This is a genomic window from Vibrio celticus, assembly GCF_024347335.1.
GTDB lineage: Bacteria > Pseudomonadota > Gammaproteobacteria > Enterobacterales > Vibrionaceae > Vibrio > Vibrio celticus.
This window is the reverse complement of the sequence record NZ_AP025463.1, coordinates 862,372-1,093,057: the sequence shown is the minus strand read 5'-3', so window position 1 is coordinate 1,093,057 and position 230,686 is coordinate 862,372. Positions and strand designations below refer to the sequence as shown.

Here is a 230,686-nt window from a genome sequence, read left to right as displayed (position 1 = left end):
GCAGAGGTCTATAAACAACTTTGCTCCGCCGAATCGATCTCGGCTTATCAGCTTCAAACCGCCATCACCAATATCTACCAACGCTTTGATCATGAACTGATCGACCTGTTTGATGAATCCGCTCGCCACTTCGATGAGCTTGAGATGGGCGCTCCGGTAATGGCTATGCTCACTGCACCAAACCTTGCCAGCTTTTGCCAGCTTCTGAGTCGATACTCAACTCACATACATCCACTACTGAAAATATTCAGTCGCGAAACAGAGTGTGGTGACATAGAACTTTGGACAGTAACCCCAGAGTACATCGACGAAACTACCCTGATGACACACATCAGCTTAGGGCTCTATTTCAGTATTATGATCAAGCTCGTTCGTAGGTACCTTAATGCGCCGAATCAAAAGCTCTCCATTCACATCCATAAGAACACCATCGGTGATGAGTTCTTGAGCGTCTATGAGCGTGTCTTTAATGTTGAAATGAAGGAAGGCTTCCCCGCCCGCTACCTCCTATTTCCTAACGATCTTGTCCAAGCGAAACCTCGCCAATTCCAAGCCGACTTTCATGCAGAGTTAGTACGAATCGCCGACCAACAGATGGAAAAAACATTAAAAACCAACCTAATCTACAAAGTGAATGAAACGTTCAAAGTGCTCGCGGTGAAAGACACCAACCTAGATAGCGTGGCGAATAATCTTCACATCAGCCCTCGAACCCTGAATCGTAAACTTAAACAACAAGGTGTGAGTTTTCGTCGTTTGTTCGATAAATACCGACTTGAGCTGAGCCTGACGCTACTAAATCAAAACGACGGCAACATTACCTATGTGGCTCACGAACTTGGCTTCTCAGACTCGAGCGCATTCAGTCGAGCATTCAAAAACTGGACTGGACACTCACCTACTGAACTCAGGTCGTAATAGCAGATCTCGCACCCCATACCACTAAGCATCGAACGACATTGTTCTTACTTGGTTTTTTGTTCTTACATATTTTCGATTCTCATGTATTATGTGCGCCCATAATTGTATGACAAATATGTAGCGCCGTTTCTGTATGACCAAAGCCACCAACCACGCGATTTTGCTCTTAGTATTCGCCAACCTGCTCGCCTCCTTTTCAGACGTCTCACTCAAAGTGCTGAACGGTGAAGTGCCCACGTTCCAATATGTGTTTATCCGCCAGCTATTGAGCGTGATGTTGCTGCTTCCTTTTTGGTTAAAGCTACCCAAAGAGACACGCATGCAAGGTGGTTGTCGCATCAACTTCTTGCGGGCTCAATTCATCCTAGTGGGAAGTGGCTGCGCAATGATTGCCATCACACACCTCACCTTGGCGACCGCAAATGCGATGTTCTATGTTGGGCCTATTCTCATGCTCCCGCTTTCTATTGTTTTATTGAAAGAGAAGCCGACATCATCAAAAGTGGTCGCGACATTGATTGGTTTCGTGGGTGTGTTAATCGTGTTGCGTCCAGAACAATTTCACTGGGCCGCTATTGCAGGCTTAGGCAGTGCGCTCGCAATGGGTGTCGGCAATATTTTGATTAAACGTCTTCACGCAGAGCAACACATTATCTCGACACTATTTTGGACCAGTGTGATGACTCTGCCGCTGGCGTTGGCTCTTGCTCTACCTGCATGGGCGGCGATTGAATGGCGTCATGTTGGGTGGATTATGGCAATCAACCTGTTCGTTCTTGGATACCATGCCCTTGTGGTGGTCGCTTATAAAAAAGCGCCAGCAAACCAAATTGCTCTCTCAGAATATTCGGGGTTGGTGTTTGTGACCCTATTTGGCGTGATGTGGTTTGACGAGATTCCAGATATGTTGACCCTTGTCGGCATCAGCCTGATCGTCATTCCTATGATGCCAATAAAATGGAAAAAGTACTTCAGCAGGTCAAATCAAACGGCGCTAGATCTAAAAGCTAATCAGCCTAAGCCTTAATTGCCAGCAGCATCATTACTGCGCATTGAGCTAACCCACTTTAGACATATTCAAATGAGAAAAGGGACCGGTATTTCTACCCGTCCCTTTTTATTTTCGTTTGTATAAGGTGTTACTTAAGCTTGAACACCAACACTTTGTTGTATGCCGTTACCATCAGTAAGTCTTGCTGTTTCCCGCCAATTTCTAGGTTGCTGATATGGCCCGCATCAATAGCAATGAAGTCTATCTGCTTACCGTCTTTATCGAACACCCCCACGCCACCGTGCGCTGCAGCAAATAGGTTGTCATCGACATCAACAGCGACGCCATCAACCATAGGTTCAGAACCAGACTCCGCCTTCACCTGGGCAAATTGCGTCTTATTGCTGAGTGACTGTCCATCAACATCAAATCGGTATACCCAGCCATCAGATGTGTCGGCAACGTATAACGAAGATTCATCAGAAGAAAATGCGATGCCGTTTGGTAGCTTGAACTCTCCAGTGATCAACTTTAGATCACCATCTAAATAACGATAAACGCCATTAACCGGTTGCTCTGGTTCTGCCTTTGCTGGGCCGTAACCTTGAATACCAAACGGAGGATCGGTAAACCACACACTGCCATCACTGTTAACAGTTAAATCGTTAGGGCTATTAAGCAGCTTGCCGTTATACGTTGCAGCGACAATCACTTTCTCTCCGTTGCCTTCACGGTACGACAACTTTCTATCATGGCGGGCAGCCCACAGGTTGCCTTTGGCATCAATATCGAGACCATTAGCATAACCAGAATTGTCATCAAACACGCTCAACTTGCCGTTAAGATCGTAAGAATAGGTTGTGTTATTTGGAATGTCGCTAAACAAGAAACGTTGATGTTCCACATCCCATGTTGGGCCTTCAACAAAGCCGAATGAGTCTCCAACCAGTGTTGGGTTGCTTTCTACAACAGAGGCAGCTGAAACATTCATAGAGGCAGCCATTGCAGCGGTAATAAGTAGTAATTTGTTCATTGTTCTTCTCCTTTCTGTTTACGTTTTGAATCTTAGTTTCTTGAAGGAGTGAGAAAAACAGTACAAAATGACTTCACTGTTTACTAAATGGCGCTAATGATGAATTTGATTTATATGCAGACCTTCTTGACTGTCGCCGAAGAGCAAAGCTTCACCAAGGCCGCTGAAGTATTGGATGTGTCGAAAGGTTTAGTGTCTCGGCATGTACAACGACTCGAAGAAACATTGAATTCTAAGCTGTTTCACAGAACGACTCGTTCCATCAGCCTCACGGAAGTGGGTGAAGAGTTGTATTCGAAAGCGAAGCAAATTCAACTATTAGCAATCGAAGCGGAAATGCGTGTCTTAGACATGACGCAGGAAGTGGCAGGCGATTTGAAAATTACCGCGCCGATAGAGTTTGGGCGTGCGCTTTGTCGTCATATCATCCCTACTTTCAAGCAAGAGTACCCAAAAGTGGATTTGATTCTCGACTTTGGGCCGATGAAAAAGAAGATAGAGTCTGGCGACTTTGACATTGCTTTCCGAGCCTACGATGAACTCCCTAATGATGTGATTGCCAACGATCTCGGGCACATCCGCAATGTTCTCGTTTGCAGTGCGGATTACGCATCAACTTACCCACTCGCCACCACCAAAGACATCCATAAATGCAGCTTCATTCTTAACAGTCAAAATGAACGTTGGAATCAGCTGGAGTTGATCAATGGTGAGCAAACCTACCATGTTGAAGTAACTGGAAGCGTTAGCTCGAATACCTACAGTTCAATTTTAGAGTTGGCGATGCAAGGGATAGGTGTCGCCAGTTTGCCGTTCTATCAAGTCGAAGAGCTGCTCAAACAAGGTGAGCTTATTCACGTGTTCCCAGAATGGTCGATAAAAGCCCAAAAGCTAAGCCTTATCTATGCTCAAAGAAGAGTAACACCGCAGAAGTTGGTCACTTTTAACCGAGCGGTAAAAGAGTGGTTGGAATCGAATAACGCTTATACGTTGTGAGTTTTAGAGCACTAAATCTTTCAATTAGAATGCATGTGCGCTCCATTCATATCAGGCGCAATCACAATACTTTTCAATAGCTGATAGGCTGCCGTGTGTTCGTCGATTTTGAAACACCCTCTAACTCCCCCTTAAGTTGATTTCATCAACCCCTCTAGATTGACGACCGAGGGGGAGAATCTTCTTTGGCGCTGAACGTGTAAATGCACATGCCGCCATCGGTATTCAGTTCCTCCCCTTTCCACGAATCATAATGGATCGAAGATGCGGATTAAGGGGAGGTTTCTCCATCACCTTTTGAAAAAATAAATCTCGCGTGAAAAAATAAAATGCATTGATCAAAAGTAATCTTCACAAAACGAAAGTAACAGTTTTCATTTTTGACAATTTCCCTATCTGGCAGGGTAGTTGTCACTGTTAAAATTTAACCAGTTTGGGCGATAAAGAGTAATTGTGTCTCGTATCTCAGTAGAAAGAAAAGAAGCTATATTGAAGAAGCTGTTGCCTCCATATTCAATGTCAGTTAAAGAAGTGTCGGAAGAGGAAGGAATTAGCACTGCGACCCTGTATCATTGGCGCAAGCAACTCAGACGTTCAGGAGCCGCAGTGCCAAATAGCAACACTTCATCAGAGCAGTGGTCTGCTCAAACTAAACTCGCCATCGTCGCTGAAACCTACTCAATGACAGAAAGTGAACTCAGCCAATATTGTCGTGAAAAGGTCTTTTCCAGAGCAAATCAAAGCTGGCGCAGCGATTGTATGCAAGGGTTTAAGTCGAGTAAAGAGCAGGAAGCTGAAGCAAAGAAGCAGGCTAAAGCTGACAAACTTGAAATCAAAGAGTTGAAGAAAGATTTACGACTCAAAGAAAAAGCACTCGCTGAAACGGCCGCTCTCTTGGTACTAAGAAAAAAGCTGAGAGCCTTTTACGGGAAGAGCCAGAGGACGACTAACCTCAACCGATGAAAGGCAGACCATAGTGACTCTTATCCTTGAAGCGAAGCAATGCGGATGTCGTTTAGAGCCAGCTTGCCATGAAGTTCAAATCGACTTGAGAACGTATCGTCGCTGGTATCAGCAAGGTGAAGTTCAAGCTGACAAAAGGCCAATATGCCTCAGACCTGAGCCTGCTAACAAGCTGTCGCAGGAAGAGCGTGATGCGATAATCGAGGTGTGTAACCGCTCTGAGTTCGCAAGCTTGCCTCCAACTCAAATCGTCCCGACACTGCTTGATAGAGGTGAGTATATCGCCTCTGAGTCGAGCTACTACCGAGTGTTGAGTACGCAGGGCAACTTCACAAACGAGGTCGTCAGCGGAGCAGACAGAAGCAAGCGAAGCCAACCAGTTACACAGCGACGGACTCGAACCAAGTCTATACGTGGGATATCACTTACTTACCTTCAAAAGTTCGAGGCCAACATTATTACCTGTATGTCATTGAGGACATCTACAGTCGAAAAATTGTTGGTTATGAAGTGTATGAGCATGAATGCGGTGAGCTGGCGTCACAACTTCTGCAACGAACGTTGATGCGAGAGCAGTGCTTCAATCAAGCGCTGGTTCTTCACTCCGATAATGGTGCGCCGATGAAGTCGTTGACGTTCAAAGCCAAAATGGAAGAGTTAGGTATTACTTCATCGTATAGTCGCCCAAGAGTCAGTGATGATAACCCGTATGTTGAGTCATTGTTCCGCACGGTAAAGTACATGCCAAGCTGGCCAACAAAGGGCTTTGAAACAATCGATAGTAGCCGAAGTTGGGTTGAAGCCTTCGTACGCTGGTACAACACCGAGCACAAGCACAGTCAGCTAAATTACGTCACGCCTTCAGAGCGTCACAATGGAAAAGATAAAGAGATCTTGAAGCGTCGTGTAGAGGTATTGCTCGCTGCAAAACAGCGAAAGCCTGAGCGGTGGTCTGGTGATATCAGGAACTGTGCGCCTGTTGGTGACGTTCACCTAAATCCAGAAAGAGAAGCTGCTTAATAAGTAAGCAAATGATGACAACTACCTTGAAAAACACCGATTTCGTGTCTTTCTTTGTAAGTAACACCGTGTGGCTTATTGAATAAAATATTTATGGTTACCGTTAGTATTGGTCACGTGATGGCGTAATAAAAAGGTGACGCCATCTAGCTATTGAAAAGTTGGTTCTACAATAGACACATTTGTATCTGGACTTTTGGTATAAGCGCCCCAATCTTCCGCGTCTAATTCGGTGGTATCGAGGTTTTTTGCAACAAGCCATAAATTGAACAGGCCTCACACTACACTCCATTTATTTGATGTTGGTTCCATATTTATTCTACGTACCGACATCTCGCTCAGTAAAGTAATGGGGCATATAACCAAAAGTTATAATTTAATTTCTTTTAATACTAAGTTTGCATGTTTGTTATTATTTATATTTAGCCGATTACTAACGTGAATGAAGTGGATCATTCCATTAAATATAAGAAAGTTTTAGTTCGTTAAACATACATTTCTATTTAAATTTGATATCACGGTATAAAAATCGAATTGTTATAAATGAGAGCAAAGTCATACGATGAATTCTAAGCTTTAATGAATAAACTTAAAAATGAGTGAAGGGATTGGTATCTCTACCAATCCCTTCACTACTTATTTATAAAGTAACGGCTCTTACTCTCTACAAACTCTCAATTGCCTTTTGAACTGCAGGGCCAATCTGGCGCTTACGTGAGGTTACGCCTTCCAAAATCAGCATGTCGCTTGTTGGTTCAGCGTTGAAAGCCGACTTGATGACTTGATAGTCGCTTTCATCTACCCACAGTAAGTTTGCTTCTTTGTTCTTAGTGTCTGTGATGGAGAAGAACAGATGGTCTAGCCCGTTCTCTTCTTTGTAAGTCTTCATTGCTGCTAAAAGATCGCCTTTACGATCAATCAGTTGTTGAGCCGTTAGCGTTTCAGCGACACCGATACCCACCTGTTTGCCACCGTATTTAAAGTTTTTGTAATCCAGCGTCAGAATGGTTTCAGAAGAAAGGTGGCTGAGATCCGACTTAGCAATCAGCATCTGTTGACCGAAATCTTCGATATCTGAAATGCCTGCAACTTTTGCAAGTTTCTCTGCGTATTCACGATCATGCTCAGTCGTGGTCGATGATTGGAATACCACAGTATCAGAGAGAATCGCGCCTAAGCCGACACAAGCAAGGTGCTTAGGTAGGGTCACATCCAACTTTTCAGCGTTGTCAGCCAGAATAGTTGCAGCAGATCCCCAACCTCGAATATCCATTTCGACAATTTGTGGTGTGTTAATCGGTGAGCCACCAATTGCGTGATGATCAACCACCGCAACAATAGATGATTGGTCAATGGTTGGCGCTAGCTGAGTGACTTGGTTGAAATCCACCAGCCCCACTCGGTATGAGGAGTAATCTGTCTCTACGCGTGGCGATTCTGCATTACAGTAGTTCAAGATGAAGGTGGATTCTGGATTAATCGGCTCTGGAACTGTCGCTGTACCGCCATAGATATGAGCCGCGAGCATCGCAGACACTACCGTGTCGCTGTCTGGGCTTAGATGCCCTGTCCATACGAGATCTTCACTGTTTTCATTGGCAGATTGTTGCAAGCTAAAAGCAAAACTTGCTGAACTGAAAGACATAATTACGGCTGCAACGACAGGGGTTAGCTTCACGGGTACTTCCTTATTTGAATTCGATATAGAACTCCATAAGCTAAACACCAAAAATTTCAGAACCGTGTCACCAATATTTCAGATTTACTTCAGTAAGTAACTAAATGTAATTGCCCTTAGGCTTTCACTGTTAATCACACCGAAGCTCAACTTGGATTAGGTTAGCTTTTCATTATTTCACAATGAATTTCAATGAACCCTAATGATAAGAAAGCTAAGACACTGATTTATTGACCACATAACATCATCAACCCGCATACTAGAAATGAGATAATCTTATTAAAATTTGATTAGAAGAAGACTAAAAAAGGCTACAACGCAGCCTTATTGAGTAAGCGTAAATGAGCTATTCATTCACCGATATCGCGATTCTGTTTCTCCCCTTCCCCACTACAGTAAGGGATCGGAGATGTACACCAAGGGGAGGTTAGGAGGGGATTCTAGTGCTTGTATCGAAAGGTGTTGCTGTCATCAATAATCTCAATTTTGACTTTTACTACGCCTTTCTTGACGTCACCAATTTGAGAAAATGCTTTGTGGGAAAGGTCAATCACTCGGCCTTTAACGTAAGGACCTCGATCGTTAATTTTCACATCGACTGACTTGTTATTAGCTGTATTGGTCACCCTCACGATAGTCCCAAATGGCAAGGTTTTATGAGCGGCTGTATAGGCGTTTTTATTATACGTTTCACCACTTGCTGTCAGTTTTCCGTGGAATTTATCGCCATACCAAGAAGCCACTCCCACAAGCGCATGTGAATTGGCATAGCCCTTTGTTTTTGAAGTATCGACGGCCGCATGTGACGAGCATCCGGCAAGCAAAGTAATAAGAAAAGCGGCAAAGATAAGGTTTAGTTTTTTCATGCTATTTGAGTAGATCTTCTTCATGTAATGTTTATCTATTTTCATTGTAGTGCGGTTCAGCAGTATTAAGCTGAGTATTGTGAGTTCTCAGCGAGGGCTATCACCAATGTGATTCCGCAATATTTTCATGAAGCACACTCGCTTCAGTCATATTCATGAAAGGTTTTATCTTCAAAACGTCAAATTTAACAATGCCTTAAGCTGTTGATTTATTAACCACCACATAATGGAGCACTTAAAAGCACACAAACACAAAAAGGATTGGTATCGCTACCAATCCTCTTTAGGGGGTGTTTCGGTTTTCTACCTTATGACAAGTAGGTAACGCGATTACTCGTAATCAGTCGCGTACGTGTCTTCGTATGTGTGCGAGTAGAATTCGAACAGGTTACCAAACGGGTCTTCTAGGTAAACCATTTGTGCTTGTTTTAGTTCGTCTTCTGGGTGGTAACGCATGATGTCCATACGAACCTTACCGCCAAACTCTTCAACACGCTTAATCGCTGAATGAAACTGCTCTTTTGGAAGCTGCAGACAGAAGTGGAAGATACCTAAGCGAGAGAAATCAACTTCGTGACGCTCTTGGCGCTCTTTCATTTCGAACAGCTCAACACCGATGCCATCAGATGTTACTAGGTGAGCAATGCTGAAACCTTTGAAGCCTTCACCGAACACAGCGATACACATTCGGCCGATTGCTGATTCGCGCTCTTCCATCACTTTGGTGTTGTTCATTACGACTCTTAGACCTAAAGCTTTCGTGTAAAACTCGACTGCTTTGTCCATGTCGCCAACCATGATGCCTACGTGATTCATTTTCATAACTTTCTCCAAATTCTCTTTAATTCTGTATTTTTCGAAGACTCGCTTCGGTGTTTCGTTTCGATGGAGAGAGTATATGGAGATACGACGATTAACTGAAATTATCATAATTTATATTAATGATAATTTTATGTTATTCATAAAATTAAGTGAGATGCCAACACGTCACACAATAAGTTAAAGTTGAGAGCCACATATGTCATGTGGCTCTAGTTAAACATCCTTAGTTCAGCACGAAGAAGCCCGTTACGCTTTACTGGTATGTACGACGTTCGAAATCGGCTTGGCTTTTGTTCCAGGCACCAAAGACATCAACCCGGTAATCACAAGCGCGGCAATACCAGACATGGTTACAGGTGAGCCAAATATGCTTTGCACTAGCTTGGGTGCTTCTTTCAATAAATCTGGTACCAGCATGACACCAAGCCCTAAGCCTAGTGAGATAGCTATCGTCATGATTCTGCGGCGATCCAGTTTTTCATTGGCGATGATTTTAATGCCCGCAGCAGCAACCGTACCGAACATCACCAATGTCGCCCCGCCCAATACTGGCTTTGGAATCGTCATTAATACCGCACCTAAGATGGGAAATAACCCTAACAGAAAAAGAATCGCGGCAATGAAGTAGCCGATGTAGCGACTCGCGATCCCCGTAAAATGGATCACACCGTTGTTCTGGCTGAAAGTCGTGTTCGGAAAAGTATTGAATACCGCAGCGATAAGTGAGTTCACGCCGTCACCCAGCACGCCAGCCTTGAGTCGATTGAGGTATTTAGGCCCTTTAACCGGCTGCCCTGAGAACATGCTGTTGGCGGTAAGGTCACCCGTAGTTTCTATAACAGTAATCAAGTAAATAAAAGCGATAGGCAGGAAGGCTTGCCAATCAAAAGCGAAGCCATATTTAAATGGGACAGGAATACTCAATAGCGGTTGAGAAGCAAAAGAAACCATAGACGCTTTACCCATCAAAATGGCAACGCCCCAGCCAACTACCAACCCAACTAAAATCGACGACAGCCTAACTATATTATTGTTACTCAGGTTAAGCGCGACTATGGTTCCGAGGACGATGGCACCCAACATCAGATTGCTTCCAGAACCAAAATCTTCGGCGCCAACGCCACCAGCAATATCTGTGACGCCAACTTTAATCAAAGAGATACCAATCGTGGTGATAACGATTCCGGTCACAACGGGCGTGATCACCACTTTCAGCTTTTCGATAAAACGCGATAGAACAATTTCGACAAACGCACCGAAGAAGCAAACACCAAAAATGGTCGCCAGCATTTCATCCGGACCACCGCCATTCGCTTTAACAAGGAAGCCCGCACCTAATACAGATCCTAAGAATGCAAAGCTGGTTCCTTGGACACAAATCATCCCTGCACCAACTGGCCCTATTTTTCTGGCTTGGATAAAGGTACCTACCCCAGACACCATTAATGCCATGCTCATCAAATAAGGAATGTGGTCACCCAAACCTAAAACGCCACCGATAATAAGCGTGGGGGTGATAATGCCAACAAAACTGGCTAATACATGCTGCAGTGCCGCGTAACTGGCTGCTTTAACTGATGGTCGGTCATCCAATCCGTAGATCAATTCACTGTTCTGTTCCATGTGATTTCCTTAATGTATTTTTTATTGTATACAATTCACATAAAGGTAATAGAGCAACATATATGCCAATGGTTTAACATTATATTTATCAATCATTTAAGTTTTTTACCAAGGGAATGCTGCACTAAAGAGCAACATTGTCGGTTTGTTTTAGTGCAGCCGATGGGTTTTCCCGATATTCCTAAATTATACCAATCCGGAAAATTAACTGATCAGGTCAATCCAATCTCTTGTACACATTTTTGTGACGCGATCTTTGCACTCAAGAAATCCATTCCAAGCGCTACAGACCTTCGAAACAATATCGTTATAATCAATGAAGTTTTGGTTTGCTAAATAGTGTTGCCTTAACCAACTCCACACTTGCTCTATAGGGTTAAGCTCTGGTGAGTATGGCGGCAATTTGATAATACTGACATTATCAAATGGGTTAGCAATATCATCGGTATGCCATCCTGCGCCATCCATTATTACCACTGAATGACGGTCTTTTTCTGTGACTTTAGATATCTGCTCTAGATGGTTTATCATGATGTCTTTGTTAACCCAAGGGACGACCATTGCCTCACCAATCCCTCTCGATGGGCACACTGAGCCAAACAAATAAGCGTATTCAAATTGCTGCTGTTTTACTACGCGTGGTCTCGTTCCACGAGTAGCCCAAAGACGTGTTGTTGTGTTCTGCTGACCAAACCTAGCTTCGTCTTGAAACCAGACATCAACACTCTCTAGCCCAATATGCCCGGGGATCTTAAGGATCGTTTCGATTTGGAATTTTTTTAAAATCGTCCTGTATTTGCTGTGATTGTTTAGGGTGTTTGGAACGAGAAGTTATCCAAGAAAAACCCATGTGGTCGAGGAGATAATAGATGGAATTAGGGTGGTAGTGCTTGTCAAAGTGTTTAACGATGTAGTCATGTATATCGCTTCCAACAAGGCGGCCACCAGAAGGTGATTCAGCTTCTTTTTTTATGAAGGCACTGAGTTGAGCCCGCTGCTCATCGGTGAGGTATGCAGGCCTACCAGTCCGAGGTTTTTCTTGAAGTCCTTCTAGGCCTTCTTCAAAAAAAATCCGAACCCATTTATTGACACTGGTTCGACTGACTTTGAGAGATTTTGCAATTTGTGTACGAGAGAGGCCGTCTTTAAAGTGTGCGAGCGCAAGTAAACGCATCTTCATCTGAATGGTTTTTTGCTGGCTCGCAAGCTTTTTGAAGTCAGTGTTATTAAGGCTATCCATGGCTAAATTTCACAATAATTCATCAATCTCAATTAGATCACATTTTTACTTTAATTGGTATTAGGCCCTACAAACGCAAAAAAGGATTGGTATCTCTACCAATCCTCTTTAGGGGGTGTTTCGGTTTTTCTACCTTATGGAAGGTAGTAACGCGATTACTCGTAATCAGTCGCGTACGTATCTTCGTATGAGTGCGAGTAGAACTCGAACAGGTTGCCAAACGGGTCTTCTAGGTAAACCATTTGTGCTTGTTTTAGTTCGTCTTCTGGGTGGTAACGCATGATGTCCATACGAACCTTACCGCCAAACTCTTCAACACGTTTAATCGCTGAATGAAACTGCTCTTTTGGAAGCTGTAGGCAGAAATGGAAGATACCTAGACGAGAGAAATCAACTTCGTGACGCTCTTGGCGCTCTTTCATTTCGAACAGCTCAACACCGATACCATCAGATGTTACTAGGTGTGCAATGTTGAAACCTTTGAAGCCTTCACCGAACACAGCGATACACATGCGGCCGATTGCTGATTCGCGCTCTTCCATCACTTTAGTGTTATTCATTACGATTCTTAGACCTAGCGCTTTCGTGTAAAACTCGACTGCTTTGTCCATGTCGCCAACCATGATGCCTACGTGATTCATTTTCATAACTTGCTCCAAATTCGTTTTAAATTCTGTGCTTTTCGAAGTCTAGCTTCGATGTTTCGTTTCGATGAAGAGAGTATATGGAGATACGATGATTAACTGAAATTATCATAATTTATATTAATGATAATATTTTGTTATTCACAGTTTGGTATAACAACTCAACTCACGTAAAGAAGCCATACCTCCCCCTACCTACATAGATACATAGATACATAGATACGCACACCAATAGAGATAAGCCCAATAGAGAGAACAACCTAAAGAGCATAGCTACTCAAATTGGGAGGTGTTGATATTTGATGGCTTTTGTTAATCGTTTTTGTTGATAGCTTTCTTCTATCAAAGATAGGATTCGCCTATTGAATCTATAGAAATGTCCGATTTCACTAATTTTCGGTGGCAATGCAATATATCTACATCGACGCGGGATAGCGTTAAACACTACAAATTAGAAAGAGGGTCAAATCATGATCAACACAGAAATCAAACCATTCAACGCAACAGCATTCAAAAACGGCGAATTCGTAGAAATCACTGAGCAAGACGTTAAAGGCAAGTGGGCTGTATTCTTCTTCTACCCAGCAGACTTCACATTTGTATGTCCAACTGAGCTAGTTGACCTGCAAGACAAATACGCAGAGCTTCAATCTCGCGGCGTAGAAGTTTACTCAGTATCAACTGACACTCACTTCTCTCACAAAGCATGGCACGATACTTCTGACAAAATCGGCACTATCGAATACTTCATGGTAGGTGACCAAACGGGCAACATCACAAATAACTTCAACGTTATGCGTGAAGGTCAAGGCCTTGCAAACCGTGCAACGTTCCTAATCGACCCTGAAGGCGTTATCCAAGCAATGGAAATCACAGCTGAAGGCATCGGCCGTGACGCAGAAGACCTACTACGCAAGGTTAAAGCAGCACAATACGTAGCCGCTAACCCAGGTGAAGTTTGCCCAGCTAAATGGAAAGAAGGCGAAGAGACTCTAGCTCCATCTCTAGACCTAGTAGGCAAGATTTAATCTAAGCCTACCTAACAAGAATAGCTAAACGGTTCTACAGGCGCGCTTCGGCCCCCCTCCTAAAGGGCAGTCGCGCGCCACCCTTTCAAAACATCAACACCACAATATTTGCCGACTTGCGCCCCCTTTTTATTTTCCTTTTTCAGCAAGAAGGTATTGGTCAATACCAAGACACAGAATTTAAGAGCAGGCACGATTATGTTAGATCAAGCAATGAAGCAGCAGCTAAAAGCATACCTAGAAAACCTAAAAACCAATGTTCAGTTAGTCCTTAGCCTGGATGGCAGCGACACCGCGAACAAACTTCAAGATCTGGCGAATGACATCGCGTCTTTAACCGACAAGATTGAAGTAACTCGTGATGATAGCGCAAGCACGCGCAGCCCTATCATGCAGGTAGTGAACCAAGAAAAAGGTACTGCGATTGGTTTCGCCGGTTTACCAATGGGTCACGAGTTCACGTCACTGGTTCTAGCACTGCTTCATAGCGGTGGTCACCCTATCAAGCTTGAAGCGGACGTAATCGAGCAAATTAAAGAGCTCGACCAAGAGCTTAATGTAGAGATTTTCATCTCACTCTCATGCCAAAACTGTCCAGAAGTGGTTCAGGCATTCAACATGATGTCGGCGATTAACCCTCTGGTTAAGACAACAATGATTGATGGCGCAGCATTCCAAGATGAAGTGAAGTCTCGCGACATCATGGCAGTACCAAGTGTGTTCGTTAATGGTGAGCTATTTGGTCAAGGCCGTATGTCACTGGCAGAGATCCTCAACAAGGTTGATTCAGGCGCAGCGGAAAAGAAAGCAGCAAACCTAAACCAACAAGCACCCTTTGATGTATTGGTTGTAGGCGGCGGCCCTGCAGGTTCTTCAGCGGCAATTTATGCTGCACGTAAAGGCATTCGCACAGGTGTGGTTGCTGACCGATTCGGCGGCCAAGTGATGGACACCATGGCGATTGAGAACTTTATCTCAGTGAAAGCGACAACTGGCCCTAAATTAGTGGCAAGCCTTGAAGAGCACGTAAAAGAGTACGGTGTTGAAGTGATGACTGAGCAGCGCGCTGCAAACATCATTGCAGCAGAAGACACAGAAGACGGCTACATCCACGTTGAGCTAGAGAGCGGCGCAACACTACGAGCTCGCACGGTTATCACAAGTACCGGTGCTCGCTGGCGTGAAATGAACGTTCCGGGTGAGCAAGAGTACCGCAATAAAGGCGTCGCTTACTGCCCACACTGTGACGGTCCATTGTTCAAAGGTAAGAAAACAGCGGTTATCGGTGGTGGTAACTCAGGTATTGAAGCGGCAATTGATTTAGCGGGTATTGTTGAACACGTAACCGTACTTGAATTTGCAGACACACTGCGTGCCGACCAAGTGCTTATCGACAAAGCAAACGCAACACCAAACATCGAAATCATCAAGATGGCTCAAACAACGCAAGTGATTGGTGATGGCAACCGTGTAACCGGTCTGGAATACAAAGACCGCAACACCGATGAACTTAAACAGATAGAACTCGCGGGTATCTTTGTTCAAATCGGCCTGATGCCAAACAGCGAATGGTTGAAGGGTTCGAAAGTTGAGCTGTCACCACGCGGTGAAATTGAAATTAACGCTCATGGCGCAACATCAATGAAAGGTGTATTCGCAGCGGGTGACGTAACAACCGTACCTTACAAACAGATCATCATTGCGATGGGTGAAGGTGCGAAAGCAAGCTTAGGTGCATTTGACCACCTAATCCGTAACTCAGCTCCAGTTAAAGAGGCTGAAACTGCTTAACCTTTATACTTAAAAGCTTAAAGCTTTTAACTCAAGTTCCTTAAATATTTGTTAACTTAATTCTTTACTGTTAACGACTTAGTCGACATTTAGACGCCACTCCTATGGATTTAGGAGTGGTTTTTTTCTTTGTGATTTACGCCGGTTGATAAAGCATAAAGGCAACCACCATCGCTAAGCTTCCGCCCAAGCAACGGTTCACAAACATCATCTGTTTTGGTGATTGCAGCAACTTTTTAAGCATGGTGCCGCAATACGCCCACACCAACATGCACGGTACACCAGTAATCACCATACCCGCGATAATGGTCACTACTTGAATCAAGTAATCTGCGTTCGGAGTAATGAACTGTGAAAACACGGTTAATGACGCTATCCAACCTTTAGGGTTTAACACCTGCACCAACACACCAGACATAAAACCTGAACGATTGTCGGTCGTGCTCTCTTCGATTTGCATGTTCGCAATCGACCACGCCATGAACAGCAAATAAGCCGCACCCGCGTATTTCAAAATATTGTATAGCTCCGGGTAAAGGGTAAATAGGCTCACCAAACCGACACTAGAACCCGCCAATACGATGATGATGCCAACAGCGTTCCCAGAGATAAAAGGTAAAGTCGCAGCAAATCCATAACGACTTGAAATCCCAAGTAATGCGATATTGCCTGCCCCAGGGGTAATTGCAATTGATGTTGAAAATAGCAAGAACGCCAGCATTAATTGAGAGCTCATTTCCTCTCACTCCTAATAAGTAAAGTATTTATAGGGGGAGAGTTTACAGATTCGACTAGGAATTAAATTGCTATATAGGCTAATATTAATCCAAATTTGAGCAAGACTTTTCTAAAATAACCATGAAACAGAAAGAATCCACCAAAGAAGTGTTAGATGACACAGATATCGCCATCTTAGAGCATATCCAGCAAGACGGACGCATGAGCAACAGCAAGCTCGCAGAGAAGGTCAACCTCAGCGAAACCCCATGCTGGCGTCGTTGGAAACGCATGGAAGAAACAGGCTATATCGATGGTTACGCCGCTAAGCTGAATCGCAAGAAATTAGGCTTTCATGTGGCTGGTTTTACCCTTGTAACACTAGGCAATCATGAAGTAGAAAACACAGAACCGTTCGAAGAGTTTGTCGCGGTAACCGATTGGATTCCTATGTGTCACTGCATTGCAGGCGGCGCCGATTACATGGTGCAAGTGTTGGCGAAAGATTTAGAAGAGTACTTTGAGCGTATTAGCTCGATCAGAAGAGTCAAAGGTGTGAGCGCGATTCAGTCGAACATCTCAGTAAAAGAGTTGAAAAACAGCTATCGATTACCGCTTTCAGATTAGCTAACTGTCTCTCCCTAAAACACATCAAACACATCAAACAAAAAGCCCAGCCGCGATAGATTTCTCAAGTCTAAAGCTCTGGGCTTAACGTTATTATTTACTGGGTTAACTGGCTTAGCTATTCACAAGGATGAGCCAGATGGATCAAGGCTAAACCACCGAGTGATGTTTCACGATACTTCTTGTTCATGTCTTTACCCGTTTGATACATGGTCGCAATGACCTTATCTAACGAGATCAAAGACTTACTGTTGCGCTTCAAAGCCATGCGTGATGCGTTGATGGCTTTCATCGCGCCCATCGCATTTCGCTCGATACACGGTACTTGAACCAAGCCGCCAATTGGGTCACAGGTCATACCCAACGAGTGTTCCATCGCGATTTCCGCCGCAATGCAGATCTGCTCATTACTGCCACCACGAAGTGCCGTTAATCCAGCCGCTGCCATAGAAGACGACACCCCTACTTCACCTTGGCACCCAACTTCCGCACCAGAGATTGAAGCGTTGGTTTTGTACAGAATACCAATCGCGCCTGATACCGCTAAGAAATCTTTTAACTGCTTTGTATCCAACTCTTTAATGAAGCGATGGTAGTACATCAACACAGCAGGAATAACGCCCGCTGCACCATTGGTTGGAGATGTGACAACTTGGCCACCAGCCGCATTTTCTTCGCTAACCGCAAACGCAAACAAGTTAATCCAATCCATGATTTCCATTGGGTCGTTTTCAACCGCCGCATTTGCTTCGAGCTTCTTAAGCAAATTAGGCGCACGACGAGTCACGTTCAAACCACCATCAAGAATGCCTTCGGTTTCAAAGCCGCGTTCCATACAACGACTCATCACTCGCCAGATTTGATCCGCTTTCTCTGAAATAATGTCAGCGCCTTCGAACTCCGCTTCATTTTTTAGAATCATGCCACCGAGGCTCATCCCACTATTGTCAGCATGTTGAAGCATTTCATCGGCATTTTTGAACGGAAAAGGGACTTCTACCGCTTGGGTTTGAGTACCATTTTGCAGTTCATCAGCAGTTGCGATAAAACCGCCGCCAATCGAATAATAAGTTTCATCGACAATCACGTTGCCACTCTGGTCGAATGCAGTAATCATCATGCCATTTTCATGCAAAGGCAGATTGTCTTTGTGGAACAACATGTCGGTTTCGTAGTTGAAGGCAATGTGCTTTGTGCCCGCAAAATCCATCTCACCACTGTCTACAGCATGACGCATTGCTTGGTTTGCGCTGGTGATTTTGATGGTGTCTGGCTTATTGCCGAGTAGCCCCAATATTGTAGCTCTGTCGGTGTGGTGACCTATGCCAGTCAATGACAAAGAACCGTATAAATCCACCTGAACACGCGTCACTTCAGCGATTTTATCAGCGATTAATTGTGTGAAATGGAAACCCGCAATCATTGGGCCGTTGGTGTGAGAGCTCGATGGCCCAACACCAATTTTGTAGATATCAAAGATCGATAACATAGATATACCAGTAAAAAATCGGTCAATTAAGAAAGAGCGGCATAAAGCCAATCAGGGATAACAGTACAAGCAGCAATCGTCACAACAGCGAACACCAACAAGCCGTAATGACTCGCGGTAGGCTTTGCAAACAAATGCTTTTGCTTGGCTATAAATTCATTTTGTTGCTCGGTTACCTCTCCCCAGAAGCGGCTCACAACAACACCTAACACTAAGAAAACCACGGTGCCAATCAAGGCAAACCAAGGCCAAGCTATTCCGCTGTATTTGGCGATGAATACGACAGCCACACTGCCAATACTGCCCGCAATTACCCCTTTCTCGTTTGCTTGTTTGAAAAACAAACCCAAGATGAAAGAGCCAAGGCGAATACCGACAAAAATGGAGGTTAGGCTCGCAATCGTTTTAAGTACAGATTCATTAGAAACAGCCAGTAACGCAGGCACAACAACCGACGCTGCAGCAACCAGGCTCATTTTTCTAGCAACCGATTCATAGTGCGCGTCAGAGGCTTGCTTACGGAAGAAGCGCTTATAGAAATCGAACGTTGCGACCGTCGCCATTGAGTTATAGGTGGAATCCAATGTCGACATTGCCGCAGCCGAAAGTGCTGAGATCACCAAACCAACAATGATTGGGTTGGTATGGTTAAACACAAAATCGAGAATCACTTCGTTGCTGTTTTCAAAACTGCTGTCTTGATAAAAGACACTTAACAGCACCCCCATCACAGCAAAGAACAGATAAACAAAGAATGCACCGTAGCCACAAAGCAACATCGACTTTTGCGCTGTCTTAACGCACTTAGTCGCCAATGTTCTTTGAATAATCAGTTGGTTAGTGCCATACACACTCAGATGCAAGAAGCTCACAGCCACTACGCCGGCCCACAATGTGGTATCAACGCCTAAGTCAAAATCGAGATTGATGATATTCAAATGTTCAGGAGACAACATCTCGCCCGCATCGATTTTCATCAGCAATAAAACAAAGATCGCAATGCTGCCGATAATCAACACTGCTGACTGAAGCATGTCAGTCCAGATTACTGTCGAGATACCACCCGCATAGGTATACAACGCAGTAAATACGCTGATGTAGATAATCGCCTCAGAGATACTCACTGGCAGCACTTGCACTAAGATCAAGGCTACCGCATACAGAATAACCCCTGCCGAAATACACTGAACCACAATGAACACGATGGAATTGATCGTGCGAGCAACGACGCCAAAGCGGTGCTCTAGGTATTCGTAAATCGAGGTTAGGCCGAGCTTGTAAAACACCGGAACAAAGAAAAGCACAGTGAAAAAGATCACTATTGGATAGTTCAAATGTACGCTCATCGCTTCCATACCTGAGCTATAAACCCAGCCCGGCATGCCAACGAACGTCATTGCGCTGATGTAGGTTGCAAGAATCGACACACCTGCCGTAAACCAACCAAACTGTTTTCCACCAGTCGAAAAGTCGCCACCGACGCTATAGCGCCTATTAACTAAGTAGCTGATAAACAAAGTAGTTAGCACATAAAGAGCAATAACCACAAAACTTGAGTACGTAACCATTTTTAGATTCCGTTTATTGTATGTCGCAAATCATTCGCCGCCAATAGTACTCAAAAATGGATATTTTCCCTCAAAAACCCACAATAAGTGTGACTATTATCACTAAGATAGACGATTAAACACTCAAAGCGCCCCACAAAGCACAAAAACCCAGTTAAATGAGATCAAGATCACTAAAATGCACAAAATGGGTACGCACTCATTTTAAAATTGACTTTGATCACGGATCTAATAACCACAAAAATTCTATTATCTCTCCCGAAATGAAGACGGTGTGATGAAGCTAAATAATCAACACACAATAATTAAAACCAAAACCACCCTATATAAAATAAAGGTTTATCGGTCATGACCATTAAAAAACACATGAGCGAAGTTCCTATGATTCAAAGGGTAGCCGCATATCTAGCAATTCTAGTAGGTTACTTTTTTTATTGTTATAACTTTGTAATTATTGACTACGTACGCCCATACATTGTGGAAGAATATGCTGGTATTAGCCTTTCTGATACCGCTCAGTTCTACACTTGGCAGTCTGTTGGTGCTCTGATTGGTGCACTGAGCTGTGCATGGTTCGCAACCAAGTTCGGCAAGAAGTCCACACTAGTAGCAATTACGGCATTAAACGGTGGTGCAACCATCATCAACATGATGTTTACCGACTACGCCACTTGGGCTGCAATGCGTTTCATCATTGGACTGTCTTTAGGTGGTTACTTCACTGTAGCTGTATCTTTGATGATTGGCCTATTTACACCAACGGTTCGCGGTAAGTTGACTGCTTTTGCTTCTTCAATGTTCTCTGTTGCTTTAGTGGCAATGGGTGCTTACGCAGCCTTCATTACAAGTGTTGATGCACCTTGGCAGAGCCTAATGTGGGTAGGTGGTATTCCACCGCTTGTAGCAGCAGCGTTAATGATCTTTGTATTACCAAGCGACAAAACAGTGATCGCCTACGGTGAAGAAGATCAACAAACCACAACCAATGCAGCTGGAGAAGTAACCGAAGCTAAAAAAGGTTCTTGGGGTGAGATGTTAAGCAAGCCTTACCGCAAAATTACGATTACTTGTTTACTTCTTTCTGGTCTTAACTTCTACGGATTCCAATTCTTCGGTGGCTTTGTAACTACCTACCTGAAAGATGTTCGTATGTTTGATGGTGCAACCATCGGTTTGATCTTCTCTATCTCAGCATTTGGTTCACTCTTCGGTGCTTGGTTCTGGGGATGGGCAGCAGATAAGTACGGTCGTAAGATCAACGCGTTCGGCTTCATCCTCGCAGGTATCATGGTTTCTATCTTCTTTGTCGCACCTGGCGACATGATGATTGGCGGCCTAAACATGCTGGCCCTTCTAGGTCTTATCTACAACTTCGGCCTGTCTGCTTCTGCAGTATGGGGCGGTTACTTCTCTGAATTGTTCCCAGCACGCTTGCGTAGCTATGGTGCAGCTTTATTCCATGGTGGTCGTATTATCGGCATGTGGGCACCAATGGTTCTTATCTTCATCCAAGAGCGTACCGACCTACAAACAGCAATGTGGGGCTCACCAATCGTATGGATTATCGCCGGCTTACTATGGCTAACACTGCCTGAAACTCTTAAAGGTGGCGTCTTCGATAAGAGCAAAAAAGCTGAAGCAGCAAAAGCTTAATTCGATACTCATACGCTGAAGTTCAAATACGAAAAATTTAAAACCGGCTGATAAGTCAGCCGGTAACAAAATCAAATCGAGTCCTGTTCCGAATGTTGACTCGACAACACAAAGAGAAATTATTATGTCTAAATATCAAGAAGCGAAACGCATTGTTCGTGAATACTTCGATGCAATGGAAAACGCAACTCACGAGAACGTTGCTGAAGTTTTAAAAGCACACACTTCTGAAGATTACTTGTGGCGCGGTGTTTACCCATTCCGCGAGCAAGAAGGCGCACAAGCAGCAGCTGACGTATTCTGGGCACCAATGATGAAGTCGATGACTCGCATGCAGCGTCGTCAAGACATCTTCATCGGTGGTAACAACGAAGTTAACCCAGATGAGATTTGGGTAATGAGCATGGGTCACTTCATGGGTCTATTCGACGCCGAATACCTAGGCATGCGCCCAACTGGCAAGATCATGAACGTTCGCTACGCAGAATTTAACTGTGTTGTTGATGGCAAAATCACTAAGACAGGCCTGTTCCTAGACCTACTAGGCATGATGGATCAAGCGGGTTGCTACCCACTTCCACCATCAACTGGTAAGCACTTCGTATACCCTGGTCCACGTAACCACGATGGTCTGCTATTCGAAGACGCGGCTCCAGAAGAAGGTGTTGCGACACTTGCTCTAGTAAACAAAATGGTTGATGACCTGTCTGCTCTTAACGACAGCGGTGCGATGGGTTGCCCACCAGAAGTACTAGCGAAGAGCTGGTCAAAAGACATGATTTGGTACGGTCCATGTGGCATCGGCGCGTCTTACACAATTCCTCGCTACCAACAACAGCACCAACTTCCTTTCCGTAACAACCTGAAAGACAAGAAGTTCAACGGCCACGTTTGTCGTTTCGCTGAGGGTAACTTCTCATGTTTCTTCGGTTGGCCAAACCTATCAAACACACCAACAGGTGGCTTCCTAGGTATGACTGGCGGTGAAGTACGTGCAAACATGCAAGTAGTTGACGTTTACTACCGTGACGGTGACAAGCTGTCTGAGAACTGGGTTCTTATCGACCTTCCTTACTGGCTACAGCAGCAAGGTCTAGATGTGTTCGAACGCACTTCAAGCATCATGAACCCAACGCTGTAATCAATGCGCTTTAATCCAAAAGATTGAAACGAAATAGTGGAAACCTAAATAGACATCTGATTTAGGTTGCCACGCTTACTGGGGGACCCTTCTCGCTCCCAGTAAGTGCTCCAACCAATTCATTATTGCTCCACTAATAACTGAATCTACTAGTGCCTCATGGATGGGGTACACCCTGCCAAACCATTACCAATATAACGGGCTTGAAAGCACGGTGGCTTTCTATGGCCTGAATAAAGAGAATTACAATGAAAAAGTCGATTCTTTCAGCAGTGATCCTGACAGCACTTACCTCAGGCTCTGCTTTTGCTGCACACACTTTTACCAATGACGCGGGCGATAGCCTTACTTTAGACGGTCGTTTCGACGTTCGTTACCAAGATAAGGGCGGCGACCACAACGGTGAGTGGAACAGCGGTAGCTCTCGTTTCGGCCTTAAAGGTCAAATGGGACTCGATAACGGCTGGACTGGCTTTGGCCATGCTGAATGGGGTTACAACTCAGGTGCTAACGGCGACAATATTTACGACCGACTTCTATACGCAGGCGTAGAGCACGACAAATACGGCAAGATCGCAGCAGGTACTAAGCAATGGTCTACTTTTTATGACGTAGCATGGTACACCGACTTAGGTCGTGTCTTCGGTACTCGCGGCTCAGGTGTTTACAACCTTTCTGACTGGGGTATTGCATCTGGTACAGGTCGAGCAGAAAACTCCATTACTTACCGTAACTCGATCAACGACCAAGTAAGCTACGGCTTCACTTACCAAACGACACGTGAAGAAGTGGCACTAGCGAGTAATGCGACAGCTTCATTGAAAAACGGTATGGGCGCGTCAATCACTTACAAACCGGTTGATGGTGTAACACTTGGTGCAGCTTACCACCAAAATGAAATTGCAGACCTAGACTCAGGTGTGGTTGGCGTAGAAAATGGCGACAACATGCGCATCATGCTATTGGGTGCGAACTACAGCAACGGTGGCTTCTACGCAGGTGCCACTTTCCATGTTGGCGAAAACTGGGAAGCAGTAAGCCAAGGCGGTACGGATGTAATGTTCGATACCCTAGGTGGTGAAATCTACACTTACTACCACTTCGACAATGGCCTACGCCCTACGTTGAACTACAACTACATGGAAGATCGTGATGACGAGACAGATGGCTATGAGCGTAACTTGCTTATCCCTGGTGTTGAATACCACTTCCAGAAGAACAAATTCCTAGTTTGGACTGAGTACCAATTCGACCTAGGTAAAGATCAGTTCGTTGGCGGTAAATTCGAAAACAGAGACGACCAATTCGCTGCAGGTATTCGTTACTACTTCTAACACCCAGTTAGTCGATTAATAAATTCTCTAAACAAAGCTCTGCTCTTAACGCAGAGCTTTTTTGGGTCATACCCAGAATAATATTCAACACTCTCTATCAACCCTTATTTTTCATCCAGTCATGGCATATTGTATTTTTGAGTACGTACCTAATTATGTTACTCTATGCACAATCAATTTGGTTCAAAAGTATGGTCTATGAACTCTCCAAAACACTCCACGGTGTCAAAGCCAACCGTCACATCTAAAGATGTCGCTAAACTTGCTGGCGTTTCTCAATCAACTGTATCTCGTGTATTTGTCCCGGGCAGTTCAGTGTCTGAAAAGACCAAGCAAAAAGTGTTCGATGCAGCAAAATCGTTGAATTATCGTCCCAATGCCTTTGCCCGCAGTCTGACGACAAATGAATCCAAATTGATTGGCTTAGTTTTCCCAGATGCCGACTACCCTATCCACATGAAAACTCTGCAGCTTATCTCTACTGAGCTACAAAAACAGGGTTACTCTGCGGTATTGATTCCTTGGCAAGTTGATGGAAACGACAACCACTCGATTCCTAATATCTTCCAATACCGAGTTGATGGCGTAATTGCTGCTTCGGCGACCTTTAATAAGTCGCTTTATGAAGAGTGTGAAGAGTTCAACATCCCCATTGTTCAGTATGCTCGTGTAGTTGAGGGGACTAAGAGTAGCCATGTAATAAGTGACAACTACGCCGCTGGCCAAGTCGCCGCTCAGCATTTACATAGCGTAGGAACAAAGTCAGCGGTTTACCTGACAGGTAACGTGCCAACCTACACCAACGGCGAGCGTGAATCGGGCTTTTGCTCAGAATTCGAAGATCTAACAGGCAAGCAAGCTCGTGTTATTGAAGCTGACTATGACTACCTTGATGCTCTAGAGACCATTCGGACTCTGTTTTCAGAACCCACACATCCTCAAGCGATTTTCTGTGCGACAGATAACCTCGCGATGGCAGTAATGGATGTGGCGCGCTTAGAATTTAACCTGCGTATTCCAGAAGATCTTCAAGTGATTGGTTTTGATGATATCCCACAGACTCAATGGTTGAACTACCAACTCACTACCTTCAAGCAAGATTTCAGACGCCTTGCACGTGAATCAGTGAAAATTGTCGTTAGCCAGATTCAAGAGCAAGACACAAGCTTGGTTAAGCTGATGGTGCCAGTGAAGTTCATTGAACGAAACACGACGTTGAAAGCAAAATAGCGTTTTCTGCAGCCTTTGTTTGCATGTTCAAAATACGCTTTTAAACGACCAAAATACAAGTCACTAAAGCCAGTATTCTGCAACTCCAAGTTTGTAACTCGAGCTGGATTTGATTGGTATGAATTCGGTGGTTCAAGTGGTTGGTATACCAAGGAGTCAGCTTTGGGTATTCAAACAGGCTTTACCTTCTAATCTAGTCACGGATAACACTAAAGTAAGCCACATATGATTCGTGGCTTACTTTGTAGACATTTTGATTCAGACTACGCACTCTTTCTTCATGATAGTTAAGCCGGCCTCGAGAGTTTCTGTCCAAGCTTGTTCAACGCTTTCATCGTAGTGAGGGTCGTATTTTTTAACTGTATTGAGTAACGAATTGAACCACTCGTTGAGTTCAATCTCGGAAATATCCAGCCCTAGGTCTTTATGCCTTTTACCCAATTTCCTTACTGAGTTACGCACGCTTGGTAGACCAGCAGAGTTATAGATAAGAATGATCGAGGCTTTAAGCATCTTGGTTTGCTGCTCTAATCCTATCTTTTCAAAACGTTCTGAAAATCTTGGATTATGCTCGCAAAAATCCGCCAAAAACGTTTCGAGAAATTCTTGGTCAATCCGGCAGCGCTCAAAACTTTCATAAAACAGTTCGTTCGGTTTCATCTAGCCAGTCCTTTGCAAAATTTTGAGTCATCGGGAAGCTAACAAGTCCAGAGCCGCTACTTAGCCAACTCCGAACCATCAATATGATCTAAGTATACGCCACTGTGGCATAAAATGAACAATGACATAAAGCGAACTATGGCATAAAGTGAGTCGCACAGATCTTGTTTCCATCAGGATCTCGCAAATAAGCCATGTACAAGCGACGCTCGTCAGAACCTCTCGCTCCGGGCCCGTTTTCAATGCTGGTACCGCCATTTTCGACGCCAACTCGATGCCAGTCATCTACAACTTCAGGAGAAGACGCAAGAAAACCCACCGTCATGCCGTTGCCGTGAGTCGCAGGCTGACCATCAATCGGCTGAGTTAAGCCCAACACACCCGTTTGGCTAACGTAAACACAGCGCCCTTTAGGGTCAACAGAACCTTCGCTATAACCAAGCACTTTCATGATTGGGTCATAAAAAGCCTTCGCGCGTTCAATATCTTCGGTACCGAGAAAAACATGGCTGAACATAACTAACCTCTTCTTTTATTGAAAGAACCATCTAAACTAGACCTATAATTCGTGTTTGTCTAGGTACGCTATTCGTCACAACTGTTGCTTAACCCATTGAGCAAAAACCTGAAACTTAGTTCGCTGCTCCATGCCTTTGGGACACTCAGTTAGTCTGGTCAACGATCCGTTGTGCGCCCTGCCCTTGGTCATGCAAGATATCATCAGGATTTAGCAAGTTGCACTTTTGCATACTCAAGCATCCGCAACCGATACAGCCTGTTAAGTTCTCTTGTAGCGATTTAATTTGCGCCATTTTACTGTCGAGTTGCCCCTGCCACTTCTTAGCAACGCGCTCCCAATCTCGCTTAGTCGCGGTATGGTTCATCGGCAGTGTCGATAATTCTTCGGTGATCTCTTCCAACGTGAAGCCTATCGACTGTGCGACTTGTATCAACGCAATTCGTCTCAACATCGCCGACTGATAACGGCGCTGATTTCCGTTAGTACGAATCGAAGCAATCAACCCCTTGGTTTCGTAAAAGCGCAGCGCTGAAGGAGCGACACCGCTTCGCTCTGACAGCTGACCAATGGTGAGGTATACGATGTTTCTCATTACGACACTATCCTTGAGATCATAAATATTTAAAGCTTACTTTAACTTTATAATAACGACCAATTCTCATTTTAACTAATTAATGTCCTTAAACTTTGACTGCGGGCTCAACGAAACGCAGTCATGAACATGGCTGCTTTGTCTAATTGAAGGTCATTCGATTTCTAAATCTGATTCATGATCGATTTCAAGTTCTCGGCCATCTCGGCATTGATGATCTCACCCGTTTCTACATTAAAGTTGTCGTAGAAACTTGGCACCGACATCGACCCCTTCACATCAGCATCAAAGTAAGGTGCAGAATGTACCGCAGACGACAACACAGAGCTTGCGCCACCGGGGCCTGGTGATGTGGAGAGCATCACAACAGGTTTGCCTTGGTACACTTTCATGTCGATTCGTGATGTCCAATCAAACACATTCTCAAAGGCTGCGGTGTATGAACCGTTGTACTCTGCAAAAGAGATGACCACAGCATCTGCTTCGCCAATCTTGCTAAAAAAGCGCTGCGCGTGTTGATGAACGCCAGACTCTTTTTCTCTGTCTTCACTGTAAATGGGCATCTCGAAATCATTAAGATCGAGCACCTCTACTTGTGCGCCCTCAACTAAGCTTGCGGTGTACGCTGCCAATTGTTGGTTAATCGATGCTTTACTGTTGGTCGCGCCAATCGCTAATACTTTCATTGTTGATCCTTGTTCAGTTTTCTCACCTTTATGCACTCATGACTTCAATTACGGAGCTCAAAGTTCATAACTGAAGATTCGTAACGTCTGTTTGATAACATCAAAATCTGCACTAGGTGACAAGGTGATAGATTGTGTTTTTAGATTGGGGATGATGATAAAACCTCAAGTTAACTTTAGGTAAAGCGATATTTTCAAAAAATAGGAAATAACTTAAAAACACTTATAAAGCAGTTAATTACGAAAGGTTAAACATAGGTTGGCATTACACAGGAAAAAGTCAGCACACCCAAAATACAGTGAGTGTGCTTTATCGAAGTATTATTTACTTAAGTTGATTTAATGGACTGACACCAGAGTAAGCGACACCGGATAGCTCGGCCATTTCGCGATTCCATGTCGCCAAATCGTGAGGGTTAAACTGATTCAAATGGTCATGACCGCACGCTCTCGCCATCACTTGCATCAACTCAGTCGAGGCTTCGAAGAAGTTCTTCAATTGATTCGATGCCTTCTCGACATTTAACCGTTGGCGTAAATCGGCTTTTTGAGTCGCGATGCCCGCCGGGCAATTATTGGTGTTACACATTCGGGCGGCAACACACCCTATCGACTGCATGGCACTGTTCGAGATAGCGACACCATCTGCACCAAGCGCCATCGCTTTTACAAAGTCCATTGGAACACGAAGCCCACCAGTAATGATTAAGGTGACTCTGTCACTTACGCCTTGCTTGTCTAGATAGGCTCTGGCACGAGCAAGCGCTGGAATAGTTGGCACGCTAATATGGTCACGGAACATTTCTGGCGCCGCCCCAGTACCACCGCCTCGACCATCCAAAATGATGTAATCGGCACTGGCATCAAGCGCAAACTGAATATCCTCTTCAATATGATTGGCACTCAACTTGAAACCAATTGGGATTCCGCCTGTCACTTCTCGAACTCGGTCGGCGAACTTTTTGAAATCCTCGACGGTTTTTAGATCAACAAAGGTGGGTGGAGAAATCGCGGCTGTACCTGCTTCAATACCACGCACCTCAGCTATCTTGCCAATGTTCTTCGCCCCAGGTAGGTGACCACCTGTTCCGGTTTTAGCACCCTGCCCACCCTTAAAATGGAAGGCTTGGACATTTTTGAGCTTAGATTCATCGTAGCCAAATTGTGCGCTGGCTAATTCATAAAAGTAACGTGAGTTCGCCGCTTGCTCTTCGGGCAACATACCGCCCTCACCCGAGCAAATTCCCGTTCCCGCCAGCTCCGCGCCTGTCGCTAAAGAAATTTTCGCTTCTTCAGATAACGAACCAAAACTCATATCAGAAACAAATAAGGATATGTTCAACTTGAGTGGCTTTTTCGCTTTTGGCCCAATAATAAGCTCAGTACCGACGGGCACATTTTCCAATAACGGTTTGGTCGCCATTTGTGCAACCATCACTTGAATATCATCCCAGTGAGGTAATAGATATCTTGGAACACCCATTGAAGTCATTGGCCCATGGTGACCCACTTTGGATAAGCCATCTCGTGCTAATTGATGAATGAATTCGACCGTGGGCTCTTCTTTGGTTGCAGAAGCCGCAGGTGAGAGATCGGGCGTTGCCGCTTGGATGTGAACATCGGGGCCTTCTTGGCCCACTTGCTCAGCCGTAAACTGTTTATGGGTGCCATCACAGAAAGGGAGGTTGTTCGAATACTTACAGCGGCACAGGTAAGCGTCGCCGGTTTCCTGGGCCACGAAACTCTTCGGTTTGAAGCCCGTTCCTGCATGAGAACCATCACAAAACGGTTGGTTTTTCGATTTCCCACAGGTACAGAAGTAATACTCCTCCCCTTCTGTTAGCTCGACCTTAACGGGTTTGTTATCCGCTATTACTGGATTCTTCATAGTTCGCTCACCTTTTCTTTCTTATGATTTGATGACTGAAGCGATGACTTGCTCACAAGAGTAAAGTAAAGGTGAGATACGCGGCTAATTCAATAAATGAGCCAGAGAAAACAATCTGGATAGACAGCCTAAAAACAGAAATCTTGCTGATTCAACACAAACAAAAATGGCCACCAAATCGGCAGCCATTGTGTTTTAAATCTGAGTCTAAGCTAAACGTGAAAGGTTAATCGAATAACTCGATGACCAACTTGTTGTCTTTAATCACTAGATTAGGTTCCGATGACTTGATCAATGACTCTTGAACCTTGTTGCTGTCCAGTTTATAAACTGGCGACTGAGACAACGCAAAACCAATCATAGAAACGGCAGGCTTAAGTAGTTTGGCGACCTCAGGAGAAAGCTGTTTGTCTTTTTCTTCAAAGCGCTCTAAACGCAATGATTTCAAATAAATCTCGCCACTCTCTTTGTCGTATTCAGGAATCGCACTGAACTCGATATCAAGATCCAACCTCATGTTCGGCACGTTAAACACCTGAACTTGTGCATTGGTATTCGCCAGAACAGACACACGCTCGGCATCAGCTCGGCCAATTTGCACCGCTAAGTCATCGACAGCGACTTGCGCATACATAACGTTTTGAACACCGACTTCTTGCTCTAACATCACTGAATCTTGTAGGTAGTTCGTCATTTCTTGTTCAGTCACGCTATAGCTAACACAACCACCTAGCATTAGGGTTATGAAGGCTATAATGAAGCGGCTCATTGATTTCGTTGTCATTGGGGATCGACTCTTAATATGTAATTGCATGGAACGGATTTTACCTCGAGATGGCACTGTAAAATAGTCGTCACAATTACAGTGTCGGATAACTGAGCAAAATGATCCACCTAATCGGTGATTGCGTATAGTTTGTAATTGGTAAAAATAGTAAGGGAAGCAATGACTTCATTAACGATATTTTACGATGGGACATGCCCGTTGTGCGCAAAGGAGATAGCGGCACTTGCAAAGCATGATGTCGAGAATAAGATTCAAACCATCGATATCTACAGTGAAGCCTTTTCAGACTACCCTCAGATTGATGCCGACGCAGCCAACACCGTTTTGCATGCACTGGATGAGAATGGAAAACTGCTGCTAGGTTTAGACGTGACCTACCAAGCGTGGCGCTTAGTAGGAAAAGGTTGGCTATACGCCCCTTTACGTTGGGCGATATTCAAGCCAGTGGCCGACTGGTGTTATCTTCGGTTTGCCAAGAACCGATACAAAGTCTCTTTCTGGTTAACCGGAAAGTCGCGCTGCGATGGGAACAGCTGCACAAAATAGCGCTTGGTTAAGACATACCACTCGCGACTTTGTAATACACCACACCAAACAGCGCAGCAAAAACTAAAACGGTAACCGCGACTTTTAACCAAATAAACTTCATGTTTTGCCCTTTAAATTCTGTTTACTGTTTCGCTAGACAAGTTACCACAACAAAACATTCGGTTGGGTAATGATTTATAGAACTTTGTAGTGATTCTTGATAACTAAGTGAGAACCTTTATGTCGGCAAAAGAGAGAAACCTTCCCACTCATCGAATTTCTAGATTCAGTAAGTTTGCCTCGCTGGCAACAAGGGTCGCGGGTAATGTGCTAACGGAAGGCACCAAGCAAATAGCACAAGGCAACAGGCCCAAAGCAAAAGACTTACTGCTAACGCCACAAAACATTGCTCGTCTAACCGATCAACTCGCACACCTGCGCGGTGCAGCAATGAAACTGGGGCAGATGCTATCAATGGATGCAGGCGATGTCTTAGAACCTGAATTAGCCGACATTCTTTCTCGCCTGCGCTCAGACGCAGATCCTCTGCCAACAAAGCAGCTCAACCAAGTGTTAGAAAGCTCACTCGGCATCAACTGGAAAGCCGAATTCCTTTCCTTCAACTTTAAACCTATTGCCAGCGCATCTATAGGCCAGGTTCACCAAGCCTATAGCGATGCGGGAGACAAACTCGCCGTCAAAGTCCAATACCCTGGCATTCGAAAAAGTATCGACAGTGATGTGGATAACGTTGGTACATTGCTCAATATTGTTGGGTTGATACCAAAGTCAGTCGATTACAAAGGCTTGTTAGAAGAGGCAAAAAAACAACTACATGATGAAGCCGACTATGCTCGTGAGGCAGAGTATGCGACTCGTTGTCAAAATGCATTAAAAGAGCACTCTCACTTCGTCGTGCCTAAGATTCATACGCAAATCTCATCAGAATCGGTGCTCGCCATGGACTTTATTGAGGGCATCTCGATAGAGCAAATTGAAGGTTATGATCAAAGTACTCGAGATTTTGTGATGCACAGCTTGCTCGAGTTAATGTTCAAAGAGCTGTTTGACCTCAAGATGGTGCAAACCGATCCTAACTTCGCCAATTACTTGTATGTAGAACAAACACGACAGATTGGCTTATTGGATTTCGGTGCCACCCGTGAATACAGTGACCGATTCAGTGATGGCTATCGTTTGGCCTTTACCTCTGTTGTTAATCAAGACGAATCAGGGCTCAATCAAGCACTCGAACAGATTGGGTTCTTTAGCGAAGCCATACTGCCCGAGCAGCGCCAAGCCATTCTTAACTTAGTGACTATGGCCTGCGAACCCATGTTGGTAGACGAAGACTACGATTTTAAAGCCAGCGGACTCGCTCAACGACTGCGTGAAGCTGGCACCATCTTGAGCATGGAGCAAGAGTATTGGCACACGCCACCAGCTGACGCCCTATTCCTCCATCGTAAAATCGGTGGCATGTATCTGTTAGCCGCTCGCCTTGGTGCAAGGGTGAACATAAGTCGTTTGGTCGCTCCATATCTCATCAGCGATGACACTTGATTCGTTCATAAATAGTGACGGTTAATGATTAGCAGAGTGATCATTTCAAATCGTTGAACAGTAATAACAGTTACGCCAACTAAAATGAGTCAGACTTATGAAACATTCACTGCTGTGCTCCACCGCCCTAATCACGAGCCTAACAAGTTCATTCGCTTTTTCAGCGAGCTGCCCTGAGATACTTAACGGCAAACAAAGGCTGTTAAATTCAAACGAAGAGATTGAGCTGTGTGAAGAGTTTCAAGGCAAGACTTTATTAATCGTGAATACGGCAAGCCAATGCGGTTTCACGCCTCAGTTCGAACAACTTGAGCAGCTTCACCAAACGTATAAAGATGAAGGGTTCACGGTTGTTGGTTTCCCAAGTAATGATTTTCGCCAAGACAGAGGAAGCGAGGAGCAATCCGCTAAAATCTGCTACCTAGATTATGGTGTGACTTTTCCGATGATGGCGCGCGCTTCACTCTCAGGGCCAAACGCAAACCCAGTCTTTGCCGAAATCCAACAACAAGCCGGTATCAAACCAAAATGGAATTTCTACAAGTTCTTGGTCAGCAAAGAAGGCAAAGTGATAGCAACCTTCCCGAGTTCTACATCGCCAACCAGTAGTACCCTCAAAAATGCAATAGAGCAGCAGCTATGAGGTCAGATTACTTGGAGACAACTCAAACACGAAACACCATGGCCAAGCTCGGTTATATGGGTTTAATTCCCTTTTTGTTCGGTCTACTGTTGTCACTCACCGACAGCCAATTCTTTAGCTTGAGCGGCGAAACACTCTTCATCACCTACAGCGTGGTTATCTTGAGCTTTTTGTCGGGCATTTTGTGGGGCAATGGGATAGAGAACTTCGAAAGCCAATCCAGCAACAAGGCTCTGATTCTAAGCAATGTTATTGTGCTGGCAGCGTGGCTAGCCGTGCTACTCGGTGAGCAGCAAGAGTTCCTCACCACAGTGATTCTGATCTTAGGCTACATTGCGGTTTGGCGAGCGGAGAGGTCAATGAGAGAAGAGAACCAAAGTGAAGGCCCCGATGGCTATTTTGATATGCGAACCCGACTGACCTCTAGCGTGGTGTTAATGCACGGTATCGTGATGTTGACCTAAGCGCGTGATGCCTGCCCCTAGATAGACACAATGAAACGGAAACTAGACGATGAGCTGCATGACCAAACGAGGCTCATCGTCACCAAAATAATTGCTCTCTTCTTTGATGGTCACGAAACCCATCGACAAGTACAACTCACAAGCCGAGCTGTTGTTTGGGTCAACAGTAAGCAACAGCTTGGAATCTTGTGACAATGTTTCTATCGCCTGTTGCATCAATGAACGGCCAATCCCCATGCCTCGGTAAGCAGTATTAACAGCCAGTGACAAAACCCAATACTCTTGTTGTTTGTCGGTTGGCGTCATTAACACGTAGCCCGCAACCTCCGAATCCTGTTTCGCCACCAACAAGCCCTTCCCCCAGCAATCAAATGCCTGACGAAAGAAAAACAACGGATAGGCGTGATCGCCAAATAAAGCATGTTCAAGCTGGTAGATATGAGCCAGTTCTTGTTTTTCCGCACAAACAACATTCATACATCGACCTTAAATAGATTAACTATAAACTAAAAAGCAAAATGAGAACTACTGACGGCTCACTAACAAATTCGCACCAGATAAGGCAAGAAACACAGAACATGCTTTATTAAAGCGCTTGGCCATTTGAGGTTTTGAAAACCAATTTCGTAGATATAAACCAAAGGCCGCATAGATAGAAATCGCGAGCATTTCTAATACAAGAAACGTGCTTCCTAAAACAAAGAATTGAGTATTTACGTTCGCTGAAACATCGACAAATTGAGGAAGGAATGCAGTAAAAATGAGTATCGCTTTTGGATTGCCCGCCGCGAGTGCAAACTCTTGTTTAACCAGACCAAACCAGTTCTTATTTCGCTCGATATCCGCGACCGGGCTGGCTTGTGAGCGCCATAGGTTGAACGCGAGCCACAACAGATACATCGCGCCAAATACCTTGATAAGGAAAAACAACGTTTCAGAGGTGTAAAGCACAACTGCTAAGCCGGATGCAGCCAAAGCAATCATGCCAGAAAAAGCGAGGATTCTTCCCAAGCCCGCTACAAAGGCGACCTGAAACCCATAACAACGGGCGTTGTTCATTGATAACAAATTGTTTGGGCCCGGTGTCATGTTGAGCGCAAAACAAGCGGGGATGAACAGCAGTAACTTCCAGATTTCCATTGGTGCTTCCTAATTGCCAGATGCCGCGGTGATTGAATCGTTGAACGAGACTTTACCTTTTATAACAGCATTTAATATCTTTGGTAGCAACATTTGAAAGCAGTAACCATTCTCTGGCGCACCGTGCTAATTAGTTCTTAAAAAATTTCTCATATTCTGGCGTAGACAAATTTTCCGCGACGCCAATTTCACCGACAATATAGATAGCACTCGCAAGGGTTTCGATGGTTTGGTTAGGCTCCCTATCGGGCACTTCACCAACAACAGGAACGGGCTGACGTGCAGATGTTGAATTGCAGACTACGCTTTCACAAACGATGTTGTGTTGTTCCTGTTGAGAAACTTCAGGTGGCTTAAAATCCGGTGAATTGAAGTCGGGAGCAGTAATACCCTCACTTGAAAAATCAGAGGCGCTGTATGAGGCCGCTGAAAGCATTGAGAGGAGCATCCACTTATTCATATATCTTTCCATAGTTAGCATTCATTGAATTTATAAATACTATCTAATCCAAATCATTATGAACAGCGTTTTATTATGACTATTTGAATTTTGATTTGCTTAATGAAGCTCTTCATGGCCTGAATGATGTGGTTTAGCCAACATGTGAATGCTTGCCGAGTGTCAATTTATCAAGCAGAGTTTGAGGAATAACGATGACCGAATATTTAACAAAGGCCACCAGCGTTATTAGTGCAACACAGACACCTAAAACAAAGTCATGAACATGAGCGAATACCAAGCCAAGAAGTCGGTCACAAGCGATAGCCACAACAGCGATACTGACTGCGGTTAACCACTTACTGTGTTGATACGGTAAATATTCCATCGATTGACTGACAAAATATAGGAGCAACAACCTTAAGGTATAAGTGCCGCAAAGAACGAAGATAACGCCCCCCACGCCAAATATCGGTGTCACTGTAAAATAACCAATGGCAGCCAGTATCGCGCACCCTCCTTGAACCCACATTTGCGATTGACTCGAATCGCCACTGAAACAACCAAGGTTAAGATAATCACCTGCGTTTTTGATAACGCTGATGGCAAGCAAAGCGACAACAAGAGTCCCTGCATATTGATAACTGCTTGGCAAAATTAAAGAGATAAAACCGGGCACCGTTAGAATCATCAAAGAGCCCAAAACAATCGCGAAATTCACTCCGACTAAGGCACTATCAGCACACTTTTTACTACCTCCCGGTTGTTGAAGCATAGCGACACGGTTTGGAAACCACCACAGAGCATAAGGCTGCAGTAGCAAACCCAGAAGCAACGCAAACTTGCCACTGACCGCATACATCGCCAGTTCTTCCACCCCAACAAAGCTCGCCATCACCCAACGATCTAACCCTGTGATCATGTACATTGACGCACCACCCATCAAAGCAGGCAGTCCAAACTTTAAGATCTTTGCTGAGTATTTGAAGCAGCCAAAAGTTCCCATCTCTTGCCACTGATAACGCACTAAACAAACCATGAGTAACACGCTAGATACCGCCGCTGAGATCAACACGCCATCAATCCCATATCCAGTCTCAAGCAGCGCAAAAGTCATCGAGGCTTGAACGCCAGCTTTGAAGACATTGAGCAAGCAAAAACGTTTCGCCATCGCATTCATTCGCATTAAGGTAAGCGGAATAGAGATCGCTCCGTCGAGCATGACAGGGATAAGGAGAAGGAGAATTTGGTACGGCTGAAACTCTACGGGCAGCATGAATATTAATAACGGCATACTGAGCGCAATTAAAGCGCCCCCTAGCACACACACCAAAACACTTAACGTGAAACAGTTCGAGACCAGCTTTAGCTTTTCATCACCCTCGACGACACCCACATACCGGTACATTGCCTCAACAATCCCAAAGCTAAATAGGATCGTCCCGATGTCAGCCAACAAGACGATGGCTTCTAAAGAACCGTATTCAGCCAACGTCATCTTATGGGTGATATAGGGGATCATCACGAGCGAGATCCCTTTCATCATCACGATGCCGATGGCGTAATAGGCCGACTGTTTTAATGAACCCATAGAAGTCACCTATTCCTTACAATGCAGGCATCAGGAAACTTTTACAGTCCCCAAGAAGATGTCGTAAGGTTCTTTTTTGAGGAGCCAACGCTAACGAGCGGATGCTATAAGACATGGCCCGTCGGTTCTGTTGTAAGCCTCTGTAATAGTCGGCGTAACCTTCTAGTATTCGTGCCTTTGCAATTTTGAAACTGGACGTCCGTAAGTTCCATCTCAGACCGTCATCTTGGTAACGTTGAAGAATGGTTTCGATAGACTGCAAATTTCTCAATTTAAGACTTTCAGTTTGGGTAACGGAACTCGCTCTCATCAAGTAACCAACCTGCACGGAGTTCAACACACCGATCTGATGACTTTCACTCATTCGAAGCCACAGTTCCCAATCTTCCCCATACTTAATGTCAGCATTGAAACTGTCTGTTTGAGAAAACACATCCGCTTTCACCATCACCGTTGATGTTCCAATCACATTGTTTTCAATGATGAACTCTAATGGGTTTTCTATATTAATAAACGCTTCATCTTGGTCTTGAAACTGCGACCAGTAACTAAAGCAGTCGACTATCACTTGGTAATCTTCAGTAAGATGTTCGTAGTTAGTAAAGCTCATCGCGAGATCTGGGTATCGTTGATGAAATTCGAGTTGGCGCTCAATTTTTTCTGGAAACCAGAAGTCGTCCGCGTCTAAAAAAGCGATGTATTCACCAGTCGCCTTTTCAATCCCTAGGTTTCTCGCTTGAGGCGCGCCAACACCCAAAGTGGATAATTTAATGATGCGTTCATCATGGATTGACGCGAGATACGTCGACGTTCCATCGTTGCTGTTGTCGTCAATAATGATCAACTCCACGTCTTGATGTGTCTGCTTCAGTACGCTGCCAATCGCCTTCGGCAGGTAATCCAAACAATTGTAGGTAGGAATAACAACACTTACTTTAGCCATAATGACGCCCTCATAATTATACGTTATATGGCTGACGTTGCATGTTCTATGCCGAGAATGTATTGCTATGAAATCACTTTTAGATCAGTAGCCTACGCAGACACTCTCAAAATGACGAACAGGGTGATCAGACATGAGCGTCAAAACTCCAATTTGATTATCAATTTGAGAAAATGAGCGACTTCTTGGGGGATAACCTTCGGAAAACCATCGAAAAGCCCTCCAAAACTACGATTTTATCTTGGTTCGTATTTTGCTTATTTGACTTTAATAGCATTAGTCAAAGGAGCATAAAATGAAGAAAGTAGCATTTATAGCACCAACTTATCCTGTACTCAGTGAGACCTTCATCCAAACAGAAGTCGACTCGGTGAAAGCTTGTGGACACGATGTTTGCGTGATGGCATTTGAGATAGAAGAGAGTGAAAAGTCATTTGACTATGACATTGTTAAAATTGGTCGAGATGTTCGAATTGGTAAGGTCACAAACATCAATTGGTTTGGCTTTGTCAGGGCGATATCCTTTGTTTCCAAGCAAACCAGTATGCCTAAAAAGTCATTGTTTGCTTATGGATTCAAACTGGCGCTGCAACTCGCGGAAAATGACGTCGAACACGTTCATGCGCATTTCTGTCAGCACACCACAGCTCACGCCATCGTCGCGGCAAAACTGTTGAACATCACCTGTTCATTCGTGGCTCACGGTCATGATGTTTACGAATTCGCTTATGACATTGAGCAGAAAATTTCTTCGAGTGATTTTGTGGTCGCAGTGTGCAAAGACATGCTCACTGATTTCAACACCATGGCTAAGGGAAACATTAAGCTCCTGCACTGCGGAGTGAATACCAAACAATTCCAACTCACCCCCAAAACCGAAACGAAGCAACTTCGCTTTGTTTTTCTTGGTCGATTAGTGGAGCAAAAAGGTATCCACCATCTTATTGATGCATTGGCACCGATTGCCGAACCTCTCGACATTCATCTCGATATCATCGGTACTGGCGATTTAGAGCAACAATTAAAATTGCAGGTCAAAGAAAAAGGACTTGCTCGAAACGTGACCTTTCTTGGCGCGAAACCTCACGAGTGGGTGAAAGAGAAACTATCGAACTATGACAGCCTAATCGCGCCCTTCTGTTTTTCCGAAACCGGGTGTGTGGATACAGGGCCACTGGTTTTAAAAGAAGCGATGGCCGTGGGAACACCCGTCATTACCACCAACATCATGGGATGCAAAGAGATCGTCTCACCAGAGACAGGTTTTGTGGTTAGCGAAAAAAACGTGGAAGAATTAAGAGAAGCGATTGAGCGTTTCGCGCAGCTGAGCAGTAACGATAAAACATCGATGGGTTTAAAGGCACGTGAGAGAGTGAAAGACAGTTTTAATTCGATCAAACAAGCTCAGCAATTATCTCGTTGGATAGAGAACCCAGCTCAATAAGGATTAACTCAGGCAGAGGCAGTAAGCATCGCAAGGACTGCTACGTCTCACAAGAACGACTATGCACCATAAAAAACGGAGCAACACAAAAACAAAAGAGCGCTACATCCATTTGAAATGTAACGCTCAACTTAGCACTGCCTAATGATGGCGACTTATGCTTTCAGTAACTTTCATTAGCTTTTCATTAAGAAGCCTAGCTAGCCTGCTCGCAGTGCCAAAATAGACTCAATATCGTCGATGTCACGATATTGAGCTAGCTCCTGCTCTTTCGATGAAATAGCTACAATCGACATTCTATCGGCCAATTCGTTACCTTCAATACCAACGTGACCATTCACATGGTAGATGGTAATTTTTGAAGCCAGTTCTTGGTAGAGAGCATACGCAGGCTTAATAATATCGAGGTTTTTGATCTCGCCGCCCGACTTAGTCCAGCCCTTTTTCTCCCAGCCCGTTGCCCACTTAGTAATACAATCAATTGAGTACTTAGAGTCACAATAAATCGCAACAGACAGACCCGCGTTTAACTTCTCTTTCGCGAGAATAAACGCTTGCTTAAGCCCATGTAACTCGGCGGTATTGTTGGTACCAACAGGCTGATACAATCCATACCACAATTCTGTTAATTGGTTGTTTTGGTATACCGCTAAACCCGTCCCCGCTTCACCAGGATTTGGCTCACAAGCACCATCGGTAAAGATCTTGATATCAAAAGGCATATCTGTGATTTGCTGCTCCGAAAGAGGCGGCACCTTCACTTTCGTCGCCTTACCCGCAGAGCTTGGCTTTGTCGCTGTAGAACCTGACGCAGACGACGTTTTACCACCGAAAGCAGACTCAGCCTCGCCTAGTGTTGGAAACGATTTATATCTCGCACCAGCAAAGCCATCGACTTGCGCTTTACACTCGTTCCAAGTGGTAAAAATACCCGGTGTACGACCTTTCCAAACCACATAATATTTCTTAGCCAAACTAACTCCTTACCAGAACCTAAACACACAAACAGCGAATCAGTACATTAGATGCCACCAAGCTATACGTTGCAAGGTCTATCACTCTAAAACAGGTCTAAAAAAGCTGCGTTCATAACTCACGATGCAATCAACTTCGTCTGCAAATTCAAACGCTTCAATACACTCGGCATCGCTCAGCGATTTAATCCGATATTCTTCATAGGCAGCCAGACTTTCAAAGGTAAACAGCGCCAAGGCAATATTGTTCGCCCCTTCCGACGGTAAGAAATAACCATTGTGTTGACCTCCGAATTTAGCGACCAAAGGAATCCACATTTTTGCGTATGTCTCGAACTCATTTACCTTTTTAGGATCAATCACATACCGAACATAACAAGTAATCATATTTATACAGCCCTTAAATCGTGAGAGAAACATAAAGCCGAAATTGGAACTCAAGAGAAAAGGTAATCAACCGCGACAAGATTGTAGAACAAGAACACCGCCATGCTGACGCCGATAGTAAGTAGCACGTTGCCTGTTTTCCAAATCAGCACGCCAGTCACCAACGCACCTATCAAGTAAGGATTTTCAAGGCTTGGCCAAAATGTTTGTTCTGGTGCAAATACAATCGGCCCCCAAATTGCGGTAAGCACCGCGGGGCTTGAATAGCGTAACAGGCGCCTTGCGGTTTGATTGAGTCGAAGCGGGATTGCAGGCTCAAGAAACAGATACCGACTAAAGAAAACAATCGCTGTCATAAGGAATATCGTTAACCAAATCATCTCTATTTCCCCTCCACAATTGTCTTGTTGCCTTTGTTTCGCTCTTGGAACGATTCGCTGATAAAGCCCGCTAACATACCGGCAATCGCTGCAATCATTAGCCCGCCCTCAATATTGTTAACCGACATGGCAACCGAAGCAACCAATGAAACCACCACACACACTACGACGGGTAGAGTTCGGATTAATGGGAACACCAAGGCGATAAAGGTTGCTGCGACCGCGAAGTCGAGCCCAATCTCGTTAAGTGATGGAATTTGGCTTCCCGCGACAATGCCAACAAAGCTCGCGATATTCCAAACAAGATAAAAACCGCCGCCTACACCCGCAGCATACCAACGATTAAACTCTTGCTGAGACTGCCCACTACAAATCGCAAACAGCTCGTCGGTGAGCCAAAAGCCCAGCAATAAGCGCCAACGAGCCGGAAGGTGACTGATTTTGTCGCGCATCGATACGCTATACAGAAAGTGCCTTGAGGTGATGAACAGTGTGGTCAACAACATGGTGCCTAAACCAATACCCGCTTTGAACATACCCGCGGCGACAAGTTGCGCTGAGCCAGCAAACAAAATAGCCGACATCGCTTGCGCTTGAAGCTGACTCAATCCAGCATCTATCGCATATGAGCCCGCTAGAATTCCCCAAGGGATTACTGCAATGCTCAAAGGCATTCCCGCTAAAACGCCCTTCCATAACTGTGTTCGTCTATCCATTGTTTCACTATCCATATAGTTCTTTTCTCTCTTCACATTGGCTATTCAATGTAAGAGGAGTTGAGTCGGTTCGATTGTACAAACTTGCTCGATTTCGCGAACGAATTAAGGTGTCCGATTTAGAGCATTTTGATGTATTGCCCCGGCGTGTAGCCATTGGCCTTTTTGAAGTGTCGATGAAAATGGCTTTGGTCGTGAAAGCCACACTCTTGCGCGGTATCTGAAATGGTATGTCCTTGTTTCAATAACTTACGCGAAAGCCTTAATCGTGATTGGATTTGATACGCATGTGGCGGAAGACCAAACTCTTTTTGAAAAGAACGCACTAAGTGAAACGGGCTCAATGCCGCTAACTTAGATAGTTCGTCTAGGGAAACATCGGCTTGTGGAAAGTCATCTAAGAACTCTTTAACCAGAACGAGCTGACGCTGAGTTTTCCCATCGAGTTGGGGGTTAAGCGGCGATTTTCCATGTCGGCTAATCAGCTTAACCAACATCCCATACATTAAGGTCTCTCTTAACAGGCGATTATCGGATTCATCGATCGTGTTGAAGACCAACCTCAATTGATTGGCGAGTTCAGGGTCTTCAACAACCGCTCTTGGGAAATAAGGCGCGCCGTAATTCGGTAGGTTAAGCTCTTGAGTGATCTTGGCAAGTTGCTCTGGGAGTGGATACATGGCTCGATACGCCCAACCGCCTTCAGTGGCAGAGTGACCGCTATGAACTTCGTCGGCATTGACCAGAATAATCGCATTTTGTGGTGCAATATGATGCCCGCCCGTTCGATAGAAACGCTGAGCGCCCTGCTCGATGACTCCCAGCGTGTAGCCCTCGTGGCTATGGCGCGAGAAGTTCTGCTTTTCGTATTCAGCATTAAGAATTTCAAGGCCACCGAGCTCTTCGGTTATCTTATATTCGGCCTTTTCTTTAGAGCGTTTCTTGTTCTCCATAACAATTACCAAGCCTGTTGATTATCGAGCGACTTATCAGTCTACTCTATAGTCTCTTTCAGCTTTTGTACAAAATTGCGCTTTTGTTTGTTAATGCCGTTTTTGTCGTTGGCTTAATAACGCTTTCGAACTGGGAGGAAAGTCTTGGTCTATAACTAGTTGGCAAAAAATTGACAATAATTTAATCATACACGCCAATACTGTCTTCAAATCATCGGCAATAGACCTGATACACCATGAAAAATACGCTAATCCTTTTCTTTTTCCTGAGCCTTACAGGCTGTACGCACAATCAATCCAAGGCACTGAGCATGAATTCCTCGTCGGTTAACACATACCCACAATCGATGTCGAACCTGCAACTGTGCGACACCTTGTATTACGGGCGCTCAAGTAACCAGACTCTCGCAGCAATTGGCAGTGAATTCAATCGAAGAGGATTATCCAAGAGTTGGTGTGACACCGAAACCAACAAACTTTATCTAACAAAGACAATCGATTGGGTTGCTGACCAAGTAGAAGATAAAGAAGATTCAGACGAAGAAGCGTCGGCAGTGGTGTTGCCTGCGAATTAAGAAAGATGAAATGTTCTTGAACAAGAAAAAGGCAAACTACAGATAGCAAAAAGCCGCTCATAATGAACTGCCCCCCAACAGTTGGACACCAATTATTGGGGGTCAGTTCAAAGTGGCTACATCACCACGGCTTCTCATATAAGAAGCCGAAAGGTGTACCGCACAAGTTTAATCCAGAGATGCAGCAAGCCTTTATCACATACTACAACGAGACGCCAAGAAAGAGCGAAGACCCTGTCTTGTTCATGGATGCCGTTCATCCTAAGCAGTCAACAAAACTCAGTTATGGCGACTTCTAACGCGGCTTTACACCAGTAATCAAGAAGTCGATAGCAGCGATGACCTCATTTCTAAAAGTGCTTAGACCATTTGCTGCCTCGCGCAAAACTTTGATCTATTGGCTAGGGCGTGTTGATTTTTCAGCTTTCAATAAGTGCTTGAAAAATCGCAATTCCGCTGCTTTATCTTTGCGTTTTTGAACTAAAATATCAATCTCATGCCCATCTTGATCGACTGCTCGCTACAAGTAATGTATTACCTCATCAAAATACCAAGGCTCAGCAACCATCATAACGACTCATTAACCCCCGCCCCAAGGTTGATTTAGACGATAATGGCCATATTACCCACCAATATGGCAGGTAAAACCCATCGATTCTACTTTGGATTTTAGTTGGTCGATTTTTTCGTCTAGGTTTGATTCTATACCTTGCAAAGGATAGCTAAGGCCCAATAAAGAGTACTTATTTTCACCATAATTGTGGTACGGAAGAAGATGGATAGTATCAACATTTGACATCATCTGAGCAAATTGACCAATAGCCTGAATCTCTTCAGCGTTGTCGTTAAACCCAGGGATAACCGGAATACGTACTGTCACTTTGGTAATAAATGAAATACGAAGGATATTTTCCAGAATAATACGGTTATCAACCCCAGTTTCCGCTTTATGAATGGTAGGATTGATAGCTTTAATATCCACAAGTGCTAAATCGATCCAAGGAAACACTTCTTCAATCGCTTGTTTAGAGCCGATACCGGTTGTTTCAATCGCAGTATGCCAGCCTTTCTCTTTACACCCTTTCAGTAACTCTCGGGCAAATTCAGGTTGAGCTAGAGGCTCGCCGCCTGACAGCGTAATCCCACCACCAGCTCTGCGAAATAGATTTTCGTCTTTTTTTAAGTGATGACAGCATCAATAAGATTTCTTCTCGGGGTGACTGTCTTTTCTACAAGTTGGATCGAAAATCTTCCTGTACCGCTTTTTTACGAATCGAGACCTCACTATTCAAAGGAAAACAACCAGACAAAGGGTCAAAGCACTATTACTCCACAAAGTCGTTCGTCGATATTAATCTTCCCTATCCCTTGTGCACGTTATTGAGTCTAATAATGAGGGCATTGCCTTCTAGCAAAAGAGATGGAGCAGAACTTGAAACGATACTTTCAGTCACCCCCTCAGAGTTGAAAGGCTGGCTACGGAAAAAATCAGAGTCAACAAAATCGTTATTTCCCTTTAAAGTAACACCAGCTCGACTCTTTCGTTCATTTCACAGTTTCTCTATTCAAAAATTGCCGTCTGTCTATCTTAATTACCTCCAACGAAACAGCAGTGTCATCATGCACTATTCAAACTTCGATACCTCCTCAATTAACCGCTCTCTTTATGAATCATGGTTTGAGTTTCTTGAGGTCCTAGGACTAAGCGATAACCTTGATTGGTCAACGGAGACTAAAACAACGTTGAGCCATGACTTTTCCTATCATGACCATATCGGCAGTGCGATCACGCTAAGAGAGAGCCTTTTACCAGACGTGTTTCATGCACTTTTATCGCCATTAATTGAGAATAAACCAGCGGATCTTTCCACTATCGAAATTTGCCATCGCTTAGCCCTATACATACATATCAGAGCAGCGATAGAGTTGGCGTTACGTCCGGTAAAGGAGCCCTACTCTCTTGCTAAAGACATAGCTTGGGACTGTGGCGTAATGACGGTACAAGACAAGCGTGTCCATCACAGTGAAGAAAAAAGAGTCATCGTCCTTTCACAAGAGTTAGTCGATCTATTTAAAACCTATCGAATGTTTTGTCAATCCATCTCTGTTGATTATCAAGAAGCAAAAACAGCGTGTATCTCCGTTCTACTCGATGGAAAATGGCAATCGTTAAGTAGCCGTGTTTTAAATCAACTCTATTCACAATACCGACCCCAATAATCAATAACCTGCTTTTCAATCCTTTTCTGACTTATTTCCAGGTGCTTAGAAACTCTATTAGCTAATAAGTATAAGCTCTCAATTAACCGGATATCTAACTACACATGAACGCAAATAGATAAGCCAATGTCTTAAAACGAAATAAAACAGTCAACTTTTAATAAGCCTTGAAATTATACAGTCACTTTGCACTCAGGGGGTAAGCCTCTCAGTAATTGTCTGACACACTTCCAGTAGCAAATTTTTAGTTGTCTCAATGCTATCTACTGCATGATGAACTGCTTTTGAATTTAGTGTCACATATGGAACGGTCAACACAGCCAAAAAATGTGTATTTAACCTTATTTATGACCGTTACTGTGAGAATCGTAAGATACAAAATTCATTAGGGGATTGTGATGGTAATGAAGCCGCAATGACTCATCGATCTTTCGACAAAAGAATCATTAAGCGGCCTCAAAAAGCTTACTAGGTTGAACACCCAAGCTCTTGTTTAGGGTTCAGTCAATCATCATGATTGCATATAAACAACTTGAGTGCTGAGGTACTCGTAAAGACCATGTTTGCCATCAGCCCCCCCGATACCTGACTTTCTAACCCCAGCGTGAAAACCTTGCATCGCTTCAAAATTTTCTCGATTAATGTACGTCTCACCAAACTCTAGCATCTTCACCGCGTGCAGCACCTTTGAGAGATCTTTAGTGTAGATTGAAGAAGTAAGGCCATATTCACAGTCATTGGCGTAATCTATTGCTTCATCGAGAGAGTCAACGATTTGTATGGGGAGTACCGGTCCAAACGTTTCTAACTTCATGATGTCCATGGAGTTCTCACAATCACTCAGTACAGTAGGAAGGAAGTAGTGTCCTTTTTCGTTAGCGGTCCTTGAACCACCACACTCTAACTTAGCGCCCTGAGCTAACGCTTTATCCACCGACGCTTGAACCTTCTCTAGCCCTTGTCGATTGACCAGTGGGCCCATTTCTATGTCGCTCTCTTCAAGTGGGTTTCCATATCGAGTCGCTTCCATTTCATGTGTGATTTTAGCAATAAACTCTTCGGCAATACCGCGTTGCACATACACTCGCTCAGCACAATTACACACTTGGCCTGAATTGATTATGCGAGAGTCTCGAATAGCCTTAACCGCTAGGCCAATATCCGCATCATCCAAGACAATCGCGGGCGCTTTACCCCCTAACTCCAAATTTAACTTAGTAATATTTGGTGCAGCAGTCGCCATGATATTTTCACCGGTTTTGACGCTACCCGTGAAGCTGATCATATCGACTTTTGGACTTCCTGAAAGTGCTGAACCGACATTCCCCTTTCCTGAAATGACATTGAACACACCATCAGGAAGATCAGTTTCAGCCACAAGTTTTGCAAACTCAAAACAGTTGTTCGGTGTCTCCTCACTTGGCTTAATAACAATCGTATTCCCTGTTATTAGCGCAGGCGCCATCTTTCGAGCAATCAAAAAGAACGGGAAATTCCACGGTAAAATGCCCGCAACAACCCCAATTGGCTTTCTAAATAGAAAGATATTTTCTCCTTGGCGGTCACTGGTAATAATTTCACCTTCAATACGACGCGCCCACTCGGACATGTAATCGATATAGTCAGCGGTAAACTGCACTTCAACCATTGCCAAATCCATAGTTTTACCTTGTTCTTCACTGATCACACGCGCTAAGTGATCTTTGTTATCACGAACTTTACTCGCAATGGCGCGAAGATACTGTGCACGTTCAATAGCAGGCTTGCCCGCCCACTTACGTTTAGCGACTGTCGCCGCTTCTAACGCATTTTGAATAGCGTCGTTGTCTGAATCCGGTATGGTCGAAATTAATGATTCCGTTGCAGGATTGAATACTTCTATACGACTTTCGCTTTCGGTAAACGCGCCATTAATAAAGTTTTGGTAGTTTCTGATCTCATCCATGTTGTGCTCTCCTCGTTTTTAGGCTGTGCAAAGCCCGTGCACTGCTTCGTCGCACATTGGCCTTGCTGTTTTAACTGATGCTTATCTGCTGATTATTAATAGTTAGCCACTTAGTCTGCGTGCCGTTCTACTAATCCGAATTATTTGTGGTTATAAAGGGAGTGTTGCGCTATTTCAGAAATCGATTTGGCTCCAGTGAGCGTCATTGCAACACGTATTTCTTGCTCGTAAAGCCCCAGTAGTTCCTTAACGCCTTCTTCGCCTTTAGCGGCCAATGCATAAACATAAGAGCGTCCTATTAATGAGCAATCAGCGCCAAGTGCCAACATCTTCACGACATCGAGACCACTGCGAATGCCAGAGTCAACCAATAGCTTAATCTCACCACTGACCGAATCCGCAATGCGAGGTAACGCCTCTGCCGTTGAAAGCACACCGTCAAGTTGTCTTCCCCCGTGGTTGGACACGACAATGCCATCGGCTCCAAATAGCACAGCATCTTTCGCATCCTGATTGTCTAGAATCCCCTTTATGACCATGGGTCCATCCCAATACTCTCGGATCCACTCTAAGTCTTTCCAAGAAATCGACGGGTCAAAATTAGCACCAAGCCAGCCGATATAGTCATCTAAACTGGTCGTTTTTCCTCGGTATACTGAAATATTTCCTAGATCGTGAGGCTTACCGCGAAGTCCAACATTGATCGCCCAATCAGGATGAGTCATCGCTTGCAGAACTCGACGTACCGGAGCGTGTTTACCGCTCATACCCGAATGCTTATCACGATAACGTGCACCTGGCACTGGCATATCAACCGTAAAAACTAATGTTGTCACCGCTGCCGCTTTCGCGCGCTCTAAGACATTTTTCATGAAGCCACGATCCTTTAGCACATAAAGCTGAAACCACATTGGTCGCCGTATTGCGGGTGCAACCTCTTCAATGGGACATATTGAAACGGTCGATAAAGTGAAAGGAATACCATTTTGAGCGGCGGCTTGAGCGGCTTGCACTTCACCGCGACGAGAATACATTCCAGTGATCCCAACTGGCGCCAAAGCGATGGGTAGGTCTAGATTTTCACCAAACAGATCAATAGAAAGATCAAGATTAGACATATCACGAAGTACATTTTGTCTCAGGCGCACTTGTTGCAAGGCTTCGGTGTTTCTCTGCATGGTCTGCTCTTGGTTGGCACCTCCGTCAATATAATCAAACAGAAACTGAGGCAATTTTGACTTTGCAGCTTGACGAAAATCTGAGGGTGAAGAGATGACCATGTTTGTATATTTCCCAAAGTAAGTAGGGTTAACATCGCTTAATTAAGGCAAATGCTCACTGGTAGCGTCTGTATATTTATCAACCCTACCCATCAAGATGTTAACAGTTAGTTAACGATTGATTTGATAATAAGCATCTCCGTGCTTTCAAACCTTTAAAAAACCACCTTACTTTTGGAATTTGAGGGCAATTTCATCAAGAAAGCCACCCTAAAGATCACATATTCGCAACAAAAAGGACGCATAACAGACAACAAAAAGCCCGCATAGGAGCGAGCTTTTGAGTGAGTTTAGTCAGAGAGACCATCAGGTAGTATTGATGGGTCGTGAACCCAGAGAAGCAACCTAAATAACGGTTTGATTACATCGCTGCCATATACAGCTCTTCGACTTCTTTAGGTGTCGGCTGATGAGGGTTACCTCCAATACAGGGATCGGCCATCGCTTTATCTATCCATCCGCTAATGTCAGCATTTTTAATTCCCAAATGACTAAACCCAGAAGGGATTTTTACTCTCTCCGATAAATCTCGGATAAGTCGAATAGCCAATTCGGCGCCATCTATATCACTCATATCCAGTGACGTCCCCACCATCGCTTCGGCAATGGTTTTGAAACGCTCAGGAACATACGCTGCGTTATACTCACAGATGTAAGGCAGTAATATTGCATTGCATACACCGTGAGGCAAATCGTGCGTCGCACCAGGCTGATGCGCCATAGCATGAACCAATCCTAAGCCTGCGCTATTAAACGCCATCCCAGCCAAGAACTGACCACAAGCTAGCTGCTCTCTCGCCTCGATATTGTTACCATCTTCAACAGCTATAGGTAACCACTGAGTGATGATCTTTATCGCTTCAAGCGCTGTTGGATTCGTTAGCGTATGCGCACCGACTGTCGTATACGCTTCAATAGCGTGCGTCAGCGCATCCATACCGGTTGCAGCAGTAACATGAGCGGGTAACCCGACCATTAGATTTGCATCATTGACCGCAATATCTGGAATTTGATGTGAATCGATGATCACCATTTTCACTTTTCTATCTTCATCGGTGATGACCGAATTAGAGGTCATCTCAGCCGCCGTGCCCGCCGTGGTATTGATGGCGACAAAATAAGCACCATCTCTTAGTACCTTTCCAACACCATCAAAATCACAAATGTCTTTGCCTGGATTGGCAACCATCGCTCTGATTGCTTTACAGCAATCCATTGGACTGCCACCCCCGACGGCAATAAAGCCATCACACCCCTGCTCTAAGTACACTTTATGCCCTTCTCGTACCAAACTGGCAGTTGGGTTGGGTGTCACCTTATCAAACAGCACATAGTCCAGCGATTGGGTTTTGAGTTCTTCAAACAGGCCATCAAGCACGCCTAATTCAACCAAATTATTATCAGTGACCAACATCAGCTTGGTTAACTTTTGCTCACTGAGAACTTGAACTGCATCCGTGATGGCTCCTGCCCCTGTGAAGCTAAGGCGGGGTAAATTTAATGCAAATACCATAGTTAATACTCCTATAAATTAAACGTTTCTTTAAGATCTTGCATATCCTTTTCGCTCACTCCTTGAGGAATGAAACCGCTTGCCAAACAGCCCAAAAACAGTTTTGCACCTTTGTTGGCAACATCAATATAATCAAAGGCTTCCAAAGCATCGCGTCCCGTTGCAACCGCGCCATGTTTTTCCCACACTGCTACATCTGCGTGCATGAGCTTTTCACGAGTACCATCTGCTATTTGCTGACTACCAGGCATGCAGTAAGGCACAACACCAATCCCCCGGGGAACGAAAGCACGGACTTCCGGCAGCATTTGCCAACACGCTTGGGTATAAGCTTGATCACTGTGCACATAGTCTGGGTGATGCGATAACATGATTAATTCGAGCGGATGCGTGTGTACAACACATCGATCAGAAGAGCCCTGTTTTTGCTTTGCGATGATGATTTCGACGTGAGAAATAAATTCACTGGTTGGTGAGTAATCTGGCTGACCACGTCCCCCCCAAAGCAAATGATACCCTTTCGCTTCATCGTCTATACGTAACACACAACCTGCGTCGTGAGGCGTGGTAAGCTCGCGAATGCGCTCACCTGTACCTTTTACAAAAAAGATATGACCCGCACTCTCTTTAGGAAATGAAAACTCTCCTACAGATTGGAGCGAACAATGGGGAAACGCGGTAAGATCCTCAGGGGCGTCACCAAAGACTTCAGTAAGATCTACAGAAATGTTGCCACCATTGCGTTCAGCCCACTCTCTTTGCCACAGGTAGGTACCGACTTCCGTCACTTTTGCGATTTCTTTAATTACCAATTCATTTAGCTCTATGTGTCTCATTGTATTGTCCAAAATTTAGAAAACGGAAAACTGAATTAGGCTAAGTAAAAGACCTGAGCTAATTCGCTAGATTTAGGGGAGTTGTCAGCGTTGGTTTCCATGATGTCTTTCATGAATAACCACCACTTTTGGCACTCGGGTGTTTTCGATACCTGTGCCCAACGCTGTTCACTTTCAATTTCGACGTAAGCAAAAAGCGTCGAGCTCTCTTCGTCCAAAAATATTGAGTAATGTCGCGCGCCTGCTTCTTTTAAAACCGACGCCAATTCAGGCCATATTTCATCGTGCCTTTGCTTATAGATTTGATGGCAATCTTTATAAACAGACATTTTGAACGCTTTTCTGATGATTCCCTCACTCATAGTCATCTCCTTACTTATTTTTTTTCAATAAGTTAATGATTTTTGGTAGCGCGATAACGCTGATCAACATGACGCCGATAATGATGGACATCACAATTCCTGGGACGTTTAACAGCCCCAAACCAACGGTTACCAATCCCATGAGAAAAACAGACATCACTACACCGATGATCGTGCCCGACCCGCCTAATATGCTCACACCGCCTAACACCACCATAGTGATGATATTAAGTTCCCAGCCTAAAGCGATGGTTGGTCTGGTACTGCCTAAGCGAGACGTGAGCATGATTGAGGCAATACCGCAGAACAGCCCTACAAGGGTAAATAAAATCAGTTTGTGTCGAGCAACATTGATTCCAGAATAAAACGCCGCGGTCGGATTGTTGCCGATAGCGTAGGTTCTGCGGCCAAAGTTGGTTCGTTGCAACAAAACATAAAACACGACAGCTAAAATCAAGAAACAGACAAATTCAAAACCCAATACCCAGACAACATACCCTTGTCCAAAATAAGCAAAAGATTCTGGATAGTTTTTAAGGGCCTGATCACCAAGCAATATGTAAGTAATACCTCTGAATAGGCTCATTGTGCCTATCGTCACCACAATGGAAGGTATGTTTAATCGTGTGACCAACAGTCCATTAAATAAGCCGCATAGAACACCCACAAGCATTCCCGCTAAGCAAATAGGCAAAATGCCTGCTCCCGCTTCGGCAACAAATCCCATTGCTGTTGAACTTAAGGCAATAATTGACGCAACAGAAATATCGATTTCTCGAACAATAATGACCAAAGCCAACGGCAATGCGATGATCGCCTTCTCAGAGAAATTGAAGGTTGCATCAGATAACGACCAAGGGTCTAGAAAATACGGTGATGCAAAGCTATTAATAATAAATACACACACTACCGTAGCAAAGAGAAACGACTCCCAAGAAAACAGCCATCTAGGTAATGCTTTATTGTTTTCACCCCGATTATTGACGGGTTGGTTATTAATACTTTCCATTTTTGACATCCTTGTGTTCATTACGACGCCTCCTGTACAGCTTTACGCAATATAATTCGACCTAACTTTCTTTCGGAACGAGAGTTAGCAACGACAGCGATTATGATCACAGCGCCAGAGATAGCCATTTGCCAGAAGGGAGACACACCAATGACAGGTAGCGCATTGTTGATGATCCCAAGGAAGAGCGCACCGAGCACACACCCAATAACCGTACCTGTACCTCCTGCAATACTTACCCCACCGATAACGCAAGCCGCGATAACCTGCAACTCAAAGCCATTGGCAATGTCGACGTAAGCGACGGCATAACGAGAAATCCAAAGGTAGCTTGCAACGCCTGCGCACAAACCCGAAATTGTGAACGCGATAAACTGCTTCTTACCCACATCGACGCCAATGTAGTAGGCAGCAGTTGGGCTGTTGCCCGCAGCATAGATTTTTCGTCCAAGCTGGCGATGCTTCGTGAAGTAATACATAATCGCGATGGCGATGATGGATGCCCAGCCAAGCAGAGGCAGACCCAGAATTTCTGTTCGAGGAATTTTTAGGAAGGTCTCACTCATCTGGTGCGCATTGATCCACGCACCTTCACTTATCAGGAACACAGCGCCTCGATAAATACTCATCGTACCCAAAGTCACTACTATCGCTGGGATCCCCATTTTCCAAACCAGTAAGCCATTAATCATGCCCAGCACGGTTCCCAAGGCTGCACCAATCAAGATAATGACAGGCACTGGAAAGTCTGGGTAAACACTATTAATCGTCGCCACTACCATGCCCGTTAAAGCCACATTGGCTGCCACTGACAAATCGATACAACGAGTGATAATCACCAGCATCTGCCCTAATGCTAAAATAATCAGAATAGAGGTGTCGTTGTAGACGCCCAGCAAATTATTGAACCCCAAAAACTCCGGTATGATGAGCCCAATCATGAACAATAAGGCAACCACTACGACCGCCAATTGTGCCTCTCTATTTTTTAATAGGTCTTTCATTGTACGCCTCCCGTAACGCCAGTTGCGGCGCTCACAAGCCTTTCTGCTGTAAAGTCATTTCGTGCAAATTCTTGCACTTGTAATCCCTCACGCATCACAATAATTCGGTCAGCCATACCCATTACTTCCGGCAATTCTGACGACACCATGATCACGGCCAGTCCTGCACCAGTTAGCTCAGACATGAACTCATGGACAGCAGCCTTCGAACCAATATCAATGCCCTTGGTTGGCTCATCCAAAATAATGATCTTAGGGCGTGTCGCTAACCATTTACTGATCACCACTTTTTGCTGATTACCGCCGGACAAGTTTTCTACTTTTTCATGCCAATTTGGTGCTTTAATTCTTAGTCGTTTCGCATATTGTTCAGCGAGTTCGTACTCTTTGTCATCGTTCAAAAATCCATTGGAATTAACGGCGTCGAGTTGAGGTAAACCAATATTTTGATAAATAGGGAACTCGAGCACCGCTCCCTGGCTTTGACGTTCTTCAGGGACGTAAACGATGCCAGCTTTAATCGCATCTTGTGGCGATTTTATCGACACTACCTTTCCATCGATTTCTATGCTTCCCGACGAGTTTTTGGTGACGCCAAAAAGAGATTGCATCAGTTCAGTTCTGCCCGCTCCGACGAGCCCATAAAACCCAAGAATTTCTCCCTGACGAAGATTAAAACTGATGTCATCAAATTCTGTTGGGTGGCTGTAGTTTTTGATATCAACCACTTTGGGGCCGATTTCTGCATCGACTTTAGGGTAAGCATTTTCAATGGTGCGGCCGACCATCATAGCGACAAGGTCTGACTCTTCTACATTGGCAATCAAGCCATTATCGACATAGCAACCATCTCTAAACACAGTAAACCTGTCTGCTATGGTATAAATTTCATCGAACTTATGACTGATAAACATGATCGCGCAGCCTTTCTGCTGCAAGCGGCGAACGATGCCATAAAAGTCTTCAATTTCTCGGTGAGACAGAGCAGCGGTGGGCTCATCTAAAATAACCACACTGGCTTCAAAGGACAGTGCACGTGCAATAGCCACCATGTGTCTTTGTCCGATACTCAACTCTTTAAGTAATTTTTGGGGGTTCAACGGAGCATCAATTTCTTTTAGTATCCGCGTTGATTCTGCTTCCATCCCCTTCCAATCTAGAGAGCCAGACGAATGCGTCATGTAGTGACCCGCAAAGATGTTTTCTGCGACGCTGAGTTCGTCAAATAGTACTGTCTCTTGGTGGATGGCGGTGATCCCCAGCTTGCGCGCTTCATCCGGGGTATCTAACTTTACCTCTTGGCCATTGAGGATCAATTTTCCATCAGTGGGCTGATGGATGCCGGTCATGACTTTAACTAAAGTAGACTTGCCAGCTCCATTTTCACCGACTAAAGCTGTCACTTGGCCTGGATATAAATCGAGCTGAACATTGTCGAGCGCTTTCACACCAGGGAAATGCTTGCTGATGTTTCGTAGCGAAAAGATTGGTTTTACTTCTGACATAACTATGCCTTTGTTCGAAAGCATAGACCGGCACTCCGTACCTCGTATCTATAGAGTGTGGCCTGCCAAGCCTATGCTTTACTTACCTTTCTAGTAATTAGGAAAAACGCTGGTTAGAAAAATCTCTATGAGTTAGAAAATTTTCGCAAACTTGTCCACGTTCGACTGGTTGTAGATAAACGGTGCAGCCATTGCGGCATTGCCCTCGGCATCTAACTGAGCTACACCCATGCGTCCCATTTCAACTTCCGCACTTGTTGCATCACCTTTTACTAGGTTGTACGAGATCATGGTGGCGGCGTAACCAAGGTCAATCGGATTCCAAATGGCAAAGCTCTTCACTGCACCTGATTTAACATGGCCAGCTAACTCAGAAGGTAGACCTAGACCAGTGACAAAAATCTCACCATTTTTGCCCGAATCCGTCACAGCTTGCGCCGCTGCAACAATACCAACCGAGGTAGGGGCAACAATCGCTTTTAGGTTTGGATAGGTTTTGATAAGGCCCATTGTTTCACGGTAACTTTTATCCGCTAAGTCATCACCATACACCGTTGCAACAAGGTTAAGTTGCGGGAAGTCTGGCAATACCTTTTTCATCTCTTCAATCCAGATGTTCTGGTTGGTCGCTGTTGGCGTAGCACTTAAAATCGCGATGTCACCCTTATCACTATTTGTCGCTTCAAGTGCTTCAGCTGCTAGCTCAACATTGATTTTTCCGATGAGAGCGTTACTTGACGGATTAAGGTGTACCGCTCGCCCTGGTTCAGCGACACCGGAGTCAAATGAAACAACCTTGATACCACGCTGTTGCGCTTTTTTAAGAATAGGGACCAGTGCATCAGTGTCGTTTGCAGAGATTGCAATCGCATCAACACGCTGAGCAATCAGTGAGTTAACAATCTCAATCTGCCCTTCTGCTGTCGGTGTTACTGGTCCTGTGTAGATAATCTTGACTGATTCATCCAATTCTTTCACAGCTTCCATAGCACCTTCGTGCGCCGCTTCAAAAAAACCGATACCTTGCGCTTTAACCACAAGACCTATGCGTAAATCATCTGCAATGGAATAGGCTGACGCGACTAAACCACCGGCTAAAATTGCTGTTTGTAGGATACGTTTGATGTTCATTTTAAAACTCCATTTTTCGAGTATGTTCCACGTCTAAAGCACCGACCTTCCGACTATTTTTTATATGTATGTTTGCCGGTGCGAGTTATATTTGTTACAAGCTCTATTTTGACGAACTGTCTTTTTCTAGAAATGCCGTCCAATGAGCTATTTCATCGCTATTACCTTTTAAGTAAAACCTCCTCCTCATAGCTTTTTACTTGGCTCAGCCATGACACTCCTACAGGCACCTCTTTATCCATGCAGTAGTAATCCCAAACCGCTGTCCACGGTAATGACTTTGTCTCTTCTAGTAGCGCTAGTCGGCTCGTAAAATCGCCTTCAAGCTCGTACTTTTTCAATTGTGTAGTTGGCTCCAACAGTGCACGTAGTAAGGCTTTGCGCATGTTACGAGTACCAATGACCCAGGCTGCTATTCGATTGATTGATGCGTCGAAAAAGTCCAAGCCAATATTGACGCGATCAAGCAGATCATGACGGATGATTTCATTTGCAATGGCTTGTGTTTCATCGTCCAACATTACGACATGGTCACTGTCCCAACGAATCGGTCTACTTACATGAAGCAATAATTCGTCAACATAGAGAGAAGCAGATGAAATTTTATCTGACACCACTTCGGTTGGGTGAAAGTGACCAGCATCTAAGCAGAGCAATACATTTCGAGTCGCTGCGTACCCTAGATAAAACTCATTTGATCCCGCAGTATAAGCTTCAGTGCCAATACCAAATAGCTTCGACTCCACTGCGTCTTTGTGAAACTCTGTCGAAATCGGCTCCGCAATGATCTTGTCTAACGACTCTGCCAATCTCTTACGCGGAGCCAAACGGTCTGCTGGAATATCTTTATATCCATCGGGGATCCAGATGTTCATAACAGAGGGTGTACCTAATTCTTTCCCGAAGTACTCAGAGACTTTGCGACTGGCAATGCAGTGATCGATCCAGAAATTGCGAATTTTGTCGTCAGGGTTAGTCAGTGTGAGGTTGTCAGCGCTTAACTCATGAGAGAAACACGATGGGTTGAAGTCCAAACCCACACCTTTCTCTTTCGCCCATTTCACCCAGTTTTCAAAATGGACTGGTTTAATTTGGTCACGTTCTACAGGTTGATCGCTTTCTAAATAAATGGCGTGCAGATTTAGGCGCAGCTCACCTGGGATCAAACTCATTGCATAATCAATATCGGCTCTAAGCTGGGCTGGCGTTTTAGCTTTGCCTGGGTGATTACCCGTTGTTTGAATGCCGCCGGTTAATTGACCATCTGGATCTTCAAACCCGGATACATCGTCGCCCTGCCAGCAGTGCATTGAAATAGGGATCTGATGCAATTGACGCATCACAGATTCAGTATCTATGCCCAATTCGGCAAATTGAGATTTGGCGTTGTTATAGTTCGCCTCTATTCGCTCTCTATTAATCATGTCTATCCCTTATAGATTAACGTTGCTAATTCGTTGAAACTCTTTCCACTGTTCTAAGAACTCTGCTGTGTGCAAGGGCTCGTAGGTTTCAATGGGGAAAGAGTGAGAAACCACCTGACGAGCGTGTTTTACGTTCTCTAGCTCGCCCAGTGCGATGAGTTGTCCACAGACGTTGCCTATGGCCGAAGCTTCAATGGGTCCAACCTTTACTGTCACACCACACGCATCCGCGCACAGTTGATTCAAGAATGTATTCTGGATACCACCACCAATAATATGGATTTGGTTAACCGAGTCGCTTCGGATCTGCTTAATTTCCAACCAAACCCGCTTGTATTGCATCGCTAGGCTTTCAAAAATGCAGCGTGCAAACTGCCCAGGGGTTGACGGAATGGGTTGGTCAGTTTGAGCACAGAAAGTGCAGATAGCATCGGTCATAGATTTAGGATTAAGAAAGCTTGGATGGTCTGGCTCAATAAGACTTCTAAAGGGTTTCGATTGCTTTGCAAGCGTTACTAGTTCTGCAAAACTGTAATCCATCAGCTCTTTTTGGACATTCTGAATGAGCCACAAGCCCATTATGTTTTTTAGCACCCTAAAGCGAGACTCGGCGCCACCTTCATTTGTGAAGTTAAGCGACTGCGCTAGGGCAGAGTTAAATGGGTAATGGCTTTCAAAGCCCATAAGTGACCACGTACCAGAGCTTATATAAACTGTGTCATCATCCATTACGGGTAGTGCCAATATCGCAGAAGCCGTATCGTGACTGGCTATTGATGCAACAGGAATGGACGCTGCTGTTTTCGAACGTTGCTCAGAAGCATCGAAGGAAAATGAATACTCACCAATAAGTCGATTCGGCATAGTTGGCTCAGTAAGCCAACGTTGAGGTATTCCAATCGCCTTTAAGAGTTGCTCATCCCACTGGCCAGATTGGCAATTCAACAATTGGGATGTTGAAGCATTGGTGTATTCACAGTTTTGTACACCCGTTAATTGAAAACCCAAATAGTCAGGGATAAACAGCAGCTTTTCGACGTCTTCAAACCAGGTCGGGCCTTGCTGCTTTAATGCCACTAGTTGGTAGAGCGTATTAAAGCTTAGAAACTGAATGCCCGTGCGACCGTAGATAAAATCGCTCCCAAGATCGGCGATGAGTGATGACATGCATCCTTCAGTGCGATTGTCACGGTATGAAACAGCCTCACCCAGTCGTTCCCCATTTTTGTCAATGAGTACAAAGTCAACACCCCAGGTATCAATACCAATGCAATCAATATCGTGACCGGCGTCTAGTGCGCGCCTAATGCCGTGCTTAATTTCCATCAACAGATAATCAACATTCCAACATGCTTGATCCTTGCGAAGCACTGGACCATTCTCGAACCTATACAGTTCACACATTTTCAACTGATGTTCACTGTACATGCCGAGCATCACACGTCCGCTTGACGCTCCAATATCGACTGCTACTACCTTTTTCATACCAGTACACCTCTTTCCTTGATGTTTTAATGCTAAGCAATCCTTTGCCGCCACACCTTGAAGAAAAGGCCACCTACTTCAATTTCCATTGCAAGATTTTAAAGAGCACAGCTATCTAATTCACATTCCCGAAATATTGCCGCCTATTTTTTAAGCGCTACTGCTAAGCTTACCCTCATAAACTACCTAGATAAAAATGGCGTTTCACTCAGAAATAATCAGTTAGTCAGGGAGCGACGAGAAGTATGATCCACCTTAAACCCAATGAGTTTTTCTTAAACTCAAAAAGCTCAATAACGACTGAACTTCGTTCTCCCCAAGAACCTTTTCCTGAGCATTATCATTCGTTCGAAGAAATAATCATCGTCTCGAAAGGCAGCGGAATTCATGTCGTTAACGACATACCTATGTGCCTTAGTAAAAATTACGTCTGCTTTGTCGCACAACGCGATCGCCACCTTTTTGAGAACGTCAGTGATTTATTCTTAAGCAACGTACTGTTTATTCGCGATAAATTTCAATCTTGTCCCCAGCTCAGCCAGTTTCTACCCAACACAGAGACCGGCTCGGTCGAATGGTTTATCGAGGATGAAACGGCACAGCGTGTGAACTACATCATCGAACGACTAAATTTTGAATCACATTGCAACAACGTCACTTCTGAAGCGATGTCAGAATTGCTGTTTCAACAACTCATCGTTGAGCTTTGGCGAGGAAAAATTGTCGATACCGAACGTCTTTCTCTCGATGACAGAGTCATTGCGGCCCTTGTTCATATCAACAAAAACTATGCCTCAGCGTTAAACATTGATTCCCTAGCTTGCTTTGCCAATTTGCCTGTCAGAGTACTGACCAAAGAGATAAAACGAGCTACCGGAATGAGTTTTAATCATTATCTGCATTTTATTCGAGCTAAACAGGCAATGTACTTACTCATCAACACTGAACACTCAATTACCGACATTGCCTTTGACGTGGGCTATTCAGATAGCAATTATTTTTCAACAAAATTCAAACAAGTACTGAATAAAAAACCAAGAGATATCAGAGTCAACTATCGAGATTGATTTAGACAATAATGACCATATTACCCACCAACATGACAATTAAAACCCATCGATTCCAGTTGGGATTTTAGTTGGCCGATTTTTTCATCTGCGTTTGATTCTATGCCTTGCAAAGGATAGCTAAGGCCCAACAAAGAGTACTTATTTTCACCATAATTGTGGTATGGAAGAAGATGGATAGTATCAACATTTGACATCATCTGAGCAAATTGACCAATCGCCAGAATCTCTTCAGCGTTGTCGTTAAACCCAGGGATAACCGGAATACGTACTGTCACTTTGGTAATAAATGAAATACGAAGGATATTTTCCAGAATAATACGGTTATCAACCCCAGTTCCCGCTTTATGAATGGTAGGATTGATGGCTTTAATATCCACAAGTGCTAAATCGATCCAAGGAAACACTTCTTCAATCGCTTGTTTAGAGCCGATACCGGTTGTTTCAATCGCAGTATGCCAGCCTTTCTCTTTACACCCTTTAAGTAACTCTCGGGCAAATTCAGGTTGAGCTAGAGGCTCGCCGCCTGACAGCGTAATCCCACCACCAGCTCTGCGAAATAGATTTTCGTCTTTTTTTAGTTCAAGCAAGACTTGCTCGACTGTCATTCGCTTGCCTTTTATTTCAAGAGCTCCGGTTGGGCAAACATCAGTACAATCACCGCATTCGACGCATTTGTCGCGATCAATAAAATGAGGGTTGTTATGGGATATTGCACCCACTTTGCAAGCATCGATACATTTGCCACAATTGACACAATCACTGGCTTTGAAGATCAGCTGAGGTTTGGCTTGCTGCGATTCAGGGTTACTGCACCATTTACAAGAAAGTGGGCAACCTTTAAAAAAGGGGATGGTTCGAATTCCTGGGCCATCATGTAACGAATATCGCTGGATGTTAAAAAGAACACCTTCTGTATTGTAATCGACTTTATTCATGACCGTTTCTCATTATTTTTTGAAAAATAGGCCGCTTATTTCGCGGCCTAATACTACTTTTACGTTATAATTGCTGCTCTGTACGGCTGATGATATCGTCCTGAACTTCTTTCGCTAAAACCACAAATTGAGCACTGTATCCTGCAACACGAACCACTAAATCTTGATGAAGGTGGGGATTTCTCTGTGCTTCAAGTAGACGTTCACGGTCAATAACGTTGAACTGTACGTGCATACCTTTACGGTCGAAGTAGTTACGTACCAAGCCGCTAAAGTTGTGCAATCCTTTCTCACCCGCAAGAGAGGCTGGTAGGAATTTCTGATTGTACAACGTACCGTTAGAAGCGATAAAGTGATCAAGTTTTGCAACAGAGTTTGCCGCAGCGGTTGGCCCAGAAACATCTTTACCTTGGCGTGGTGAAACACCATCAGCCAAAGGTTTACCGGCTAAACGACCATCTGGTAGTGCAGAGACGCCTTTACCAAACAGAACATTAGCTGATACTGGATAGATACCCGCTTGGAACTGTCCACCACGTGTATTGGTGTACTTCTCGACTTCTTCACAGTAAATCGATGCACAACGGCGAGCAACGTAGTCAACATCATCAATGTCGTTACCAAAGCTTGGCGAGCTTTCTAGGATAAGACGAATTTCTTCATGACGTGAAATACGCCCTACTGAAGGAGTCGCTTGTGTTTGTGCGCTTGATAACTGGCGGAATACTTCTTCTTTAATCGCTTGTGGGCTCAGAGAGCCGTTTTCCGCAATCAAACGTTGAACAACATTGTAGACTTCTTTTTCATCTAAAGAGCTTTTAGGTGCCACAGCAGCCGAAGCGCCGTCTGCATAACCAAAGTTTGCGTCTAGTGCCCCTTTTAGTTCAGTCATCGTCAGTTTGCGGTCTTCGAACACTTGTTTTTGCATTGCGTACACTGAATCACCTGTATCTGCAATACCAAAAGCTTGCGGACCGGTGTAGTTGTATATCGCACCGCCGTCTTGCAGAGACTTACCACGACCGATACAGTCGTCTACTAACGCAGAAAGGAATGGCAGTGGGCAGCGTTCTGCATGCGCGATATCAACACTATTACACGCTTCAACCAATTGACGCACGAAGTGAGCGATTTGTGCAGTGAATGCATCAAAGAAATCCTCAATATCAGTAAATTGCGTCATATCTTTAGTGGCAGGACCTACCTGTTTATTGTTTGCACGGCCATTGTTTAATGTAATTTCCAGTACTTTTGCCACGTTGAAGAATGCTGCATCATGCCAACCTTCAGTACGATGTGGTGCTTGTGGTTCTACACAACCGATGATGCAGTAATCACGCGCATCCGCTAACGAAACACCACGGTTTTGTAGCGAAGGAATGATAACTTCATCGTTATACATCGCAGGAACACCAAGACCAAGGCGAACCACTTCACAAGCACGGAATAAGAACTCGTCTGGTGTACCTTGCCATACACGAATAGAGAACGAAGGCGCAGGTAATTGGACGTGTGCCGTTGCTTCCATACACATGTAACTTAATGGGTTAGTGGCGTCTAGTCCATCTGACGTCTGGCCGCCAACACATAAATTTTGGAACACAGCGTAACCAGCAAACGCTTGAGCTGATACTTCATCGCGAGTTTTGTTGATATCGTTCAGTTTGATCCAGCAACAGTCTACTAATTCTTGTGCGAATACAGGATCAATGGACTTATCCGCCGCTAAGAATGGATACATGTATTGGTCAAATCGTCCAGGAGAGATAGAGTGACCACTTGACTCAATTTGTAGCATGCTTTGTAGAAACCAGAATGTCTGACATGCTTCCCAAAAAGTGGTTGCACCATGCTCTGGTACGCGACGACAGTTTTGGCTGATTTGTTCGAGTTCTCGTTTGCGTTGAGGATCAGTTTCAACTTGCGCGAGGCGATCTGCTTCATCTGAGTAACGGTGAGCGTATACAATCGCAGCTTCATAGCTGATGATAATTGCGTGGTAAAACTGCTCTTTTTTAACGAAGTCTGGTTGTGTACGATCAAGTTTAACTAATGCCTCTTTAACTTGCTCAATCACACCGCGGAAGCCAATGCGCAATACTTTGCCATAATCAACACATACGTGACCAACACCACCGTAGAAGTAGTTACCCACACTGAACACACCTGCATCCATTGATTCGTGTGTCCCTTCAGACATGTAAGATGCCGCTAACTCACTCGTAGTTTTACCAGGCCAATATTGAAATGCTTCGTGCAACTCTTGTGCTGTTTTCTTTTCGATAATAAATGGGTCCGCTACACGGTGCTCCATTGTATCAAATTCTTTTTCTACCCAATCGTAAGAGAACTCAGGACAAATTTCGGTTGAACGTGGATTAATAGTCACAGCTCCAACAACCAGTTCATCTTTACGAATGGTCACTGGTAACTCAGTAAAAATCTTTTCAACAACTCTTGCTCTTCTCATAACTGCAGGCAAATGCTCATTTTCTTTATAAGCATGTGTCGCTAAAATAGCTCGCTCAGACTCGACATAAGGTTTCGCGTCAATAATCATTTTCTTAAGTCGTAAAACGCGGTCAGTCGGATTAGAAAAACCTTTCTCTAACATAGTGATGTACTCCGTAATTATTAATTAGTATGACCTAAAGATCAGACCTTAGTTATTTGTTCAACGGCATTAACATCATGTATCTCGACACATAATGTTAATGCCTAATAAATGAATAAAATTGCGCAATATTGAAGGATGTGCTTTCCAAGTTGGAGCGGTCACTAACAGGTGATCTACGACAGACTCGTCATCATCCACATCGACCCAGTACCCACCAGCAATTTCGACTTCCGGCTTTACCGCTGAATAACCGGTTAGCCTTCGATTTTTCACCAAATTCGCTGCCGTTATAATCTGAATACCGTGACAAATCGCTGCGAGCGGTACGTTACGGTTCATCGCATAATGCACAATATGGAGCACTGATGGTTCTAGACGAAGATATTCTGATGACCGCCCTCCTGATAGGTAAATACCACAGTATTCATCCAATCGAATTTGACTAAATGATGCTGTTAACGTGAAGTTATGTCCGAGTTTTTCTGTATAAGTTTGATCACCTTCAAAATCATGGATAGCGGTTTTAATGCTCTCTCCTTTTGATTTACCAGGGCAAACAACATCAACTGCAAAGCCGAGCATGGTTAATGCCTGATACGGGACCATGACTTCATAGTCTTCAGTAAAATCTCCAACCAACAGCAATATTTTTCTCATATTCAATCCATTAAAAACTGTTCAAGTCATCTTCAATAGTGCGTATCACTTCATTCACTGCTGATACGTCTCCAAAGATGGCAAGCGCGGTGACATGCTGGGGACAAGAACCTGTAATTTCAGTCACCGCCACATCAGCACGCTTACTTGCTAAATCTGCACAGAAATAAAGATCAGGAATCGGCAACATCACTATTCCAATTGCATCAATGCGAATCAAACCCAAGCGCTGACGAAATTCCGAGGGTACACGGCGTTTAAGCATCGTCAGCGTATCTGAACTTGGTGCGTTTATTATGCGTTTTTTCATATATTTATTGCCTATCCCTTAACTCCATTAATGTTTAAACCGTTACCGAATGTTCAATGCTTCGACCATGACACATCGACGGTAGCGAGCAAAAGAGCGTGCAGAGGTGATCCCCTCGCCCGTTGGACCTGCGATAGTAAAGGTTGTGTGACCTTCACCACCCACACCAATTCCTGAGTACGATGGACCGTTTTTCACAAAAATTGTGGTTTGGATTAAACGCGCCATTTTGGTCAGTTTTTCAACATTAGTTGAGTGCATAATGGCAGTGTGACGGTTGCCATGTTCAACCTTAATTGCCAAGTCTATCGCTTCATCTACGTTTTCTACACGAACGACAGGAAGAATAGGCATCATCAACTCATGAACAACAAATGGGTGATTTCTTTCTGTTTCGAGCAAAATGACTTTCACGTCATCGCCAACTTGGATATCTAGCTTTTTAAGGATATGACGAGCACCTTTACCCACAAAATCGGTATTAGGACCGGTACCCTTTTCATTCAAAACTAGTGATTGAAGTTGTTGAATCTTCTGTCTGTCACACAATAAATAGGCGCCACTTTTCTTCATGCAATGAATCAAGTAGTCAGCAACTTCATTGACAACAATGACTTCTTTCTCAGCTATACACGGCAAGTTATTATCGAAAGCACAACCGTTAATAATGTCTTTTGCTGCTTTCTCGATATTTGCGGTTTCATCTACAACAGCAGGCGGATTACCAGCACCAGCGCCGATGGCTTTTTTACCTGTTGACATCACTGTTTTCACAATCGAAGGACCACCCGTAGCGACAAGCATATTCACTCGAGGGTCATTCATCATTACATTAGTGTTATCGATCGAAGGCTCAAGCACAGTCACGACCAAGTTTGCAGGCGCACCGAGCTCAGCCAGTTTTTTGTTGATCATATCAACGGTAACCAGTGAGACATTCCGTGAACGAGGGTGGGGGCTAAACACAACCGTATTTCCCGCCGCCAACATACCAATACTGTTGTTAATAATGGTTTCTGTCGGGTTAGTCGTCGGTGTGATCGAACCAATAACACCGTAAGCAGAAAATTCAGTTAAAGATAAGCCAGAATCGCCGCTAAGTGCCGACGTAGCCAGATCTTCCGTACCTGGAGTTTTCACTGCTGCGATACGGTTTTTGGTCAGCTTATCTTCAAAGTTTCCCATCCCCGTCTCTTCAACTGTCATACGAGAAATTTTTTCAAGCACATCTTCTTGAGTGAAAACATCTCGAATACCTTGTACAAACGAAGCGCGATCACCCATTGTACAATGACGGTATTGGACTTGAGCCTGTGACGTTGCACTGATCGCCTCTTCCATCGACGCAAAACAACCTAAGTATTGTGTCGATCCTTGCGCAACATTTTGGCTAGGAACGCTTTGAGGTTGCACCTGTTTCTCGGTTAATATTTGAGAAACAATGCTCTCAACATTGCTGCTTAGAGCTGACTCAAATTTCGGTGCTTGTTGCTTTACCGAATTGGCAGTTAAAGCCTGAGAAACAATACTCTCTAAGTTTTCACCTGAAATTGAAGCAACCTGTTTTGCGTTTGACGCTGTCGCATTTGTGTATTTGCTCAATACTTTTTCAACGGCTTGAGCAATGTCTTGTTCATTCATTCTTCATACTCCTTACAACATCCCATTCAATTTAAATTTAAAATTTAGATGTATGGGGTTGTCGCAGACTGAAGAGGAACCGAATCCATTGACCCCAAGAGCTGAAGACCAACATCACGAGCGGTTAGCACAGCTTGGCGCACAGCACCTGAATCACCTGCGAAAGTAAAGATGACTTCATTACTAAAACAAGTACCTTTAGCTGGAGACGAGTAATCAACTGGGTCAATCACTGCAGATTTTGCTGCCGCATCAGCGATGACAACACCAATAGCCGCAGGAGAGGCACAAGTGATACCGAATGATTTCCCAATTGGTGCACCAAACGCCTTGTTAAGCGCTGAGCTAGCACGAGCTGTGTATTGGAATTCCAAGTGACCTGCTGCATTGCCATACACATCACCAAAAGTTCGGTTGATCTCTGATAGCGTCACTTCAACTGCGCGACGTACATCCGAAACATCATCAGCACCAAATATGATGAGACAACCATGGCCACCGCCACCTTCCGTATCACGAGCAAGCTCGACTGCAATCACTTCACTGTTGGTTGCCTTAACCGCTTCATCAGCAGCAAAGATATGCGGTCCAGCTCCGGTACGAGCACCGATAATCCCGATTGAACGGTACTTCTTATCAATGTTCATCACTTCATGCAGTTGGTTATCAACACTTGCTATAACTAGACCAATAGTACGGCCAAGATCACTAGTACCAACAAATTCAGTCAGACCAACGCTTGCGGCATTTATTGCCGGTACCTTTTGTTGAGGTTCTGACTGTTGCGTGTTCATGACCTCAGAAATAATCTGTTCCACAAAATTATCTTTCATCGTCAATTTCCTTCCGTTCTATTACTCAACTGTTTTTGGCAAGATTTTTTCAACTTCAGTATGAGGGCGAGGAATAACGTGTACAGAAACAAGTTCACCAACTTTGCTAGCCGCTGAAGAACCAGCATCAGTTGCCGCTTTTACAGCACCAACATCGCCACGAACCATCACTGTAATTAGACCTGAGCCAATTTTTTCGTAACCGACCAATGTTACGTTTGCAGATTTAACCATGGTGTCTGCTGCTTCAATTGCAGAAACCAAACCTTTTGTTTCAACCATACCTAGAGCTTCTTGTTGCATAACTACCTCGATAATTTAAATGTTTAGTCTTCTGGCAAAGTAGCCTTACGAAAGGCTGTAGGCTCTGCCCTATTTATTAATCCATTTCATAATAAAAGTATGGAGACAAAATGTTTTGCTCCAAGTGAGGATTCTTTTGCTGACAAAAGTGGTGACAAACAAGAATTTACAGCGATACAAATCACACTAAATTTCAAGTAAATAGGAGACGCTCTGAAGCATGTTGGTATGCGGAAAATTTGGGTGGGGGATAAGTAAAAAAACAGGACAACTTTGCCCTGTCGAAGAGTAAAAAATCAATGATAAGGACAAATATTATCTGGGTTTCAATGGCATAAAAACTATGCCTTCGAAGATAATATACGGGTGAGTCGCCTTGTTTAAAGTCAAATAAGATGCTGCCACATGTCTGGATGTGGTTTGGCAACCACCATGCTATGAACCAACAATCCTTTCTCACCCGCACTTTTACAGCCAACTTTGACCGCGTTTTTTACGTCACCAATATCACCATTGACGACAAAATAACACTTGCCGCCAATTCCAAACGCCATGTGGACACGCACTAGAGTTACGTTTGCCGCTTTCATTGCCGCGTTAGCAGCCTCAATACAAGCAGCCACACTAAAGGTTTCAACTACCCCAACCGAACCTTTAGCTTCTACCGGTGAAACACCTGAAATGGCCGGTAGAATATTAGAATCAATCTTAGGCAAAAGAATGCTATCGATCTTTAGATGCCCAGCGATCATCTCACCATGCTCTAGCGCTTGTTTGACTGCAGAAACATCTCCAGTGATCATGACAATATATTTACCAGGACAAATTGTTTTCGAACTTAACACTTCCACACTAGCGCTTTTTAGCATGCTGTCGGTGACTTCAACGCCTTTTGCAATACTGCTTAATTCAAGCAAACCAATGGTATCTTTCATTATCTACCTCTTTGAATCGTAATATATTGAGCGTCAATTTCACTCACCGTACCGTTACAGCTCGCATGCACGCCTAAACTCAACGCATTTGCTTTCGCTTCGGTTAGCTTTTGCCCCAGTGTCACTCTATCGCCGGCTTGTACAATCGGCTCGCCTGGCGCTCCAATATGTTGACTAATCGCCACTTTAACTTGCCGATACGGCAAATCAAATGGTTGCATTAGTGCCTCTTGATAATACGGCGTTAGGTTGAGCCGAGAGACCAAACGTGCGGTTGGAACTAAACGGTATTCCGCCATGGGATCGGCGTCTTTTAGCTCGCCACAATATTGCGCACCTTGCGCGCGTAATTGTTTCTTCAAAATTTTGTTAACACGCATCGGAGAAATATTGACTGGGCAAGCATAACTTTCACATAAGCTACACTCTGAACATGTTAATGCTGACAAGAATGTGGATGGTTGCGCTAGATCTTTATAATTGGTGGCTCGGATCACTTGGCTTGGTGCGAGTTCGTGTCCAATTAGGTGACGCGGACACAGTTCCGTACACAATGAACATTGCTCACAAACTGTTTTCGCCATATTTAGGATCTGTTGATCGCTTTTCAGACGACGTTGAATAATGATGTGATCACGAGGCAATACCAATAATGCGCCTGTCGTTTTGGTGACACATTGATTCAAATCTTCAACCAATGCCCCCATCATCGGTCCACCGTTAATCACAGCAAACTCACTCTCAGTAACGCCACCTGCATAATCGAGAAGTTCTTGGAAAGTGACGCCAATAGGAACGGTGATGGTCATGGGGTTATTCACACAACCATTAATGGTTAAAGTACGATCGAAAACACCTTGCTCATGCTCAACTGCATGACAAACATTGATCAGTGTTTGCACATTATTCACAATGACACCAACGGTTATAGGCAATTGAGCCGGAGCAACACGGCGTCCCGTTGCCAGCCAAATGGTGATGACTTCATCCCCTGCTGGATAAACATCTCGTAAAATATGAATGCGCATGTTAGCGGCAAGCAATGGCGTTAGCGCATCAATCGCTTTTTGGTATTTAGCTTTTAGTGCGATAACACCTTCTTTCGCTCCGGTGGCTTTCATCGCATACGTTAGACCACGAATGAGTTCAGCTGATTTCTCCGCCATTAACTGTTGGTCGACTTTAAGCATAGGTTCACATTCAGCTGCGTTAACCAAGAAAATTTCAGCCTCAGATTGAAGCTTTACATACGTAGGAAAACCAGCACCACCTGCGCCAACCACGCCAGCCTGTTTCACTCTTTCAACAATGGTATTTTTATCCAATTGAGTAAGATGCGATTTAATAACACATTCTGGGTTTTTCATAGTATTGCCTCTACCTAATTACAAATTGTTTAGCGCTATAGCTACGATTAGGCTAGTGCCGCAGCATCTTGGGCAATCACCTTTTCTTCATTCGTTGGCAACACAACAATCGCTGGTGAGTTTACTGTAGAAACAACGCCCCACTCTCCTCCTTTCGTCGTTGCATTTTTTTCCTTATCGAGTTTAAAGCCAAATACCGCCAATTTTTGTATGACAAGCTCTCGAATTAACACCGAATTTTCCCCAATACCTCCGGTGAATACCAACGCATCAATACGATCTAATGAAGCAAGGTGACCACCAATATGGCGGGCTAAGCGATGCACCAAAACATCAATAGCAAGCGCTGCGCGTTTATTGCCCTTAGATCGAGCCTGCTCTAGTTCACGGCAATCGCTCGAAAGCCCAGAAACACCTAACAAACCTGATTGGCTGTTGCTCAAGCTGTAAACAGAATCCAACGACTGCTTGGTACTATTGGCGATATACACGGCAGCACCGAAGTCCAAATCACCACAGCGTGTTCCCATCACTAGCCCTTCGAGCGGAGTCATACCCATCGATGTATCCACACTGACGCCATCTTTCACTGCACAAACCGATGAGCCATTACCAAGGTGCGCTACAATTATGCCGTGATTATATTTATCCAGATCTAAACGCTTCACCGTTTCTATCGCTACGAATCGATGTGACGTACCATGAAAGCCATATCGACGTACTTTATGTTCATCGCGTAATTCTAACGGAATCGCATAGGTATAAGCTTCTTCAGACATGGTTTGGTGGAATGCAGTATCAAATACCGCGACGTTCGGTATAGTCGGCAACAACGTCATTGCGGTTTCAATTCCGACAAGATTGGCAGGATTGTGCAAAGGAGCCAGATCAGATAACTGTTCTATTTTCGCTATGATTTCTTCAGTCACCAATACAGAATCACTGAACTCACTGCCACCATGCGCCACGCGGTGTCCTATCGCACACAAAGAGTCCATTAGTTGTAATGTCGACATAGTGGCAAACAGTTTTTTTAATGCTTCGGCATGTGTGCCTTCCGCCAGTTCGAAAACAGATTTTTTGCCTTGTGAGTCTTTTATAGAAATAAAAGCGTCTGATAGTCCTAACTTCTCTGCCACACCCGATAAAACTGGTTCATTTTCTCCTATTGGTAAAACAGAGAATTTCATAGATGATGAACCACAGTTAATAACTAAAACACGTGTTTCTGACGACATAATTACCTCAAAAAGTAAATACTAAATAAGATTGGGGGTTATACATGATCGAATTTCTGCGTATCAACGGGTGAACAGTGAAATGGATGCCTGTGCAATAGCACAATCTTGTTCGACGGTTCCACCGCTTATGCCAATAGCCCCCAATAGTTGACCGCTTTCCCATATCGGTAGGCCACCACCAATACAACAAACGTTTGGCGCATGTTGTAATCCATAGAGGCTTTGACCAGGCAATACCTTTTCGGTCAAATCCAATGTTGGCATTTTCAATGCAACCGCTGTCCATGCCTTTTGTCTTGCTAACTCATGGCTAACCAATAACGCTTGGTCCATGACAAAAAAATAACGTTGAGATCCGGCGTGATCGACAAAACTAAACACAATATCAATCCCAACGTTTTCCGCCGCTTTTTGGGCAAAATCGCCGAGTTCAATAATTGCCTGTAAACTTAAAGTTATGTGCGATCTACTAGTTACGTTCATATTCAACGCCTTATGTGAATGTTTACGATTCTAACGAGTCAACAATTCCGACGATTGCCGCATCCGTAACGGAGGCTGGGTGGCAACTACTTTTTCGAGCGGAGCTTCCCGTGGTGACAACAACGATGTCACTATTTCCTGCGCCAACACAGTCAATCGCAATCTCAGTATCACGGGTTAGTCGGTGCTCATTGTCTAATCGCGTCACCAACAGTAACTTATTGCCATTAAGCGATTCATGCTTGGTCGTGGATACAATCGCTCCGGTGACTTGTGCTAAATACATATAGACCCCTCTTAATTGATTCTTTCAATGCTGATACGTCGACGAACAATCTCTTCTTTAGCTGACGGCGTAATGATTGTATTTTTATCGATAGACAGCGACTGGTCCTCAGGCTGCAATTTGACATCAGCCAACGTAATCAGTGACTTGGGTTCAATATGTAATGCCTTGGGTTTAGTCATAAACCTGACCCCATAGTTTTCAACCTTATTAACATACGTTGATATCTGTTCGATTAACGGATTAGGTCCATGATCTAAAACCGTTTGATATTCATGACTAAGTGTCGCTGTGATCGATTTTCGATTGAGCAGTGCATGAAAGGCCCAACTGGTCGCTAGATTGTCACGAATACACAATGCTAACTTACTCAAACTATTGGTTGATATCGCAGGAAAAAAGACACCGTAATAATCGTCATGTAACTCACTAGGTAGGTAAGAATCGATCGAAAATTCAATATCGTCTTCTTGCTGCCAACGTAAAAACACCGATTTGATGATCGAGTGCTCTGCAGAATGAGAAAGCGTCACCGCGATACCAAACCCTGAGCGATATAACGCCTTAATACAGTTCAATGTATCGAGTAATGACTCCTGTTCGTGACCAGTCAAAATGACTCGAATCACTTTGGAAGGCTGCGATTTTCGCGCTAAAATATCGTCAACAACCTGACTGATCATCACTGTTAAATCTTTTGATTCCATAATGTGGTTACTCGCTTGCTTTCATTGCAATGCCTAACGGAGTAACAAGTAATGGCTCAGGTACAGCGAGCGATTCAACACCAGTCACTTTGGTAAAGACTTCTGCAAACTCACTAAAGCTAGATGCGCCACCAACCAACCACAACTGTTCTGCTGAATTGCTCTTTAACCACATTGAAACCAAACTAGCCATTTTTTCAACCACTGGACGAACAACGGAAAAAACTTGTTTTTCATGTTTTGCTTCTTTCTTCATTGACTCCGCTAGGTCGTATTCAAGATCCATTGCACCAGCTAACACCAGTGTCATGTGCGATCCACCGGTGGGTTCATCAGCACTAAACGTGACTTCCCCCTTGTCCAGTATGCTCATGCCCGTGGTGCCTCCACCGACATCGACAACCGCACCGCTTTGTAAATTTAATGCGCATGCAGCTGCAACTGGCTCATCAATCACATCCGTAACAATAAAACCCGCAGATTCAACAACATTAACAATGACTTTAACACTCCCTTCAGAAACACCTGGAGGAATGGCTGTGGCTGCTTTATCCAATGTACAGCAGAGACCCTCTTCAACTTTTTGTTTCAATGTGGAAACAACCTGAGTCGCGGTAATGTAGTCCACTACGACGCCATCTTTAACCACTTTTGAAGGAGAACTCGCACCTGCTACCGGATTGTTGTTCTTATCAACAACCACAATGGCTATATTCGCCGTACCTAGGTCCACTCCAACTTTAAAAGGGCCTTTTTTCTTCAGACACTTTTCATCTTTTACTAGTTTTGCGAGTTTTTTTAGTCGCTTGTATGACGCTGAATCTGACATGGCTTATCTCACTTGGTAAAGAGTCACGCTATCGTTATTTTTTAGATTAAAGGCATTCGCCTCTTCTACATCGATATGCATTTCCGTCACTGCGTCGCTATTCACTCGTACGACAACATTATGTAAAACCCCAGCGCGGTCACCTTGAGCTTCAACATCGATTTCCATGCCATCTTCAAGGCCAAATGACGCGGCATTTTGATGAGAGATATGGATATGCCTCCATGCGACGATCACGCCGTGATCTTTAATGACTCTGCCACGTGGACCGATGAGTTCAATGCTCGGAGAGTTTTCTAGGTCACCTGACATTCTTACGGGAGCTCTCACACCAAGAGAAAATCCGTCTGAAATCGAAATCTCGACCTGCGTTTCACTGCGTAGTGGGCCCAAAACACGTACATTTTGTAATTCACCTTTCGGACCTTTTAGCGTTATCACTTCTTCAGCGGCGTATTGACCCGGTTGTTTAACCGCTTTAAAACGCGTTAAGTCAGATCCAGCTCCAAACAAGGCATCCATATCTTCACGGCTTAAATGCACATGTCGATTAGATATTCCAACAGGAATCTTCAGTTTAGTACTGAAACCAGTCACTACATTGCTACTTGTAAAAGCAGTATTAGAGTGCCCAAATAACTCTTTCATTATCTGCTGTGTAATGAGCTCCGCGTTTTCCTTAATTGTGTCCATAATAGCTTTACCATTCTCTGAGGCGTTCTTATGACTATTATGATAATTTGTAATACGTCTTCATATTTGCCTTTGACTAGGATATTTTTGCTAACAAACTTTACCGGTGACAAAACGATCCAGATTAACCAATTATTTTTGTGAGCAGAGTATCAATGTCAATGGCTGACGGCTTTCTTGGGTTGGTTGTGGTACACCCGTCTGCCAATGTTGTCTCAACGATGACCTGCCTAGCAATTTCAATATCTTCACGTTTCTTACCCAATTCGGTTAGAGAAGCAGGGATCTGCAATTGCTTGTTTAAATGACGAATTTCGTCCGATAGCGCACTTGCTGCCTGTGATGGACAGTCAACATTAATATTCATCAGACACGCACATTTGTAATATTTATTCTGTATATCCACGCTGCAATTTTCACTATTAAAATCAATAATAAGTGGTAGTAACATAGCGTTAATTTTGCCATGAGATATATGCAAGATTCCACCTAACGCATGCGCCATACCGTGAACCAAACCTAAACCCGATGAGTTAAAGGCCATACCCGCCATGCACGATGCGTTGTGCATATGTTCACGAGGTTCAATCGCAAATTCGTTCTCGACGACAAGTGGTAAATGAGTGGCCACCAAATGAATCGCTTTCTCAGCAAGAGCGTCACTAAAGTCATTGGAATCTGTAGAAAGCACCGCTTCAATGGCATGAGTTAATACGTCCATTCCTGTATCAATGGCGATCATTCGAGGAACACTTAATACCAAATCTGGGTCTAAAAGGGCTGCATCCGGTAAAAGATCAGGAGAAACTAGGGGATACTTTTTACCACTCGACGCATCGGAAATAACCGCATATGAAGTGACTTCAGAACCAGACCCACTAGTAGTGGGAATGGCGATTAATTCAATTTTTTCTCCTTGATAGAGATCTTCTAGCGTAATTTTGATGCTCTTTGCTGCATCCAATGGAGATCCGCCACCTAAAGCTATAATCACATCCGGTTGAAATGATTTAAATTGCTGAACACCCGCTACAATTACCGCTGTGTTCGGATCTGGTTTTACATCACTAAACACTGAAACTGTCGCATAAGGCATTGCTTGAGTTAACAATTGAGTCTTACCAGAAGACACCATAAAAGCATCTGTCACGATAGCGACTTTTTTCGAATTTAAGCGTTCTAAAGAGCTGATAGCATTTGTTCCGAAGTATAAATCCGGCACAGAAAACACATGACTAGTCATTAAATTCTCACTTATTTTTTGGGTAAAATAATATCATTTTAATTTAACACCAATCGATATAGCGAAACTTATAATAACTTGCTTATAGTTAGTAAAATTTTGTTGCTCTAGTAAATATTGGACAAAATACCCCTCATTTATTTTTTTACACTCAATAAAAATAGATGACAATTTTTTCACTCAAAAAAAAGGAACTAGACAATATTTTACCTTTCGAACAAATATATACTAAATCAGTTAAACAACAAAAAAACAACTTTCATTAAACCCCTACTGCTTTTAACTAACAATAAATAAGGTTTTATTATGGATAAAAAACTAGCAGGCCAGTGTATTTCTGAGTTCTTTGGGACTGGTCTATTTATATTCTTTGGAACCAGCTGCTTATGTGCAAACATATTAGCTGGTGCAAACTTTGGGCTCTGGGAGATCGCCATTGTTTGGGGTTTAGGCATTGCATTGGCAGTGTACCTAACCGCCGGGACATCTGGTGCACACTTGAACCCTGCCGTCACAATCGGTTTATGCTTATTCGCTAATTTTGAAAAGAGAAAAGTACTGCCTTATGCGTTATCACAAATCGCTGGCGCATTTTTTGGTGCAACTGTCACTTACGTCCTTTACCATAACTTATTCACAGATTATGAATTGGCACAAAATATGGTGAGAGGTTCAAAAGAGAGCTTGGCATTGGCGGGAATATTTACAACTTTCCCCCATCCATCTATTACCGTTTTTCATGCTGCTATCGTGGAAGTTGTTCTTACAGCAACGCTAATGTCTTTGATTTTATCACTCACTGACGATGGTAACGGCGTGCCTAAAGGTGGCCTGGCCCCGCTTCTGATTGGTATTCTTGTTGCCGTTATTGGTGCAGCAGCCGCTCCATTAACAGGTTTTGCTATGAACCCTGCACGTGATTTCGGCCCTCGTTTATTCACCTTTTTTTGTGGTTGGGGCGAAATATCATTAACAGGCGCAAGAGATATCCCATACATGATCGTACCAATTGTTGCACCCATCATCGGGGCTTGTCTCGGTGGTGCAGGTTATCGATTTTTGATTGATAAACACGTGGCTAAACCAGAAGTCGTGAATAAAGCTCAAGACGTACAATAGTTGTTATTTTAACCATGCCTTGGTGGATTTATCATTCTCATTAGGGCATTATTCTCCTTCTTCCATTCCAGAATTAAAATCGAACATACCCTGCCATTTTTATTACATTATCTAATTACGGCTGGGGCAACTTGAATCGGTTTTTACTAATCTTAGGCGTTGAATTCTGGAATAAACAATCTTAATCGTTACCATACTATTAGACAATTTAGGTTAACTACTAGGTAGCAATAATAGAATAACCTTAACGTCAGTCTATTGCTAAAACATATAAAACTGTTCGTCCAAACGTAGTCTATCAAACTAAGCTTTTTGAACAATAATGAAAGGTTTTAAAACTAATAGACTACTAGGTGAAAGCTACTTTATAGATAAACAATTTTGCATTCATCGCTCTTCAATAAAAAAACCCCAATCACACAGAAATTCTATGCGTTTGAGGTGTAGTTATAGTGCGCACAACAACTAAAAGAATGAAAGCAATCCGAGTTGAACACAGGATGATGATTATATTTCGCTCGGGTATTATTTTTTCGGCTTAATCCACTGTTCCTTTTACTGTGGTTTTTTTGTTGCTGACGCTGCTACTTTGGCAGCAGTCTTTTTGTTTGCAGCAGCCCTTTTGTTTGCAGTAGGCGAAGCTGGTTTGTTTGCGGCAGATGCATTCTTTTTAGATGTCGCTTTATCTTCTTCGACTACAGCTTTTGGTATTTTTACTAGTGCATCTTCGTGTGAGGCACTAGCTTGTTCAGGTTTTTTTTGTTGAGGCTCTTGGACTGCATTTGACTTAACGTTGTCTCCGGCAATAATAGCCGCCTCCAAACCTTCGGCAGTTCGAGCGATCACTTTGTAAGCATAAACTTTACCAATGCGGGAAGCCGCAGCAACGCCGGCATCCACAGCCGCATTTACTGCACCTACATCCCCTACTAGTTTAACAGTATGCAAACCATTACCTTTCGCAGACTCATAACCCAGCAATTCAACGTTTGCTGATTTGATTGCCGCATCCGCAGCTTCAATTGCTGCCGCTAAACCTACTGTCTCTATTAAGCCTAAGCTTTGATCGGACATAGACATACTTTTCTCCTTAATATTAATTAGATGTATACCCAAGCATCTAGATTTGCTTAGGTTCGACTTCGTAATCGTTCTGATATTTTCGTATCTTCCCAAGAGAAAATATCTCGACCAAAATGGCCGTAACAAGCGGTTTTTTGGTAACGAGGAGCCAGTAAATCTAAGTGTTGAATTATTTCATATACTCGAATATTGAAATGTTCTTCAACAAGTTGATATAAGCGAGAAACTGGCACTTTTTCTGTACCGAATGAGTTTATCTTCATTGATATTGGTTCAGAAAGACCAATCGCCCACGCAAGCTGGATTTCACATTTTCGAACCAATCCCGCTGCGACTAAGTTTTTAGCAATGTACCTAGCCATATAAGCAGCAGAACGATCAACTTTTGAGGGATCTTTACCAGAAAAAGCGCCCCCACCGTGACAAGCAGCACCACCATAAGTATCAACAATAATTTTCCTACCTGTCAGACCACAATCTGCTGTGGGCCCCCCAATATGGAACTCCCCAGCAGGATTGACAAGAAATTGTGTTTTTGAAGTCACCCAAGACGCAGGAATCACAGGTTTAATAACCTCTTCAATCACTGCCTCTCGCAGATCTTTCAAAGAGATGCTTGGAAGATGTTGAGTTGACACTAAAATGGTGTGGGCTTGCTGAATAGTATTTTGGTGATACTCAAGCGTAATTTGGGCTTTCGCATCGGGAAGAAAAAAAGGTAGCACATTTTTTTTTCGCAATAATGCCTGCCTTTTCATTAATTTATGTGCGTAGCAGATAGGAGCTGGCATCAGTTCTGTGGTTTCATCACAGGCATAACCAAAGGTGATACCCTGATCACCGGCACCGAGTTGAGAAAACTGAGAGCTTCGAATACCTTCAGATATATTGCTAGATTGAAGTCCGAGTAAATTGATAATCCCACAGCTGTTACCATCGAGCCCTGCGATTGAGCTGTTGTATCCACAGCGATTGATCGTGGTTCGAATAATCGCCTCAATATCAACCTTTGCGGATGAATTGACCTCGCCAGCAACGATAATCACCCCCGACTTGATCAAGCATTCACAAGCGACTTTTGCAAAAGAATCTTGGAGTAAAAAAGCATCTAGAATCGCATCGGAAACCTGATCCGCTAATTTATCCGGATGCCCTTCTGAAACAGACTCTGAAGTAAATAAGTATCTTTCCATTATCTATACTTTCATACGTAACCATATCTTATGTTAAGCATTTGAGTGGTTGACGAAAAGGCACTTTATTGCCAAAGTGGTGGAGTATTTTGTTATCCCACACTTTAATTAAGCAAGATAATACAACATTATTATCCTATTTCTCTATAATCAGATGGAGATATACCTATTTCCTTTTTAAAAACTCGACAAAAGTAATTAGAATCTTTCCATGCAAGCTCTAAAGAAATCACATTTACTTTTAAATCACTGAACTTTAATAAAGAGCAAGCTATAATGATTTTTCTCTGTGCTACATAGTTTGAAAATCCGACACTTTCACTTTTCTTGAATGCTCGACTCAAATAGCAAGAACTGACAAATGTCTTGTCAGAAACATCATCCAATGTGACAGTTTTTAATATATTTTTTTCGATGTGAAACTTTGCCCTATCAATGAAATCCAAACTAGACGCTTGTTTTTTAAAAAATGGAGTAAATACAACATCACCGACATAAAATAATAAATAGATCAGGCGTGGATATATATTTTGGTTTAAACCCAATCGTCCAATATCTTCAGATAGAGCATGTAGCTTCGAGCAAGTAGAGGAATAGTCACCACTCAATGAGTCGAGATAAAAGCCTAAAGTATCAAGAAATGTTCTTACTTTCTCTCTTGCTTCTTCACTCTCGTTATCTCGCATGTAAATTTCGTTAATTGTATCTAAAACGAAGTTGTTCCAATGTACATAATTTTTATTTTGAAAGAGTTCATTTATTTTATCTTTAATTTTTTTAGTTTCTTTGCTCTTCCTCTCATCAAATCCAAGTGTTATTTTAATTGTCTCACTGAGTAATTCTTGTCTTACCGGCTTTAACAAATAATCTTGAATCTGCAAGTTGAACATATCCCTTAACATATCAAAGTCGTCGTTCGCTGAGGTTACTACAACTTTCGCTGTATTATTTTTTGACCTTAAATAATCAACAACCTCCTTTCCATTAGGCAAAGGGATATTAATATCGACCAACATTAAATCAATATTTTTAATATCATCTATTAATTGGATTGCTTTTTTCCCTGTTGACGCCTTATGAACAATAGCATTATCGATGCATGTTAATACAATTCGCTCAATAGATTCCATTTCAATCCATTCATCTTCTACAATTACTATATTATACATACGGCGTCTCACTTATTTATTATTAATAGGAATTTTTAAAACTATTTTCGTTCCTTTTTTGGGCTTGTTAGGACTAGATATATCTAGCTTATATCCATCGCCATATAAAAGCCTTGTTCTATTTATTATATTGTATATACCGATGCAACCACTATTAGAATGTTGCTCACCAGAAATTATATCTGCTATCTTTTCTTTTGAAATACCATCACCGTTATCCTGCAATTCAATAAATATACTTTTTCCATTATCGTAGGCTTTAATCGATAGCGTACTAATGATATCTCTAGGCTCTACAACGTAGTTGAAAAAATTTTCTACCAAAGGTTGAAGAATCAAAAAAGGACAAGGGATATTAGAATATTCATCTGGGACATTACAAGTATATGAAAAACGGTCTCCCATCCTAACTTCTTGTATAGACATGTAATTTTTTACATACTTTATTTCCTGCCCCAGCGTGATTACACTACATGAACTTTTCCTTAATAAATAACGCATCATATCAGAGAAATTATGCACCATATTTTCAGTTCTATTTGCTTCTTCTAAATAAGATAGGCGACCAATGGTATTCAGAACATTAAATAAAAAATGAGGATTTACTTGGTAGGAAAGGGCTTTAAACTCGGCTTCATGTAAAGCCTTCTCCATCTCCATACTTTTTTGTAATTCATTTTTTAATTCAAGTTCTTTTTCATGTAAATCGGTTTGAATAAGCCGTGAATGTGCTTGCTCAACTAAATATGAAGCAACATCGAACAAGGTGTCTGCTGTCGATATAAAGCGTTCATAATCCATCTTTCTAGTTGTATCGTATAAAGCAATGAGTTCAGAGTTATCTTCCCAGATCTTATTCTCTTCAAGAATATACGGAATCTTACTTTTCGTATTGTCTTCCACTTTGACTTGACCTGATATCATTGCCCCTAAATACTGTCCTTCAATCATGATAGGTACAGCACATTCAACAAAACCACAGTAACAACGATAGACAACTGGCTTACCAGTTTGCATAGCAATTCGACCACCAGCATCATCACTTTCATAACACTGCATTTTTCTTGTTGGATCTTTTCTCGCTTGGGCACAATATTCGCAGAACCCACTTGGCTTGGTGACAGGTTCCCCGCGAGAGTCAACGACAACCAGTGCAATTTCCATTGACTGACTGAAATTATTCTGTAACTTTTGCAAGCGGTTAATATCTAAATACTTGTCTAACGTATACTGCATAGCGTTCTGATGACCATAGTTTCTCAGATTAAAAAAAGTATAAGTTTAGGAAAGAAAGCAAACTTGATTCAGATCAAGTTAATACATCATCTTACTTGGTACATGGTCATTTTTAGATGTCGGTAATGTTAATAGCTCCCCTAAAATACCAATCAAATGCTTAGGGGAGACGATCTTTGCTTCTGAAAGTCAGCTAAGCAAAGACAATACTGAACAGGTCGATAAACTCCACGCGAAGATCGGTCAACTGACCATGGAAAATGATTTTTTGGCGAAAGTGCTCGGTCGTTAGATCGGGCACAGCGAAAGAGTTCGCTGGATAAATCCACCCAGTTACCGATAAAACGCCAGTGCGAGCTTCTCAACATTGCTCGCTCTACGGCTTATATCAGCCCATAGGACTCTCAAGTGTAGAGGTTGAGCTGCGTCGTATGATTGACGAAATTCATCTCCAGTATCCGTTCATGGGCAGCAGACGCATTCGAACTGAGCTGCTCAAAAAAGGGCATAAAGTTAATCGTAAACGTATCGTTCGGATCATGCGTGATATGGGCATTGGTGCGATTTATCCCAAGCCTAAAACGACCATCGCAAATAAGGCGCACAAGGTTTATCCCTACCTATTACGTGATATCGAAGTTACCTACCCAAACCAAGCGTGAGCTATTGATATCACCTATATCCCAATGGCTAAAGGCTTCCTTTACTTGGTTGCCATTATCGACTGGTTTAGCCGTAAGGTTTTGTCTTGGCGCTTATCAAATACGATGGATACAAGCTTTTGTCTTGAGGCACTTCAACACTATGGACCACCAGATATTTTCAACTCTGATCAGGGGAGTCAGTTTACTAGCACAGAGTTCACGCAAGCCTTACTCGATCGTGGGATACGAATCAGAATGGATGGCAAAGGCCGTTGGGTAGATAATGTTTTTATCGAGAGGCTCTGGCGAAGCTTAAAATATGAGGAGGTTTATCTAAAGGCTTACACCACACCCCGAGAAACAGAGCTTGAAATCGGGAACTACATGGTGTTTTATAATGAAGAGCGTAACCATCAAGGACTGAATAACCTCACCCCAGATGAAGCTTACTTCGGTAGGCAGAGAGACGCTGCATAAGCTGGATCAACCACTTAAGGGATTAGTTTATGCGTCCAACCATTGAGGTCCACTTCTTAACTCTTAGTCATAGCGATCCCTTACTTAGCCTTCGTTTTAGACCTTGAACTTGATCAATTAAAGAGACCGCCCTTAATCAACACAAACATAATTTATGTATAGTTTGTGAAGCTGTCTTAGTTTCAATCCAACTCTTGGTATTTCTGAGTAGTTGGTAGAAGTCATTTCCATGCGTTACGTGCCACCAATCGTCAATCGATTGCAACGCCGCACCAACTTCTTGAACATGAAAAGTAACGGTTTCCTTTCCGGTCAATAGTTCAAAGGTAGCTAACTGCTTAGTTGGAACATCATCTTCTCGGCTATCTAAAAACTCTTGGCTTGGGTAAATCTCATCTCCCCCAACCAACTCCAATTTTAGCTTTGACATCCATATAGAAATATTCGGTTGGACCAGATAGCGCTCGCATCAAATAGGCTGTCAGCTTTTCTAGGCACACTGTTGAAACTTCATCCCCATGACCATACCAATAAAGTCTTATAGCATTTTTTCAATCAAGGTTTCTGGATCACTAGTGGTCACTTCTATCGACAGCTTTCGATACTCTCTGTTGCGCCAAAGCCAACTGCCAAGCAGGATATTCTTCGTGTATCGATGAGCGAGATCCTGATAACTATTGAGATTTTTATAAGTTTTAGCTAGTTACGAAAGTTTACTGCGTACTTAACCATCACAGGTATTAGGCGTTAGAAATAGTGCTTTGACTTGAAAGCATCAGATAGCAAAAAGCCGCTCATAAAGAGCGGCTTTTTTAAGGTGATGCTTGCAGGATAAGTCAAATTGCAGGCTTCATAAGGTGATGCTTGCAACATAAGTCAAATTTATACCACCATACATACTAAATTAGTCAAACTGATGATTTAATTGAATTTTAAATTAGTATTAAACTGGTACATATAGTTATCACTATACTAACGTTGAAATCGGTTAACCGTTGTTCGGTAGCTACTAGCCTTTACAAGTTCCAGGCCCTGCTTAGACCTCTGCTTATTTAACTTTTTCACTCGCTCCAAAAAATCATTATGTGCTTGCGTATAGTTCACTCTAATTTGCTTTAATGAGTGATCCCTAACAACCATCAATAAAAGCCTCTCAACCTCATCATCCAAATATTGTGTTCGATTACCCTTACGCGCATGAGCAGGTTTCAACACTTTCTTTTGCCAACCCGATTTCACGTACACACTGACCCACTCTGCTAATGTTCGCCAACTTGGTGGATTGGCATCGTCAATAGTTTCAGAAAATGCAGTAAGCCACGGAACCAGTCGCTTTTCTGTATACGCGGGAACATCTGAGTCCAATACTCCCCTTACATACGCGTAGCGCCTTTCCATTACTTTCTCATATTCCAATTCTCGATTTGTTTTCTGGGACTTAGCCTTTTTACCTACAGGGTTAACAAATACAGTTTCGGGGAGAGTATCTTTAGTGACAGCGGCCAACCGGCCTTTTTGTATATGGGATTCTAATTGGCCTGTTGCAAAGGAAAAGTGCCCACCATGCTCGATGTCTTTGAGGGTAATTTCACTTCGAGTCACAGCACTCACCTGATAGTGGGAACACTTACCGCCTCGGTAGCGTTTCACAAGAATAAGATTCGGGTCTCTAAAGTTCATTATTCATCTCGTTTTAGGTCAATAAAAACTAAATTTCAAACGGTCACTTTCTGAAACGCTGTAATGTCGTTTCATAACTACTTGGAGTAAGCGCAGGTAGTCCTTCGTCACGCCGGTGATCATTCAACAGCTGCATTCGCTCAATAAAATCTCGATGTGCTTTTCCAATGTGCACTCTAGCTGAAGACCTAGCATGCTCAGTAACGACCTCGCATAAAAGCCTATCTACTTCAGGGGCTAATCGAATCGAGTGATTACCCTTACTATGATGACGTGGCAGCAGCGACGCCTTTTTCCATCCTGATTCATTAAACGCTTTAAGCCATCTGAGAAGTGTTTTATAGGATGGAGGGGAGATATCTTTGATTTCTTCAGCCGCCTCGCTTATCCACGGGGTTAATCGAGTAGCTGATAATACGGGGAGTTCAGAATCAAGCACCTTTCGAACATAGAAATATCTACGGTCGACTTCCGCTTCAATTTCCGCTTTCTTGCCAACGGCTACAGGTTTTGTTTTCTTTTTTACGGCATTGATGAATAAAGCGTCAGGAACATTATTTTTTACCGTCCCGATAAGAAGACCGTTATTAATGTGGTTTTCTAATTGCGCTCGTTTAAAGGAAAAACATTCGCCATGCTCTATATCCTGCAATGACACCCATTCAGTATCAAATGAATTCACCTGAAAATAGGATTTCTTCCCGCCACGAAAACGCTTAGTCAGCACTAAGTCGGGATCTCGAAAGTCCATGGCGTTTCCTCTTCTCTAAACGAACGACTTCCACAACATACGACGATAAGCTTTCATTTAAGGTATACCCTAATTTAACAAACTCATCGCCTCTCAATAATGTTCATTTAGAGTGGATAAACACTTTAAATGACACTATGTTCAATAAGTCTAGATGCTAAATGAGCAAATTCAATGAGCAAGGTCGGCTACGCACGAGTTTCTACTACAGAGCAATCATTAGATCTTCAGATTCAGAAACTCACGGAAGCAGGTTGTATAAAAATCTTCTCTGATACTTCGACGGGATCAGACATCAAACGTCAGGGATTGGTGGACCTAATGGAATACCTAAGAGCCGGAGACACTGTCGTTATTACACGAATCGACCGCATCGCCAGATCAGTCCTAGATTTACAGCAGATGGTCAAGACCTTTAACGAGCAGCAAATCCTACTGACCGCTTTAGAACAACCTATCTCAACAGATTCTGCATCCGGAAAAGCGTTTCTCGATATGTTGGCCGTCTTTGCTGAGTTTGAATTAAACATTCGCAGAGAGCGTCAGCTTGAAGGGATCGCGGCAGCAAAAGCAGCCGGAAAATACAAAGGTAGGAAACCACTCTCGAACGCAATAAAGCAACAAGTCATCAGTATGCATTCTGATCATCAAAAAATCACACAGATCTCTAGTGTGCTAGGCATTTCAAGAAACAGCGTATACAAGATACTTAACGACAACCGCAATGATTCTTGAATGGTATGAATACACTTTGACCCTAAGGCGCTGGCAGCAACTCAACAACATTACATTCTAAGGCTTGTGCCAAGCCATACACTTTTTCTAGCGTAATATTCACTTCACCACGTTCAATGCGGCCAACGTAACTTCTGTCTATGTCAGCAATCAACGCGAGTTTATCTTGAGAGATGCCTTTTTCTTTGCGAACTTCACGTAATTTCGAGCCAAATTTAACCGCTAAGTCTTTCATTTTTAATCCAAGTTAAAATGAAAACTATCCTTACTTGCGGCATATAAAGCCACGGATTATAATCCGCATTTAAAATCCCACTCGAAATTTCGGTAAACAAAATGTCCAGTAAGCCAATTCATCTAATTCCGTTTCTCTATCAAATTCTCATTGAGGATCAACTCGATGATTTTTCTGTATTAGAACTTAGAGATCGGTACCTGGCTCTCGCTGGTTCTACGTTAGATAAAGCAGCAGCAAGACGGCTGGTGTACCGACATATCCTGCGCCTAAAAAACAAACAGCTACTGTGCAAAGTAAGCGTTAAAGGCACCAAAAAAGCGACGTATCAAAAGACTGAGCTGTTTTCAAAAGCAACCTGGGAATTAACGAAACACAACAGCACTACCAAAGTCAGCGAAAACCATGATAGCTCTTATGAAAGCAAATCAAATTCGCCTAAAACGGTACTTCAAGAAAGGTTAGAGCAATGTGAAAGTGACTTTTTAGCCTGTTTACAAGAGTTTCAAACGTATCAAGGCCTTAGCTCTGAATTCCCTCATTTAAAAGAAGGCTTACATGATGTAAGGAGCAAGACCAAGATTCAAAGTTCGAAATTGGTTGGTCAGATAAGAGCAATCAAAATGGCATTAGCACTATCATGATAGCTTTGCGCCAGTGGCAATCTGAGTGCGTCGAACTAGCCCTGCATCACTACCAGAAAGGTCAGTCTCACTTCCTCTGCCTTGCAACGCCTGGGGCTGGAAAGTCTGTCATGGCAGCAGAGGTTGCCTCTCGGCTACTTGAACAAAACGCTATCGACTTTGTTCTTTGTTTTTCACCTTCAACCGCTATATCGCAGGGGTTAGCCTATACCTTTAAGAATCACCTGAACTGTCGCTTTGATGGCGCTATTGGAGCGTTAGGTGCCTCGTATACCTATCAAGCTTTGCAGTACTTTGATGACTACTTTTGGTCTTTACTACAAACTCACCGAGTCATGGTTGTCCTTGATGAAATTCATCATTGCGCGGGGCTCAACATGACAGAGGCGAACGCATGGGGTGAAAAAATCATTCAACACATACAATCCCACGCTCGATACACACTTTCATTAACTGGTACTCCATGGCGTTCTGATAAAGCACCGGTAAGCCTATCAAGCTACAACATCAACACGGCTGAAATTGAATGCAACTACGTTTATGGGTTGAGCCAAGCTGTTAAAGATAAAGTATGTCGCTTACCCAGTATTGTCTTAGTCGACAACGAAATGATCACTGCAAAATCTAACGATTCAGAAACTCGGCACTTCTCATCCATACGTGAATATCTGGATGAACCTTTTGGCTACTATCAAAGTATCATCACCGACGATACCTGCATAAGATACCTGATAAAATTAGGCTTAAAGAAGCTAGATGTGATTCAGGAAAAGAAACCAAACGCCGGCGGGTTAGTTGTAGCAGCATCCGTTGAGCACGCAATAAGAATACACACGATGCTGGCCGAAGAATTTAATAAAAAGGTGGTTCTTGTCACTTACAAGCATGAAGACCCGTCAGGGATCATCGATGATTTCAGAAGCAGCGATTCCGATTGGATTGTCAGTGTTGGAATGATTAGCGAAGGAACAGATATCCCTAGGCTTCAAGTGTGCTGCCACCTTAGCAAGGTTAAGACTGAGCTATACTTCAGGCAAGTCTTGGGGCGCATTCTAAGGATGAATAAAGGGATAAACCAAGAAGCGTGGTTATATACTTTTGCCGAGCCCAATTTGGTGACTTATGCTAACCGAGTCGCTGAAGAAGTGCCTTTGAACGATGTTGTATTTCATGAACACATGCCTAATAACCCCCCTGAATTTCCAGAAATTCACAAGACACAGACATCAAACTACTCCTGCGTAGAGGGCCCAGATAATCAGGTTTCATGGGGCGAAACACAATCAACTAAATCTGCACGAAAAGTAGCAACCTTGTCTAAGCACAACCCTGAAGAGCAGTGCCACTACTTCGACGTAGTAGGTGACTTTAGACAGCAAATTGTTGATGTGTTCCGCTTTCAAAACACATGAATCGAAAATTCATAAAAATTGCGCCGCGCCCCTTCAACTCATTTTTGGACAAAACTTTGTTAGAGCATTTACTTAGATTAAGAGTGTTTGGATTAGGTGAGGTAATCGAGTAGGAGGAGGCCTCACGGCCTCCGTCCTCTCACACCACCGTACAAGCGTGGGTCGCATACGGCGGTTCCAAGGTATACTAACTTCCGTTAGCTTAAACTCGCGGCTTAACTCCAACGCCATCGTGTCTTGCCTCTCTTCGTTAATTACAGATCCGTTTCCGACTTCTCCGTATTTAATAACGTAGCTGTAGGGTTTCTACTCTTTTCTGAGACTCCGCACACGCTGAGAATTCGTTAAAGGCTTATCTAAAACCTTGGTTCAGGCCTTCCCTACACTGTAGGTACTATGCCCTCTGCTGACTTCTTATCAATCCTCGTCTAACATCACTGCTAGCCTAGTCTAAAAGACAACTGATAAGATCTCCCGAGGTAAGATGCCACCCTTTCCCACAGCTCTGCCTGATTTACATAGTCACACTTCTGTTCGAGACTTCGGGCTATCTATCTATGGCTAGGTTACCCAAGTTGACTATGCCTACTATCAGATTTCTGTTCGTCAAAGCTGTGTTTTGCCATTTGCTTCCTTCAGATTCCACCTCACGATGAACACCCTTGCATAGGCTAACGGTTCTCGCTCGACTGAGCCCGTAGAGGACTTTCACCTCCTAGGTTGACACCATGCTCGGCGCACCATCAAAACCTACTACTCATTTGAGTAGCAAGGCCGAAGGTCACTTTCAGCCCTGCTAATTGATAATTACTTAATCTCTGATGATTGATAAAATCTACTTTGGTAAGCAAGACTGCCCCATAGTGCATTGGCTTTCGCCATTTTTATCATGTCCTGAGGCATCTTACGGTCAAGTAATTCTGTTGTGACTTCATCGTAATAGAACCCTTGAGCTGGTTTATCCGGCTGAAAAATAACAACGTTATTATTACTATCCATCCAGGCAAAGTTCTTGTAAAACTGCATCATCGCTCTGAGCTTTGTATTATCAATATCTTTTGTCATATCGTGACCAATCATAGGGTTTACACTATTAATACCAATGAGAGACAGCAATGTCGGCGCAATATCTATTTGGCTTGCTAAGCGCGTATCCTGCCTTTCGGAAACGCCATCACCCACAATTACCGCTGGAATGTGAAAATGATCAATCGGAACTAATTGGTTTCCATAAGCGCGAGAGTCATGATCTGCCACAATAACAAAAATAGTGTCATCCCAGTAATAGGAAGATTTTGCCTGCTTGAAAAATTCACCCAGAGCGTAATCCGAATACTTCGCCGCATTTTCACGAGTTTGCTTCGGTTCGTTATATGGTGTAATGCGACCATCCGGATAATCAAACGGACTATGGTTAGAAGATGTAAATACCAGGCTAAAAAATGGCTGTTCCTGAGCACTCAGCTCAGTAAACTGCTCATGAGCCTTTTGATATAAATCTTCATCTGATGCCCCCCAAGAGCCAACAAACGCTGGATTCATAAAAGTAGGGAAATCTTGTATATCAGTAAAACCATTCCCTAAGAAAAAGTTCTTCATATTGTCAAAGTGACTTTCTCCGCCATAGATAAACTGGGTATGATAGCCCTTATTTTTCAATAGCTCTGCAATAGTAAAGAAACCACGTTGACTTTGACCAAGCTTGACAACTGAACGCGCTGGAGTCGGGGAGAAACCGGTCACAACCGCTTCAATTCCTCGTACTGAACGTGTGCCCGTTGAATACATTCGAGTAAAATTCCAGCCTTCCTGCATCAGTGCATCGAGATTAGGTGTTAACGGCAAACCACCCAATGCACCGACATATCTCGCACCGAGACTTTCTTGCAGAAGAATGACAAGATTCTTAGGCTTACCTTGATAAGTCGCTGCATGATAGGCCATGGTTGGAGCCGAGTTTGACGTAAAGTCTTTACTCGCTCTCCCTGTAGATTTCTGAACCAAATCGATGATCTCACGGCTATCCATTTTGCCGTAATATTTGAAGGCATTGTCCTCACCGCCCATTTGCTTAGCGGCAAACAACAGGGAGTAAGATGAATTAAGTACCAGATCATTCACTAACGGATCGGTAGAAAAAGCCACCATCGCCGGATTAAGTGGTCGGTGTCCAAGCGTCGATCTCGCCCCCATAAATCCAACCATAACCACAAGAACAGCCAGAAGCGGTCGCCAGTACCAACGTGGGAAAGTTAAATCTTTTATCAGATGAGCGGTAAATTTCCATCCCAAAAGCAAAGTTGCCATGCTCACAGTGGCACCGATAAACAGCTCAGGTTTGTATCCACTCCATAACATTCCGAAGACTTCTTTCGGGTAGATCAGGTATTCAATGAATAGTCGATTGGGACGAACGTCATATTCCATAATGAAAGATGGCGTCGCGAGTTCCATGTAGACCACAAGCCATAAACCGAAAACAATCCAGACTCGTAAAATCAATAACCAACTTCTACCGATAATACCGTTACCAGCAAGCAGACAAGTCATAAGGGCTGGCAATATAAGCAGATAGCTTACGGATGAAATATCAATCCGTAAGCCAGAAAGTAGTATGGTTAACCAGCCATTTGCTTGGCTGACACGCTCGCCATGCCATACACTTAACCCAACGCGAGATAGCATAAGAATAAAAAGGCAGACTAAAAACGTCATGCAGAGAGGATAGAGAATACCCAAATGCCTTTTAACAACATCTGTCATTTGTAACTTCCTTATTAATTAACTATGTTTTCACACGGCAAAGTTAGAAAACAAGACATACACCCACGTGGATATTGCCATTAAGAGAGTAAGCAGAACAGCAGCTGAACCCATATCTTTCGCTTGCCCTGACAAGTCATGCTTCTCTGGCCCGATCCGATCAACAACAGCTTCTATGGCAGAATTAAGTAATTCGACGACGATAACCGCGATAATTGAACCAACCAGCAATAACTTCTCTAAGCCGCCGACGGGTAAAGCGAGAGCCAGAGGGAATAGCACACAAAAAGACACCAATTCTTGTCTGAACGCTGCCTCGTAACGCCAAGCCGCACGTAAGCCTAACCATGAATATTTTGTTGCATGGATAAGCCGAACCAACCCTTTTTGATTAGATTTCACACTAGACCTTATATTACGGTAATGAATCGGACTGACTAATAACATGATTAGTGTTAATAATATGTGGAAAGTTCCTTAATGTATTTAAATCGTCATATTTACGTCATTAAATGAAAGGCAGCCCAACGTCATTTCCAATGGGCTAGCTAACCATTGCCAGAAAGATGGTTCGTTAGGTCAAGCCGAAATTCCATATTGTACGGCAACACTGATCAAGTTCGTCATACTTCAGATTCATGGCAAATTTATGACAAGTTATAAACATCACGGAATACGCCCGTTGTATGACTTGGGGTTGGCTTGGATGTGCAAGAATTAATTTTTGTTTTTATGAATCATGAGAGAGACCAGCAATACCAATGGGTTCATGACTTTCTCAACAAAAAGCCCTTTCTCTAAGCAAAACCTGAGAAATTCATCCAAAAATTCTCAACTATCCCATCAAGTCGATCAAAGCAATTCTCAACATTTTGTTACTAACCAGCGCTCTGCGATACAAGCAAGCAATCCTCCGTTGCATCATACATGCCTCTCATACAACCACAACATACAACCACAACTCTGCGTTAGAAACTTTTGGACAAAACCTTCTTAGAGTTAAAATTCTAACAGTCATTCGCATGATGATTTTTTTATGATTTAATGTGATTCTATTGGGAAAACTCTAAAACCGTTCCAATTTCACCGTACCACTACATAGCGCCTATGAGTAAACGCTTGGTCTTTCGGTATTGTGATTTGAATGTGAAAGACAAACACCCTCCATATCCCATATTGACAAAACTAAGCAGACAACATTTCTGTTACTGGAAGAAAATAGATCGGTAATGGTGACACATAACGTAATGCCAAATTAAATTTCGCTTTCACAACTACAGTCTGCTCCTTGTTCATCAAGTCAAAGTTATCTCCAAACAGTTCACTGAAGTCAGGTGAATCAGCAGTCACGATCTCCAAAGATATCGGGTTATTTTCCGTTTTAGAAAGTGAAAGAGACGTTGAATTGATCTGGAAATAGTAAAGCCCAGCATCACACAAGCCTAACGTGTTGTTCTTATCACGAAGTTTATATCCCTTGAGGTATGCCCCTACAGGCGTCGTTTTGTCACTTTGCATCTCGCCATTTATTACCGTTATCCAGTGACCTGTAAACTGTTCAACCTCCTCCGGCAAACGTTGTATCAAGGTGCGTTCAGTATCGTTTAAGTGCTCAGCCATCGACAAGAGAAAGGTTCGCATCAGCTGCTTCGCCAAATGTCGAGAAGGATTAGCTGCCGAAACGCTATCAATTGGCTTTAAGAATGTGCGTTTATCTATCTTCGCTATAAATGAATCTTTTATGTTGCTATTGTTATCAAGTAATTCAAGCTCAGGGAATACGTTGCTAATTTCCTTCGTAAATCGTTTTGTAACTTCTTTGGTGATCTCACGCGTTATAGAAGGATCTAGATCAGCATTAACAATTTGACGATGTACTAGTGCCTGAAGCTGGTCATAAAAAGTGTTTAATTTACCCACAGCTTGATCAACAAACTGTTTAATCTCCCCTCTATTCGTAGCCGTACCCTTCGTTAACAATGAGAACTGCTGTTGATAGTCGTCTGAGCTTACATAATCTAGGAGATTTTTGGCTTCCCAAGTAGTGAAACTTGTCTTGCTGATCAGCAACTCCATATTTCTGATGAAATCTATCGAGAATGGCTGACTACCTCCGGGGATACCAAACAACAACAAAGCTCGTGCTCGATTAAAAAACTCATTTGATGTATTCGTATAAACGTCGCCATCTTTTATGTATCGCAAGTCAGACTCTGCTGAATGGTAGGAAAAACCGTGACGTAATTTAAATATTTCATGGTAGATAAATTCATGATAATAAAGCTCGCGGAATACCACAGCATTTAAAATAGAGCGAATGGTGTCCATTATGAGTACTCGTTCTCTATCCGCGCCATCCTGTATGCTGATAGCATCTAAACGTAATGTCAGTAATGCGAGAGCTTCTAGATAAAAGGCCACCCTGACAGTCGCATTCCACTGGTGGTGGGAGGTATCAGAATCTAAATCATAATATTTATCTCTAACGGACAGTACCTGAATAAATTCGGACGCGGCAGCTAGTCGATGTTGACTAATATCAACTAGAGGCTCATAAAGAACACTTTTGAGCTGTTTTTCATTTCCAACGGAATCGATTACAAAGTTAACGAAAAACTCACTCTCATTTTTAATAAATTCGACATAGCTATCAATATCCAGCAAGTCTTGCGCTATTCGAAATATAAAAGTACACAAGAGTGAGGTATCACTGTAATGGAAACTTGTAACCATCGCGCTCTTTAAGTTGGAAACTATGCTCGCTCTTTGAGACAAGGTCGCACGATTTTCGTAAAACAAATGAAGCAAACCGTTAAATGTTCTTTCTATCTCATCTTCATCTGTTAATAAAAACAGCCATTTAAGTGATTCGCCAAGATCTTTCTGACTGGCAAGTCTAATCGCATGATCATAGACGTTAAATTGTAGCTGAGAAGCTAAGTCATCATACAAGACTAGATCGCATTCCATAATACTATCACCAAGTGTTGCCAAGAATGCAGTTTCCAAACTGGCTCTGTCAGCGTCTAACAATGTGTTAATGGAATAGCGAACAGGCGCATCAGAATCCAACCGTCCGGGGCGCACACTTATCGTAAAATCAAAAAGCCCTTTTTGGTGCATAGTGTCAATAAAAGCTTTTAGCTTAGCCGCATTATAGCTATATATTAAGCCTGAGTGAGACTCTGGAAGTGAAATTGCTCGTGGGCGAAACTTTCGATGTGGCTCTTGTGTAATATTAAGTGATATAAGTGTATTAGAGTTGTTGCTAGCCACTCTTTCGATCTTATCATTTAAGGATTTAGCACGGGCTTTGGTATCCTTTATTTCAGCTTCAACAAACTCTTTCATTACACCGGGTGAGATGCTAACTTTTTGTAGATAGCGGTAGACATAGGCATAGAAAATCAAGAATGAAAAGGACATCATCATTGATATGATGTAAAGAATAATCCCCCCTTTAATAGCAAACCACCCAATACCGATTGTCAGGCTACTGATAGACCAATTAGAAAAACTTTGGAAACGAAGTCGCTTAAATACAGCTTGACGTGCGATACCCTCTAGAGATGGATTAAAAGCTTCTGCAACACGGTCAATCAGTGCTCCATTCAAAGTTAAGGATAACGCAGCGATTGTCCCATGTATGGCAAGCAAGGCTGCCCAAAGTGTAAATATCTGTTCGCCGAACAATGGATGTGGTGAAAACAAAAAACGCAGCCACCAGATGTTTGTAGAATGAGAAAGGAGTTTAAACGCTATACCTGCCGTCAAAAATCCGATTGTAATAGAGAAATACCGAGCAGACAGCTTTTCTAGTACATTAAATATTTCCGCTAGTATCTTATTCTGACTCATACAATTCACATATCTCAAGTGTGCTAACTAGGTGGAAATAGTAACAGTGAGTGGATGCTCAAACTAGGCTAGAGATTAACAATTCATTAAAAAGCAATTGGTTATTTGACACAACTATCTTTTTTACAGGCCACTCTATGTGGCAGAAAGATGCCTCGACCCGACTAGGTATTACACACCACCACAGCACCTCAAAGGAATGGAATAGACGGTAAAAAGTATATTTCTCTAAGACACTTTTGAGACTGACGTACTGTACTGCGAGTAATTTGACAGCATGACCATTCACTTCAGCTCTGATGGCTACTAACCCTGATTTAGCTCGCTATTGGGAGAAAACGAACGTAATACTGACCATGACATATCATGTGCATATTTCGGAGTATTCCGATCAGTCATTTCGGGATTATCCGATCACCCATTTCGGTTTAAACCGATCACTGATTCCGCGATTATCCGATCACTTTTAGTCTAACTCCGAAATCGGTGATCGGAATAGCGAAAACCGCGATCGTAATGGCCGAAACCCTTCCTTTTTCTCTTTTAAATCAATAGCTCGCTATTCTTTACTTCTTAAACAAGAAGGAAAGGAAGCGACAATGGCCAAAAAGAGAACTCCAATGAACAAAATCAAAGAGGTATTACGCCTTAAATACGACTGCGGTCTCTCAAATCGTGGTATCGCTTCTTGCCTTAAACTCGGCCCATCCACCGTATCAGAACTCCTTACTCGCTTTAAACAAAGCCAACTTGGTTGGCCTCTACCCGACAGTTGCAGCGATGCAGATCTCACACAGGCGCTGTATCACGGCAAGAAAGCCAGTCGAGATAAAGTTATGCCAGACTTCACTCAATACGCAGTCGAACTCAGGCGTAAAGGTATGACAAAGATGCTGCTCTGGCAGGAGTATCATGAGCAATATCAAGAGCAAGCTTACGCTTACACTCAGTTCTGCGAGCACTTCACTCGTTGGTTCAAAACCCAAAAACGCAGCATGCGCCAGCTTCATGTCGCAGGTGATAAACTGTTTATCGATTACTGTGGGCCTCGGCTTCAGGTGGTCAACCCTGACACAGGGAAGTGCGCGAAGCGGAGGTGTTCGTCGCGACTTTAGGCGCGTCCAATTACACCTATGTTGAAGCCTTCCCAGCCAAGGGAAGCCTTACTGGTTAGAGGCGCATGCAAATGCGTTCGAGCACTTCGGTGGCGTACCACAACTCTTAGTTCCCGATAACCTACGCAGCGCTGTCACTAAAGCGAATCGTTATGAGCCGAGGCTGAACGACAGCTATCAAAAACTGGCTAATCACTATCAAACCGCTGTGATGCCAGCTCGCCCCTACAAACCGAAAGACAAAGCCAAGGCAGAGAATGCCGTGCTCTTAGTAGAGCGCTGGATCATGATGCGGCTGAGACACCAAACCTTCCATACCTTCAAAGAGTTGAATCTCGCCATCCGCGAACTCATGAATGAGTTAAATCAGCGTAAGATGAAACAGTATGGCGCTAGCCGCCAAGCGTTGTTCGATAAACTCGACAAACCTGCATTAAGGCCATTGCCTAAGCAGCGTTACCTGTATACCGAAACTAAACGAGCCAAAGTTGGCCCTGACTATCACATCGAATATCGCCGTCATTACTACTCAGTTCCCCATCAACTTGTCGGTCATCATGTCGAACTAGAAGCCTCTAATCGTCTGGTGCAGATCTACCATAAAGGTAACGTGGTCGCCCAGCATCCACGTAGCCAAAGAGATCGCGGAAACAGCACCCAACCAGAGCACATGCCAAGCAACCATCAACATCAGAAGTGGTCACCAGAGCGCTTGCTTAGTTGGGGGGCCAATATCGGCGCAGCCACACGAGAAGTCGTCAATAAAATGCTGAACTCCAAGCCTCATCCAGAGCAGTCTTATCGTTCCTGTCTTGGCTTGCTCAGTCTGAGTAAAACCTATGGCGAACCGCGCCTTGAACAAGCCTGTAAAGATGCGCTGATGCTGACAAAATCCAATTACACCTTCATCAGTAATTTGCTGAAAACAATCGTGAAGGACAGCTGAGCAAAGACAACACGAGCACGCCGAACCTTGTTCATAGCAATGTTCGTGGCCCGAACAGTTATCACTAGGAGAAAGGATATGAATACACTGAACGACCAACTCAAAACCCTACGCTTGAGCCATGTAGCGAAAGCATTAGAGCAGCAACAAGAGCAACTGACTACTTACGCAGAGTTGGACTTCGAGGAACGGTTAAGTTTACTTCTGGAAAGCGAGATCTTGAATCGCAATCAGACCAAAATCCAACGCTTAAAACGACAAGCCAAGCTAAGAGTGGATGCACAGCCGAGCCAACTCATCTACAAAGAGGGACGAAACCTCAATCGCAAACAGATGAGCGAACTTCTGACTGGCAGTTATCTATATAAACACCAAAACATCTTGATCACAGGCCCAACGGGCGCAGGCAAAACATATCTTGGCTGCGCACTGGCCACCAGTGCCTGTGACCAACAACAAACGGTTAGGTACTACCGATTAACTCGCTTGCTTGACGACCTGACCGCTGGTCGTATGGATGGCAGCTATCAAAAGCAACTCCAATCACTGGCTAAGAAAGCCTTACTGATCCTCGACGACTGGGGGATGGAAAAACTGACACAAGAGCATGCGGGTCACTTATTAGAAGTGCTTGAAGATCGTTATCAAAACAGCAGTACAATCGTCATCAGTCAGTTACCTGTAAAGGAGTGGTACAACATGATCGGCAACGCGACCGTTGCCGACGCGCTGGATCGGCTAGTACACAATAGTCATCGACTAGAACTGGGAGGTGAGTCAATGAGAAAACTGGCGCAATCCGATCACTTAGAGTAAAAATAAGAAGAGAGAAAAACGGTAGGATCAGGCGATCGGAATAAACCGAAACAGCCGATCGCAATCACCGAAATACGCAATCATGAGAGAAATTAGGGAAAACCGATGTTAACAGTCTATGAATGAGTAACTACGTTAGCTCACAATGGGGCACGATGATCGCGCTGAGAAGCCTCTGGACAATTCCGAGTTACAAACGGGGGAATTGGTAAAAATTCAAGCTAAGGGTTCATTTACTAATAATCACATATCGTTTGCGTTGATTTACATTACACGACCTAGTATATGCACCAGTAACTCAACCAGCTCAGCACATTGATTTACAAAGATTAAAAACTATACTCAACTTTCATACTTACTACTGGATCTTTATTGATGATTAATATAAATAATCAAGTATTCGCTCTTTCATCCATTGCCCTGCTTTTGACGGGTTGTTCTCCATCCTCAGACCCAATGGTTAGTGAAAACATCAATGATTACAAGGGATCAGCTAGCATTACTCAAGGTCTTGCAAAAACAGTAGAAACGAATCTTTTTGAGTGTGCAAATGGTCGAAGTCGTGTGGCAGGCATCGGTGAGATTGCTGATGCTGACGGGAAAGTATGGACAGTTCCTGCTCAAAACCATTTCACAACTGCACCAAAAGCTGTCGATCTTTATGAAGAGTGCGCCAATATCACGCCTGATAGTATAGCTGATGTGGATGAAGAGTCTGTCCCTGTGGCTGTTATTGACTCAGACGGTGAAGAGATCACAGGTTACATCTTTGCTGACAACTATTTCGAGTTATATGTTAATGATCAGCTTGTTGCAGTAGACACGGTACCTTTCACACCGTTTAACTCTAGTATCGTCAAGTTCAAAGTAAATAAACCATACACGATTGCTGTAAAAGTAATCGATTGGGAAGAAAACTTAGGTTTAGGTACAGAAGATAACCGTGGCAAAGCATTCCATCCCGGTGATGGTGGCTTTATCGCAAGCTTTAGTGACGGCACTGTGACGGGTTCCGACTGGCAAGCACAGACATTCTATACTGCACCAATCTATGATCTTAGCTGCTTAAGTGAGATTGATGGTAAGCGCTTATCGGAGAATTGCACAACTGAGGGCACTGATAACGGTGCAAATGCTTATGCCGCTCATTGGGAAACTCCAAGTAACTGGATGGCAAAAGATTTCGATGCAGCTTCATGGCCCCAAGCGACTGAGTATTCAGAAGATGAAATTGGTGTAAATAATAAAAAATCTTACATGAACTTTATTGATAAATTTAGCGGTGCTGGGGCAAGCTTCATCTGGTCAACAAATGTTGTTTTGGATAATGAAGTTCTACTAAGATACGAAGTGAAATAGCTTTTTCTCTAGCCTCAAAAAGCAGTTATGTTATCAGTTGATAAAGCATAGCTGCTTACTTTTTTCAATCGTTAATTCTGCTACATCTTTCCTTTCCTGACTCATAAAGGGGCAGAAACGTGTTGAACGAAGCCGCTCTGCGGCAGAAAAGATACTCTTCTGATAACCATACTCTTTAGTACCACCATCATATCGATGGTGCTTTACTGGAGAGTATATTATGACGCCTTCCGAACAACTACGTTTCGACGATCTACATCAACAACACCTTACTCAATTAAAGCTTCAAGGAAAACGTCCAAAAACGATCCAAGCTTACTCACTCGCAGTTAGACGAATAACACAGTACTTTGACCGCTGCCCTGACACGCTAACGATTGAAGATTTACGACGATACTTCAGTCAACTTATAGGACAAGTCTCATGGAGTACCATTAAGCTTGACCGCTGTGGGCTTCAATTCTTCTATAAACATACGCTGGATAAACAATGGGAATGGATAGGTATTGTTAAGCCACCTAAAGTAAAGCGGCTCCCTAATATCATATCCCCAGAGCAAGTCGCTCAAGTCATCAACGCGACTCGAGAGACCCGCTACAAAGTGCTGTTTCTCACCATTTATACAATGGGGCTAAGAATCAATGAAGCGCTTCACATTACTATTCCTGATATTGATAGCCATACCATGCGAGTCCATATTCGTCATGCTAAGGGAGGTAAAGATAGGCTGGTTCCAATCCCAAATCGAACCCTGCATGCGCTTCGTCGCTACTGGTGCACCCATCGACACCCTAATCTTCTTTTCCCAAGTAAAGGGAAGTGCTGTGATGTTAGCCCTAACGATCAAGGTGCTCAAAAAGCACTAAAGAAGGTCATCAACGAATGTGGTATCTACAAACGAATTACACCTCACTCTTTACGTCACTGCTTTGCGACACACCTTCTAGAGCAAGGGTTAGATCTGCGTTCGCTGCAAATACTACTGGGCCATAGCAGCCTAAATACCACCGCTCGCTACACACAAATGACTCAATTGAAATTGCACGATGCGAATCAGGCACTCAACCAGTTGGCCGATAAGCTTCGCCTCGATTGGGAGCTGAATGTATGAGCACTTTTATTGAGTTACTTCGCCAATACAAGAATCAACTTGAGTATAAATACGGCTATCGTTTTAGCACTGACACCAGAAGGCGATTGCAGCGATGTTACGCTGCAAGACTGAGAAGCAAGGGTTATCACAATGGTATTGCTCACACTGTCATCATGATGACAGACTGGCCTTATCGTGTGGTAATCGGCATTGCCCCCAATGCCAGCACAGTACCACATCAGGTTGGCTTGAAAGACAGAAGCGAAAACTGTTACCCACTCACTATTATATGGTGACGTTTACTGTGCCTTATGAGCTTAGGTCTTTGGCTCGTCGAAATCCAAAGGCTCTTTATCAAGCGATGTTCACTGCTGCGTCCTCAACATTGAAAGACTTTGCTCGTCGGCAATCAAAAGGTGAACTAGGGTTTACCATTGTCCTTCATACACACAGTCGAAAAAGAGAGTTACACCCTCACCTCCATGTCATTGTTGCAGGGGGGCAATATGATTCAAAGAGGCATGAGTGGCATAAGGGGAAAAAGGGCTACTTATATAATGAATTCGCATTGGCAAAAGTATGGCGAGCTAGGTTGTTAGACATGATTCATCACGATGCAGAGATGATGCTGCCTCAAAATGTGCCTAAAACATGGGTTGTTGATTGTCGATGTGTCGGGTATGGACTTCATGCCTTAGAATATCTGTCACGATACCTTTATCGAGGCGTCCTTCCAGATAACGATATCCTCAACATCACTGAAAGTGATGTCACTTTCCAGTATCAAGACAGTCAAACGAAGCAGCGACAAACACGTACGCTCCCCATACTTGAGTTTTTATGGCTTATTTTACAACATGTGCTTCCTAGGGGTATGCAACGAGTACGAGATTATGGCTTCCTTCGAGGCAATGCTAGACAGCTATGCGTTCAAATCCAATTATTCTTTTTACCAGAGAGCATTGCTTCTGAATTAGAAGCCACACCTAAAAAACCTCGAGCTGTACGGCCATGCCCTTGCTGTCAGAGCACGATGGCTTGTGTGGGGATAACTCGACCGATCTAGCCGAAAGGCAAACGATAATAAGGAGAATAGCATTAACTATAACTAAAAAGGGAGGGTGTAAATATATGATATAAATCAGAAAACTAAAGGTGTGATGCTACAATGAATCACGCTCTAGATTTACTCGCCCTTAAGAAAGACACTACTCAAAAGAAGCCTCTCACCCCTAGCCGAAAATTACTAATAAAGAAGAAGCACGGGCTTGTTCAACTCTGAATAAAACTGTCGGCTACGCGACAGCTATTCTTGTTTGTTACGTCCCTTTACCCCATTACACTTTGAGCGTGGGAAAGTGTTACTTTATGGGTGTCACAACTGAGTTTTCATCTAACAGCTCTTGTTGTAGCTCAAACACCCTGAAACGGAGCCTGGCATTTTCAGCCTCTAACTGCTTCCGGGCCTCAACTGCATTGTTTCGTTGCACCCTGTATTTATCCTTAAGCTCATTTGCTTTTTTTAATTCGTGTTTTAGCCTATCAAGCTCAGACAAAGGGACATCTAGCTCAATATCTAAGCCTGTTGTCATCGCCTTATCGCGGTTGAGGTTGTATTCATCGAGAACAGGTTTGGCATAGGCCACGAACTCTTTGAACTTATGGACATAGCTATTGCCAAGTTGGGCTTCATTATTGATTCGGTTCAACGTCAGCTTGCCAGTCGCCTTAACATGAAGCGGCTTGCCATCTAATAAGCGCTGAAATGCATTGACCAGTAACCCTTCTGCCTTGCAGGTTGCCTTATACTCAACTTTCATCACCATACCGCCTTAATATCATCATTGAAGCCATCAAATGGGATGCTGTGTTTGACCAATGTAGGTTCAATGGACTGAATCTTCTTTTTTCTGGCATCCAGAATCAACTCATTGGCATAATCACCCATATCATTGATTGCCCGGAACGAAGCAATGAGGTTGTCCCGCTCCTTTGAAAGCCTTTTAGCCGCTTTATCAGTGATTACCTTATGCTCACAGGGGGCTTCAACAATATCCATCAATGAGCAAAGCCGCTCACAATTACGATTGGTGCAGTAGCCACCTGTAGGAAGCAACACAATGGATTTGTCACCAGACCTTACCAAAGCGAGCAACTCACTTCGGGACATAACAATTTCTTCCCCTTGTGCTAGCCGCTCTGCTTTATTTTGGGCTATGCGCTCGCCTTCAGCACCACTTAAGGTATCGGATACATTGTAAATCTCATCCCATGCGTCCACTGCTGAGTTTTCAATGGCTTCATCAACTTCACTCATTAACTTTGTATCCATCAGCAGTTGGTTGGTACGCGCCAGTTCGGAATAATTCGCGTACCAGTTGGACATATTAATATTGCGGTGTTTAAGTTGGTATTTTACTGTAAGCGCATTGCCCAGCCGGTTTTTCACCATAAAGACCACAAAACTCCTTCGTAAGTCATGTGGACTAAGCTTTGGTAAACCGCCTCCAATCTTTAAACTTCCTGCTCGCTCTGGATTTAACAGGTCGAATTCGTCAACGTCTTCGGCGGTCGCAGTAATGTTGAACTCTTTCATATTCAATGCATCACGAGCCCCGTCAATACCGTATTTTAACGATGCTTTATTTACGAGAGCTTCACGGTCATAAGAGAAATCAGAAGAAATAAAGGCACTTTCAAGGTCTTGTTTCTTTGCATTATATTGGTCTTGGGTTAACAGACCATTTTGATAGCAGTCATCCAGTCGTTCTAAACTGTATTTTCTCGCGGCTTGCGTGGCGTCATAAGCTAGCTCCAGTGCCAGTTTTGCGATAGGGGCAGTATTCCACGTCGTATAAATTCTTTCACCCTTATTTCCCTTTGTCGAAAACCCTGAGACCTTGGGCACAGCAGCTAATGTATCGTCATAGCTCTCTTTGTTCATGGAGAGCAGCTCTTCCTTTCGGGCGGCGGAGAATAAGCCGACACAGATAAAGCACATCCTGAGCATTGCTCCTAACCAGCTTCCTCGCCTGTAAAAGGAGAAGTTAGGAATGGCTTTTCGTTCAGGCCATTTCTTTGTTCTATCAGACATCCTTTTGCTAAATGTCATCATTTGCCTATCGCTTAGGACACTGACACCTAGCGCTTTTAGCTCAGCGTTGAACATTTCATCCTGATAGGTGTAAAGCTTTTCCATCGCCTCTGAAATCTGATGGCGATAGGGGTGATAGGTTTCCACAAACTCAACAACAGTTTTTAAAATACTGACATGAATCGCTTCAGGAAATGCGATGGCCTGACCATCACCAGCATCAGGGTTAACCCACTGGCTATACTCTCGTTTATGGACATAACGCGTTACAAGGCCCGCTTTATTCAGTGAATTAATGCCCGAGGCAAGTTGTCGGCACGTACCTTCACTGCCAACCCCATGCAATGTTTTACTGCATCTTTTCCACTCTCGCTCGCTCGAAAGTAAGCTGAAGTCACTTTTACCCCAACGTGTGGCGATGCCTTTTAATTTATCCTAATCGTTCTCAGCGAGCTAACAGCCTTATGGGAATTGGAGTTTGATGTTTCCTTTTGGTATTGAATCAGTGCATAAAGGTAAGACTGAATATCGTGGCGGTACTTCTCATCAGTATGCCCAAAGACAATGTTTTTCATTCTGGTTCAGGGCGTGAAAGTCCCACTTTGCATCGAAGACACGAGAAACACCTTTCCCGTCAGAGTCAAACGTCACATACGGATTTTCAGCGAGTTCTTGGCGAAGCTGTATAAGCTGTTTAGACATAAATTACCCCTTAAAGAATTGGCTTGCACTGGCTCGGTCTTGGTAAAGCGGGTGGTAGTCGCCATCATCCACTTTTTGTTTTGCTTGAGCGTAATTTTTGGGTGCTTTTTGTTTCAGCCTGATAAGGACTTTTTTCAACACCCCCTCCACCACAAAATACTCATCCTTCGGTGCGGAATTACTTGCCACCATCTCTTTGAGGTCTTCGATTTGTTCTAAAAATGACAACATCAACCAGATGTCATTTTCTGACGCCACCAATTTATGGCTGTCACAATCAAAACAAGCAAGAAAATCCGTGCAACGTCCCGTATCTTTCGAAAAATCGATGCCCGACTGCTTCATGCGCCTTGCTTCCGCAATAAGCTTCTCTGGTGTTGCCCCTGCGCATTTGATGCCACTGGGCGTGGTCATTAATGGCTGCTCTTTGCTTTCACGGCTGCGCAAATTCTTATAATCATAATCTGACAAAATATCGCTGCGCATCGCCTTTGCATCCTCGATGGCTTTGCCTATCTCCTCGCCCTTGGCAACCGCGTATTGTGCGTCCATCGTGGCATTAAGGTTGTTATCATGGTCTGCCTGAACACCACTAGAGTAGCGTTGGGCGACAACATTTATTTCATTATTCAGCCCCTGTGACACAAGGAAGATATCCTCAGTGACTCGCATCAGTACATCAGATTTTGTCGCCCTGAATCGACTTGTCGTAACCGTTAAGCCAGTTATCTTCTCAAGCTGAGTATTGATGTAGCCAATATGTGAACTCTGGGCATTGAATGTCCAAACCTCACCGCTGGCACTAAAGAAAGGGCAAAGTGGTAGCTCGTTTGACAGCGGGATGCCTAGTGACTGGTACATCGCTTTAGAGGTTTTTAGCCATCGGGTAATCAACTCTTTAGTTCGCTGACTAAAGCCAGCGCTATTATCCAAGCCTTTATAGCCTGCCCTGAATTTCTCACCGTCAAAAACAAACCGCCCACTGCCAATACTTTTAAATGAAACGTCCTTGTGGCGCACATTAGCAAGCACCGATGTATTCATGCCTGTCAGCATTGAGAATATGAAAAACCAATTGCGTGAAGCCTGATTATAAAATACCTGACGATTAAGCTGCTCAAGTTGAAGCGAGCTACTCTTTATTGTTCCAGCCGCAGGTTTCATGCATTTCTTGAGGCCATATTTCTTAAAACTAATTTGCTTTGGTGTCCAGCTATTACGCTTTGCTTGTTCATCAAACCGCTCTTCATCAAAAAACGGATGGATATATAACAACTCATTGTTCTCAATCGCCTCCTGAAAGGCCAGTGCACCTTTAACCAAGACCTTGGATAGTGGCTTCAACTCTGTTTCCACATGGAACGCTTTGTTCGCAGCCAAAGGGCGTGCTGCAACTTCTGGCAATACATTAAGGTCAGACTCTCTATTCCACAGCCTTAACAGGAAAGATAAGCTGATTTTAATTTGCGCTGCTTTTGATACCTGCTCACCTTTCTCGCGTAATTTATTGAAGTGCTTTAAGCAATCAATCATGACGGCATTAGCGAAAAAGTCACCGTGATGTCCAATACCATCAAGATATTGGAAGTAGATTACAAGCCCAGACAAATAATTCTGCTTTGACTTGTTTTTAGGTAAGAGGCTTAGTCGTTGGTGAATGTCCCTAACGATACCATCCCGATTAGCTAAGACCTCACTCCCTGACTTTATTTGCTTTACTGTTGGAACATTGCGGTAGCGTAAACGGTATGTGTAAGATTGAACTCCATTGCCGCAGTCTAAAACCATTTCTTCAAAGCAAAGTGGAATAATTGGCGCGCTGGTCTTCTTTATCTTAATTTTGGTGCGCTTTCGTCCTTGAATCATAATGACCCCTCTAAATCATCAAACGCGCCAATATAGTCCAGTACGTCCTCGTAGATTTCATCGGCAGAAGGCATATCCTGTGCAATTTTCAGGTATTCCATCGTCGTCGCCCTATCTTCATGGCCTAGCAACACTGACACCCTATCCAATGCCTCATCGGGTGTGATTGACGGGTTGCCATGCTCATCCTTTTTATTTAAAAGGTGGCGGAATATATTCACGGCAAATGTTGAACGCAGATTATGTATAGAGCCGACAATAGGCTGGTCAAGACCTTGGGTTAGGTTTGCAGTGTTACGTATTTCCACCCAGCGCCCAGTAAAGTCTTGTAACCGCTTAAACATCGGTTTCCCGGACTGGGTAATAAACAGGTATTCCAGTTCAGGGTTGATTGCATCATCACCCTCAAAGAAATGCGTATTACCTGCCTCAGCCTGCTCCTTGCACCATGCTTTGAATTTCTCAAGGCGCTTTTGATACCTATCAGACTGCGAGTAATCGTAAAGCATCTTCATCAATGTGGCGGGGATAATGGTTTCGCGGCTTTTATTCTTCTCTGCGAAGCCCTCAGCAGTCTTTGTGAGTGATTGATACTTATCACCGACACCCAAATCCATCACAGGCTTTTTAAACACCTCTTTGCCGCCCTGAATCATGGTTTCGGGGTTAACAATCTGTCCTAAATGAAGGCTCGCTGCTTCCTCTCGGCGTAACCCGTATTACGGCAAATCATTGGGTGCAGGCAAAACTCAATCGGCAGTGAATGCAGTTTATTATTGTCACCATGACGAACCACCCTACGAGACTTCATTAATATGTTTTGCAGGATGTTCCATTCATTATTGGTAAACGGCTTTGATCACGGCGCAGGTTGCTGAGGTTTGTGCCGCCACTGCGTGATGACTTAGAAAACTTAATCCGCATATCCGTCGTGTGTACCTGCTTACGTTGGTAAGCTTTCATACTTGATGCAGACGCTTCGAAATGGATGTTAACTGTCTCAAATTGGAAGGGCGGATTATTGAAGCGGATACCTTGACGAAGACAATGTTTGTAGAAACCAACGACACTACTCATATATTGCCTAGCCGTTGTTTTAGCCAATACGCCATTAATAGCGAGCTGCTTTATTCCATCTCGATATTGGTAGGTTACCCGTTCTTGTTTGTTGCGAGGAAAGATACTCCATTCTGGACGGGGGTCATCATAGAGAGGGTCAAAGTCCCCTTCATCGTATTCAGCATCCCACTCAGCCTGCTTGTCCAATACAAAACTAAAGTAATGAGCAAGCCCTTGTGCATCTGTACCAAGCTCAAGCACGCCATCATCGATTGCTTTCGACAATAAGAACTCATTAACCATGTCTAATGATTGATAGCTGATTAGTTTGTCTTTATCGTCATACTCAGCAATATGGAGTAAAGGGAGCTTTTTGATGAGGGTTTTATTGCCATTGGCACGGTAGGTAATCTGAGGCTCGCCATTCTCATCAATAGATACTAATGGTTTCTCGTAAACGAAGTTAGGTATAGTCGAAATTTCTACTTCTTTTCGTATGACCTTTTTCTTATTTGCATCTTTATCTGACATACTAAACCTTATACTGTACATACAATCAGTATATACAGCATTCTCAACTTTGAAAGTTAATTGTGAGGTTTTAGTCTATCAGGTAAGTTTTGGATGTGGTCTTCCCAATCCACCACATCAATTTCGTATACCACTTTGTTACGAACGCTTTCACCTGCTGCATGCATCTCTGTTTTTGATCCGGTGATCAATGGATGCCACTCAGGGATCGGCTTAGATTCTGATAAAAGGCGGTAAGCACAAGTGTCTGGTAGCCAGTGAAACTCATCGATCTTGTCACGAGTCAGCTTCAAACACTCTTCACCTGAAGTGAAGCGGTTCGGATAATCTTTACACGAACATGTTTTGTCGTTTAACCAGCTACACGCCACATTGGTGTAGTAAACTTCATCGCTATCTTCATCCATTAGTTTATGCAGGCAGCACTTACCACAACCGTCGCAAAGTGATTCCCACTCATTCTCAGTCATTTGCTCTAGTGTTTTTTCTTGCCAAAATGGATTCGTCATAGGATTACTTCTTACTCTTTTACTGGGGTGCGTGTTATACCGCTAGCCCATAAAAAGTTCAAGGATAATAATTGTTCATTATTTGATTCAATCAACAGCTGTCACTCTCATCATTTTTTGCTACTATCGCGCACCCTGTTATTTAGTGAGTTTAATTTGATGGAATGTCGTCTAGGTTGTGGAGCATGTTGTATCGCTCCAAGTATTACATCTGCTATTCCTGGAATGCCTAATGGTAAGCCTGCTGGCGTACGCTGCATTCAATTAAATGAACAAGATCTGTGTAAGTTATTCGGTCAAGCTTCACGCCCGAAAGTATGTCACCAGTTCAAAGCTTGCCCTGTCATTTGTGGTAAAACCGACCAAGAAGCCCTTGATAACCTTATCGAGTTAGAAGCCATAACCTAAGCGTATCGGTGTTTTTCAAGGTAGTTGTCATCATTTGCTTACTTATTAAGCAGCTTCTCTTTCTGGATTTAGGTGAACGTCACCGACAGGCTCACAGTTCCTGATATCACCAGGCCATCGCTCAGGTTTTCGGCGTTTTGCAGCGAGCAATACCTCAGCACGCTGCTTCAGGATCTCTTTATCTTTTCCATTGTGACGCTCTGAAGGCGTGACGTAATTTAGCTTACTGTGCTTGTGCTCGGTGTTGTACCAGCGTACGAAGTCTTCAACCCAACTTCGACTACTGTCGAGAGTTTCAAAGCCCTTTGTTGGCCAGCTTGGTATGTACTTTACCGTGCGGAACAATGACTCGACATACGGGTTATCATCACTGACTCTCGGGCGGCTATACGATGAGGTAATACCTAACTCTTCCATTTTAGCTTTGAACGTCAGCGACTTCATAGGCGCACCGTTATCTGAGTGAAGAACCAGCGCTTGATTGAAGCACTGCTCTCGCATCAACGTCCGTTGCAGAAGTTGTGACGCCAGCTCACCGCACTCACGCTCATACACTTCATAACCAACGACTTTTCGGCTGTAGATGTCCTCGATGACATACAGGTAATAGTGGTGGCCTCGAACCTTTGAAGGTAAGTAAGTGATATCCCATGTGTAGACTTGGTTCGAGTCCGTAGCTGTGTAACTTGTTGGCTTCGCTTGCTTCTGTCTACTCCGCTGACGACCTCGTTTGTGAAGTTGCCCTCGTGCAGTCAGCACCCGATAGTAACTCGACTCAGAGGCGATATACTCACCTTTATCAAGCAGTGTTGGGACGACTTGAGTCGGAGGTAAGCTTGCGAATTCAGGGCGGTTACACACCTCGATTATCGCATCTCGCTCTTCCTGCGACAGCTTGTTAGCAGGCTCAGGTCTGACGCATATCGGCCTTTTGTCAGCTTGAACTTCACCTTGCTGATACCAGCGACGATACGTTCTCAAGTCGATTTGAACTTCATGGCAAGCTGGCTCTAAGCGGCATCCGCGTTGCTTCGCCTCCAAGATAAGAGCCACTATGCTCTGCCTTTCATCGGTGGAGGTTAGTCGTCCTCTGGCTCTTCCCCGTAAAGGCTCGCAGCTTTTTCTTAGTACCAAGAGGGCGGCCGTTTCAGCGAGCGCTTTTTCTTTGAGTCGTAAATCTTTCTTCAACTCTTTGATTTCAAGTTTGTCAGCTTTAGCCTGTTTTTTGGCTTGTGCTTCACTCTCTTTGTTCGACATGACTCCTTGAACAAACTCGCTGCGCCAAGTCTGTACTTGCTCAGGGTACAAGCCCTTCTCTCGACAATATTGGCTGAGTTCATTTTCAGTCATAGAATAGGTTTCAGCGACGATGGCGAGTTTAGTTTGAGCAGACCACTGCTCTGATGAAGTGTTGCTATTTGGCACTGCGGCTCCTGAACGTCTGAGTTGCTTGCGCCAATGATACAGGGTCGCAGTGCTAATTCCTTCCTCTTCCGACACTTCTTTAACTGACATTGAATAGGGAGGCAACAGCTTCTTCAATATAGCTTCTTTTCTTTCTACTGAGATACGAGACACAATTACTCTTTATCGCCCAAACTGGTTAAATTTTAACAGTGACAACTACCCTGCCAGATAGGGGTATTAGCCCTTTTCTATATCCCATCAATTTCTTTTTCTACTTATACTTTGCTTTAGGTTATAGGTGCTTATGAGACCTCAATAGTCTTTCGAACAGTACTGACTACCTCGCGATGAGTAATAACCGTTTCAGGAAACTCTCGGCGAAATAAAGCCATCGATAAGACATCACATACCAGTGAGGCCGTCATTCTCGTACCCATAAACCAACCAATAACTTGCCTTGAATAAAGGTCAATAATGGCAACTAATTATAGCCAACATTTGTTTGTAGCTACGTCGGTGATGTCTCCTGCCCATTTTTAAATTAGCAGTCGTTGCACTGAAGACCTGAACGAGCAAGGTCGTGACTACGGGCATTCAGTTCAGGTTGAGAAGTGGACAATACCTTATAAACTTGAAGTACTATGTGTATATCATCAGGTAGCGTTTTTATTTACTTTGTTGTCAGCCAATATATTGGATAATATGGCAATAATACATTATGGAAGGAAAATGTGATGAGTAAAAAAATGACCATGGCGGAGATTTCAAGACAGCTTGGAATTTCAACAATGACCGTGTCACGTTACTTTAATGACGGTTATGTCTCGGCTGAAAATCGCCTTAAAATTGATGCTATCGTCAAAGAAAACCATTATACCCCTAATATATTTGCTCGTTCCATTCGTAGCCAATCTAATATTATTGGTTTCGTTGCTCCTCGCATTGAGTCATATACAACTAGTTTGGTAATTAAAGGAGCGCTGGCGGCTGCCAATGAATCACAAGTACGAATGCTTTTTCATGCCTCAGGGTTTAACCATGAGTCAGAATGCCAAGCTGTGAGAGAGTTTAATGGCTTAAATGCATTGGGCACTATTATTATTGCTTCAAAGCACAGTGTCGAAGAGACGTTTTATCAAACCTTAGACAATGTGTTATTTATTGGTAAAAACACCCCCCACCATTGCTGTTTATATTACCCCGACCATGCTGCAATTAAAGCACTCGTTTCCCAAACCATCACTCAGTTAAAACAACAGCAGGCACCGCTGGCAGCCGTACATTATATTTATGATGAGCGTATGCTTTCCAGCCGTACTAAGTTGATGCAAGCCACCATTACTGACACCGTCCCTGAGTTGAATTTTTCACTACAAGCTCTAGCCAACTCGGAGGACAAAGCCGGCTACCAGGCAATTCAATTACAGCCTAATCATGTCTACTTTTGTGCCACCGATAATATTGCTATTCGTTTATATCGTCGCGCCAAAGAACAGCAACTCAAGATTGGTCATAACTTATGGATTGTAGGCATGGGTGACTATGACTACAGCGATTTGTTAGTCCCAAGCCTGACTACTGTCGCTTTTAACTACTATCAAGTGGGCTACCAAGCTGTCAAAAAATTGCTCAAGCGCGATTTCAGTTCCGTTGAAGGCACATTCGACATAAGAATGAGAGAAAGTTCACAGTTTCTCTGAAATTGTATTGAGTCCAAATAGGTTCCATTTAACACTATGTGTTAACGATAACACACATAGTATAACCGATGACACTCGCTACTGATCTACACTCAAAACCACTCGCGTGGTGGAAGAAAGCAACTGCCTACCAAATTTATCCCCGTAGTTTTTATGATACAAACCAGGACGGCATTGGCGATATCAATGGAATCATTGCTAAGCTGGATTATCTTGCTGATTTGGGCATTGATTTAATATGGATCTGCCCATTCTACGCATCACCGAATGATGACAACGGTTACGATATCAGTGACTATCAAGCGATTCATCCTGACTTTGGAACCCTTGAGGATGTGGATAAATTAATCACTGCTGCTCATGAACGTGGCATTCGCATTATTATGGATTTAGTCATCAACCACACTAGCGATGAGCATCCATGGTTTATCGAATCTCGAGACAACAAAGATAGCCCTAAGCGTGATTGGTACATTTGGCGTGATGGTTGTGAGTCAACAGATGAAAAACCGACTTGCGAACCTAATAACTGGGAAAGTATTTTTCATGGTAGTGCATGGGAATATGATGACAAAACCGCACAGTATTATTTACATCTATTCTCTAAAAAACAGCCTGACCTTAATTGGGAAAATCCTGAAGTTAAACAAGCACTATTTAAAATGATTCATTGGTGGTTGGAACGAGGTATTGATGGTTTCCGTGTCGATGCAATTAGCCATATTCAGAAACAAGCTGGTTTACCCTCTTTACCCAATCCAAAGGGTGAAAAGTATGTCTCTTCATTCGATTATCACATGAATGTTGAAGGTATTGAAAAGCACCTGTATGAGTTAAAAGAGCAGGCGTTTTCGCCTTTTGATATTGTGACCGTTGGTGAGGCCAATGGGGTGACGGCCGACAACGCATTGCCTTGGGTTGCTGAAGCGACCGAGCACGATCAAGGTGGTGTTTTTAACATGATTTTTCAGTTTGAACACATGAAGCTATGGTCGGAAGAACAAAGCAACGAGAATTTCGATCTCGTGGCGTTCAAACGCATTTTATCGCGTTGGCAAGATGCCTTAGAAGGTAAAGGCTGGAATGCGCTTTATTTAGAAAACCACGATCAAGCTCGTAGTATTGATACTTTTGCCGATCCTAACTCTAGGTATGCCAGTGCTACCGCGTTAGCGAGTTGTTATTTCTTGATGAAAGGAACTCCATTTATTTATCAGGGCCAAGAGATTGGTATGGTCAATCATCAGTTTACTTCTCTTGACGAATTTAACGATGTGTCTGCGAGAAATTTAATTCAAAAGCTATCGCAACAAGGTCAGAGCAATGCCGATATCTTAGCCTTGTTAAATCAAGTATCCCGCGACCACAGTCGCTTGCCAATGCAATGGAATGACCAGGATTTTGCCGGTTTTTCTGAGGTGCAACCTTGGTTCTCGGTGAATCAACAGTATGCAGATATCAATGTTGAGCAACAACAGCAAGATCCAAATTCGATCTTAGGTTTCTATAAGCAGTTGATTGCTTTGCGTAAGTCACATGAAAGCTTAGTGGTTGGCCGTTATCAATTACTGCTAGCTAACGATCCTAATATCTATGTTTATCAACGTGTTGCTCAAGATATGACATGGACCATTATTACCAATTTAAGTCCACAAGAGAGCGTTGTTGATATCGACTGCACCCAATTAGGCGAGTTAATGCTTGATAATCAGAATATTAACAATGAACACGTTCGCTCAGATTTTATAACAACGCAAATAGCCCCCGCTTATGCCGCGTATATATTTGCAAGAAAGCATTAAATTATATTTATGGCTAGGCGCTGATAACGTTAGCCTGTATTTAAATCAAGGAACTATTTATGAGTAAGTTACTATCGTTTGATTTTTGGCAACGATTTGGGAAGTCCCTTATCGTTGTTATCGCGGTGATGCCTGCCGCTGGTATCATGATATCACTAGGTAAAGTGGTCGCAATGTATGCGGGTGGGTTTGGTGCCATTGAAACACTAGGCGCTATAATGGAAAACATAGGTTGGGGGATCATTGTTAACCTTCACCTATTATTTGCGGTCGCGATTGGTGGCTCGTGGGCAAAAGAGCGTGCAGGTGGCGCATTTGCCGCGCTAATTGCCTTCATCTTAATCAACCGTATCACTGGGGTTATATTGGGCGTGGATAACGCTATGCTCAGTGACCCAGAAGCGGTTGTGATGAGCCTATTTGGTTCTGAGCTACCTGTCTCTCAATTCTTCACGAATATTTTGGGTGCTCCTGCCCTAAATATGGGTGTGTTTATCGGTATTATGTCTGGCTATTTAGGTGCCAACTTATTTAACCGCTACCATGACTTCGCTCGCTTACCTCAGGCATTAGCATTTTTCAACGGTAAGCGCTTTGTGCCTTTTGTTGTTATTTTCTATTCGCTGATTATTGCGTTTGGTTTATCGGTAATATGGCCTTTAATTCAAGGTGCGCTTAATGATTTTGGTCAATGGATTGCTACCTCTAAAGACACTGCGCCGATCACTGCTCCTTTCTTGTATGGTACGTTAGAGCGTTTATTACTGCCATTTGGTTTACACCACACTTTAACTATTCCAATGAATTACACCGAGTTGGGTGGTACTTATGAGCTTATGACTGGGATGAATGCGGGCTCAAGTGTTTATGGTCAAGACCCATTATGGCTTGCTTGGGTTAGCGATTTAAATAATCTTAAATTAAGCGATCCGACAACTTACCAACATCTGTTAGATACGGTGCACCCAGCACGCTTCAAAGCGGGCCAAGTTATTATCGCAGCCTCTTCATTGATTGGTATTGGACTTGCGATGTATCACTGTGTTGATAGTGATAAGCGCGCACAATATAAGCCAATGTTTTTATCTGCGTGTCTTGCCGTGTTATTAACCGGTGTGACCGAGCCTATTGAATTCATGTTTATGTTTATTGCTCCTGTTTTATATGTTGCGCATGCGGTATTAACAGGGGTTGCATTTGCGTTGGTCGATGTGATGGACCTACGTGTACATGCCTTTGGTTTGATTGAGTTACTCACTCGTATACCTATGATGGTTTCAGCGGGCATCGGTGGTGATCTGGTTCGCTTTGCATTAGTTTCTATTGTTTTCTTTGTGGTTAACTATGGATTGTTCCGCTTCCTAATCGTGAAATTGAAGTTACCAACACCGGGTCGTATGGGTAACTACCTGGATGAAAGCTCAGAATCCATGTCAGAAGATGAGAAGATGCACATTATTATTCAGAATTTAGGTGGCCGTGCCAATATTGCTGAGATTGATGCTTGTATGACTCGCTTGCGTATTACAGTTAATGATCCGAAGTTGGTTGCTGAATATGCGTCATGGAAGCCGACAGGGGCTCTTGGTGCTGTGATTAAAGAACAGGGTGTACAAGTTATTTATGGCCCTGGGGTGGATGTTATTAAATCTAAGTTAATAGAGAAATATTCAGCACAACCTGCGTAATTCTTTTTAGATCAAATAACCTCGAGAAACGCAGCCTTGCGCTGCGTTTTATCTCACTAGAATAAATAAGTGAATAATAATGAAGTTAATGACACTAAATACCCACAGTTGGCAAGAAGAAAAACAGCTAGAAAAGTTAGATGTGGTCGCGCAAGCCATTATCGAGCAAGGGTCCGATGTGGTTGCATTACAGGAAGTGAATCAACATCAAGATAGCCCGGCCGTTGATGCCAATATATTAACCAATCACACTGTGTTGTCGAATAACTATGGTTATTTATTACAGAAAAAACTCATGGAATACGGTCATCACTACCAACTTACGTGGGATTTCGTTCATCAAAGTTATGAAGTATATCAAGAGGGGCTCTCATTTTTAACGCGACTACCGATTGTCGAACATGAGGTCATTGATTTAAGTGATAACTATGATGTGAGCTTTTGGAAGCATCGGCGAGCAGTGCGTATTAAAGTGACCTCTCAACAGGGTGATTTTAATCTTTTTAATTGTCATTGTGGCTGGTGGAATGACTCAGAGAACTCATTTGAGGATCAGTTCGACCGAATCAAGGCAACTTTACCAACAGAGTTGAGCTTTCTATTAGGCGATTTCAACAACCCAAGCTATATACGTAATGAAGGCTATGATTACGTATTACAACGCGGTTTGATGGATTGTTATGAAGTTGCTGAAATCAAAGATGATGGAACCACTGTCATTAAAAACATTGATGGTTGGGAGCAAAACAGCCAAGCGCTACGCATTGATTTAGTGCTTAGTAATCAGCCTGTAGTGGTAAAGCAGCATAAGGTGATTTTTAATCACGATTTTTATCCGGTTGTATCAGATCACTTTGGGGTGTTGGTAGAAGTAGAACTTACTTAATTTTTATCAACTCATCGTAGTTTAAATAAAACGAATACTGACACAAATACGGCGAATTATCAGGTCACTCTTGCTTGCTAAAATAGCGATAAAATACGACTGACCTTAACGATCTTTAGTGCGAGTTCGAAGTGATTACATAAGATTCTCTGTTCTTTCTTTCAACTATATACACAAGATTTCACACTTCTGCGAAATCTAAACTATCTTGTTGATACTGGTACAGATTAATAAGGATCGTTATGAATAGGTATATTGCAGAAATGTTCGGTACATTTTGGTTGGTGTTAGGGGGTTGTGGTAGTGCCGTCTTGGCCGCTGCTTTTCCCGATGTAGGTATCGGCTTACTCGGGGTTTCCCTCGCGTTTGGTTTAACCGTACTCACCATGGCTTTTGCTATTGGCCATATATCCGGCTGTCATCTCAACCCTGCTGTTACAATAGGTCTTTGGAGCGGTGGCCGCTTTGATGCCAAAGACGTCGCACCCTACATTATTGCCCAGGTCATTGGCGGTATTATCGCGGGTGGTGTGTTATTTGTGATTGCGTCAGGCCAAGCAGGCTTTGACGCTGCGGCATCTGGCTTTGCTTCAAATGGTTACGGCGAACACTCACCAGGCGGCTATTCACTTACCGCTGCACTGGTCTGTGAAGTGGTCATGACCATGGTATTCCTGTTCGTGATCATGGGAGCGACTGATTCAAAAGCACCCGCAGGTTTTGCACCTATCGCAATTGGTCTCTGTTTAACCTTGATTCACCTTATCAGTATTCCTGTAACCAACACCTCTGTGAACCCTGCTCGAAGTACTGGTGTGGCTGTATTTGTCGGTGACTGGGCCGTTTCGCAATTATGGCTATTCTGGGTTGCACCGATTATTGGTGCCGTGATTGGCGCGATGATATACAAAGCGGTAAGAGGTTCAGATTAAGCTCTGAAAAAACGTCTAAAACAATAAAAGAAAAAGCCGCTTAGTGAAGTGACCCCATAAAGTTGGACATTTCTGTTAAGCGGCTTTCAAGGCCTGAGTTCGATATTCTATCGGAGTCAGGCCTTTTAGTTTCACTTTTATACGTTTGGTATTGTAGTACTCGATGTATTCTTTAATTTGCTCTATCAGAGCATCTGCATCTTCAAAGCTTTGGTTGTGATACATCTCGGTTTTGAGTAAAGCAAAAAAGTTTTCAGCAACAGCATTATCCAAGCAGTTACCTTTTCTCGACATGCTTTGCGTTAACCCACTCTCCGCTACCTTTTTCTGATACTGTCGATGGCGATATTGCCAACCTTGATCGCTGTGTATAATTGGCTTTGAGTTGGGTTTAAGCGTTGATATAGCCTCCGTCAGCATATCCGTGACAAGCGGCAAGCAGGCATTTTTGGCCACTCTATAAGCTACCACTTCCTGAGTAAACAAGTCGACAACGGGAGACAAGTATACTTTCTGCTCTTTGACTTTGAACTCCGTGACATCAGTTACCCACTTTTCATCGGGTTGAGTCGCACTAAAATCTCTTTCAAGCACGTTGGGAGCAGCTGTTCCAGACTCTCCTCGGTATGAACGGTACTTTTTAATCCTGACCGTCGATTTAAGGTTGAGCTGAGCCATAAGCCTTTGAACCGTTTTGTGATTAAGCGCGACCCCCTGATTTTTTAGTTCTAAATGAATACGACGATAACCGTATCGGCCCTTATGTTCATGATAAATTGACTTTATCAACCGCAGCTCACGTTCGTAGCTATTTGGGCGCTTGCTCGTTTGAGCCTGATAATAAAAGACACTTTTTGCCAGCTGTAGAGTCTGCAGTAAGTGCTTCAACGGGTACTTGCCTTTAAGAGTTAGAGCTATGACCGCTTTTTCTTTGTTCGACGGTTTTTTTCCTGCTCCAACTCTTCCAACTTTTTTAAAACAGCATTCTCGGTTCGTAAGTAGACTAACTCCTCTTTTAGCTCCTCAAGTGTCATTTCATTATCAGGCTTAGTGGTTCGTTGAGGTTGCTGTTTCATTGAGGGTCTTCCTTTCTGGCGCATTTTGAGCCCCTTGATACCGAGCTCATTAAATCGTTTGAGCCAGACAGAGAGTATCCCAGGGGATGAGAGGTTTAATACAGCGCTAGTGTGCGTGAGAGACCATTCATTCGCCCACATTAAATTCAATGCTTTTCGTTTTGTTTGAGCAGTCGCGGCATGCTTAGTTGGTAAAAATGAATCAGTACCATGGATGGCAAAGACTTGAGCCCAATACCGTATCTGCCTTGAAGAAATTGAATATTGTTTTGCTAAGTAGAGAGATGACGTGCCATCTAAGTATTGCTTAGCAATGATACATTTTAGCTCTCGGCTATATTTGGACATAAAAAGACCCCCAATAATTGGCGTCCAACTATTGGGGGTCAGTTCATAGTGATGATTCACCAAGCGGCTTTTTTAGATCTTATGACGACCGAGTAAGGAGTGCGAAAGCGTGGTGCCATCCACCAGCTCTAGCTCACCACCAACGGGAACACCATGAGCGATACGGCTAGCGTTCACTTCATGGGCATTACATAGCTCAGCAATGTAATGCGCTGTTGCTTCCCCTTCAACTGTTGGGTTAGTCGCTAGGATTACTTCAGAGATATCACCACGACGCAGGCGGTAGTCCAAAACATCAAGACCGATGTCACTTGGACCAATACCATCAAGTGGTGAAAGGTGACCCATCAATACAAAGTAACGACCTGAATATTGGCCAGTCGCTTCTATTGCTGCAATGTCTGCAGGGCTCTCTACTACACAGATTTGACCATTTTCCTGACGTTTAGGATTGGTACAAATGTGGCAAGTATCTTCTTCAGTAAAAGTACGGCACTCATTACAGTGACCAATTTCGGTCATTGCTTGGCTTAGAGCTTCAGCCAATTGTAGGCCGCCTTTTCTATCGCGCTGTAACAAATGAAAGGCCATACGCTGCGCCGACTTGGGGCCAACCCCAGGTAGACAACGTAAGGCCTCCATCAAATGCTCCAGCATATGACTGGTACGCATATTTAACCGTTCTAATTTTCAAGTAATAGCCTGTTCAATACAAACCACCACCTGAATTAACCTTTAAGAATAAGTTACTTAGAAAGGCATCTTCATACCTGGTGGAAGTTGCATTCCACCAGTTACGCTAGCCATTTTCTCTTTTTGAGTTTCTTCAACGCGACGAGCCGCATCGTTGAAAGCAGCAGCGATAAGATCTTCAAGCATCTCTTTATCGTCTTCCATTAGGCTTTCATCGATATCAACACGGCGAACGCTGTGGCTACCAGTGATCGTTACTTTTACAAGGCCAGCACCTGACTCACCTGTAACTTCCATATTTGCGATTTCTTCTTGAAGCTTTTGCATGCGCTCTTGCATTTGCTGGGCTTGCTTCATCATGTTGCCCATACCGCCTTTACCAAACATGTTAATACTCTCTGGTCTAATTGGTTTATTAAAATTAATTAAGCTATACGAGCTTAAATGGGGGTTAAAACTGTGTGATTCAACCCCTCGATGTTCAGTTCTCAGATTTGCTTATCTGGGATGATACGCCGGTCACTAAACAAGAAAACGTTCTAGATAGGACGAACGCTGTCTCTGTCGAGTTCAGCGGCAAAACGTCTTTCGATGAACTGTACGTTGGCATCGTTTTCTAAAGCGGTAAACGCATCTTTCAACTTACTTTGATACAGTCGTTCTCGTAATTCTAGCGGCGTTTCTCCACCATCACCGATTTCAACACTCAAATGACACTCTTCTCCAAGCACAGTATTGAGAGACTGCAATAACTCACTCTGCGCGCGGTCCGTATTCAAGTGAGCTTGGCTCGCTCTTAACGTTAAAGTGATTGATGTGTCGTTTTTAGCAAACACTGAGTTCAATGCTAACTGTTCAACAAGCTTGGCTGTCTCTAGCTTTTGAATCGTGGCGGACCATTCATCTTGAGCAATCGACTCTTGAAGCAATTTATCGACCATTTCTGGTGTCTTAATATGCTCTAACGCACGCTTGATCTGAGTAGGTGTAAGCTCTTTGCTCACCTCTTTCACTACAGGTTTAGACGGTTTCCAGCGATAAGGTTCATTATCGTTGGTCACATTTTCTGTCGAAGAGGCTGATAAAGAAGCTGGCGACACCCGCTCAGAACCACCGTGTTGCTGAGCAACTCGATCAAGAACTGAAGTTTTAGCTGGTGTCGCTTTAGCCTTTTTTGGCGCCGAGCCTTTGTTTTCTGTTGCCGCGCTGCCTCTACGTTGAGAACGTAATTGGTGGCGTAAACCACTCACAGGCGAAGTTGCACGCGCTGGCTGCTCTTGCGGAGCAGAAGGTGCAACGCTTGGCTGTTGAACCGGACTCTGGTTTTGATAATTCGTTTGTTGCTGATGAGGCTGATCTGCACCGTAGCTTGGACGCTCATCATAAGCCGGAGGCGCGTCATACTGGCTATGCGAGTAATCCTGTTCTGGATAACCTTGGTTACCTGCGTGATCAGCGTAACCTTGCGAATCTGAATACTGTGCTGGATTCTGCTGCACCGGTTGCTGCTGCATAGGCTGCTGTTGAGGCGCCTGTTGTTGCATCTGAGGCTGTCTCGGAGCTGCCATTGGCACAGGTTGACTCACTGACTGAGCAACGTTCTGAGCTTGAGCTGCTGGAACTGGCGCTGGGCTTGCCGACTGAGTCGAGATTGCCGAAGCAACCGCTTGTTCAGCTGGTCTAAATGCCAACATGCGTAAAACCACCATCTCAATACCAACGCGAGCGGTTGGCGACAATGGTAAGTCTTCACGACCTTTCAACACGATCTGGTAGTAGAGTTGAATGTCTTGTGGGCAAAGCGCTTTGCTCAGTAGTTCAAGCTTCTCTGCGTCAGGCTGTGCCTTATCTAATGTAGATGGCAAAGCTTGGAACATCGCAAGACGATGCAGTTGGGCCGCAAGCTGATTCAGCAAACCATCCCACTCAACACCGTTCTCAGCAAGGCTTTGGATACACGCCATCGCTTGCTGTGGCTGCTTACTGCTAATCGCTTCAAGCAAGTGGATAGCTTGGTCGGTATCCAGTGTTCCGAGCATGTGAGCAACAGTATCTGTTACGACATTGCCATTACCCAATGCGATAGCTTGGTCTGTAAGGCTTAGCGCATCACGCATACTGCCATCAGCAGCATGAGCAATCATTCCAAGCGCACGAGATTCAGACGTCACATCTTCTTGTTCAAGAATATGATCGAGCTGCTCGTGAATATTATCAACGCTGATCGGCTTAAGATGGAACTGCAAACAACGCGACAAGATCGTTACTGGAAGCTTCTGTGGATCCGTTGTTGCGAGCAAGAATTTCACATACTCAGGCGGCTCTTCTAAGGTCTTTAGAAGCGCGTTAAAGCTGTGCCTGGAAAGCATGTGGACTTCATCGATTAGGTAAACCTTGAAGCGACCACGTGCAGGCTTGTACTGAACATTGTCCAGAAGCTCGCGGGTATCTTCTACCTTAGTTCGTGATGCCGCATCGATCTCGAGCAGGTCAACAAAGCGACCTTCATCGATTTCTTTACAGGTTGCACATTCACCACAAGGGGTTGAGGTAATGCCTGTTTCACAGTTGAGTCCCTTAGCAAACAAACGACCGATGGTTGTTTTACCAACACCTCGTGTACCGCTGAACAGGTATGCGTGGTGCAACCTATTCTGGCTAAGGGCATTCTCTAATGCTGTTAAAACATGGGCTTGACCAACCACTTCTTTGAATTTGGTTGGTCGCCATTTTCGCGCTAACGCAAGATAGCTCATGAATAATTCCGAAAAGGATTAATGACCGTCGAATTCGCAGATGCTAAACACTTCTAGACCTAAGCCTTGTAAGCGCTTGTCACCACCGATTTCTGGAAGGTTAATAACAAATGCAGCGTGTTCTACCACACCACCAAGCTGACGAATCAACTTTGTTGTTGCTTCAATCGTACCGCCCGTTGCTAGCAAATCATCAACCATCAACACTTTATCGCCTTCAACGATAGCATCAGTATGGATTTCTAGAGTGTCGGTGCCGTACTCAAGCTCATAAGATTGTGCCACAGTTTGACGAGGCAGTTTGCCCGGCTTACGAACAGGAATGAAGCCAACACCTAGCTCAAGTGCAAGAGGCGCACCAAATAGGAAACCACGAGCTTCAGTACCAACGATCTTAGTAAAGCCCATGTCCTTGTATGTTTCCGCTAGCAGTTCGATCGTCGCTTTGTAAGCTGCTGGATCTTCCATCAAGCTTGTTACGTCACGGAACAAAATACCCGCTTTAGGGTAATCAGGAATGCTTTTGATGCTTGCTTTGATCAGAGAGATTTTTTCTGTGTTCATAATCTTATGCACTTCATTAGGCCGCTTTCCAAACTCTCGTTAACGAATCAAACATCAACGCTTGGAATTAAGGAAAGGTACGATTGGTATTCATTGCAACAAGAGTCATAACTCTGATTGCTGAAATAATAAACGCCCGCTATACAAGCAGGCACACTGGCTTAATGGTAGTGATTTTCTTTGCTGTCAGCAACCAACTCATGGGTTGGAAGTCGCATAAACCATGTGAGAAGAATAACAAGTACGCAAATTAGGAAAGCCTTGACCCAAATGATAGGGGCAAAGTAGATGGATAACGCAAAACTCAACAAGATAAAGAATACGCCACGCGTTTTAACTTGTTTGGTGACGGCACCGTGTTGATACCAATTGTTCAACAAAGGACCCAGCGTTTTGTGCTCATGCATCCATTTATGAACTTTCGGATTGCTTCGCATGAAGCATGCGCTGGCAAGAAGGAGAAAAGGAGTGGTTGGCAGAACGGGCAAAACTATCCCTAGAACTGCGAGAAATATACAAAGGCCACCAGCAATATTGAGGCTTAAAACTCGAACGCTAATTGTGGCCTCCTTGAGTTAGCTGTCACCAATCGGCGACGACAGCTTAACTAGAATGTTGCGTAACCATTAAATACACGGATCAACGTAAGTGTTGCTGGTAGCAATGGAATCATTAAAAATGCGGCTAAAAATCCTAAAAAGTAGAATACATTAAACGGGTCTTGAAAGTCTTTGTTATCTGCCATGATTGCTTCTTGTTTTTGTTAGTAAAGGTAAGTATCCGGCGAACCAAACCCGCTTTGCTAAATCGACATTTAACAAAAAAGGCATAGCCACACCATTTGCGCAACTATACCTTAATCAATTATTCACAAAAACCGAGGAAATATAGGGTTAATCGGTAGACCCTTGGTGTATGTCTAAACTAAAACTTGCCGATCCAAGTAGGCTCAACGACAGTTGGCAGCCCTGTTCGATCGGAAGGTCCCGCGTAATAAAGTTCTTCTTGCAGTTCTCGCCCAAGCGCTCACCTGCTGCAATATATTGATTCAATTCACCATTCGACCATTGCCCGTCTAGACCCGCAGGCAAAATGGAGATGGTTCCCTCGGCAAGGTCTGCAACACCAAACAAGGCATTCACTGGGGTGGAGCATTTAGAGCAACGAATCCCCTTCTCTAAGATCTCAGCAATATCTTTGAGATCAACATTAAAATCTTTTCTGTTTCTTATGTAATCGTGGAACAGCGCTCTCACTAACAATGTTGTCGCGGAGCCGCCATTATCAGAAGACGATGAATCGACGAGGTAAAAAGCAAACTGCCCGTTCATCATCCACGCATAATCAAACACAAGTGGCATCATCTCTGTTGATTGCAGTAAACGGTAACTGCAACGCCAAGAGCCTTGTCGCGTATCTTTCTCTGGAAGCAACGCATGCAGTAAGTCTTTTGCTGCGCTTGGGTTATCTTGAAGGTAATTCAGATGCCAATGCAGTTCTTGGTCTTCAGGGATCTCTCCCCCGTCATCCACACAGAACCACTGACTCGAAAAATCTCGTTGGTCTGAAATGTTATCGAACGAATCTGTCAATGTATTCGCAATCGCACTTCCTAGGTGGCGGTGATCCTCTAACGGCTTCGCCAAGAAGTCTTTAATACCAAATCGCAAGGCTTTCGCCACATCAGACATATCATCAGTGCCGGACACCACGATCATAGGCAGTGACGGGTACTCTAAACTGAGCTCTTCCACAAGCTCGATGCCATCAAGTATTGGCATTGATAAGTCACACACAATTAAATCTGGCGCTGAGTCTCTAAGTTTCTGCAAAGCGTCCAGTCCATTTTCAGCCTCAACCACTCTATAACCGACCTTGTCTAGGTACGCGCTAGTTATACGGCGAAAAATAGGATCATCATCAACCAACATCACGCATTTTTGGTTAATTACTTCCTGAGCCGAGGTCATTACTGGCTGACTGTGAGTTTTGTACATAATCTATAACCTCACAAAACTAAGTCGAATTATTATTGTTATCTGTTCTAAGAACTAATATAAAACTTAGTAATAAAATGTTAAATACACAAATTTGCACTCTTTACTGGTAATTCGTGACGAGGGTTGGAATACTTGTAAATAGTGCAACGAGTTGACGTAACGCAAACATTGATCTCACTGTTACGTATAAATTAGATGAGATTGTAAACAAATGTGTCTGGATTTATGAAATTAGATGATTTAAACCTCTTTCGACTCGTCGTTGAAAATGGGAGCTACACCGCAACATCGCGCAAGACTATGATTCCGGTTGCGACCATCACACGACGCATCCAAGCCTTAGAAGATTCTTTGAACCTTAGGCTTCTCAATAGACACGCGCGTAAACTTTCTTTAACAGAGGCAGGCGAACGTTTCTTCAATGAATGCTCTCCGCTATTGCAACGTCTCTCTTCTACTGCAGAAGAGTTAACTGACGTGTGCAAAGGCGCTTCCGGTAAGATTCGTATTACGGCACCTTCAAATCTGACAAAGCGCATGATGATGCCAATGTTCAGTGAATTCATGACTCAATACCCTGATATCAATATTGAGCTGATGATGAACAACCAAGCGGATCAGCTGGATCCAACTGAGTGGGACGTAATTTTCCGTGTCGGCCCGCAGCGTGATTCAAGCCTAATCGCTCGAAAAATCAGTGAAGTCAAAGATATTCTTATCGCGAGCCCTGAGTACTTAGCGAAGAACCCAGCTCCAAGCCATGCTGAAGAGCTAGCGAACCATTCGCTACTCAAAGGCTACCCGCTGATTAAATGGCAGCTGAGTAATTCGAATGAAGAGACAGTGGTAAATAGCGAGAAAGGTCGTTTCAACGCCAATGCGCTTAATGTCGTGAGACAAGCGTGCTCAGAAGGCCTAGGTATCACCCTAATGCCTGACGTGATGATTCGTGAATACATTGAAGATGGCAGCTTAGTGCAAGTCTTAGAAGACTGGAGCGCCAACCCTCGTGATATCTACATGCTTTATAACCACAAAGACCATCTACCAGAGAAAGTGAGATTGTTTATTGATTTTGTGATCGCGTACCACATTCATTAAGGTCAATCCCCTTCTCCACAAACAAAAAAACCAGAGCCAATGCTCTGGTTTTTTATTTTCTGTATCGCTAGCAATAATGAATCATTGCTAGCAAAACTCTTTATTACTGACGAAACGCTAATTAAGCGCCTTCGTTGTGTAACTCTAAGTTAGCAAGATCTTGTTGAATCTCACGTTGAACCTTTGAGTCGTCATTACGTAAAGAGTCTAGGAAATCTAGGTACGCTTGGTCGATATCGCCCGTTACATACTCGCCGTTAAATACAGAAGTATCGAAACGAGAGATGTCTTGATTGCCCATGCCCACTGCAGAAATCAGATCTGGTAGCGTTTGGAAAATCAAGGCGTCTGCGCCAATCTGCTTACAAATCGTTTCGTTATCACGACCATGAGCAATCAGCTCTGTCGCGCTCGGCATATCAATGCCGTAAACGTTAGGGAAGCGAACCTCTGGAGCCGCTGAAACCATGAAAACCTTGTTTGCGCCAGAATCACGAGCCATCTCAATGATTTGCTCTGATGTTGTGCCGCGAACGATAGAGTCGTCAACCAGAAGAACGTTCTTACCTTTAAACTCAGAGCGAATTGCGTTGAGCTTACGGCGAACCGACTTCTTACGCTGTTGCTGACCTGGCATGATGAACGTGCGACCAACATAGCGGTTTTTCACGAAACCTTGACGGTATGGCTTATTGATCGCTTGAGCGATTCGTAGCGCAATATCGTTTGATGTTTCAGGGATTGGGATAACCACATCAATATCTAAGTCTGCGTACTCTTCTTTAATACGCTTACCAAGCATCTCACCCATCTCAACGCGTGCGCTGTAAACCGAGATTTTGTCGATGAATGAATCTGGGCGTGCAAAGTATACAAACTCAAAGATACATGGGTTCAGTTGTGGATTGTCTGCGCATTGCTTAGTGAAAAGCTCACCGTCGAACGTTGCGTAGATAGCTTCACCTGGCGCTACGTCGCGCATGAAGTCGAAACCAACAGCATCGAGTGCTACGGATTCAGACGCAACCATGTACTCTGTTTTACCTTGAACTTCACGCTTACCAAGACACAGTGGACGAATACCATGTGGGTCACGGAATGCGATCATACCGTGGCCGATGATCATCGCAGTTACCGCGTAAGCACCACGAATTGTACGGTGCACATTTGCCACAGCGCGGAAAACGTCATCTGAAGTTACGTTACCTTTAACGGTATCGATCTCATGAGCTAATACGTTCAGTAGAACTTCAGAGTCAGAGGTTGTGTTTACATGACGACGGTCTTTTTCGAACAACTTCTCACGAACTTCGTTTGCGTTCGTCAGGTTACCGTTGTGCGCCAACGTAATGCCAAAAGGAGAGTTTACGTAGAAAGGCTGAGCTTCAGACGCACTTGAACTACCCGCAGTAGGATAACGAACATGGCCAATACCAACTTCACCTTGTAGGCGCTGCATGTGTTTTGCTTCAAAAACATCTTTTACTAAACCGTTCGCCTTACGCAGACGGAAACGATTGCTTTCTATGGTACAAATACCAGCGGCATCTTGGCCACGATGCTGCAATACCGTTAAAGCGTCATAAATAGACTGGTTTACAGGTGTTGAACCCACGATTCCAACAATACCACACATGTCCTAATCCTCGATTTTTCGACATTAACTGGCGCTAGAGCGCGCCAGATAAGAAACTAGATGTTGCTTGTAAATGCTCGAAGAATGGCGCAATGATTCGACTAAATTCCGGAACCAATTGCGAATTCTTCCACCACTCAGAACTTGGGAATGCAGTAAACGCATCCATGAAAAACAACACTGCAGAAACAATCAAAACACCACGTAAGCCACCAAAGACGACACCGAGGATTCTGTCTGTACCTGACAGGCCTGTTTTCTGAACTAGTTGACCGATGACATAGTTAACTAAGGCACCCACAACTAACGTTGCAACAAACAATGCTGCTATCGCAGTTCCGTTTCGAAACATCTCATCTTCGATATTGGTGAAGTACATCGCTAATTTAGCGTAGTACTGGCTAGCAATAAAAAATGCTCCAAACCAAATAACGAGTGACAAGGCTTCTTTAGCGAAACCACGAACTAAACTGATCACGGCAGAGAAGCCGATCACGCCTAAAATGACAAAATCTAACCAATTCATGAATTCTTCATCTTAAGTTGGCGCGCATTTTAACAGAAAAAATGCTGACGCAAACGTTTTCTTATGGATTTAACGGTTTAAATTTGAGCAACTGGCCTTTTGAACCCGTAATTTTTTCTAATTCCTTAATTTGTCGCTCAAGTTTGGATTTAGAGACATCCGGGCCAATAATTACTCGCGTAAAAGTTTTTTCTTGCTTGGTGTGAGCCTGATAACCACGCTTTTGCAGATCCTTAACAACGTTTTTTGCGTTGTCAGCATTCTTCAAAGCCATCAATTGAATAATCCAAGCACTGTCTTGGTATTCATTTTTTTCCGGTACTGGCTTAACCACGACTGCCACTTTGTCTACTTCTTTATTATTGGAAGAAGACGCGGTTTGCGTGTTTGAATTATCAGTACGACCACTTTCAACCACTTGCTCAACCGGAGAATCTGGTAGCGCTATCTGATCTTCAACGGGATCGAGCACTTCAAACACTTCAACATTACTATCAAGCTCAGGCTTAATCGGAATGCTTGCAAACTCTTCTTTATAGTGGAGCTTCTTACCATCTAGCACATCGGGTAATACAATCACGCCAATGGCCACTAAAATGATGGTGCCGACTAATCGGCTTTGGAATTTACTTGCCATTTAGTTTCCTTTTTTCTGCCAATGCTCCAACACTTCACCCACGGTATGGAAAGAACCGACAACCAACACAACATCGTCACCTTTAACAGAAGCTAAAGCCGCTTCAAAAGCTGTGACAGGGTTTGAATGCTGCTCTACGCCTTCAGGTAGGCTTTGACACAATTCAGCAGCTGTCGCTGCGCGTGGCCCTTGCAATGAAGCTGGGTACCAATGAGTTGCGATTGGTGCTAATACTTCCAATGTTGCTGGAATATCTTTGTCATGAAGCATCGCGACTACAACGTGTAAATTTTTACCTGCATACTTCTTAGTAACTTGCTGCGCAAAGTATTCAGCAGAATGCGGGTTGTGCGCCACATCCAGCACAATCACGGGTTGTTCGCTAATTTGCTGCATACGCCCAGGAAGCTGCGCATTCTTCATGCCGTTAACCACGTTCACGTCACTAATACTAAGCTCTGATGTGCCCAATGCCATCAACGCTGTTGCAGCGTTAGGTAACGGCAGGCTTGGAATAGGTAGCGATTCTAGTTGGAATGCACCACTGCGCCAGTTCCACGTATCACCGTCAACATCATAAGTGTATTGAATACCGACTTGGTAGAACTCAGCCTTAATATCATCAGCATGTGCCGCAACCGTTGCCGGTGGCTTGGGTTGACCACAGATAGCGGGTTTACCGCTACGATAAATGCCCGCTTTCTCAAAGCCAATCACATTGATGTCATCACCTAGCCAGTCAACATGGTCGACAGCCAAACTAGTAATCACAGAAACATCATGCTCAACGATATTGGTCGCGTCTAAACGCCCGCCTAAACCCACTTCTAAAAGCACAACATCAACCGCTTCAGTTTGAAATACGCGTAACGCCGCTAAAGTGCCATATTCGAAAAAGCTCAGGCTGATTTCGCCACGCTCTTTCTCAATGAAATCGAAAGACTGAACCAGCTTTTCATCAGATAGATCTTGGCCGTTGATACGAACACGTTCGTTATAGCGAATTAAGTGAGGGGAGCTGTAGACACCAACTGAGTAACCAGCGTCCAATAGAATCGCTTCCATCAATGCACATGTTGAGCCTTTGCCATTGGTTCCGGCAACAGTAATAACATGTTGAGCAGGTTTGGTGAGGTTTGCCTTAGAGGCGACGGCCTGAACTCGGTCTAATCCAAGATCAATAGCGGTTGTGTGGATGTTTGATAAATAATCAAGCCACATCTCCAAAGAGGATGTGGCTTGAGGAATAGGTTGTTGACTCATCTAACTCATAACCATAATTAAGTTGGTTTGTTAGAAGGTACTTTACCCTTTTTCTGGCGCTTCTGGTACTTCATAAGTAGCTTCATTCGGTGAATCGTTCACAGAAACTACTAATGGTGAAGGCTGGTTGGTCATTTTAGCAACAAGGCTTGCAACGCGCTGACGCATCTCACGACGGTCAACAATCATGTCGATAGCACCGTGGTCTAGTAGGAACTCACTGCGTTGGAAACCTTCAGGAAGGTCTTCACGTACCGTTTGTTCAATTACACGACGTCCAGCGAAACCGATAAGAGCTTTTGGCTCACCAATGTTGATATCGCCAAGCATCGCCAAACTTGCAGAAACACCACCCATTGTTGGATCAGTCATGACTGAAACAAACGGTAGGCCTTTCGCCGATAAACGCTCTAGAGCAGCACTGGTTTTCGCCATTTGCATTAGAGACATCAATGCCTCTTGCATACGCGCACCACCACTTGCAGAGAAACAAACTAAACCACAGTTGTTCTCGATAGCAGCATCTACCGCTTTCACGAAACGAGCACCTACAACAGAACCCATTGAGCCGCCCATGAATGAGAATTCAAAAGCACACGCTACGATAGGTAAACCAAGCAGTTCGCCTTTCATTGCAACTAGTGCATCTGTCTCACCACTGTTTTTCTGTGCAGCAGAGATACGTTCTTTGTAACGCTTAGAATCTTTAAATTTCAGCTTATCTTGTGGCTCAAGATCAGCACCTAGTTCAACACGTTCACCTTTGTCTAGGAATGTATCCAGACGACGACGTGCTTTCATGCGCATGTGATGGTCACATTTTGGACATACTTCTAGGTTACGCTCTAGTTCAGCATGGTACAGAACCTGCTCACAAGAAGTACATTTAGTCCAAACACCCTCAGGGATAGACGCTTTACGAGATGTTACGATGTTGCTTTTTTCTAAAATCTTTTCAAGCCAACTCATGGAAGACCTTTTTGTTTCGATTCTTCCGCTTGATTGCGAAAGAAATAAATTTGGGAATTATGCGTGGGAATTAAAGCACATAAAACAGCGACTGTAGATAAAAAACTGGTTGTACCTATTTTCTGGGACTATCTTACGCACTAAACCGTAATAATTTTTGAACCTAAGTCTCACATTTAGTTCAAATTATCCGGCAAAAATAGAGGACCAATTGGCTCTCGTGGTAGTTCAAAATGTTCGGGATAATCAACATCCACCAGATACAAACCTTCCGCTTTTGCAGTTGCGCCGGCTACTTTTCGATCTTTAGCTTCTAAAAGCCACTGGATCCACTCTGGTTTCTGCTCACCCTTACCAACGGCAATAAGGCTACCAGTAATATTCCTCACCATGTGGTGAACAAACGCATTCGCTTTAATATCGATCACAATGTAGTGTCCATGGCGAGTCACATTCAAGTGAATCATGTTTCTCCATGGGCTACGGGATTGACAATGTGTTGCCCTGAACGAAGTGAAGTCATTCTCACCAAGTAAGTACTGACCCGCTTCGTGCATTTTTTTCTCATCAAGATGACCATGATAATGGCTCACGCCTGAATTCAAAATGCCTGGGCGAAGTGCATGGTTAAAAATAATGTAGCGATAACGGCGGGCAGTTGCTGAGAAACGAGCATGGAAATCCTCATTCACTTCTGTCGCCCAACGAACCGCAATATCTTTTGGCATGTTGGCATTCGCGCCCATTGTCCATGCCACCATTTTACGATCGACATTAGTTTCAAAGTGAACGACTTGTCCCGTACCGTGAACACCGGCATCTGTACGACCTGCGCACATAACTTCTACAGGGTGATTCGCGACAACTGAAAGAGCCTTTTCCAATTCTTCTTGGACACTTTTCACGTCTCGTTGGCGCTGCCAACCAAAGTAGTGGGTACCGTTATATTCAATACCTAAAGCAATTTTCATGTTCTTGTTCTCTTTGAAAATGGGCGAGAAGTATATACGGAAATCAGTGCTAGCCCAAATAGGATGGGGCTAAAACTTCAATAAACAATCAGCATCGACCGAGACGATACTTTTAAGAAACCAAATAATACAATAGCGCTCTGTATCGCCTTAAAACAAAGGGTAGCCAACGCTACCCTTTATGATTTTTAATTTATCGACCGTTTAACGAATCGATCAGGTTTTTTGCCTCTCGACGAATATCATCGCTACCGTCAACGATTGCCTCTTCTAGAAGCTTAATTGCACCTTGCGAGTCACTCATCTCGATGTAAATTTTAGCCAAATCAAGCTTACCTGCAGCCTCTGCATTGCTATCAACATCATAGTTGCCAATGTCGCCGATAACGTCTGGGAATTCATTTAGGCCAACATCCAGTTTAAGCTCTTCATCATCTGGATTAATGACCTCTTCACCTTCTTGCTCGACTTGAGCCATCAGTTCATCAATGGTCATGTACTGCTTATCACGACTGTTGCCTGATTCGGTTAGGTTGTCTTGTTGAGCCCAATTCTCTTCTTTGATCTTCGGTTCAGCTTGCTGTTCAGCCGACGCCCAAATCTCTTGTTGGTCATCAGGCACATCATTATGCATGCTCGATTGTTGCTCTGGCGCTAGGTTAAAACCTTTCCAGTCTTCGCCGCCAACCTCTAGCATGGCATCAATATCTAGCCCTGCACTATCAATCGATGTTGCATCCAATGGCTTATCGAACATGTTGTCGACAGAGTCTTGAACATCTTCAGAAAGCAACTCAGCTAATGCTGTCTCATCAAAGTCATCAAAGCCTTCTAGTGGCTCGTCTTGAACCGCTGCAGGCGTTGAGTTTGGCTCTGAAGCCGCGCTCAGTGATTGTTCTGGCTGTGAAAAGCCAGCCGGTTCAGAGTCTTCTGCGTTCGAGAAATCATCAGCCTGACTGTAGCTCTGCGGATTTGAGAACAGATCATGCAACGCATCTTGCTCTTCGCCTTGTGGGCTGAAAGAGGTCAGTGGTGTCGGTTTCTCTGCAAACGCATCGGAGATCGCTTCATCTTCACCGTATTCAGGCAAATCAAACTCATCAAACTCTACGCCTTGGTCTTCCGCTACCGGCTCAGCATTGCTTTGCTCAATATCATCTAAAACAGAGTCCGCTTTTGCGCTTTCTTCATCGTACTCAGGAAGATCAAGGTCATCGAACTCGAACTTCTCGGTGTCAGGCGCTAAGTCTTGCTCTAGCTGCGCTTCATCTGGTTCACTCACCACTTCAGCTAACGCGTCTTCTTCACCAAACTCTGGGAGTTCGAAGTCATCAAACGAGAACTCTTCTTCGCTTTCTGGTTTCGCAGTTTCAGCCTGTAGTGCAGCCTCTAGCTGAGGCTCAGCGGTTGGTTGCGATTCAACACTTGGTTGAGAGTCGATATCAGGCGTTGCTGCCTCTGATGTTGATTCAGCATCAGCTTCCGCCAGTGCGTCTTCTTCGCCAAACTCAGGTAACTCGAAGTCGTCAAACGAGAATTCTTCTTCGCTTTCTTGTCCTAGAACTTCAGCTTGTTCTGCTACTTCCGCTTGTGGTGTAGCTTCAACTTGCGGTTCAGCATCTAACTGAGGTTCAGCGACTGGTGTCACTAGCTCTGGTGTTACGTCAGTTTCCGCTAATACTTCTGGTTCAGACGCCTCGTCTTCAATCAGCCAATCGTCGTCTTGTGGTACGCCGAATTCATTTGGAATGATCTCTGGCATATTTGCAGCTCGAACTGGCTCTGGCTCTCGCTCTCGCTCTCGCTCTGGCTCTGGCTCTGGCTCTGGCAAGGATTCAACGACATCTTCAAATTCATCGCTACCTTGAATTTTAGGCTCAAAGTCGAAATCAGAGTCGATGTTCGCTGGAGACTCTACATCGTCGATCGCTTCAGCCAACCAATCTTCAACCGTCTCTTCATCATCTTCAGAGATATCATTTAAAGAGGATGGTGAAGCTTGATCTTCAAAGCTAGCAGCGATGTCTTCACGCTGCTCTTGGACGTCGGCTTCTTTCGGCTCTGGTTCTTGTTGTGCGGTTTCTTCTTGAACTCGCTCTTCAAAATCTGGTTTGTCAAAATCAGAATTCTCAGATAACAGCGAGTCGATATACAGTTCATCATCTTCAACCGATGATGCGCTTTCTTCCGATGATACTTCGTTGCTGTTTGAAAAATGCGCTTGCTCTGATTCAACCGTATTTTCAAGAGATGGTTCAGCAGGCTCTTCTGTCGCTGGCAGCGAATCGTTGTCATCAGAAGTCATTAACTCATCAATCAACGCTTCGTCTGTCGTTTCTAGCGAGTCATCAAGTAAAGCATCCGTTGCCGGTGCGACACCGAACAAATCATCGATAAAGTCATCACGATTAAAGTCTTCATCATTTTCTGGCTTAACGTCAGCACTTTCTTGGATCAGTTCCGAATCTAACGATTCATCACTAACGGCTTCAGATTGTGGTGTTTCACTAATATCCGACGCTTGCTCAGGCTCAACTTCAGATTTTTCTGAGGTTAACGGAGTAAGGTCAACGTCTGAGCCCATTTCAGGTTCATCGTTGCCGTTAGCAAAACCAAAGGCTACGTCTAGCTCTTTATCAAACGCCTTCTCTTCAGATTCAAGCTCGTCTTCAATGCCACTTGTCAGTAAGTCATCAAAAGGGTCTAAAGATTCCGCTTTTGGGGCATCTGCTTCGTCTGCTGACAGCCCATCATCTGACAATTCACTATCAAGGAAGTCATCCAATAAGTCGGTACTGTCGGCATCAAGTTCGAAATCATCATCGTCAGAATCACCTATCAATTCATCTAAGGTTTCCGTGCTGTCTTCTGCGATGTTTAGGTCATCATCGGTCGATAAACCAGAAAGCTCTTCAAGTTCAGATAATGAATCAAAACCTAAAGGCTCACTTTCAGACTCATCACCCGATTCGTCTTCCAACATTTCATCAAGAAGGTCGGTCGAGTGACTTAGATCAACGTCATCCCCAGCCAATTGCACATCAAGCAGGTCAACGCTGTCTTGAGGTTCTTCATCTACGATTGGCTTATCGAACCGAGACAAAATGTTTTCGATATCATCATCAGACGCTAAACCACTGTTTAGGTTAGTGGCAATCTCATCGTCGTTATCGAGGTTGAAAGGGTCATTCGCTTGATCGTTCTGAGCGGCAACCTGGGCAAAGATGTCATCAATATCGTCATTTGCTGGCGGTGACGCAGGCTCAGAGCTCTGTTGTTCAGAGATTAGAGCATCAATATCAAAATCGTCATTGCTCAAATCAGCAGGCTTGGTATCGCTTTGTTGCTCTGAGATAAGTGCATCAATGTCAAAATCATCGCTTGCTGGTGCTTCAGTGTTAGACGGCGAATTACTTTGCTCTTCCGAAATCAACGCATCAATATCAAAGCTGTCATCATCTTCGTCATCAAGAGCAAACAGATCATCTAATAAAGATTGGTCTAGCTCGTTAGAGCCTAAGTCCTCAGTTTCACCCTCTTGAGATAACAAGGCTTCAATGTCATCAGCAGACATTGCGTTATCATCAGAAAGGTCAAAATCGACTTCATCTGTATCAAGTGCGCTTTCCGCGGTTTTATCGAGCGCGCGCTCCATCTCTTCAAGACCAAGAGCCTTCTCTTCGCCATTAACACTAATGCCGTTACTGCTGTCTAAATCAAGATCATCGAAGTTGGTGTCTAAATCACCGTTTTCGCCAATGCTGGCAAACGGGTCATCGTCTTCACCATCTAGATTGAAATCGAGATCAGATTCATCTAAGCCGGCAAAGACATCGTCTTCTTCAGCTAGCGCTTGATCGTCAAACAACTTGTTGGCGTCATCTTCCGTACCGAACAAATCATCGTCTAACGACAGCTCGTTAAGGTCATCCATCTCGTCGCCCAATGCAATAGGCGCGACGACGCTTGGTTCTGGCTGAATCGGTTGCTCTTGAGTAGTTTGCTGTTGCTCATCATTTTTAGAACGACGGCCTAACAACATCACAATGATCAAACCAAGTAGCAGACCTGGAATAATCGCAAGAGCCGCCACTAACCAACCATTCGATAACAATTCGTCCATGGCACTTGGTGCCATCTTTTCAATTTCGGCGTTCTTTCTGCGCTCTTCATCAAGCAGCTTTTCCACTTCGCTACGAATGCGGTCTTCATCACTGAGCTCAGTTTTTAGTTCATCAACTTCCGATTGAACATTCGACAACATCAAACGAAGTTGGTGGTTTTTCTCTTCAAGTGACAAGAGTTCAGTTTCTGAAAGCTCTAGCTGCTTCTCTAACTTGTTCATCTCTTGGGTTGGAGCGGATTGTTCTAGAGAAGACTGAGTTAGAGACAATGGTTTTTTTGCAGTTTCAGCAGAGCTTACTTGCTTGGCAGGAGTAGTATTTTTTGCATCAGAACTCGAGGTTTTTGGTTTTGAAGCGACAGGCTTGCTCGCAGGAGCATCAAGCTTAGCAAGATGTGAGTTCATGATGTTGATAGCTTGCTGCGTCGAACTTGCACGTGTTTGCTCTAAAGAAGGCACACGTAAATTGCTGGCAGGCAGCAGACTATGGATATTCTGGTTTTCAAACGCTTGTGGGTTTAAGCGATAAATAGCCAACAGGGTTTGTTGGACTGAAACGGAGTTATCAGGGCGTAACTTTGAAGCAATAGACCACAATGTCTCTGAGCCGCGAGTTGGACCATAGAAACGTGAAGGCTCAGCGCTATTCGATTGCGCTCTTTGAAGAGGTTCTGAAAACGTAGGCGCTGATTGTATCTGACCATTAGGCCCTACAACTCGAATGGAATCTGCACGAACAACGGAAATCTGAGTCGCAATGATAAAGGCAAAAGGCATTAACCACGGCTTGAAAATTTGAAACATAAAAGGCTCAGCTAGGTGCTTAAATTCGGAAAAGTGATGATCTATTAAATATATCGGATAAATGACGTAAAACTATAGAGATGAAAACAAAAAATGTGTTGCAGCAACAATATTCGCAGCAATTTCACACAATTTGACTAACAATATTTTTAATCGATTAAAAAAGCCCCACTAAAGAGTGAGGCTTGTTTATCAAAGCAATAAAGCTTAGAAGTAATCGCGAATCAGAACTTCAGCGATTTGAACTGCGTTTGTTGCCGCACCTTTACGAACGTTATCAGCTACAACCCACATGTTCACGCCGCTGTGATGGCTGATGTCGTTACGAATACGACCAACCATTACGTGGTCTTTACCACCTGCATCACGAACTTGAGTTGGGAAGTCTAGCGCTTGGAAAACTTCAACACCTTCCGTGTTCTCTAGAAGCTGAACCACTTGCTCTGCACCGATTGGTGCGCGAGTTTCAATGTGTAGAGATTCTGCGTGACCGTAGAATACTGGTACGCGAACACAAGTCGGGTTCACTGTGATTGAAGAGTCAGCAAAGATTTTTTGAGTTTCCCAAACCATCTTCATCTCTTCACGCGTGTAGCCGTTCTCTGTAAATTCATCGATTTGAGGAATACAGTTGAACGCGATCTGCTGTGAGAACGCTGAATTTTCAGCTGGCATACCATTAAGAAGCTTAGCCGTTTGACCCGCTAGCTCATCGATACCAGGCTTACCTGCACCAGACACAGATTGGTAAGTTGAAACGTTAATACGCTCAAGGCCCACTTCATCGTGAATTGGTTTCAGAGCGACTACCATTTGGATAGTCGAGCAGTTAGGGTTCGCGATGATGTTACGGTTACGGAACTCAGCAATTGCTTCAGGGTTCACCTCAGGCACAACCAGAGGAACATCGTATTCGTAACGGAAACGTGATGTATTATCGATAACAACAACACCTTCATCAGCTGCAATTGGAGCCCAACGCTCCGAAAGCTCGCTACCTGCAGAGAAAAACGCAATATGTACTTGAGACCAATCGAAGTCTTCTACGTTTTGTACTTGTATTGTTTTGCCGTTAAAACGGGAAGTTTTGCCTTCACTACGTTCACTTGCTAGTAAGTGCATTTCACCGACAGGGAATTTACGCTCTTTAAGTACTTCAAGAATGGTTTCACCAACCGCACCAGTCGCACCTAAAATAGCAATATTAAATTCTTGGCTCATTGTTTCTCTCTTTTATAAAGTTGGCTTTACCATAAAACCGAGTTTAGATAACGGCGTTAAATTACAAGATTCGTCGCCCGTTAACTCGACTGCACTGTACTCTCTGCGGTCCCAATATTCTTTACGCATCTTGTCAAAAGAACCCGGCGTAGCGATATTGCGACGGAATAAGGCGTCGTCTTTGCGCACATCATAGATCAACTGAGTCAAATTGTGCAGTGTTGCTTCATCCCAAGCTCTATCTAATTTCATTTGAGGTACAGGCGCTGTCGGCAATAAGTCGCTTGCATACGCACGCTGTTCAGTACCTAAAAACTCACAATAACTGTTGAAGATCATCGTGGTACCACGCGCTTTACCCTCTAAACCGTAGCCCGCTACGTGAGGAGTTGCAAAAGCGAGTAACGGAAGAAGCTCAAAGTCGACTTCAGGTTCAAACTCAAACACATCAAGAACTGCGGTAAAACCATCGGCTTTTTGCAGGCGAGCTTTTAACGCTTGGTTATCAACAACTGGGCCACGAGCCGCATTAATCAGAATTTGGTCAGCACGTAAATTGTTCAGTACTTGCTCATTGATCAAATGATGCGTTGGGAACTCACCTGTCTTAGTGATTGGCGTATGCAGAGTGATGACGTCTGACTGCTCAAGCAGAGTATCTAGCTCAGTAAATTCGCGAGTATCACCCTCTTGCTGTTTTAGAGGATCGTTCAGCACAACTTTAATACCAATACCCTCAAGGCATTTCGCTAAGTAACTGCCCACTTGACCACAGCCGATAATACCAACCGTTTTATCAAAAACAGAGAAGCCTTGCTGCTGCGCAAGAACCATCATCGCACTGAACGCGTACTCAGCAACACCCACCTTGTTACAGCCAGGAGCCGCAGTAAAGAAAATGCCACGCTCTTTCATCAATTCTTGGTCAACGTGATCCATACCAGCCGTCGCAGTCCCGACAAACTTCAGCTTGTTGGCTTTGCTGATCAATGACTCGTTCACCTTGGTGACAGAGCGAATCATCAAAGCGTCTACGTCAACTAGGTCGTCAGCCGTTAATGTGCGACCAGACTTCATTGTCACTTCCCCTAGCTGGCTAAAAAGCGCTTCAGCATAAGGCATATTTTCGTCGATTAAGATTTTCATTTGGCGAGTACTTTTGTTGGGGTCTATCGACCTAAATGTGAATTGAAATGATTGTGCAAAATTCCACACACGGTGTCGAGTAGCAATTGGAATACATTATAAATAAAGGGTTGAATCGCCTAGTCTGCACAAGCAAAAGCAGTAATAAGAACGACTACCTGAAATTAGAAAACTAAAGTCAGAAGACTAAAACGAAAAATGCCCGATTGAATAAACAATCGGGCAAACATCCAGAACAAAAGGATCCTATCTCGCTCTCCAGGAGACAGAGTCTTGCGTCTGTTCAACCAGTACTAACTAAGTCACTACTGATCAAGCTCTGGAAACCTTTCAATCTCTAAACCCAGATTTAAAAACTATGTTTAAAAAACACGTTTACAAACCTACGTCTAAAAACTTTGTTCTGATGGTCATTATTACTGGGTGACCTGTGCGTGTTGAATCTACACTCGCGTAACCCGTTAACGATTAACCTTTGTATATCTGACTCAAGCCTAAATTAAGCTTGGTACTTTTTGATTACTAGCGTTGCGTTCGTACCGCCGAAACCAAAGCTGTTAGACATAACCGTTGTTAGCTCTTGCTCACGAGCTTCAGTTACAATATCTAGGCCAGCAGCAGCTTCGTCTAGGTTAGAAACGTTAATGCTTGGAGCAATAAAGCCATTGTCTAGCATTAGCGTTGAGTAAATTGCTTCGTGTACACCAGCAGCACCTAGAGCGTGACCTGTCATCGCTTTAGTTGCAGAAATTGCTGGGCTGTTGCCACCAAATACTTCTTGGATAGCACCTAGCTCTTTCACGTCGCCAACTGGAGTTGAAGTACCGTGAGTGTTCACGTAGTCAACGCCATCAACGTTTTGCATTGCCATCTTCATACAACGAACCGCACCTTCACCAGAAGGAGCAACCATGTCGTAGCCATCTGAAGTTGCGCCGTAGCCTACGATTTCACCGTAAATTTTCGCGCCACGAGCAACAGCGTGCTCAAGTTCTTCGATAACTAGCATGCCGCCGCCACCAGAGATAACGAAACCGTCACGGTCTGCATCGTAAGTACGAGAAGCCAGTTCTGGCGTGTCGTTGTACTTAGTAGAAAGTGCGCCCATTGCGTCGAACATCATAGTCAGAGACCAATCAAGTTCTTCACCGCCACCAGCGAATACAACGTCTTGCTTACCAAGTTGGATAAGCTCCATTGCGTGACCAATACAGTGTGCAGATGTCGCACATGCAGAGCTCATAGAGTAGTTCACACCACGGATTTTGAAAGGAGTTGCTAGACAAGCAGAAACCGTAGAAGCCATTGTACGTGGCACCATGTATGGACCAACGCGCTTCACGCCTTTCTCACGGATGATGTCTACCGCGTTTACTTGGTTTAGAGATGAAGCACCACCTGAACCCGCAACGATACCCGTGCGGTCATTAGATACTTGATCTTCAGTTAAACCAGAATCAGCAATTGCTTGCTCCATTGAAAGATAAGCGAATGCCGCTGCATCACCCATAAAGCGCATTTTTTTGCGGTCGATATGGTCAGCAGGGTTCATTTTTAGGTTACCCCATACTTGAGAGCGCAAGCCATTTTCCTTGAACTGCTCTGAAGCGGTAATACCAGATTTACCCTCTTTCAGTGATGCTAAAACTTCTTCGACGTTGTTACCGATACTTGAAACAATACCCATACCGGTGATTACGACTCGTTTCATGTGACATTCCTATAATTCTAAATTCAGCTAGATGATAACTAAGAAGCCTAACAAAAGTGGTCAGCTTTCCTAGAAATTCGTACAATCCCTACCAACATATCGCTTCAAATCACAAAATGATAGATTTTATGACTTCAATTACTAATGCAGAACTGGAATGGAATGAGTCTGGCACGCCAGTTTCAGACCAATTTGACGACGTTTACTTCTCCAATGTTAACGGTTTAGAAGAAACTCGCTACGTCTTTTTAAAGCAAAACCACCTTCCAGAGCGTTGGCTTGAACATGAACAACGCCGTTTTGTGATCGCTGAAACCGGCTTTGGTACTGGTTTGAACTTTCTTGCAGTCTGGCAATGGTTCGATGCTTTTATTAAAGATAACCCACAAGCGATGACCAAAGAGTTACATTTCATCAGTTTTGAAAAATATCCTTTAAATAAAGAGGATCTCATCAAAGCGCATCAAGCGTGGCCAGAATTGGCAGAGTATGCGATGCAACTCCAACAACACTACCCTATAGCCCTGCCTGAATGTCACCGTATTGTGCTGGGTGATGGCGCGATCACGCTTGATTTATGGTTTGGTGATATTAAAGATTGTATGCCAAATGTGCCTACACCAAAGCAAGGTTTGGTAGATGCATGGTTCCTAGATGGATTCGCCCCAAGCAAAAACCCAGAGATGTGGAACCAAAACCTATTCAATGGCATGGCAAAGCTGGCCAAGCAAGATTGTAGCTGTGCCACTTTTACCGCGGCTGGCTTTGTGCGTCGCGGTTTGATTGAAGCTGGCTTTGAGATGAAGAAGGTTAAAGGCTTTGGTACTAAGCGCGAAATGATTGCCGGCCGACTTGGCGAGAAGCATGCTCACACCAACATCACACCTTGGTATGGCCTCGCTCAACACAAAGAATCACAGGACATTGCGATTATTGGTGGTGGCGTAGCCAGTGCTGCATTAGCCAAAACGCTAAGTCGTCGTGGTAAAAACATCACCCTTTATTGTGAACACCTACAAGCTGCGGGCAATGCCTCTGGTAACAATCAAGGTGCGATTTATCCATTGTTAAGCGAAGCCACCTCGAACGTGTCTCGCGTGTTTGGACCAGGCTTACTGTTTGCTCGCCAGTTCATTAATCAGGCGGCGCAATCTATTCAGTTTGACCACAGTTGGTGTGGCGTGAACATTTTGATGTGGGACGAAGGCTCCACTAAAAAGCTCAACCGCATGTTGGAAGGCAATTTCCATACAGATTTGATTCAGCGTTTATCGCCAGAACAAGCGAATGAAAAGATTGGCCTACCGGTCGATAAAGAGAGTGTTTACTTCCCACTGGGTGGTTGGTTGAGCCCTCTGCAACTGACACAAGGCCTGATCGGGAAGTTAGAAGAGACCCACCAAGTTAGCACTCACTATCAACATCAAGTGACTCAACTAGAGTGGCTCGAAACTGAACAACAATGGTTGCTCATCATTGAGACACCACAAGGTGAGATTCAAACCAAGCATGACCAAGTGGTGGTTGCGAACGGCCACAAGTTCACTCAGTTTGAGCAGACTCAGCCAGTACCACTGACACCGGTTAAAGGTCAAGTGAGCCACATTCCGACCACGGATAACCTCAGTAAACTAAAAACCGTGTTGTGCTTTGATGGTTACTTAACACCACAAAACCCAAACAATGGACACCATTGTATTGGCGCAAACTACGACAAAACCAACATCGACCAAGAGTTTGATATTGAGGTTCAGCAACATAATGGCGAGCGTCTGCATGGGTCACTGCCAGACCAAGCATGGACAAAAGATGTCGATACCAGTAGCAACCTAGCGCGCCAAGGTATCCGTAGCGTGAGCCGTGACCACTTGCCATTTGTTGGCAATGTGGGCGATTTCGAAGCCATTAAAGATCAGTACCAAGATCTACACAACTTTAACCCACAGCGTGACTCGGTTGATGATGTTGAAACGGTGACAAGCTTCCCTAACCTATACTGTTTTATCGGATTAGGCTCACGTGGCTTGAGCTCTGCGCCATTATTGGCTGAAGTGTTAGCATCACAAATTTGTGGCGATCCGCTTCCCTTACCTGTCGATGTGCTTGAAGCGATTCACCCAAGCAGAATGTGGGTACGCAGGCTGCGTAAAGGTAAAGCATTAACCGCTGGCTGGGTTGCAGATAAGCACTCAAAAACAAATCAGTAGTTTCTAGTTCAACTATTCTGAATATCTAAATATTGGAAATACCTGAAACTAAAAGCTAAAAAGCCCGAGCGACATTATGTCCCTCGGGCTTTTTGTTGTTCGTGTTGATCTAACTTGTATTTACAGCTTAGCAACCGCGTCTTTGATCTGCTGAGCAATCTCTTCGTTGCTGATAGAACCAGACTCAAAATCAAAGTTATCGTAGAAGCTTGGTACTGAAACTGACGCTTTTACGTTTCCGCCAAAGTATGGCGCTGAACCTGTTGCTGCGCCAAGTACCGTTTGTGCACCGCCTGGGCCAGGTGAAGTCGCTAGGTAAACCGCCGGCTTCTCGCCAAACACAGAGCGCTCAATGCGTGTCGCCCAATCAAATAGGTTTTTGTACGCAGCTGGGTAGTGGCCGTTGTGCTCAGCAAAAGAGATAACAAACGCATCTGCTTCAGCTAAATCACGTAAGAATGCTTGTGCGCCTTCCGCTTGGCCAATCTCTTTTTCAGTGTCTTCACTGAACATAGGAACGTTGTAATCGTTGATGTTTAGAACTTTAACTTCAGCACCTTCAATCAAGTTAGCTGCGTAAGTTGCTAGAGTTTTGTTGATAGAAGTAGAGCTTGTGCTTGCGCCGAATGCGATAACTTTCATGATGTGACCTTTTCTGTAAATCCGTTAAGTGGGATTAGAATAACGTAGTCAGAAAATGGAACCATCACAAGGATTGAACGGACTCATTCAAAAATTTCGAATGAGTCTCAAATAATTAACAGCTCAGCAAAATGGAAAGGAAGGGACTGAGCGGATAGTGATAAATTGTTAGCTATTAAGCTTGGTTTTGCAGTTCAACCCAAAGGTCATTAACGATGGTGCGATCTGCTGGCGTTAGTTCAGAGCGAGCGTCATCTAGGCTCTTCTCGATGCGTGCTTTTACTTCAGCTACGTCTTCAATGCCTTCTTCTTCACATGAAGCCACTGACAGAGAAATATGACCACGTAAGTAACCACCAGCAAACAGTTCATCGTCTGATGCGTTTTCAATGCGAGCATCAATTACTTCAAGTAGTTTTTCTTCAAATTCGATAATCATAATATTCTCTTATTTCACAATAAATTGGCTAGTACATAAAGGTTCTACATCGTAGAAGCTGCGTAATGCTTCAGAGAGCATTTTTACGCGAGGCGGAAAGCCCACTTCAAAGATACCCATAACTTCGCTATGTACTTTATTCATAAAGGCCAAACGATCTGGCTCAAAATCGCCGTGTAGATTGTCACAGCTGACATTAAAAGGAAAGCCTGCGCTCATCGCAATAATCCATTCATACGCTTGTGGGCGAATTTCTACTTTTTCAAACTCAGCTTGAACCGATTCCGTTCGACCATCAGGTTCATACCAATAGCCAAAATCTTCCAGTAAACGACGCTCAGGCCCAGCAACGCACCAGTGTGCGATCTCATGGAGTGCAGAGGCGTAAAAGCCACGTGCGAACACGATTCGATGGTGTGGGATAGTATCATCAGCAGGCAAATAGATCGGCTCATCAGCCCCTAGCTCTAGTTTGGTATTAAAGCTTTCAAAAAAGGTCTGATTGAAGATATCGATAATGTCTGAGTATTGGTGTGTCATAAAATCAAATTTAAGTAAAAATAACTGGGGCATTTTGCTTTTTTTTAAGCGCTCGGTAAAGCCCTATCAAGCGTAATGACATCGGGTTCGCCATTATACTTTGCAGTGACAATCGATTGCCATTCCCAGATTACACCACTTTAAGGTGAATGATTAGTTTAGCTAATCTGAAACGCCCATTCACGGTACAAATATTCATTCGTCAACAAGCATTTTTACTACTACACTCGCGCTTCATTTTATATCCCTAAGGCCTATAAGACTCGAGTTTATAGACCTAAATTATAGAGCTACAGCAATGCTACTAAGTGTTTTGTATATCATTGGCATCACGGCAGAAGCCATGACCGGCGCTCTCAGTGCTGGCAAACAAAAAATGGATTGGTTTGGTGTAATGTTGGTTGCGAGTGCAACGGCAATTGGCGGCGGCACGGTGCGAGATATCTTACTTGGCCATTACCCTTTAGGTTGGGTCGAAAACCCGCAGTATCTGGCAATCACCTGTATCGCAGGTGTTATTACAACCGGACTGGCTAAATGGGTAATCAAGCTCAAAGGGCTATTCATTCGCTTGGATGCCTTAGGCCTGATTGTATTCAGTATCATTGGTACCAAAGTAGCGATGACCATGGGTCTGCACCCGATGATTTGCATGGTATCAGCATTAGTGACAGGTGTATTTGGTGGCTTGCTACGCGACCTTATCTGTCGTCAAACACCATTGGTGTTACATGAAGAGCTGTATGCGTCTGTCGCACTTGTCGCTTCAGGTTTGTACCTAGGTTTGCTTGAGCTTGGCATCAACGACGTAACAGCGACCATTGTGACGCTTGTAGTTGGTTACTTGCTGCGCATGGCGGCTGTAAGATTCAAATGGCGTTTGCCTTCGTTCCAGCTTGATCCTGAAAGTTCAGTGCATTAATCGCTTAGAGTCAGTATTGAGAGCGATCGTTAATATTGATGCTCGCTGACTGGACGAATAATCCTGCTAATGTGAAAAAGGGTTGCTTCATTACGAAGCAACCCTTTTTGTTTTTATCAAATCAGTTTCAAATCTGTTCTGAATTAAACGAAGCAGAACTAGATTTTTGGCGTTTCAGTTGTCACACCAAAGTTTTGACCACGGTGACGTAGCAAGTGATCAAGCAATACAATCGCTAACATTGCTTCTGCGATCGGCACCGCACGGATACCAACACATGGATCATGACGACCTTTCGTGATTAGCTGCGTTGCTTCGCCGTCTTTAGTGATCGTGTCACCAGGAACGGTAATGCTTGAGGTTGGTTTAAGCGCAATGCTTGCCACAATATCTTGGCCAGTAGAAATACCACCTAAGATACCGCCAGCATGGTTGCTGCTGAAACCTTCTGGAGTTAATGGATCACGGTGTTCACTACCGCGTTGATTAACCACATCAAAACCATCACCAATCTCAACACCTTTCACCGCATTGATGCTCATTAGAGCGTGCGCGATGTCTGCATCTAGACGGTCAAAGATTGGCTCACCAAGGCCTACAGGCACTTTAGTCGCAACCACTTGAATCTTCGCACCGATCGAGTTGCCTTCTTTTAGCAAGTCACGAATCAGTTGGTCAAATTCCGGTACTTTGTCGGCATCAGGGCAGAAGAAAGCGTTGTTTTCAATCTCGTTCCAATCCACTTTATCAATTGAGATGTCACCCATTTGAGAAAGGTAAGCTTGGATTTCAACACCAAATTCTTGTTTTAGGTATTTCTTCGCAATTGCACCTGCCGCTACACGCATTGCAGTTTCACGAGCTGAAGAACGACCACCGCCACGGTAATCACGCACACCGTACTTTTGATGGTACGTATAGTCAGCGTGTCCAGGGCGGAACTTGTCTTTAATTTCGGAATAGTCTTTAGAGCGTTGGTCTGTATTTTCAATCAATAGACCAATAGAAGTGCCCGTAGTTTGGCCTTCAAATACACCTGATAAGATTTTCACTTCATCCGCTTCACGGCGAGCCGTTGTATAACGAGAAGTACCAGGGCGACGACGATCCAAATCTCTTTGAAGGTCTGCTTCGGTAATTTCTAATCCTGGTGGGCACCCATCTACGATACATCCTAGTGCGATACCGTGACTTTCTCCGAACGTGGTCACGCGGAAATGTTGTCCGATACTGTTTCCTGCCATTACTTCCTCTAAATCAGCTATTGAGCAGAAGGCTTGATTCCTAAACCGACTGGCAAATAGCTTTACTTGTCTATTCTTCGTGAATTCATAGTGGCTTTATTACCAAATGATGTAAACCCCAAAAAACGAACAATTGTCAGTTTATCGAAAAATAAAAAAGGAAGCCCTATCGTGGGCTCCCTTTCAATCTATTAAGGTATGACTCAATAATGATAAACGTGAATTAGTTATTTTCGCCTTTCCACGTCATATTGAACTTAATTTCTTCTAGGTGTTGGAGTTCAGAAAACTGCATAATGCCGACAAAACTATACACATTCCCAACTTTTAAATTTTCATCAATATCAAAGTCGATACCTGCATAATTGACGCCATTTTCTTGATTATCATAACACTCGAAGCCGCCGTCCCAGCTATTGCCAGAATATGAATAAAAACGGTTACCTGACTCATCATAGCCACTGATGTAAAACTGTTTATAGAACTCTCTTAAGTCATCACAAGTAATATTATGCCCAGGGATATCAAAGAAGATATTCGCATCATACTGACCTTGATCACTTGAATTAGGTAACCCCATAGACATAGAAACATAGCCTAACTCATACTGACCATCCTCAATACCTGGTAAGTACATTGGGAAATCATTGTCACCATCGTGAGTATCAGATTCAAGGTTGATACGAGCTTCAGCTAAAGACTTATTGCTGTACCAAGCAAGTCTTTGATGCTCTTCGTCTTCTTCAACAAATGACATCAACACCATTTTTGTACCTGAGCCCATTGTTGCATCAGCATCTTCAACAATTTTAAGGTGTATAATCTCTGATAGGATGCCGTCTTCTTCATCCTCCCAGCTCATTGTAAGTTCAACGATATCTTCTTTGATAACGTAAGAGCTTTCACTTTCTAAAGTATCCGCTTCACCACATGATTGCAGGTTATCTAAGCTGCGTTGATTAAAGTAAACTTTGCCATCACTTAAACGAATTGAATCACACCAGACTCTATCGATTTCATTAACACCGCTGTCTGTACCATCGTCTGAACCCCACTCTAAAAAGTGCCAAGTTTGGTTTTCTAACGGGTGACCATCTACGGGTGGAGTGTAAGACTCATCGATAAGTGGGAAGCTTAACGTTGCCGAAACCCAATCACTATTTACGCCATCATTGACTGAGACAATCAGTGTTTCTGCACCCGCCGCAGCTGGACGCGGAATCAGGCCAGTAAAGCTCACTCTACCCTCATCATCCACTAAGGCATTAAAACCAGTGCGAGTGGCTGTCGATAGCGTCGTTTCTACTTTGTATTCCAAAGCGTCACCATCTTGATCTGTGAACAGCTCGCTTACATCTAGCGTATCCGTCAGTAGTTCGCCTTCTGTCAGAACCCATTGATCCATCGTCGACTGTAGGTTTTCTAGCTCGCCCTCCTCCACAACTGGAGGCTGGTTATCCGTTAACACGGTTACTTCAAACGTCAGTGGGTATGAACGTGCGTCGTACTCATCGGTTGCAAAGATATGGTAAACAAAGCTACCTGCCAGTTCTGGCTCGCCAGTGATGAGGCCCGTTAACGAGTCGATAGACAGGCCAGTCTCTCCTTCAAAAACACCATCACCATCAAATTCAGCGACTGCCATAGTGAAGGTCATTTGATGACCTTCTGCATCCTCGAATTTGTTGCCAATATTGTTTGGTCGCCATGCTTCACCTAGCGTCAGTTTGACAGGTTCAGCAACTCCCACAACTTTCGGTCGAGTATTTCTTTCAACGCTAATGTCTCCACCACCTGGTGGAATATCAATAATTGGCGAGTAATCATCTAGCGTTTGCTTATCGTCTTCAATGATCTCTTGTGTTGCTTCTGCCATAGCTTGAGTCAGCTTCAGCTTAGTTTCGATATCTTCGTCAGAGTGATCGACCAGCACTTCACCAATCAAATTTAGTGCTTCTGCTTGCTCTGTGGTATTTGCAATGTAGTCACCAAAGATAAGTGCTTGTGACACCTCAAGACCTTCGTCACCCGTGATAGCAGCAACTACTTGCTCCTCAGCTTCAGCTACTGTCAACTCCGAGTCTGCAGCTAGCAGTTTGTTCACCATATTAGTCATTGGGTTGATGATTGCGCCACTGCCCGCATTAGCCAGTGTGAAGCCGTGTTGAACCAGACCACGGTTGCTGTCTATTGTTTGACCTTCAACTGCCTCAACACACACCACGGCACCTTGATGCGCAACTGGAATGTTTACCTTCCCATCGACATCAGTTTGACTACTCTTGCCTGTTAAGTCCGTATCACAAATACCATCTTTGGTCGTATCAACCGAAACATTCGCTTTAATCAAATAACCATCAATAGCCGTGATCGAAAACGTCGTTGGGTTGCTCGACGAATCGCTGTCTGAACCACACCCAACCAGAGCCATTGCAATTGACGCTGCGAGCAAGCCTTGCTTTTTCATTATTATTCCTTATTAAACCTATTCAATGAGTCTTCATACAGCCAACTTCAGTAGGCTGTAACAATTAAAACATCACTATTTTTAGAGGTTTACTTGGAACTCGCAAGGCACAGGGAATAATGGAAAACTCGTAAAATAAATTCTGATTTTTTCCAATTATGCGAAGTTAAGCCGCCAACTTATCATGGAGCCAACTCTTGGCAAATTTGAGGTCTTTATCAATCAGGCTGTTACTGCAACCTAATAATTCACTGATCTCTTGGTGCTTTAGACCAATGTAGTATTTTAGTTTTAGTACATTGGATTGACGGGGGTAGTGATGAGTGAAGTCCATCAAGGATTTTTCTAGCTCTACACGTTTATCAAGAGATAAATACTCGATTGACAATGCGTTTTCAACGAACATTAAATTGTCTTCCTGACGCTTATCAGCCTTCAACGCCCAAGAGTCGTTAATGAGAATATGCTGCATCGCTTTAACTGCCATTAAAAAAAAATCACGCGTACCTTCTATTTCACCTTTTCTTATAGACCCTACCTTTAAATACGCTTCATGAGTCAATATGGTCGCCGTATAGCTTGTATCATCAAGAGGCTTGTTAAATACCTTTGCACTTTTATAACGACGTAATTGAGCCAACTCTTTGAGCCTAGAGTATGCCAATCGATACAGTTCAGCTTCAGACTCTTTACAATCATGTTGCCATTGCGAAATGAGTTCAGTAAGACCTTTTTGCATCTGCGGGTTGTTTGATTTCGACACAATTAATCACCTTTAAACAATCGGAGGATAAGTAACAACTAGAGACCCTATGGGTTCAACATAGACAGGATCTTAAGCTCTAAGCTATTTATTTAGATAGAAAAAAGGCTTCATTTATGATCAGATAATCGTCGCCAAACAAACCACCCATATCAACCGTGAAGCCGATGACGATTATCTCCCTACAAAAGCAGTTTAAGCAATTCTTTAATGCTGATAGCCTTCAAAAAATGGCGAAAAATACAGGACTTATGAAGCGATGTCGGGCTATCTTACCCGACCAGCTAGTAGTAAGCCTAGTGGCCGCTTTGAGCAAAGGAAACTGCTCATCTATTGCCGATTTACTAAGGCAATTCAATGGGATGTGCTTAAGCGCTAAAAATACTGTGGCTTATAAGCCCTACCATAACCAGTTAAGAAAAGAAGAATTTCCGATATTCATGCGCCAATTGGCCATGCGAGCGATAGCTCAGTTTGCTCGCCAGCAGAGTGCCAACCTACCAGATAAACTCGCCACCTTTGATGATGTGCTGCTTCAAGATGGTAGCTCTTTCCACATTCATCGTGACCTTTCGAACGTTTACCCGAGCCGATTTAAACGCAATCCAGCCGCAGTTGAATGCCATATGACAATGTCTTTAAAAAAGCTTTTCTCCAGTCGCAATGAGCATCAGCGCTGATACAGCATCAGAAAGAGACTTTTTGCCCGCCCCCAAAACAATGAGTAACAAATTGTTGTTGGCTGACGCAGGGTACCCTGACTTCCAATTCTTTACTGAGCTTGAACTGTATGGTGGTTTCTATATTTTTTCGAGGAGCAAAGTCCCTGAATCCTCATGTTATAGAAGCGAGAAACGGTCAGGGCCGGCATTTATCTAAACTAGAAGGAAAGAAGCTCAAAGACATCACTCGAGGTACTAATCGCTCACAGGTACTCGACCTTAAAGTTCGTAGTGGTAAGCAAGAATTTAGAGTGGTAAGACGTTGGTTTGCCGAAGAAAAGCGATTCTGTATTTGGTTAACTAACTTGCCTTCAGGTACCTATACTGCTGATGACATAATGGCGATCTACCGCTGTCGATGGCAGGTGGAGTTGCTTTTTAAAGAATTAAAATCTCACACAAACTGGCAACGATTTGTCACCGCACAAAAGGCCATCGTTGATGGGCTTATCTGGGCCAGTTTACTCTCGCTGATCATCAGGCGCAGTACTGCGCTTCAGATAATGCCATCGGTCTCGCTGTTTAAGGCGGCAAAAAATGTGGATGTGTGGCTGTTGCCCATATTTGAATGTATCAGCCACAAGGCATGGTCAGAAATAGGCAATAAACTGGAATGGGCCTCTAGCTATATATTTAAGAACGCACAAAAGTCCGCCCAGAGGAAGTCAAAGAAAAACATCACGTTAGACGGGATTTATGCTGGTCTTAATGCTTAAGGTTCAGTCTATGATGGGTTCAATATCACCTGTTGCAATCCAAGAGTCGTATAAAGTCTCATTAAACAACTCCCTATTAACTTCGGAGTTAATCCCTTCACCATAAACATCTACATCGACGACAATGTTATTTCGCGATCGAATAATTTCATCCCAATCCAGTAAGGAGTTATTCAATGGATAAACCATCGATGTTGCGTCATATATGATCGAATCAAGCTGTAGCTTTTGACGACTAAGATTTTTCGCCTCGATTGAAAGAGCGATCAAGGCTGTAGTCAAAATTGCAATAATAAAAGAGGCATAAACAGTGCTGGCGGGATAACGCTGAATAAACTTAGTTGCCCTATAAATGCAATGTTGGTTGCGATAATTTAATGGATAGCAACACCTTACATTTTCTATATCACTGGCTAGGTCACGAACACTTTGATATCGACGAGTACGGTTCAAGTTGGTGGCATATTGATATACTCGGACTAAATCTCTAGGTGCTGTATCGTTTGGAAACATCTCTTGTAAAATTCGGCCTAAAGAGAAGACATCAGATCTTTCATCCAAGCTTCCACTTACAATTTGTTCTGGACTAGCATAAGTTCGACTTGCAGCACGGAAAGAGTTACCCAAGGGCTCACTAGAACATCTAAGAGTTTGAGTTAAATTAAAATCGATAATCTTGGGAATCCCATGACTATTTATGAGTATATTTTCTGGCTTTAAGTCAGCATGTAGAACTTTCAGTTCATGCGCATACTCGATAGCAGAGCAAATATCTCGAAACAAAATGAGCTTTTGATCAAAAGAAAGGGGAGTGCTTGACAGGTATTCATCGAGTAAACAACCATCCACGTATTCCGCTACAATATAAGCAAACCCTTTATGAAGGCCAGCGTCATAAACCTTAGTAATGTTAGAATGACTGAGATTTGCCATTATCTGAGCTTCAGTGAACAACGTTTCTTCACCTAAAATATCAAATGCTTCGGAGTTGAAAAACTTGACCGCGTAGTTATGTTCGAATAGATGATCACATCTAGAAGCAAAATAAACTACTCCAAAACCACCTTTGCCTAACTCATGACCAATCAAGTAGCGACCATCAACGAGGTCATTTTCAAATGACTGAATCTTGAACGTTGAGGAAGATAAATGGACATCTAACAATTCGCTCAAACATTGCTGATCATGAGCCACAAGTAGATCGGATACCCTTTGAGCGACTTCTGGGGAACCCTGGTTTAATTCTGAGAGCATTGAACGCCAATTTTTTGGATCCATATCAATCATTTGATAAAAAATTTCGGTACTACCGAGATCTGTATTCATTTTTGATGCCAGTAACAATCGTGACTCGTCTGATATAATACAATTATAAACCTACTTACATAGCCTAGAAATGAATTGATACAGTTTTCGATAATTAGACACTAATAAATAATGTATACATTGAAGATGGTAATACTTCAGGTGTTAACGTGTCATATCTCAATAAGAAGATTAGATTGCCCTGAAATGCAAAAAACTGACAATTTTCTTGTGCTTTTCGCCACTCTCTTGCTTGCAGCGGATGCATGGGAATTGGCACCCAGTCTGCATCTGGTAATGAAGAACCACCTTGAGTGTGACAGCTCAGAAACATTTCTTTTAGTTCATATTTCATACTCCCCGAAACGTATTCGCCAGCGAGCTTATCTTCTTTTACGGCAAACCATTCCAATGCGAATTCACCAGCGAATTCAGGTAAGTACGCTTCTTGCTCTTGTGTATCCGCCCCATGAACCCACGGAGCGACTTATCAGTGTTTGAAGTTCCAAGGTAGGAGTGCGTCGATATCAGGCTCTTCTTTCGCCAGCTCTTTCATGCACTTGACCATGTAGTCGTAGAGGATAAGACCGTTGGCTTTCGCGGTCTCGATGATGCTGTAAAGCATCGCGCTCGCCTCAGCACCGTTTGGTGTGTTGGAGAATAGCCAATTTTTCCTGCCAATGACCAGTGGTTTAATTGCACGTTCAGCGCGATTATTATCGATAGATAAGTGACCATCGTCGATATAACGAATGAGCTTTGGCCATTGCCCGAGTGTGTATTTTATCGCTTTACCTAGTGGGCTAGAGCCAATCACCTTCTGGGTCGTCATCCATTGGTAAAGCTCATCCAGTATTGGCTTGGCAAGCGCTTGACGCTCTGCTTTTCGCTCTTCGGCAGGCGCACCTTTCAAGCGTGATTCTATCCCGTAGAGTTTTTGGATTTTAGCCAGCGCCTTATCAGCCTTGCCCGATTTACCTTTCCCTTGAAGCTTTTTAGCATCCATGAATTTGCGACGTGCATGCGCTAAGCACCCCACATTGGTGACGTGATGCAGACCATCATAGGCCGCGTAGCCATCGGTTTGTAGATAACCGTTGTAGTCACCTAAAAAGTCCACGGGACACGCCCTCGCGCGACTGTTTTGATAGTCGTAAAAGGCGATATTTTTCACATTCGGTAGTGCCGCTTCGGGCGAGTCAGCGCCTGAGCAGTAGAGCCACATATAACACTGCTTCTCTTCCTTGAGCACATTGAGCGGCGTTTCATCCGCCTGAACCACCACCTGCTGAAGTAGGTGCTCTTTCAAGGCGGCATACAGCGGGGCGAACTTCTCGCTGACTTGGATGACCCACCTAGCCATCGTGGTGCGTGATAGCTCGATACCCGACTGGGTAAACAGAGATTCTTGGCGATAAAGTGGCATCGCGTATTGGTATTTGCCAAGAATGATGTTGGCCAGCAAGCTTTCTGTGGCGAAGCTTTTAGGGATGAGACTCTGAGGGGATGGCTTCTGAACGATTCGGCTGCTGTCACCTGTTTTCTCGCACTGGCGGCAAGCGTACTTAGGGCGAACATATTCCAACACCTTGAGTACCGCAGGCGTGAACTCTAGCTTCTCGCTGCGGTCTTCCCCGATTTTATGCAGGCCATGATTGCAGCAAGCGCACTGCTTTTCATGGTCATCTAAATCGAGTTCGATAACCTCACGAGGTAAGGTCTTAAGCAGAGGTTTACGTTTACCACGCTTTTTCGTTGTGGTCGTCGTTGTCACCTCAACCTCGTCTTCTTTAACGGCTTCACATTCCGCTTCGTTGAAGAGGTCACCTTGTGATTCATCGTAAGGCTTTAACGCCTCCGAGCGTTTCGCGAACTGGCGGTCGAAGGCGAGTTTGAGTTGTTCAAGCAGCGATTGACGCTCTTGTTTCCACTCATTTTTCTCCGACATCAGAGCGGCTACCATCGCTTGTAGCTCGGCAACATCTTGGCTTTCAGGATTGATATTTGGTGTCTTTTTCATGGCTTTGATTATACTGAAATCGTGCCGTTAACGCTTAGTATATAAGGCTTTATTCTTGATTAACTCATTGTAAAATCGTTTATTTTGATGGGTTCGTGACCGATAATTGTGAAGCCAGAAAGCAGTCTATCAAGCTCAAGTTGAGTGAGGGTAAACACCTGATTTTTCTCTTTTGAAGGCCACTTATACTTGGCTTTTTCAAGGCGTTTATACCAGAGGGCGAAGCCTGTTTTATCCCAGTACAGCACCTTAATCTTATCGCGCTGTTTATTAGTGAACAGGAACAGCGCACCGCTGCCAAGAGGTAAGTCCGTATCATTTTCGATAATCGCGGCAAGACCGTTGATGGACTTTCTAAAATCGACGCTTTCACGATAAAGGTAAATGTTTGGAGCGCTGAGCATACCTTTCATGACAACGCTCCAATGAGTTCAGCAAGATAGGTGGCTGGCGTACCTTGAGGAATGCTCAGCTCCACATCATTGATGAGAAGTGTCATGTTAGCCGTAGCTATCTGGGCCTGATACTTGGTTGTCTTTTCAACGATTTCGGCTCTAACAAATCCGACAGATCCCGATTGGTTTGCAGTTTGGAATTGACGCCGTTTGGCAAAGAACGTGGATAAACTCAGTCCATGCTCTTCACAAAAAGCGCGTTGGGTAACACTGCTGCTTTCATATTGCTCAAACAGTGATTGCCATTCTAGGTCGGTGCGTCGTTTTGCCATTTCAACTCTCCTTTGGTTTGGAGAGATGATCTTATTCTTCGTGCTGGTTAATTAGAATGCGGGGTTCGTGACACGCTTACGCTCTTGTTGGGTCAGAGGTTCATTACACTTAGGGGCTGGATGCATACTGTGTCCACCACTAAGTGCCTGTTCTGATGTGATAAAACCTTTCAAATCATGTTGGTATTGATGCAAAGCCAATGCGGAAGATACCCACGTTACATAATCATTTGAATTTTCAACACGTTGTAAAAAAAGCGTTTTTTTTATCTTTATCAACTTCAGGGAAGTAACGTTCAACTAACAAAGAAGCAGCCTGAGAAAACGGTATTTGTGATAATTTATCTAGCTCTCGAAGCAGTACTTTTCCACTATATCGATGACGACCTGAGGCTGATACATAGGTAAGAGGTATCTCTAATTGCCCATGACCGTTCAAATCAACACGAATACTGTTGTCCTTAATTTGATATTCAGATGTTTCAAGCAGCAAGCTGTTTAAGAAGTGCTGCATCGTAAGTAAATGCGTCATTTAACTCAATCTCTTAGGATTCATTTCATAATTTAGTAGGTCGTCTGTGGCGACCATTTTGATGTCAGCGGTTTTGCGCACCGTCTACGTTTTTTACGTGTTTCTACAGGAGTACCTAGTACCAAGAAACCCACAGGAACATGACTCTCATTAAGGTGAAGATGTTCTTTCACATTTGGTAGGTCCACGGCTTCCTTCGAATACCAAACGCCACCGTAACCACTCGCATCCGCTCCTAGGAGTATCATTTGGCATGCTGCAGCCGCAGAAAGGATCGGAGCTTGGCGTAAATAACTTGATAGTCGTTTGACTTGCCCTTTACCTACATTCACATCAGACGCAACCCATGCGGCACTCAATAATTCAACCGGTGCTTCAACTTGTTCATGGTCTATCACTAGAAAATGCCAAGGGTTAAGATTCCCATAATCTGGAGTACTCATTGCGGTTTGCAGTATGGTCTCTAAATCACACCCAGCCGGAGCTGGTAGAGATAACTCATGAACATGATAAGAGACACGTTGTTGAAGAAATTTAATCAATTCCATGACGTTGTTTTCGATATCCGATTAGTAGTAAAAGTAAGAAGCAAAGGCTTCCTAAAATAGACACGACCAAGCCAGCTGCTATTTCAGAAGGAGGCATAAGGCTGCGTCCTATTCCGTCAGCCCAAATTAAAAGAGACGCACCAGTAAGACCCGCGGCGGGAATCAGATGAACATGGCGATACAAACCCAATAGACGCGCGCAATGTGGCGCTAGCAAGCCAACGAAGCTAATTGCACCAACAGTTGATATTGCAACCGCCGTTAATAGAGCAGCAACTCCGAGCAGCACTAAGCGGTAAGGGGTAAGAGCAATCCCCACGACTTGAGGAATCACTTCTCCCAAAGGCGTGATGTCTAGGCTTCGTAGAATAGGAACCATAACAATAAGTGACAAAGCGATCGTAATAGCCAAAGGCATAATGCTTCCAGCAGATGTGCCATAAGTTGTACCAGACAGCCACATGAGAGTGACCGTTGATGTTGTGCTACCGAAAGTCAACAAGATGTGAGTGGCAGTGCCAGTAAATGCAGAGATGACAATCCCAAACAGCGCGAGTTGAGAGACGCTAAGTTGTGATTTAAGCCCCCAAAAAAGGAGCGCTATAACGGCAAGAGCACCGGTTAGGCCGGCTAAAACGATCATGTTGTGACTGGCTCCCGGGAAAACCACCAGCAGACAAGCGATCATTAAGACAGAACTGGTACTGACCCCTGAAATATCAGGGCTTGCTAACGGATTTCTGAATAGTGTTTGTAGCAAAGTCCCCCCGCAAGCCAATGCAAAGCCTGCAAGTTCTGCAAGTCCTGCAAGTCCTGCTAAAACAATCTGGGGTGCATTTGGCGTGAGCGTGCTGAGCACATCATTGCAGAACATAAACGTCCAATCACTATGGCAGCTTTGATGCAAGGAGACCTCAACGGAAAGCCTTTAATTGGTTCTCTAATCGATGCATCAGGTATCACTATTGAGCAGTGGCTAGAAAAACTGTTTAGCCATGTCGTAGTCCCACTCTACCATTTGATGTGTAAGTATGGCGTTGTGTAAGTATGGCGTTGGTCTTGTTGCGCATGGACAAAACATCACTCTAGTTCTAGAAGACAATATACCTTGTGGTTGTATTATCAAAGACTTCCATGGCGACTTAAGAATCGTCAATCAAGAGTTTCCCGAGTTAAACTCGCTTGACGGATCTATCAAAGAAAACCTCACACGATTACCGCCACACTATTTGGTCCACGACTTATTAACCGGTCACTTTGCTACGGTGTTAAGGTTTATTTCTCCGAGAATCGCGGCGTTGGGCTTCGAAGAGGTAGACTTCTATCGCTTATTACGTCGTGTAATTCAGGCGTATAAAGAACAACATTCACACCTTGAAGAGAGGTTTAATCAATTTGATTTGATGACTCCACAAATCGACAAAATTTGCATAAATCGAGTCAGATTTAAGATTGGTTATGGGGATACGAACGAAAGACCACTGCCCGATATTGGAAAGCCAATTAATAACCCACTCATGCAATAGCTTATGTTTTAGTCGCCAGAGGAGCTATCGCAAACTTTGAAGCGACAAGTTAAGATTTATTCGCCCACTTAATTGACCTCTGATCGTGGGCTTTTTTTCACTTTGCCATACCTGTAGATTCATCGTTACTTGACCATATACTTAACTACAAAGGCCAGAAACGACAAAGGCCTGACAACTTAAAAAGTTATCAGGCCTTATAGAATAATGGCACGCCCTGAAGGATTCGAACCTTCGACCACCTCCTTAGAAGGGAGGTGCTCTATCCAGCTGAGCTAAGGGCGCGCTACAGGAACGAATTATACGAATTCGAATCAGTAAAGCAACGGCTTTATGTAACATTCTGATCTAAGTGGGTAAAAAAAGGCCAACAAACATATAAGTGTTGAAAAATAGACCAAAGCAAACGTTTGCTTGATGGTAATCAAAAAGATTTTCTGGAATAATGCGCCAAAAACATCAGCCACTAACTTGAATATCAATACTAAGGAAATTCATGACTGCTCAAAATATTGATGGAAAGCTAATTTCTCAAACGGTTCGCTCCGAAGTTGCTGCACGTGTAAAAGCTCGTACTGAAGCTGGATTACGCGCTCCGGGCCTAGCGGTTGTTTTAGTGGGTGAAGACCCTGCTTCTCAGGTTTACGTTGGAAGTAAGCGTAAAGCGTGTGAAGAAGTTGGCTTCGTATCTAAATCTTACGACTTGCCAGCCACTGCGACAGAGGACGAATTGTTAACACTGGTAGACCAACTGAACGACGATCCAGAAATCGACGGTATTCTTGTTCAACTGCCTCTACCAGCAGGCATTGATAGCACTCACGTTCTTGAGCGTATCACGCCAGAAAAAGACGTTGATGGCTTCCACCCCTACAATGTCGGCCGTTTGGCTCAGCGCATGCCTAAGCTTCGCTCTTGCACGCCAAAAGGCATCATCACGCTGCTTGACCGTTACAACATCGACTTACGTGGTAAGCACGCGGTTGTGGTTGGCGCATCAAACATCGTAGGTCGCCCAATGACGCTAGAGCTTCTTCTAGCAGGTTGTACGACGACAACATGTCACCGCTTCACCAAAGACCTTGAAGGTCACGTGCGTCAAGCAGACGTTGTTGTAGTTGCCGTTGGTAAACCTAACTTCATTCCTGGCGCTTGGATTAAGAAAGGCGCTGTTGTGGTCGATGTGGGTATCAACCGTTTGGAATCTGGCAAACTAGTGGGTGACGTTGAATACGACGTAGCGAAAGAAAGCGCAAGCTTCATCACACCTGTGCCGGGTGGTGTTGGCCCAATGACGGTGGCGAGCCTAATCGAGAACACCATGATCGCTTGTGAGCAATTTCACTCGAAATAGTCCGCAGCGCATATAAATAAATTAGAAAGCCGCAACGTGATGAACGTTGCGGCTTTTTTGATGCTTTGGTACTTAGCTATTCGTTTTTAAAACGGGGTGACTCGCTTTTGATGAAGCGCTCGTTGCTACTTATCTGGACTATCAACTTTTTCCGTCTGTTCAGAAGGCGGTAATAAACTAATAAGCTCACACTCCGTTGATATGAGTTTTTCCAACTCAGATCCTTGTGTCATTAAACGGAAATCACCGCCAGTGATCACCCCAAGAGGAATGGCTTTAGGATACAAAGCATTAAACTCTTTTAAATCAAATGCCTCGGTCAAACCTGTACTTTTAATTTGGCTACCCTGAGCCATCAGTGAGTTAAGCTTAGAATAGGTAACCCCTTCCGAAAACAGACTTCTATTGCCATCGCGGCTCACCTGGTGCCTTTCATGTTTATTCTCTGAGGATTCAAGCTCAAACACCTTATTTCCACCAAACTCGTCTTGATAGTGCATGCTAACTAACGGGTTGGTTTGACGATAAGGCGACACGATCATCGCACGCCCTATTCCATCCAATTCCAGATTATTTTCAGCGTGACTCGAAGCTGGGTTACCAAAGTAGACATTCAAGTTATCCATGCGTGCTAAGCGAATGCTTTCCCAGTTGGTATCGGCAAGCACACTATTGATGTTGTGTGTCGCCAATACTTTGGCAAACTGGCGTGAAAACTGAGTCGCACCAAAGAAGATAACGCCTTGTGCCTTCTCTTGAGTCACACCTAGCCTTCTTGCCCACCAACTCGCGGTGAGGCTTTGAATCACAACTGTACCGATGATGATCAAGAACACCATTGGTACCAGCAGGTCTGCACCTTCTATCAATTGTTTTTCTTGAAGCTTGATTGCAAACAGAGAAGAAACCGCGGCAGCCACGATCCCGCGCGGCGCCATCCAGCTCAAAAACCATTTTTCCGCAGAAGTAAGATCCGTACCGATCCCGCTGAACCACACGCTCAAAGGACGCGCCACCAGCATCACTATCGCTAACAGGCCAACCCCACCCCAACCTATCGAGAGGAAGGTTCCTGAATCGAGCCTGCTCGCTAACAGAATAAACAACGCAGAAATAAGCAACACGGTTAAGGTTTCTTTGAATTCGATGATGTCTTCGATATCCAAGCCCTTCACGTTGGCAAGCCAGATCCCCATGATGGTCACGGTTAATAAACCAGACTCTTCACTCAGATCATTGGAAAACGAGAACGCCGCCAACATTAGCGTCAGCACAGCCACATTACGTAAATAGTGCGGTACCCAATGCCCTTGCAGCATCTTGGCAATCAAATGGCCACCGATGATCCCTAAGCCTAAACCTATGACTAACGTCAGGCCCAGAGCTGACAGAACGTGTCCGGTAGGGTCGGCAGAAGAAACTATGTACTCGTAAACGAGAACCGCAAACAGAGCGCCAATCGGATCAATCACTATCCCTTCCCATCGCAAGATACTTCCTAAGGAAGATTTAGGCTGAATACTGCGTAGCATGGGCACGATTACAGTAGGGCCAGTTACCACAACTAATGCCCCAAATAGAGCGGCTAACGGCCAACTGAAATCCACAAAGTAATAAGCACCCGCCACGATACACGCCCATGTAATCAACATGCCGAAACTCACGAGATGAGTCACCATCCGACCATGGCCTCTGATCTCTTTGAAATTTAGGGTTAATGCCCCTTCAAACAGGATGATGGCAACGCCTAATGAAATCATAGGAAACAGCACATCACCGAAAATGGCATCGGGATTTAGAATATTCAGGCCAGGACCTAACAACAGGCCAACGATTAGGAGAGGAAGAATAGCGGGAAGACGTAAACGCCAGCCGAGCAGCTGACAAGCTAAAGACAAGAGTCCAATTAACGCCAAAGAAGAAGTAATCGACAAATCCATTTGTGCCCCTAAAAGGTTTGCACCACACCCTGTGGTACAAACTATTCAATGAAATAAGAAAGCCTACGTTCTTACACTATAGGCTCTCTTTTTCACGCTAACCGAATATTATTGTGATTAATCAGTCACTTTACTATAGGGGGAGTAAAGTCATGATCAGTTAACTATAAAGAAAGTACAACACCAGCAATAGCGGCACTCATTAAGTTAGCAAACACACCTGCACAAATTGCTTTGAAGCCATATTGTGAGATGAAAGAACGACGCTCTGGAACTAAGCTGCCCAAACCACCGATAAGAATCGCCATGGTAGAGATGTTAGCAAAGCCACATAGAGCGAAAGTTACGATCGCTTGTGAATGCTCACTCAGTGCGTCTTTTACGTCCATTAACTGGATGAAAGCCACGAACTCGTTCACGACAATCTTGTTACCGATCAATGAGCCCGCAACCACAGCCTCAGACCACGGTACACCGATCAGCCATGCAACGGGTGCGAATACATAACCTAGGATAAGTTCGAAGCTTAGGTTTACGCCAAACCAGCCGCCAACGATACCTAGCAAGCCATTTAGCATTGCAATCACACTGATAAAGGCAAGAAGTGTTGCACCCACTGCAACGGCAATACGAAGTCCAGACATAGCCCCATCTGCCATTGCCTCAACGACGTTTGTTGCTCGTGGAATTTCTACATCAGACTCAATATTTTCTTGAGCGTCATCTGGGCTGCCAGGTACTAAGATTTTAGCCATCAATAGACCGGCTGGTGCAGACATGAATGCCGCAGCGATCAGGAAGTTTAGGTCAACGCCAAGCGATGCATAACCCACTAACGTACCACCAGCTACAGACGCCAAACCACACACCATCACCGCAAACAGTTGTGAATCCGTCATGTGCTTTAAGTAAGGTTTAACCACCAATGGCGCTTCAATCATGCCGACAAAGATATTGGCAGTCGCAGACAGTGATTCCGCACGACCTGTGCCCAAGAATTTCTGTAGCGCACCACCAATAAGGTTGATCACCTTTGGCATAAAGCCGATGTGGTACAAGCCTGAAATCAGTGCAGAGAAAAAGATAATGATGCCCAGAACATTAATCGCGAAAACAAATCCGTTATTCGTTAAGCCACCAAATAGGAAGTTAATCCCCTCTTGACCGTAGTTGATCAAGCTAGATACCGCACCTGTGGCTGCATTCAACGCTTCTTTACCCATTGGTACATACAGAACCAATAGCGCGAATGAGATTTGTAATAAGAAAGCCAAAGAGACTGTTCTTAGTGGAATATTTTTTCTGTCCGTAGATAGTAACCAAGCGGCAACTAAAATAGTGATAATTCCAAGTAGGGAAGCCATGTGCGTCAACCTAAAAGTTGTAGATAGGAAAGGCGACGCATTCTATAGAGGAAATCGTTTGCGGCAAGCTGAGGTTGTTAACGTGATGTTGGGGTAATCACGATATAACTATGAGTATAATTAAGTTATTGAATTTTAATAATTAACTTTGATTAAAAAGCGTACTTTTTCCATATGGAAATTATATTTATAGACTAGGAAACAGTTAGCGATGCAGTTCAACGCACGTTTTGAGGTTTTTGTCCCAATACGTCGGCGACCCGATATGATCTTTAATGAACTCAATCACAGCTGAAAGCTTCTTCGGCATGTTCTTTCGGCTTGGATAAACAGCATAGAATGGCATTAGCTGACTGGCTCTCCACTCTGGTAATACTTGAATCAATTTTCCCGTTCTAAACTCTTCTTTCACTAAGTAAGTCGCCAGATAAGCAACGCCCCACCCTGATACTGCCGCGTCTCGTACTGCCTCAGCCAAATCAACTGAGTAATCGCCCGCGACTTTGACGCTGAGGTTTTCTTGCCCGTTGTCAAACGCCCACGATGTGTAATCTCGTTCACGGCTGCGATAGATAAGACAGTTATGGTCAATCAAATCGGAAGGTACATGTGGCGTCCCAGCCTTAATCAGATAATCCGGTGACGCAGCCACCACAAACTGACTGTCGGCTAAACGCTGCGCAATGTAACCTTCAGGCAAGTCTTCATTGTTGGTGATCCAGAGATCCAAGCGCTCTTCAATCATGTCCACCTTATAGTCGAACAAGTGGACCTCGATTCTCAACTGAGGATAAAGCTGTCTGAGTTGATCAATCGCCGGAATGATATGCAGTGTACCAAATGACTGCGACAACCCGACGCGCAAGATTCCAGAGATATCATCGCGCTGGCTGTCCATATCCATCTGAGCCGCTTTTACCGTGTTAAACAACTGCTCACAATGTTGATAGAACACGTCTCCCGCTTCAGTCAGCGTGAGGCTTCGTGTTGTCCTTTGCACCAACTTGATGCCGATTGAGTCTTCAAGCAAAGCGACTTGCTTACTGATATGAGACACCGAAACGTTCAAGCTTTTTGCAGCACTGGTAAAGCCTTCGTGCTTGATCAGCGCATGGAATATCACCATCTGTGCAGCTCTATCTGTTAGCACAAGATCACCTTATTAAATCTCTGAAATATAAAATCAAAAAGGACTCCGAAGAGTCCTTTAGTTCGTTCTGCCTATGGTAGGCCAAATGCTATTCAAAGCGGCCTAGGGCTATTAACCAAATTCAGTCTATTAATCAAATGGGTCTATTAATCAAACTTAATTCTGTCGGCTAGATGGCTTACTGCCAAAGCAAAGTAGTAAGAACGGTTCCACTTCATTAACACATTGTAGTTGTTGTAAATGAGGTACGAACGACCCGCTTCGTCATCTGGCATTATCAACCAAGCTTTAATGTCTTCATCGAGCGTTGGCAGTGGGCGGTCGTCATAGCGCTTAATACCGAGTTCAGACCACTCTTTTAAGTATTTCGCTTTGTCTTCAGTTCGACCTTGTAAATCGATCGACACAGATGACGGAACATGAACCTGACGACCCCAAGTATATTTGTCATCCCATCCTGATTGGCTGAGATAATTTGCCGCTGAAGCAAATACGTCTTCTTCAGTGCCCCAAATGTCTTTCTTACCGTCGCCATTACCATCAGCCGCATATGCTAAGAATGAGCTTGGCATAAATTGAGGCTGACCCATTGCGCCCGCCCAAGAGCCTTTCATCTCTTTTGGTGCAATATGGCCTTGATCAAGAATCTTCAACGCCGCCATCGCTTCGCTGCGGAAAAACGCTTCTCTGCGTCCTTCGTAAGCCATGGTCGTTAGCGCATCGATAACACTGTAGTTACCAGTGAACTTACCAAAGTTACTCTCAACACCCCATAGCGCGACAATGAATCTTGGTTGAACACCATATTCATCACCAATACGCTTTAGCGCTGTGTAATGCTTCTTATAAAGTGATCTGGCTTGCTTCACTTTCCAATCAGGCACTGCTCGTGGAATGTATTCATCCAGAGTCAGTTTTTTCTCAGGTTGATTCTTGTCGGCTTTCACCGCTCTTGGCTTAAACGTTACACCATCAAAGGCTTGATCAATGATCGTTTCAGAGATGCCTTCTTCACGGCCTTGTTGCTTTAGTTTTTCTACATATTGTTCGAAGCTCAATTCTTCAGCGTGTACTGAGCTAATGGTCAAGCTATTACCCAATAGTAATGCCGACACAGCCAATATGGTATTCGAAAATTTACTCAACAATCACTCCTCCTTGAATTGAGGTGGCTATCACTCTTCGTCTTGAGATTTCTGTTGAGCTTTACGCTCTTTATGAAGCTCAAGTTCGTTAACTGGTGGTGGCGGAACTTGCAAAAAGAAACCATCGGTATTCAGTGATTCTTTCACTTTTTCGATGTTCACTTGAGCCAGTTTACGGCCGTCCATTTTAATTACCATTACAAAACTAGGTTTACCAAACATTTGCATCAATGCGTCAGGAACTTGTGAAAAATCATCCTTCTTAGGGATATAAAGGTATGTTCCTTCTTTCTTTGAGCTTTTATATATAGAACACAGCATGACAAACCTTTTTAATTGATTATGACTACAAAACTCTCACTTGCGAGATCAATAGTTTATGTTAGGGAAATATTGGGAACAAAACGTCCATTTGACAACAAGATTACTTGCTGTGCTTGGTTTGGGAATATAACATGATAAACCTAGTTTCAGGCAATGCCCTTTATTTTATTGATAAAGAAATTGTACCAATTCGCTATTGAGGTCCTGTAGTTTTTCGATGTCTAGTAACCCAGATCTAAAAGGTAGCAGCTTTACGCTATCTGTTTTGCACTTATCCGATGATCAAGTCGAAAATGCAGTCTCTTTTCTTCAAGAGAAAGTAGACCAAGCACCTACGTTTTTTGCTGCCGCACCTGTTGTTATCAACATCAGCAAAGTCGCGGGCGATATCGATTTTGTGCAACTTAAAAATGGTATATCTCAAGCGGGCATGATCCCGGTTGGTGTGGCTGGCTGTTCTGATAAGCGAATGCAAAATCTCGCCAAAGAAGCCGGTTTTGCGGTGATGACGGCAAGCAAGTCACCATCTCAAGCTCCAGCGAAGATGGCACCAATCAAAGTGATTAGAACCCCTATTCGTTCTGGTCAGCAGGTTTACGCGAAAGATGGCGATCTATTGATACTCAGCCATGTGAGTGCAGGCGCGGAAGTGATTGCCGATGGCAGCATCCATATTCATGGCACTTTACGCGGCCGTGCGATTGCGGGTGCAAGTGGTCAAACTGAAGCAAAAATAATTTGTAATGACTTACAAGCCGAGCTGGTTTCCATTGCTGGAAATTACTGGCTCAGCGATCAAATTGAAAGCGAGTACTGGCAGAAGAAAACCATGTTCAGTATGGCAAACGATGTATTACACGTTGATGTCCTCGCAATATAAGAGAAATAAAAGGAAAACAGAATGGCACGCATTATCGTTGTAACGTCAGGTAAAGGCGGGGTAGGCAAAACGACCTCTAGTGCAGCTATTGCCTCAGGTCTGGCTTTAAAAGGGAAGAAAACCGCAGTTATCGACTTTGATATCGGTCTGCGTAACCTAGATTTAATCATGGGTTGTGAGCGTCGTGTTGTGTACGACTTCGTTAACGTTATCAATGGTGAAGCCACGCTGAACCAAGCGATGATCAAAGACAAGCGCACAGAGAACCTGTTCATTCTTCCTGCTTCTCAAACTCGTGATAAAGATGCACTAACCAAAGACGGTGTTCGTCGCGTATTTGATGAGCTAGATGAAATGGGCTTTGATTTCATCATCTGTGATTCTCCTGCGGGTATCGAACAAGGCGCTCTAATGGCGTTGTACTTTGCTGATGAAGCGATTGTAACGACTAACCCTGAAGTCTCTTCTGTACGCGACTCAGACCGTATTCTAGGTATTCTTGACTCTAAATCTCGTCGTTCAGAAGACGGCTTAGAGCCAGTGAAAACACACCTTCTATTGACTCGCTACAACCCAGCACGCGTAACTCAAGGTGAGATGCTAAGTGTTGAAGACGTTGAAGAGATCCTACACATCTCTCTACTGGGCGTGATTCCAGAGAGCCAAGCGGTACTGAATGCATCGAACAAGGGTGTTCCCGTTATCTTTGACGAAGCAACCGACGCAGGTATGGCTTACAATGATACTGTAGAGCGACTACTGGGTAGCCAAGTTGACTTCCGCTTCTTAACGGAACAGAAGAAAGGCATCTTCAAACGACTGTTCGGGGGCTAATGCACAATGTCATTATTAGAGTTTTTTAGACCACAGAAAAAGACCACTGCAAATCTAGCCAAAGAACGTTTGCAGATCATTGTTGCCGAACGACGCAGCCATGACGACCCAGCGCCGTCTTACCTGCCGCAACTAAAAGAAGACATCTTGAAGTGTATAGCCAAATACGTTGAGGTTGATCCATCAATGGTTGATCTGACTTTTGAACACAAAGATGACGACATCTCAGTGCTAGAGCTGAATGTTAAGCTTCCAGAAGAAGAGCGATAATCTTTCTGAACAAGATTGGCAGGAATACACTTGCTTGTATTGATTGAATAAAAAAAGAGAGCCTAGGCTCTCTTTTTTGTATCTGCAGTTTATAGCTGTAACTAAGTTAGGCTTTAAAGCAGCAAGCGGTTATTTGATCGCTTTACTCAGCTTTTCGCCAACCACATCTAAACGCCAGCCTTGCATAACATCAGGCAGCTTCTCTGGGTTACGATCGTGCTTCCACACCCAGCTTAACACTTGGTTAAGTTGCTTTTTAGATGCCAAGAATTCCGTCGCTAAACCGCTGTGCTGTGATGCCGTTTTAACTTCATCTTTCAACACTTTGAAAAGTTGCTTGTAGCCAGGGAAGTCCATTAGACGTTCTACTGGTGCTGGGTACTCTTCTTCTGGTGTATGTTCAGCTAACTTAACAATTGAGCTGATCTTCGCACCATGGCGACGCACAGAGCGGTAATCGAAACCTTCTTGCTCCATGTGCTTAGGATCTTTCATCGCAAAACGCGCCACAGCCCATAAGTCTTGTTCTTTGAAGACAAAGTTCAGCGCCAAATCGCGCTTGATTGCTTCTTTTAAACGCCAAGTTGCTAAAGGTCGTAAGATCGCTAGCTGCTTAGGTTTAAGCTGCCACGCCCCTTTAATATCAAGGTAGGCAGTGTCTGGGTTTACTTTACGGATACGTTTGGCAACTTGTAAATCAGACTCTTGCTGAGCCGCTTCCCACCAGCCAGCTTCCATCACTTTTTCTAGAAGCTTGTTGTACATTGGCATTAGGTAATGCACATCTGCCGCTGCGTAGTCCAATTGCTTTTGAGAAAGCGGACGCGCCAGCCAATCAGTGCGCGATTCACTCTTATCGAGATCAACACCAACAAACTCTGAAACCAGAGCAGCAAAGCCCGTTGATAAACCATGACCTAAGAAAGCTGCCATGATCTGTGTATCAACCATTGGGGTTGGTGTGCAGCCAAATGCGTTTTGGAACACTTCCAAATCTTCACCGCAAGCATGCAGCACTTTCAGAACAGAAGCGTCTTTCAACAATCCAACAAATGGTGTCATTTCACCAAGAGCAATAGGGTCAATCAGTGACAGCGTTTCACCATCAAATAACTGAATTAAGCCTAATTGAGGGTAATAGGTTCTTGTACGAACAAACTCCGTATCAAGCATAACGACATCGGCTTCACGTGCTTGTTGGCAAACTCGCTCAAGGTCTTTCAATTGGGTAATGATTTGATAATCCACAAAAACTCTCACAGGTTTCTATTTGATCGCCGGATACAAAAATGCCGACATTAACTGTCGGCATTCTAACACCATTTTTCAGCGCTCGCTTAGATTAAGCGCCTCTATGGTTATGGTGCAGTGCTTTCTCGTAAACGGGCTAATTATTCGCTAGCGCGTTTCGCAAGTTCTGCATCGTTTTCTTCACGCAGTACGCGGCGTAAGATCTTACCTACGTTAGTCTTTGGAAGATCATCTCTGAACTCGACTAATTTAGGGATCTTGTAACCCGTTAGGTGCTCACGACAGTGCGCGATAATGTCTTCTTTAGTCAGGCTAGGGTCACGCTTAACCACGTAAATCTTAACTAACTCACCAGACACTTCATGAGGCTGGCCGATAGCTGCTACTTCTAGCACTTTACCGTGCAGAGCCACTACGTCTTCAATCTCGTTCGGGTAGACGTTGAAGCCTGATACAAGAATCATGTCTTTCTTACGGTCTACGATGTACAACAAGCCTTCGTCATCAAACTTAACGATGTCACCTGTCGATAACCAACCGTCTTGATCGATCACATCTTTAGTCGCTTCAGGGCGCTGCCAGTAGCCTTGCATCACTTGAGGGCCACGAACTTGTAGTTCGCCTACTTGGTCATTAGCAATAACCTTGCCTTCGTCATCAATAATACGAACTTCTGTCGATGGTACAGGTAGGCCAATAGCACCTGTGTAGTCTTTAAGGTCGTATGGGTTACCTGTTACCAATGGAGAACACTCGGTTAAGCCATAGCCTTCCAATAGGTGAATGCCTGTCGCTTTCTTCCATTGCTCAGCAACAGCGCGTTGAACCGCCATGCCGCCGCCAACAGATAGGCGTAGGTTACTGAAATCCAACTCGTGGAAATCTTCGTTATTAACTAGTGCATTAAACAGTGTGTTTACACCGGTAATCGCAGTAAACGGAACCTTTTGTAGCTCTTTAATAAAGCCAGGAATGTCACGAGGGTTAGTGATTAGAAGGTTACGACCACCCATCTCAACAAACAGTAAGCAGTTCACCGTCAGTGCAAATACGTGGTAAAGCGGCAATGCCGTTACAACCAACTCGCGACCTTCTTGCAGAACAGGACCGTAAGCCCCTTTCGCTTGCAGTACGTTCGCAATCATATTGCGGTGCGTTAGGATTGCGCCCTTCGCTACACCCGTAGTACCACCTGTGTACTGTAGAAACGCGATGTCATCACCCGCCATGAACGGCTTCACATATTGAAGACGACGACCTTTGTGCAGCGCTTTTCTGAATGAGATAGCACCCGGCAGATCATACTTAGGTACCATGCCTTTTACGTATTTCACTACGAAGTCGACAATTGTCCCTTTCGCGCGTGGCAGCATTTGCCCTAGGCTAGTTAGAACTACGTGTTTAACCGGCGTGTTATCAACGACTTTCTCTAGCGTGCTCGCAAAGTTAGATACGATAACAATCGCCTTTGCACCAGAATCGTTCAGTTGATGTTCAAGCTCACGAGGTGTGTACAGTGGGTTGACGTTCACTGCAATCATACCGGCACGCAATACACCAAATAGTGCAATCGGGTATTGCAGTAGGTTTGGCATCATTAGCGCGACGCGATCGCCCTTCTTCAGTTTCAAGTCATTCTGCAGGTAAGCAGCAAAAGCACGGCTGCGCTCTTCAAGCTTACGGAATGTCATAATCGAGCCCATGTTCTCGAATGCAGGTTGGTCCGCGTACTTCTGTACCGACTGTTCAAACATTTCTACAAGAGATGGGTACTGATCTGGGTTGATCGTTTCTGGTACGTCACTTGGATAACGTGAAAGCCAAGGTTTATCCACGATGTTACTCCTCGTTTATCAGCTGGCGACTGCTTCGCCGCTTTTTATCATTGCGGTATTACAGCACAGCTTTAGTGCATGAGCACTAAAAGGCTCAAACACTTGTTTAAATTTTGTTAACTACACCAAGAATTAGCTCTGAAACTAGCTCTGGGCTCTCTAAATGACAATGATGTCCGCCAGGAACAGTCTCTATATGCAGAGGACTATGCACTGATTTGTAGCGATTATGCTGCAAATGTCGGAATCCATCATTCCCTAGGATTATTAATTGAGGGCATTCAATAGCCACCATAATCGCTTCAGCGTGCGCCTGTGACATTCGATATAACGAGTCACATTTTAGATTAGGGTCGCATCGCCATTGCCAAGAGTTCTCGAACTCGACAATACCTCGCTCAACAATAGGAGCGATTAATTCAGCATTAATTTGGTTGGCGTGAGCTCTCAGCTTAATAGCATCCTCAAGGCTTGCCAGAGGACGTGAAGGCTTTCTTCGCTGTCGAAGACGACTGAGTACCCCATCCCTCAAGCGAGAGACTGTTTCGTGGGGAGCTTCAGAAAGAGGTCCGTGACCTTCAATTTGAATTAATCCTGACACCTTTTCAGGAAAGGCGGCACTATAGCAACTTGCTATCAATGCACCAAGTGAATGTCCTACCAGTACCAGTCTGTTTGGCGATAATTTAGTCACCAACTGATGCAAGTCATCAATATAATCATGAAATGGGTAGTAACTTCCCGATTTGTGCGACGAGAAGCCGTGTCCGAAGAGATCGATAGCGACAAGGTGAGCATTGGGCGCAAACTTGGCGACTTGCTGCATAACCTGATTAAAGCTGGACGAATTATCCAACCACCCATGAATAAAAACGACCGTCGCTGCGGTCGTTTGTGGGTTGCCAATCTGTTGTGTTGCAAGCGTCCCGCTCGCGAGGGAGTATGACTTTTCAATCATCAAACATGTAGTTCCATCTGTTTGCGCAATCAACGTCGAATCAAGTTAATTACTCTACGTCTTGTATCACTCGACCTTGTCTTGGCATCGTTTGAAAACTGCGACAATGTAAACTTCTGCACGAGTAGTAGGTCGGTGCAAAATCGTTAACAACCACGCGCTCAGTTATGTTCCACAGTCGTTGATTGTCCACTTTCATTACAGGGAAGGTGTAAGGGTATTCCCCTATTTTTCCATCTTCACTTCCGCTTGACTGACCAACCAGTGTAATCAGACGGCCTTCTGCAAAACTTAGAGGCTCAACATACCCTTCAATATAACCAACAAAACGTCCGCTTGGCTCTGCGTCCAGATCTGGCTTACCGCTACTCGAAATCGGCATATTAGCGACTTCGATTCGAGTCCTGTCTTTCAAGTTGGTCACTTTAGAGATAACGCCACCTAATCGAACACTTTTCGCATCCGGTAGTTGGTCGACCCATTGTTGGTAATTGCTAATCACAGGCTCTGATTTTGCTTCAAGCTCGCTAGGAAGTGATGAACACCCGGCAAGTATCAAGACACCAATAGAAAAGGCTATTAAGCGTAATTTAGAGAGATAATTTGACATGGTTCTGGTCCTTAAACAGGCATTAATAAGAAGCTCTAGATGTAGATGTCGACACCGATAAGCTTTGCAAGTTCTTCTTTCTTCGCCTGATTCATTACATCCATATACTCTTCCATAGCCTTACGTCCTCGGCCTTCTGGAAGATCATACTGGATTTGAGCCTTGTGCAGTTCAGACTCTTTAACTTGACGAATAGAATGAGAAACAGCATTAGCCACCTTAGTCGGTTGCCCAACCGCAGTGCTGGCATCAGATTTTTTTGCCTGCTCCTTCTTTTTAATTCGATTCGGCTTAGACGTGCTGCCTATCGAAGAAGGAGGTAAGTTGTTAATTGATACCATGACTAAATATCTGCCCTCTCAAATCTAAATAATACGCATTTAGACCTAATTTGCATCAGAACCTTGTAAAAATTATTCGCGACCTGGCAGTTTCTTCCAAGTCACTTTGTCACGAAGATAAACTGGCTCAGACTCTTCTGCTGCAACCGCTTTACCTTCTGCATAAGCGAATTGAGCAAGGAACGCCATATCTTGAGCTTCTGGGAATAGCACTTCACACGCTTTGGTGTTGATCGCTAGTGTATCCATGTGCTCTGCATACGCTTCCCAACCAGTACCGACTTTCGCCCATGTTTCAGAATCCGCTTCTAACTGCGCCGCCAATTCACTTGGTGGCGTGACACATTCGGCATCAATCGCAGTCCAGCGACCATCATCTTCACGGCTGTAACGAGCCCAGTATACTTCACTCATACGCGCATCAATCGCTGTCGCAACGTGAGTTTCACCAAATTTACGGTAACTGCCTTGCGCCATCGCTGCCAGTGTTGAGACACCGATCATCGGTAAATCAGCACCAAAAGCTAAGCCTTGAGCAATACCAATACCAATACGTACACCCGTGAAACTGCCTGGGCCTTGGCCAAATGCGATAGCATCGATCTCGGTTAAAGCGACATTCGCTTCTTTCAGTACTTCATCCACCATAGGTAGAATTTTTTTTGTATGGTCTCGAGGAGCCTCTTCGCTACGTGCGAACACCTGGTCACCCATTACTAATGCAACTGAACAGTTTTCAGTTGCGGTATCTACTGCAAGAATTTTCGCGCTCATTTGTGTCTCAAATATCTGTTATCTAATCTAAAAATAATGGCTAAACTCAACAATGCCAATTAATCAGCAGCGGTTGAATGGTCTTTAGCTAAGAATTCTTTAATGACCCCTAAGTCACGGGTACGTGGGATAGGCGGTAAACTCGCCAAAAATATGCCACCGTAATCGCGAGTCACCAATCGGTTATCGCAAATAATCAAAGCGCCATTATCGCGCTTGTCACGTATCAATCGGCCGACACCTTGTTTCAAGGTAATCACAGCGTCTGGCAACTGTACCTGTGCAAAAGGATCACCCCCTTTTAATTTACAGTCCTCGATTCGAGCCTTAAGTAAAGGGTCATCAGGGGCCGTAAAGGGCAATTTATCGATGATAACACAGCTTAATGCGTCGCCCCTAACATCTATCCCCTCCCAGAAAGCACCTGTCGCCACAAGCAATGCGTTACCCAATTCCATGAACTCGGCTAAGGTTTTTTGCTTACTTGTCTCACCTTGTAATAGAACGGGAACCGTGAGGGTTTCTCGGAATCGCTCCCCCAACTCTTTCATCATGCTGTGTGAAGTACACAAGAAGAAACAACGACCTTGGTTTTGCTCAATCACTGGGGTCAGCATTCTTACTAACTTATCGGCTAAGCCTGGGCTATTCGGTTCAGGAAGATATCGAGGAACACACAAGCGCGCCTGATTCGGATAGTCAAACGGGCTCGGCAGTGAAAACTGTGCCGACGGTTTTAGTCCCAAGCGTGAGGTGAAATGGTCGAAATCATCCGATACCGCCAAGGTTGCGGAGGTAAATACCCACGCGCCCGGCTTCAGTTCAATCTGTTCGTGGAATTTATCGGCGACAGAAAGCGGTGTGATGTGCAAAGCAAAGTGGCGCGGTGTAGTGTCATACCAATACGAATAGCCAGTGATCGACACATCGCACACACGTTCGATACGCGACTTAATCATATTTGCGCGTTCGAAAGCCGTGTCTAACAGTTGGCTTCGCCCAAGCGCTAACTTCAATACATCAACCGCAAGTTGCAGAGCATCTTGCAAACGAACCAATTCGCGTGCAATCGACTCGGATTTCAAGGCTTCGCGCCAGTTACCACGAAAGCCGGTATCACCAAGCACAATACGCAGATCGGCTGACGATTGAACGAGCCTATCCCCTACTTTCTGTAGCTGACGCATGTCTTTGGCTTCAGTTCGGTAAGCGATTTCAATGTCTTTGGCTAGCTCTTGGATCTGTCGACTGGAAACCGATTGTCCGAAGTACTGGCTGGCGATATCGGGAAGTTGATGCGCTTCATCGAAAATAAACACATCGGCTTCAGGAATCAGCTCACCGAATCCGGTCTCTTTAATCGCTAAATCCGCTAAGAACAAATGGTGGTTTACCACGACAACATCAGAGTCCATCGCTTTTTTACGCGCTTTAAGCACGAAGCAATCAGTGTAGCTTGGGCACTCCTTACCTAAGCAATTATCATTGGTCGAGGTAATCGTCGGGATAACCGGGCTGTCTTCAGCGATATCATCACAATCGCCCAAATCACCCGTTTGAGTGGATGACGACCAACTACGAACTTTGACTAACTGAGCCAGTACCGTTGGGTCGGTATGAGCGCCATGACTCTCGATCATTTGACGGCTGAGCCTGTCCAAACACAAATAGTTTGAACGCCCTTTGAGTAACGCAACCTGACCATAAAAGCCAAGCGCATCGACCATCAAGGGTAAATCTCGGTGAAACAGCTGTTCTTGAAGGTTTTTAGACCCCGTACTAATGATGGTTTTCTTGCCACTAAGCAGCGCTGGCACTAAGTAAGCAAACGTCTTACCAGTACCTGTTCCAGCCTCAACAACCAACTGGCTTTGATTTTCAATAGCTTGTGAAACCGCTTCAGCCATGTCTAACTGAGCTTGTCTTGGTTGAAACCCAGGGATAGCTTTGCCCAGAGCGCCATCAGCAGAAAACGTTTTAGATATCATAGAGTACGAAGTTTAGAAAAAGAGAAGGCGAATTATGGCAGGTTTAGTGAGCCGGCGCGAATCAAGAATGACTTCGCACCGGAGGTGTTTGGTTTGGCTTGACGTGGCTTAAGTTACCTTGAAGGTAAGAATTGAAGAAGTAGGAATTAGAGAATCGTTTTATTTTCGACTGAGATAACGTGATAGCCAAGGAGCACCTTCAAAATGGTTATCACCAGGCTGTATGGCTTTCGCTGCATCGGTTGGTGAGGTCTTACTTTCCCACATTTCATCTAGAACATGACCATCTAATTCGGTACCTCTCGCCAATGAATTCACTCGCTTGCAGTACAGTTTTTTGGCTAGGGCGTGTTGATCTTTCGTGAGTGTTTTTTGAACAGCATGGTAAAGAGTTATAATTTGCTTCGCCAAAAGTAAAACCATAACCAATACCATGCCAAGAACAATGCTAACTGATATTCGCTGGGAACTGCTACTCCAAGTTATGAAAAGTACAGGTCGTATTTACGATAAAACTGAACATCGAATGACATTTGAAGGAATACTTTATCGAATGAGAACAGGTATTCCTTGGCGAGATCTACCCTCTGAGTTCGGAGAGTGGAGTACCGTTTACAGACGATTTAATCTTTGGTCAAAGAAAGGGATTTTAGATAATCTTTTCAAAAGCTTATCTAACATGGCTGATTTTGAATGGTATTTCTTGATGGCTCTATAGTTAGAGCACATCAGCATAGTACAGGTGCAGCTACTGAAAGTTCAGAGCAAATAGGAAAAAGTCGCGGGGGCAACTCAACCAAAATTCACTTAGCCGTAGATAGTGGTGGCCTGCCGATTTGCTTTGATTTATCAGAGGGACAACGCCACGATATAGTGCATGCCGAAAGCTTAGTTGAGCAACTCGATGAAGTTAATACCATCGTTTGTGATAAAGGATATGACAGCGAACCTTTCCGTATTTTTGTTAAGGAACGTGGCGGAGAAACGGTAATTGCTAAACGCAATTACGGACAAGATATAGACAAAGACAGTATGGATTGGTGTTTATACAAGTATCGTCACTTGGTCGAAAATGCCTTTGGGAGAATTAAGCATTATCGAGCTATTTCAAGTAGATATGACAAGCTAGAAAGGAATTATGCCAGCATGTTATCGCTGGCATTCATGTTAATGTGGCTACCGATGTATTGTTGAACGCGAAATGTACAGCAAAGATCAACACGCCCTAGTAACTCTTTATCCATAAGTATCACCTCTATTTTTGGCCAAGGCGTAAATGCCTTGGTTGAAGTTCAAATGCGTACTACGGTCAAAACTTTTAAAAATGAAGCTTCTGCCTGTTTATCTATCTAAAAACTGATATTTCCATATCAAACAATTTATCAAAGCGATAAACGAACAGCAGAATTTGTTGAAACCAACTTGATAATAGATTAATTATAACGGTGATATTGCGGCTCAGTTCACCGTTCGACGGCCTGCATTTAATTTGAAGAATAAAAATATTTCATGGAAGTAAGATGCAAATGGAAAGAAAAACTTTACTAACACATTGTACTGATGCCCCGGGCCTCATCTCTAAGATCACCAACATTTGTTATAAGCACCAACTCAATATTATTCACAACAATGAGTTCGTAGATAACACAAGTGGCCACTTCTTTATGCGCACCGAGCTTGAAGGGTATTTCAATGATGAAACCTTGCTTGCCGACTTAGACCAAGCCCTGCCAGAAAACACGAAACGTAAGCTTGTTGATTCATCTCGCAAGCGTGTTGTTATACTCGTGACCAAGGAAGCACACTGTCTTGGCGACATTCTAATGAAGAACTTCGATTGCAGCTTAGACGTTGAAATCGCAGCCGTTGTCGGTAACTACGACATTCTACAAAGCCTAACCGAGCGTTTTGACATCCCTTACCACCATGTTTCTCACGAAGGGTTAAACCGTGAAGAACATGAGAAGAAGATGCTAGAAGTGATTGACCAATACGAGGCGGATTACCTTGTTTTGGCTAAATACATGCGAGTGCTGACTCCAGGGTTTGTTGAAAAGTACAACCACAAGATCATCAATATCCACCACAGCTTCTTGCCAGCATTTATTGGCGCGAAGCCATACCAACAAGCGTATGAGCGCGGCGTGAAGATCATTGGCGCAACGGCACACTTTGTGACTAATGATCTCGATGAAGGACCGATCATCAAGCAAGATGTTATCCCTGTGGATCACAACTTCAGCGCGAAAGACATGGCGCAAGCCGGTCGTGACGTAGAGAAGAATGTATTAAGTAAGGCGTTAAACAAGGTGATCAATGATCATGTGTTTGTTTACGGCAACAAGACTGTGATTCTGTAAGTCGAGGATTCGATTTCCGGTAAGACTTCCAGTTAGAACCCAATAAAAAACGCGCAATAGGGTTTACCCATCGCGCGTTTTTTGTATCTGATGATCAGACCAACTTTAAGAGACTCCCGACTACGCTCCTTCGTCGCTATCGGGAATGACGAGTTTTCCACTCCTATCTGTCATTCCGACGAACCTAGGCAAGATCAGGAATCTCTTCTTTGAACAACCTTAGGTTATGCCTGCTCTGACTCCACAATCTTCTTCAAAGAGTGTGGATGCAGCTTGATGCAAATCCCTTGATGTTTGAATGCAACCGTTGGGTTATTCAGGCGTTCACCCTCGCCTTTCGGGCTAGAGAGTTTGATCTTAACGCCTTGCTCAGCCAGCGTTTCAAAGTTAGCAGCGAACTGCGGGTAAGTTTCTTTTAGATCCGCTAAGTACTCATCAGCCGTTTGGCCATGAGACGGAATCACAAACTCTACATGTTCCCAATCTTGGCTTGGGTAAATCTTACCTTCTGCTGGATATGGCAGTTCCAAACATTCAATGTTCCAACCAAGGCTTTGCAAGGGGTCATCGAAAGCCAACACCACAATTGGACGACCATTGATCATCGCTTCTGAAATCGTAGAGCCGTACTCAGACCACGCTTGATGCGCAGATTTGGCTAACTCAGTGTCATTGATTCGCAGCGCAATATGATCCGCTTGAGCAAAGCTTAAATCCAAACCTAATGTATTTCCTAGGTTCTCGATTTTTGCCATAAAGGTATCAAGGCGGGCGATCATTTGTTGTGGTTCTAGTTCAGCTTGCTTCAGGCTCATCATCATTGTCTGTGTTCTCCAAATAATGGCTGCATGTTATCAGTTTTGCCTTTTGCAACAAGCGTTGCTTTTACAAAAGATACTCAATAAGTATGTTCTTTTCGCTCCTTAAACATGCAAACGCGTCTTGGTAAAAGTCGATTGTCAAAAACCACTCAGGAAATGTTAATTTTCTATCAATTCGACCTATAAGAAACCCCACAAAATTGGTATGATTAACGCCATTTTTGTGAACTTAAACAGTGTCTGTTGTTCATTTCGGCATTAAATCGTTAACTAGACGCATAATTAACCAATTTAATGACCTCGAAATAACGGCCACTCTTATCATCCTTGAATTGAAGGAAACGCGTGTGAATATCCAAGCACTTATTAATGACAAAGTATCTCAGGCTCTAGAAGCCGCTGGCGCACCTGCAGGCTCTCCTGCGGCTGTTCGCCAATCTGCAAAACCACAATTTGGTGACTACCAAGCAAACGGCGTTATGGGCGTTGCTAAGCGACTAGGCACTAATCCTCGAGAATTTGCTCAAAAAGTATTGGACGTTCTAAACCTAGACGGTATCGCTTCTAAAGTAGAAATCGCAGGCCCAGGTTTCCTTAACATCTTCCTAGATGAAGCTTTCCTAGCACAACAAGCAGACGCAGCATTGGCTGATTCTCGCCTTGGTGTTGCAGTAGCAGAAACACAAACAATTGTTGCGGATTACTCTGCGCCAAACGTTGCGAAAGAGATGCACGTTGGTCACCTACGTTCAACGATCATCGGTGATGCGGTAGTTCGTACTCTTGAATTCCTAGGCCACAACGTTATCCGTGCTAACCACATCGGTGACTGGGGTACTCAATTTGGTATGCTTATCGCAAACCTTGAGCGCGTTCAGGCTGAGTCTGGCGAAGTTTCAATGGAGCTTGCTGACCTTGAAGGCTTCTACCGTGAATCTAAAAAGCTTTACGATGAAGACGAAGAGTTCGCAGTTAAAGCACGTGGCTACGTTGTTAAACTGCAAAGCGGCGACGAGTTCTGCGCAGAGATGTGGAAGAAGCTTGTTGACGTAACAATGATTCAAAACCAACGCAACTACGATCGTCTAAACGTATCTCTAACACGTGATGACGTAATGGGCGAAAGCATGTACAACCACATGCTGCCAACTATCGTTGCTGACCTAAAAGAGCAAGGTCTTGCTAAAGAAGATGACGGCGCACAGGTTGTATTCCTAGACGAATACAAAAACAAAGATGGCGACCCAATGGGCGTTATCATTCAGAAACGTGACGGCGGCTTCCTTTACACAACCACTGATATCGCTTGTGCAAAATACCGTTTTGAAGAACTAGGCGCAGACCGCGTTCTTTACTTCATCGACTCACGTCAACACCAGCACCTAATGCAAGCTTGGACTATCGTTCGCAAAGCAGGTTACATCCCAGAATCTGTTTCTCTTGAACACCACGCATTCGGCATGATGCTAGGTAAAGACGGTAAGCCATTCAAGACTCGTGCAGGCGGTACTGTTCGTCTTGCTGATCTTCTTGATGAAGCCGAAGTTCGTGCAGCGCAGCTAATCGAATCTAAGAACCCAGAACTAGCAGAAGACGAGAAGAAAGCGATCGCGAACACTGTTGCTATGGCAGCGGTTAAGTACGCAGACCTTTCTAAGCACCGTACTACTGACTACGTGTTCGATTGGGACAACATGCTTGCATTCGAAGGCAACACAGCACCATACATGCAGTACGCATACACTCGTGTTGCTTCTGTATTTGCTAAAGCTGGCATTTCTATGGACTCGCTTGAAGGTGAAATCAAAATCACTGAAGAGAAAGAGAAAGCGCTTATCGCGAAACTTCTACAGTTTGAAGAAGCAGTACAGTCTGTTGCTCGTGAAGGTCAACCACACATCATGTGTAGCTACCTATTCGAACTAGCTGGTCAATTCTCTAGCTTCTACGAAGCGTGCCCTATCCTAGTTGCTGAAGACAAAGCTGTTAAGCAGAGCCGTCTGAAGCTTGCTGCACTAACAGCGAAGACGATCAAGCAAGGTCTGTCGCTTTTAGGTATCGACACTCTAGAGCGCATGTAAGCGATTCGAGATTCGAGATTCGAGATTCGAGATTCGAGATTCGAGATTCGAGATTCGAGATTCGAGAAAATTAGAAAGGTTGACGTGAAAGCGTCAACCTTTTTTTGTCTGGAGGTTTGTTTACTCGATTATTTAAGCGATTAGCTAACCTACACAGCAAGAGAGCTCCTATTACGCTCATTCGTCGCTCTAGGAGATGACGAGAATAGGTGTAGTGAATCCAAGACAACATCAATGATGCGCCATCAAACCACACCAAATCGTTATCCCTCTTCTCACCATCATTCCCTACAGTGAGGGACGAACGTGATAGGGAATCTGCTTATTGAGAACGTAAGCCCTAGCCACATTCAAACTCCGACCTTATACTCATGTAAAACAATTAATTGGAAAGATCATGAGCTTCGAACTTCACCCGCAACTTGCGAAAGACACCACACTTATCGGCGAATTTCCACTGAGCTTAGCCCTGCTACACAAAGATAACGCAGTGCCTTGGGTTATCTTGGTACCAAAACGTGCCAACCTAAAAGAGTTGCACCACTTACCAATGAAAGAGCAACAGCAGTTCCTACATGAATCTCAGGCGGTAAGCCAAGCATTAGAAGCCACGTTCCAACCAGACAAATTGAACCTTGGTGCGCTGGGTAATATGGTGCCACAACTGCACATCCACCATATTGCACGCTTCAAAGACGACATTGCTTGGCCCGGCCCAGTATGGGGCAATACAAAAGGCGAACAGCGCAGTGAAGAAGATCAAGCCGCTATCCTGACTCGTATCCAAAACGTTCTGTCACTGAGCTCTATCTTCAAGAAAGCATAATTCGAGTTCATCTCATTGAGCTTTAAAGCAAAACACTTCAGAAAAGACACATAACAAAAAGCCGCTCATCTTAGATAAGCGGCTTTGTCATTTTCTAATCTCGCCTTTTTCAACGAGAGTCTGAAGACCTGAACTACATCATCACGTTAAGCGACAAACCATCTTGTTTGCTGATGGTGTAGCGAATACGCGTTGTATGACCATGCTTATTCGTATCGACCAAGCGAGAAACTTTCCCTTTCTTGACCCAAACACTCAGCATCGCATCGACGCCATCTTCACTCATGCCAAACTTTGCAGCGAGCTCTTTACGAGCCGCAACGCCGTGGCTATCAATGTATTGATGAAGTTCAGTTAAAATCATACTACTTGCACCTCTAGTGCTTTCTGCTTACTGCCCACTTTCTTGAAGACGTGATACGTCACCACAAAACCACCAGCAATCGCCACCATCCATACTGCACTTGTCACAGGATGCGCAGCAAAGTTTACCGCTTGGTAGTAGAAAGTCGCACCAAAGTAACCAAGAGCCATCGTCCAAACCGCGATGAAGCGTGCAAACGTCTGACCAAATTCACGAACATAAGCACCCATCGCTGCCACACAAGGCGTGTAAAGCAGGATAAGAATCAAGTAAGCGAATGCCGCATGACCAGATACAAACTTGTCTTTCAAGTTACCAAAGATAGATGTATCGACTTCTTGGTCAGCTGCTACAGAATTAGAGTCAGACAAGTCGCCAACTTCAATACCTAATGGATCTGAGTAGCTCAAACCGGCTAGGTTTTCAGGGATCGTCATTACCGCTTCTTGCAAGCTTGCTGCTAAGTCAAACTCAGCCGCTTCTTCATCAGAAGGCGTTGTGTATAGGCTATTTAATGTACCTACAACAGCTTCTTTAGCGAAAATACCCGTGATGATACCAACCGTTGCAGGCCAGTTCTCTTCAGTGATACCAATCGGTTGGAATACAGGCGTTACAACTTGAGCCGCTTTAGACAGTACTGAGTTTTCGCTGTCTTCGTTACCAAAGCTGCCGTCCATACCTAGAGAGTTTAGGAAGCTAAGAATAGCCACAACCATCACGATTGTTTTACCTGCACCAAGTACGAAACGCTTCAGCTTCTGCCAAGTTTTCAGCATTACGTTTTGCACTGTCGGCAATTCGTAATCTGGCATTTCCATTACTAAGCTATCGCTGCTACCTGGGTAGATCGTGTTTTTCAGGAAAAGGCCCGTGAACACAGAAGCAACGATACCCATGATGTACAGAGCGAATACTACGTTTTGTCCTGCACCAGGGAAGAACGCCGCTGCGAACAGTGCGTATACCGGTAAACGAGCACCACATGACATAAACGGCGCCATTGATGCTGCCAGTTTACGTTCGCGCTCTTGGTCAAGAGTACGAGTTGCCATGATTGAAGGCACGTTACAACCAAAGCCCAGTACAAGTGGGACAAATGCTTTACCCGGTAAACCAATCTTCTGCATCACTTTATCAAGTACGAATGCAGCACGAGCCATGTAGCCTGAACTTTCTAGTACCGCTAAGAATAGGTAAAGCGCTGCGATAACAGGAATAAAGGTCGCAACTGTTTGAATACCACCGCCAATACCATCAGCAAGTACAGTAACTAACCAAACGGGTAAATGACCATCTAATAAGTGGTGTCCACCATCTACTAATATTGCCCCAACACCAATGTCAAAGAAGTCGATAAACGCACTACCGATATTGATAGAGAACATGAACATTAGGTACATGATGACGAAGAAGAAAGGAATACCGACCCATTTGTTCAAAATGAATTGGTCTGCTTTCTCTGTAAAGTTACGGCTTAGTTTGCCTTCGCTGCGACGAACACGTTTACAAAGGTCATGTAAGAAAGTGTATTTAGCGTCAGCAACAGCAAGGTCAATATCGAAATCGGCACCAAGACGCACGCTATCAATTTGAGTGCGAGTTTGTGGAGCCAGTCCATTCAATACCAAGTAATCATTTTCTAAAGCGCGAATCGCTAGTGCTCGGTGAGATACGTCAGCATCATCAAATTGTGACTCAACAGAAGGGATAAGAGCTTCTAACGCGACATCGTAATCAATAGAGATAGGGTCAAGACTCACACCTTGAACAAGCAGTTTATGCAGGCGTTCTTTAAAGCGAACCACTTGACCTTTGTCGTTTGCAGACAAGCTTAGAACTGGGCAACCTAGCTCTTTCTCTAGCGCTTTAAGGTTAATCACCTGACGTTCGCGCTTCAATACATCCATTTTGTTCAACACAACGATCATTGGGCGACCCAACTCACGTAGTTGTAATGTCATGTATAAGCTTCGTTCTAGACAGCTAGCGTCGACAACATTGATGATCACATCTGCTGGGTGAGTTAAAACAGCGCGAGACGCGATAGATTCATCGATGCTGTTCGCATCATTACCACTGTCTAATGCGTAGATACCCGGTAAATCCGTTAGTTGAAACTGATCACCTGCGTGCGAGTATAAACCCGTCTTCTTTTCAACAGTTACACCAACCCAGTTACCAACGTGCTGCTTGGCACCAGTCAGTGCGTTGAACAGTGTTGTTTTACCACTATTCGGGTTACCAACGGTAAGAACTTGATAATCCATTTAGATAACCTCGATTTGTTCTGCAATGCTTTCACGAATGGCGATAGAAACACCTCTCACTTCAACTTGAAGCGGATCACCCATAGGTGCACGGCGGATAAGCGTCACCTCGGTTTTTGGCAACATACCCATGACCATAAGTTTTTTCCTTACGTCTGGTGTTAAACCTGTTAGTGCAACAATAGAAGCCGCCTTTCCTTGCTCTAGTTGTGAGAGTTTCATAAGTACCCAATTCGTGACTGATAATGAGAAAGATTGTTATTAACGCTATAATACACATACATGCCCACAATTCTATTGTGTGAAATCAATGTTTTCGAAAATACATACTCGTAAATTTCGTTAAAAACGTTTACGTCAAAAACGTTACTTTCAACAACTAGCAAGAACTACCTCACTAGTACAAATCCTCCCAGACAACAACAAACCATTAATTATCAATTAGTTAAAATAATGTCGGTTTTCTCATAGGTATCTGTCGTTAATTTTATAAGTAAAATAAGTGGCTGGACGTATAGTTACTCCATCGAAGAGAAACTACTTCTCTTTAATTTTATTCCAGAGGTGATATGGCTTTGCTATATCACTCCGGCAGCAAGCGAAGGTGTCATTGGCACCCGTGGTATAGTCCCCCCGGCTATGCCACGATATTTTTTTCTTCCTCGTTATACCCCTAGCAAACTTACTGCAGCCCTAACCCTTTTTATCTCTATCTCTATCTCTATCTCTATCTCTATCTCTATCTCTATCTCTATCTCTATCTCATATGAGCGTAAAAAAGCCCCAACACGAATGTCGAGGCTAGAGTATCTTTATTTATGTTCTAGCGGAGTATCCGCTGCGCGCTACTGCTACTCTTCGTTGTTTTCAGCAAACTTAGATGGTGACATGCCAAAGTGGTGCTTAAACCTTTGACTGAAATAGGAAGGGTCATTGAACCCCGAATCAAACGCCACATTAGAGATCTTCTCTCCAGCAAGTAAGCGCTCACACGCATGCTCTAGACGTACTTCATTCAAGTGCTCTTTAAAGGTCTTGTTGTAAGCCGATTTAAAGCGTCTCTGTAAGCTTCTCTCAGACATAAACAAATACTTAGCGGCAGTTGCAGTACTGAACTCGGCATCAGCGTAGTTTTCACTCACAAGCTGCGACACTCTGTTCTTCCATTCTTGCTCCGCTGTCAGTTTTTGCTGTTCTGGCGCTGAAGCGGCAAGCTTAATGGTTTCAATCTGTTCAATTGTGCTGGCTTCAAGATTATCGAGCACTTGGTACTCAATTGGCCACGAAAGCTGAACCTTATTTTGAGACTCCGAAACAAAGGCATTAAGCTCGCCACCGCTCTGATTCATCAATAGCGGCAGCTTTTCGATGTTAAGGTCGGTCGACTTTCCGGTATTGTCACCCATGCTTGATGCCAGCTTAGGGAAAGGCATCCCATGATCTCGAATGGTTACAACAAGATGCTCCTTAACCTCTTCAACCAGAACCACCATACTCTGCGACTTAAAGTTTCTCTTGATGATGCTCCCAACCAAGCTATTGAAGATAATATCGAGATTAAAATACAGCAACGAGACATATCGTTGTTTTGTTTCGACTTTAATATCCAGTTCAATACCAGCTTTCGCTAAGTCGTCCTGCCAAGCTTTGAGTACCGCTTCTAAGATTAAAATTATATCGTAACAAACTTGCCCTTTCCCTTGAGGATTATTGCTCAATTGGGCTAAGCCATTTTTCAAGGTTAGAATTGGCGACTTCCCGTGCTCTTCATTCCAATTCGGGATCATCGCAGCAATCTGATTCACTTCAGAAGAGAGTTCATTGGCAGTATGAGACACAAGCGCATTCTTAACGGATAGCTGCTTTTTAAGCTGTTGATTAGTCGCGAGCAATATCCGGCTTTGGTGCCTCAATTGATCCGTCTTCAATGCAACTTGCGCTTTTAAGTGCCGGTTGGCAAAAGTGACATAACGAGAACGCCAAAAGACCAAGATAGTCACAACGCCAATCAGTAACATCAGAGAGCTTGCTGCAGCCCAATTGGTCAGATACCAAGGCTCCGCAATCGAGAAGCTTTGATTGGTTGACACAAAGCGATAATGGGAGTCCTTGACCGGCTTCACTTCAAGTGTGTAATCCCCAGGAAGAAGATGGTCGAGCGTTAACAAGCCCCCTTCAAACTCACTCCATGGTTCATCGTCGCTCAGTCGATATTCCATCGCTGGTGCGAACGTTGCTGGCAAGATACCTAGCTTAAACCCCATCGATGAGCCATAAGGAATCTCATCCAGTTCAGCCGTTTTCCCGCCAAGTGACATCGTTTGTTGGTCGACACTTATCTTACTCAACAAGGCACGGCTATGAGGTGTGGTTGATACCAGTAACTCGTTAGACAACGCGCTGACTACGCCATACTTTGAGCCGAAAACAAGCCTCGAAGGTTGGCTCTCTTCACTGTAAAACAGAGCACACGCTCCTGCCGCCAATTCATTGGTGATCAAACCAAATGGCGAACCGATGTGTTTATGCAGCTGCCCATCCAACCCGTAATAACTGATGCCTTTCGAAGAGCCTAACCAAACACCATTGTCATCGCTTATCAGGCAGTTAGGTCTAATATTGTCTTCAACAAGAGTGATTTCTTGAATAATAGAGCTGTCATCCGGGATTCGATACACGCCATAACTACTAGCAAACCACTGCGCTCCATCCTTCGCTTTTTCAATATCGACGACTTTGCCAAAACGCTCGCTGGAACGACTAAAACTAATTCGTTTATCAATGAACGAGTAGAAGCCATGGTCAGTGCCTATATAGATACGACCGAGCAAGCCTATATTGAGATCAGTGATCTTCGCAGGCAAAAACTTGTCGACTAACCAGTCAGTGCCATAGCTCGTTAGTTTCATGGTTTCGATAGATAACGAATAAAGGTTTTGCCCAGAAGTCATCCAAAGTACGTTGTCTGCCTGAAGCGCAAAGTTTTCAACGTGTACTCCCTTAATCGGCCTTGGTAAATCAAGGGCTTCAGGTTGTAGCGTTTCCGTATTTAGACTAATGATGCCTTCTTCGGTCGCCAACCAAATTGACGAGCCAAAAATCTCAAAATCATTAACGGAATTAGAGTAAACACGAATTGGATTCTCTTCACTTTCAGAATCAACCAAGTAGAGCCCCATTGAAGACGCGACCCAAGATAACTGGTCACTGACAGGCAGTACTTTGTTGATCACCACACTACTCGAATGCATGCCCATACCAGTTAGGGGCGTTCTCGAAAAAGTTTTGCTGAACAGTGAGAAATATCGGATACCGTTGTTTGTCGCAATCCACATGCCACCAGCATGGTCATTGATCAATGAATATATTTTCTCACCCGGTAACGAGAAGTCTTGATTGGCGGCTTGTTTGAATCGAGTAATTTGTCCCGTAATAAAATTGTAGCTAATAAGGCCGTGCTCTGTACCAATCCAATACTGGTCCGAAGTTTCGGCCAACGAGAGAACATGCGACCCTTTAACGATGGTCTCTTTATCTGGGTTAGCGAGATCAACAATCACAGCACCATTTAAGGTACCAATCACTAACTCACGTCGAGCATTCGAAAAATAAACCGTCTCAATATGGCTCTTGTTTGATGCGGTGACATGGGTAAACTCTTGATTCTCTGAAAGGTAAACGCCTGAACTGGTCGCCAGTACCCACTTTGACAGCACCCACTCCGCATCGTTAATCGCAATGTCACTACTGTTATTGTATCGGTACAATTTCAGTAAAGAGTACGTGTTGAATTCTAAAGATTGAGTGTTGTAGGTATAAAAATTGCTGCCGTCAGTGACCCAAATATAATCGCCTGATGCACCGATATTCGTTATTTCAGCGCCGGGACTTAGGCTAAACGCCAATTCATTGCCAATTCCTGGGCTATGTCGATACACCTCGTTGTCGAAAAATGTCCAAAACTCATCATTAAGAAACGCGACTCTTTCTGAAGAAAATTGCAGCAAGCTACCTTTGCGAGGAAATAAGGTTCGGCCATCGTAAAAAAGTATTTTTCCATGCACATCATGAACCCAAAGCCCACCTCCAGCACCTAGGTACAAGTTTTTAGCCGCAAGAAAATTCCCTTGCGCTTGAACGGGCAAAGGATAGAAAACGGAGGGTGATGTATTTACCGCTAGAACGCTAAATGAAATGCTCATTAACATGAACATTTTAAAGATAATTCGATACAACTCTTAATCCTGAACAGCAACAACGCATGAAATTTTGGGCACCACAACGTCTTATCGTTGCTGAACCAAAAACTGAGTTTTTTTGTGATTATTATTATCTTTCTATTTTAGCGGAAATTAGAAAAGGAGAAAGGAGGTTTGCTATTTGTTAGGAGGTTTTTATCTTAACGGTCACGAAAATGCCGCAAAAAGCGGCATCATTCATAAATTAACGAGAGCAAAGTAGAGTAAAGAATACTCGTTATGAATTACTTCCCACTTAAGCAGCTTGTGTAGCTATCTGTAAGTTGCTGAAGAAAATCGAAATAACTTCCACTCTTCACTTCAACCGTTGAACCGATCGGATCAAGCTGGCCTTGTTTAGCGTTACTTCCACGAGTCACCGATTCGATCACAGCCGGAGTAAATTGAGGCTCTGCGAATACACATTGAACATTGTCACGCACCAAGGTTTTCTTGATAGCAATCAGGCTTTTTGCGCCCGGTTTACGCTCTGGGCTCACCGTAAAGTGGCCTAAGTTATTTAGTTCAAACTCTTGCTCAAAGTAGCCATACGCATCGTGAAATACGTAGTAACCTTTGTCTTTCACTGGCGCAAGTTGTTCATGAATAGACTGCTGCTTTTCTTTTAAAGCAATCAGGAATGAATCTAGGTTTTCTTGATACGCCATTGCGTTATCAGGGTCAGATTCAATCAACTTTGCTGAGATGTATTTTGCGACCACTTCAACTTGATCGATGCCTAACCAAAAATGCGGGTCATGGCTACCATGATTATGTCCTTCATGAGCATCGTGGTCATCGTGTCCGAACTCTCGCAAGTTAATTCCTGGAATCTCGCTGATCTTGATAACGTTTTCTTTTGAACCAATCACCTTAGTCAAAAAGGCTTCTAGGTCAGGGCCAAACCAGATAACCATATCGGCACTGTGAACTTTTTTGACATCAGATGGCTTAAGCGCATAATCGTGCGGCGAAGCATTGCTGTTCATCAACACATCCGGTTCACTAACGCCCTGCGTTAATTCCGTCACAATCATTTGAATTGGTTTAAAGCTTGTTAGAATAGTATTGGCACTTGCGACACTTGGCGCTAAAAGCAAAGTAGCAAGTATAAAAGATGAACGTGACATAATCCCTCGATGATAGAAAAGTAGCTTAGGCTTGAGGTAAATGTTACATTATAACATTAGTGAATTGCAAATGAGTTCTATTCATGGATAACTTAATCCAACTAGATTCTGTGAGCGTCGAATTTGACGGTCGAAAAGTTCTAGACAACATCTCTCTAAATTTAGAGCGCGGCAGAATCACCACCCTGATTGGGCCAAACGGTGCAGGAAAGTCGACATTAGTAAAAGTGGTACTGGGTTTACAGACCAAATTTTCAGGCACAATAACAAAAGCCAAAAAACTGAAAATTGGCTATGTACCACAAAAATTAAAGCTCAATGATTCCCTGCCGCTCAACGTAGAGCGTTTTCTAAAGCTCACTGGCAAGTTCAGTCAGCAAGAAATCCTTGAAGCATTGAAGCTCGTTGGTGCTGAACATCAGCAAAAGAGCAACATGCACCAGTTATCAGGCGGTGAAAACCAACGTGTGCTCATTGCTCGTTCATTACTAAGAAGACCAGACCTACTGGTTCTTGATGAACCGGCTCAAGGAGTCGACGTTCAAGGGCAAATTGACCTGTATGACTTGATTGACACCATTCGTCACCGCTTTGGTTGTGCCGTATTTATGGTTTCGCACGACCTGCATTTAGTGATGGCAAAAACAGACGATGTTATCTGTTTGCACCACCACATTTGCTGTTCAGGTGCACCTGCAGACATCAAACACCATCCTTCGTATATTGCGCTCTTTGGCACCGCGACCCAAGAGACGCTAGCGTTTTATCACCACCAACACGAACATCACCATCATGATCTTGCAGGCCAACCAGTAACGGGCGGTGCACATGAATGTTCAAACCATAAACACGGACACCACTAATGCTTGAGTTTCTTCTTCCCTCTATTTTGGCGGGTTTGGGTATTGCACTGATTGCAGGCCCACTAGGTTCATTCGTGGTTTGGCGCAAGATGGCTTACTTTGGTGACACGCTTGCTCACGCTTCTTTGATGGGATTAGCACTTGGCTTCCTGTTCAACATTAACTTGTACTTCGCGCTGCTGATCTGTTGTTTGATGCTGGCTGTGTTGCTCGTAACATTGCAAAAACAAAAACTGGTCGCGACCGATACCCTACTCGGTATTTTGGCGCACAGTGCGCTCTCTTTAGGCCTTGTAGCGGTAAGCTTCTTAGACAACGTTCGAGTTGACCTAATGAGTTACTTATTTGGCGACTTGCTTGCGGTATCGCCGACTGATCTAGTGTTCATCTATGCGGGTGCTGCTGTGATTGGGTTGGTGCTTGCTATCTTTTGGCGACCACTACTATCAACGACGGTTAACGAAGATCTCGCGGCGGTTGATGGCATCAACATTGATTTAATGCGTCTGATTCTGATGCTATTGGTCGGTATCGTGATTGCTGTCGGCATGAAGTTTGTTGGTGCGTTAATAATGACATCGCTACTGATCATCCCAGCAGCTACAGCAAGGAAATTCGCGAATACACCCGAGCAAATGGCCTTCCTCGCATCGGTTATTGGCTCCATCGCAGTCTTCGGAGGGCTAAGCTTGTCTTGGTTCTATGATACGCCTGCAGGCCCGTCTGTTGTTATTAGTGCTGCAGCAATGTTTATGTTATCTCAAATGATTAGAAGTCGCGCTTAAGCGTACGATTTTCGTATCTCGTAAGATTGAAAACAGACAAAAAAGGCTTGGTCAGTGACCAAGCCTTTTTAATATCGTTCAGTTAACTTCTATCTCAATCGATAAAAGCCCGCTGATTACCAACCCGTGATTTCACGTAGGCCTTTACCGATGTCAGCAAGAGACTTAACAGTCTTAACGCCTGCTGCTTCTAGTGCTGCGAATTTATCTTCAGCAGTACCTTTACCGCCAGAGATGATTGCGCCTGCGTGGCCCATACGTTTGCCCGGAGGAGCAGTAACACCAGCGATGTAAGATACAACTGGCTTAGTTACGTTTGCTTTGATGAATTCAGCCGCTTCTTCTTCCGCAGTGCCACCGATCTCACCAATCATTACGATTGCTTCAGTCTCTGGGTCTTCTTGGAAAAGTTTTAGGATATCAATGAAGTTTGAACCTGGAATAGGGTCACCACCGATACCAACACATGTAGACTGACCAAAGCCTTCATCTGTTGTTTGCTTAACTGCTTCGTACGTCAGAGTACCTGAACGAGATACGATACCTACTTTACCCTTCTTATGGATATGACCAGGCATGATACCAATCTTACACTCATCTGGAGTAATAAGACCTGGACAGTTAGGACCGATCATGCGAACGCCAGTTTCTTCTAGCTTCACTTTAACGTCGATCATATCTGTCGTAGGGATACCTTCAGTGATCGTTACGATCAGTTCGATACCTGCATCAATCGCTTCTAGGATTGCATCTTTACAGAAAGGAGCTGGTACGTAGATAACTGTTGCAGTTGCGCCAGTTACTTCTACCGCTTCACGTACTGTGTTGAATACTGGAAGGCCTAGGTGAGTTTGACCACCTTTACCAGGTGAAACACCACCAACCATTTGCGTACCGTATGCGATAGCTTGGTCTGAGTGGAATGTACCTTGACCGCCAGTGAAACCCTGACAGATTACTTTAGTGTCTTTGTTAATTAATACAGACATTATTTAGCCTCCGCAGCAGCAACAACTTTCTGAGCAGCATCTGTTAGAGATTCAGCTGCAATGATATCAACATCAGAATTAGCAAGTACTTCGCGACCTAGGTCTGCGTTTGTACCTTCTAGACGAACAACTACAGGAACTGTTACGCCTACTTCTTTAACTGCACCGATAATACCTTCAGCGATCATGTCACAACGAACGATGCCACCGAAGATGTTTACGAGTACTGCTTTAACATTGTCATCAGAAAGGATGATCTTGAATGCTTCAGCTACACGTTCTTTTGTCGCGCCGCCGCCTACATCAAGGAAGTTTGCTGGCTTGCCGCCGTGTAGGTTTACGATATCCATCGTACCCATAGCAAGGCCTGCACCGTTAACCATACAGCCAACGTTGCCATCTAGTGCTACGTAGTTCAGTTCCCACTGTGCTGCGTGTGCTTCGCGCTCATCTTCTTGAGATGGATCGTGCATTTCACGAAGTTTTGGCTGACGGTACATTGCGTTTGAGTCGATGTTGATCTTACCGTCTAGACAAAGCAGGTTGCCTTCGCCAGTAATGACAAGCGGGTTGATTTCTAGTAGAGCTAGGTCGTACTGAGAGAACATTTGGCCAAGACCCATGAAGATCTTAACGAACTGTTTGATTTGATCGCCAACTAGACCAAGTTTGAACGCAAGTTCGCGGCCTTGGTAAGCTTGAGGGCCCACTAGAGGATCGATCGCTGATTGGTGAATCAACTCTGGAGTTTCTTCAGCGATTTTCTCAATGTCCACACCGCCTTCAGTTGACGCCATGAATACAATTTTACGCGTTGCACGGTCAACAACAGCACCTAGGTAAAGTTCGTTAGCAATGTTTGATGCTTCTTCAACTAGGATCTTTGTTACAGGCTGACCATTAGCGTCTGTTTGGTAAGTCACTAGGTTTTTACCTAGCCACTTTTGTGCAAACTCTTTAACGCCTTCTTTGGTGTCATGTAGCTCTACGCCGCCCGCTTTACCGCGGCCACCAGCGTGTACTTGACACTTAACGACTTTCTTGGCTGTACTGATACGACCTGCAGCTTCGAAAGCTTCTTGTGCAGTATCACATGCGAAACCTTCTGGTACAGGCAAACCGAATTCTGCAAACAGCTGTTTGGCTTGGTATTCATGCAAATTCATTTTGATATTCCGTTTATTTTCCCTTAAGGGATTATTATTTCCATAACGACACAGTTTCCTGTGTTACGTCTGTAGGGTCTTCTCAAATAAACTGCTGTCCATTTTCTAATGGCTTTACAGTTCAAGTGAAGGCCAGACGTTGAGCAGCCTAGCCTTTGAAACTTTTTACGTCTAGCTAACCGGGCCAACTAGACGTTTTAGCGATACTAAACGTCTAATAGCAGACGTGCAGGATCTTCTAGTAGCTCTTTGATGGTCACTAGGAAGCCAACTGATTCACGGCCATCGATTAGACGGTGGTCGTAAGAAAGCGCTAGGTACATCATTGGTAGAATCTCTACCTTGCCATCAACAGCCATTGGACGGTCTTGGATTTTGTGCATACCCAAAATTGCCGCTTGAGGCGGGTTGATGATTGGCGTAGACATTAGAGAACCAAATACACCACCGTTTGTGATAGTGAAGTTACCGCCCATCAGTTCATCAACCGTTAGCTTGCCGTCACGACCTTTGATTGCTAGCTCTTTGATGCCTTTTTCGATATCAGCGAAACCTAGTGTGTCACAGTCTTTCAGTACTGGAGTCACTAGACCACGTGGCGTAGATACCGCCATGCTGATGTCGAAGTAGTTGTGGTAAACGATGTCTGTACCGTCGATAGAAGCGTTCACTTCAGGGAAACGTTTTAACGCTTCTGTTACTGCTTTCACGTAGAAAGACATGAAGCCAAGACGCGTATCGTGACGTTTCTCGAATTGGTCTTTGTACTGCTTACGAAGGTCCATGATTGGCTTCATGTTCACTTCGTTGAAAGTAGTCAGCATTGCTGTGCTGTTCTTCGCTTCTAGAAGACGGTTTGCAACTGTCTTACGTAGGCGAGTCATAGGTACGCGTTTTTGGCTACGAGCTGCTGCTGGCGCTTCAACTGCTGGTGCAGATGCTGCTGCCGGAGCCGCTTTCGCTGCTGCTAGGTGTGCGTCGATGTCTTCACGAGTAATACGACCACCAACACCAGTGCCTTTAACGTCAGCTGGTTGTAGGTTGTGCTCAGCAAGCAGGCGACGAACGGCTGGGCTTAGTGCGTCGTTGTTCTCTTCTGTTAGCGCAGCTTTATGGCGCTTGTCAGGAGATGCTTCTGTATCTTCAGTGGTGTCTTTCGTTGGTTCACCAGCGACAGCACCCGGCTTGATTTTAGCCAGAAGCTGCTTAGAAAGTACCGTAGCACCCTCTTCTTCGATGATAGCTTCCAGAACACCCGCTTCAGGAGCTGGTACTTCTAGAACTACTTTATCTGTTTCGATATCTACAATGACTTCATCACGTGCAACCGCTTCGCCCGGTTTTTTGTGCCAAGTAGCAACTGTTGCATCAGCCACAGATTCAGGTAAATCTGGAACCAGAATTTCAATTGTCATGTGCGTATTTTCCTTTTACTTCTAGTTCTTAAGTAGGGTCAAAGCGTCGTCAACTAACGCTTTTTGTTGTTTCAAGTGTACCGACATATAGCCAACAGCTGGTGATGCTGATGCAGGACGACCTGCGTATTGAATATCAGCACCTACTGGGATAGCAGCTCGGAAATTATGTTGGCTACTGTACCAAGCACCTTGGTTTTGTGGCTCTTCTTGACACCAAACGTAATCGACTACATTTGTGTATTGTGCGATGGCAGCTCTCACGTCCTCATAAGGGAACGGGTAAAGTTGCTCAATACGTACAATAGCGACATCGTCTTGCTCGTTCTTACGTCTTTGGTCAAGCAGGTCAAAGTAAACCTTACCTGAACAGAACACGACGCGTTTTACGTTCTCAGGAGCCAGGTCATCAATTTCTGCGATAGCTGGTTGGAACGTGCCTTCTGCCAAATCTTCAAGAGAAGAAGTACACAGAGGGTGACGAAGCAATGACTTAGGTGACATTACAATCAGTGGACGACGCATTGGTCGAACAACCTGACGGCGAATCATGTGGTAAACCTGTGCCGGTGTTGAAGGAACAACAACCTGCATATTTTGTTCAGCACATAACTGAAGGTAACGCTCAAGACGTGCAGAAGAGTGCTCTGGGCCTTGGCCTTCATAACCGTGAGGAAGCAGCATAGTTAGACCACATAGACGTGCCCACTTTTGCTCACCTGATGAAATGAATTGGTCGATAACAACTTGTGCACCGTTTGCGAAGTCACCAAATTGTGCTTCCCAAAGGGTTAGACCGCTTGGCTCTGCTGTTGCATAACCATACTCAAATGCGAGTACCGCTTCTTCAGATAACACAGAGTCAAACACTTGGAATGGCCCTTGTTTATCATGAATGTTCGCAAGAGGAACATACGTGCTTGCATCTGATTGATTGTGCAGTACTGAGTGACGGTGGAAGAACGTACCACGACCTGAATCTTGGCCTGAGATACGAATACGCTTACCGTCGTCAACAAGTGTTGCGTAAGCCAGCGTTTCAGCCATACCCCAATCGACTTGTTTCTCACCATTCACCATGGCAGTACGATCGTTGTACAGTTTATTGACTCGGCTTTGCAGCTTGTGGCTGTCTGGGTATTGGCAAAGTTTGGTACCAAGCTCTTTCAGGCGCTCGATATCAATCTTGTTATCCCACTCGATGTTCCAGTCGTGACCTAGGTAAGGAGACCAGTCTACTGAGTGAAGTGCCATAGGGCGCCACTCTTTAACCACAACTTCACCGTGATCAAGTGCATCACGATATTCGTTAACTAGCTGAGTTGCTGTATCAATACCAAACTCACCGCGCTCCATTAGCACGTCAGCGTAAAGCTTACGTGGTGTTGGGTGCTTCTTGATTTTTTGGTACATCAAAGGCTGTGTTGCATTCGGCTCATCGGCTTCATTGTGACCGTGGCGACGGTAACAAACCAAATCAATAACAACATCACGCTTAAACGTATTACGGTAATCCAATGCAAGACGCGCAACAAACGCAACCGCTTCTGGATCATCAGAGTTAACGTGGAAAATCGGAGCCTGAACCATCTTCGCGATATCAGTACAGTACATCGTAGAACGAGTATCGCGTGGGTTAGACGTTGTAAAACCAACTTGGTTATTTACAACGATACGAACCGTACCACCCACACAGAAACCACGCGCTTGAGACATGTTAAACGTCTCTTGTACTACACCCTGACCAGCGATAGCTGAGTCACCGTGGATAGTAATTGGAAGTACACGGCTACCGTCATTATCACCAAGGCGATCTTGACGCGCGCGTACTGAACCGATAACTACCGGGTTTACGATTTCTAAGTGAGATGGGTTAAATGCAAGTGCTAAGTGAACGTTGCCGCCTGGCGTTGCGAAGTCCGCAGAGAAACCTTGGTGGTATTTCACGTCACCAGTACCCCACGTGTCATCGTGCTTGCCCGCAAACTCGTCAAACAGGTCTTGTGGCTTTTTACCAAGCACGTTGACCAACATGTTTAGACGACCACGGTGAGCCATACCAACAACAACTTCGCGCATGCCTTGTCCGCCAGCATGACGAATAATTTCTTTCGTCATTGGGATAAGCGCATCACCACCTTCCAACGAGAAGCGTTTTGCGCCTGGGAATTTCGCACCAAGATAGCGCTCAAGACCTTCAGCAGCAGTTAGCTCTTCTAGGAAAGCTTGTTTTTCTTCTTTGTTGAAAGAGGGTTGACCAGATACAGACTCTAAACGTTGTTGGATCCAACGCTTTTGCTCTGTATTTGTCATGTGCATGTATTCTGCACCAATAGAGCCACAATAAGTTTGCTTTAGAGATTTGTAGAGATCTTTAAGCACCATCGTCTCTTGGCCAATGGCGTAAGAGCCGACGTTAAACGTCTCATTGAGGTCATCTTCGGTAAGAGTGTGGAAAGAAGGGTCCAGTTCATCAACTGTCGCTCTTTTCCATAAACCTAGGGGGTCTAGATTTGCTGCTTGATGCCCTCGGAATCGATAGGCATTAATAAGTTGCAGAACCTTTACTTGTTTCGCATCGACATCTGGATCACTAACTTGGACACTGTAATGCTTTGTTTCTTGAGCGAGTCGACGGAAGTATTCACGAACACGAGAGTGTGGTTGTTCCACTGTCTCTGAAGCTTGCACAGGCAGTTCTTCAAAAACACTTCTCCATTCGTCACTTACCGAATCTGGGTCACTTAGATACAGTTCATAGAGTTCTTCTACGTACGTTGCATTGGCGCCAGCCAAGTGTGAAGACTCGAGCCATGCCTTCATCACGCCGTTGTGCATATTTTCCCTTAACCAGTAGTTTTCACGTTTGCTGCGGTCTATGCCGAGCTATTAAAAGGCCGCCCCAAAACTTCTAGGGCGGCAATTTTTATATAACTTAAACCGAACGATTCACTAGCATGGTCTTGATGTGACCAATCGCTTTCGTCGGATTTAATCCCTTAGGACAAACACTTACACAATTCATGATGCCATGGCAACGAAAAACGCTAAATGCATCATCAAGATCGGACAAACGTTCGTCTGTCGCTGTATCTCGGCTATCAATTAGCCAACGGTACGCTGCAAGCAGGCCTGCTGGTCCGATGAATTTGTCAGGGTTCCACCAGAACGATGGGCATGACGTTGTACAACATGCACACATGATACATTCGTACAATCCATCTAAATGAGCACGCTCATCAGGGCTTTGTAAGTTTTCACGAGCCGGTGGTACATTGCCATCAGACACTAAGAATGGCTTCACTTTTTCGTAGTTATCGTAGAATTGAGTCATGTCTACAATCAGGTCACGAACAACGGGTAAGCCAGGCAGTGGACGAATCACAATCTTGTCTTGGCCAGAAAGCGCAGACAATGGCGTGATACACGCTAGGCCATTCTTACCGTTCATGTTCAAACCATCCGAGCCACATACACCTTCACGGCATGAGCGACGGAATGAGATTGTTGGATCTTGCTCTTTCAACAGAATAAGCGCGTCCAAAAGCATCATGTCTGAACCTTCATCCACTTCTAGAGTGTATTCCTTCATGTAAGGCTTCTGGTCGACATCTGGATTGTAACGGTATAAAGAGAAATTCAGTTTCATGGTCATATCTCCTTAGTACGTACGTGCTTTTGGTGGGAACGCTTCACGATGGATAGGTTCCATGTTTACACCACGCTTAGTCATGCTCTCTGACTCTGGGTTGTAAAGTGAGTGGCATAGCCATTGCTCATCATCACGGTCAGGGAAATCGAATCGAGCGTGTGCGCCACGGCTCTCTGTACGGAAGTTTGCAGCAACAGCCGTTGCGAATGCTGTTTCCATCAAGTTTTCAAGCTCTAGACACTCGATACGTTGAGTGTTGAACTCTGTAGACTTATCAGATAGGTGTGCATTCTTCAGACGCTCGCGAATCGCTTTTAGCTCTTCTAGGCCTTCAGCCATTGCTTTGCCTTCACGGAATACCGAGAAGTTGTTCTGCATACATTGCTGAAGATCTTTACGAATTTGCGCTGGATCTTCGCCGTCTGTACTGTTTTCCCAACGGTTGTAACGCTCTAGTGAACGCTCAATGTCAGCTTCAGTTGCAGGTTTCGCTTCGTCTTGCTTCTTCAGTGTCTCACCTAGGTGTAGACCTGTCGCACGACCAAATACCACTAAATCAAGCAGTGAGTTACCACCTAGACGGTTAGCACCGTGTACAGAAACTGATGCAATTTCACCACAAGCAAATAGGCCTTGGATTTCAACATCGCTTCCGTCTTCAGTTTGCTTAATAGCTTGACCAGAAACTTGTGTTGGTACACCACCCATCATGTAGTGACATGTTGGGATTACTGGGATTGGCTCTTTAACTGGATCAACGTGAGCAAAGGTACGAGAAAGTTCACATACACCAGGAAGACGAGATTCAAGCGTCTCTTTACCTAGGTGATCAAGCTTAAGCTTAATGTGTGGACCCCAAGGGCCATCGCAACCGCGACCTTCACGAATTTCAACCATCATTGAACGAGCAACAACATCACGACCCGCTAAGTCTTTAGCGTTTGGTGCGTAACGTTCCATGAAGCGTTCGCCGTCTTTATTGAGAAGGTAACCACCTTCACCACGACAACCTTCCGTTACCAATACACCTGCACCAGCGATACCCGTTGGGTGGAACTGCCACATTTCGATGTCTTGCATAGGAACGCCAGCACGAATCGCCATACCAACACCGTCACCAGTATTAATATGTGCATTGGTTGTTGATGCGTAGATACGACCAGCACCACCGGTAGCCAGGATTGTTGCCTTCGCTTTGAAGTAGCAAACCTCGCCTGTTTCCATGCAAAGCGCAGTAGTACCTAAGATTGCACCATCTTCGTTCTTAACAAGATCCAGTGCATACCACTCAGAGAAAACGGTCGTTTTGTGTTTAATGTTTTGTTGGTAAAGCGTGTGAAGCAGAGCGTGACCAGTACGGTCGGCTGCAGCTGCGGTACGAGCCGCTTGCTCACCACCAAAGTTTTTAGATTGACCACCGAAAGGACGCTGGTAAATAGTACCGTTCTCAAAACGAGAGAAAGGTAGTCCCATTTTTTCAAGTTCGATTACCGACTCAGGACCGTTTTTACACATGTATTCGATAGCGTCTTGGTCACCGATGTAATCAGAACCTTTTACTGTGTCATACATGTGTTGTTCCCAATGGTCTTCATGCGCGTTACCAAGAGCAACAGTGATGCCGCCTTGCGCTGAAACCGTATGAGAACGAGTAGGGAAAACTTTAGAAAGCAATGCACAAGAAAGGCCTTGCTCAGAAATTTGCAGTGCGGCACGCATACCTGCACCACCAGCGCCGATAACTACGGCATCAAACTCACGAACAGGAATAGTCACTTACGCACCCCACAAAATAAACAGACCAGAGAAGAAATATCCAAGAAGAACTGCAACAACACCAACTTGAAGACCAACACGCAGTTTTGCGCATTTGATGTAGTCAGTTAGTACTTGCCATAGGCCGATCCACGCGTGAACCAAAACAGAAGTAAGCGCTAACATGGTGAAGACTTTAGTGAATGTTCCACCAAAGAATTGCGTCCAAGATGCGTAAGAGATATCACCAGAGAAAGCACAGAAGCTTACTAGGTAGATAGTGTAAAGAGTCATAATGATGGCAGTTGCACGAATCAGTAGATAATCATGAACACCATTACGACCAAAAGTAGAAACGTTGTTTACCATACTAAGATCCCCGCTAGTAGAGACAATACCGCTGTTGCTGCGAATGCAACCTTAGCGCTCTTAGCGCCAGATTCCAGCTCTTCAAAGTGACCTAGGTCCATAAGAAGGTGACGAATACCACCAGCAATGTGGTAAGCCAAAGCGGTTAAAATGCCCCACAGAATAAACTTCACGAAGAAACCATCGACAATGTCGCTAGCTTCCATAAAGCCTACTGGGGATGAGAGGGAAATGGATAGTAACCAAAGCAAAATTCCAATCGCGACAAAAGTTATCACCCCAGACACACGGTGTAGGATGGAAGCTATTGCTGTGATTGGAAAGTGGATGGTCTGTAAATCTAAATTAACAGGTCTTGTCTTTCTTTCTTTCACGGGCTTGCTCACTCAGCTCCATTGAGCATTATGGTCATTAAATAACCTTATGATATTGTTATGGACAAAATTTGATTGCTAACCTTCAAAATTTAACATTAACTTAACAAATAACTGAAGTTGAGCCTTAGATAATTGTAAAATAATTGTTAACTGCTCGATTAAGAAAGACACCTCACATTTCTTCTTAGCCTTGCATTTATAAGGTTTTAACCAAACTTTTCAGCGCCACTATACGGCTGGCAACATTCTAATACAATTGATGTAACAAATAATGCTACACAGACCAGATTTTTAACGAATTTAATGTAAAAAACACTAACAAGTGCACACAAAGCTGCAGAAAAATTGACTTTCCCACGTAAGACCAGTAAAAAAATGGCACATAAACATCCTGGACGGATTAAATAATAAACAAAGGAGATTGTTATGGCGGATAAGAAAGCTACCCTTCACATTGAAGGTCAAGCGCCAATCGAGCTGCCGATTACAGAAGGTGTACTTGGTACTCCAGTGATCGATGTTCGTACACTAGGTTCTAATGGTTTTTTCACTTTTGACCCTGGTTTTCTTGCCACTGCATCCTGTGAGTCTCAAATCACTTTTATTGACGGTGGAAAAGGTATTCTTTTACATCGTGGTTACCCAATTGACCAACTTGCCAATAACGCTGATTACTTAGAAGTATGTTACATACTTCTTTACGGTGAAGCCCCATCTCGAGCTGAGTACGAAAAGTTCAAGACTACCGTGACACGTCACACTATGGTGCATGAGCAAATTGCTAGTTTCTTCCACGGCTTCCGCCGTGACGCTCACCCTATGGCTGTAATGTGTGGTGTTGTAGGTGCTCTAGCGGCGTTCTACCACGACTCACTTGATGTAAACAACGATACACACCGTGAAATTGCGGCATACCGCCTGATTTCAAAAATGCCAACACTGGCTGCAATGTGTTACAAATATTCAATCGGTCAGCCGTTTATCTACCCACGTAACGACCTAGGCTACGCAGAAAACTTCTTACACATGATGTTTGCAAACCCATGTGAAGAGTATGAAGTGAACCCTATCGTTGCTCGTGCAATGGATAAAATCTTTACTCTACACGCTGACCACGAACAGAACGCTTCTACGTCTACAGTGCGTCTTGCTGGTTCATCTGGTGCTAACCCGTTTGCGTGTATCGCAGCAGGTATCGCATCACTTTGGGGCCCAGCTCACGGCGGTGCAAACGAAGCTTGTCTGCGCATGCTTGAAGAGATCGGTAGCGTAGATAACATTGAAGAATACGTTGCGAAAGCAAAAGACAAAGATGACCCATTCCGTTTGATGGGCTTCGGTCACCGTGTTTACAAGAACTACGATCCACGTGCAACAGTAATGCGCGAAGCGTGTCACGAAGTACTTAAAGAGCTAAACATCCAAGATCCACTACTAGACGTGGCAATGGAACTTGAGCGTATCGCTCTTTCTGATGAGTACTTTGTTTCTAAGAAACTATACCCGAACGTAGATTTCTACTCAGGTATCATTCTGAAAGCAATCGGTATTCCAGTATCTATGTTTACTGTAATCTTCGCGATGTCTCGTACCATCGGTTGGATTGCTCACTGGAACGAAATGCACAGCGATCCGACGAACCGTATCGGCCGTCCTCGTCAGCTGTATACTGGTGAAGAACAACGTGACTTTAAAGCACTTCACGAACGTGAATAGTTGCTATAAATCATAATGTTAAAAGGGGTTGGTGTGAGAACATCAACCCCTTTTCTTTTGTACGCTCTCAACACCGTCATCCTCAAGAATGCGAAGTGAACGAATAAAATAATATCGTCATCCCCAAGAACGAGGGACGAGTGAGTTGGGGATCTCAATCAGTTTATAGAGAACCTTCAGAGATTCCCTATTCCTTCGTCAGTCTAGAGAATGACGCATACACTCGACCCGTATCCCTCATCCCGAATCTGCTCTTATACCGGATTATCGATATCAATAAACTCAACATCCAAGCCATGCTCTCTCGCTAACCATTCACCTAGCGCTTTTACACCGTAGCGCTCAGTCGCGTGGTGACCAGCAGCAAAATAATGAATGTCTTGCTCGCGTGCTGAATAAGTGGTGCGCTCTGAAACTTCACCAGAGATGAACGCATCAATACCTTGAGAAGCTGCAAGTTCAATGTAATCTTGGCCGCCACCAGTACACCAACCGACGGTCGTAATCATTTTGTCTTGGTTTTCTGGAGCGATATGCAATGGCTTACGATTCAAAACTTTATCGATTTTTGCTGCAAATTCAGTACCTGTCATTGGTGTTTTTAATTTACCAAACATAGCAACCGATTGTGGATGGCCTTCCAAGCCGCCTTCAACTTCTATCTCAAGTAACTCCGCCAGTTTCGCGTTATTACCAAGCTCAGGATGAATATCAAGCGGCAAGTGATAACCTAAAAGGTTGATGTCATTTTTAATCAGAGTACGAATGCGCTTGCCCTTCATGCCACGAATGGCTTCTGACTCGCCTTTCCAGAAAAAACCATGATGGACTAACAAAGCGTCTGCGTTCAGTTCTACCGCTTTATCAATTAAGGCTTGAGAAGCTGTCACACCGGTAACAATTCGCTTCACTTCTGTTGCGCCTTCAACTTGAAGACCATTAGGACAGTAATCTTTAATCTGCTGTGGCTGCAGTTTTTCGTTAAGTAGCTTTTCTAATTGTAAGTTATTCATTTTTCTTTCCAGCTTACCTTTATAATAACGTCGTTATATCAATTTACGGGTAGAATGTCGAAAGCCCCACGATGAGTTTATGAGGAAGAGATGACAGCACTGCAACGTTTTTACCAATGGGTCATCGACTCACCGCCATTACTAGAAATCAAGCCACCAGTTTCGGATCTCAGTGCATTCTCTAGCCACCATGCCATCGACTCATCACATACTTATGATGGTAATCCTAGATTAGGTTTCCTCTACCAATATCTATGCGAGCAAGTGATCGCTGCCTCACCGAATTACTCGATAAAGCACGACGAGATTCAGATCAATGTGGAAGGCAGAACTCTTGGTGCAATCGACTTTATTCTTGAAGAAGAGAGCAGCCAAAAGCTGGAACATTGGGAAGTGGCGATTAAGTTTTATCTGCTCCACGAACAAACATGGTTTGGACCCAACTCTCACGACCAATTGGATAAGAAACTCGACAGGATGTTCAGCCACCAGTTGGCAATGTCCTCTTCTTCAGCGTTTATTGAGCAATATCCAGAGATCGATGTCGACTCAAAGCACTTACTGATGCAAGGTCGTCTGTACACCAACCCATTCTTAGAACAAAACGTACCTACTGCATGTTTGGGCTACGACATTAACCCAAGCCAAATAAACGGCTTTTGGTGCTATCAAGATCAGGCTCATTTAATCAGTGAACCACTGTATCCACTCACCAAAGAGCAATGGGCAGCTGGCACTGATGACTTCACCTGTGAACCTATCACCGAATTTGGTGATCGCTTCGTCCATGGGCAAACAAAGTCGGGGCAATTCTGGTTTGTGATGCCACAAAGTTGGCCACACGGTTAGTCGTTTGAGCTAACTCAGTTACCTTTCCCGCTTATACAAAATCAACACAAATAAAAAGGGCTGATGCTTTCACATCAACCCTTCTTCTATTTACGTAGCAACTCTAGTAATCGAGATTCGATTATAGGCCAGCCGCTGCAAATACTTGGTTCACAATCTCTTGAGCTTCTGCTTCGATTGCTTTCAGGTGCTCTTCACCCTTAAAGCTTTCACAATAGATCTTGTAGATGTCTTCAGTACCTGATGGACGAGCAGCAAACCAGCCGTTCTCAGTTGTCACTTTCAAGCCACCAATCGCAGCACCGTTACCTGGAGCGTGTGTTAGGCGTGCAGTAATTGCATCACCAGCCAACGTCTCAGCAGAAACCATCTCTGGAGATAGTTTCTTCAGCACGTCTTTCTGTGCACCATTTGCTACCGCTTGAATACGGTTGTACTTAGATTCACCGTGTTTAGCGGCAAGTTCTTCGTAGTATTCTTGTGGGTTCTTACCTGTTACAGCAGTGATCTCAGCCGCAAGTAGACAAAGAATCAGGCCATCTTTATCTGTTGACCAAGGCGTACCGTCTTTACGTAGGAAAGAAGCACCTGCGCTCTCTTCGCCACCAAAACCAAACTGGCCGTTGTAAAGACCATCAACGAACCATTTGAAACCAACTGGCACTTCACAAAGTTCGCGACCTAAGTCAGAAACTACGCGATCGATTAATGCACTTGATACTAGTGTCTTACCAACAGCAACGTCTTTACCCCAACCTTCACGGTTACGGTATAGGTAATCAATACAAACCGCTAAGAAGTGGTTTGGATTCATCAAACCTTTAGGTGTCACGATACCGTGGCGATCGTAATCTGGGTCGTTACCAAATGCTAGAGCGTACTCGTCTTTAAGCGCCAGTAAGCCTGCCATTGCGTATGGAGAAGAACAGTCCATACGAACTACGCCATCTTTATCTAGAGACATGAATTGGAATGAAGGGTCAACCGCTTCACTTACCAGAGTAAGATCTAGATTGTACGCTTTACCAATTTGACGCCAGTAATCAATACCGCTGCCACCCAGTGGATCAACACCAATCTTAATGTTTGCTTTCTGGATCGCTTCCATATCCACGACGTTAACCAAATCAGCGACGTATGGCGCGACTAGGTCAACTTCTTTTACTAGCTCAGACTGTTTAGCCTGTGCGATAGGCGTACGCTTAACACCTTGCATTTGCTCAGCAATAATCACGTTCGCACGGTCTTCAATCGCTTGAGTCAGTTCAGCTTCAGCTGGGCCACCGTGTGTCGGGTTGTATTTAATACCGCCGTCTTGAGGTGGGTTATGTGAAGGCGTGATAACAATGCCGTCGGCTTTTTTGTCATTCACTAGGTTGTGCGTAAGAATCGCGTGCGAGATACCAGGTGTTGGAGTAAAGCCGTTGTTTTCTTGAATAATAACTTCAACACCGTTCGCTACAAGCACTTCGATAACCGTAGAGAACGCAGGCTCAGATAGAGCGTGAGTATCTTTCCCTAAGAAAAGAGGGCCAGTTGTACCTTGCTCGGCACGAACTTCAGCAACCGCTTGTGCAATTGCTAGAATGTGGTTTTCGTTAAATGTTGATTTGTCTGCTGTACCGCGGTGACCTGAAGTACCGAAAAGTACTTTATGATCTGGGTTCGTAGCATCCGGTTGCTGTAAGAAATAGTTAGCAACTAAAGCCGGGATATTATGAAGATCTTCCTGCTGAGCTTTCTGCCCAGCACGAGGGTGCATAGCCATTTTTCGACATCCTTATATATAAAATTTAAAAACAAAAAAACCTCATAATATCTTCTTATCCATGGATATTATGAGGTTTAAATCAGATTTCGTTAAATTGAACCTGTTACTTTTTCTATCAATTCTGCTTGGAAATTCATGCGGCTCATAAGCTGCTCAACCATCTGTCTTTTTCGGCTTGTATTGTTATTAGTAATAACCCAAAAAGGACTTTGTGGAATAGCTTTAGGCTTAGTCGTGTTGCCGTTTGCTAGCAACGTCGCTTCGTTATCTGCAAAGTAAACGCGCTTACGGCCTTTTACTTGAGTTGCTTCTGAAAAGCTTAAAGGGTCGATTTTATGCAGTGTTGATAACACAAGCATGAAACGATCAATGGCTTTCTTTAGTGATGCAAACTCATCTGATATTAGTAGTGAGCGCATTTCTTTAACGCCATCGAACTTCTCTGGAGTAAAGCCTACCTCTTTGCTAACAACGATACCTTTTGGCTCAACGATCTCTTCGATCGGAGCCATGCCTTGGCTATCAACCTGTAACAAGCGGCGCAGAATATCTGAAGCGCTTTCGCCAATACGTTCTGTCTGACCCGCAATAAAACGGTATAGGTCCTCATCAACCTCAATTGTTTTCATTCGCTTTTCACAATCTCAATGTTTAAACTCTGGGGGATTATAGCGAGATCCGCGCGGATACTCTACGTCAAACCCACCATGAATAAGATAAAAATGTCAGTACAGCTCAACTATAAAATTGAAGGTGAGGGTCACACCATTGTTTTGATCCATGGATTATTCGGTAATCTGGACAACCTTGGCTTGCTCGCTAGGGATCTAAAAGCCGATCATCAGGTACTTAGTATCGATCTCCGCAACCACGGTCAATCCTTCCATAGTGACACTCATAACTATCAAGCGATGGCACAAGACGTGGCTCAACTGCTGCATGATCTTAAGTTAGAAGGCGTCACTGTGATTGGTCACTCGATGGGTGGCAAAGTAGCGATGGCACTGACACAGCATCTTGCGCTGCATAAATTGATTGTCTTGGATATGGCGCCAGTCGCGTACACTCAAAGTCGCCACGACAACGTATTCGCAGGCCTACAAGCCGTGATAGAAGAAAAACCGACTTCACGCTCAGACGCACTCAAGGTTCTCGCAAAACATATCGAGATCGATGGCGTTCGCCAGTTTTTGACCAAATCTTTGTTCAAAACAGAGCAAGGCATTATGGAGTGGCGCTTTAACGTCGCATCACTGCTAGCTAATTACGCGCACATCATTGGCTGGGAACCGATCGAGAAAACCTCGGTCAAAACCTTATTCATAAAAGGTGGGGATTCTGATTACCTCACCGCAGAACATCAAGCAGCCGTTCAACAGCAATTTTCTAATGCAAAAGCGCACGTCATTGCCAACACCGGTCACTGGCTGCATGCTGAAAAACCAGCAGAAGTACTTCGAGCAATTAGAAAATTCATCGCTTAACTGCACTTTTTCGTGCAGATAAATGAGAGCTGTGTAATTACTGCAGATTAACTTTATCTCACAACAGTGATATAGTGCGCCCAAGCAAAATTGGTATATAAGGTTCCCATGCTTTACGACTACATGAACATCATCGAATCTGTTGGTTTAGATCTCCTGTTTGCCGCGATTTTCTTTTTAATCGGTATGGCAATTAAGGACGTTCTCAAGCAGGGAAATGTTCCTCCATTTGGTCGTCGCATCGTATGGTTAGTACTTTTCCTTGGCTGTGCGGGTTTTATCGCCAAAGGGATAATCCAACTAAGCTGGGAAGGAACTGGGATCTAACGATTCTCTTCCGAACTTTATTACACCGACAACAGACAAAATGAAAGGTAATGATTCTATGGCAAGTGTAGGTCTCTTCTTTGGTAGCGATACAGGTAACACTGAAGCTGTTGCTAAGATGATTCAAAAGCAATTGAGCAAACAGCTCGTTCACGTTCAAGACATTGCAAAAAGCAGCAAAGAAGATATCGATAACTTCGATCTACTGCTTCTTGGTATCCCTACGTGGTACTACGGCGAAGCACAATGTGATTGGGATGACTTTTTCCCAGAGCTAGAAGCTATTGATTTCTCAACTAAGCTTGTTGCTATCTTTGGTTGTGGCGACCAAGAAGATTACGCAGAATACTTCTGTGATGCTATGGGTACTATCCGTGACATCGTTGAAGCGAAAGGCGGTACTATCCTAGGTCACACATCAACTGAAGGCTACGAATTCGAAGCATCGAAAGGTTTAGTTGAAGGCGATGACAGCCAATTCGTTGGTCTATGTATCGATGAAGACCGTCAACCTGAGCTAACTGATGAGCGCGTATCTAACTGGGTTAAACAAATCCACGAAGAGATGTGCCTAGCAGAGCTAGAAGACTAATTCTCTAGTGGTTGTTAATTGTTACAATTAATAACCATTATGTAGATATGAAAAAACCTCCTTATGGGAGGTTTTTTGCTATTTAAAATCTACTAATTAGCACTCAGCTTCTAATGCTTCATCATCATCTCTAAATTGCGGCTTCTTTCTTACATAGAGGGTGCGTTGAATTTCAGAAACCACATTACCCTGCTTATCTTTCACGTGAATAATAAATTCAGGAAAACACTTTTCACCGAGCTGTGTCTGACGATAGATATCATCAAGCTGCCCTTGGCTTATCTCAAAATCTGCATACAAGTCCGATTGCCCCGGCTTGATGAAGTTAATGCTCGCTTCTTTATCCCAAACATAATATCGCTCACCTAAAATTCCCATTAACATCAATGAGTAAACGGGATCGGTAAGAGAAAAGATACTGCCGCCATATTGAGTACGATTGGCGTTCTTATTCCACCAGCGTAGTTTAAGTACTGTCTTAACAACCCTAAAGTCAGCGCTAATGTGGGCTATTCGAATACCCGCTCCCCAAAAGGGAGGCCAAATATTAAGAGCAAATTTTACAATGTTGGGTTTATATATTTTTGCGAGTTGCTTATTCATAACAACATTCCATGTTCATATCAGAAACACCGTCACCTTGACTGGTCGTACCTCCACTATAAGTGAGATACTTCCAATTTACAAAACAGATTGTGATGTCAGTAAGTAACCCTTTGAAGTTCGTGGTTTATTGTTATGCCTGACTAAACTATAATGATATTAATATTGAATTCTGTTAATTGCTGCAGATCATCAACAGGAAAGTATATGTCAGACAATAATCAAGCGCTAAAAGATGCAGGTCTTAAAGTGACCCTTCCACGGCTCAAAATTTTAGAAGTATTACAACAGCCAGACTGCCAACATATTAGTGCTGAAGATTTATATAAGAAGCTGATCGACCTAGGTGAAGAAATCGGTCTTGCAACCGTTTATCGAGTACTTAACCAATTCGATGACGCTGGCATTGTAACTCGTCACCACTTCGAAGGCGGCAAGTCTGTATTTGAACTTTCTACACAGCACCACCACGACCACCTTGTATGTTTAGATTGTGGCGAAGTGATCGAATTCTCTGATGACATCATCGAAGAAAGACAGAAAGAGATTGCTCAGCGTTACAACGTGCAACTAACAAACCACAGTTTGTACTTGTACGGCAAAAGCATTAACGGAGATTGCAAAGGCAATCCAGACGCGCATAAAGCGAAGTAGTAATACAGAACGCTGGCTTAGGCCGGCGTTTTTTATATGGCCCTACATAAGTACGATTCTCCGATACTTATCCCATATTATTCAGACACAAAAAAACCGGCTCTAAGCCGGTTTTTTATTGGGTCGCTTTTAACAAACTAAGCACTCAAGCATTAAGCTTCAGTTTTACCCCAAGTGTCACGTAGACCAACCGTACGGTTGAAGACTAGTGCGTCTGCTTTAGAGTCTTTCGAATCCACACAGAAGTAACCTGTACGTTCAAACTGATACGCTTGCTCTGCCACACCTTCTGCTAGGCTAGGTTCAACAAAACCGTTTAGCGTAACAAGTGATTCAGGGTTTAGCGTTGCAGCGAAATCATCTGCAGCAGCAGGGTTTGGCACTGTGAATAGACGATCGTACAAACGAATCTCAGCAGGCAACGCTTTATCAGCAGATACCCAGTGAATAACGCCTTTCACTTTACGCCCATCTGCAGGGTTCTTACCCAATGTTTCATTGTCGTAAGAACAGAAGATAGTCGTAATGTTGCCTTCTGCATCTTTTTCGATACGTTCAGCTTTGATCACGTAAGCACCACGTAGACGAACTTCTTTACCTAGAACCAAACGCTTGTACTTTTTGTTTGCTTCTTCACGGAAGTCATCACGCTCAATCCAAACTTCTCGTGTAAATGGAACTTCACGAGTACCCATTTCTGGCTTGTTCGGGTGGTTTGCAACCGTTAGCGTTTCTACTGTATCTGCTTCGTAGTTTTCGATAACGATCTTAACTGGATCCAGAACAGCCATTGCACGAGGTGCATTTTCGTTCAGATCATCACGGATGCAAGATTCAAGTGAACCGAACTCAATCATGTTCTCTTGCTTAGTCACACCAATGCGCTTGCAGAATTCACGAATCGAGCTTGAAGTAAAACCACGACGACGTAGGCCAGAAATAGTAGGCATACGTGGGTCATCCCAACCTTGAACTAGGTTTTCAACCACAAGTTGGTTCAGCTTACGCTTAGACATTACTGTGTATTCAAGATTTAGACGGCTAAACTCGTACTGACGAGGCTGGCAATCAATCGTGATGTTATCTAGAACCCAATCGTACAAACGACGGTTATCTTGGAATTCAAGCGTACAGATAGAGTGCGTAATACCTTCCAGCGCATCAGAGATACAGTGAGTAAAGTCGTACATTGGGTAAATGCACCACTTGTCAGCCGTTTGATGGTGGTGAGCAAAACGAACACGGTAGATAACAGGATCGCGCATAACCATGAACGAAGAGCTCATGTCGATCTTAGCACGCAAACACGCTTTACCTTCTTCAAAGCCACCGTCACGCATTTTTTCAAACAACGCTAGGTTCTCTTCAGGGCTGCGGTCACGGTATGGGCTCGCTTTACCTGGATCTTTTAGCGTGCCACGGTACTCACGGATTTGATCAGGACTTAGCTCGTCAACATACGCTAAGCCTTTATTAATTAATTCCACAGCATAAGCGTAAAGCGTATCGAAGTAGTTTGATGAGTAACAAATATCACCAGACCATTCGAAGCCTAACCAGCTTACATCATTCTTAATTGACTCAACGTATTCAACGTCTTCTTTTTCAGGGTTTGTATCATCGAAACGAAGATTACATTGTCCCTGGTAGTCCTGAGCAATACCAAAGTTCAAGCAAATAGATTTAGCGTGACCAATGTGCAGGTAGCCATTTGGCTCCGGCGGGAAACGAGTATGCACGCTACTGTGTGTACCATCCGCTAAATCTTTATCAATAATTTGGCGAATGAAATTCGATGGACGAGCCTCAGCTTCACTCATCTATAGCACCTCTATGTATTTAGTATTGTCAGAGAAAGTTATCTTTCGTCCCCAAGAAAACGGTCGCTTATAGCGCCGGTCAAAGATTGAAAGATCATTGTTGCTAATCATCCACAATTCTTTGCCTTTGCACAATAAGAACCGTCCGTTAATTGCGAATATTTCTGCTATTCGATGAAGAATAGAACGAACCGTGTTCATTAGCCTTAAACAGCAGGCACAAAAAAGCCTCCCATGTGGGAGGCTTTCAATTTGACACTTACTTAAGAGTAACTTTACGTCTTAATTAAGTACTTCCTTTACTATGGAAGTTTTACATCAGATAGGTCTTCGCCTGCACCGATAGCTTTCATTTCGCCAGCTACGATTTCAGCTAGTGGGCCTAGGATAACCTGTAGGTTATTTTCACCTAGTTTAACCACACCTTTAGCACCTAGTTTCTTAAGAACAACTTCATCAGCGACAGAGCGGTCTTTAAGAGTTAAGCGTAGACGAGTGATACAAGCGTCGATTGAAGTTAGGTTATCGTGACCACCTAGAGCTTTCAGGTATTGACGTGCAAGGTCGCCTTTTGGTGCGTCGCCAGCAGGAGCTGCAACAGCTTCGTCATCATCTTCACGACCTGGCGATTTCAAGTTGAAAGCGCGGATTGCGAAAGAGAAAGTGAAGAAGTATAGAGCACCGAAACCAAGACCGATTAGTAGTAGTACGAATGGTTTAGTTGCTAGACCCCAGTTCAATACGAAGTCGATAAGACCAGCAGAGAAACCGAAACCGTGCAGAGTACCAAACATGTTAGCAACTACTAGAGACAGACCTGTAAATACAGCGTGCATTGCGTATAGAGCAGGAGCTAGGAATACGAACATGAATTCTAGCGGCTCTGTGATACCTGTTAGGAATGAACAGAATGCAACTGAGAATAGTGCGCCACCAACTTGGCTACGTTTTTCAGCAGGAGCAGCTAGGTACATTGCAAGTGCAGCACCTGGTAGACCGAACATCATTACTGGGAAGAAACCGTTCATGAATACGCCAGCGCCTTTATCGCCGCCAAAGAAACGGTGTAGGTCACCAGATTTAACAGTTTCAGTCACTTCTTTAACTACAGTAGTGATTTCTGGAGTTACAGAGTTAGCGAATGTGAATGTGTGCTCTTGGCCAACAACTAGAGTTTTAGCCAGTGCTGGGTCAACACAAAGTTGAGTGATGTTAGCGAATGCGCCTTGACCAGCAACGATGATCTCTTGACATGTACCCATACCGAACCAGAAGTATGAGTTCAATACGTGGTGTAGACCTACAGGGATAAGTGCACGGTTAAGAGTACCGTAAACGAATTGGCCGATAGCGCCAGACGTTGATACTGCGTGAGCCAGTGCGTCTAGACCAGATTGAACACCAGGCCAAACCACACCAGACACAGCACCTGCAACAAGTGCAAATAGACCGGCCATGATAGGTACTAAACGTTTACCCGCGAAGAAAGCCAGCCACTCTGGAAGGCGTGTCGCGTGGAAAGCGTTGTAAGAGTGACCTGCGATGATACCTGCGAAGATACCGCCGAAGAATGACATGTTAACGTCTGCGTTAATTGTCGTTGCTGTAGCAGTTAGTACGAAGTAAGCAACTGCACCAGCAAGACCTGCTGCGCCGTTACCGTCTTTAGAAAGACCAATCGCGATACCTAGACCAAAGAGCAATGGTAGGTTACCGAAGATAGCACCACCAGCTTGCGCCATGAATGGAATATCAAGTAGATCGCCTTGACCTAAACGTAAAAGAAGCGCCGCAATCGGAAGCGTTGCGATTGGTAGCATTAACGCCTTACCAAGCTTCTGTGCATATCCTAGAATATTCACCAGTTGTTTCCCCCTATAGGATTTTTTAGAATTCGTTTGAGAAACTTATTTTAGTCGCTCAATTTAGTCCTATTCAGTGTATTCAATTAATTTTGCTCCGCAAATTAAAACCTTACCATTTGTGATCCTAATCACCAGTTTTTACCAAATCCAGAGGTTTTTGCTAGCGAGATCATAAAACTTATTTTATCATTCAAAAAAATGAACATTTATAGATAAAATCCAAATCTAATCATTAGGTAAAAAGATGGTATCTGCGGGCTTCTATTGCCGTATGAATAATCATTAACAATGAACCTAAATGTATAATAACGATCAGTTGTTCATATATTTTTCAACTACTTAAATAGCTTCCCATATTGAAGCCGTTTGCCCATAAAAGATAAATCGTTACGTAAATGATGCTCGCAAACTAAGTCCGCATTTAGGTAACGAACGAATTTAAAAGATCTCACGAAATAAGGATTAGCTGACTATGTACGCGCTAAGTAACTGTAAAATTTACACTGGTAGTGATGTTCTGACCGATCATGCTGTTGTAATCGAAAACGAACTGATCAAAAAAGTCTGTCCTATCTCTGAATTGCCAGAGGGAATCGAGGTTCGCGACCTAGACGGAGCAAACCTAAGTCCAGGTTTCATTGACCTACAACTGAACGGTTGTGGCGGTGTAATGCTTAACGATGAGATCACTGCAGAAACCATGCAGATCATGCACAAAGCAAATCTGAAATCTGGCTGTACTAGCTTCTTACCAACGCTTATCACCTCTTCAGACGAAGATATGCGTGCGGTTATTACGGCAGCTCGTGAGTACCACAACCAGTACCAAAACCAATCTTTAGGTCTGCACCTAGAAGGTCCGTACTTGAACGTTGCGAAAAAAGGCATCCACAGCGTCGATCACATTCGTAAGTCTGACAACGAAATGATTGAGCTTATCTGTGGCAACAGTGACCTTGTTGCAAAAGTTACATTAGCTCCAGAGTTAAACGACCCTGAACACATTGAACGCCTGCACAAAGCTGGCGTTGTGGTTTCTATCGGCCACACCAACGCAACTTACGCAGAAGCACGCCAAGGTTTTGAATCTGGTATCACGTTCGCTACTCACCTATTCAATGCAATGACCCCTATGGTCGGTCGTGAACCGGGCGTTGTAGGCGCGATTTACGACACACCAGAGGTTTACGCTGGGATCATTGCCGACGGTTTCCACGTTGATTACGCAAACATCAGAATTGCGCATAAAATCAAGGGAGAAAAGTTGGTATTAGTGACGGATGCCACAGCTCCTGCAGGTGCTGACATGGAATACTTTATTTTTGTCGGTAAGAAAGTATATTACCGTGATGGTAAGTGTGTTGATGAAAACGGCACACTGGGCGGCTCAGCTCTGACTATGATTGAAGCAGTTCAGAATACAGTTGAGCACGCTGGTATCGCTTTAGACGAAGCTCTTCGCATGGCTACGCTATACCCAGCTACGGCTATCGGTGTAGAAAGCAAGCTAGGTCGAATCAAAAAAGGCATGGTTGCAAACCTAGCTGTATTTGACCGAGACTTTAACGTTAAAGCGACTGTTGTTAACGGACAATACGAGCACAATTAAGTATGAATGGCGGACAAATAGGTAACGTAGACTTAGTTAAACAACTAAACAGTGCGGCGGTATACCGACTTATAGACCAACAAGGGCCTATCAGTCGTATACAAGTGGCTGATGTAAGCCAACTCGCACCGGCAAGTGTTACAAAAATTACCCGCCAACTTTTAGAGCGCGGCCTAATTAAAGAGGTTGCGCAGCAAGCGTCTACTGGCGGTAGACGCGCTATCTCCCTAACCACAGAAGTAGAACCTTTTCATTCTGTCGCTGTGCGTTTAGGTCGAGACTACATTCAAATAAGCCTTCATGACCTTGGCGGTCGTGAGTTGGCTTTCCAACAGCAAGACCTGAATTATTCAGACCAGTCAGACCTTACCCAAGGCTTGGTTAATAATTTGAAGGCTTTCATTGCTGAACACCAACCAAAGATCGATCAGCTGATTGCTATTGGTGTCACACTTCCAGGCTTGGTTAACCCAACGACTGGTGTTGTTGAGTACATGCCAAACACGGATATTGATAACCTGGCTTTAAGTGACATTATTCGCGACACATTCCATGTCGCTTGTTTTGTGGGTAACGATGTTCGCGGAATGGCGCTTGCAGAGCACTACTTCGGTGCAAGTAAAGACAGCCAAGATTCTATTTTGGTCAGTGTTCACCGTGGTACAGGTGCAGGTATTATCGTTAATGGCCAGGTGTTCCTAGGTCATAACCGTAATGTGGGTGAAATTGGTCATATCCAAATTGATCCGCTAGGCGAGCAATGCCAATGTGGTAACTTCGGCTGTCTTGAAACCGTAGCGGCAAACCCAGCTATCGTTGAACGCGTGCAGAAGCTGATTAAACAAGGCTATGAGTCTTCTTTAACAGAGCTTGAGCATATTACGATTCAAGATGTTTGTGACCACGCGATTAATGGTGATGAGCTAGCCAAGCAAAGCTTAGTTCGAGTAGGAAACCAGTTAGGTAAGGCTATCGCGATGACGATTAACTTATTTAACCCTCAAAAAGTGATCATTGCTGGTGATATTACCAAGGCACAAGAGATTGTTTTCCCTGCAATTAAGCGCAATGTAGAGAATCAGTCGTTAACGACTTTCCATAGCGGCTTGCCTATTGTAGCATCACAGATCGATAAACATCCTACGATGGGAGCTTTTGCCATGATTAAGCGCGCTATGCTCAACGGCGTGTTACTGCAGAAGCTTCTCGAAGACTAGAGAAAAACAATTCTGATTTTCCGCGGGCCGTGTTTGTATAAACACGGCCCGTTTTTTTAAGCTAGGGAACTACAACAACAAGTTATGGAACTTATATTAATATCCACTGCGTTTATCGCAGGATTTATTGCTTTAAAGTGTCACCTTCCCCCATTAGTTGGTTTTTTGGTTGCAGGCTTTGGGCTTTTTGCCTTTGGCTTTGAAACCAATGACACCATCATTACTTTAGCTGACCTTGGTGTCACGCTGCTTCTATTTACTATCGGCTTAAAGCTCGATATCAAAACCCTACTCTCTAAAGAGATCTGGGCTGGCGCGACAATCCACAACCTTTTATCCACTCTGTTTTTCGCCGTCGCCCTGTTTGGCTTTAAGTTCTTAGGTATTTCATCGCTAGCTGCCATGTCGGTAGAACAGATCGTTCTGCTCGGTTTTGCTCTTTCATTCTCTAGTACCGTATTTGCGGTTAAGACTCTGCAAGAGAAAGGCGAAATGAATGCGACCTACGGAACGTTAGCGATTGGTATCTTGGTCATGCAGGATATCTTCGCCGTAGTATTCTTAACGGCTTCTACGGGCAAAATACCTGAGTGGTATGCGATTGCTCTGTTTGCCCTACCCTTATTACGCCCACTGTTCTACAAAGTGCTCGATTGGGTTGGTCACGGTGAGATGCTGGTTCTTTCCGGCATCTTCTTCGCATTAGTCGTCGGTGCTGGTTTATTCCATTTGGTTGGTGTGAAACCAGACTTGGGGGCTCTTGTTTTAGGTATGTTACTTGCTGGCCACCCAAAAGCCTCAGAATTATCAAAGTCGCTGTTTAACCTTAAAGAACTTTTCCTTGTCTGTTTCTTCTTGAACATTGGTTTGTCAGAGCAACCAACCATTCAAGGCTTTATGCTCGCAATCTTGTTCTTGCTGATGCTGCCAGTGAAAGGTGTTCTCTACTTCTTGGTACTCAACCGCTTCAAGTTCCGTGTTCGAACGTCTCTACTTGCCTCGCTATCACTGTTTAACTATAGCGAGTTTGGCCTCATCGTTGGTGGTCTCGCCTTCAAGATGGGCTGGATGTCAGGTGACATCTTGGTGGCTGTGGCAATTGCTGTTTCACTGTCGTTCTTAATCGCAGCACCTTTAAACCGAGCTGGTCACAAGCTTTATCAGCAGTCAGGTAAATGGCTAAAAGAGCATGCGTCAGAAAAGCTTCACCGACGTGATAAGCGAATTGACCCAGGTCGGGCCCAAGTGCTGATTCTTGGTATGGGACGAATTGGTACTGGTGCTTATGACGAATTACGCACTCGCTATGGCAAAGTCAGCCTAGGTGTTGAAGTTCGCGAAGAAGCCGCGCACAATCACAGAAGCCATGGCAGGAACGTGATCTCTGGTGACGCGACTGACCCGGATTTCTGGGAACGAATTCTAGATACAGCAAACGTAAAGCTAGTGATCCTGGCTATGCCTCACCACCAAGGTAATCAAACCGCTTTAGAGCAATTGAAGTCACGTAACTTTAAAGGCCAAATTGCGGCTATTGCTGAATATCCAGATCAACTCGAAACACTGAAAGAGAATGGCGTTGATGCGGCATTTAACATTTACAGCGAGGCTGGTAGTGGTTTTGCTCGCCACGTTTGCGAACAGTTAAATCCAAATATCAATAAAATCTAGTATTAGACCGTGTTCAACTAAACCTCTCAAAACTGACTATTTTTCGCACTTTTGAGAGGTTTTTGTTTAAAAAACCAACCGCAATTAAACATCACACACCAAAAGCACATAAAAATTAGATAATTTCTAACAGAACACCCTTTATATTATTTTTTTGCTCACATCCGGTTGCTTTTTTTAGCCAGAATGGCAAATTGAATGCAGTTGATTTGGAAATTATTTAAAAGGAAGTTCTATGTGTTCAGTATTTGGCATTCTCGACATTAAAAGTGATGCCGCAGCACTTCGCCCTATTGCTTTAGAAATGTCTAAGAAGCTTCGTCACCGTGGTCCGGACTGGTCTGGTATCTATGCTGGTGAAAAAGCAATCCTTGCTCATGAACGTCTTGCTATTGTTGGCTTGAACAGTGGTGCTCAACCACTATACAGCCAAGACAAAAAGCACATTCTTGCAGTGAACGGTGAAATTTATAACCACAAAGAACTTCGCGCACGCTATGAAGATAAGTACCAGTTCCAGACTGATTCTGACTGTGAAGTTATCCTAGCGCTATACCAAGAGATGGGTGCAGACCTTCTAGAAGAGCTTAACGGTATTTTCGCCTTCGTTTTATACGATGAAGAGAAAGACGAATACCTAGTGGGCCGCGACCATATTGGTATCATCCCGCTTTACCAAGGTTACGATGAGCACGGTAACTACTACGTTGCTTCAGAGATGAAAGCATTGGTTGAAGTATGTAAGACGATCAGTGAATTCCCTCCTGGTAGCTTCTACTCTTCGAAAGATGCGGAACCTCAACGCTACTACATCCGCGATTGGAACGAGTACGCTGCGGTACAAGGCAACAGCACAAGCAAAGAAGAACTGACTGAAGCACTAGAAGCAGCTGTTAAACGCCAACTAATGACTGACGTTCCTTACGGTGTACTTCTATCTGGTGGCCTTGATTCATCAATTACTTCAGCGGTCGCTAAACGCTTTGCGGCAATGCGTATCGAAGATGATGAGCAATCTGAAGCTTGGTGGCCACAACTGCACTCATTCGCTGTTGGCCTTGAAGGCGCACCAGATCTTATCGCTGCTCGTGAAGTTGCGGACAAGATCGGTACCGTGCACCACGAGATGACTTACACTATTCAGGAAGGCTTAGATGCCATCCGCGATGTTATCTACCACATCGAGACTTACGATGTAACGACGATTCGTGCATCAACGCCAATGTACTTGCTTGCTCGTAAGATCAAAGCAATGGGTATCAAAATGGTATTGTCTGGCGAAGGTGCTGATGAGATCTTTGGTGGTTACCTGTACTTCCATAAAGCTCCAAACGCGAAAGAGTTCCACGAAGAGACAGTACGTAAGCTACTTGCTCTAAGCATGTTCGACTGTGCTCGTGCAAACAAATCACTAGCGGCATGGGGTGTTGAAGGCCGTGTACCATTCTTGGATAAAGAGTTCATCGATGTCGCAATGCGTCTAAACCCTGAAGATAAGATGTGTGGTAACGGTAAAATGGAGAAACACATCCTGCGTGAGTGTTTTGAAGACTACCTACCAGATTCAATCGCATGGCGTCAAAAAGAGCAGTTCTCTGATGGTGTTGGCTACGATTGGATTGATACATTGAAAGCAACGGCTGAAGCAAAAGTAACGGATCAACAAATGGAAGCTGCTAAGTTCCGTTTCCCTTACAACACGCCCACAACCAAAGAAGGTTATGCTTACCGTGAAATCTTTGAGGAGCTATTCCCTCTAGAATCTGCGGCAGAGTGTGTACCTGGTGGTCCTTCAGTTGCTTGTTCATCAGCGAAAGCGATTGAGTGGGATGAGTCATTCAAAAACTGTGTCGACCCATCAGGCCGTGCAGTACAAGCCGTTCACAACGATGCTTACAACGCTTAGAGCGTTTTGAACAAATCCTAAAGACTAAAAAAGGCGCATTATGCGCCTTTTGTTTTAAGCCTATTTTTATTACTGCAGTTATGCGCGAGCTTGTAGTGCTTTGTTCTCAATACTGATTGGAACGACTTGGCTGATCATTTTCACCAGCATAATCGATCGAGCCTCACCGTCTTTCTGATCGAAAATAGCTTCAACCCCAGCAAATTGGCCACTCTGAATCTTAACTACCTGTCCAGATTCAAACTCAACACAACAATCTTCCACTTCGTTACTGCAGCACTTCTCAAACTCTTTAAGTTCAAACACCAAGTCTCCTTGGACCTCGTGCGGCAGTGAACCGAACTTAATAAAGTCCACAACGCCACGTGTTGAACGAACGGTCGTGAAGCTAGGACCTTGCTCATAATCGAAGCGAACAAAGATGTAAGACGGAAACAGCGGTTCTTTGACCTGCTTTTCTTTCCCTCTCACCACCTTTTTGACTTCTATTTGAGGGTAAAAGCACTCTACCCCCTGATTCTCTAAGTGCTGCTGAGCGCGTTTTTGATCACCACGCTTACAGTAAAGCAAATACCAACGTTTCATTTAACTAGCCATTTTATATTTTTAGATATTTTACCACATGCCTAAAACGGTTAAATCACCATTAATAAAATGAATCGTTGCTAACGAAAAATAATGCGTAGCAGACCAATTTATCAACAAAAAGTTATAGGTGTCGGAGTGGTTAAGCATTGTACAGAGATCATTTAGAGATCAAAAGACTCATTGTTGTAAGCATATGTATGTCCCACACAATAAGTATAGCATCCTATTTAATATCAAAACAATTCACCAAAGTAATGTGTCTAAAGATTTTCATTCGACACAGATTTAATAAAGGTTATTAACCAACCAGCTCAAATCTGGAAAATTAGTTTGCAGCACATCTAAAATGGGCAACATTAAAAGCAAATCTCTTTAATATCAACATCTTACACAAACCAAGTTGTCGTGACCATAAAATACGTCTATTGCAGACTTTTATCCCACTGTGTATACATGAATGACTATAAAATCTTTTAATACCTAAAATTAGTAAAACTTATGCCAAGCAACCACAACATCTTTGGCCACCCTAGAGGCCTATTTCTACTTTTTAGCACAGAGCTATGGGAACGTTTCTCGTACTATGCGATGCGTGCCATCCTTGTCTTATTTTTGACTGACACTACCCTCAACGGTGGACTGGGTTGGTCAACGAAAGACGCACTCGATCTCTACGGTATTTACACCGGCTTAGTCTACATCACACCATTAATTGGTGGCTGGATTGCCGATAACTACCTGGGTCAGCGTAAATCAATTCTGATTGGCGGTGTATTAATGGCACTTGGCCAATTTACACTGGCTCTACCTAACGGCTTCATCGGTTTAGACCAAGTGAACGCGCTGTACCTTGGTTTAGCACTGCTAATCAGTGGTAACGGTATGTTTAAACCGAACATCTCAACCATGGTTGGCGACCTGTACCAAGAAGGCGATAACCGCCGCGACGGTGCTTTCACCATTTTCTACATGGGCATCAACTTAGGTGCACTTCTTGGTGGCTTAATTTCAGGCGCTGCTGTCGACTCATTTGGTTGGAAAGCAGGTTTCCTAGCCGCTGGTATTGGTATGGTTATTAGCTTGATCATGCAAGTGACAATGGCTCAGTCTTGGTTAGGCAACATCGGTTCTGTGCCTGCTGCTGCTCGAGCGAAAGCACTGAACAAATCTAAAGAAAAAGCGCCACTGACCAAAGAAGAGTTCGACAGACTAAAAGTGATTCTTATCATGGGTCTGTTCGTGATTGTATTCTGGGCGGGCTTTGAACAAGCTGGCGGCCTAATGAACATCTACACTCAACAATATACTGACCGTATGATTGGTGGCTTTGAAGTTCCTGCTGCGTGGTTCCAATCTTTGAACCCATTCTTCATCATTACACTTGCTCCAATCATTGCCGCGTTTTGGGTGAAATTGGGTAAGCGTGAACCCAACTCTCCTGTTAAGTTTGCAATGGCATTGTTCTTCTTAGCACTTGGCTTTGTATGCATGATGGGCGCGGTAATGGAACAAGGCGGCGACCTAACAGTGAAAACATCAATGCTATGGTTAGTCGGTGCTTTCTTCTTCCATACCCTTGGTGAGCTTTGTCTATCTCCTATTGGCCTGTCGTTGGTCACTAAGCTAGCTCCACTTCGTTTAGCATCACTAATGATGGGTGCTTGGTTTGGCTTCAATGCGGTTGCAAACTACGTAGCAGGCCTAGTGGGTTCTCACGTTGGTGAGCTTGGCGCGATGTCTATCTTTGGTGGTATCGCGATTACAGCAACAATTAGTGGCGTATTATTGCTTCTTTGTGCTGGTAAGCTTGTATCCTGGATGCATGGTGTAGAAACCAACATGACGCTTGAAGCAGAGCCAAAAGCTGAGACAGCAGAAACGTCTGTTGCTTAATATCTAGAGCTATTTCAAGAAGAAACTTCAAGTTCAAAAAGGGCTGCTCAATGAGCAGCCCTTTTGTTATTTATGCGATAAGACGTAATCAAGGCTCAGCAGCTGTTAGCGATATAGAGCGACTAACTCTGCCATCATATCGATGTGCGAGTCTCTGTCGTTCAAACACATAATGTAGCTAAAGTCCGAACCACCAGCGTCAATGAAAGTATCTTTACACTGGTCTGAAATCTCTTCTAACGTTTCCAAACAGTCAACCGAAAATGCAGGTGCCATGATGTCGATCTTCTTGATACCTTTGCTTGGCAGTGATTCAAGTGTCTCGTCAGTGTATGGCTTCAACCACTCCTCTCGACCAAATCGCGATTGGTAGGTCATGGTGATGTCTTCTTCAGATAAACCTAGCTCAGCAGCAAGCAGCTTTGTCGTTGCTTCACAATGCTGTGGGTAGATATCGCCTTCATCAGCTAAGCGCTTCGGAATACCGTGGAACGAACAAACCAAGTGATCGGCTCTGCCATTTTGTTCCCAATGGCTACGAACGCTTTCAGCCAATGCTTTGGCATAGCTAGGATGTGAGTAGTAGTCACGAATAAAGCGATAGCTTGGGATAACTGGCATCTGTTTAAAGGCTTTGGTTAAACCATCAGAAACTGCCGCTGTGGTTGTGCCAGAGTACTGAGGATATAAAGGCAGTACGATGATGTCCTCAACGCCCTGGTCCATCAGTTGCTCAACACCAGTCTTAATGCTTGGGTTACCATAGGTCATACCCAGTGCAACCGGCATCTCTAGTTTCTTCTGGAGCTTTTCAGCTTGTCTTTGAGAATACACAAGCAGTGGTGAGCCTTCATCCATCCAGACAGATTGATACAACTTGGCTACTTTGGGTGCTCGAATCGGTAAAATCACCCCGTGCAAGATTGGGCACCAAAGCCAACGGGTTAGGTTTACTACTCGCTTGTCGTGTAAGAATTCACTCAAAAATCGACGAACGCCAGATGGGGTCGCCGAATCTGGTGTTCCTAAGTTCACCAGTAAAACGCCCTGCTTTTTATTATTTTCCATAGATACCTGAGACCAATATGTGATTTTCTGGAAAGTAATATACTAATCTGCATAAGTTTAAGATCATTGCGCCCCAATAAAAGTCTGAATAATCATTCTTCATATGAGATACACAACATCCACTCTCAATTGCTAGCCACTGCCATCGGGTCTGAACCGTTCTGAATCATGTGCAATCAAATTATCTAGATTGGTATCGTACTAAAAACTGAAACAAAAAAAGCGACCCTTAAGGTCGCTTCCAATATATCAAATTCTAAAACTGGCTGTTAGCCAATTATGCTAGTGCTTTCTCAAGTTCTGCACTAACTTCAGCAACTTGCTTAGTACCGTCAAACTTAAGGTACTGAGTGTTGCCTGCTTCAGCTTCTTTACCGTAGTAAGAGATCAGCGGAGCTGTTTGATCGTGGTATACGCCTAGACGTGCACGAACGGTTTCTTCTTTGTCGTCATCACGTACAACTAGCTCTTCGCCAGTTACGTCATCTTTGCCTTCTTCTTTAGGCGGGTTGTACACAGTGTGGTATGTACGGCCTGAAGGAAGGTGAGCACGACGACCAGCCATACGCTCAACAATCACATCGTCAGCTACGTCGAATTCAACAACGTAATCAACAGCGATGCCCATTTCTTTTAGGCCATCAGCTTGTGGGATTGTGCGTGGGAAACCGTCTAGTAGGAAACCTTTCTCACAGTCATCTTGAGCGATACGCTCTTTGATAAGACCAAGGATAATTTCATCAGAAACTAGCTGACCAGCGTCGATTACTGATTTTGCTTGCTTACCAAGCTCAGTACCCGCTTTGATAGCAGCACGTAGCATGTCACCAGTTGAAATTTGAGGGATACCAAATTTGTTCATGATGAAGTTAGCTTGAGTACCTTTACCCGCGCCAGGAGCACCTAGAAGAATGATGCGCATGTTTAATCCTCTTATAAAATTATGATTTATACCGAAGCTCACTATCCCACCTTCCTCGTTCATATTTAAGATAAACAGGAAAAGTTAGTTAACAGCTGAGGTTAAGCAAAACTGTAAACAGAAGCAAAACGGTAAGTTTCGGTATAACGTTTAAAAATCATACAACTGGAAGGAATTGGTTCCTAGCTCCAGCTGATTAGGTCGAGCATTCTATCACATTAATATTCAATTTGGCTGAATTTACGACTAAAGAATGTATCGGCAACATTTGTTGTGACGATAACGGTGACGTTGACCACGTTTAATAGATTTTCAGCGACGTTCATAAAAAAAGCCCGCATTTGCGAGCTTTTTATTACAATTTTTGGCTTAACCTAAAGTCGAAAGACTAACGCTTTGTCAGTAGCTCGTTGATTGCACCCAAGAATTGTGACGGATCTTCCATTGAGCCCTTTTCAGCCAGCATCGCTTGCCCAAGTAGCAACTCAACCCAACGACCAAACGCTTGCTCGTCTGCTTCATCGGCCATTTGTTTAACCAGAGCGTGCTCAGGGTTAATCTCGAAGATGTACTTCACTTCAGGCGCAGCTTGACCAGCAGCTTCAAGAAGCTTAGCCATTTGCGTGCCCATTTCGAAGTCGTCCGTTACTACAACCGCAGGTGTTGTTGCTAGCTTGAAGGTCGTACGAACTTCTTTAACACGACCACCTAGGTAAGATTGAGTGCGCTCTACAACAGACTTGAACTCTTCTTCAGTCTCTTTCTGCTTCTCTTTCTCTTCTTCACCTTCAAACTTGCTTAGATCTAAGCCTGCTTTTGTGATCGATTGGAATTGTTTGCCATCAAAGTCAGTTAGATAGTTCATAACGTACTCATCAATGCGATCGTACATTAGAACCACTTCAATACCTTTCGCTTTGAACTGCTCCAAGTGTGGGCTGTTCTTAGCTGCAGCGTAGCTATCCGCTGTTAGGTAGTAAATCTTATCTTGGCCTTCTTTCATGCGTTCAACGTAAGATTCAAGGCTGATAGTTTGTTCAGCAGAATCCACTTCCGTTGATGAGAAACGAAGTAGACCAGCGATCTTCTCTTTGTTCGCCATGTCTTCAGCTGGGCCTTCTTTCATTACTAGACCAAACTCTTTCCAAAACTCTAGATACTTGTCATTGTCATTCTTCGCCATGCGCTCAAGCATAGTCAGCACACGCTTGGTACATGCGCCACGAAGAGACTGAGTCACCTTGTTGTCTTGCAGGATTTCACGCGACACGTTCAAAGGCAGATCGTTTGAATCAATCAAACCGCGAACAAAACGCATGTAAGATGGCATGAACTGTTCAGCATCATCCATGATGAATACACGTTGCACATAAAGCTTTAAGCCGCTCTTATGGTCACGGTTCATCATATCCCAAGGTGCTTTCGCTGGGATGTAAAGCAGGCTTGTGTAGTCGTTCTTACCTTCAACCTTGTTGTGGCTCCACGTTAGTGGATCAGCGAAATCGTGAGATACGTGCTTGTAGAACTCTTGGTACTCTTCTTTCTCGATATCAGATTTGTTACGAGTCCAAAGCGCTTGCGCCTTGTTAATCTGTTCCCAATGCTTCTCTTCGGTGTCTTTACCTTCGTCATCTTTCACGGCTGTGAAGATAGAAACAGGGATACCGATGTGATCAGAGTACTTACCAATCACTTCACGCAGGCGCCATTCGTTTAAGAACTCCTTACCGTCTTCACGCATATGCAGAATGATGTCAGTACCGCGAGATTCTTTAGTGATGTCTTCGATGGTGTAATCGCCTTCGCCAGCAGAGTGCCATTGAACGGCTTCATTGTTTGCTAGGCCAGCCGCACGAGTGCGAACCGTTACCGCGTCAGCAACGATGAACGCAGAATAGAAACCCACACCAAATTGACCAATCAATTGAGAGTCTTTGCTTTGGTCTTCAGACAGTTTTGAGAAAAAGTCTGCTGTACCTGATTTAGCAATCGTACCTAAATGCTCAATAACGTTGTCACGGCTCATGCCGATACCGTTATCAGAGATCGTTAAGGTATTTGCTTCAGCGTTGAATGAAAGTTTTACACCTAAATCAGCATCGCCTTGGTAAAGGTCACCATTAGATAGGGCTTGAAAACGAAGCTTGTCAGCCGCGTCAGATGCGTTAGAGATCAGCTCACGTAGAAAGATTTCTTTATTTGAATACAGAGAGTGAATCATTAGATGAAGTAGTTGTTTTACTTCAGATTGAAAGCCACGAGTCTCTTTATTTTGCGTTGCCGTTTCGCTCATTTTTACTCCAAAACATCTATACTTTATGTTGAATAATCATAGGGGCGTAACACTTGATGCCACTCTTCTGTTCATTAACATGAGGATGACAAATGTAAATTCAAGGTCAAAAATCATAAAAACACTGTTTTTTTTATCTGTTTTTATTATCCTTGAGCCTGATAAATATAAAAGAACATAAAATAAGCCATGATTTGGTGAAGAATTAACGGAACTTCACCTGAGATTTGTCTATTTCGCCCCCCAAAACAATCCAAAATAGAAGAATTCAATGAGTAATATCGGCACAAAGTTTATTCTCGCACAACGGTTCGTATTCGACCCAAACAGCAATTCACTTGTCGATCAAATGAGCGACGGTGAAGTCGTACGTCTTGGTAGCAATGAAAGCCGCATTCTCTTGATGCTGTCAGAAAGGCCTAATGAAGTTATCACTCGTAATGAATTGCATGAGTATGTTTGGCGAGACCAAGGCTTTGAGGTTGATGACTCAAGCTTAACGCAAGCCGTATCGACTCTGAGAAAGATGCTCAAAGATTCGACTAAATCTCCTGAATTCGTAAAGACAGTACCGAAGCGCGGTTACCAATTTATTGCGACCGTTGAGCGCTCTGCGCCACTGTCATCAAATGATCAGCCAGTAGCCGCTGAAATTGCAGAAAATGACGTTGAGCCTATCCTAACGTTTGCAACGCCTGCAGCGACTGAAGATGCGATCACTGAAACGGTTGAACCTGAGCCAATTACAAAAGTTCAACAAACTAAAGTGGCAGTAGAACCAGCAACCGCTCCTGTTGTAGCTCCGGCTAAAAGCACCAATAAATGGTTAACATTTTGGTTACTGCTTGCCGCTTTCATCATGCCGATTCTCGTTTTAACGTTTACTACCCCGGTGGAGTCCGAGTTCACGATTTTGACTGAAGTGGATGGTGTAAAGGTTCAATCACCGGTTAACCACCCAGACCTCAGCAGTTGGCTGCCAGCAATAGAAAAGTGTGTATTAAGTTACAACACGAATCACACTGGTGTGTTAAAGCCGGCTGAAGTGATCGCTACAGGAGGACAAACCAATAACCTTGCCCTCAACTACATTCACCCGCAAGATTACTCGAGCGAAAATGTAACCCTAAGAATTTACGCAAACCAGTCGGATGTAAACGACATTTGTAACGGTGGTAAGTAACATGAAATTAAAAGTATCGATTATCTTACTGGTTCTATCGGCATTCTTGAGTGGTTGGCTATATTGGAGCAGCAATGCAAAAGTAGAGCGCTTGCTCACTCAGCATGAATGGCAGTCGAGAATGGTGACGCTAATTAGCGATAACAAGCAAGCTGACTCCATCGGCCCGCTTCGTAGAGTTGAACTATCATCGAATGCGAAATACCTACCAAATGGTACATATTTAAGAATGTCAGTGGTGAGACTTTACGGTAATCAAACTGAGCCTGCGAATGTCATCAACATCTCTGAAACGGGTCAGTGGGATATTAACGATAATTACTTACTGGTTTCGCCAACGGAGTTTAAAGATGTGACCTCGGCTCAGCGCCAAGACTTTTCAGAAGAACAGCTAGAGCTGATCACTCAAGTCATTAAGATGGACGCAGAGCAAAGCCGCCGCATAGATATTGTTAACCCGAAGGCACTGCTACTGACTAGCTTAAATCATGGTTCTACCGTATTGTTTTCAAACTAAGATTGGATCGCTATTTACTGTTTATGAATAGCTGAATACCATGAAACGGTAAACCAATAGAAAAAAGGGGCATGAAGCCCCTTTTTTGTTAGCCGTTGGTATCAAATTACGGATGTAGCATTTTAAGGATTAACCATGAAAACGGAACAACCTAATCTGGCGCCAGCGAAAGAAACAGCAGCAAAAGCATCAATCGCCATACATTATTGCCGTCAATGCAATTGGATGCTTCGCTCTAGTTGGTTATGCCAAGAGCTACTGCATACCTTCAGCGAAGAAATTGAACAAGTGAGCTTACACCCAGACACCGGAGGCAGGTTCGAAATCTTTTGTAATGGTGTGCAGATTTGGGAAAGAAAAACAGATGACGGTTTTCCAGAAGCTAAAATTCTGAAGCAAAGAGTGCGAAATATCATTGCTCCAGACAGAGATCTCGGCCACGTAGACTCAAAATAAGCCTTTCACAGCCGATCCAATGATTTAAAGCTGACCACTCACGAGAACATCACCTTCAAGGCTAATGACTTTGAAGGTATTGTTTTCATAGATGCCATAGCTCGCCGCGTGTCCCTCTCGTGGGAACGTCACCGAGCTAGGATTAAAGATAAAGATGTCGTCTTGGTATTCGGCGACAGGAATATGGGTATGACCGTGTGCAATAATATCGCCTGCCTTCAGCGCAGGGCGTTTATTGGTATTGTACAAATGACCATGGGTTAGGAAGATACGTTGGCCTGATTCTAATAGCACCCACGAGTAATCCATCATCATTGGAAAAGACAACAACATCTGATCCACTTCGCTATCGCAGTTACCACGAACGGCAATGATCTCTTGAGAAAACGCATTCAACTTATCTGCAACCGCCGGCGGGTTGTATCCCTCTGGAATCGGGTTTCTTGGACCATGATTCAGAATATCACCCAATAGAACCAAATATTGTGCACCAGAGGCTTGGTATAGCTCTAATACTTTTTCTGTTGCTGGCAGCGAACCGTGTAGGTCTGAAGCAAAGAATAATTTCACACGTACTTCTCCATAAAGTTTATCAGCCTATTGTACGTATCTAAATGCTACACGTCATCTCTCGCCATACCGTTGATTACGATATTATTGTAACTAACCATACCGACTATCTTGTTGTCACAAACGACTGGCGCACGACTAATACCAAAGCGTTCAAATAGGCGAGCGCAGTATTTTACGTTCATCTCAGCAGACACGCTTAGCGCTGGCTTGGTCATGATCTCATAAACATTGGTTCGCTTCGGAGATCGGTTCTTAGCCAGTACTTTCTTGGCAATGTCATTCATCAATACGATGCCGTATTCATCATCTTCGTGGCGCTTATCGACAATGATGGCTTTCACTTTGTGCTTCTTCGCCATCTCTATCGCTTCTAAAACAGTGGTTAGCCCATCGATAATCACGTACGTATTGGCCATGACATCACCTACTCGGATTTTTTCACTGGTACTCATAACTCATCCTCCACAACCTTAGTTAATGTCTCGACTTGATGCGCAACCCCGACTGCGTCTTCGATATCGATCTGCACCGCTATACCTTGTCCTGACTCCTGGTCAAACTCACCGACTTCGCCAATAGTTTCGAGAATATGCCGAGCTAAGTGTTCCTCAACCACAAACAGCAACACATCTTTTTGCACCTCTAACGTTAAGCCAAAGAAGGTGGTTTTTTGGTTTAAACCTTGCCCTCTGGCATTGTTAATCACCGTTGCTCCAGTCGCGCCCGCGTCACGCGCGGCATCGAGCACAGTGTCGGTCTTGCTCTCTTCTACAAACGCTAAGATAAGTTTAAAGCGCATCTTTGCTCTCCTTAGAGGTGTGTAAACGGTTTAACCATTGTGTTATTTGGGCATAGCCCATCACTGAAATGATGGGAAATAAGCTGGCAAAGGCGATCAACCCAAAGCCATCAATGACAGGATTTCTTCCTGGTACGGTTGAAGCGAGTCCAAGCCCGAGCGCGGTCACTAAAGGGACCGTCACCGTTGATGTAGTTACGCCACCCGAGTCGTAGGCCAATGGAATAATGAGTTTTGGGGCGTAAAAGGTTTGAATGACCACGACGACATAACCAAAAATGATGTAGTAATGGATCGGGTCTCCAGCAACAATCCGATAGCTTCCAAGCGAGATACCAATAGCGACACCCAATGCCACGGCGATTCTCAGCCCATTAACACTGATACTGCCGCCCGAGACTTGATTCGCCTTAATTGCCACAGCAATCAACGAAGGCTCGGCGATTGTGGTGCTAAAACCAATACAGAATGCAAAAAGATAAACCCAATAATAGTCAAACCAAACCAACGTAAGGCCAGAGCTGACCTTAAACTCAGTCAGGAAACTTGGCTCGGTCAGTTGCATGGCCATCGTCTCCCCTAAGGGAAACAGTGCAAGTTCCAATCCCATCAAGAAAAGAGACAAACCAAGGATGACGTAAAAGAAACCAATCAGCACCTTAGCTAAATTGTTCACAGGCTTACGTAATACCGCCAACTGAAAACCAAAGATGATCACCGCAATCGGAATTACATCCATCACGGTACCTAAAAAGGTGTCGATAAATTGCTGCACACTGATCATGTCACCACCATCCCATAAACCATGACAAACATCATCGGCAACAACGAAGCAAATGCAATCAATCCAAAGCCATCAATCATAGGATTTCGTCCTTTAATCGACGAGGCTAACCCCACCCCCAGTGCTGTCACCAGTGGAACGGTGATCGTCGATGTTGTCACTCCACCAGAGTCATACGCAATCCCAATAATGTTTTCCGGAGCAAATGCAGTAAGCACCACAACTCCAATATAGCCACCGATGATCATGTACTGAATTGGCCAACCTTTTAAGATTCGCAGCACCCCAAGTAAAATAGCGATACCGACAGACAATGCTACGGTGAAACGCAGACCATCTGCATATTCTTCCATTTCATCTAACGTATTGGGGATGACGCCTCCCTCGGCGGCCACTTCCGCGGCTTCGGCCGCCACTGCGGTTAACGCAGGTTCGGCAATGGTGGTACCAAAACCCAAACAAAAAGCGAAGGTCAATAGCCAGAACACACTGCCCTTTCGCGCAAAAGCTTGAGCCATCGATTCGCCAATCGGGAACAACCCCATTTCAAGGCCAAAGATAAAGAAAGTCAGACCAAACACCACCAGCACTAAGCCAGTTAGAATTGATAACAGATGAGGAAGTGGCTCTTGCAAGACAGCAAGCTGGAAAAAAGCGATCACCGCCACGATCGGCAATAGATCTCTCAGGCTACCTAACATGGCTCGAAACAAAGCAAGCACCGCCGTCATCGCAATTCCTTGTCGCTGATTATGAGTTACTAATAATCATGGCAAATCCTTATCATTCCTTATGTGATAAATATTACGCAGTTGGTAACATATCCGAGTAAAACCCATAAGTGTGATAACGGTATACTTCCTGGCCAAATGAATTTTATTTCACTCATTCTTAAATTTAAAAGGCGTAATTTGGGGATCACACTATTGAAACCAACTGATCGTTATAGTGATTTTTTCGTATTGAATGGCGATTAAAAACAAGCCGTGTCTATAATTATGTTTAATAGGGAGATTGGTATGAAGATATTGTTAACGGGTGGTACTGGATTTATTGGCTCTGAATTGGTCAAGAGTTGGAACACTGACGACGTGACATTGCTGACGCGGAGTCCTGAAAATGCGAAGCAAAACCTAAATCACCTC

The 230,686-nt window shown here is 44.0% G+C and carries 199 protein-coding genes, 1 tRNA gene and 16 pseudogenes (2 of these 216 running past the window's edge); 68 read left to right on the top strand and 148 right to left on the bottom strand.

The features are described 5' to 3' along the window. Nucleotides 1-918, top strand: the 3' portion of a protein-coding gene (locus tag OCV19_RS05180; protein ID WP_065675648.1) for a helix-turn-helix domain-containing protein. It extends 102 nt beyond the left edge of the window; the window shows 918 of its 1,020 coding nt (coding positions 103-1,020); its start codon lies beyond the left edge, outside the window; its stop codon occupies nucleotides 916-918. Nucleotides 919-1,054: 136 nt separating this feature from the next. Next, a complete protein-coding gene (locus OCV19_RS05175) occupies nucleotides 1,055-1,948 on the top strand; it encodes a DMT family transporter (RefSeq protein WP_065675647.1) in 894 nt (297 codons plus the stop codon). 112 nt (nucleotides 1,949-2,060) lie between these two features. Here the strand turns inward: OCV19_RS05175 and OCV19_RS05170 are convergent, their stop codons facing one another. Further along, a complete protein-coding gene (locus OCV19_RS05170) occupies nucleotides 2,061-2,945 on the bottom strand; it encodes an SMP-30/gluconolactonase/LRE family protein (protein ID WP_065675646.1) in 885 nt (294 codons plus the stop codon). 99 nt (nucleotides 2,946-3,044) lie between these two features. Between OCV19_RS05170 and OCV19_RS05165 the strand changes: the two genes are divergently transcribed. Further along, the gene (locus tag OCV19_RS05165) at nucleotides 3,045-3,941 is read left to right on the top strand and encodes a LysR family transcriptional regulator (protein ID WP_065675645.1); all 897 of its coding nucleotides are present in this window, start codon (nucleotides 3,045-3,047) and stop codon (nucleotides 3,939-3,941) included. Between the two features lie 453 nt (nucleotides 3,942-4,394). After that, nucleotides 4,395-5,924, top strand: a pseudogene (locus OCV19_RS05160) (IS3 family transposase). 664 nt (nucleotides 5,925-6,588) lie between these two features. Here OCV19_RS05160 and OCV19_RS05155 read toward each other — a convergent pair. The 6 genes from OCV19_RS05155 to OCV19_RS05130 all read right to left on the bottom strand — a co-directional run bounded on the left by OCV19_RS05155 (nucleotide 6,589) and on the right by OCV19_RS05130 (nucleotide 12,800). After that, nucleotides 6,589-7,602, bottom strand: coding sequence for a manganese-dependent inorganic pyrophosphatase (locus tag OCV19_RS05155; RefSeq protein WP_065676465.1), 1,014 nt, complete (start codon nucleotides 7,600-7,602; stop codon nucleotides 6,589-6,591). 440 nt (nucleotides 7,603-8,042) lie between these two features. After that, a complete protein-coding gene (locus OCV19_RS05150; RefSeq protein ID WP_017068116.1) occupies nucleotides 8,043-8,468 on the bottom strand; it encodes a septal ring lytic transglycosylase RlpA family protein in 426 nt (141 codons plus the stop codon). A 330-nt stretch (nucleotides 8,469-8,798) separates the two neighbouring features. Continuing rightward, nucleotides 8,799-9,290 carry a VOC family protein gene (locus OCV19_RS05145; protein WP_065676466.1) on the bottom strand — a complete coding sequence of 164 codons (492 nt, stop codon included), beginning with the start codon at nucleotides 9,288-9,290 and terminating at the stop codon, nucleotides 8,799-8,801. 246 nt (nucleotides 9,291-9,536) lie between these two features. Further along, a complete protein-coding gene (locus OCV19_RS05140; protein WP_065676467.1) occupies nucleotides 9,537-10,913 on the bottom strand; it encodes a uracil-xanthine permease family protein in 1,377 nt (458 codons plus the stop codon). A 204-nt stretch (nucleotides 10,914-11,117) separates the two neighbouring features. Continuing rightward, a protein-coding gene (locus OCV19_RS05135) for an IS630 family transposase (RefSeq protein ID WP_102394396.1) occupies nucleotides 11,118-12,153 on the bottom strand; the annotation gives its coding sequence in 2 pieces (ribosomal slippage) (nucleotides 11,118-11,693 and nucleotides 11,695-12,153; 1,035 coding nt in all). A 155-nt stretch (nucleotides 12,154-12,308) separates the two neighbouring features. Beyond that, on the bottom strand, nucleotides 12,309-12,800 hold the full coding sequence (locus tag OCV19_RS05130; RefSeq protein WP_050622072.1) for a VOC family protein: 492 nt from the start codon (nucleotides 12,798-12,800) through the stop codon (nucleotides 12,309-12,311). A 467-nt stretch (nucleotides 12,801-13,267) separates the two neighbouring features. Here OCV19_RS05130 and ahpC point away from each other — a divergent pair, with 467 nt between their 5' ends. Together ahpC and ahpF are read left to right on the top strand one after the other, a co-directional pair. Then, a complete protein-coding gene (gene ahpC / locus OCV19_RS05125) occupies nucleotides 13,268-13,825 on the top strand; it encodes an alkyl hydroperoxide reductase subunit C (protein ID WP_065676468.1) in 558 nt (185 codons plus the stop codon). A gap of 198 nt (nucleotides 13,826-14,023) precedes the next feature. Further along, complete coding sequence (gene ahpF / locus OCV19_RS05120) at nucleotides 14,024-15,616, top strand: alkyl hydroperoxide reductase subunit F (protein WP_061039342.1); 1,593 nt, start codon at nucleotides 14,024-14,026, stop codon at nucleotides 15,614-15,616. A 136-nt stretch (nucleotides 15,617-15,752) separates the two neighbouring features. Here ahpF and OCV19_RS05115 read toward each other — a convergent pair whose 3' ends face one another. Next, nucleotides 15,753-16,352: a LysE family translocator gene (locus tag OCV19_RS05115; protein ID WP_016798109.1), complete on the bottom strand. Its 600-nt coding sequence runs from the start codon at nucleotides 16,350-16,352 to the stop codon at nucleotides 15,753-15,755. Nucleotides 16,353-16,474: 122 nt separating this feature from the next. Between OCV19_RS05115 and OCV19_RS05110 the strand changes: the two genes are divergently transcribed. Then, nucleotides 16,475-16,960, top strand: coding sequence for an Lrp/AsnC family transcriptional regulator (locus OCV19_RS05110; protein ID WP_017065258.1), 486 nt, complete (start codon nucleotides 16,475-16,477; stop codon nucleotides 16,958-16,960). A gap of 118 nt (nucleotides 16,961-17,078) precedes the next feature. Here the strand turns inward: OCV19_RS05110 and OCV19_RS05105 are convergent, their stop codons facing one another. Both OCV19_RS05105 and OCV19_RS05100 read right to left on the bottom strand, forming a co-directional pair. After that, entirely contained in the window at nucleotides 17,079-18,449 is a 1,371-nt protein-coding gene (locus OCV19_RS05105; RefSeq protein WP_065676469.1) for an L-serine ammonia-lyase, read from the bottom strand. Between the two features lie 26 nt (nucleotides 18,450-18,475). Then, nucleotides 18,476-20,017 carry a sodium:solute symporter family transporter gene (locus OCV19_RS05100; protein ID WP_050712186.1) on the bottom strand — a complete coding sequence of 514 codons (1,542 nt, stop codon included), beginning with the start codon at nucleotides 20,015-20,017 and terminating at the stop codon, nucleotides 18,476-18,478. A 348-nt stretch (nucleotides 20,018-20,365) separates the two neighbouring features. On the opposite strand from OCV19_RS05100, the gene OCV19_RS05095 reads away from it, so the two are divergent. The 4 genes from OCV19_RS05095 to OCV19_RS05080 all read left to right on the top strand — a co-directional run bounded on the left by OCV19_RS05095 (nucleotide 20,366) and on the right by OCV19_RS05080 (nucleotide 25,375). After that, a complete protein-coding gene (locus OCV19_RS05095; RefSeq protein WP_017104144.1) occupies nucleotides 20,366-21,670 on the top strand; it encodes an MFS transporter in 1,305 nt (434 codons plus the stop codon). Nucleotides 21,671-21,794: 124 nt separating this feature from the next. After that, the gene (locus OCV19_RS05090; protein ID WP_017065254.1) at nucleotides 21,795-22,811 is read left to right on the top strand and encodes a nuclear transport factor 2 family protein; all 1,017 of its coding nucleotides are present in this window, start codon (nucleotides 21,795-21,797) and stop codon (nucleotides 22,809-22,811) included. A gap of 248 nt (nucleotides 22,812-23,059) precedes the next feature. Beyond that, nucleotides 23,060-24,145: a porin gene (locus tag OCV19_RS05085; protein ID WP_061039339.1), complete on the top strand. Its 1,086-nt coding sequence runs from the start codon at nucleotides 23,060-23,062 to the stop codon at nucleotides 24,143-24,145. 198 nt (nucleotides 24,146-24,343) lie between these two features. Further along, entirely contained in the window at nucleotides 24,344-25,375 is a 1,032-nt protein-coding gene (locus OCV19_RS05080; protein WP_065676470.1) for a LacI family DNA-binding transcriptional regulator, read from the top strand. A gap of 258 nt (nucleotides 25,376-25,633) precedes the next feature. Here OCV19_RS05080 and OCV19_RS05075 read toward each other — a convergent pair whose 3' ends face one another. The 6 genes from OCV19_RS05075 to OCV19_RS05050 all read right to left on the bottom strand — a co-directional run bounded on the left by OCV19_RS05075 (nucleotide 25,634) and on the right by OCV19_RS05050 (nucleotide 30,505). Next, on the bottom strand, nucleotides 25,634-26,035 hold the full coding sequence (locus tag OCV19_RS05075; RefSeq protein WP_065676471.1) for a globin family protein: 402 nt from the start codon (nucleotides 26,033-26,035) through the stop codon (nucleotides 25,634-25,636). A gap of 136 nt (nucleotides 26,036-26,171) precedes the next feature. After that, the gene (locus OCV19_RS05070; RefSeq protein WP_065676472.1) at nucleotides 26,172-26,552 is read right to left on the bottom strand and encodes a VOC family protein; all 381 of its coding nucleotides are present in this window, start codon (nucleotides 26,550-26,552) and stop codon (nucleotides 26,172-26,174) included. Between the two features lie 145 nt (nucleotides 26,553-26,697). Beyond that, nucleotides 26,698-27,147: a redox-sensitive transcriptional activator SoxR gene (soxR, locus tag OCV19_RS05065; RefSeq protein WP_065676473.1), complete on the bottom strand. Its 450-nt coding sequence runs from the start codon at nucleotides 27,145-27,147 to the stop codon at nucleotides 26,698-26,700. A gap of 164 nt (nucleotides 27,148-27,311) precedes the next feature. Beyond that, on the bottom strand, nucleotides 27,312-27,833 hold the full coding sequence (locus tag OCV19_RS05060) for an NADPH-dependent FMN reductase (RefSeq protein WP_065676474.1): 522 nt from the start codon (nucleotides 27,831-27,833) through the stop codon (nucleotides 27,312-27,314). A gap of 325 nt (nucleotides 27,834-28,158) precedes the next feature. Further along, the gene (locus tag OCV19_RS05055; protein ID WP_065676475.1) at nucleotides 28,159-29,721 is read right to left on the bottom strand and encodes a glutamate synthase-related protein; all 1,563 of its coding nucleotides are present in this window, start codon (nucleotides 29,719-29,721) and stop codon (nucleotides 28,159-28,161) included. A 226-nt stretch (nucleotides 29,722-29,947) separates the two neighbouring features. Beyond that, nucleotides 29,948-30,505: a DUF1439 domain-containing protein gene (locus OCV19_RS05050; RefSeq protein ID WP_065676476.1), complete on the bottom strand. Its 558-nt coding sequence runs from the start codon at nucleotides 30,503-30,505 to the stop codon at nucleotides 29,948-29,950. 162 nt (nucleotides 30,506-30,667) lie between these two features. Between OCV19_RS05050 and OCV19_RS05045 the strand changes: the two genes are divergently transcribed. The 4 genes from OCV19_RS05045 to OCV19_RS05030 all read left to right on the top strand — a co-directional run bounded on the left by OCV19_RS05045 (nucleotide 30,668) and on the right by OCV19_RS05030 (nucleotide 33,706). Beyond that, nucleotides 30,668-31,054 carry a thiol-disulfide oxidoreductase DCC family protein gene (locus tag OCV19_RS05045; protein ID WP_065676477.1) on the top strand — a complete coding sequence of 129 codons (387 nt, stop codon included), beginning with the start codon at nucleotides 30,668-30,670 and terminating at the stop codon, nucleotides 31,052-31,054. A 222-nt stretch (nucleotides 31,055-31,276) separates the two neighbouring features. Then, on the top strand, nucleotides 31,277-32,599 hold the full coding sequence (locus tag OCV19_RS05040) for an ABC1 kinase family protein (protein WP_065676478.1): 1,323 nt from the start codon (nucleotides 31,277-31,279) through the stop codon (nucleotides 32,597-32,599). A gap of 97 nt (nucleotides 32,600-32,696) precedes the next feature. After that, entirely contained in the window at nucleotides 32,697-33,242 is a 546-nt protein-coding gene (locus OCV19_RS05035) for a glutathione peroxidase (RefSeq protein WP_065676479.1), read from the top strand. Next, entirely contained in the window at nucleotides 33,239-33,706 is a 468-nt protein-coding gene (locus tag OCV19_RS05030; protein WP_065676480.1) for a DUF3429 domain-containing protein, read from the top strand. Before OCV19_RS05035 ends, OCV19_RS05030 begins: the two co-directional genes overlap by 4 nt. Nucleotides 33,707-33,748: 42 nt before the next feature. Here OCV19_RS05030 and OCV19_RS05025 read toward each other — a convergent pair whose 3' ends face one another. The 5 genes from OCV19_RS05025 to OCV19_RS05005 all read right to left on the bottom strand — a co-directional run bounded on the left by OCV19_RS05025 (nucleotide 33,749) and on the right by OCV19_RS05005 (nucleotide 37,819). Beyond that, complete coding sequence (locus OCV19_RS05025) at nucleotides 33,749-34,183, bottom strand: GNAT family N-acetyltransferase (RefSeq protein ID WP_065676481.1); 435 nt, start codon at nucleotides 34,181-34,183, stop codon at nucleotides 33,749-33,751. Nucleotides 34,184-34,231: 48 nt separating this feature from the next. Then, a complete protein-coding gene (locus tag OCV19_RS05020) occupies nucleotides 34,232-34,846 on the bottom strand; it encodes a LysE family translocator (protein WP_065676482.1) in 615 nt (204 codons plus the stop codon). A gap of 130 nt (nucleotides 34,847-34,976) precedes the next feature. Further along, entirely contained in the window at nucleotides 34,977-35,327 is a 351-nt protein-coding gene (locus tag OCV19_RS05015) for a hypothetical protein (RefSeq protein ID WP_083994310.1), read from the bottom strand. Nucleotides 35,328-35,439: 112 nt separating this feature from the next. After that, nucleotides 35,440-36,876, bottom strand: a complete 1,437-nt coding sequence (locus OCV19_RS05010; RefSeq protein WP_065676484.1) for a lipopolysaccharide biosynthesis protein — start codon at nucleotides 36,874-36,876, stop codon at nucleotides 35,440-35,442. A 16-nt stretch (nucleotides 36,877-36,892) separates the two neighbouring features. Next, nucleotides 36,893-37,819 carry a glycosyltransferase family 2 protein gene (locus OCV19_RS05005; protein ID WP_065676485.1) on the bottom strand — a complete coding sequence of 309 codons (927 nt, stop codon included), beginning with the start codon at nucleotides 37,817-37,819 and terminating at the stop codon, nucleotides 36,893-36,895. A 295-nt stretch (nucleotides 37,820-38,114) separates the two neighbouring features. Between OCV19_RS05005 and OCV19_RS05000 the strand changes: the two genes are divergently transcribed. After that, nucleotides 38,115-39,263, top strand: coding sequence for a glycosyltransferase family 4 protein (locus tag OCV19_RS05000; protein WP_065676486.1), 1,149 nt, complete (start codon nucleotides 38,115-38,117; stop codon nucleotides 39,261-39,263). 200 nt (nucleotides 39,264-39,463) lie between these two features. Here the strand turns inward: OCV19_RS05000 and OCV19_RS04995 are convergent, their stop codons facing one another. The 5 genes from OCV19_RS04995 to OCV19_RS04975 form a co-directional block, all read right to left on the bottom strand. Then, nucleotides 39,464-40,237, bottom strand: coding sequence for a ribonuclease H1 domain-containing protein (locus tag OCV19_RS04995; protein ID WP_065676487.1), 774 nt, complete (start codon nucleotides 40,235-40,237; stop codon nucleotides 39,464-39,466). A gap of 81 nt (nucleotides 40,238-40,318) precedes the next feature. Beyond that, nucleotides 40,319-40,624 carry an NIPSNAP family protein gene (locus tag OCV19_RS04990; RefSeq protein WP_050646371.1) on the bottom strand — a complete coding sequence of 102 codons (306 nt, stop codon included), beginning with the start codon at nucleotides 40,622-40,624 and terminating at the stop codon, nucleotides 40,319-40,321. Nucleotides 40,625-40,674: 50 nt separating this feature from the next. After that, a complete protein-coding gene (locus OCV19_RS04985; protein WP_065676488.1) occupies nucleotides 40,675-41,004 on the bottom strand; it encodes an AzlD domain-containing protein in 330 nt (109 codons plus the stop codon). Nucleotides 41,005-41,006: 2 nt separating this feature from the next. Continuing rightward, nucleotides 41,007-41,735, bottom strand: a complete 729-nt coding sequence (locus OCV19_RS04980; protein WP_065676489.1) for an AzlC family ABC transporter permease — start codon at nucleotides 41,733-41,735, stop codon at nucleotides 41,007-41,009. Between the two features lie 104 nt (nucleotides 41,736-41,839). After that, complete coding sequence (locus OCV19_RS04975; protein WP_050646374.1) at nucleotides 41,840-42,673, bottom strand: AraC family transcriptional regulator; 834 nt, start codon at nucleotides 42,671-42,673, stop codon at nucleotides 41,840-41,842. A 236-nt stretch (nucleotides 42,674-42,909) separates the two neighbouring features. Here OCV19_RS04975 and OCV19_RS04970 point away from each other — a divergent pair, with 236 nt between their 5' ends. Both OCV19_RS04970 and OCV19_RS04965 read left to right on the top strand, forming a co-directional pair. Then, on the top strand, nucleotides 42,910-43,248 hold the full coding sequence (locus tag OCV19_RS04970) for a hypothetical protein (protein WP_050650325.1): 339 nt from the start codon (nucleotides 42,910-42,912) through the stop codon (nucleotides 43,246-43,248). A gap of 107 nt (nucleotides 43,249-43,355) precedes the next feature. Then, nucleotides 43,356-43,538: pseudogene (locus tag OCV19_RS04965) on the top strand (winged helix-turn-helix domain-containing protein); the annotation flags it as partial. Between the two features lie 104 nt (nucleotides 43,539-43,642). Here OCV19_RS04965 and OCV19_RS24945 read toward each other — a convergent pair. Continuing rightward, nucleotides 43,643-43,756, bottom strand: a pseudogene (locus OCV19_RS24945) (hypothetical protein); the annotation flags it as partial. A gap of 114 nt (nucleotides 43,757-43,870) precedes the next feature. After that, nucleotides 43,871-44,425 (bottom strand): annotated as a pseudogene (locus OCV19_RS04960) (glycyl-radical enzyme activating protein); the annotation flags it as partial. A 215-nt stretch (nucleotides 44,426-44,640) separates the two neighbouring features. Here OCV19_RS04960 and OCV19_RS04955 point away from each other — a divergent pair. Next, on the top strand, nucleotides 44,641-45,468 hold the full coding sequence (locus OCV19_RS04955) for a hypothetical protein (RefSeq protein WP_065676491.1): 828 nt from the start codon (nucleotides 44,641-44,643) through the stop codon (nucleotides 45,466-45,468). A gap of 511 nt (nucleotides 45,469-45,979) precedes the next feature. Here OCV19_RS04955 and aldA read toward each other — a convergent pair. The 11 genes from aldA to rhaB all read right to left on the bottom strand — a co-directional run bounded on the left by aldA (nucleotide 45,980) and on the right by rhaB (nucleotide 58,962). Then, complete coding sequence (aldA, locus tag OCV19_RS04950) at nucleotides 45,980-47,413, bottom strand: aldehyde dehydrogenase (RefSeq protein ID WP_065676492.1); 1,434 nt, start codon at nucleotides 47,411-47,413, stop codon at nucleotides 45,980-45,982. 140 nt (nucleotides 47,414-47,553) lie between these two features. Continuing rightward, nucleotides 47,554-48,693 (bottom strand): FMN-dependent L-lactate dehydrogenase LldD, encoded by a 1,140-nt coding sequence (gene lldD, locus OCV19_RS04945; RefSeq protein ID WP_065676493.1) that lies wholly within the window; start codon nucleotides 48,691-48,693, stop codon nucleotides 47,554-47,556. 361 nt (nucleotides 48,694-49,054) lie between these two features. Next, nucleotides 49,055-50,206, bottom strand: a complete 1,152-nt coding sequence (fucO, locus tag OCV19_RS04940; RefSeq protein ID WP_065676494.1) for a lactaldehyde reductase — start codon at nucleotides 50,204-50,206, stop codon at nucleotides 49,055-49,057. A gap of 11 nt (nucleotides 50,207-50,217) precedes the next feature. Next, complete coding sequence (gene rhaD, locus OCV19_RS04935) at nucleotides 50,218-51,042, bottom strand: rhamnulose-1-phosphate aldolase (protein ID WP_065676495.1); 825 nt, start codon at nucleotides 51,040-51,042, stop codon at nucleotides 50,218-50,220. 35 nt (nucleotides 51,043-51,077) lie between these two features. Next, nucleotides 51,078-51,404: an L-rhamnose mutarotase gene (gene rhaM, locus OCV19_RS04930; protein WP_206377657.1), complete on the bottom strand. Its 327-nt coding sequence runs from the start codon at nucleotides 51,402-51,404 to the stop codon at nucleotides 51,078-51,080. Between the two features lie 10 nt (nucleotides 51,405-51,414). Beyond that, entirely contained in the window at nucleotides 51,415-52,413 is a 999-nt protein-coding gene (locus OCV19_RS04925; protein WP_206377654.1) for an ABC transporter permease, read from the bottom strand. Between the two features lie 20 nt (nucleotides 52,414-52,433). Beyond that, nucleotides 52,434-53,417: an ABC transporter permease gene (locus OCV19_RS04920; RefSeq protein WP_065676496.1), complete on the bottom strand. Its 984-nt coding sequence runs from the start codon at nucleotides 53,415-53,417 to the stop codon at nucleotides 52,434-52,436. Next, nucleotides 53,414-54,922 carry a sugar ABC transporter ATP-binding protein gene (locus OCV19_RS04915; RefSeq protein WP_065676531.1) on the bottom strand — a complete coding sequence of 503 codons (1,509 nt, stop codon included), beginning with the start codon at nucleotides 54,920-54,922 and terminating at the stop codon, nucleotides 53,414-53,416. The genes OCV19_RS04920 and OCV19_RS04915 overlap by 4 nt, the downstream gene beginning before the upstream one ends. A 132-nt stretch (nucleotides 54,923-55,054) precedes the next feature. Further along, nucleotides 55,055-56,053 (bottom strand): rhamnose ABC transporter substrate-binding protein, encoded by a 999-nt coding sequence (gene rhaS / locus OCV19_RS04910; RefSeq protein ID WP_065676497.1) that lies wholly within the window; start codon nucleotides 56,051-56,053, stop codon nucleotides 55,055-55,057. A 161-nt stretch (nucleotides 56,054-56,214) separates the two neighbouring features. Further along, nucleotides 56,215-57,477: an L-rhamnose isomerase gene (gene rhaA / locus OCV19_RS04905; protein WP_065676498.1), complete on the bottom strand. Its 1,263-nt coding sequence runs from the start codon at nucleotides 57,475-57,477 to the stop codon at nucleotides 56,215-56,217. A 9-nt stretch (nucleotides 57,478-57,486) separates the two neighbouring features. After that, nucleotides 57,487-58,962 carry a rhamnulokinase gene (rhaB, locus tag OCV19_RS04900; RefSeq protein ID WP_065676499.1) on the bottom strand — a complete coding sequence of 492 codons (1,476 nt, stop codon included), beginning with the start codon at nucleotides 58,960-58,962 and terminating at the stop codon, nucleotides 57,487-57,489. Nucleotides 58,963-59,207: 245 nt separating this feature from the next. On the opposite strand from rhaB, the gene OCV19_RS04895 reads away from it, so the two are divergent. After that, complete coding sequence (locus OCV19_RS04895) at nucleotides 59,208-60,029, top strand: helix-turn-helix domain-containing protein (protein ID WP_065676500.1); 822 nt, start codon at nucleotides 59,208-59,210, stop codon at nucleotides 60,027-60,029. Nucleotides 60,030-60,049: 20 nt separating this feature from the next. Here OCV19_RS04895 and OCV19_RS04890 read toward each other — a convergent pair whose 3' ends face one another. From OCV19_RS04890 to OCV19_RS04815, 16 genes are all read right to left on the bottom strand, one after another. Then, nucleotides 60,050-60,967 (bottom strand): glycyl-radical enzyme activating protein, encoded by a 918-nt coding sequence (locus tag OCV19_RS04890; protein WP_065676501.1) that lies wholly within the window; start codon nucleotides 60,965-60,967, stop codon nucleotides 60,050-60,052. A gap of 64 nt (nucleotides 60,968-61,031) precedes the next feature. Then, nucleotides 61,032-63,581: a glycyl radical diol dehydratase GrpM gene (grpM, locus tag OCV19_RS04885; protein WP_065676502.1), complete on the bottom strand. Its 2,550-nt coding sequence runs from the start codon at nucleotides 63,579-63,581 to the stop codon at nucleotides 61,032-61,034. A 75-nt stretch (nucleotides 63,582-63,656) separates the two neighbouring features. Beyond that, nucleotides 63,657-64,241: a DJ-1/PfpI family protein gene (locus tag OCV19_RS04880; protein ID WP_065676503.1), complete on the bottom strand. Its 585-nt coding sequence runs from the start codon at nucleotides 64,239-64,241 to the stop codon at nucleotides 63,657-63,659. Between the two features lie 10 nt (nucleotides 64,242-64,251). After that, nucleotides 64,252-64,551 (bottom strand): BMC domain-containing protein, encoded by a 300-nt coding sequence (locus OCV19_RS04875; RefSeq protein WP_065676504.1) that lies wholly within the window; start codon nucleotides 64,549-64,551, stop codon nucleotides 64,252-64,254. Nucleotides 64,552-64,593: 42 nt separating this feature from the next. Further along, a complete protein-coding gene (locus tag OCV19_RS04870; RefSeq protein ID WP_065676505.1) occupies nucleotides 64,594-66,192 on the bottom strand; it encodes an aldehyde dehydrogenase family protein in 1,599 nt (532 codons plus the stop codon). A gap of 44 nt (nucleotides 66,193-66,236) precedes the next feature. Then, nucleotides 66,237-67,025, bottom strand: a complete 789-nt coding sequence (gene pduB / locus OCV19_RS04865) for a propanediol utilization microcompartment protein PduB (protein ID WP_065676506.1) — start codon at nucleotides 67,023-67,025, stop codon at nucleotides 66,237-66,239. A 21-nt stretch (nucleotides 67,026-67,046) separates the two neighbouring features. Next, the gene (grpH, locus tag OCV19_RS04860; RefSeq protein WP_065676507.1) at nucleotides 67,047-67,328 is read right to left on the bottom strand and encodes a propanediol utilization system shell hexameric protein GrpH; all 282 of its coding nucleotides are present in this window, start codon (nucleotides 67,326-67,328) and stop codon (nucleotides 67,047-67,049) included. Between the two features lie 386 nt (nucleotides 67,329-67,714). Next, nucleotides 67,715-68,263: a BMC domain-containing protein gene (locus tag OCV19_RS04855; RefSeq protein ID WP_065676508.1), complete on the bottom strand. Its 549-nt coding sequence runs from the start codon at nucleotides 68,261-68,263 to the stop codon at nucleotides 67,715-67,717. Continuing rightward, nucleotides 68,263-69,630: a 4Fe-4S dicluster domain-containing protein gene (locus OCV19_RS04850; RefSeq protein ID WP_065676509.1), complete on the bottom strand. Its 1,368-nt coding sequence runs from the start codon at nucleotides 69,628-69,630 to the stop codon at nucleotides 68,263-68,265. Before OCV19_RS04850 ends, OCV19_RS04855 begins: the two co-directional genes overlap by 1 nt. Before the next feature lie 47 nt (nucleotides 69,631-69,677). Further along, the gene (gene tdcD / locus OCV19_RS04845) at nucleotides 69,678-70,868 is read right to left on the bottom strand and encodes a propionate kinase (RefSeq protein WP_065676510.1); all 1,191 of its coding nucleotides are present in this window, start codon (nucleotides 70,866-70,868) and stop codon (nucleotides 69,678-69,680) included. Between the two features lie 63 nt (nucleotides 70,869-70,931). After that, entirely contained in the window at nucleotides 70,932-71,354 is a 423-nt protein-coding gene (locus tag OCV19_RS04840) for a GlcG/HbpS family heme-binding protein (RefSeq protein WP_065676511.1), read from the bottom strand. Between the two features lie 22 nt (nucleotides 71,355-71,376). Next, the gene (locus OCV19_RS04835) at nucleotides 71,377-71,640 is read right to left on the bottom strand and encodes a EutN/CcmL family microcompartment protein (RefSeq protein ID WP_065676512.1); all 264 of its coding nucleotides are present in this window, start codon (nucleotides 71,638-71,640) and stop codon (nucleotides 71,377-71,379) included. Between the two features lie 11 nt (nucleotides 71,641-71,651). Next, on the bottom strand, nucleotides 71,652-72,347 hold the full coding sequence (locus OCV19_RS04830; protein WP_065676513.1) for an HFCD family protein: 696 nt from the start codon (nucleotides 72,345-72,347) through the stop codon (nucleotides 71,652-71,654). A 7-nt stretch (nucleotides 72,348-72,354) separates the two neighbouring features. Further along, complete coding sequence (gene eutJ / locus OCV19_RS04825) at nucleotides 72,355-73,176, bottom strand: ethanolamine utilization protein EutJ (protein WP_065676514.1); 822 nt, start codon at nucleotides 73,174-73,176, stop codon at nucleotides 72,355-72,357. Nucleotides 73,177-73,179: 3 nt separating this feature from the next. Continuing rightward, nucleotides 73,180-73,869: a phosphate propanoyltransferase gene (gene pduL, locus OCV19_RS04820; RefSeq protein WP_065676515.1), complete on the bottom strand. Its 690-nt coding sequence runs from the start codon at nucleotides 73,867-73,869 to the stop codon at nucleotides 73,180-73,182. 124 nt (nucleotides 73,870-73,993) lie between these two features. Then, nucleotides 73,994-75,112: a 1-propanol dehydrogenase PduQ gene (locus OCV19_RS04815; protein ID WP_065676516.1), complete on the bottom strand. Its 1,119-nt coding sequence runs from the start codon at nucleotides 75,110-75,112 to the stop codon at nucleotides 73,994-73,996. Between the two features lie 306 nt (nucleotides 75,113-75,418). On the opposite strand from OCV19_RS04815, the gene OCV19_RS04810 reads away from it, so the two are divergent. Then, nucleotides 75,419-76,231, top strand: coding sequence for an MIP/aquaporin family protein (locus OCV19_RS04810; RefSeq protein WP_065676517.1), 813 nt, complete (start codon nucleotides 75,419-75,421; stop codon nucleotides 76,229-76,231). Between the two features lie 804 nt (nucleotides 76,232-77,035). Here OCV19_RS04810 and OCV19_RS04805 read toward each other — a convergent pair. The 4 genes and pseudogenes from OCV19_RS04805 to OCV19_RS04790 form a co-directional block, all read right to left on the bottom strand. Beyond that, nucleotides 77,036-77,305, bottom strand: a pseudogene (locus tag OCV19_RS04805) (BMC domain-containing protein); the annotation flags it as partial. 56 nt (nucleotides 77,306-77,361) lie between these two features. Further along, a complete protein-coding gene (metK, locus tag OCV19_RS04800; RefSeq protein WP_065676518.1) occupies nucleotides 77,362-78,507 on the bottom strand; it encodes a methionine adenosyltransferase in 1,146 nt (381 codons plus the stop codon). Between the two features lie 131 nt (nucleotides 78,508-78,638). Further along, complete coding sequence (locus tag OCV19_RS04795) at nucleotides 78,639-79,676, bottom strand: response regulator (protein WP_065676519.1); 1,038 nt, start codon at nucleotides 79,674-79,676, stop codon at nucleotides 78,639-78,641. A 12-nt stretch (nucleotides 79,677-79,688) separates the two neighbouring features. Further along, nucleotides 79,689-80,912, bottom strand: a complete 1,224-nt coding sequence (locus OCV19_RS04790) for a sensor histidine kinase (RefSeq protein WP_065676520.1) — start codon at nucleotides 80,910-80,912, stop codon at nucleotides 79,689-79,691. 208 nt (nucleotides 80,913-81,120) lie between these two features. On the opposite strand from OCV19_RS04790, the pseudogene OCV19_RS04785 reads away from it, so the two are divergent. Then, nucleotides 81,121-82,033: pseudogene (locus OCV19_RS04785) on the top strand (IS3 family transposase); the annotation flags it as partial. Nucleotides 82,034-82,146: 113 nt separating this feature from the next. Here OCV19_RS04785 and OCV19_RS04780 read toward each other — a convergent pair. From OCV19_RS04780 to OCV19_RS04770, 3 genes and pseudogenes are all read right to left on the bottom strand, one after another. After that, nucleotides 82,147-82,757, bottom strand: a pseudogene (locus tag OCV19_RS04780) (type I-F CRISPR-associated protein Cas7f/Csy3); the annotation flags it as partial. Nucleotides 82,758-83,005: 248 nt separating this feature from the next. Continuing rightward, nucleotides 83,006-83,713 carry a hypothetical protein gene (locus OCV19_RS04775; RefSeq protein ID WP_065676522.1) on the bottom strand — a complete coding sequence of 236 codons (708 nt, stop codon included), beginning with the start codon at nucleotides 83,711-83,713 and terminating at the stop codon, nucleotides 83,006-83,008. Between the two features lie 43 nt (nucleotides 83,714-83,756). Next, the gene (locus OCV19_RS04770; RefSeq protein WP_065676523.1) at nucleotides 83,757-84,464 is read right to left on the bottom strand and encodes a helix-turn-helix domain-containing protein; all 708 of its coding nucleotides are present in this window, start codon (nucleotides 84,462-84,464) and stop codon (nucleotides 83,757-83,759) included. 174 nt (nucleotides 84,465-84,638) lie between these two features. On the opposite strand from OCV19_RS04770, the gene OCV19_RS04765 reads away from it, so the two are divergent. Next, the gene (locus OCV19_RS04765) at nucleotides 84,639-85,199 is read left to right on the top strand and encodes a recombinase family protein (protein WP_065676524.1); all 561 of its coding nucleotides are present in this window, start codon (nucleotides 84,639-84,641) and stop codon (nucleotides 85,197-85,199) included. Between the two features lie 22 nt (nucleotides 85,200-85,221). Here OCV19_RS04765 and OCV19_RS04760 read toward each other — a convergent pair whose 3' ends face one another. Beyond that, on the bottom strand, nucleotides 85,222-85,434 hold the full coding sequence (locus OCV19_RS04760; protein WP_065676525.1) for a helix-turn-helix domain-containing protein: 213 nt from the start codon (nucleotides 85,432-85,434) through the stop codon (nucleotides 85,222-85,224). 101 nt (nucleotides 85,435-85,535) lie between these two features. Between OCV19_RS04760 and OCV19_RS04755 the strand changes: the two genes are divergently transcribed. After that, the gene (locus tag OCV19_RS04755) at nucleotides 85,536-86,078 is read left to right on the top strand and encodes a hypothetical protein (protein WP_065676526.1); all 543 of its coding nucleotides are present in this window, start codon (nucleotides 85,536-85,538) and stop codon (nucleotides 86,076-86,078) included. After that, nucleotides 86,075-87,490, top strand: coding sequence for a DEAD/DEAH box helicase (locus OCV19_RS04750; RefSeq protein ID WP_065676527.1), 1,416 nt, complete (start codon nucleotides 86,075-86,077; stop codon nucleotides 87,488-87,490). The genes OCV19_RS04755 and OCV19_RS04750 overlap by 4 nt, the downstream gene beginning before the upstream one ends. A gap of 807 nt (nucleotides 87,491-88,297) precedes the next feature. On the opposite strand, the gene OCV19_RS04745 is transcribed toward OCV19_RS04750, so the two are convergent. The 3 genes from OCV19_RS04745 to OCV19_RS04735 all read right to left on the bottom strand — a co-directional run bounded on the left by OCV19_RS04745 (nucleotide 88,298) and on the right by OCV19_RS04735 (nucleotide 94,111). Further along, nucleotides 88,298-90,253, bottom strand: a complete 1,956-nt coding sequence (locus OCV19_RS04745; RefSeq protein WP_065676528.1) for an LTA synthase family protein — start codon at nucleotides 90,251-90,253, stop codon at nucleotides 88,298-88,300. 30 nt (nucleotides 90,254-90,283) lie between these two features. Continuing rightward, a complete protein-coding gene (locus OCV19_RS04740; RefSeq protein ID WP_065676533.1) occupies nucleotides 90,284-90,655 on the bottom strand; it encodes a diacylglycerol kinase in 372 nt (123 codons plus the stop codon). A 783-nt stretch (nucleotides 90,656-91,438) separates the two neighbouring features. Next, the gene (locus OCV19_RS04735) at nucleotides 91,439-94,111 is read right to left on the bottom strand and encodes a hypothetical protein (protein WP_065677709.1); all 2,673 of its coding nucleotides are present in this window, start codon (nucleotides 94,109-94,111) and stop codon (nucleotides 91,439-91,441) included. A gap of 599 nt (nucleotides 94,112-94,710) precedes the next feature. On the opposite strand from OCV19_RS04735, the pseudogene istA reads away from it, so the two are divergent. From istA to OCV19_RS04710, 5 genes and pseudogenes are all read left to right on the top strand, one after another. After that, nucleotides 94,711-96,240: pseudogene (gene istA, locus OCV19_RS04730) on the top strand (IS21 family transposase). Between the two features lie 10 nt (nucleotides 96,241-96,250). Continuing rightward, nucleotides 96,251-96,988: an IS21-like element ISVch3 family helper ATPase IstB gene (gene istB / locus OCV19_RS04725; RefSeq protein WP_261875690.1), complete on the top strand. Its 738-nt coding sequence runs from the start codon at nucleotides 96,251-96,253 to the stop codon at nucleotides 96,986-96,988. 375 nt (nucleotides 96,989-97,363) lie between these two features. Further along, nucleotides 97,364-98,347, top strand: coding sequence for a hypothetical protein (locus OCV19_RS04720; RefSeq protein WP_065677715.1), 984 nt, complete (start codon nucleotides 97,364-97,366; stop codon nucleotides 98,345-98,347). A gap of 220 nt (nucleotides 98,348-98,567) precedes the next feature. Next, the gene (locus tag OCV19_RS04715) at nucleotides 98,568-99,458 is read left to right on the top strand and encodes a site-specific integrase (RefSeq protein WP_065675778.1); all 891 of its coding nucleotides are present in this window, start codon (nucleotides 98,568-98,570) and stop codon (nucleotides 99,456-99,458) included. After that, nucleotides 99,455-100,506, top strand: a pseudogene (locus OCV19_RS04710) (IS91 family transposase). The gene OCV19_RS04715 and the pseudogene OCV19_RS04710 overlap by 4 nt, the downstream one beginning before the upstream one ends. A gap of 295 nt (nucleotides 100,507-100,801) precedes the next feature. Here OCV19_RS04710 and OCV19_RS04705 read toward each other — a convergent pair. The 5 genes and pseudogenes from OCV19_RS04705 to OCV19_RS04685 all read right to left on the bottom strand — a co-directional run bounded on the left by OCV19_RS04705 (nucleotide 100,802) and on the right by OCV19_RS04685 (nucleotide 107,201). Next, nucleotides 100,802-101,260 carry a hypothetical protein gene (locus OCV19_RS04705; protein WP_065675783.1) on the bottom strand — a complete coding sequence of 153 codons (459 nt, stop codon included), beginning with the start codon at nucleotides 101,258-101,260 and terminating at the stop codon, nucleotides 100,802-100,804. After that, nucleotides 101,260-103,236, bottom strand: a pseudogene (locus OCV19_RS04700) (hypothetical protein). The gene OCV19_RS04705 and the pseudogene OCV19_RS04700 overlap by 1 nt, the downstream one beginning before the upstream one ends. A gap of 3 nt (nucleotides 103,237-103,239) precedes the next feature. Further along, on the bottom strand, nucleotides 103,240-105,102 hold the full coding sequence (locus OCV19_RS04695) for a hypothetical protein (RefSeq protein ID WP_065675781.1): 1,863 nt from the start codon (nucleotides 105,100-105,102) through the stop codon (nucleotides 103,240-103,242). Continuing rightward, nucleotides 105,099-106,692, bottom strand: a pseudogene (locus OCV19_RS04690) (site-specific integrase). Before OCV19_RS04690 ends, OCV19_RS04695 begins: the two are co-directional and overlap by 4 nt. Before the next feature lie 56 nt (nucleotides 106,693-106,748). Then, complete coding sequence (locus OCV19_RS04685) at nucleotides 106,749-107,201, bottom strand: YcgN family cysteine cluster protein (protein WP_065677682.1); 453 nt, start codon at nucleotides 107,199-107,201, stop codon at nucleotides 106,749-106,751. Nucleotides 107,202-107,360: 159 nt separating this feature from the next. Between OCV19_RS04685 and OCV19_RS04680 the strand changes: the two genes are divergently transcribed. Continuing rightward, a complete protein-coding gene (locus OCV19_RS04680) occupies nucleotides 107,361-107,609 on the top strand; it encodes a YkgJ family cysteine cluster protein (RefSeq protein WP_065677683.1) in 249 nt (82 codons plus the stop codon). 45 nt (nucleotides 107,610-107,654) lie between these two features. Here the strand turns inward: OCV19_RS04680 and OCV19_RS04675 are convergent, their stop codons facing one another. Then, complete coding sequence (locus OCV19_RS04675; protein WP_261875689.1) at nucleotides 107,655-109,187, bottom strand: IS3 family transposase; 1,533 nt, start codon at nucleotides 109,185-109,187, stop codon at nucleotides 107,655-107,657. Between the two features lie 144 nt (nucleotides 109,188-109,331). Next, nucleotides 109,332-109,610: pseudogene (locus OCV19_RS04670) on the bottom strand (DDE-type integrase/transposase/recombinase); the annotation flags it as partial. A gap of 140 nt (nucleotides 109,611-109,750) precedes the next feature. On the opposite strand from OCV19_RS04670, the gene OCV19_RS04665 reads away from it, so the two are divergent. From OCV19_RS04665 to aqpZ, 5 genes are all read left to right on the top strand, one after another. Next, a complete protein-coding gene (locus OCV19_RS04665; protein ID WP_017070321.1) occupies nucleotides 109,751-110,716 on the top strand; it encodes a LacI family DNA-binding transcriptional regulator in 966 nt (321 codons plus the stop codon). A 68-nt stretch (nucleotides 110,717-110,784) separates the two neighbouring features. Beyond that, nucleotides 110,785-112,518 carry an alpha-glucosidase gene (locus OCV19_RS04660; RefSeq protein ID WP_065677278.1) on the top strand — a complete coding sequence of 578 codons (1,734 nt, stop codon included), beginning with the start codon at nucleotides 110,785-110,787 and terminating at the stop codon, nucleotides 112,516-112,518. 59 nt (nucleotides 112,519-112,577) lie between these two features. Beyond that, nucleotides 112,578-114,206 (top strand): PTS transporter subunit IIBC, encoded by a 1,629-nt coding sequence (locus OCV19_RS04655; RefSeq protein WP_065677277.1) that lies wholly within the window; start codon nucleotides 112,578-112,580, stop codon nucleotides 114,204-114,206. Nucleotides 114,207-114,285: 79 nt separating this feature from the next. After that, nucleotides 114,286-115,092, top strand: coding sequence for an endonuclease/exonuclease/phosphatase family protein (locus tag OCV19_RS04650; RefSeq protein WP_065677276.1), 807 nt, complete (start codon nucleotides 114,286-114,288; stop codon nucleotides 115,090-115,092). 242 nt (nucleotides 115,093-115,334) lie between these two features. Then, on the top strand, nucleotides 115,335-116,024 hold the full coding sequence (gene aqpZ, locus OCV19_RS04645; protein ID WP_048610468.1) for an aquaporin Z: 690 nt from the start codon (nucleotides 115,335-115,337) through the stop codon (nucleotides 116,022-116,024). Between the two features lie 75 nt (nucleotides 116,025-116,099). Here aqpZ and OCV19_RS04640 read toward each other — a convergent pair. From OCV19_RS04640 to OCV19_RS04605, 8 genes and pseudogenes are all read right to left on the bottom strand, one after another. Next, a pseudogene (locus tag OCV19_RS04640) lies at nucleotides 116,100-116,972 on the bottom strand (IS3 family transposase); the annotation flags it as partial. Continuing rightward, nucleotides 116,939-117,448, bottom strand: coding sequence for a helix-turn-helix domain-containing protein (locus OCV19_RS04635; protein ID WP_261875688.1), 510 nt, complete (start codon nucleotides 117,446-117,448; stop codon nucleotides 116,939-116,941). The pseudogene OCV19_RS04640 and the gene OCV19_RS04635, both read right to left, overlap by 34 nt. Before the next feature lie 72 nt (nucleotides 117,449-117,520). Continuing rightward, entirely contained in the window at nucleotides 117,521-118,120 is a 600-nt protein-coding gene (recR, locus tag OCV19_RS04630) for a recombination mediator RecR (RefSeq protein WP_019823189.1), read from the bottom strand. 78 nt (nucleotides 118,121-118,198) lie between these two features. Next, a complete protein-coding gene (locus OCV19_RS04625; protein ID WP_017062338.1) occupies nucleotides 118,199-118,528 on the bottom strand; it encodes a YbaB/EbfC family nucleoid-associated protein in 330 nt (109 codons plus the stop codon). A gap of 152 nt (nucleotides 118,529-118,680) precedes the next feature. Beyond that, nucleotides 118,681-120,897 carry a DNA polymerase III subunit gamma/tau gene (gene dnaX / locus OCV19_RS04620; protein WP_065675643.1) on the bottom strand — a complete coding sequence of 739 codons (2,217 nt, stop codon included), beginning with the start codon at nucleotides 120,895-120,897 and terminating at the stop codon, nucleotides 118,681-118,683. A gap of 18 nt (nucleotides 120,898-120,915) precedes the next feature. Then, complete coding sequence (gene apt / locus OCV19_RS04615; RefSeq protein WP_065675642.1) at nucleotides 120,916-121,461, bottom strand: adenine phosphoribosyltransferase; 546 nt, start codon at nucleotides 121,459-121,461, stop codon at nucleotides 120,916-120,918. Between the two features lie 161 nt (nucleotides 121,462-121,622). Next, nucleotides 121,623-121,994, bottom strand: a complete 372-nt coding sequence (locus OCV19_RS04610) for a YbaN family protein (protein ID WP_029225617.1) — start codon at nucleotides 121,992-121,994, stop codon at nucleotides 121,623-121,625. Nucleotides 121,995-122,354: 360 nt separating this feature from the next. Further along, nucleotides 122,355-123,458, bottom strand: coding sequence for a response regulator (locus OCV19_RS04605; protein ID WP_065675641.1), 1,104 nt, complete (start codon nucleotides 123,456-123,458; stop codon nucleotides 122,355-122,357). A 228-nt stretch (nucleotides 123,459-123,686) separates the two neighbouring features. Between OCV19_RS04605 and OCV19_RS04600 the strand changes: the two genes are divergently transcribed. Continuing rightward, entirely contained in the window at nucleotides 123,687-124,562 is an 876-nt protein-coding gene (locus OCV19_RS04600) for a LysR family transcriptional regulator (RefSeq protein WP_017067604.1), read from the top strand. 121 nt (nucleotides 124,563-124,683) lie between these two features. Here OCV19_RS04600 and purF read toward each other — a convergent pair whose 3' ends face one another. The 9 genes from purF to OCV19_RS04555 form a co-directional block, all read right to left on the bottom strand. Further along, nucleotides 124,684-126,198 carry an amidophosphoribosyltransferase gene (gene purF / locus OCV19_RS04595; RefSeq protein WP_017066676.1) on the bottom strand — a complete coding sequence of 505 codons (1,515 nt, stop codon included), beginning with the start codon at nucleotides 126,196-126,198 and terminating at the stop codon, nucleotides 124,684-124,686. A gap of 34 nt (nucleotides 126,199-126,232) precedes the next feature. Continuing rightward, on the bottom strand, nucleotides 126,233-126,724 hold the full coding sequence (locus tag OCV19_RS04590) for a CvpA family protein (protein WP_009848678.1): 492 nt from the start codon (nucleotides 126,722-126,724) through the stop codon (nucleotides 126,233-126,235). 61 nt (nucleotides 126,725-126,785) lie between these two features. After that, complete coding sequence (locus OCV19_RS04585; protein WP_065675640.1) at nucleotides 126,786-127,361, bottom strand: SPOR domain-containing protein; 576 nt, start codon at nucleotides 127,359-127,361, stop codon at nucleotides 126,786-126,788. After that, a complete protein-coding gene (gene folC / locus OCV19_RS04580) occupies nucleotides 127,362-128,624 on the bottom strand; it encodes a bifunctional tetrahydrofolate synthase/dihydrofolate synthase (RefSeq protein WP_065675639.1) in 1,263 nt (420 codons plus the stop codon). A 42-nt stretch (nucleotides 128,625-128,666) separates the two neighbouring features. Further along, nucleotides 128,667-129,593 (bottom strand): acetyl-CoA carboxylase, carboxyltransferase subunit beta, encoded by a 927-nt coding sequence (accD, locus tag OCV19_RS04575; RefSeq protein ID WP_017062348.1) that lies wholly within the window; start codon nucleotides 129,591-129,593, stop codon nucleotides 128,667-128,669. A gap of 176 nt (nucleotides 129,594-129,769) precedes the next feature. Further along, nucleotides 129,770-130,564 carry a tRNA pseudouridine(38-40) synthase TruA gene (gene truA, locus OCV19_RS04570; protein WP_004734161.1) on the bottom strand — a complete coding sequence of 265 codons (795 nt, stop codon included), beginning with the start codon at nucleotides 130,562-130,564 and terminating at the stop codon, nucleotides 129,770-129,772. A gap of 193 nt (nucleotides 130,565-130,757) precedes the next feature. Continuing rightward, entirely contained in the window at nucleotides 130,758-135,491 is a 4,734-nt protein-coding gene (locus OCV19_RS04565; protein ID WP_065675638.1) for a FimV/HubP family polar landmark protein, read from the bottom strand. Between the two features lie 207 nt (nucleotides 135,492-135,698). Next, entirely contained in the window at nucleotides 135,699-136,712 is a 1,014-nt protein-coding gene (locus OCV19_RS04560; protein WP_017062350.1) for an aspartate-semialdehyde dehydrogenase, read from the bottom strand. Nucleotides 136,713-136,724: 12 nt separating this feature from the next. After that, nucleotides 136,725-137,858 carry a 4-phosphoerythronate dehydrogenase gene (locus tag OCV19_RS04555; protein ID WP_065675637.1) on the bottom strand — a complete coding sequence of 378 codons (1,134 nt, stop codon included), beginning with the start codon at nucleotides 137,856-137,858 and terminating at the stop codon, nucleotides 136,725-136,727. A gap of 86 nt (nucleotides 137,859-137,944) precedes the next feature. Here OCV19_RS04555 and OCV19_RS24875 point away from each other — a divergent pair. Further along, nucleotides 137,945-138,285 (top strand): annotated as a pseudogene (locus OCV19_RS24875) (hypothetical protein). A 72-nt stretch (nucleotides 138,286-138,357) separates the two neighbouring features. On the opposite strand, the gene fabB reads toward OCV19_RS24875, so the two are convergent. Beyond that, nucleotides 138,358-139,569: a beta-ketoacyl-ACP synthase I gene (gene fabB, locus OCV19_RS04550; protein ID WP_048660829.1), complete on the bottom strand. Its 1,212-nt coding sequence runs from the start codon at nucleotides 139,567-139,569 to the stop codon at nucleotides 138,358-138,360. Nucleotides 139,570-139,625: 56 nt separating this feature from the next. Between fabB and mnmC the strand changes: the two genes are divergently transcribed. Further along, the gene (mnmC, locus tag OCV19_RS04545; RefSeq protein ID WP_083994268.1) at nucleotides 139,626-141,776 is read left to right on the top strand and encodes a bifunctional tRNA (5-methylaminomethyl-2-thiouridine)(34)-methyltransferase MnmD/FAD-dependent 5-carboxymethylaminomethyl-2-thiouridine(34) oxidoreductase MnmC; all 2,151 of its coding nucleotides are present in this window, start codon (nucleotides 139,626-139,628) and stop codon (nucleotides 141,774-141,776) included. Nucleotides 141,777-141,896: 120 nt separating this feature from the next. Here the strand turns inward: mnmC and OCV19_RS04540 are convergent, their stop codons facing one another. From OCV19_RS04540 to OCV19_RS04530, 3 genes are all read right to left on the bottom strand, one after another. Continuing rightward, a complete protein-coding gene (locus OCV19_RS04540) occupies nucleotides 141,897-142,418 on the bottom strand; it encodes an NADPH-dependent FMN reductase (protein ID WP_017632536.1) in 522 nt (173 codons plus the stop codon). Nucleotides 142,419-142,593: 175 nt separating this feature from the next. Then, complete coding sequence (locus tag OCV19_RS04535) at nucleotides 142,594-142,857, bottom strand: YfcL family protein (protein WP_017632537.1); 264 nt, start codon at nucleotides 142,855-142,857, stop codon at nucleotides 142,594-142,596. 9 nt (nucleotides 142,858-142,866) lie between these two features. Next, nucleotides 142,867-143,397 (bottom strand): elongation factor P hydroxylase, encoded by a 531-nt coding sequence (locus tag OCV19_RS04530; protein WP_065675635.1) that lies wholly within the window; start codon nucleotides 143,395-143,397, stop codon nucleotides 142,867-142,869. 298 nt (nucleotides 143,398-143,695) lie between these two features. Here OCV19_RS04530 and OCV19_RS04525 point away from each other — a divergent pair, with 298 nt between their 5' ends. Next, the gene (locus tag OCV19_RS04525) at nucleotides 143,696-144,319 is read left to right on the top strand and encodes a trimeric intracellular cation channel family protein (protein WP_004734183.1); all 624 of its coding nucleotides are present in this window, start codon (nucleotides 143,696-143,698) and stop codon (nucleotides 144,317-144,319) included. Nucleotides 144,320-144,477: 158 nt separating this feature from the next. Here OCV19_RS04525 and aroC read toward each other — a convergent pair whose 3' ends face one another. From aroC to OCV19_RS04510, 3 genes are all read right to left on the bottom strand, one after another. Beyond that, complete coding sequence (aroC, locus tag OCV19_RS04520) at nucleotides 144,478-145,563, bottom strand: chorismate synthase (protein ID WP_004734182.1); 1,086 nt, start codon at nucleotides 145,561-145,563, stop codon at nucleotides 144,478-144,480. Between the two features lie 223 nt (nucleotides 145,564-145,786). Then, the gene (locus OCV19_RS04515) at nucleotides 145,787-148,030 is read right to left on the bottom strand and encodes an Ig-like domain-containing protein (protein WP_065675634.1); all 2,244 of its coding nucleotides are present in this window, start codon (nucleotides 148,028-148,030) and stop codon (nucleotides 145,787-145,789) included. A gap of 166 nt (nucleotides 148,031-148,196) precedes the next feature. Further along, the gene (locus OCV19_RS04510; protein WP_083994267.1) at nucleotides 148,197-148,793 is read right to left on the bottom strand and encodes an ECF-type sigma factor; all 597 of its coding nucleotides are present in this window, start codon (nucleotides 148,791-148,793) and stop codon (nucleotides 148,197-148,199) included. Nucleotides 148,794-148,960: 167 nt separating this feature from the next. On the opposite strand from OCV19_RS04510, the pseudogene OCV19_RS04505 reads away from it, so the two are divergent. After that, nucleotides 148,961-150,231, top strand: a pseudogene (locus OCV19_RS04505) (IS4 family transposase). A 3-nt stretch (nucleotides 150,232-150,234) separates the two neighbouring features. Here the strand turns inward: OCV19_RS04505 and OCV19_RS04500 are convergent. The 8 genes and pseudogenes from OCV19_RS04500 to OCV19_RS04465 all read right to left on the bottom strand — a co-directional run bounded on the left by OCV19_RS04500 (nucleotide 150,235) and on the right by OCV19_RS04465 (nucleotide 156,237). Further along, nucleotides 150,235-151,557, bottom strand: coding sequence for a serine/threonine-protein kinase (locus OCV19_RS04500; RefSeq protein WP_065676600.1), 1,323 nt, complete (start codon nucleotides 151,555-151,557; stop codon nucleotides 150,235-150,237). Nucleotides 151,558-151,651: 94 nt separating this feature from the next. Then, a pseudogene (locus OCV19_RS04495) lies at nucleotides 151,652-151,993 on the bottom strand (IucA/IucC family protein); the annotation flags it as partial. A 33-nt stretch (nucleotides 151,994-152,026) separates the two neighbouring features. Further along, the gene (gene tnpC, locus OCV19_RS04490) at nucleotides 152,027-153,556 is read right to left on the bottom strand and encodes an IS66 family transposase (protein WP_065676598.1); all 1,530 of its coding nucleotides are present in this window, start codon (nucleotides 153,554-153,556) and stop codon (nucleotides 152,027-152,029) included. A 59-nt stretch (nucleotides 153,557-153,615) separates the two neighbouring features. Then, nucleotides 153,616-153,969: an IS66 family insertion sequence element accessory protein TnpB gene (gene tnpB, locus OCV19_RS04485; protein ID WP_065676597.1), complete on the bottom strand. Its 354-nt coding sequence runs from the start codon at nucleotides 153,967-153,969 to the stop codon at nucleotides 153,616-153,618. Then, a complete protein-coding gene (gene tnpA / locus OCV19_RS04480; protein ID WP_065676596.1) occupies nucleotides 153,966-154,283 on the bottom strand; it encodes an IS66 family insertion sequence element accessory protein TnpA in 318 nt (105 codons plus the stop codon). The genes tnpB and tnpA overlap by 4 nt, the downstream gene beginning before the upstream one ends. 238 nt (nucleotides 154,284-154,521) lie before the next feature. Next, nucleotides 154,522-154,815 carry a hypothetical protein gene (locus tag OCV19_RS04475; protein ID WP_065676595.1) on the bottom strand — a complete coding sequence of 98 codons (294 nt, stop codon included), beginning with the start codon at nucleotides 154,813-154,815 and terminating at the stop codon, nucleotides 154,522-154,524. Nucleotides 154,816-154,847: 32 nt separating this feature from the next. Then, entirely contained in the window at nucleotides 154,848-155,363 is a 516-nt protein-coding gene (locus OCV19_RS04470; RefSeq protein WP_065676594.1) for a nitroreductase family protein, read from the bottom strand. After that, nucleotides 155,350-156,237 (bottom strand): iron chelate uptake ABC transporter family permease subunit, encoded by an 888-nt coding sequence (locus OCV19_RS04465; protein WP_065676593.1) that lies wholly within the window; start codon nucleotides 156,235-156,237, stop codon nucleotides 155,350-155,352. Before OCV19_RS04465 ends, OCV19_RS04470 begins: the two co-directional genes overlap by 14 nt. 27 nt (nucleotides 156,238-156,264) lie before the next feature. Between OCV19_RS04465 and OCV19_RS04460 the strand changes: the two genes are divergently transcribed. Together OCV19_RS04460 and OCV19_RS04455 are read left to right on the top strand one after the other, a co-directional pair. Continuing rightward, entirely contained in the window at nucleotides 156,265-156,408 is a 144-nt protein-coding gene (locus OCV19_RS04460) for a hypothetical protein (protein WP_206377700.1), read from the top strand. Continuing rightward, the gene (locus OCV19_RS04455; RefSeq protein WP_065676592.1) at nucleotides 156,395-156,889 is read left to right on the top strand and encodes an IucA/IucC family C-terminal-domain containing protein; all 495 of its coding nucleotides are present in this window, start codon (nucleotides 156,395-156,397) and stop codon (nucleotides 156,887-156,889) included. The genes OCV19_RS04460 and OCV19_RS04455 overlap by 14 nt, the downstream gene beginning before the upstream one ends. Nucleotides 156,890-157,097: 208 nt before the next feature. On the opposite strand, the gene OCV19_RS04450 is transcribed toward OCV19_RS04455, so the two are convergent. Beyond that, nucleotides 157,098-157,174, bottom strand: a tRNA-Arg gene (locus tag OCV19_RS04450). A gap of 211 nt (nucleotides 157,175-157,385) precedes the next feature. On the opposite strand from OCV19_RS04450, the gene folD reads away from it, so the two are divergent. Next, nucleotides 157,386-158,243: a bifunctional methylenetetrahydrofolate dehydrogenase/methenyltetrahydrofolate cyclohydrolase FolD gene (folD, locus tag OCV19_RS04445; RefSeq protein WP_017062367.1), complete on the top strand. Its 858-nt coding sequence runs from the start codon at nucleotides 157,386-157,388 to the stop codon at nucleotides 158,241-158,243. Nucleotides 158,244-158,368: 125 nt separating this feature from the next. Here folD and OCV19_RS04440 read toward each other — a convergent pair whose 3' ends face one another. From OCV19_RS04440 to OCV19_RS04420, 5 genes are all read right to left on the bottom strand, one after another. Then, nucleotides 158,369-160,183 carry a cation:proton antiporter gene (locus OCV19_RS04440; protein WP_065676591.1) on the bottom strand — a complete coding sequence of 605 codons (1,815 nt, stop codon included), beginning with the start codon at nucleotides 160,181-160,183 and terminating at the stop codon, nucleotides 158,369-158,371. A 164-nt stretch (nucleotides 160,184-160,347) separates the two neighbouring features. Then, complete coding sequence (locus tag OCV19_RS04435; RefSeq protein WP_048610444.1) at nucleotides 160,348-161,547, bottom strand: NupC/NupG family nucleoside CNT transporter; 1,200 nt, start codon at nucleotides 161,545-161,547, stop codon at nucleotides 160,348-160,350. 205 nt (nucleotides 161,548-161,752) lie between these two features. Next, on the bottom strand, nucleotides 161,753-162,673 hold the full coding sequence (locus OCV19_RS04430) for a LysR family transcriptional regulator (RefSeq protein ID WP_017063421.1): 921 nt from the start codon (nucleotides 162,671-162,673) through the stop codon (nucleotides 161,753-161,755). 170 nt (nucleotides 162,674-162,843) lie between these two features. Further along, nucleotides 162,844-163,842, bottom strand: coding sequence for a lytic murein transglycosylase (locus tag OCV19_RS04425; protein ID WP_065676602.1), 999 nt, complete (start codon nucleotides 163,840-163,842; stop codon nucleotides 162,844-162,846). Between the two features lie 30 nt (nucleotides 163,843-163,872). Next, nucleotides 163,873-164,163, bottom strand: a complete 291-nt coding sequence (locus OCV19_RS04420) for a YcgL domain-containing protein (RefSeq protein ID WP_017062372.1) — start codon at nucleotides 164,161-164,163, stop codon at nucleotides 163,873-163,875. A 220-nt stretch (nucleotides 164,164-164,383) separates the two neighbouring features. On the opposite strand from OCV19_RS04420, the gene minC reads away from it, so the two are divergent. Genes minC through minE form a run of 3 tightly spaced genes read left to right on the top strand, consistent with a single transcriptional unit; the run spans nucleotide 164,384 to nucleotide 166,150 of the window. Beyond that, a complete protein-coding gene (gene minC, locus OCV19_RS04415; RefSeq protein ID WP_017063419.1) occupies nucleotides 164,384-165,046 on the top strand; it encodes a septum site-determining protein MinC in 663 nt (220 codons plus the stop codon). A 21-nt stretch (nucleotides 165,047-165,067) separates the two neighbouring features. Further along, entirely contained in the window at nucleotides 165,068-165,880 is an 813-nt protein-coding gene (gene minD, locus OCV19_RS04410; RefSeq protein WP_009848498.1) for a septum site-determining protein MinD, read from the top strand. Between the two features lie 6 nt (nucleotides 165,881-165,886). Continuing rightward, a complete protein-coding gene (gene minE / locus OCV19_RS04405) occupies nucleotides 165,887-166,150 on the top strand; it encodes a cell division topological specificity factor MinE (RefSeq protein ID WP_050711744.1) in 264 nt (87 codons plus the stop codon). Nucleotides 166,151-166,279: 129 nt separating this feature from the next. Here minE and rnd read toward each other — a convergent pair whose 3' ends face one another. The 8 genes from rnd to OCV19_RS04365 form a co-directional block, all read right to left on the bottom strand. Continuing rightward, nucleotides 166,280-167,398 (bottom strand): ribonuclease D, encoded by a 1,119-nt coding sequence (rnd, locus tag OCV19_RS04400; RefSeq protein WP_050620928.1) that lies wholly within the window; start codon nucleotides 167,396-167,398, stop codon nucleotides 166,280-166,282. A 143-nt stretch (nucleotides 167,399-167,541) separates the two neighbouring features. Beyond that, nucleotides 167,542-169,236, bottom strand: coding sequence for a long-chain-fatty-acid--CoA ligase FadD (gene fadD, locus OCV19_RS04395; protein ID WP_065676590.1), 1,695 nt, complete (start codon nucleotides 169,234-169,236; stop codon nucleotides 167,542-167,544). A 106-nt stretch (nucleotides 169,237-169,342) separates the two neighbouring features. Continuing rightward, nucleotides 169,343-170,194, bottom strand: a complete 852-nt coding sequence (locus OCV19_RS04390; RefSeq protein WP_065676589.1) for an alpha/beta fold hydrolase — start codon at nucleotides 170,192-170,194, stop codon at nucleotides 169,343-169,345. 49 nt (nucleotides 170,195-170,243) lie between these two features. Then, nucleotides 170,244-170,804: a Slp family lipoprotein gene (locus OCV19_RS04385; protein WP_065676588.1), complete on the bottom strand. Its 561-nt coding sequence runs from the start codon at nucleotides 170,802-170,804 to the stop codon at nucleotides 170,244-170,246. Between the two features lie 35 nt (nucleotides 170,805-170,839). Beyond that, complete coding sequence (locus OCV19_RS04380; protein ID WP_017062378.1) at nucleotides 170,840-171,145, bottom strand: hypothetical protein; 306 nt, start codon at nucleotides 171,143-171,145, stop codon at nucleotides 170,840-170,842. A gap of 72 nt (nucleotides 171,146-171,217) precedes the next feature. Next, nucleotides 171,218-171,919, bottom strand: a complete 702-nt coding sequence (gene tsaB, locus OCV19_RS04375) for a tRNA (adenosine(37)-N6)-threonylcarbamoyltransferase complex dimerization subunit type 1 TsaB (RefSeq protein WP_065676587.1) — start codon at nucleotides 171,917-171,919, stop codon at nucleotides 171,218-171,220. A gap of 59 nt (nucleotides 171,920-171,978) precedes the next feature. Beyond that, entirely contained in the window at nucleotides 171,979-173,907 is a 1,929-nt protein-coding gene (locus OCV19_RS04370) for an ATP-dependent DNA helicase (RefSeq protein ID WP_065676586.1), read from the bottom strand. A gap of 159 nt (nucleotides 173,908-174,066) precedes the next feature. Further along, nucleotides 174,067-174,303, bottom strand: a complete 237-nt coding sequence (locus tag OCV19_RS04365) for a hypothetical protein (RefSeq protein ID WP_065676601.1) — start codon at nucleotides 174,301-174,303, stop codon at nucleotides 174,067-174,069. Between the two features lie 37 nt (nucleotides 174,304-174,340). Between OCV19_RS04365 and OCV19_RS04360 the strand changes: the two genes are divergently transcribed. Both OCV19_RS04360 and purU read left to right on the top strand, forming a co-directional pair. Next, nucleotides 174,341-175,101 (top strand): IS5 family transposase gene (locus tag OCV19_RS04360; protein ID WP_261875687.1). Its coding sequence is split into 2 segments (ribosomal slippage): nucleotides 174,341-174,605 and nucleotides 174,605-175,101, totalling 762 coding nucleotides; the frame shifts between segments, so codons are not numbered across the junction. A gap of 332 nt (nucleotides 175,102-175,433) precedes the next feature. Continuing rightward, nucleotides 175,434-176,267 carry a formyltetrahydrofolate deformylase gene (purU, locus tag OCV19_RS04355; RefSeq protein WP_065675897.1) on the top strand — a complete coding sequence of 278 codons (834 nt, stop codon included), beginning with the start codon at nucleotides 175,434-175,436 and terminating at the stop codon, nucleotides 176,265-176,267. A gap of 224 nt (nucleotides 176,268-176,491) precedes the next feature. On the opposite strand, the gene OCV19_RS04350 is transcribed toward purU, so the two are convergent. After that, nucleotides 176,492-177,088 (bottom strand): VOC family protein, encoded by a 597-nt coding sequence (locus tag OCV19_RS04350; RefSeq protein WP_065675896.1) that lies wholly within the window; start codon nucleotides 177,086-177,088, stop codon nucleotides 176,492-176,494. A 347-nt stretch (nucleotides 177,089-177,435) separates the two neighbouring features. On the opposite strand from OCV19_RS04350, the gene argS reads away from it, so the two are divergent. Together argS and OCV19_RS04340 are read left to right on the top strand one after the other, a co-directional pair. Further along, nucleotides 177,436-179,169: an arginine--tRNA ligase gene (gene argS, locus OCV19_RS04345; protein WP_017062384.1), complete on the top strand. Its 1,734-nt coding sequence runs from the start codon at nucleotides 177,436-177,438 to the stop codon at nucleotides 179,167-179,169. Nucleotides 179,170-179,566: 397 nt separating this feature from the next. After that, entirely contained in the window at nucleotides 179,567-179,995 is a 429-nt protein-coding gene (locus tag OCV19_RS04340; protein ID WP_017061937.1) for an HIT family protein, read from the top strand. 133 nt (nucleotides 179,996-180,128) lie between these two features. Here the strand turns inward: OCV19_RS04340 and OCV19_RS04335 are convergent, their stop codons facing one another. From OCV19_RS04335 to znuA, 5 genes are all read right to left on the bottom strand, one after another. After that, nucleotides 180,129-180,359: a FeoC-like transcriptional regulator gene (locus OCV19_RS04335; protein ID WP_017061938.1), complete on the bottom strand. Its 231-nt coding sequence runs from the start codon at nucleotides 180,357-180,359 to the stop codon at nucleotides 180,129-180,131. Next, nucleotides 180,356-182,629 (bottom strand): Fe(2+) transporter permease subunit FeoB, encoded by a 2,274-nt coding sequence (gene feoB / locus OCV19_RS04330; RefSeq protein ID WP_065675895.1) that lies wholly within the window; start codon nucleotides 182,627-182,629, stop codon nucleotides 180,356-180,358. Before feoB ends, OCV19_RS04335 begins: the two co-directional genes overlap by 4 nt. Further along, a complete protein-coding gene (locus tag OCV19_RS04325) occupies nucleotides 182,630-182,851 on the bottom strand; it encodes a FeoA family protein (RefSeq protein WP_004734203.1) in 222 nt (73 codons plus the stop codon). A 629-nt stretch (nucleotides 182,852-183,480) separates the two neighbouring features. After that, nucleotides 183,481-186,864: a helix-turn-helix domain-containing protein gene (locus tag OCV19_RS04320; RefSeq protein ID WP_065675894.1), complete on the bottom strand. Its 3,384-nt coding sequence runs from the start codon at nucleotides 186,862-186,864 to the stop codon at nucleotides 183,481-183,483. A gap of 248 nt (nucleotides 186,865-187,112) precedes the next feature. After that, entirely contained in the window at nucleotides 187,113-187,997 is an 885-nt protein-coding gene (gene znuA, locus OCV19_RS04315; protein WP_065675893.1) for a zinc ABC transporter substrate-binding protein ZnuA, read from the bottom strand. A gap of 83 nt (nucleotides 187,998-188,080) precedes the next feature. On the opposite strand from znuA, the gene znuC reads away from it, so the two are divergent. Both znuC and znuB read left to right on the top strand, forming a co-directional pair. After that, on the top strand, nucleotides 188,081-188,860 hold the full coding sequence (gene znuC / locus OCV19_RS04310) for a zinc ABC transporter ATP-binding protein ZnuC (protein ID WP_065675892.1): 780 nt from the start codon (nucleotides 188,081-188,083) through the stop codon (nucleotides 188,858-188,860). Then, a complete protein-coding gene (znuB, locus tag OCV19_RS04305; protein WP_065675891.1) occupies nucleotides 188,860-189,645 on the top strand; it encodes a zinc ABC transporter permease subunit ZnuB in 786 nt (261 codons plus the stop codon). The genes znuC and znuB overlap by 1 nt, the downstream gene beginning before the upstream one ends. Before the next feature lie 116 nt (nucleotides 189,646-189,761). Here znuB and sucD read toward each other — a convergent pair whose 3' ends face one another. The 8 genes from sucD to sdhC all read right to left on the bottom strand — a co-directional run bounded on the left by sucD (nucleotide 189,762) and on the right by sdhC (nucleotide 199,377). After that, nucleotides 189,762-190,634: a succinate--CoA ligase subunit alpha gene (gene sucD, locus OCV19_RS04300; RefSeq protein ID WP_004734209.1), complete on the bottom strand. Its 873-nt coding sequence runs from the start codon at nucleotides 190,632-190,634 to the stop codon at nucleotides 189,762-189,764. Then, complete coding sequence (sucC, locus tag OCV19_RS04295; protein ID WP_010436793.1) at nucleotides 190,634-191,800, bottom strand: ADP-forming succinate--CoA ligase subunit beta; 1,167 nt, start codon at nucleotides 191,798-191,800, stop codon at nucleotides 190,634-190,636. Before sucC ends, sucD begins: the two co-directional genes overlap by 1 nt. Nucleotides 191,801-192,006: 206 nt before the next feature. Then, nucleotides 192,007-193,215 (bottom strand): 2-oxoglutarate dehydrogenase complex dihydrolipoyllysine-residue succinyltransferase, encoded by a 1,209-nt coding sequence (gene odhB, locus OCV19_RS04290; protein WP_017056410.1) that lies wholly within the window; start codon nucleotides 193,213-193,215, stop codon nucleotides 192,007-192,009. A 21-nt stretch (nucleotides 193,216-193,236) separates the two neighbouring features. Then, on the bottom strand, nucleotides 193,237-196,053 hold the full coding sequence (gene sucA / locus OCV19_RS04285) for a 2-oxoglutarate dehydrogenase E1 component (RefSeq protein WP_017061946.1): 2,817 nt from the start codon (nucleotides 196,051-196,053) through the stop codon (nucleotides 193,237-193,239). 97 nt (nucleotides 196,054-196,150) lie between these two features. Beyond that, nucleotides 196,151-196,864 (bottom strand): succinate dehydrogenase iron-sulfur subunit, encoded by a 714-nt coding sequence (locus tag OCV19_RS04280; protein ID WP_010436773.1) that lies wholly within the window; start codon nucleotides 196,862-196,864, stop codon nucleotides 196,151-196,153. Nucleotides 196,865-196,876: 12 nt separating this feature from the next. Beyond that, nucleotides 196,877-198,643 carry a succinate dehydrogenase flavoprotein subunit gene (gene sdhA / locus OCV19_RS04275; protein WP_048606450.1) on the bottom strand — a complete coding sequence of 589 codons (1,767 nt, stop codon included), beginning with the start codon at nucleotides 198,641-198,643 and terminating at the stop codon, nucleotides 196,877-196,879. Then, nucleotides 198,644-198,991, bottom strand: coding sequence for a succinate dehydrogenase, hydrophobic membrane anchor protein (gene sdhD / locus OCV19_RS04270; protein WP_010436768.1), 348 nt, complete (start codon nucleotides 198,989-198,991; stop codon nucleotides 198,644-198,646). Next, complete coding sequence (gene sdhC, locus OCV19_RS04265; protein WP_019820486.1) at nucleotides 198,985-199,377, bottom strand: succinate dehydrogenase cytochrome b556 subunit; 393 nt, start codon at nucleotides 199,375-199,377, stop codon at nucleotides 198,985-198,987. Before sdhC ends, sdhD begins: the two co-directional genes overlap by 7 nt. Nucleotides 199,378-199,794: 417 nt before the next feature. Here sdhC and OCV19_RS04260 point away from each other — a divergent pair, with 417 nt between their 5' ends. Further along, nucleotides 199,795-201,084, top strand: a complete 1,290-nt coding sequence (locus tag OCV19_RS04260) for a citrate synthase (protein WP_017061949.1) — start codon at nucleotides 199,795-199,797, stop codon at nucleotides 201,082-201,084. A gap of 254 nt (nucleotides 201,085-201,338) precedes the next feature. On the opposite strand, the gene OCV19_RS04255 is transcribed toward OCV19_RS04260, so the two are convergent. Further along, on the bottom strand, nucleotides 201,339-202,097 hold the full coding sequence (locus OCV19_RS04255; RefSeq protein WP_065675890.1) for a Nif3-like dinuclear metal center hexameric protein: 759 nt from the start codon (nucleotides 202,095-202,097) through the stop codon (nucleotides 201,339-201,341). 90 nt (nucleotides 202,098-202,187) lie between these two features. On the opposite strand from OCV19_RS04255, the gene OCV19_RS04250 reads away from it, so the two are divergent. Next, on the top strand, nucleotides 202,188-202,946 hold the full coding sequence (locus OCV19_RS04250) for a DUF1853 family protein (protein ID WP_065675889.1): 759 nt from the start codon (nucleotides 202,188-202,190) through the stop codon (nucleotides 202,944-202,946). Between the two features lie 121 nt (nucleotides 202,947-203,067). On the opposite strand, the gene pgm is transcribed toward OCV19_RS04250, so the two are convergent. Beyond that, nucleotides 203,068-204,714 (bottom strand): phosphoglucomutase (alpha-D-glucose-1,6-bisphosphate-dependent), encoded by a 1,647-nt coding sequence (pgm, locus tag OCV19_RS04245; RefSeq protein WP_017061952.1) that lies wholly within the window; start codon nucleotides 204,712-204,714, stop codon nucleotides 203,068-203,070. A gap of 92 nt (nucleotides 204,715-204,806) precedes the next feature. After that, entirely contained in the window at nucleotides 204,807-205,346 is a 540-nt protein-coding gene (gene seqA / locus OCV19_RS04240) for a replication initiation negative regulator SeqA (RefSeq protein ID WP_017061953.1), read from the bottom strand. A 93-nt stretch (nucleotides 205,347-205,439) separates the two neighbouring features. Between seqA and OCV19_RS04235 the strand changes: the two genes are divergently transcribed. The 3 genes from OCV19_RS04235 to fldA all read left to right on the top strand — a co-directional run bounded on the left by OCV19_RS04235 (nucleotide 205,440) and on the right by fldA (nucleotide 207,120). After that, nucleotides 205,440-206,201, top strand: coding sequence for an alpha/beta fold hydrolase (locus OCV19_RS04235; RefSeq protein WP_065675888.1), 762 nt, complete (start codon nucleotides 205,440-205,442; stop codon nucleotides 206,199-206,201). 108 nt (nucleotides 206,202-206,309) lie between these two features. Further along, a complete protein-coding gene (locus OCV19_RS04230; RefSeq protein WP_004737900.1) occupies nucleotides 206,310-206,528 on the top strand; it encodes a DUF2788 domain-containing protein in 219 nt (72 codons plus the stop codon). A gap of 58 nt (nucleotides 206,529-206,586) precedes the next feature. Continuing rightward, nucleotides 206,587-207,120 (top strand): flavodoxin FldA, encoded by a 534-nt coding sequence (gene fldA / locus OCV19_RS04225; RefSeq protein WP_010436745.1) that lies wholly within the window; start codon nucleotides 206,587-206,589, stop codon nucleotides 207,118-207,120. 96 nt (nucleotides 207,121-207,216) lie between these two features. Here the strand turns inward: fldA and OCV19_RS04220 are convergent, their stop codons facing one another. Further along, nucleotides 207,217-207,723, bottom strand: coding sequence for a DUF4442 domain-containing protein (locus OCV19_RS04220; protein ID WP_019820496.1), 507 nt, complete (start codon nucleotides 207,721-207,723; stop codon nucleotides 207,217-207,219). A gap of 207 nt (nucleotides 207,724-207,930) precedes the next feature. Between OCV19_RS04220 and fcrX the strand changes: the two genes are divergently transcribed. Then, on the top strand, nucleotides 207,931-208,377 hold the full coding sequence (gene fcrX / locus OCV19_RS04215) for a ferric iron uptake transcriptional regulator FcrX (RefSeq protein ID WP_017061956.1): 447 nt from the start codon (nucleotides 207,931-207,933) through the stop codon (nucleotides 208,375-208,377). A gap of 152 nt (nucleotides 208,378-208,529) precedes the next feature. On the opposite strand, the gene glnS is transcribed toward fcrX, so the two are convergent. Further along, the gene (glnS, locus tag OCV19_RS04210) at nucleotides 208,530-210,197 is read right to left on the bottom strand and encodes a glutamine--tRNA ligase (protein WP_065675887.1); all 1,668 of its coding nucleotides are present in this window, start codon (nucleotides 210,195-210,197) and stop codon (nucleotides 208,530-208,532) included. A gap of 302 nt (nucleotides 210,198-210,499) precedes the next feature. Continuing rightward, nucleotides 210,500-212,059 carry an N-acetylglucosamine-specific PTS transporter subunit IIBC gene (nagE, locus tag OCV19_RS04205; RefSeq protein ID WP_048612171.1) on the bottom strand — a complete coding sequence of 520 codons (1,560 nt, stop codon included), beginning with the start codon at nucleotides 212,057-212,059 and terminating at the stop codon, nucleotides 210,500-210,502. A gap of 475 nt (nucleotides 212,060-212,534) precedes the next feature. Between nagE and nagA the strand changes: the two genes are divergently transcribed. The 4 genes from nagA to asnB all read left to right on the top strand — a co-directional run bounded on the left by nagA (nucleotide 212,535) and on the right by asnB (nucleotide 218,465). Further along, nucleotides 212,535-213,671: an N-acetylglucosamine-6-phosphate deacetylase gene (gene nagA, locus OCV19_RS04200; RefSeq protein WP_065675886.1), complete on the top strand. Its 1,137-nt coding sequence runs from the start codon at nucleotides 212,535-212,537 to the stop codon at nucleotides 213,669-213,671. 2 nt (nucleotides 213,672-213,673) lie between these two features. After that, nucleotides 213,674-214,888: a DNA-binding transcriptional regulator NagC gene (gene nagC / locus OCV19_RS04195; protein ID WP_017062194.1), complete on the top strand. Its 1,215-nt coding sequence runs from the start codon at nucleotides 213,674-213,676 to the stop codon at nucleotides 214,886-214,888. Between the two features lie 84 nt (nucleotides 214,889-214,972). Continuing rightward, nucleotides 214,973-216,559, top strand: a complete 1,587-nt coding sequence (locus OCV19_RS04190) for a cation:proton antiporter family protein (protein WP_065675885.1) — start codon at nucleotides 214,973-214,975, stop codon at nucleotides 216,557-216,559. Between the two features lie 235 nt (nucleotides 216,560-216,794). Beyond that, nucleotides 216,795-218,465, top strand: coding sequence for an asparagine synthase B (asnB, locus tag OCV19_RS04185; protein WP_017062196.1), 1,671 nt, complete (start codon nucleotides 216,795-216,797; stop codon nucleotides 218,463-218,465). A 78-nt stretch (nucleotides 218,466-218,543) separates the two neighbouring features. Here asnB and rfaH read toward each other — a convergent pair whose 3' ends face one another. Further along, nucleotides 218,544-219,050, bottom strand: coding sequence for a transcription/translation regulatory transformer protein RfaH (gene rfaH, locus OCV19_RS04180; RefSeq protein WP_065675884.1), 507 nt, complete (start codon nucleotides 219,048-219,050; stop codon nucleotides 218,544-218,546). A gap of 501 nt (nucleotides 219,051-219,551) precedes the next feature. Here rfaH and OCV19_RS04175 point away from each other — a divergent pair. Further along, complete coding sequence (locus tag OCV19_RS04175; protein WP_065675883.1) at nucleotides 219,552-220,946, top strand: peptide MFS transporter; 1,395 nt, start codon at nucleotides 219,552-219,554, stop codon at nucleotides 220,944-220,946. Nucleotides 220,947-221,051: 105 nt separating this feature from the next. On the opposite strand, the gene hemH is transcribed toward OCV19_RS04175, so the two are convergent. The 3 genes from hemH to htpG all read right to left on the bottom strand — a co-directional run bounded on the left by hemH (nucleotide 221,052) and on the right by htpG (nucleotide 225,229). Then, nucleotides 221,052-222,014 carry a ferrochelatase gene (hemH, locus tag OCV19_RS04170; RefSeq protein WP_065675882.1) on the bottom strand — a complete coding sequence of 321 codons (963 nt, stop codon included), beginning with the start codon at nucleotides 222,012-222,014 and terminating at the stop codon, nucleotides 221,052-221,054. Nucleotides 222,015-222,291: 277 nt separating this feature from the next. Further along, nucleotides 222,292-222,936: an adenylate kinase gene (adk, locus tag OCV19_RS04165; protein WP_048660860.1), complete on the bottom strand. Its 645-nt coding sequence runs from the start codon at nucleotides 222,934-222,936 to the stop codon at nucleotides 222,292-222,294. Nucleotides 222,937-223,324: 388 nt separating this feature from the next. Beyond that, the gene (gene htpG / locus OCV19_RS04160) at nucleotides 223,325-225,229 is read right to left on the bottom strand and encodes a molecular chaperone HtpG (RefSeq protein WP_065675881.1); all 1,905 of its coding nucleotides are present in this window, start codon (nucleotides 225,227-225,229) and stop codon (nucleotides 223,325-223,327) included. 271 nt (nucleotides 225,230-225,500) lie between these two features. On the opposite strand from htpG, the gene OCV19_RS04155 reads away from it, so the two are divergent. The 3 genes from OCV19_RS04155 to OCV19_RS04145 all read left to right on the top strand — a co-directional run bounded on the left by OCV19_RS04155 (nucleotide 225,501) and on the right by OCV19_RS04145 (nucleotide 227,385). After that, nucleotides 225,501-226,412: a transcriptional regulator gene (locus tag OCV19_RS04155; RefSeq protein WP_065675880.1), complete on the top strand. Its 912-nt coding sequence runs from the start codon at nucleotides 225,501-225,503 to the stop codon at nucleotides 226,410-226,412. A gap of 1 nt (nucleotide 226,413) precedes the next feature. After that, nucleotides 226,414-226,929 carry a regulatory protein ToxS gene (locus tag OCV19_RS04150; RefSeq protein WP_017063402.1) on the top strand — a complete coding sequence of 172 codons (516 nt, stop codon included), beginning with the start codon at nucleotides 226,414-226,416 and terminating at the stop codon, nucleotides 226,927-226,929. A gap of 135 nt (nucleotides 226,930-227,064) precedes the next feature. After that, nucleotides 227,065-227,385: a SelT/SelW/SelH family protein gene (locus OCV19_RS04145; protein WP_065675879.1), complete on the top strand. Its 321-nt coding sequence runs from the start codon at nucleotides 227,065-227,067 to the stop codon at nucleotides 227,383-227,385. 24 nt (nucleotides 227,386-227,409) lie between these two features. On the opposite strand, the gene yfcE is transcribed toward OCV19_RS04145, so the two are convergent. Genes yfcE through OCV19_RS04120 form a run of 5 tightly spaced genes read right to left on the bottom strand, consistent with a single transcriptional unit; the run spans nucleotide 227,410 to nucleotide 230,272 of the window. Continuing rightward, the gene (yfcE, locus tag OCV19_RS04140) at nucleotides 227,410-227,955 is read right to left on the bottom strand and encodes a phosphodiesterase (RefSeq protein ID WP_017068995.1); all 546 of its coding nucleotides are present in this window, start codon (nucleotides 227,953-227,955) and stop codon (nucleotides 227,410-227,412) included. Nucleotides 227,956-228,002: 47 nt separating this feature from the next. Next, complete coding sequence (locus tag OCV19_RS04135) at nucleotides 228,003-228,410, bottom strand: CBS domain-containing protein (RefSeq protein WP_065675878.1); 408 nt, start codon at nucleotides 228,408-228,410, stop codon at nucleotides 228,003-228,005. Then, complete coding sequence (locus OCV19_RS04130) at nucleotides 228,407-228,757, bottom strand: P-II family nitrogen regulator (RefSeq protein WP_017062207.1); 351 nt, start codon at nucleotides 228,755-228,757, stop codon at nucleotides 228,407-228,409. The genes OCV19_RS04135 and OCV19_RS04130 overlap by 4 nt, the downstream gene beginning before the upstream one ends. Continuing rightward, nucleotides 228,747-229,541 (bottom strand): DUF1538 domain-containing protein, encoded by a 795-nt coding sequence (locus tag OCV19_RS04125; protein WP_065675877.1) that lies wholly within the window; start codon nucleotides 229,539-229,541, stop codon nucleotides 228,747-228,749. The genes OCV19_RS04130 and OCV19_RS04125 overlap by 11 nt, the downstream gene beginning before the upstream one ends. Continuing rightward, complete coding sequence (locus OCV19_RS04120; RefSeq protein WP_065675876.1) at nucleotides 229,538-230,272, bottom strand: DUF1538 domain-containing protein; 735 nt, start codon at nucleotides 230,270-230,272, stop codon at nucleotides 229,538-229,540. The genes OCV19_RS04125 and OCV19_RS04120 overlap by 4 nt, the downstream gene beginning before the upstream one ends. Nucleotides 230,273-230,560: 288 nt before the next feature. On the opposite strand from OCV19_RS04120, the gene OCV19_RS04115 reads away from it, so the two are divergent. Further along, on the top strand, nucleotides 230,561-230,686 hold the start of the coding sequence (locus tag OCV19_RS04115; protein WP_065675875.1) for a TIGR01777 family oxidoreductase. It continues 789 nt past the right edge of the window; only the first 126 of its 915 coding nucleotides appear in the window; it begins with the start codon at nucleotides 230,561-230,563; the stop codon falls past the right edge of the window.

What these genes read in the sequence shown, in the direction of transcription:
- feoB (WP_065675895.1), bottom strand. Translation starts at nt 182,629, where the DNA reads ATGGATTATCAAGTTCTTACCGTTGGTAACCCGAATAGTGGTAAAACA.
- OCV19_RS04855 (WP_065676508.1), bottom strand. Translation starts at nt 68,263, where the DNA reads ATGAAAGATACCATTGGTTTGCTTGAATTAAGCAGTATTGCAAAAGGC.
- OCV19_RS05140 (WP_065676467.1), bottom strand. Translation starts at nt 10,913, where the DNA reads ATGGAACAGAACAGTGAATTGATCTACGGATTGGATGACCGACCATCA.
- OCV19_RS04775 (WP_065676522.1), bottom strand. Translation starts at nt 83,713, where the DNA reads ATGAACTTTAGAGACCCGAATCTTATTCTTGTGAAACGCTACCGAGGC.
- OCV19_RS04635 (WP_261875688.1), bottom strand. Translation starts at nt 117,448, where the DNA reads ATGTCCAAATATAGCCGAGAGCTAAAATGTATCATTGCTAAGCAATAC.
- OCV19_RS05060 (WP_065676474.1), bottom strand. Translation starts at nt 27,833, where the DNA reads ATGAAAGTATTAGCGATTGGCGCGACCAACAGTAAAGCATCGATTAAC.
- asnB (WP_017062196.1), top strand. Translation starts at nt 216,795, where the DNA reads ATGTGTTCAGTATTTGGCATTCTCGACATTAAAAGTGATGCCGCAGCA.
- OCV19_RS04555 (WP_065675637.1), bottom strand. Translation starts at nt 137,858, where the DNA reads ATGAAAATCTTAATCGACGAAAATATGCCTTATGCTGAAGCGCTTTTT.
- aldA (WP_065676492.1), bottom strand. Translation starts at nt 47,413, where the DNA reads ATGGATGAGATCAGAAACTACCAAAACTTTATTAATGGCGCGTTTACC.
- OCV19_RS04125 (WP_065675877.1), bottom strand. Translation starts at nt 229,541, where the DNA reads ATGATCAGTGTGCAGCAATTTATCGACACCTTTTTAGGTACCGTGATG.
- OCV19_RS05015 (WP_083994310.1), bottom strand. Translation starts at nt 35,327, where the DNA reads ATGCTAACTATGGAAAGATATATGAATAAGTGGATGCTCCTCTCAATG.
- glnS (WP_065675887.1), bottom strand. Translation starts at nt 210,197, where the DNA reads ATGAGTGAAGCTGAGGCTCGTCCATCGAATTTCATTCGCCAAATTATT.
- hemH (WP_065675882.1), bottom strand. Translation starts at nt 222,014, where the DNA reads ATGGAAAATAATAAAAAGCAGGGCGTTTTACTGGTGAACTTAGGAACA.
- OCV19_RS04665 (WP_017070321.1), top strand. Translation starts at nt 109,751, where the DNA reads ATGAGTAAAAAAATGACCATGGCGGAGATTTCAAGACAGCTTGGAATT.
- OCV19_RS05085 (WP_061039339.1), top strand. Translation starts at nt 23,060, where the DNA reads ATGAAAAAGTCGATTCTTTCAGCAGTGATCCTGACAGCACTTACCTCA.
- recR (WP_019823189.1), bottom strand. Translation starts at nt 118,120, where the DNA reads ATGCGTACCAGTCATATGCTGGAGCATTTGATGGAGGCCTTACGTTGT.
- sucA (WP_017061946.1), bottom strand. Translation starts at nt 196,053, where the DNA reads ATGCACAACGGCGTGATGAAGGCATGGCTCGAGTCTTCACACTTGGCT.
- nagA (WP_065675886.1), top strand. Translation starts at nt 212,535, where the DNA reads ATGTACGCGCTAAGTAACTGTAAAATTTACACTGGTAGTGATGTTCTG.
- OCV19_RS04735 (WP_065677709.1), bottom strand. Translation starts at nt 94,111, where the DNA reads ATGAGTCAGAATAAGATACTAGCGGAAATATTTAATGTACTAGAAAAG.
- rhaD (WP_065676495.1), bottom strand. Translation starts at nt 51,042, where the DNA reads ATGAGACACATAGAGCTAAATGAATTGGTAATTAAAGAAATCGCAAAA.
- grpM (WP_065676502.1), bottom strand. Translation starts at nt 63,581, where the DNA reads ATGTTAGAGAAAGGTTTTTCTAATCCGACTGACCGCGTTTTACGACTT.
- OCV19_RS04340 (WP_017061937.1), top strand. Translation starts at nt 179,567, where the DNA reads ATGAGCTTCGAACTTCACCCGCAACTTGCGAAAGACACCACACTTATC.
- OCV19_RS04830 (WP_065676513.1), bottom strand. Translation starts at nt 72,347, where the DNA reads ATGGAATCAAAAGATTTAACAGTGATGATCAGTCAGGTTGTTGACGAT.
- OCV19_RS05170 (WP_065675646.1), bottom strand. Translation starts at nt 2,945, where the DNA reads ATGAACAAATTACTACTTATTACCGCTGCAATGGCTGCCTCTATGAAT.
- OCV19_RS04460 (WP_206377700.1), top strand. Translation starts at nt 156,265, where the DNA reads ATGCAAGGAGACCTCAACGGAAAGCCTTTAATTGGTTCTCTAATCGAT.
- aqpZ (WP_048610468.1), top strand. Translation starts at nt 115,335, where the DNA reads ATGAATAGGTATATTGCAGAAATGTTCGGTACATTTTGGTTGGTGTTA.
- OCV19_RS04420 (WP_017062372.1), bottom strand. Translation starts at nt 164,163, where the DNA reads ATGCTGTGTTCTATATATAAAAGCTCAAAGAAAGAAGGAACATACCTT.
- nagC (WP_017062194.1), top strand. Translation starts at nt 213,674, where the DNA reads ATGAATGGCGGACAAATAGGTAACGTAGACTTAGTTAAACAACTAAAC.
- pgm (WP_017061952.1), bottom strand. Translation starts at nt 204,714, where the DNA reads ATGGCTATGCACCCTCGTGCTGGGCAGAAAGCTCAGCAGGAAGATCTT.
- znuB (WP_065675891.1), top strand. Translation starts at nt 188,860, where the DNA reads ATGCTTGAGTTTCTTCTTCCCTCTATTTTGGCGGGTTTGGGTATTGCA.
- OCV19_RS04380 (WP_017062378.1), bottom strand. Translation starts at nt 171,145, where the DNA reads ATGGTATCAATTAACAACTTACCTCCTTCTTCGATAGGCAGCACGTCT.
- OCV19_RS04920 (WP_065676496.1), bottom strand. Translation starts at nt 53,417, where the DNA reads ATGAAAGACCTATTAAAAAATAGAGAGGCACAATTGGCGGTCGTAGTG.
- OCV19_RS05070 (WP_065676472.1), bottom strand. Translation starts at nt 26,552, where the DNA reads ATGTTCAGCCATGTTTTTCTCGGTACCGAAGATATTGAACGCGCGAAG.
- znuC (WP_065675892.1), top strand. Translation starts at nt 188,081, where the DNA reads ATGGATAACTTAATCCAACTAGATTCTGTGAGCGTCGAATTTGACGGT.
- folD (WP_017062367.1), top strand. Translation starts at nt 157,386, where the DNA reads ATGACTGCTCAAAATATTGATGGAAAGCTAATTTCTCAAACGGTTCGC.
- OCV19_RS04770 (WP_065676523.1), bottom strand. Translation starts at nt 84,464, where the DNA reads ATGGACTTTCGAGATCCCGACTTAGTGCTGACTAAGCGTTTTCGTGGC.
- OCV19_RS04870 (WP_065676505.1), bottom strand. Translation starts at nt 66,192, where the DNA reads ATGAATGAACAAGACATTGCTCAAGCCGTTGAAAAAGTATTGAGCAAA.
- OCV19_RS04455 (WP_065676592.1), top strand. Translation starts at nt 156,395, where the DNA reads ATGGCGTTGTGTAAGTATGGCGTTGGTCTTGTTGCGCATGGACAAAAC.
- OCV19_RS04525 (WP_004734183.1), top strand. Translation starts at nt 143,696, where the DNA reads ATGCTACTAAGTGTTTTGTATATCATTGGCATCACGGCAGAAGCCATG.
- pduB (WP_065676506.1), bottom strand. Translation starts at nt 67,025, where the DNA reads ATGAAAGATAATTTTGTGGAACAGATTATTTCTGAGGTCATGAACACG.
- OCV19_RS05095 (WP_017104144.1), top strand. Translation starts at nt 20,366, where the DNA reads ATGACCATTAAAAAACACATGAGCGAAGTTCCTATGATTCAAAGGGTA.
- eutJ (WP_065676514.1), bottom strand. Translation starts at nt 73,176, where the DNA reads ATGTCAGATTCAGCGTCATACAAGCGACTAAAAAAACTCGCAAAACTA.
- rhaB (WP_065676499.1), bottom strand. Translation starts at nt 58,962, where the DNA reads ATGAAAAAGGTAGTAGCAGTCGATATTGGAGCGTCAAGCGGACGTGTG.
- OCV19_RS05115 (WP_016798109.1), bottom strand. Translation starts at nt 16,352, where the DNA reads ATGAGCTCTCAATTAATGCTGGCGTTCTTGCTATTTTCAACATCAATT.
- OCV19_RS04130 (WP_017062207.1), bottom strand. Translation starts at nt 228,757, where the DNA reads ATGCGCTTTAAACTTATCTTAGCGTTTGTAGAAGAGAGCAAGACCGAC.
- accD (WP_017062348.1), bottom strand. Translation starts at nt 129,593, where the DNA reads ATGAGTTGGCTTGAAAAGATTTTAGAAAAAAGCAACATCGTAACATCT.
- rhaA (WP_065676498.1), bottom strand. Translation starts at nt 57,477, where the DNA reads ATGATTAATAGAGAGCGAATAGAGGCGAACTATAACAACGCCAAATCT.
- htpG (WP_065675881.1), bottom strand. Translation starts at nt 225,229, where the DNA reads ATGAGCGAAACGGCAACGCAAAATAAAGAGACTCGTGGCTTTCAATCT.
- OCV19_RS04255 (WP_065675890.1), bottom strand. Translation starts at nt 202,097, where the DNA reads ATGAATAACTTACAATTAGAAAAGCTACTTAACGAAAAACTGCAGCCA.
- odhB (WP_017056410.1), bottom strand. Translation starts at nt 193,215, where the DNA reads ATGACAATTGAAATTCTGGTTCCAGATTTACCTGAATCTGTGGCTGAT.
- OCV19_RS05055 (WP_065676475.1), bottom strand. Translation starts at nt 29,721, where the DNA reads ATGAAGAATCCAGTAATAGCGGATAACAAACCCGTTAAGGTCGAGCTA.
- OCV19_RS04150 (WP_017063402.1), top strand. Translation starts at nt 226,414, where the DNA reads ATGAAATTAAAAGTATCGATTATCTTACTGGTTCTATCGGCATTCTTG.
- OCV19_RS04605 (WP_065675641.1), bottom strand. Translation starts at nt 123,458, where the DNA reads ATGTACAAAACTCACAGTCAGCCAGTAATGACCTCGGCTCAGGAAGTA.
- OCV19_RS04685 (WP_065677682.1), bottom strand. Translation starts at nt 107,201, where the DNA reads ATGACGAATCCATTTTGGCAAGAAAAAACACTAGAGCAAATGACTGAG.
- fabB (WP_048660829.1), bottom strand. Translation starts at nt 139,569, where the DNA reads ATGAAACGAGTCGTAATCACCGGTATGGGTATTGTTTCAAGTATCGGT.
- fldA (WP_010436745.1), top strand. Translation starts at nt 206,587, where the DNA reads ATGGCAAGTGTAGGTCTCTTCTTTGGTAGCGATACAGGTAACACTGAA.
- pduL (WP_065676515.1), bottom strand. Translation starts at nt 73,869, where the DNA reads ATGGACACAATTAAGGAAAACGCGGAGCTCATTACACAGCAGATAATG.
- OCV19_RS05075 (WP_065676471.1), bottom strand. Translation starts at nt 26,035, where the DNA reads ATGAAACCGAACGAACTGTTTTATGAAAGTTTTGAGCGCTGCCGGATT.
- ahpC (WP_065676468.1), top strand. Translation starts at nt 13,268, where the DNA reads ATGATCAACACAGAAATCAAACCATTCAACGCAACAGCATTCAAAAAC.
- znuA (WP_065675893.1), bottom strand. Translation starts at nt 187,997, where the DNA reads ATGTCACGTTCATCTTTTATACTTGCTACTTTGCTTTTAGCGCCAAGT.
- OCV19_RS04875 (WP_065676504.1), bottom strand. Translation starts at nt 64,551, where the DNA reads ATGAAAAAACGCATAATAAACGCACCAAGTTCAGATACGCTGACGATG.
- adk (WP_048660860.1), bottom strand. Translation starts at nt 222,936, where the DNA reads ATGCGCATCATTCTTCTAGGTGCTCCTGGCGCGGGTAAAGGTACTCAA.
- grpH (WP_065676507.1), bottom strand. Translation starts at nt 67,328, where the DNA reads ATGCAACAAGAAGCTCTAGGTATGGTTGAAACAAAAGGTTTGGTTTCT.
- OCV19_RS05025 (WP_065676481.1), bottom strand. Translation starts at nt 34,183, where the DNA reads ATGAATGTTGTTTGTGCGGAAAAACAAGAACTGGCTCATATCTACCAG.
- OCV19_RS04135 (WP_065675878.1), bottom strand. Translation starts at nt 228,410, where the DNA reads ATGAGTACCAGTGAAAAAATCCGAGTAGGTGATGTCATGGCCAATACG.
- OCV19_RS04915 (WP_065676531.1), bottom strand. Translation starts at nt 54,922, where the DNA reads ATGTCAGAAGTAAAACCAATCTTTTCGCTACGAAACATCAGCAAGCAT.
- OCV19_RS05045 (WP_065676477.1), top strand. Translation starts at nt 30,668, where the DNA reads ATGACTTCATTAACGATATTTTACGATGGGACATGCCCGTTGTGCGCA.
- OCV19_RS04280 (WP_010436773.1), bottom strand. Translation starts at nt 196,864, where the DNA reads ATGAAACTGAATTTCTCTTTATACCGTTACAATCCAGATGTCGACCAG.
- OCV19_RS05130 (WP_050622072.1), bottom strand. Translation starts at nt 12,800, where the DNA reads ATGAAAATGAATCACGTAGGCATCATGGTTGGCGACATGGACAAAGCA.
- OCV19_RS04385 (WP_065676588.1), bottom strand. Translation starts at nt 170,804, where the DNA reads ATGTCAAATTATCTCTCTAAATTACGCTTAATAGCCTTTTCTATTGGT.
- OCV19_RS04470 (WP_065676594.1), bottom strand. Translation starts at nt 155,363, where the DNA reads ATGGAATTGATTAAATTTCTTCAACAACGTGTCTCTTATCATGTTCAT.
- OCV19_RS04540 (WP_017632536.1), bottom strand. Translation starts at nt 142,418, where the DNA reads ATGAAAGTTATCGCATTCGGCGCAAGCACAAGCTCTACTTCTATCAAC.
- OCV19_RS04335 (WP_017061938.1), bottom strand. Translation starts at nt 180,359, where the DNA reads ATGATTTTAACTGAACTTCATCAATACATTGATAGCCACGGCGTTGCG.
- OCV19_RS04810 (WP_065676517.1), top strand. Translation starts at nt 75,419, where the DNA reads ATGGATAAAAAACTAGCAGGCCAGTGTATTTCTGAGTTCTTTGGGACT.
- tnpA (WP_065676596.1), bottom strand. Translation starts at nt 154,283, where the DNA reads ATGGCAAAACGACGCACCGACCTAGAATGGCAATCACTGTTTGAGCAA.
- OCV19_RS04260 (WP_017061949.1), top strand. Translation starts at nt 199,795, where the DNA reads ATGGCGGATAAGAAAGCTACCCTTCACATTGAAGGTCAAGCGCCAATC.
- OCV19_RS04515 (WP_065675634.1), bottom strand. Translation starts at nt 148,030, where the DNA reads ATGAAAAAGCAAGGCTTGCTCGCAGCGTCAATTGCAATGGCTCTGGTT.
- OCV19_RS04190 (WP_065675885.1), top strand. Translation starts at nt 214,973, where the DNA reads ATGGAACTTATATTAATATCCACTGCGTTTATCGCAGGATTTATTGCT.
- OCV19_RS04790 (WP_065676520.1), bottom strand. Translation starts at nt 80,912, where the DNA reads ATGCAGTATACGTTAGACAAGTATTTAGATATTAACCGCTTGCAAAAG.
- OCV19_RS04155 (WP_065675880.1), top strand. Translation starts at nt 225,501, where the DNA reads ATGAGTAATATCGGCACAAAGTTTATTCTCGCACAACGGTTCGTATTC.
- OCV19_RS04230 (WP_004737900.1), top strand. Translation starts at nt 206,310, where the DNA reads ATGCTTTACGACTACATGAACATCATCGAATCTGTTGGTTTAGATCTC.
- minC (WP_017063419.1), top strand. Translation starts at nt 164,384, where the DNA reads ATGTCTAGTAACCCAGATCTAAAAGGTAGCAGCTTTACGCTATCTGTT.
- OCV19_RS05100 (WP_050712186.1), bottom strand. Translation starts at nt 20,017, where the DNA reads ATGGTTACGTACTCAAGTTTTGTGGTTATTGCTCTTTATGTGCTAACT.
- OCV19_RS04145 (WP_065675879.1), top strand. Translation starts at nt 227,065, where the DNA reads ATGAAAACGGAACAACCTAATCTGGCGCCAGCGAAAGAAACAGCAGCA.
- sucD (WP_004734209.1), bottom strand. Translation starts at nt 190,634, where the DNA reads ATGTCTGTATTAATTAACAAAGACACTAAAGTAATCTGTCAGGGTTTC.
- istB (WP_261875690.1), top strand. Translation starts at nt 96,251, where the DNA reads ATGAATACACTGAACGACCAACTCAAAACCCTACGCTTGAGCCATGTA.
- OCV19_RS04650 (WP_065677276.1), top strand. Translation starts at nt 114,286, where the DNA reads ATGAAGTTAATGACACTAAATACCCACAGTTGGCAAGAAGAAAAACAG.
- OCV19_RS04560 (WP_017062350.1), bottom strand. Translation starts at nt 136,712, where the DNA reads ATGAGCCAAGAATTTAATATTGCTATTTTAGGTGCGACTGGTGCGGTT.
- OCV19_RS04985 (WP_065676488.1), bottom strand. Translation starts at nt 41,004, where the DNA reads ATGATTTGGTTAACGATATTCCTTATGACAGCGATTGTTTTCTTTAGT.
- OCV19_RS04430 (WP_017063421.1), bottom strand. Translation starts at nt 162,673, where the DNA reads ATGGTGATATTCCATGCGCTGATCAAGCACGAAGGCTTTACCAGTGCT.
- OCV19_RS04590 (WP_009848678.1), bottom strand. Translation starts at nt 126,724, where the DNA reads ATGAATTGGTTAGATTTTGTCATTTTAGGCGTGATCGGCTTCTCTGCC.
- OCV19_RS04975 (WP_050646374.1), bottom strand. Translation starts at nt 42,673, where the DNA reads ATGGAGAACAAGAAACGCTCTAAAGAAAAGGCCGAATATAAGATAACC.
- OCV19_RS04600 (WP_017067604.1), top strand. Translation starts at nt 123,687, where the DNA reads ATGAAATTAGATGATTTAAACCTCTTTCGACTCGTCGTTGAAAATGGG.
- OCV19_RS04745 (WP_065676528.1), bottom strand. Translation starts at nt 90,253, where the DNA reads ATGACAGATGTTGTTAAAAGGCATTTGGGTATTCTCTATCCTCTCTGC.
- OCV19_RS04795 (WP_065676519.1), bottom strand. Translation starts at nt 79,676, where the DNA reads ATGTATAATATAGTAATTGTAGAAGATGAATGGATTGAAATGGAATCT.
- OCV19_RS05050 (WP_065676476.1), bottom strand. Translation starts at nt 30,505, where the DNA reads ATGACAACGAAATCAATGAGCCGCTTCATTATAGCCTTCATAACCCTA.
- OCV19_RS04235 (WP_065675888.1), top strand. Translation starts at nt 205,440, where the DNA reads ATGTCAGTACAGCTCAACTATAAAATTGAAGGTGAGGGTCACACCATT.
- OCV19_RS05165 (WP_065675645.1), top strand. Translation starts at nt 3,045, where the DNA reads ATGAATTTGATTTATATGCAGACCTTCTTGACTGTCGCCGAAGAGCAA.
- OCV19_RS04980 (WP_065676489.1), bottom strand. Translation starts at nt 41,735, where the DNA reads ATGGATAGTGAAACAATGGATAGACGAACACAGTTATGGAAGGGCGTT.
- sucC (WP_010436793.1), bottom strand. Translation starts at nt 191,800, where the DNA reads ATGAATTTGCATGAATACCAAGCCAAACAGCTGTTTGCAGAATTCGGT.
- OCV19_RS04895 (WP_065676500.1), top strand. Translation starts at nt 59,208, where the DNA reads ATGATCCACCTTAAACCCAATGAGTTTTTCTTAAACTCAAAAAGCTCA.
- OCV19_RS04840 (WP_065676511.1), bottom strand. Translation starts at nt 71,354, where the DNA reads ATGAACGTAACTAGTAGATCGCACATAACTTTAAGTTTACAGGCAATT.
- dnaX (WP_065675643.1), bottom strand. Translation starts at nt 120,897, where the DNA reads ATGAGCTATCTTGCGTTAGCGCGAAAATGGCGACCAACCAAATTCAAA.
- OCV19_RS04565 (WP_065675638.1), bottom strand. Translation starts at nt 135,491, where the DNA reads ATGTTTCAAATTTTCAAGCCGTGGTTAATGCCTTTTGCCTTTATCATT.
- OCV19_RS04530 (WP_065675635.1), bottom strand. Translation starts at nt 143,397, where the DNA reads ATGACACACCAATACTCAGACATTATCGATATCTTCAATCAGACCTTT.
- truA (WP_004734161.1), bottom strand. Translation starts at nt 130,564, where the DNA reads ATGAAAATTGCTTTAGGTATTGAATATAACGGTACCCACTACTTTGGT.
- OCV19_RS04750 (WP_065676527.1), top strand. Translation starts at nt 86,075, where the DNA reads ATGATAGCTTTGCGCCAGTGGCAATCTGAGTGCGTCGAACTAGCCCTG.
- OCV19_RS04755 (WP_065676526.1), top strand. Translation starts at nt 85,536, where the DNA reads ATGTCCAGTAAGCCAATTCATCTAATTCCGTTTCTCTATCAAATTCTC.
- seqA (WP_017061953.1), bottom strand. Translation starts at nt 205,346, where the DNA reads ATGAAAACAATTGAGGTTGATGAGGACCTATACCGTTTTATTGCGGGT.
- OCV19_RS04585 (WP_065675640.1), bottom strand. Translation starts at nt 127,361, where the DNA reads ATGGCAAGTAAATTCCAAAGCCGATTAGTCGGCACCATCATTTTAGTG.
- OCV19_RS04970 (WP_050650325.1), top strand. Translation starts at nt 42,910, where the DNA reads ATGAAAAATACGCTAATCCTTTTCTTTTTCCTGAGCCTTACAGGCTGT.
- OCV19_RS04220 (WP_019820496.1), bottom strand. Translation starts at nt 207,723, where the DNA reads ATGAATAAGCAACTCGCAAAAATATATAAACCCAACATTGTAAAATTT.
- OCV19_RS04850 (WP_065676509.1), bottom strand. Translation starts at nt 69,630, where the DNA reads ATGAAAAACCCAGAATGTGTTATTAAATCGCATCTTACTCAATTGGAT.
- tnpB (WP_065676597.1), bottom strand. Translation starts at nt 153,969, where the DNA reads ATGAAAGGTATGCTCAGCGCTCCAAACATTTACCTTTATCGTGAAAGC.
- folC (WP_065675639.1), bottom strand. Translation starts at nt 128,624, where the DNA reads ATGAGTCAACAACCTATTCCTCAAGCCACATCCTCTTTGGAGATGTGG.
- OCV19_RS04925 (WP_206377654.1), bottom strand. Translation starts at nt 52,413, where the DNA reads ATGGAAAGTATTAATAACCAACCCGTCAATAATCGGGGTGAAAACAAT.
- ahpF (WP_061039342.1), top strand. Translation starts at nt 14,024, where the DNA reads ATGTTAGATCAAGCAATGAAGCAGCAGCTAAAAGCATACCTAGAAAAC.
- OCV19_RS05150 (WP_017068116.1), bottom strand. Translation starts at nt 8,468, where the DNA reads ATGAAAAAACTAAACCTTATCTTTGCCGCTTTTCTTATTACTTTGCTT.
- tnpC (WP_065676598.1), bottom strand. Translation starts at nt 153,556, where the DNA reads ATGAAAAAGACACCAAATATCAATCCTGAAAGCCAAGATGTTGCCGAG.
- OCV19_RS04175 (WP_065675883.1), top strand. Translation starts at nt 219,552, where the DNA reads ATGCCAAGCAACCACAACATCTTTGGCCACCCTAGAGGCCTATTTCTA.
- OCV19_RS04535 (WP_017632537.1), bottom strand. Translation starts at nt 142,857, where the DNA reads ATGATTATCGAATTTGAAGAAAAACTACTTGAAGTAATTGATGCTCGC.
- lldD (WP_065676493.1), bottom strand. Translation starts at nt 48,693, where the DNA reads ATGGTCATCTCTTCACCCTCAGATTTTCGTCAAGCTGCAAAGTCAAAA.
- OCV19_RS04990 (WP_050646371.1), bottom strand. Translation starts at nt 40,624, where the DNA reads ATGATTACTTGTTATGTTCGGTATGTGATTGATCCTAAAAAGGTAAAT.
- OCV19_RS05030 (WP_065676480.1), top strand. Translation starts at nt 33,239, where the DNA reads ATGAGGTCAGATTACTTGGAGACAACTCAAACACGAAACACCATGGCC.
- rhaM (WP_206377657.1), bottom strand. Translation starts at nt 51,404, where the DNA reads ATGAGTGAGGGAATCATCAGAAAAGCGTTCAAAATGTCTGTTTATAAA.
- OCV19_RS04835 (WP_065676512.1), bottom strand. Translation starts at nt 71,640, where the DNA reads ATGTATTTAGCACAAGTCACCGGAGCGATTGTATCCACGACCAAGCAT.
- tsaB (WP_065676587.1), bottom strand. Translation starts at nt 171,919, where the DNA reads ATGAGCGCGAAAATTCTTGCAGTAGATACCGCAACTGAAAACTGTTCA.
- OCV19_RS05035 (WP_065676479.1), top strand. Translation starts at nt 32,697, where the DNA reads ATGAAACATTCACTGCTGTGCTCCACCGCCCTAATCACGAGCCTAACA.
- OCV19_RS04370 (WP_065676586.1), bottom strand. Translation starts at nt 173,907, where the DNA reads ATGATATCTAAAACGTTTTCTGCTGATGGCGCTCTGGGCAAAGCTATC.
- rhaS (WP_065676497.1), bottom strand. Translation starts at nt 56,053, where the DNA reads ATGAACATCAAACGTATCCTACAAACAGCAATTTTAGCCGGTGGTTTA.
- OCV19_RS05005 (WP_065676485.1), bottom strand. Translation starts at nt 37,819, where the DNA reads ATGGCTAAAGTAAGTGTTGTTATTCCTACCTACAATTGTTTGGATTAC.
- OCV19_RS04625 (WP_017062338.1), bottom strand. Translation starts at nt 118,528, where the DNA reads ATGTTTGGTAAAGGCGGTATGGGCAACATGATGAAGCAAGCCCAGCAA.
- OCV19_RS05040 (WP_065676478.1), top strand. Translation starts at nt 31,277, where the DNA reads ATGTCGGCAAAAGAGAGAAACCTTCCCACTCATCGAATTTCTAGATTC.
- sdhD (WP_010436768.1), bottom strand. Translation starts at nt 198,991, where the DNA reads ATGGTAAACAACGTTTCTACTTTTGGTCGTAATGGTGTTCATGATTAT.
- OCV19_RS05020 (WP_065676482.1), bottom strand. Translation starts at nt 34,846, where the DNA reads ATGGAAATCTGGAAGTTACTGCTGTTCATCCCCGCTTGTTTTGCGCTC.
- OCV19_RS04350 (WP_065675896.1), bottom strand. Translation starts at nt 177,088, where the DNA reads ATGATGATGAGCCTGAAGCAAGCTGAACTAGAACCACAACAAATGATC.
- OCV19_RS04655 (WP_065677277.1), top strand. Translation starts at nt 112,578, where the DNA reads ATGAGTAAGTTACTATCGTTTGATTTTTGGCAACGATTTGGGAAGTCC.
- fucO (WP_065676494.1), bottom strand. Translation starts at nt 50,206, where the DNA reads ATGGTATTTGCATTAAATTTACCCCGCCTTAGCTTCACAGGGGCAGGA.
- OCV19_RS04765 (WP_065676524.1), top strand. Translation starts at nt 84,639, where the DNA reads ATGAGCAAGGTCGGCTACGCACGAGTTTCTACTACAGAGCAATCATTA.
- OCV19_RS04720 (WP_065677715.1), top strand. Translation starts at nt 97,364, where the DNA reads ATGATTAATATAAATAATCAAGTATTCGCTCTTTCATCCATTGCCCTG.
- OCV19_RS04435 (WP_048610444.1), bottom strand. Translation starts at nt 161,547, where the DNA reads ATGGCTTCCCTACTTGGAATTATCACTATTTTAGTTGCCGCTTGGTTA.
- OCV19_RS04500 (WP_065676600.1), bottom strand. Translation starts at nt 151,557, where the DNA reads ATGAATACAGATCTCGGTAGTACCGAAATTTTTTATCAAATGATTGAT.
- purU (WP_065675897.1), top strand. Translation starts at nt 175,434, where the DNA reads ATGGAAAGAAAAACTTTACTAACACATTGTACTGATGCCCCGGGCCTC.
- soxR (WP_065676473.1), bottom strand. Translation starts at nt 27,147, where the DNA reads ATGAGAAACATCGTATACCTCACCATTGGTCAGCTGTCAGAGCGAAGC.
- OCV19_RS04680 (WP_065677683.1), top strand. Translation starts at nt 107,361, where the DNA reads ATGGAATGTCGTCTAGGTTGTGGAGCATGTTGTATCGCTCCAAGTATT.
- purF (WP_017066676.1), bottom strand. Translation starts at nt 126,198, where the DNA reads ATGTGTGGTATTGTTGGAATCGTGGGTTCAACACCTGTAAACCAGTCT.
- OCV19_RS04890 (WP_065676501.1), bottom strand. Translation starts at nt 60,967, where the DNA reads ATGAATAAAGTCGATTACAATACAGAAGGTGTTCTTTTTAACATCCAG.
- OCV19_RS05175 (WP_065675647.1), top strand. Translation starts at nt 1,055, where the DNA reads ATGACCAAAGCCACCAACCACGCGATTTTGCTCTTAGTATTCGCCAAC.
- rfaH (WP_065675884.1), bottom strand. Translation starts at nt 219,050, where the DNA reads ATGAAACGTTGGTATTTGCTTTACTGTAAGCGTGGTGATCAAAAACGC.
- OCV19_RS04815 (WP_065676516.1), bottom strand. Translation starts at nt 75,112, where the DNA reads ATGACTAGTCATGTGTTTTCTGTGCCGGATTTATACTTCGGAACAAAT.
- OCV19_RS04715 (WP_065675778.1), top strand. Translation starts at nt 98,568, where the DNA reads ATGACGCCTTCCGAACAACTACGTTTCGACGATCTACATCAACAACAC.
- OCV19_RS04760 (WP_065676525.1), bottom strand. Translation starts at nt 85,434, where the DNA reads ATGAAAGACTTAGCGGTTAAATTTGGCTCGAAATTACGTGAAGTTCGC.
- minE (WP_050711744.1), top strand. Translation starts at nt 165,887, where the DNA reads ATGTCATTATTAGAGTTTTTTAGACCACAGAAAAAGACCACTGCAAAT.
- OCV19_RS05080 (WP_065676470.1), top strand. Translation starts at nt 24,344, where the DNA reads ATGAACTCTCCAAAACACTCCACGGTGTCAAAGCCAACCGTCACATCT.
- minD (WP_009848498.1), top strand. Translation starts at nt 165,068, where the DNA reads ATGGCACGCATTATCGTTGTAACGTCAGGTAAAGGCGGGGTAGGCAAA.
- apt (WP_065675642.1), bottom strand. Translation starts at nt 121,461, where the DNA reads ATGAACACAGAAAAAATCTCTCTGATCAAAGCAAGCATCAAAAGCATT.
- OCV19_RS04120 (WP_065675876.1), bottom strand. Translation starts at nt 230,272, where the DNA reads ATGACGGCGGTGCTTGCTTTGTTTCGAGCCATGTTAGGTAGCCTGAGA.
- metK (WP_065676518.1), bottom strand. Translation starts at nt 78,507, where the DNA reads ATGGAAAGATACTTATTTACTTCAGAGTCTGTTTCAGAAGGGCATCCG.
- OCV19_RS05090 (WP_017065254.1), top strand. Translation starts at nt 21,795, where the DNA reads ATGTCTAAATATCAAGAAGCGAAACGCATTGTTCGTGAATACTTCGAT.
- OCV19_RS04660 (WP_065677278.1), top strand. Translation starts at nt 110,785, where the DNA reads ATGACACTCGCTACTGATCTACACTCAAAACCACTCGCGTGGTGGAAG.
- OCV19_RS04955 (WP_065676491.1), top strand. Translation starts at nt 44,641, where the DNA reads ATGAGGGCATTGCCTTCTAGCAAAAGAGATGGAGCAGAACTTGAAACG.
- OCV19_RS05105 (WP_065676469.1), bottom strand. Translation starts at nt 18,449, where the DNA reads ATGTTATCGATCTTTGATATCTACAAAATTGGTGTTGGGCCATCGAGC.
- OCV19_RS05110 (WP_017065258.1), top strand. Translation starts at nt 16,475, where the DNA reads ATGAAACAGAAAGAATCCACCAAAGAAGTGTTAGATGACACAGATATC.
- OCV19_RS05000 (WP_065676486.1), top strand. Translation starts at nt 38,115, where the DNA reads ATGAAGAAAGTAGCATTTATAGCACCAACTTATCCTGTACTCAGTGAG.
- fcrX (WP_017061956.1), top strand. Translation starts at nt 207,931, where the DNA reads ATGTCAGACAATAATCAAGCGCTAAAAGATGCAGGTCTTAAAGTGACC.
- OCV19_RS04465 (WP_065676593.1), bottom strand. Translation starts at nt 156,237, where the DNA reads ATGTTCTGCAATGATGTGCTCAGCACGCTCACGCCAAATGCACCCCAG.
- OCV19_RS05145 (WP_065676466.1), bottom strand. Translation starts at nt 9,290, where the DNA reads ATGAAAATGAATCACGTAGGCATCATGGTTGGCGACATGGACAAAGCA.
- OCV19_RS04705 (WP_065675783.1), bottom strand. Translation starts at nt 101,260, where the DNA reads ATGAAAGTTGAGTATAAGGCAACCTGCAAGGCAGAAGGGTTACTGGTC.
- OCV19_RS04440 (WP_065676591.1), bottom strand. Translation starts at nt 160,183, where the DNA reads ATGGATTTGTCGATTACTTCTTCTTTGGCGTTAATTGGACTCTTGTCT.
- tdcD (WP_065676510.1), bottom strand. Translation starts at nt 70,868, where the DNA reads ATGTCGTCAGAAACACGTGTTTTAGTTATTAACTGTGGTTCATCATCT.
- OCV19_RS04250 (WP_065675889.1), top strand. Translation starts at nt 202,188, where the DNA reads ATGACAGCACTGCAACGTTTTTACCAATGGGTCATCGACTCACCGCCA.
- aroC (WP_004734182.1), bottom strand. Translation starts at nt 145,563, where the DNA reads ATGGCAGGAAACAGTATCGGACAACATTTCCGCGTGACCACGTTCGGA.
- OCV19_RS04390 (WP_065676589.1), bottom strand. Translation starts at nt 170,194, where the DNA reads ATGATTGAAAAGTCATACTCCCTCGCGAGCGGGACGCTTGCAACACAA.
- OCV19_RS04325 (WP_004734203.1), bottom strand. Translation starts at nt 182,851, where the DNA reads ATGAAACTCTCACAACTAGAGCAAGGAAAGGCGGCTTCTATTGTTGCA.
- OCV19_RS04475 (WP_065676595.1), bottom strand. Translation starts at nt 154,815, where the DNA reads ATGACGCATTTACTTACGATGCAGCACTTCTTAAACAGCTTGCTGCTT.
- OCV19_RS04695 (WP_065675781.1), bottom strand. Translation starts at nt 105,102, where the DNA reads ATGATTCAAGGACGAAAGCGCACCAAAATTAAGATAAAGAAGACCAGC.
- OCV19_RS05010 (WP_065676484.1), bottom strand. Translation starts at nt 36,876, where the DNA reads ATGGGTTCATTAAAACAGTCGGCCTATTACGCCATCGGCATCGTGATG.
- OCV19_RS04880 (WP_065676503.1), bottom strand. Translation starts at nt 64,241, where the DNA reads ATGAGAAAAATATTGCTGTTGGTTGGAGATTTTACTGAAGACTATGAA.